Source organism: Oceanicoccus sp. KOV_DT_Chl (assembly GCF_900120175.1).
In the GTDB taxonomy this organism is placed as follows: domain Bacteria; phylum Pseudomonadota; class Gammaproteobacteria; order Pseudomonadales; family Dasaniaceae; genus Oceanicoccus.
In genome coordinates, this window is the sequence record NZ_FQLF01000002.1 from 2,074,792 (window position 1) to 2,305,477 (window position 230,686).

The following is a 230,686-nucleotide window of genomic DNA, read 5'->3' on the forward strand; positions in this document are numbered from 1 at the left end:
TGCCATAGCTAAACTTGCTGCCAAAGCACGCCGTTAATAGCTTCCAGTATGTCATTTAGGTGCTGTTGTAATACCTTAAGGATGTTTGTGTAGTGTCTATAAAAAGCTAAAAGTGGGTCGTTACCTAGTTTTCTGTTCGTCGGCTGGTGCTTCTGCTAGCTATCGGCCATATAGGTGCTTGTTGCATCCGCCACGATCTCTCGCGGATTAAACGGCAGTAGCCGTTTAACACAACCGCAGGTTGCCCGCAGGGTGAACCACATGGATGTGGTGAATGAATCTAACCACAGTGGTTCGATGATTTCGTCAGGCAAAAGAAAACCCGCAGTCGTTGCCAAATGCGGGTTTACTTAAGAATAATGGTGCCCGGTCGCGGATTAAACGGCAGTAGCCGTTTAACACAACCGCAGGTTGCCCGCAGGGTGAACCACATGGATGTGGTGAATGAATCTAACCACAGTGGTTCGATGATTTCGTCGTGCAAAAGAAAACCCGCAGTCGTTGCCAAATGCGGGTTTACTTAAGAATAATGGTGCCCGGTCGCGGATTAAACGGCAGGAGCCGTTTAACACAACCGCAGGTTGCCCGCAGGGTGAACCACATGGATGTGGTGAATGAATCTAACCACAGTGGTTCGATGATTTCGTCGTGCAAAAGAAAACCCGCAGTCGTTGCCAAATGCGGGTTTACTTAAGAATAATGGTGCCCGGTCGCGGATTAAACGGCAGGAGCCGTTTAACACAACCGCAGGTTGCCCGCAGGGTGAACCACATGGATGTGGTGAATGAATCTAACCACAGTGGTTCGATGATTTCGTCGGGCAAAAGAAAACCCGCAGTCGTTGCCAAATGCGGGTTTACTTAAGAATAATGGTGCCCGGTCGCGGAATCGAACCACGGACACGGGGATTTTCAATCCCCTGCTCTACCGACTGAGCTAACCGGGCAAACAGCCTTGTGTAGAGTGGATAAAAAATAATCAACGACCCAAGTCACAAGAGGCGCGTATTAAACAGCTTCATCGGCGCTTAGTCAAGCCGTAGTCATAGGCTTATTTATCGGTATCGGGAACATAGCCTTCGGCTTTGGCGTAATCTTCGCCGGCCATAAATTTATCCATTTCCTGTTGTAAGAACTGGCGGGCTTCTGGGTCCATCATATTGAGTTGACGCTCGTTGATGAGCATGGTTTGGTGGGCTTGCCACTCCCCCCAGGCTTGCTTGGAGATAGTGTCGTAGATCGCCTGTCCTTTGGGGCCGGGTAGGGCGGCGCGGTTAAGCCTTCCAGCTCTTGTTGGTATTTTTTGCAGAAAACAGTACGTGACATGGGAATTCCAGTGGCGAGTTTATTAAGGTATAGAAGTTTATTTAAGGCTTAGTCGAGTTTGGCTAGCAATTTTTTAATGGGTGCTGCCAAGCCGATCTCTACCGGTTGTTGTCTGTTATACCAGAGCCGTTGATTGGCTTCCATGGCTATAGACGGTGTCTTTTGCAGTTGGATGATGATTGGGGTCATATCGAAATGGTAGTGGCTAAAGGTGTGCCGAAAGTGTGGCCAGCGCTCAATTTTGACGGCAGTTTTACCGAAATGTTGCTGGCAATAGTCGCTGGGGTCGGCCTCACTATCCAGTTGCGGAAATACCCATAACCCCCCCCAAATACCACTGGGAGGCCGTTTCTCTAACAGTAATTCACCTGCGGGGTTTTTAATAATTAGTATCTGAGCGGTTTTGACGGGCAGAATTTTTTTAGGCTTTTTACCCGGGTAGTCTTGCGGATTGCCTTGTATTCGGGCTAGGCAATCTTGCTTTAGCGGGCATATACCGCATGCAGGCTTGCTGCGGGTGCAAAGTGTTGCACCTAAATCCATCATCACTTGACTGTAATCGGCAACACGGGTTTGAGGGGCGTGGGCTTCTGCGATTTGCCATAGGCGGTTCATGACTTCGCCTTTACCCGGCCAGCCTGCTACGGCGTGAAAGCGTGCTAATACCCGTTTGACATTGCCGTCGAGAATGGTGGCTGGTAGCTGGAAGGCAATAGAGACAATAGCGCCGGCAGTGGAGCGACCGATGCCCGGTAGGTCGCACAGCTGATCGACGGTGTTAGGAAACTGCCCGTTGAGCTGTTCACAGACAGTCTTTGCCGTTTTATGTAAATTTCGAGCGCGAGAGTAATAACCTAAGCCGGTCCAAAGGTGCAGCACCCGATCTTCCTCGGCAGCAGCAAGGTCTTGCACAGTGGGAAGCTCCTGCATAAATCGCTGAAAATAAGGGATGACTGTGGTCACCTGGGTTTGTTGCAGCATGATTTCAGACACCCATACGCGGTAGGGGTTGATGTCTTTTTGCCAGGGCAGGTCTTTGCGGCCCGAGTGATCAAACCATTGCAGTGCGCGTTGACTGAGGTCGATAGCGAGGCGCTGATCAGTCATGGGGGCGGCCAAGTGGGAGGTTTTCTTTGACGCGTTGTGGGCGTGGCGCTGCTGTTTGGGTCGAATGTCGAAAATAACGGGCATTGTCAGTATTTTTATCGCTGCTTATGGGGTTGAAGCGCTATCAATAGATGTAATGCGTCGGCGCTTTTCCTATAATACCCAATTTGCTGCGCGAAAGCTGCGGCGCTGATTGTTTACCTTTGAAAGCCTTTGGAGAAATAGCATGGCGGAGCGTAAAGCTACCATTAGCCGCGATACCCTGGAAACACAAATTACTGTGTCGATTAACCTCGATGGCACGGGCGTGGCTAAGTTCGATACCGGCGTTCCCTTCCTTGACCACATGATGGATCAAATTGCCCGCCATGGGTTGATTGATATGAATATAACTGCCAAGGGTGATTTGCATATCGATGCCCACCACACGGTGGAAGATATTGGTATTACGTTGGGACAGGCTTTTAATCAGGCGGTTGGTGATAAAAAAGGGATGGCGCGATATGGGCACGCTTATGTTCCGCTGGATGAGGCGCTGTCACGGGTAGTGATTGATTTTTCCGGTCGCCCTGGTCTTGAGTGGCATGTGCCGTTTACCCGTGGGACGGTGGGTGGCTTTGATGTCGATTTGTTTATTGAGTTTTTTCAGGGCTTTATCAATCACGCCAAAGTGACGTTGCATGTCGATAATTTGCGTGGCAAAAATACTCACCATCAGGCTGAGACCGTATTCAAGGCATTTGGCCGCGCATTGCGAATGGCGTTAACTGCGGACGAGCGCATGGCTGGAATAATGCCGTCTACCAAAGGTAGCCTGTAAAACTAACACCGGCGTTTGTCAGCAAGCGCCGGTTATTTCTGATTGTACTTGAGATTTTCTTATGAGCAAAAGCACCGTTGCTGTGATTGATTATGGCATGGGAAATTTGCATTCCGTTGCCAGCGCGCTGGAACATGTCGCCAACCGTCTTGATAAAAATATCGAAGTGGTGGTGACCGGTGATGCCTCCACAATAATGAAAGCCGATAGGGTGATTTTCCCTGGTGTTGGCGCTATTCGCGATTGTATGGCGGAAATTTTGCGCGCGGAAGTGGATCAGGTTGTCGCCGAAGTGGCCAAGTCCAAACCACTGCTGGCGATTTGTGTAGGTATGCAGGCGCTTATGAATCGCAGTGAAGAAAACGGTGGTGTGGATTGTTTGGGCATGTTTCCCGGTGAGGTTAAATTTTTTGGAAACCCGCTAACTGATGTCAGTGGCAATAAATTAAAAGTACCGCATATGGGTTGGAATCAATTGCATCAAACTATTGAGCACCCTTTATGGGCAGGTATCGAACAAGATAGCCGTTTTTATTTTGTACATAGCTTTTATGTTCATACTGAAAACCCCGCATTGGTGGCAGGCACTGCCGACTACGGTAAAAAAATTCACGCCGCGCTTTATCACGACAATGTTTTTGCCGTGCAGTGTCACCCGGAAAAAAGTAGTACGGCTGGTCTGACCTTACTTGGCAACTTTATGCAGTGGGACGGCCAGAGCTGATTTACTTTGTAAGTGCTTTGCGTGTTTCACAATTAAACAGATTAATGGTTAAAAAATTATGTTAATAATTCCCGCAATTGATTTAAAAGATGGTGCTTGTGTACGGTTAAAGCAGGGCGTCATGGATGATTCAACCGTCTACGGTGACGACCCGGTACAAATGGCGGCACGCTGGGTGGCAGCGGGGACTCGTCGTTTGCATCTGGTGGATTTGAATGGCGCGTTTGATGGCAAGCCAATTAACGGTGATGCGGTCACGGCAATTGCTCGCGCTTATCCAGACCTGCCTATTCAAATTGGCGGCGGCATTCGAAATTTAGACACTATTGAGCATTATATTACGGCGGGTGTGCAGTATTTAATTATTGGTACTAAAGCAGTAAAAGAACCATCATTTGTAACGGCAGCGTGTAAGGCGTTTCCCGGTCATATAATTGTTGGTCTTGATGCTAAAGAGGGTTTGGTGGCAACGGATGGTTGGGCGGAGGTGTCAGATATTAAAGCTACAGAATTGGCGAAGCGATTTGAGCAGGATGGTGTTGAGTCAATCGTTTATACCGACATTGCCCGCGACGGGATGATGCAGGGTGTTAATGTAGAGCAAACAGTTGCCATGGCGCAGGCCTCTTCAATTCCGGTTATCGCCTCGGGTGGCATTACCAATATGGAAGATATTAAAGCGCTGCAGGCGATGGCCTCGGAAGGCATTCTCGGTGCTATTACTGGTCGCGCAATATATGAAGGTACGCTCGATGTTGCCGAGGCGCAACGTTATTGTGATCAGGCGTCTAACAGTTAAACTGAGCTTGGTGGCATAGAATATTTGAAGAGAAAAATTGTATGGGCTTAGCCAAACGAATCATACCCTGTCTCGATGTCGAGAGTGGACGCGTGGTAAAAGGTATTAACTTTGTTGATATTCGCGATGCTGGCGACCCGGTTGAAGTTGCCAAGCGTTACAATGAACAGGGGGCGGATGAGATAACTTTTTTAGATATCACCGCAACTCATGAAGGTCGTGATACTACTGTGCATATGGTAGAAAAAATTGCGGCGGAAGTTTTTATTCCGTTAACCGTGGGTGGTGGTATTCGGACCGTTGAAGATATTAGAACTATGTTGAATGCGGGGGCTGATAAAGTGGGTATTAATTCGGCTGCAATCACTAACCCGGATTTTGTGCGTGCGGCATCAGAACGATTTGGCGCGCAGTGTATTGTGGTGGCGATAGATGCCAAAAAAGTCAGTGCAGCAGGCGAAAATAATCGGTGGGAAATTTTCACTCACGGTGGCCGCAAACCAACCGGTATTAATGCCGTAGAGTGGGCGGTAAAAATGGCAGCGTACGGTGCGGGTGAAATACTGCTAACCAGTATGGATGGCGATGGCACAAAAAAAGGTTTTGATTTGGCACTAACGCGAGCGATTAGTGATGCTGTACCCATTCCGGTGATAGCTTCTGGCGGAGTCGGTAATTTACAACATTTGGTGGATGGCGTTGTTGAAGGTGGTGCCGACGCAGTATTGGCAGCAAGTATTTTTCACTTCGGCGAATTTACTGTCCCTGAGGCAAAACGTTATATGGCGGAGCAAGGAATAGAAGTGAGGGTGTAATTAATCAATTATGGTGTTGATTATAATGCAATAAAAAAGCCTGCAATGTGCAGGCTTTTTTATTGGAAGGTTTGTTTAATCAGTCAGTGCTGCATAGAGCCGCGATAAAGTCTTGGGCTCAGCCAAAGACATAAATTCGATAAAATCTTTTAAGCCGTTGCGCGCATCATCTTTATCTTCAAAGGGACCAATGGGTGACCCTTCTCTGGTAGAGAAAAACCATTCGCCTTGCGCGGCAAAAAAACGGTCGGAGCGCATAGGTGTGCCACCTGCTTCCCCGTCTCTATTGATCGTCATGCTATTCATCTGTCTCTATGGCCTTTAGGCTCTTCTTGGTTTTATACAGTTTAGCGTTATTTTGTTTTTTTGGAAGGGTTTTATTACATTCTTCTTATATGAAGTAGAGCTTTATCGCTAAAAGAGTTATTAAAATTGGGCTTAAGGCCTTTTTGTTGGTTGTGGCGAGGCTATCTAACGATTTCAGATGCGTGCACTAATTGCACTTGCTGCTGCTGGAGTTTAGGTAAGGCTTTTTCCAGGAAGCTTAAGGTTTCCGGGTAAGGGTGGCCAATAGCTACCGCTTGGCCCTGGAGCTTGGCTAGCTTGATTAGGCGGGAAAACTGTTCAGCAATGGCGGCGCCTCGGCGATCATTGTCTAGAAAGACATCCCGGCGCAAGTGGGGAATATTATGAGCTTTGGCGCGGGATTCTGCCACCGTACGCGGCGTGGTGCGGCTATCGAGAAAATAGAGCTGTTGCTCCTTCAGTTCTTGCATCAACCAGTCCATGGGTTGTTGTAATTGGGTCAATAAGCTTCCCATGTGGTTATTCACCCCGCGGATATGGGGGATAGAGGCGAGATCTTGTTGCAGCGTTAGTAGAAATTGTTGTTGCTGCATCGCCGCTGTCAGTGTTCCCGGGCCTGTGGCGTAGCTATTGAGATTGCTCATAGGCAAATGAAGCAATATCTCTTTTTGCTGCTGATGTGCATGGTCGGCAAGGGTTGCAGCATATTTACTGTAAGGAAGAAAAGCGTAATTGATAGGGCCTGGTAGAGCGATAGCGCGCTGCCCCAGCTCCAGACTGTTACCCATATCATCAATGATTATTACTATTCGTGCGGTGCTGGGTTGAGTTTCAAGGCTAGCAGCCGGATGGCTGGCCATAAAAGCAATTACCACGATCATCATCGCGGGTAATTGCCGGCAAGTACTTAGGTATATAGCTCGCAGTTTGGAGCTAAGGTGAATAGTTAGGCCCACAATGACAATACTGTTAGTTAGAGTGTTTCAGGTTTTGCTGTTACTGGATTCATCACCTGCGTTTTATTGTGGCTAAGTATATGTAGGCCTTTTAGCAGCGTCAGGGCTTCGTATAGCTGATTGTCAGTGTTGAAAAGCGAAGGCTTGATGTTTTCCTCTCTGCTTTTGCTGTTACTTTCGTCACCATCGCCATTGCTTAAATGGCCTTGCAGATCGGCTTCGGTAATGCGGCCACGGGATTTAATGGTTTCTACTTTGGCGCGCTCAATAATAATGTCTGGAATGATGCCCTGCGCTTGAATAGATCGGCCATTAGGGGTGAAATAGCGGGCGGTAGTTAATTTGATAGCGTGTTTCTCTGATAGCGGCACTACCGTTTGTACTGAGCCTTTTCCAAAGCTATCGGTGCCCATGATTACCGCACGGCGATGATCCTGCAGGGCGCCAGCTACGATTTCTGACGCTGAAGCTGAACCACCATTGATCAATACCACCACGGGAATACCTTTAGACATATCATTGGGTGTGGCTGAATATTCCGAATGCGCATCATTCAAGCGACCCTCGGTATAAACGATCAGGCCTTCCTCCAGTAAGCTGTCTGCTACTTCAACAGAAGCTTGCAAGATACCACCAGGGTTGTTGCGCAGGTCTAATACCAGACCTTTCATGGTACTGTTTTTGTTCTGAAGTTTGGCTAAGGCGGTGCGGAACTCTTCACCGGTTTTGCTTTGAAACTGTGCAATACGGATGTAGCCAAAGCCTGCTTCCAGCGTTTTGCTGCGCACACTAACGACCTTAATGGTGTCGCGGGTAATAGTGACATCGAAGGGTTGGTTGACCCCTTCGCGAATGATGGTTAGCTCGATATCACTGCCTTTTTTACCGCGCATCAGATTAACGGCATCGTTCAGCGACAACCCCTTAACGGGTTTATCATCCAGTTGAATGATTAAGTCACCACTCTCAATGCCCGCTTTTTCTGCGGGGGTGCCGTCGATGGGAGAAATAACTTTAACAAAGCCATTCTCCATCCCGACTTCCAGGCCAAGGCCGCCGAATTCGCCAGAAGTGCTGACTTGTAGATCATCAAAAGATTTGGCGTCGAGATAGGTGGAGTGAGGGTCCAGACCTGTGAGCATGCCGCGAATAGCATTCTCAAGCAGGGTTTTGTCGTCAATTTCTTCTACATAGCTGATACGAATATGGTTGAACACATCAGCAAAGGTGCGCAATTCGTCTAACGGTAGGCGCCCCATTTCTTGTTGATTTTCGGTTTCTTCCGCATCGTCAGATTGCTGGGCAACACTAAGCAGGCTGGAGCTGCCTAAAATCAAGCCTAAAGTGATAGGCAATAAGAGTTGTTTGATCGATAAAGTCATTGCGTGTGCCTGACGGCTCCCTTGCTAATTAGGTGTCACTAGGTGAACGTAATTTTTCGATTGTACCCTGCTTTCAGAGGTGGTGTTAGGGGTAAAAGTTGCGCTAGTTACGAGATTTAGCCGAAAGATAGCACTTAGCCACGTTTGCACCACAGCGCCGGGTTGGTGGGTTTGCCTTGATGGCGGATTTCAAAATAGAGTCCTGCTTGCCGTTGACCGCCACTATTACCGACAGTGGCAATGACATCACCGGGGTTCACCCAGTCGCCGGTCTCTTTTAGCAGGCTTTGGTTGTGTGCATATAAACTCATATAGCCATCGCCGTGATCGATAATCACCAGTAAACCTGAGCCCCTGAGCCAATCCGCAAACACGACCCGGCCATGGTGAATCGCTTTGACAATGCTGCCTTCATTACCAGGGATAGATATGCCCTGCCACTGCAGATTGGTGCCATTGCGTAGGCGGCCAAAACGGTTGCTGGGTTTTCCGGCAACGGGCCAAGGCAAGCGACCTTTTAAGCTATGAAACGGTTGGTACTCACTGGGAATACTGATATTGGCCAGAGTTTGTTCCACTGCGGCTAATAGTTTTTCCAGCTCGCTGCGATCCTTATTCATTTGACTCAGTCGCTGGTCATTATTTTTGATCGCAGAATTAATTTTAGCGAGATTATTTTCTCGTTCTTTTTTACTTGTTAGCAAAGCCGTATGGGCAGAGCTTAGCTGGTTCTTGGCCTGATTCAGGCTGTTGGTTTTTTCAATAATCCGCGGCTCAATAGTATTAATTTCACTGATAATGCCGATGTAATTATCAATTTGCTCCGAGCGCGCCTGATTAAAATAGTTGTAGTAAGTCAGGGCGCGGCTGATTTTGTCAGGCTGTTCTTGATTCAGCAGAACTTTGATTTTCTTCTGTTGGCCCACTTGGTAGGCCGCGACTATTTGCTGACCGATAAATTTTTGCTGTTCAGCTTTCGCGCTATTCAGTGATTTGCGTTTTTGCTGGAGTTTTGCCAGTTCGTTTTGCTCTTGTTGCAGTTGCTGTTGAATGTTGCGGATATTTTTTTGCACTTTGCCAATATCCACCTCAGCTTTTTGCAGTGAAGTTTGCAGATCTGATCGTTCGCTCTTAAAGCCGCTAAGCATGGCGCGCAGCTGCTTCATTTTGCCATCTAACAGTTTTATTTGCTGGCGGGTTTGGTTTTCTTTGTCGGTTTGAGCATGGGTGGTGTTGACTGCCAACAGGAGCAAGCCAATGAACAATATTCCAAGGCGGAATTGATGTGTGAATAATGACTTGCTCATTGGGCTGACCATACGGCTGTTGCAGGGCGATCTAAATAATAAAAACAGTGTAGCTTATTTTATCGTTAATAAAGATTGCCCGGTCATTTCTACCGGTTGTTGCAATTGCATCAAGGCCAGCATGGTGGGCGCAACATCGGCCAGTTTGCCACCACTAGCTTGCATATCAACTTGTTTATCACCTACATAAATAAAGGGAACTAGTTCGGTTGTATGCTGGGTGTGGGCCTGACCAGAATCATAATCCAGCATCTGTTCACAATTGCCATGATCAGCTGTTATCAGGCAGTCGCCGCCCACTTCCAATACCGCTTCCGTTACCTGGCGAACACTGTTATCGATAGCTTCAGCAGCTTTAACCGCAGCGGCAAAAATACCGGTGTGGCCGACCATGTCACCGTTGGCGTAGTTGCAGATAATAGTGTCGTACTTGCCGCTTTTAATCGCGGCGACCAGTTTTTCTGTGACTAATGGCGCACTCATTTCCGGTTGTAAATCATAAGTGGCGACATCGGGCGAAGGTATTAATTCACGGTCTTCGCCCTGGTAAAGCTCCTCGCGGCCGCCACTAAAGAAAAAGGTTACGTGCGCATATTTTTCAGTTTCGGCGATGCGCAGTTGGGTTTTACCCATCTGCGCCATTAATTCACCAAAACTATTGCTGAGGCTTTCGGGAGGGAATGCGCAAGGAGCATCAATATTGCCGGCATATTCCGTTGTGCAGACAAAGCTGGCGAGCTTGGGAGTAACGCTGCGCTGAAAACCATCGAAGCTTTTATCTACAAAGGCGCGGGTAATTTCCCGAGCGCGGTCGGCGCGAAAGTTCATAAAAATAACGGAGTCACCATCAGCAATGGTCGCCGCCGTTTGGCCGCCTGCTTGGATAATAGTGGGGCTGACAAACTCATCGTTTTCATCGCGCTGATAGGCTGCAGCGAGGCCATCGACGGCATTGTCAGCATGGTATTCCGCTTTGCCAGCAGTCAGCATGTCATAGGCTATTTGTACGCGATCCCAGCGATTGTCCCGGTCCATGGCGTAATAGCGACCAACCAGCGAGGCAATACGTCCACAGCCGAGTTCAGTAAATTGTCGGCTAAGTGTTTCCAAAGAATGTTGGGCGCTACGAGGTGGGGTGTCGCGGCCGTCGAGGAAGGCGTGAACATAAACCTGCCTGGCGCCGCGTTCGGCAGCCATTTTTACCATCGCGTAGATATGATTTTCATGGCAGTGGACACCGCCGGCAGACAGCAGACCAAACAAATGTACGGCTTTATTATTGGCTATGGCCTTGTCGATAGCATCGAGGTAAACCGGGTTGGTAAAAAAGTCGCCGTCGGCAATAGCTTTGTCGATGCGGCTGATACTTTGATAGACAATGCGGCCAGCACCTAGGCTCATATGACCGACTTCGGAATTACCCATCTGCCCTTCGGGTAAGCCGACATTCATGCCTGAGCTGGAAATCAACGTTTTTGGCGCTTGCGCCCATAGCTTATCCCACGTGGGGGTGTGGGCATGGAAGATAGCGTTGTCTTCAGGCGCTTCGCGGTGGCCCCAGCCATCAAGGATTAATAAAACAACAGGTTTTTTCGCGGTGTTGATTTCCATAGTTCAGCTTTAATCGGTTCGAGGAGGTTAATTGAAAGGCGCAATTCTAGCGGTTCCGGACCTTGTTTACCATTTCAGTCGATGCATGTGGAGATATTCACAGTGAGAATTGTGTCGGCCCCGTGTATACTTGCCGCCACATTTTTGGGCGCCCATTGTTGGGGCGCATTTGCTTAAGAGGTTGTTGTTACCAATGGAGCTATTTCTCCAGTTTTTGTCCGACCAGTGGATACTGGCTACGGCCTTGATCGTGTGTGTTACTTTATTATTTCGACATGAGTCAGCAAAGGGGGGCCTACGCTATCAACTCAAGAGCTCATTAATAAAGTCAATCGGGAGCAGGCTATCGTAGTTGATTTGCGTGATAGCAAGGAATTTGATCAAGGGCATATTGTTGATGCACTGCATATTCCTCATGCCAAGTTAGCTGATCGTATCAATGAGCTGGAGGCAAAAAAATCCCAGCCTGTAGTGTTGGTGTGCAAAATTGGTCAACATTCAGGCGCTGCCGGTAAACAATTAAAAGCAGCAGGATTTGAGCACGTATTTCGTCTCAATGGCGGCATGATGGAGTGGTCTAGTCAGCAGTTGCCGCTGGTGACTAAGTAGCACATAAATATTAACCGTAGCTGTTCCGGGCGACGGTGTATTCAGGTTTGGAAAACGATTTATCATGGCAGCAGATATTTTTTTATATACCACCCAATTTTGCCCATTTTGTGTTCAGGCCAAGCGCTTATTGGACGCAAAAGGTGCGCAATACCGGGAAATCTCAGTGGATGGTAATTCCCAGTTGCGCACTGAGATGATGGATAAAAGTGGTCGGCATACGGTGCCACAGATATGGATTGGCGGCACCCATGTAGGGGGGTGCGATGATTTATGGGCTTTGGAGCGGTCCGGCAAGCTTGATGGTTTGTTGGCCTAGCAACGATTTAACTTTAGATAGAGGATAAAACATGGCTGAGAATGAACAGGCACAGGCGCCACAACAGCAATTTGCAGTGCAGCGTATTTATATAAAAGATTCATCGTTTGAGTCACCCATGGGTGCGGCAGTTTTTGGCAAGCAGTGGCAGCCTAACATCAACGTTGAGATGAATAATGCCGTCAATAAAGTCGGTGAAGATACCTATGAAGCCGTTTTGACGTTTACGGTTACTGCCAAATTGGGTGAGGAGACAGCGGCGCTGATAGAAGTACAGCAGGCCGGTCTGTTTTTGGCTAAGGGTATTGAAGGTGAGCAATTACGTCAGGCCTTGAGTATTTTAGCGCCTAATCTATTGTTTCCGTATGTACGGGAAGCGATTGATAGCATGAGTGTGAAGGGCGGTTTCCCTGCGATAGCATTGCAGCCGGTTAATTTTGAAGCTATTTATCGCCAGCAAGTGGCGCAGCAGGCGGCTCAGCAAGCAACACCTGCAGACGCAGAAGCTCACTAAGCGTTTTACTTTGGCCGCCTGAGAGTTTTTCGGGCGGCTGTAAGTCGTGTTATTTCCCGCCAATAAAATCTAATTGCCGCCAGGCCTCATAGACAAAAATTGCGACGCTGTTAGATAAGTTCAAACTGCGGCTTTGGGGCTGCATGGGTAGTCGCAACCGTTGTTCCGCTGGGAGTGAATCCAGTATTTGTTCGGGTAGGCCGCGAGTTTCAGGGCCAAACAGCAGTGCATCATTGGGCTGAAAGTCGGCCTGGGTATAACTTCTGGAGCTTTTGGTCGTGCAGGCGAAAAGCCTATTGGGTTGCACTTGAGCCATGAACTGCTCCAATGACGGATGGGTTGTAACCGCTGCCCATTCAGAGTAATCCAGTCCGGCGCGACGCAATTTCTTATCATTCATATCAAACCCCAGTGGCTCAATAAGATGGAGCTTAAACCCGGTATTGGCGCAAAGCCGAATAATGTTGCCTGTATTGGGCGGAATTTCGGGCTGGTAGAGAACAATATGAAGCATAATTTGGCTAATTTCCTATACTGAATTTTTCTATTCTAATCTTTAAAATAGACCAGCGCTCTTAAAAAAAGCAGCTATAATTTGTTAACAAAAGCAAATACTTACAAAAACATTCTCATAATTAGATGAAGTTTTTGGCGCAACTGGAGTTAAGCTTGGGGTTGCGAGTCCAAAAATTTTTCAGATGCAGTAATCATAGCGGCAGTATCAGCCGGTTAATTTAGGCCGGTGTAGAGGAGGGGCGCAAGCGCCAATGGCTATATCCATTCCCTGGTTTAAGCAATCCAAAACACGTTCGGGTCGTGTTGGCCTGTCATTTGGGCCTGACGGCATAGGGATTGCTGCAGTCAATTCTTACGGCGCAGTAGTGTTCTGCCAGTTCATTGACCAGTTAGGTGAAACCGCAGAGTTGTTAGCCGAGGTGATCGAACAGCAAGGTTGGCAGAAGATGCCCTGTAGTTTGGTGTTACACCCGGTCTATTATCAACTGTTATTAGCCGAGTGCCCGGCTGTTGCTAGTGATGAAATGTCTGCGGCTGTGCGCTGGAAAGTGAAAGACTTATTAGATTTTCCGCTTGCTGATGCCGCCATTGAATACTTTTTGTTGCCCGAAGATGCCTACCGTGGTCGCCAAAAAATGCTTTACGCCGCCGCTTTACGTAAGGCGGCACTGCAAAGTCTGGTACAGCCAGTAGAAGAAAGCGATTTGATAGTGGATTGTGTCGAGATAGCTGAGCTGGCGCTGCACAATATCGTATCCCGGTTACCTCGTGAAGGCGGCGGCATCGCTTTACTTCAGCTGCATGCGGGAGAAGGGTTTATCAATTTGGTAGAGAATGGTGCAATTTACTTGACTCGTCGTCTTGATATTGGCTTGGATGGCTTCAATGCCGAGCGTGATAACACGCGGTTTTTTGATTCTTTGTTTTTAGAGGTGCAGCGCTCGCTGGATTATTACGAGAGCCAATTGGGCAAAGGTATTATTACTCGTTTATTTTATTCCCCGGCTTTGGATGAAACTGTTGCGATTGGCGATTTTTTGTCGATGCAGTTAGGTTTGAATGTAGCTGCACTGGATTTGTCAGGTTTAGAAATACTGACAGCCGAGGTCGGTTTGGATAACCGCTGTGTGAGTGCAGTGGGTGCTGCGCTAGGCCCGTTTAATGCGCAGGAGGCGACTCGTGCAGCATCTTAATTTTTATTCACAGCTTGATCGGGCTGTTGAGCCGGCGTTATCGGCACGCCAACAAGTGTGGTTGTTAGCCGCGTTGGTGGTGGTGATGTTAGTGAGTTATGTTGCACTAGCTGTTTCGAGTAACGGGCTGCAAAATGAACGCGAGCAATTGCAGCGTCAACAAGCATCGATTGCAGATACTCTGACTGTGCTGCAGGCGCGAAAGGCCAAATTAGAGCGTGAAAGTAAAGTGGATGGTGAAATCGCATTGCTGCAAAGTGATATTCAGTTTCGTCGTGAATTACTCGCCAATATTGATCCTAATAGTGCGGTGCTGGAAAAAGGTTTTGCCGATCATTTGTCAGGTTTGGGTCGGCAGCATATAGATGGCATGTGGTTCACTGAGATTCAGTTGCACAATGGTGGTCGGCAGTTGGCTTTGCTAGGGCAGACAAAAGCGCCGGAGCTGGTGCCAAGATATATCCAAAAACTTGCTCATGAAAGCGTGTTTTCTGGACATGAATTTAGAGTATTCCGATTAAAAGTGCCCAAGCAGCAAAAACATTTATTGGAGTTTGAATTACGCGCTTTGACAGAAAGCTCCGAGCGATCAGAGTAAAAAAAATGGTAGAAACAACTAAAGATTGGCGGCAGATGCTCACTGAGTGGCAGCAAAAGGTCGATGCGCTTACGCAGAGGGAGAGAATATTACTATTTGCTACCGCAGTAGTGGTTGTCTTCATGGGGTTGCAAATTCTACTATTGGATCCGGTAATGAAGGATCGCAAACAGCTACAAAATGATATTCGTAATTTTCAGCAACAAATTCAATTGCAATCTTCAGAGCAGCAAATATTAGAGGCGCAGCTAGCAGTTGGCGTGGACCGTAATAAAATAAAACAACGTGATCAGTTACAGATAGAAATCAACAAGCTCAATGCACAAATTCAAGAGTCGGTAGTGGCGATGATTCCGCCAAAGCTGATGCCGGAGGTGTTGGAGCAGCTATTAACAGAAAGCAAAAGTTTAAAATTATTAAGTTTGGAGAATAAACCTGTTGTAGCAGTATTAAATCAACCAGTAGGCGAGAAAAATTCTCAGCAAGACAACGCTGTGGGCGCAACAAAAACTAACCAGCAAGCGCTATACAATCATAGTTTTGTGCTGCAGTTAAGCGGAAATTATAAGGATGCTATACGCTATTTCGAGCGATTGTCGCAATTGCCCTGGCGCTTTCACTGGGATAATTTAAGCTATAAGGTAGAGTCTTATCCTAACGCAATTATCACTTTGGAAGTGCATACCGTGAGTATGGCTGAGGAGTGGATAGGTGTTTAGACTATCAATACATTTTTTGTTGGTTTCATCACTAACGTACATCATGCCTGGCGCCGTGTTGGCATTTGATGATCCAACCATGCCTGCAAGCTTCGTCCAGTCCAGTAGTCCAAAGCGATTAACCTTAGAAAGTATTTTATACAGTGATACAAGAAAAGTGGCGACGATAAGTGGTCAGGTCTTGGCTGAAGGTGACAGCATCGACGGTAAAAAAATTCTTTATATTGGTAGAGACAGTGTGCGATTAGCAGATGATGCTAAAGAGCTCACTTTAACTCTCAAGCGCTCATCCATTAGGCAGGTAAAATAATGCGTTATCAACGACTAATTTCATGTTCTCTGGCCGTGTTGTTTTTAGCGTCCTGTGCCTGGACGCCAAGAGATACTAGAGATAATACCGGTATTGATGAAATTCAAAAAGAGCTGGAGGCGTTGCAACAGACGAGCCAAGAGCAGAACTTGCCGACAGCTGATATTAACGATGCGCTAATGCCGGCGTTGCTACCATCGGTAATTATTGGCGAACCAGCTGAAGAGGTCTTTGACATTGCTGTTGAAGGTATTGATGCCCGTGATTTTTTTATGGGACTGGTAAAAGGTACTGGTTACAACATGGTGGTGCACCCGAATGTAGAGGGCAAAATTAGTTTAGAGTTGCAGAATGTAACAGTCGATCAAGTAATGGATGTAGTGAAAGAAGTGTATGGCTATCCCTATAAGCGTCGGGGGAACTTATTTCAAATTTTGCCTGGTGGGTTGCGCTCTGAAATATTTCAAATTGATTATTTGAGCCTGAAGCGTCGAGGCCTGTCTGAAACCCAAGTAACGAACGGGCAGGTAACGAGTGCAGGTACTAGCTCAAATGGTAGTAGTAATAGTAATAGCAACAATAGTAGCTCTAACCAAAATAGAAATAATAATGGGAGCAAGGGTACGGGGAGTGTGGGTGCACAGATACAAACAGAAACAGCGTCAGATTTTTGGGGTGAGCTGCAGGCTACCCTTGATATTCTGATTGGTAGCGGAGATGGTCGCAGCGTAGTCGTGACACCGCAAGCAGGTATTATTGTAGTGCGGGCAATGTCAGAAGAAATTGAAACTGCACGTGATTTTCTAAGGCGCGCCGAGCTAATTATGCGCCGTCAGGTTGTATTGGAAGCTAAAATCTTGGAAGTGCAATTAAGTGATAGCTATCAGACAGGTATTGATTGGACTGCTGTTGGTGACCTTAATGGCAATAATTTCTCCTTTGGTTTGGCAGGTTCATCGCCAGTAAATCCCAGTGGTAATGGCGGCGTGTTTAGTGGTGTGTTTCAGGCTGATGATTTTACCGGCATGATAGAGATGTTAGAAACACAAGGTAGTGTACAGGTTTTATCCAGCCCGAGAATATCTACAGTGAATAATCAGAAAGCGGTTATTAAAGTCGGACAGGATGAATTCTTTGTCACAGAGATTTCCAATACGACGACGACTGGAACCGGTAGTACAACTAACACACCAGAAGTTGAGCTGACGCCATTTTTCTCCGGCATAGCGCTGGACGTGTTGCCGCAAATTAGCGCAAACGATGAAATTATATTGCATATTCATCCCGCTATCAGTGAAGTGGAAGATCAAAAAAAGTTAATTACTTTAGGTGACCAATTAGTGGAGTTGCCGTTAGCGTTGAGTACGATCAGAGAGACCGATAGCGTAGTGTATGCGCGCAGTGGTCAAGTTGTTGTGCTGGGTGGATTGATGCAGACTAAATCGGTAGATAATAATTCAGGCACACCCATGTTAGGCAATATGCCGATGATTGGTCATTTGTTTAGTCAGCAGCGCAATGTATCAGTTAAGAGTGAATTAGTTATATTGTTACGCCCAATTATTATGGGGCCGGATGGATTACCTGATATAACCAACAACTCCTTGCAGCGGGTTAATGAATTTAGAGATATATTAGATCGCTCTTATCGGAACGAAAAAAATAACAAAGAAGATAGTTCTACGGCAGGTAAAGACTAAGTGCTAAAGGCGATTGGCATGCGAGTTTTTAGTTATGTATAACGACCATTTTGGTCTTAATGAGTCGCCTTTTGGTTTGACACCTAACACGGCGTATTTTCTTAATGCGCGCGGTTATCGTGAAGCCTTTAATATGTTGCAAGTGGCGCTGGCAAACGACGAAGGTTTTATTAAAGTGACCGGGGAGGTAGGAACAGGCAAGACTATGCTTTGCCGTAAACTGCTTAATACCCTTGGCGACAATTATTACACAGTCTATATCCCCAACCCTTTCCTAAACCCTACTGCACTATATCGTTCCATCGCCCAGGAATTGAATGTGGTAGTGAAGTCTCGGGATGGTATTCATGAGTATCAACAAGGTATCAATGAACGCTTGATCGATTTGGTGGGGCAGGGAAAAAAAGTCGTATTGGTTATTGATGAAGCGCAGGCTATGCCAAGCAAGTCGTTGGAAGCATTGCGCTTAATATCCAATCTTGAAACAGAAACCACCAAGTTGGTGCACATTGTTTTATTCGGTCAACCTGAACTGGATCGTTTATTAGATCACGAAAATTTAAGGCAACTGCGCCAACGAATTAGTTTTTCCTATCGATTACCTGAGCTTGATTTAGAGGGTGTGCGTAACTATATCGGTCACCGGGTGGCAGTTGCCGGTTATAACGGCGAACGCTTATTTAGTGAATCGGCGATAAAGTTATTGTTTAAAGTCAGTAGGGGCGTACCCAGGTTGGTTAATATTTTATCGCATAAATCGATGATGGCTGCGTTTGGTAAAGGAGCCCAGCAAATAGAAAAAAATCATGTGTTATCAGCAACCAAAGACACCGATGGCGTACACGCCCCTAGTGCTTTATCAGATTGGGGCTTGGGTCTGTCGATGGCGGTATTGCTAGTGGTGTGTGTCATTGTATTTGTGCTGCCGGAGACATCGTTATGAGTTTGATTAACGATATGCTAAATGATCTTGATGATCGTCGCTCCGGTCAGCGAGGTAATGAGGTATCACTGGATTGGATGAGCGGTCATAAAATACACGGTGAAAATAGATGGCAGTTACCACTCATTGCCTGTGTAGTGATATTAATTTTTATCGTAATTGCTTATGGCGTCTGGAGTTATCAAAGTAAAACCAGCATGACTGTCATTGATAAATTATCATTAGTTCGGTCGGAATCCAGAGTAGTTGAAACCCTGGCAGCAGGTGATCAACAAGTTTTGGATGCAGTAGCTATTGACGCTGAGGTGAATGATAAGTCTGTTAAAGTGGTTAATGGCTCTGCAACAGCAACCCAGGCTAAGAAGTCAGTAACAAAAGCTGAGCCACCAGCCGTTAAGAAAAATACTATCCCCGCAGAGATATCTTTGCCAACTGAGCGAAAGAGCCCTAAGTCCGTACAGAAAATTCATGTAAATGATGTGGTAGCTGCCCCGATTAAAACGCAGAAACCCTTAACTCTGGATCAGCGTGATCGAGAACAATACCAGCGTGCTGAAATGCTATTGCGCCAGCAGCGTTTTACCGAAGCAGAATTACTACTGCAAGATTTTCTATCACAATATGCACAAGCACCTCACTCCGGTGAGTTGTTAGTGAGTTTGTGGATTAGTCAGCAGCAGTGGCAACAAGCACAAAACCTATTAACAAGCTTGCGGGGTTTTTATCCACAGAATATACGTTTAATAATGCTGGATGCGCGGCTCGCGTTACAACAAAAGCAAACAGATAAAGCTGTGGCATTATTAATGTCTGAACAGCCGGTACTGTCGGAACATCAAGATTACTATGAGTTATTGGGTATAACTGCTCGTCAAAATAAGCAGTATCAATTGTCAGCCGAGGTCTACCGTGGTCTGTTAGGGTTTGATTCACAGCGTGGTGATTGGTGGGTTGGGATGGCAATTGCATTGGAGATGCAGCAGCAGTCCAGTGCTGCTAGAGATGCTTATCGGCAAGCTCTTCTAAGTAAAAATATTACGCCGGCGCTACGTAATTATGCGCAGAAAAAATTATAAGTGACGTTGCAATGATAAATAGCAACAGAATGATAGGGTTTTAATTGTGGCCGCACAGGATAGGAAAAAAATTCGGATTGGTGATTTGCTGGTGCAAAATCAGCTGCTGACGGAAGAGCAGTTAGGTGAAGCTTTGGCGTCACAAAAAACCTCTGGTAAAAAGTTGGGGCGTGCGGTTATTGATCTGGGCTTGGTTGAAGAAGATCAATTGCTGAGTTTGTTGTCGCAGCAATTAGAAGTGCCATTTATTCATTTAAATAATTATGATTTTAAGCCTGAGATCACCAAGCGTTTACCGGAGAGTTATGCCCGACGTTTTCGTGCGGTGGTCTTAACGGAAGAGAATGATCATCTCGTTGTCGGCATGGCTGATCCGACGGATATTTTTGGTTTTGATGAGCTATCGCGTATTTTGCAGCAACCACTGCAGTTAGCCGTGGTGCGGGAAGTAGAGCTACTTGAATCGCTGGACATGCTTTATCGGCGCACTAGCGAGATTGCTTCACTGGCGGAAGAGCTAAGTGATGAGCTCGGTGACCAGTCAGTAGAAATTGATTTATTAAAAGCGACCGGTGCTGAAGATGCGCCGGTAGTGAAATTATTGCAATCCATTTTTGAGGATGCGGTGCAAGTACATGCATCAGATATTCACATTGAACCTGATGAAAAGGTGTTGCGTATCCGGCAGCGAGTCGATGGTGTTCTGCAAGAACAGGTGATGAACGAAAAACGAATTGCCTCTGCGGTCGTGCTGCGCTTAAAGTTGATGTCGGGCCTGAATATTTCAGAAAAACGCCTGCCGCAGGATGGTCGTTTTCATATCACAATTAAAAATCGTCCTATTGATGTTCGTATATCGACCTTGCCCGCTCAGTATGGCGAGTCGGTCGTTATGCGATTATTGGATCAGTCTCAGGGTATTGCCGATCTTGATAATGTCGGTATGCCTTTAGAAATCCTGCAGCGGTTCCGTTTGCAAATTCAGCGGCCTCACGGTTTGGTTTTAGTCACTGGGCCAACCGGTAGTGGTAAGACTACTACCCTTTACGGGGCGTTAAGTGAATTAAATAACCCTGAGAAAAAATTATTACTGTAGAAGACCCGGTGGAGTATACCCTGCCGCGGATTACTCAAGTGCAGGTGCAGGAAAATATTGGCTTTGATTTTGGGGCCGTGCTGCGCTCAGCATTGCGACAAGATCCTGATATTTTGCTGGTGGGTGAAATTCGTGATCAGGAAACAGCAGAAATTGCTGTTCGTGCTTCACTAACCGGTCACTTGGTTCTTTCTACTTTGCACACCAATGATGCTATTACCAGTGCGATGCGCTTGATCGATGTTGGTCTGGAAGGTTATCTGGTTGCCAGTGCATTGCGTGGCGTGGTGGCGCAGCGTTTGGTACGGCGTATTTGCAATAGCTGTAAAGCGGATTATCAGCCTGACCAGCAAGAAAATATCTGGTTAAAAGCAATCAGTACCGATGCTGATACTACAGCGATGAAATTTTCTCACGGTCGTGGTTGTTCACACTGTAATAACACCGGTTATCGAGGGCGTATTGGTGTATTCGAATATTTGGAGATTGACAGTAATTTGGCTGATGCATTGCGATCGGCAGATCCATTAGCGTTTGGTCGAGCTGCCAAGCAACAGAAAGGTTTTAGAACGCTAAGTCAGTGCTCGCTGGATTATGCGGCTAAAGGTGTGACTACATTGGAAGAAGTGTTTCGCGTATCTGAGCAGTTGGCGGAAGAATCATTGCAAACTTTGGCAGTGGAAGGCGCATAAGCTATGGCTAGTTTTAGCTATCGAGGGCGAGATGAAAAAGGTGCACTGGTTAGTGGTGTAGTGGAAGCTGCTTCGGCAGATAGTGTAGCGACGCAATTACTGGGTGGTGGCATAACACCGATTGCTATTGATAAAGCGGCAGTGAAAGCATCAATAGAATTACCGCCCGTGCTGCAGCAGTTAATGCAGAAAAATGTAACGCTAGAAGAGTTGGCGATGTTTTGTCGTCAAATGTATAGCCTGACACGTGCGGGTGTCGTTTTAAATCGATCAATTCGTGGCTTGGCTGATTCCACCAAAAATGAGCGCTTAAGAGAAGTGTTACTTGAGATAGAGGTGGCGCTAAACTCGGGGGTAAATTTAAGCACTGCGATGAGGCGGCATGGCGAAATTTTTAATGACATGTTTATCAATATTGTCAGTGTGGGTGAAAATTCCGGTCGCTTGGAAGCCGCTTTTCAGCAACTGTCCAGTTATATGGAGTTGGAAAAAGATACACGACGGCGTATCGGAGCCGCCTTGCGCTATCCTATGTTTGTATTGATCGCATTAGCGGCCGCGCTGGTGGTATTGAATATATTTGTGATACCAGTGTTTGCCGATTTATTTGAAAATTTTGGTGCTGATTTACCCTGGGCAACCAAAATACTTATTGGAATGTCGTCATTATTTGTAAATTATTGGCCACTGTTATTAATGATTACCATAGGCACTATTGTAGGTCTGCGCTATTACGTCAATACAGAGCAAGGGGCGCTGCGCTGGGATCAATATAAACTGCGTATACCTTTTATCGGTTCTATTTTAGAGCGCGCATTGTTAGCCCGGTTTGGACGTAGTTTTGCCTTGATGCTCTCTGCTGGTGTGCCATTAATTCAGGCTTTGGAACTTGCCTCTCAGGCAGTGGGCAATGAATATGTAGGGCGTAGCATTCGTGCTATGCGGGAATCAATTCAACGGGGCGAATCCTTGTTGCGCAGTGCCGCGAATACAAAAATGTTTACCCCGCTGGTTTTACAAATGATCCAGGTCGGAGAAGAAACCGGACAAGTCGATGAAATGCTAGTAGAGGTGGCGGCATTTTATGAACAGGAAGTTGACTACGATTTGAAGAATTTGGCGAGTTACATTGAGCCAATATTGATTGCTTGCATTGCCGGATTGGTCATGATTTTAGCGTTAGGCATTTTCCTGCCAATGTGGGATATGATGAGTGTTATGCAGGGTTAACCAGGTCGTTGTTAATCTGGATATGTATTGGATTAACTACAGTAATTGAGCAAATATTGTCTATAGTTATCAGTATGGAAGAAAAGCAGATGAATAAACCAAAGGGCTTTAGCGCCAACTTAGCTGCACCTCGCCAGATACAGGGTTTTACCCTGATTGAATTGGTGATTGTGATCATACTATTAGGCTTATTGGCCGCTGCAGCATTACCGCGGTTATTGAGCGCCACCGATAACGCAGAAGTCGCGAGTCTGGAAGGGGTGGCAGGTGGCTTTAGCACGGGTGTATCGATAGCGCATGCGCAATGGGCTGCTGACGGCAACACTGCGGGTGGCAACACCTCGGCAGCAAATAAGATCGCTATCAATCTGGATGGCAAAGTTTTCTATATGAATGAATATGGCTGGCCAGCTAATGTAAATAGTAGTGAAGATGCATCCGCTGATGGACAAACGGCGGATGAGTGCAAGCAGATTTTTGATGATATATTGCAAAGCTCGCCCGCTGCTACCACCAATAATAATAATCGTGCCAATAACCGATTTTATGTTTCGGTGATTACCGGAGCGGGTGGTGATATTGCCGGGCAGGTAGGTGATGTTTGTCGCTATGAGTTGATTTTAAGTAATAGTGCTACGGCTACTGGTACCCATTATTTTGATTATGATGTGGTTGATGGTCAGGTAACGGTGGTGTTTCCTAATCAGGGCTAGGCAAGTGTAATGTAATATGTGCTTATTTGTGTCGCTGCAAAAATTATAAAGAAAAATAGAGGTTGTAAAATGTATAAACAACAGCAAGGTTTCACTCTGGTAGAGTTAGTTATTGTTATCGTGCTACTCGGGATTTTGGCGGCAGCGGCTTTGCCCCGATTTTTAAATACTACGGCTCAGGCACAATCAGCAGCAGTAAAAGGCACGGCAGGGGGGTTTTCTTCAGGTGTTGCAATATTTAAAGCGAAGTGGACTGCCGATGGTAATAGCCTTGGTAATACGGGTGCAACGGTCTCATTAGATGGCGCAGACTTTATAGCCAATGAAAATGGTTGGCCAGCGCAGGATCCAGCACTGGGTAATGGCAATACTACGTCGGTCGGTCAAACTGAAGCAGAGTGTGATCAGGTGTTTAATTTTATTCTGCAAAATCCGCCACTAACACATACCACAGGGGCTATTAATAATAATGATGAATATGATGTAACAGTGGTTGGCGGTACGCCCGATATTTGTGTGTATACATTAATTGTGAATGGCGCTACAGATCCTGATAATAGAAATTTTACATATAACTTGGCAACCGGTCAGGTGTTGGTGACCGTTCCTTAATTTATTGGTGTTAAAGAGGTTAGATATGAATAAGCAACAATCAGGTTTTACTTTGATCGAATTGGTGGCAGTGATAGTGTTGCTGGGTATTTTAGCGGTAACGGCTTTACCGCGTTTTATTGATATTCAGGGGATGCACGTGCCGGGGTCGTCAATGGTTTGCGTGCGGCTATGGAGGGCGCGGCATCCCAGGTTTACGCGAAATCACTATTGGCGGGTGTGGAAAGTAGCACCGGTAATGCCGGCGCTACAGTAACGGCCAATGGTCAGACGGTTGAGGTGAGAGCGGGTTACCCCAAGGCGGTTCAGGATGATGCGGCTAATTGGGATATCATCAATTTAATTCAGTTTGATACCAATGTTTTTACAGTACAGGATGCTGGCGGAAACAACGTTTATATTGGCTATAATCTTGATGCTCCTGCTGATGTAAATGTGAGTGATAACAATTGTTATGCACGATATACGGAAACGAATGATCCTAATACGCCTCCGGTTGTTACTGCCGTCGTCACAGGTTGTTAAGTGAGCTGAGCCAATTCTTCAGCCATGATTAAGTACCGCCTTAAAACGGTGGGCATGAGATTCACCCACTTACAGAGTGGCTTTACCATGGTAGAGCTACTCACTGTTATTGTGCTAATTGGTATTTTAACGGTAACAGTGTCCTCTCGCTTTTTTGGTAGAACCGAGGTAGCTGATTTTGCCCTTCGTGATCAGTTTATTTCTACCTACCGCTTTTCCCAGCAGCGAGCGATGTATGATCAAAATAGTTGCTACTCATTAACTATTGATGCTTCGGGTTTTGGTCCCCGCCGGAATTTGGGCACTTTTGTAGAGGCAAAAGAGGTCACATTTGATGGCGACTTTGCGGGCTTATCCATTAATGAAGGCGCTAATCCTGCCCCGACTATTTTCTTTGATAGCTTAGGTAATCCTTATACCGGTGACTGCGGCGCCACCCCAATTGGTTCTGCTTTAGTACTAACTATTAATCCCGGTAATCTTCGATTGGAGATTTTATCGACGGGTTATATTAGGGCTATTTGATATGAGTAGTCGCAGAAGTAACAAACTATCAGGATTCACTCTAATCGAGTTGGTCGTTGGCATCGTACTTATGGCAGTGGCACTTACGTTATTGACCAGCGTCTTCTTTGCTAACCCCGGGCGCAGTGTTGAGCCTTTATTGCAAATTCGAGCGGCTGAATTTGGTCAGGCATTAATGGATGAAATACTGTCAAAGAAATTTGATGAATTGACTCCTGATGGCGGCGTGCCGGCATGTACTGCATGCAGTGCGATTATGGGGGCTGAAGGTGCAGCTCGTGATTTTTATAATGATGTCGATGATTATAACGAGAGTTGTGGCAATCCAATCGTAATTACTGACGCACTCAATAATCAATTTGACCAAGTGGGCCAGTATGCCGGATATAGCATGGAGGTCTGCGTTTTTTATGATGGGGACTTTGATGGTAATGATAATGGTGGCAACACCAATGCCAAGCTTATTACCGTTAATATTTATCTGCCATCAGGCGCTGGCCTGGATTTTCCAATAAGCTTTACCGCTTATAAGGGAAATTATTAATGACTTATCCTAATCAGAGTCAGCAGGGTTTCACTTTAGTAGAATTGGTTGCGGCTATTGTGTTGTTAGGGATAGTGGCCGTTTCCAGTACCCAGTTTATGCGTCAGGGTGTACAGGTGTATGTTGATAGTGCGCGCAGGGATAATTTGCAGCAGCAGGCGCGTTTTGCGATAGAGCGAGTCACCAGAGAGTTGCGTAATGCCTTGCCTGGCAGTGTTCGAGTATTAGATGATGGTACCAATCAATGTATTGAGTTTATTCCTATTATTGCTGCGACAAGTTATTTAAGTTCAATTGTTAATTCCACAATTAGTCAGCTTGATATCGTTGATGTCGGCTATTCATTTCCTACCTCTGGCAGTGATCGACTAGCTATTTACACCTTTGATAACAATAGCGTATACGGTGGATCGCCGAGTATGACTAATATAGTCAGCGCTATTGCCGGCCCGGTAGCTAATACGCAAAGATTAAATTTTTCTGCCCTAACGGTTGTTAATGAGTCACCCACTCGGCGGGCTTATATTGTTGCTGGTGCAAAAAGTTTTTGTGTTAGTGATGGTCAGTTGCGCAGCCATCAAGGTTACCCACTGAGCGCATCGCCCCCCACAGCAGCTAATGGCATCTTGTTGGCAGAAGATATTCGCGTGAACGATAATGGCGCGGTGACGGTGTTTACTCATACTGTGAATAGTTTGCAGCGAGCTGGAGTAGTTTTGATCGATTTTCGTTTTCAGGATTTAAAAGCCGGCGATGAGTGGTTGCGTTTTAATCAGGCCGTTTTTGTGAGGAATGTACCATGAGTTTGTACCGTACATTTATAACATCAGCCTGCTGTGTTGTCTTACTATTCGTATTTAGTGAGCTTGTAATCGCCGATATTAATGCCACCTATTATGATCAGAACGGCCAGCAATATCAGTATTTCACCGGCACTGAAATCATCACTGTTGATCCTAATATTGATTTTAATTGGGGTGGCGGGTCACCCCGGCCGGGCATGGCGGCTAATGATTTTTCCGTGCGCTGGGAAGGCGAGTTAGAAGTGCCAGCAGATGGCAATTATAATTTTCGTGTTCGTGGTGATGACGGTATTCGCATTTGGGTAGACGGCAACTTACTGGTCAATGACTGGAGTAACCATGGCCCGAGAAACCGGGACAGTAGTGCCGTCGCGTTGTTGGCAGGTCAACGTTATTCTATTTTAGTAGAAATGTATGAGCGTGGTGGTGGTGCTGTGGCGCAGGTAAGTTGGTCTGGTCCCACTACCGGTGGTTGGCAAATTATTCCGCAAAATTATTTATTTACTGATAATAGTCCGCCTGAAGTTGATAGCGCAGCTTACGGTTGCTCTGCTGATAGTATCACCATAAATTTTAATAAAGGTGTAGACCCTGTTACTGCTGAAACCGTTGGTAATTATGTTCTGGATAATGGCGCCAGTGTGTTCTCGGCAACACTGGATGGTGCTGGTAGAAGTGTGACCCTACAAACCTCTGATCTGACCGCTGATGAATACCTGGTAACCATTAATAATATTGAAGATACCAGTGGTGGCGTGATTGCCGCCAATACCACAGTGACGGCCAGTTTTAGAATCAGCGGATTAACCGCGACCTATTTTGACCAGAATAATAACGCAGGCGCTTACTTCACTGGCAGTCAGGTAGAGCGCGTTGATGCCACTGTTGATTTTAATTGGGGTACTGGGTCACCAGTAGCGGGCATAGGCAATGATCGTTTTTCCGTGCGCTGGGAAGGTTATGTTATTGCATCGAGCACCGATGATTTTGAATTTCGCACGCGCTCGGATGATGGTGTGCGTTTATGGATAGATGGAAATTTAGTGATTGATAACTGGACTAATCATGGTCCCAGATATGATTACAGTGCGGCTATTGCACTGGTGGCCGGGCAACAATATGAAATACGTTTGGAGTACTTTGAAAATGGTGGTGGTGCAGTTGCTCAGCTGCAATGGCAGAATTCCAGTTTCAGCTGGCAGACTATTCCGCAATCCCAGCTGTTAGGAACTTGTGGTTTACCTACGTTAAGCAGTGCTTCTTTTTCATGTACAGGCAACACAATTAATCTAACTTTTTCCGAGCAGCTGGATATATTAACGGCTGAAGATACAGCAAATTATACGATCGATCGAAGTGTGACAGTTAACGCAGCCTCATTAGGAGTAGACGGGAAAACGGTTACCTTAGAGACGTCATCTTTGGGTCCGGTTGATTATCTGGTGACAGTCAACAATGTCGAAGATAGTTCCGGGATTGCCATTGAACCTGATAGCCAGATAGCAGCGGCTTATCAAGCTTCTGGGTTACAGGCAACCTACTATGATCAGGATGGAAACGATGGTGCCTTCTTTACTGGCAATACTATTGAACAAGTCGATGCCATCATCGATAACAACTGGGGCAGTGGGGTACCTGTTGCGGGTATCGGCGCCAATGATTTTTCCGTGCGTTGGGAGGGTTATATTCAAGCACCTGCTGATGGCGATTATATATTTCGCTCACGTTCTGATGATGGTTTTCGTTTATATCTGGATGATGTTGAAATAATTGATCACTGGTCGGACCATGGCCCGAGCTACCGTTCCAGCGCGGTACAAACTTTAGTAGCCGGCCAAAGCTATAAAATTGTTGTGGAGTATTATGAAAATGGCGGTGGCGCAGTTGCGCAGTTGGAGTGGTCCGGTCCCGGTTTTTCTACGGAAATCATTGCGGCTGAATATTTTACCAGTGCCTGTGAAATAGCTACGGCATCCTGGCAGTTAGATGAGGTTTTATGGAATGGCACTGGCGGTGAAGTTGTCGATTCTTCCGGCGGCGGTCACAACGGTACAGCGTTAGGTTTTGGTAGCGGTCCCGACAACCCTAAAACTGCTTATGCCGACCCTGCGGTGAGTGGAAACCCTGGCACTTGCCGGTATGGTGAGTTTGATGGTGTCGATGATTATATTGAAATTGCTGACAGTTCGGATTTGGATAATACCCAGCAGCTTTCTTTAACTGCCTGGTTTAAGGCCGATACTTTTAATCAAACCAATGGCACTAATGCACGAGGCTTATTTTCTAAAAGGCCCAATTTTTCCGGCAATGTTTCTTATGGTGCTTTCTTTTTAAACGGTCAACCCGGTTACCTCTATGTCGATATAGATAGCACCAATAATCGTTTTCGCTCTAATACACTTTTTGAACTTGACCGTTGGTATCATGTGGCAATCGTTTTTGATGGCAGTTTGGCGGCTAATGAACGGGTAAGGCTTTATGTGGATGGAGTATTAGATGGTGCCTTTAATGAATCAAGCAGTTTGATTCCTGATACCGATTCTAATTTTTATATAGGCAATTTATACACTGGCCTTACACAATTAAAGGTGTTTGACGGCGCTATTGATGAAGTCAACGTTATCCCTATGGCTTTAACGCCAGCAGAGGTGAATGACGTTATGGCCGAAACACGTGTCTGCGATGTACCTACTACCGACCATTTTGATATTGACCATAGTGGTAGCGCTATTTTTTGTGCGCCGACACTGGTGACGGTAACCGCTGAAGATATTACTGACGCTACTGATGTAGCCTACGCACGTACGGTTACCCTGGACACCGGCTCTGGTGATGGTAACTGGATATTGAATAGTGGCGACGGTAGCTTCGATAACGGTACCGACGGTGATGGTGTCGCTACTTATACTTATTCAATTAATGATAATGGCGTGGCAAGTTTCTTACTCGATCGCAGTGGCGCTAGCGAGTCTGATCTATTAACAATAAATATTGCTGTGACTGATGGCGGTATCAGTGACGATAACGATGAGGGCGATCTGACGTTTGCTGTGAGTGGTTTCACGATTACCGGGGAAGCGCTCACTGCCGGTGTGGACCCGGCCACCTTACCGATAGGGACACAAGTCGCAGGCACTGATTTTAATGCTTATATTGCAGCCTATGGGCAAAGCCCAACGGATCCAGTGTGTGGGGTTATTGAGGCCTATACAGGGGATAAAACACTCACCTTTGCGGTTAATTATAATAATCCTAATACGGGTGTAGAGGGGGTTATTGCTTCACCTTCCCCCATTACTTTTAATCAGGGGCAGGCAGTGTTGCCCTTAAAATACAAGGATGTAGGTTCGATTAATTTCACTGCCAATGATGGCAGCTTGAGCGGCGCGGGCATTAATGATTTTGTAGTGTTGCCCCATCATTTTGCCATTTATCCCAGTGGCACTGCAGCAGATGTTAGTACTTATAATGCAGCGGATGAAAATGGAGTGATTTATCGTAAAGCTGGAGAAGATTTTGACGTTACGGTCATTGCGCTCGATGAAGACAATGATCCGGTACAAAATTACGGTAAAGAATCACCCGCTGAGAGTATTTTATTGACTCACACTTTGCTCCAGCCGACATCAGTTCATACTGGTGTTCTAACAGGGGCTTTAAGCCGCGATAGTGATGCAACGTTTGTAGGGACTTATCAATGGGATGAGGTCGGTATTATTTCATTGCAGGCTGCTGTCTTCGATCGTGATTATCTGGGGGCAGGCGATACCACTTCAGTGCTTAGCCCAGTCGGTAGGTTCACCCCTGATCACTTGGTGCTGGAATCCGCTTCAATTACACCAGCTTTAGAGTCGGCAAATTTCACCTATATGGAACAGCCCTTTTTGATAAATTATACGCTGCGTGCGGTAGCGCAGAACGGCGCCACCATCAAAAATTATCAGGGTGATTTTAGTAAGTTAGCCAGTGATAGTAATGACGCTTATGGTGCCGTAGATGGCATCACGTATTTATCGGATAGATTAACAGCAGATAGTAATCCTATCTCGTGGACAGAAGGTGTGGCGATAATTATTGATGCGCCGCTAATTTTTATTCGTGAATCCACTGCGGATGGTCCTTTCGCTAATGTGAATATTGGTTTGAGTATTGCTGATTCGGACGGTATTACCTTTCAGGATGCTGATTTAAATTTGGATACCGTCGGACCCAGCACCGATAGTGACAGTGTGCAAATTGGGTCGGCGACAGAATTTCGTTACGGTCGCGTTTTTATTCCGCCTGTTTATGGGCCAGAAATTAACGCCGGTGATAAAACCGCCATTCCTTTTCTCATTGAATACTGGGGCGACCCCGATAGTAATGGCGTGTTTGAATTTGTCACCAATACGCAAGACAGTGAAACGGATTACAGTGGTTGGGATCTGGAAGATTGTATTCCTGGGGCAGTCAGTTGCGCAGATATTGCAGTGAATCCTGCGTCAATGCCGCCAGCGGTAGTGGTTTTTGGCAAGAGCCGCAGTGGTGATCAGGCCATTACCATAGATCGACCGGGAGCGGGAAATACCGGTGACGTGACGATTCAAATAGATGTTGATGAATGGTTTGAGTTTGATTGGGATAGTGGGTGGCTGGTGATGAGGACCCTGGTACGCAAATTAATTTTGGTCTTTACCGGGGACATGATCGCATTATTTACTGGCGAGAAAGGCCTTAGCGTATGGTTGCGATAACTAGGAAGCAGCAAGGTTTTTCCGTCATTATGGCGGTCTTTATCATTGTGGTGTTGAGTATGCTGGCGGCAGTCATGTTGAATATATTGTCGGTGGGTACGGAGTCGGTTGCCAGGGAAATAATATCATCTCGCGCACTAATGGCAGCGGAAAGTGGTACCCAGCGAAAATTAAATGAAATTTTTCCACCGCCATCGACAGTGGCTAACACTGCCAGCTGCGCAAATTCGGCCAATACCGTACAAAATTGGTTATATAATGCTGCGCAAGGCAATGCCTTTAATGGTTTGACTGGCTGCTTCGAAGTTTCTGTAGATTGTAGTTATGTACTGGTCAATGGCACACATTATTTTACTATAATCAGTACCGGATCATGCGGACCTGTAGGCGACCCTGCAGTCAGGGTCGTTGAGGTTCAGGCGAAGGATAATATTTAATTAATCGTCCTCATCGTCGTTGCTGCTGTCATTCATTCCCAGTTCATTCATTTTTCGGGTTAGTGTATTTCTACCCCAACCCAACAGTACTGCTGCGTCGCGTTTGCGACCGTGAGTATGTTTGAGTGCGGTTTCAATCATCAATCTTTCAAAAATGGGAACGGCGGTATCTAATAATTTTTTCTTACCAAGGCTAAGCTCCTGATCAGCCCAGCGTCGAAGGTTTTCCTGCCAATCGCCATTGCCTGAGCTGCTAGTGCTTTCAGCAATATTTTGATTAAGCATTTCAGGTGGCAAATCTTCCAGGTGAATTTCGCGACCTGAGGCCATTACCGTAATCCAGCGGCAAGTATTTTCCAGCTGCCTGACGTTACCGGGCCAATCTAATTTACATAAATAATCTTCGGTATCCTTTATCAGTACTTTGGTTTCGGTTTCCAATTCTTCTGAGGCTTTGGCAAAGAAGTATTGCATTAACTTTGGCACGTCTTCGCGGCGGTCACGCAAGCTGGGAATGTGGATGCGAATAACATTCAAACGGTGAAATAAATCTTCGCGAAAACGGCCATCTTTAACCAGTGCTTCGAGGTTTTGGTGGGTAGCAGCGATGATGCGTACGTCTACCTTGATGGGTATGTGGCCACCTACCCGATAAAACTCACCATCGGCTAACACCCGCAGTAAGCGGGTTTGGGTGTCTGATGGCATATCGCCGATTTCATCTAAAAATAATGTGCCGCCATCGGCTTGTTCAAAACGTCCTTCACGTAAAGCGGTAGCGCCGGTAAAAGCCCCTTTTTCATGGCCAAATAATTCTGATTCCATTAATTCTTTAGGGATGGCGGCCATGTTTAGCGCGATAAAGCGTTGCTTGGCGCGTGGGCTGTGTTTGTGCAGGGCCTGAGCCACCAGTTCTTTACCCGTACCGGACTCGCCGTTGATCAATACTGTGATATTGGAATGTGAGAGGCGACCAATAGCTCGAAACACTTCCTGCATGGCAGGTGCTTCACCAATAATTTCATTGTTGCTAATGGCTTCGGCAACTTCAATCGCTTCAGGTTTGATCTCACGCGCATGAATTAATGCGCGCTCGGTCATAGCGACAGCATCATCAATATCAAACGGTTTGGGAAGATATTCAAACGCTCCGCCCTGATAGGAGGCTACTGCGCTATCCAGATCCGAGTGGGCAGTGGTAATAATGACCGGTAGGTCGGGATGGGAATCGGTAATTTTCCCCAGCAGCTCCAGGCCGCCCATGCCAGGCATCCGAATGTCGCTGATAATGGCATGAGGTGAATCTGTCTGCAGTTTGCGGATAATCGATTCGCCAGTTTCAAAGGTTTGGGTTTCAATACCCGCTTGATTTAGGGCTTTTTCCAGAACCCAGCGAATAGAGCGGTCATCGTCGACTATCCAGACAGTGTTGGCCGTGCTCATGCTTGTTGCTCCATAGGTGTGATATCTAGCGGTATGTATAAGGCGAATTGGGTGTTGCCCGCTTCGCTGTTGCATTCAATCAAACCATGGTGGTAGGTGATGATTGATTGTGAAATGGATAGACCCAGACCGGTGCCTTCAGCGTGGCCACTGACCATAGGCAAGAAAATAGTTTCCAGTAGTTCTTTGGGTATGCCGGGGCCGTTGTCGCTGATGGTGACTTTACAAACCAGTCGGTGACAATGGGTGCCAATGGTAAATTGGCGTAAGGTGCGTGTTTTTAGCGTGATAGTCGGGCTTGCAATATCAGCATTCTTGAGTGCTTGCATGGCATTGCGGACAATATTCAATACAGCCTGAATTAAGCGCTCTTTGTCACCTTCAAGATCCGGGATGCTGGGGTCATAGTCACGGGTGATGGTAATAGAGTGACCGGTTTCAACTTCAACTAATTTTTTAACCCTTTCCAGCACTTCGTGGATATTGAGCTGTTGCATGTCCATTAAATCATGAGAGCCCAGCATGCGGTTGACGAGGTTACTGAGTCGGTCAGCTTCAGCAATAATAATATCGGTGTAATCAGCGAGTGATTCGTCGGGTAATTCGCGCGCTAATAACTGCGCTGCGCCGCGAAGCCCACCCAGCGGGTTTTTAATTTCATGGGCCAGACCGCGAATCAGTGCCTGTGAATTTTGCTGCGAGGATAACAGCCCTTCTTCACGGCTGATGCGTAATAAACGATCAAGCGGTTGTAACTCCATCACCAGCGCGTTGCTACCGTTGTCTTCAGTGATTGGGGATACCGCGCAATCGACGGTTATGGCATCGCCATTGGGAAGTTCCAGCACAGTTTCGCGCTTGGTAAAGGGGTTATTGTTATGCATCACGCTGAGTAAGTTGGCTTGAGCCTGATTGCCATCTTTCTCATGAAACAGGACGTCAATAGGCTCACCAATGACGCGGTTGCCACTTACTTTTAATAGCACTTGGGCAGCAGAGTTGATATAGCTCACCGTCATGTCGGCATCAATCAGCAAAATAGCCGTCTGCAAATGGTCGAGAATGTCTGTTTGTGTGCTATCGGGAGCCATTGCCTGCTCTAATTAAGGTTGGGTTGCGGTTTGCATTGCATGCCGTGTGCGGCGTGCACTAATTTGCTACAGGCTAAATGCAAAAAACAAACCATGTCTCTATATTCAAAGTAAATGCGTTAAAAAGTCGCTAAATTGTTGCTAAAGTAGCTTAAATTGTGTTGGCGGCAGCAGTTGTAGAACAGCTTTTAGCTATTAGCATGGGAGTATAATACAAAGCGCACCAAGTTGGATCGTTTGGGTGCACTGTTTTTGAGCGGCGCACCGCCATGGCGCCATGGTTGTGCTCTAGGTGACAGGGCTGTGGGGGGTTAATCAGTTGGTGTAACGCTGGTTTCCTTTTCGGTAATGAGATTGCCGGGTCGAGTCGCGATAATGGTAACAATCGGTGAGCTATTTAGCAGGGTGTCGTTTTCGTCGATGATGGTCAGTTGCAGTGTGTGCTCGCCTCGGCTGAGCCCGCTGACGCTAAAACTGGTGCTGCGGCTGCTACTGTGGTTTTCACTGTCGATAAGTAATTGTATCTGGTGATTCGGTTTGAGTGATGGCTCCACGGTTCCCTTGACTTCGAAGCTGTTGAGCCCGCTCACACTGCTGCCTGGGCTGGGGCTGCTAATGCGCAGGCGGTAGGTCGGTATTGCCGGATCGGGCAGCGGTGCTGTTCGTACCGGAATTGCTACCGGTTTAAGGCTATTAGGTTCGGTTAGCTCTACTGCTTCAGCATCAGTGCTTGGAGTATCGGTATAGGTCACTTTGCCGTTTTCATCCACATGTTTATAGACTTCGGCGAGTACCGAGCTTGAAATAACAAAGCTTAATGGGATAGCGAGTGCTAACTTAGGGAGAGGGTGGTTCATTGGATAGAGTCCTCGTTACCGGTCCATGCTTAGGGTTTTAATGGTAATCATAGCTGCTGCAAAGGTGTTTGTCTGGCTCTGCGCTGTGAGGTTGCGCGCATGTTTTGCAAATGAGTAGGGATAAATTGAGGCCATTGATTATGTTTGGATTAGCGGTGGCGAGGCATAAAAAAACCCGCTGCCTTGAAAGGAGCGGGTTTTGATTTAGCAAAAGGCAGGATTTAGCAGCTGTAGTACATTTCAAACTCAACCGGGTGGGTCGTCATGTTCAGGCGCTCAACTTCTTCAGACTTGAGTGCGATGTAGCCGTCAATCATGTCGTCGTCCATTACCCCGCCAGCAGTCAAGAACGAGCGATCTGCATCCAGTGCTGCCAGTGCTTGTTCCAGGCTAGAGGCAACCGTTGGGATCTCGGCGGCTTCTTCAGCGGGTAGGTCATACAAATCTTTGTCTGCGGCATCGCCAGGGTGGATCTTGTTTTGGATACCGTCCAAACCTGCCATCAACATAGCGGTGAACATCAGGTAAGGGTTGGCTGTTGGATCACCGAAACGTACTTCGATACGACGGGCTTTCGGGTTGGGTACGAAAGGGATGCGAATAGAAGCGGAACGGTTACGGGCAGAGTAAGCCAGCATAACGGGTGCTTCAAAGCCTGGCACCAAGCGCTTGTAAGAGTTAGTGGAAGCGTTAGCAAAGGCGTTGATAGCCCGAGCGTGCTTGATGATACCGCCGATGTAGAACAGGGCAGTTTCTGACAGGCCGCCGTAAACGTCTCCCGCCATAATGTTTACGCCGTCTTTGCTTAACGACTGGTGAACGTGCATACCAGAACCGTTATCGCCTACTAAGGGCTTGGGCATGAACGTCGCTGTTTTGCCGTAGGCATGAGCGATGTTGTGTACGCAGTATTTGAAAATCTGAATTTCATCTGCTTTGGCTACGGCGGTATTAGGACCAACGCCGATTTCACACTGGCCGGCAGTACCCACTTCGTGGTGGTGTACTTCAATGTCCAGACCCATGGCTTCCATGGCGTTACACATAGCACCGCGCAGGTCGTGTAATGAATCAACCGGTGGAACGGGGAAGTAACCGCCCTTAACTACAGGGCGATGGCCAGTGTTGCCGTCAGCGAACGTCTTGTTAGAAGACCATGCCGCTTCTTCTGAGTTGATTTCATAGGCGGCGCCAGAGATGTCAACTTTCCACTTTACGTCATCAAAGATAAAGAACTCTGGCTCTGGACCAAAAACCGCAGTATCGGCGATGCCGGTAGATTTCAGGTAGGCTTCAGCGCGTTGTGCAATAGAGCGTGGGTCGCGGTTGTAACCCTGCATAGTAGAAGGCTCAAGAATACCGCAGCGTAAATTCAAAGTGATGTCGTCGGTGAAAGGGTCGAGCACAGCTGTGCTATCATCGGGCATCAAAACCATGTCTGATTCATTAATACCTTTCCAGCCCGCGATAGACGATCCGTCAAACATCTTGCCGTCCTCAAAGAAGCCGTCGTCGATTTCAGTAGCGGGGATGGTGACATGCTGCTCTTTGCCTTTGGTGTCAGTGAAGCGCAGGTCAACCCATCTCACGTCGTGTTCTTTGATCATTCCCAGAGTTTTCTCTGACATTCTTGGATTCCTCAAGTGTGTTGTTTTTGAAAAGTATCGGCTGTATTAAGCGAGTCGCTCAGCGTGAAATGAAGTACGCTCTTTCATCAAATGTGCGGACAGCGGCTGATGATAGCATTTAATTTGCAGCAAAAAAATTCCGAATTTGTTCGGGAATTTCAACCATAAGCAATTGAAGCTTTAGCGGTTTATTAAGAGGTTAGTAATAACGATTGCGGCTTTCGCAGTGCTTGAAGCGGCTTTGAAACCGGATATACTCAAAGCCCTTGCCCATACCTCCGCTGAAAATGCAGCAGGAATGACCTTTGCGGTGCCCAAGGAGTTAGTAATGCACGAATTTCCACAGCAAAATATCGAAGACGCTCGTGTTTATGCTGAAGAAACCGATATGCCTTTGCCGGAAACGCTGAACCCGAACACGCGGTATGCTTTTTTCAGTACTATCGCAAAGGGAGGCAAGTCGCTGATCCAGTCATGTCGTGACCTGCACCTGCGCCGAACCGTTTGCTATAAAACCCTGCGCTCGGAATTTATCAATGATCCGATTGAAAACCATCGCTTGCTGCGCGAGGCGCGTATTTCCGCCATGCTTCAGCACCCTAATACCATTCCCACCTATGAGCTCGGACGAGATAATCGCGGCAACTATTACTTCACTATGAAATTAGTTCATGGTTATACCTTGCGCGAGGTACTGGATTACCGTGAGCGCTATGACCTGACTCAGCTCATGGACTTGATGGTGCAAGTTGCGCGAGCATTAGGTTATGCGCATTCAAGGGGCGTGGTGCATCGGGATATAAAACCTGAAAATATTTTGGTGGGCCCCTATGGGGAAGTGTTGCTGATGGACTGGGGCTTGGCCAAGGTTTGGCCTAAAGATTCCCTGAGTAGTGACGCCGCTGTTGGTGAAGCAGAGATAGAAGCGGCTGCTACTTCAGCGGTGTTAACGGGAGCAGGAATGACTGGTGAGGGTAAGTTGCAAGGCACGGTCATGTATATGTCCCCGGAGCAAATAACAAGGGACCCCGGCATTAATGCGCAGTCTGATTGGTACAGCTTTGGTTCGGTACTCTATGAGGTGCTCACTGGAGTCACACCGTTTCAGGGGGAACGGGTGCAATTGCTGCTGGACCAAATTCGTAATGAGTTGCCAGCAGATCCGCGCTCGGTAACTAAAGTCCGCGTGCCCAAGGTGCTGTCTGATCTCGCCATGAGCTGTTTACAAAAAGACCCGTTAGACCGGCCGACCTCGGCAGATGCAGTGCTCCGTATCCTGAGAGAAGGCTACTGGAGTTCCGTCGGCAGCTAAGTCTAAGTGCGTTTATACATTTATTACCAGTAGGTTTTATGCCCTATATCAATTATCAACAACTGGTCGCACTTGAAGCAGAGCTTACTGCTGCGCCCGAAATTTGCTGGCGTAGCCTCGGTCGCAGCCATGCTGGCTGGGTGCGGCAAGATAATGAGGATGCTTTTTACCATTCTACCGAGCAGGGCTTGTGGGTTGTTGCCGATGGTATGGGGGGGCTCGCGCGCGGTGATTATGCTAGTGGCGTGGTGGCAGAAGCCTGCGTTCATTTTGTTAAGTCAAAAACCCTTGCTGAAAGTATCCGGGGTTTGGAGGCGAGGTTTAGAGAGGCGCATAATAATTGCCGAAATTCCTTCCACGGAGAGCGTGTCGGTTCGACGGTAGCGGCACTGTTTTCTTATGGTCAATACGGTTTTTTACTATGGGCAGGAGATAGTCGTGTCTATCGGCTAAGAAATGAGAGGCTGACGCAGCTGACCAAAGACCATACCGTCGCTCAGGAAAAGTTTTCCAGGGGTGAGTTGAAAGCCGAGCAAGTTCCCCTGCACCCATCAGCTCATGTGCTGACGCGGGCAGTGGGTGTACATCAAACCTTGCATCTGGATTTGGATTATGAACTTGTTCAAAAGGGCGATCGCTTTTTGATTTGCAGTGACGGCCTCTATAACGATCTGGCTCGCGCTGAAATTCAACAGTATTTGGCGCAGGACGCGCTGGAGGATGCCCTTAATAGCCTGGTTGATGGTGCTCTGAACAACGGTGGGCGTGATAATATCACGGCCATCGTTGTTGATGCTGCTTGACTCAGTGTTGGTTCTTCGGCGTATACTCCTGCGCAGTTAAGCGGGTGATTGGATGGCTTTTAACCCTGAATTTTGAGTCATCAATTACCTGCCCCTAGCCCCATATTGGTGCCGCTAATATTTTTTTGCTATTTTTTGGTGCACGCTTGCAGGCTCTAGATACGCCTAACTTAGTGTCTTGTGGCAGCTTGCTATGCTCCATGCCTCGAAAAATACGGCTATGCGCTGTTTTTGGGCGCGGATTGTCAGTTGGTATGGATGTCGATGCAAGAGTTGGAATAGAATTTGCTGTAAGAAATATTCAAGATTTAACACGGGGCTTTTCTAAGTAATGGCAGTGGGCCCTAAAACTCAAGAAACTTATCGGAGTGACACTCAAGATGAAAAGTAAGTTGGAATACATCTGGCTCGATGGTTACAAGCCAACGCAAAGCCTTCGCAGTAAAACTATGGTTCGCAAAGATTTTGGTGGAACCCTTGAAGAGTGCCCAATGTGGGTATTTGACGGCAGCTCTACCGAGCAGGCTGAAGGTAATGCCTCTGATTGTTTGCTGAAGCCCGTTATGGTCATCCCTGATCCGGATCGCAAGAACTCTTACCTGGTTATGACTGAAGTACTTAACGCTGATGGTACTGCTCACGAGTCTAATGGCCGTGCGACTATCGACGTATCTGAAGATGATGAGGATTTCTGGTTTGGTTTCGAGCAGGAATACTTCTTGTGGGATCCTACTACTGATTTGCCACCAGGCTTCCCTGCAGGTGGTTACCCAGCTCCTCAGGGCCCTTACTATTGTTCTGTAGGTGCTAAAAACGCTTACTGTCGTGATCTGATCGAAGAGCACCTGGACATGTGTTTAGAGGCTGGCTTGAACGTTGAAGGTATCAATGCTGAAGTAGCTGCTGGCCAATGGGAATTCCAGATCTTCGCCAAGAGCGCCAAGCGTGCCGGTGATGAAATCTGGTTAGCGCGTTATTTGCTTGAGCGTACTGCTGAGAAATATGGTCTGATGATTGAGTACCATCCCAAGCCGCTGGGCGATACTGACTGGAATGGTTCTGGTATGCACGCCAACTTCTCTAACGCGGCTATGCGTGAAGAAGGTAAGGAAGAAATTTTCACCAAGATCTGTGAAGAGTTTGGTAAAAATATCGAGCGCCACATGAGCGTTTACGGCGCACACAACGAGCAGCGTTTGACTGGTAAGCACGAGACTCAGTCTATTGACCAGTTCAGCTACGGTGTTTCTGACCGTGGTGCGTCTATTCGTATCCCGGTTAGCACAGTAGAAGATGGCTGGATTGGTCGTTTGGAAGACCGTCGTCCTTCTTCTAACGGCGACCCGTACAAGATAGCTGCTGCTATCGTTAAGACTACTAAAGAAGCCGGCTTTTAATTTCTAGCCAGCTTTTTAGCTAGTCGTTTTGGCCAGTACCCTGTCGGGTGCTGGCCAGTTCTTTCTCCTTTCCAGTATCCATTCCTACTCTGACTGTCTCTCTCAAGCATTGCTTTGTGCATGCTATGTTGAGTTTCACCGGTTGCGGTATTTCATCCTCGTTATCCGTTATAATGCGCCGATTATTTCGCCAGGCAGCCTGACAATTCCGGGTGCTATTCCCTCTGGTTCTCAATTTGGTTAACAAGGCCCGTGCACTTTTATGCAATTTATCGTTAAGTTTTTCCCTGAAATCACCATCAAAAGCAAGCCGGTGCGCAAGCAATTTGTGAAACAGTTGCGTACCAATTTGCGCAATGTGCTGCGGCTTCTCGATCCGGCGATTGTGGTGGAGAGTGATTGGGACAAAATTATCGTGCAGTGTCAGGGGGTAGATGAGTCGTTACACGGGCAGATTATCGATGCGCTGTCCTGCACGTCCGGGATCGCGCATTTTCTCGATGTCAAAGAATATCCCTTCAATGATATGCATGACGCCTATGAAAAAACTCAGGCTCTGTGGGGGCATCGTTTGCAGGGCAGCTCTTTTGTCGTGCGCTGCAAGCGGGTCGGTAAGCATGAGTTTAGCTCGCATCAGCTAGAACAATATATTGGCGGTGGTTTAAATCAACACAGTGATAGCAATGGCGTTGATTTACACAATCCCGATATTACCGTGCGACTCGAGTTGCGTGATGATCGTTTGTTCATCATTAATCAGCGTTATCCGGGTTTGGGTGGCTTCCCGATGGGTAGTCTGGATTCGGTGGTGAGTTTAATCTCGGGTGGTTTTGACTCCACTGTTTCTACTTATATGACCATGCGGCGTGGTATGCGTACCCACTTTTGTTTTTTTAATCTCGGTGGTCGCGATCATGAAATTGGGGTAAAAGAAGTCGCTTTGTATTTGTGGCTAAAGTTTGGCGGGGGATCAAGAGTAAAATTTATTTCGGTGCCCTTTGAGGGGGTAGTGTCAGAAATTTTAAAGAACGTAGATGATGCTCAGATGGGTGTTATTTTAAAGCGGATGATGTTGCGTGCGGCGGAACAAGTGGCGGCCAGTTTAGATGTCGAAGCTTTAGTGACTGGCGAGGCGGTGGCGCAGGTTTCCAGCCAAACTTTGAGAAACCTGACAGTGATTGATGCGGTAACCGATACTTTGGTGATGCGTCCGTTAATTACCTCGGACAAAGAAGATATTATTCGCACTGCGCGTAAAATTGGCACTGAAGAATTTGCCGCGGTGATGCCGGAATATTGTGGTGTTATTTCGGTGAAGCCGACGACTAGAGCCAAGCCTGAGCGTATAGAGCACGAAGAAACTAAATTTGATTTTGCGGTTTTGGAAAAGGCATTAGCGGAAGCGGTCTATACCAATATTGATGAAATTGCTGAGCAGGATCTAACTAGCCAGGATGTCGAAGTACTACAGGTACCGATTCAGGATGGCATCATTATCGATGTGCGTCATCCGAGTGAGGAAGAGCGTAAACCGCTACAGCCACAGGCAGTTACAGTAGAAAAAATTCCATTTTATGACCTGCATCGTCGTTTTGCAGAGCTGGATAAATCCAAAACGTATTTATTGTATTGCGATAAGGGGGTGATGAGTAAATTACATGCCTCGCATTTGCTTGAGCAGGGTTATACCAATGTCAAAGTGTACCGGCCATCGTAGAGTCACTAAATTTTATTGATACTAAAATTATATATTTTATAGCCACTCGGTGCTGGTGTTAGAGTGATATTGATATGGGCGCGACCACCACTAAAGCTGGCGTCCGAGCGATAATTGATATGTGCCCTTCCAAACAGCGATAGCGCGCTTGCCAGTCGTGAGAATTCCAAATCATCGATGCTTTTCAGTTGGCCGAATTGGCGGTAGTGATCTAACAGTTTATTGATTTGTGACTCAGTCAGGGTTTGCCTGGCTTCGTCCGATAAATATTTTAATAGTGCTTCGCGTCGCCATTGGCTGAGCTCTTGTAACATGTTTTCTGCTACCGGTTTGGCGTGGCGGTCATAGAAGTCCTGCTGTTCGCCGGTGTAAAAATACAAGCCAACGCAGAGTATTAATAACACCAGCGTGGCCATACGTAAGTTGTCAGTGTTCAAGGGCTTTCCTGATTAGGCTTATTGTTAAGGCTGAAACCTGAGCTGGCTTTTGTCTCAGCTAAAAACTGCTATGATAAACGCCAAGCGAAATAATAAATACATCCGCAGGTAGAGAAAATTTATGGCCACCTCAAGAGAGCAGTTTGGTTCGCGCATTGGCTTTATCTTAGCGGCAGCAGGCTCTGCTGTAGGTATTGGCAATCTGGTGGGGTTTCCGGTAGCAGCGGCAAAAAATGGCGGTGGTGCTTTCTTATTGGTCTATGCCCTGTTTGTGTTCTTTGTGTGTTTGCCGGTCATGTTGGCCGAATTGTCAGTCGGTCGTCACTCCAAAAAGATCCGCTTGGGGCGTACCGAACTCTGTCGCCGGGCTCTTCGCTATGGCCTTTGGCCGGTTGGCTGGTGGTGATCACCCCTTATATGATTGCCGTGTTTTATATGGTGATTACGGTTTGGTTTTTGGTTATTTGTGTGAAGCAGTGATAGGTAATCTGGACCTATTAGCTGACCCTGATACCTTTGGCACCTTTATTAACAGTAATAAAGTGTTTGTGTACTTTGTTGTTGTGGCGGTTATGGTAAATGGTATTTTACTTGGCGGCGTTAAGGGAGGCATTGAGCGCGCCGCGAAAATTTTGATGCCGACGCTATTTGTGATGTTGATTGCCCTGGTGTTGTTTGTGCTGACTTTAGATAACGCTTTTGCCGGAGTGACGTATTATCTGGTGCCTGACTTTAGTAAAATCAATGCTGGAGTCATTAATGGCGCGCTATCCCAGGCCTTTTTTTCGCTCTCGCTGGGTATGGGGATTATGATTACCTATGGCTCATATATGTCGCGAAGTGAAAGCGTCGCTAACTCGGCCAAGTTTGTCGCTTTGATGGATACGGGCGTAGCTTTTGCTGCGGGCTTATTGATTATTCCTGCCATTTTCTCGTTTAACCCTGCAACCAATACCGCTGATTTAAGTGATTCGTCAGTTGGCTTGATCTTCAGTTTTCTGCCTAAAATATTTTTGGCGCTACAGGCGACGATTGGCTATGTGGGGGCGAGCGCGGTAGCAGCGTTATTTTTCTTATTGGTGTTCTTCGCGGCACTGACCTCGCTGGTCTCGATTACGGAAGTACCTACCTCAACGTTGGTAGGAGAGAAAGGTTATTCGCGCCCCAAGGCATTGCTGGTGTTAAGTGCCTCTATGGCGATGTTAACTTTTGCCTGTATTTTATCGTTTGGCCGGGTTGACGGGTTAACCAGTTTGGTGAGTTATGCCGGGGTCAGTAAATCACTCTTTGATGTCATTATTGATGTATTTTATGACACGGTGCTGCCATTAAATGGCCTCCTGGTCTGCTTGTTTGTGATTTACCGGTGGCGGCAGCACAATTTCAATGCTGAGCTGGAAGTGGGTGATGATGGTTATAAGGGCTCCTGGATTGAGCGCTATGTTAATTTTGCCTTGAGCACCTTTATTCCGGTGATTTTGTTACTGGTGTTTATCAATACTGTGCTGCTTAAGTACTGGGGCTTCAGCCTGATTGGTTAAAAAGCCAGGGTTTGAACCTGGGTACTAGCAGGGGCAATTGTCACCTTCCTCCTATTTCCTTCTATACAGATTCCGCGATGTTGGTCTATTTATCCGCAGTTTAGCGAAATAAGGGTTAATCCTTAACCCACTCCGCAAGCAATTGATGTATAATCCGCCACCTTTTTTACCCTGCCATCTATTCAGGAACTTCCACAGGTAACTCCCAGTGATTGAAAAACTTCGTAATATCGCCATTATTGCCCACGTTGACCACGGTAAAACCACCTTGGTAGACAAACTATTGTCCCAGTCCGGTACCCTGGATCGCCGCGATGAAGGCTCCGAGCGCGTGATGGATTCCAACGATCAGGAAAAAGAGCGCGGTATCACCATCCTCGCCAAAAATACCGCCATTGAGTGGAATGGCTACCATATCAACATCGTAGACACCCCTGGGCACGCCGATTTCGGTGGTGAAGTAGAGCGGGTGTTATCGATGGTAGATTGCGTACTGCTGCTGGTTGATGCGGTCGATGGCCCAATGCCGCAAACCCGTTTTGTTACCTCCAAGGCTTTCGAGCAGGGTTTGAACCCGATTGTTGTTATCAATAAAGTAGATCGCCCGGGTGCTCGCCCTGATTGGGTGATGGATCAGGTGTTTGATTTATTTGATCGTCTAGGTGCAACTGACGAGCAGTTGGACTTCCCGGTTATATACGCCTCCGCCCTGAACGGTATTGCCGGTTTGGATGTGGACGATATGGCTGAGGACATGACCCCGTTATTTCAGTTGGTGGTTGATCAGGTTAAGCCGCCAGCTGTTGATGTTAATGGCACTTTCCAGATGCAGGTATCCGCATTGGATTACTCTAGCTATGTTGGTGTTATCGGTGTCGGTCGGATCGCTCGCGGATCGCTCAAGCCTAATCAGCAAGTGATAGTAGTGGGCGCTGATGGCAAAGAGAAAAAAGGCAAAGTCCTCAAGGTCATGGGCTATTTGGGCCTTGAGCGTATCGAAGTGGCAGAAGCCAGTGCTGGCGATATTGTTTGTATTACCGGTATCGAAGGCCTAAGTATTTCCGATACCTTATGTGATCCCGCAGCCGTTGAAGCTTTGCCTGCGTTAAGCGTAGATGAGCCAACAGTGAGCATGACGTTTCAGGTTAACGATTCACCGTTCGCTGGTAAAGAAGGTAAGTTTGTCACTTCGCGCAATATTAAAGATCGCTTGGAGCAGGAATTAATTCACAACGTGGCGTTGCGAGTAGAGACCGGTGATACGCCGGATAAATTTAAAGTCTCTGGCCGTGGTGAATTGCATTTATCAGTGTTAATTGAATCCATGCGTCGCGAAGGTTATGAGCTGGGTGTATCGCGTCCGGAAGTTATCCAACGTGAAGTCGATGGTGAAATCCAGGAGCCTTATGAGCAAGTGGTAATTGATGTAGAAGATCAGCATCAAGGTTCCATTATGGAAGAGCTGGGGTTGCGTAAAGCTGAAATGACTAATATGGAACCCGACGGTAAAGGTCGAGTTAAATTGGAATTTATGATTCCTTCGCGCGGCTTAATTGGTTTCCGTTCGCAGTTTTTAACCATGACCTCAGGTTCAGGCATTTTAACCAGTATTTTTGATCACTATGGCCCAGTAAAAATTGGTGAAGTGGTTAGTCGTCAAAATGGTGTGATGGTTTCTATGGTTACCGGCAAGACGGCAAGCTTTTCATTATTTAATTTGCAGGATCGTGGACGTATGTTCCTTGGCCATGCGGTAGAAATTTATGAAGGACAAGTAGTAGGTTTGCACTCGCGCAGCAACGATTTGGCGGTTAACCCGACCAAAGGTAAGCAGCTGACTAACGTACGTGCTTCAGGCACCGACGAAGCGTTAACCTTGGTGCCGCCAGTCAAACACACCTTGGAACAGGCGTTAGAATTTATTGAAGATGATGAACTGGTAGAAGTTACGCCAGTCAGCATTCGTATTCGTAAAAAATTACTGACGGAAAATGCGCGCAAGCGTGCCGGTAATGCCAAGTAATTAGCGTGTTGATTGCCACTGTTGTGGCAACCTTTTTAAGATAGCGTTATTCCTGTGAAAACGGGAATCAATGGTTTGGAGTAATGAGTCGCTAGGCTTATTAATTCAGGCCATTTTTTTTGCCTGTGAGTTTAATTTATTATCACCAGCACCGCTAAACAAATGATTAGCACGCCAAAAAGTTTCTCCAATTTATCACTATAACCGGTAAACATTGCCATTACTTGCGGTCTGGATACGGCGCTGGCGACCAAGCAATACCACGCCGCATCAATCGTTGCGGCAGTGCCCGCCATCATCAGCTTTTCTGATAGGTCTGCTTGCTCGCTAACAAATTGACTAAATAGTGCGAGAAAAAACAAGGCGACTTTGGGGTTCAGGATGGCGATTGAAAAACCGACCCTGAAACTACGGCTTAAGGTTTCAGTGTGGTAGCTAGCTTGCTGGTTGTGTGGTGCCGGAGGAGTCTGGTTCGGTAACAGGCCTAAAGCCTTAAATCCAAGGTAGAGTAAAAAGCCTGCCCCAAGAATTTTCAAGCCGCTAAACACTGCCGGGTTTTGCGTAATTACAACGGCCAAACCTAGCGCTGCCAGTAATGCGTAACAAGCAATGCCCAGACCGTGAGCTATGGCCGCGACGATCCCGTGTTGACGATTACTTTTAGCGGTAATTTGGATAATCACCGCCAGGCTCGGCCCTGGGCTCATAGCACCGAGAGCGCAGAGTGTGAGTAGGGATAGCCAAGTGGTGGTGGTCATAGTGAATTCTGAGTTGAGATGTAATTGGCTAGGTTTTCGGCCGGTAGCGAGCTGTAGTAGCTATTGAGCGCTTGTGGTTCGATATTATGCACCAAAATACCCCATAAATTTGCTTATTTAATGAGCTGAATCTACTTTTTAAGGAGTCGGTCATTAAGTGCCGGCAACATAATATTAATGGGGGAGACAAATATGAATACAAAAAAATGGGTGAAAGCCTTATTGCCTGCTGCAATAGTTGCAGTTTATTCAGGAGGCGTAGCGGCGGAGCGAGCCACTATTGAAGAGGTGTTGGTAACAGCGACCAAGCGCAGCACTTCAATTAAGGACGTGCCATTCTCAATTAATGCGCAAACTCAGCAAGATATCCAGCGGGCTGGTGCCGGTAGTCTTGAGGACTTGGCGAGAAATGTGGCAGGTTTGAGTATTCAAAATCTTGGGCCGGGCCAAAGTCAGGTATCTATCCGGGGTGTTTCTGCGGGGCAGGTAATCCGTGATCAACCTGGTGTAAAAGAGCAGGTCGGTATCTATTTAGATGAGTCAGTCATTTCTTTGTCGTTGTTTACTCCGGATTTCGATTTGTTTGACCTTAATCGAGTTGAAACCTTAAGAGGGCCACAGGGAACACTTTTTGGCTCCGGTTCGGTAGGGGGCACCGTTCGTTATATTACTAACCAGCCCACTTTTGAAAGCGTCGAAGGGCTAATTGAAGCGAACTTTCACACCGTGACTGATGGTGAAGAGGGCGGGCACTTCAAGGGCATGGTTAATATACCCATTAGCGACACCTTGGCAATGCGAGTGGTGGCTTATAATACCGAGTATGCAGGTTATATTGATGCGCTGGGTGAAAACGGTGCAAGGTCCAGAGATGTTAATGGCGGCACACGAACTGGTGGCCGGATAGCACTTAAATTTCAACCTACCGAAAGTTTAACTATTACCCCTCGTATTACCTATCAAGAGCTGGAATCTGATGGTTTCAATCGGCAAGAGGTTTTTAATTTATACGCTAACCCTTACACCACAACCCGCCCTGCGATCCAACTGGGTGAGCGCGAACAGTATCTTTTATTGGATGAAAAGTTCACCGATGAAACATTACTGGCGGATTTGGTGGTGGAAATTAATCTTGATGCTTTTGATATCACTTCGATAACAAGTTATACCGAACGGGATATTTTGGTCAGCCGTGATGCGAGCGCTTTAACGGGAAGTGTTTCGGTTGATGTCGGCATCCCTGATGCAGGGGTTTTGCTCCCTTCTAATTTGCGCGATACCACGGATTTAGAACAGCTGACACAAGAGGTTAGATTGAGCTCAAATGGTAATGGTGCATTGCAATGGCTGGTTGGAGCTTTTTATTCAGACACCGATAGGGAATATGAGCAACGTTTACCAACCCCCGGTTATGATGCATTTGCAGATGCAGCTTTGGGGCGGGCACCTCGGCAGGGGCTGCCAACGGTTTCCCGTTGAACTCACCTTATAATGCGGACTTACCCTACACATTCGAGCAGATCGCTGTGTTCGGGGAAGTGAATTACGATTTTTCCGAAAAGCTGCATGGTACTTTTGGCTTGCGTTGGTATGACTTTGAGGAAGAGCGGGAGTTTAATTCTGGCGGCTTTTTCTCTAACGGTGACAATGACTACGACAAGACTACCGCTGATGGTGTTAATCCTCGGGTCATGTTGAGTTACGACTTGACTGATGCCACCACGGTGAATAGCCAAATTTCGCAAGGCTTTCGTCAGGGCGGAGCGAATGATCCGTTGAATATTGGATTGTGCGGTGCTGATGATGTGGTGAATTTTGGTGGTAATCCAGAATATGATGAAGAAACCCTGACCAACTATGAAGTCGGTATTAAGTCGCAGTTAACCAGTACCTTCTCATTTAATGCCGCGGTCTTTTACGCCGATATAAAAGATTTACAAGTGACATTGGATGCCGGGTCTTGTTCTTCTCGAGTGGTTTTTAATGTTCCGGAAGCGCATACGGCAGGGGTTGAAGTTGAGTTGAATGCCCAGCCTATGGATGGATTGGATTTTTCAGTTGCAATGAGTGTTATAGAGTCTGAGTTTGATTCTACAATACCGAGCGCTAGCGGTGGAGCGTTAGGCGGTTTAGAGGATGGTAACAAACTTGCCTCTGTGCCTGAGTTTCAATTTGCTGCTACTGCGACATACAATTTCAATGCTGAAGCTATTGCTTATGGTGCAGAAGGATATATATCCGCGACCTTCCAGTATGTAGGAGAGAGAATTACGCAGCCAGGTGATCAAGTCTCCGGGGCTGGGGATTTCACTTCCGGCCTACCGTTTGGAGGAGCAACGGGCAATGAAGAAACCAATCTCGACCTTGAGCTGGATGCTTACCAGTTGATTAATTTAAGTGCGGGGATTATATCCGGTTCTTGGGAGACAGTGTTTTACATTAATAATATTGCCGATGAGAATGTGGATCTTTCTTTTGATCGTGAGCGCGGTGGTCGTGCACGATTGGGCTATAGAACCAATCAACCACGTACAATGGGGGTGACTGTTCGCAAGTCTTTCTAAGAACCAGCGACAATCGTATAAGGCGCCTTCGGGCGCCTTTTTTGTCTTCATTCCGCTGGTTACGCTAACTTTAGAGTAATGAATAAGTATAATGTGGGGATTGTGTGCGCAATATTTCACTGGCATCGTACTATAAGAATGAAAACAGGTAGTCAAACTATGGCATCCAGAGAACAATTCTCCTCCAAAACCGGTTTTGTCATGGCCGCTGCCGGTTCGGCAATCGGCTTGGGTAATATCTGGGGCTTTCCCACCCAAACCGCCAGCAACGGTGGTGCGGCTTTTGTGCTGGTTTATTTTGTTCTCGCTTTTTGTTTGGCCTATCCGGCGTTAATGGCGGAGTTGATTATTGGTCGGCATGCTCGCGCTAATGTGATGACGGCGTTGCGAGGTATCTCGACGGGTAAGTTTACCTATCGTCTGGGCACTGCGGTGGGCTGTTATGGTGTTATTACGGCAAGTTTGATTTTAAGTTTTTATGCCATCGTGGCGGGGTGGATGCTGGCTTTTTTGCTGGAATCTGTTTGTCAGATATTGGGTTGGTCTGACGTGAGCAAGTGGTTGGTGAGTTTTAGCTTTGAGCGCAATATTATATTTATGGCGCTGTTTATGATGTTGACTATATCGATCATTGCTAAAGGCGTTACCGGCGGGATTGAAAAGTGGTCGACTCGATTAATGCCTCTATTGATAGTTATTCTAGTGGGATTAATTATTTATGTACTGATACAGGATGGTGCCAGTGAAGGTTTAAGGGTTTATTTATTACCGGAGTTTTCACAGATCAACCCCCGGTTAATTATTGATGCGATGGGACAGGCTTTTTTCTCATTGTCACTGGGGGTGGGAACGATGTTAATTTATGGCTCGTATCTTAGTGAAGAAGAGAGCCTGCCGGCGTTGGGTGCTGCGGTAACTTTGGTCGATGCGGGGATAGCTTTTATAGCAGGGTTATTAATTATCCCTGCTATCTATGTCGCTAAACAATATGGTGCAGAAATATTTACTGATGCTGGCCAGTTGATTGCGGGACCGGATTTGATCTTTCAGGTATTGCCGGTGTTATTTAAGTCGATGGGCAGTGTGGGTATGGTGGTAGGGCTTGCATTCTTTGTACTGATGTCCATTGCGTCACTGACCTCTTCCATATCAATGTTGGAAGTGCCTGTCTCCTTGGCGGCGGAAGAAACAGCGGCTAGCCGGGTGCAAGCTACCTGGGCGATAGGAGCAATAATCTTCTGTATTTCGACGTTGATATTGCTCAATTTTGATGCGCTTTTTGGTTTTGTTATTGATCTCACCACCGTTTACAGTCAGCCTATATTGGGTGTGTTATTGTGTATCTTTGTCGGCTGGATTTGGCACCGGGATAATTTGTTAGCTGAAATTAAAAAAGGCCACCCGGAAATTCAAGGTGGTTTTTTTTGGAAAGTTTGGCCTACGTATGTGCGGTTTTTTTGTCCGGTCTTAATAATGACGGCGTTTATACAAAGTGTCGTATAAACAGTATTGATTTAACTCTAGTGCGGCGGCGGTAACATCGCTCGCTGTAGAAGGTGTCGCAACAGATGATGACGCTATACCCTGAAATAAAACCTTATCAACGCCACCAGCTGGCGGTAGATAATATTCACCGACTGTATTTGGAAGAAAGCGGTGATCCGGATGGCATTCCGGTGTTGTTTATTCATGGCGGACCAGGTGCCGGTTGTGATAAAAATACGCGGCGTTTTTTTGATCCCGAGCGTTATCGCATTATTGCTTTTGATCAGCGGGGTGCAGGTCGTTCGACCCCTCATGCCGAATTAAAAAATAATAACACGCAGGCATTGATCGCTGATATTGAAGCCATACGCCAGTTTTTGAATATTGAGCAGTGGGTGTTGTTTGGTGGTTCCTGGGGTTCAACTTTAGGGCTGCTGTATACGCAGGCTTATCCTGAGCGAGTCATGGGTTTGATTTTGCGCGGTATATTTTTGTGCCGTGAGCAGGACTTACGCTGGTTTTATCAACATGGAGCGAGCTTGGTTTTCCCTGATTACTGGGAGGATTATGTGCATCCGATAGCGCTATCGAAACGCAATGATTTTATTCATGCGTATTATGAGTTGCTGACCGGTGATAATGAATTGGCAAGAATGGGGGCGGCGAAAGCCTGGTCAGTCTGGGAGGCGCGCTGTGCAACCCTGCGTCCTAGTCGCGATCTGGTTGACCATTTTGGTGATCCGCATACCGCGTTGGCATTGGCGCGAATTGAAGCACACTATTTTGTCAATAATAGTTTTATTGAACCCAATCAAATTCTAAATAATGCGAATAAGTTAGCGGGCATTCCCAGTATTATTGTGCATGGCCGTTACGACATGGTGTGCCCGTTAGACAATGCGGTGGCATTACATAATGTGTGGCCCGATAGTCAGCTAAATATTGTGCGTGACGCAGGGCACTCTTCATCTGAGCCAAGTATTATTGATGCTCTGGTCCGGGCAACGCGTGATATGGCGCGGCGATTTCGTCCTGAGGATGAGGGAGATGATGCTTCCGATTGAGCGGGGGATAATTAACTATTTTTTTGAGGTAGCTATTGAAAGCATTGATACAGCGAGTTTCGACAGCCAGTGTTGTTGTTGATAATAAAAAAATTGGCGAGATAGGTCAGGGCTTGTTAGTTCTGTTAGGGGTAGAAAAACAGGACAATGAGCAAAGTGTTGAGAAAATGGCGGCGCGTTTGACTGCTTATCGGGTTTTTTCAGATGCTGAAGGAAAAATGAATTTAAGTGTCAGTGATATCAATGGCGCTATGCTAATGGTTTCGCAATTCACTCTGGCAGCAGATACTCGTAAAGGTTTACGGCCCGGTTTTTCTTCGGCAGCAAGTCCTGATTTAGCTGAACATTTGTACGAATTGCTGGTCGAGACAATTAGAAGGCAATCCGTTGTTGTTGAGACAGGTCAGTTTGCTGCCGATATGCAGGTTAGCTTGGTCAATGATGGGCCGGTTACGTTTTTATTGGAAGTGTAATAGCTAGAGTGAGGGTGTTAAATGTTAAAGCCAGTAGTGTTAAGTTTATTGTTAGTTTCTTCAACTGTGGTGGCAGAAAAATCTTTATGGGATAAAACCAAAGATGCCAGTAACAATGCCTGGGAAGATACCAAAGAAATCAGTGGCGAAGCATTGGATAAAACCAAGGAAGGCAGTAAGGACGCGCTGGGGAAAACCAAAGAAGTAAGCAAGGATGTATGGGGCAAGACCAAAGATACCGGCGGTAAGATTTGGGATAAAACAAAAGATACCAGTGGTGATGTTGCAGAAGACGTTAAAGAAGGTGGCTCTGGTATTTGGGGTGACGTAAAAGATTGGTGGAATGATCTTTAGGCGCGTTATTCAAGCAATAAGGATTTATTAAACATCACCATTCGCGGTTCATCACTGCGCAAATCATAAATGATAACAAAGGTTGCTTGATCGTCACTATCATTTACCTCCAATAGCCATGGCTTATCATCGATAGTGAAGGTCATTTGGCCGCGGTAGACGGTCGTTTCCATGTGGTATTGTTGGTGACCTAAATAGCTGATAATTTCTGACGTGGTAAACGGTGTGTTGTCGATTGTACCAGCGATGTCGATATTTTTATCTTCGGCGTCGTCGGCCTTGCCGCTACTAAATAAAGCTAATAGGCGTAAAAATTCGTCTTCCGCGACCTGTTGGTCGGTAGCCACTGAAATACCGTCTGTTGCTTCAGGTTTGCTGCTGTTAGAAAGTAACGCTTGTTCCCTGAGTAACCTTTTAAGTCGGGTTATTTCTTTTCTGGCATCTTTGTTGTTAGATAGATTTTTAACTAATTCAGGCAGATTGCTATTTAGAGCTTTGTTTAGTGCGATATCTAACGCGGTAAGCGGAGTGCTGCGCTCCTGATTAGCTAGCAACAAGCGCTGCTGGGTAATAAGTGTTGAAATATTTTCAAGCACCGTTTCCGTAACGGCAATCGAATCCTGGATGTCCAGAATATTGGCAGCGGTGGCGTCATCCGGGTTTAGGCTAAAAGCCTGTTTGGCTTGTGCCAGCTCTTTTATGTAAAGATTTTTTTCTTTACGCAACAGAAAAATATTGCGCTGATTCTCGAACAGCTGTTTGCGTGAAAAATCGACAGTATCCACTTCAGCTGCCGCTGCGGTAAGCGGGCAGGAAATTACGGCGAACAATACCGCGAATAGGCTGAATGCAATGTAGTAGGATGAAAGTGGCATATTTGTAATTATACGGTCATAGATGTTTTATTATGTCATAAAAATAATTGACCAGTTTAACTCTGTTCATAATAAGGTAAAAAATCGGTATGGAAACTTCAATGAGGCAAAATAAGAAATGGTCTGCTGCCCAGTGCCTGGCATTAGTGGAGCAATCCCCACAAGCTGTGGCGGCTCATGATGAATCTGCCTGGATGGCAATCTTTGCAAATCAGAATACGGTGGAAGATCCGGTAGGGTCAGCGCCTCATCACAGTAACCGTGAGGGGGCGGCGGGCTTTGAGCCATTACATCGCTTTTATCAAACCTTTATTGCCGCGAATAAGATTAGCTTTCAAGTGCGGCAGGATATTGTCTGTGGTTTGTGGGTGATGCGTGATTTAACCATCACTATCGAGATGGTGGCACGATTTAAAATAGCAGTGCCAATGCACCTTTTGTATGAGCTCGAGGAACAAGGGGGGGAGCTAAAAATACGTCGGCTGGCAGCACACTGGGAGCTGCGGCCAATGCTGGGCCGACAGTTAAAGGGAGGGTGGCGCGGTCTGGTGGCGGGCACGCTTGCTGGGTGGCGGCTACTGCGTTATTTGGGTATTAGTGGCACTATCGGATTTAGTCAGGCCTTAAGCAGTGTAGGTGAACCGGGTAAGCAGCAAGTTATTGAATTGCTTGCCTCCTTTAATGAACAGCAACTAACATCCGTGGCTAACTGGCGTTGTCTGGTGGCAGCGAAAGAGTCTCCCGAATTATTAACGGCAGCCCATTTATCGGTAGAAAAAGTATTGGCAGCGGGGTTGAACGTCACCGCCAGTTGTCAGCTGCAGCAAAATGATCAGAGTTTTGAAGGGGTAATGTTGGTGACGTTTAGTAAGGATCATCAACGGATTGAAACAGTGTTGTTGATGCTTGATAGTACTAGCGCAAACATTACCTGAAAAATATCACTGGCGATCGGTGTCCATTGTTAGGGTAAAGTAGTCATTGCTCATTTTATTTTTTAAACAAATAGTAGGTCGCTATTTAACCCGAAGCGGACATCAACCCTAACGGTTTAATTTAGCTTCCCATGATTGTTGTTAAACCATCGCGGACATTCCTGCCTTTAACCCTTTTCAGTGAAATATTCACTTTTTTCTACAAAGTGACGGAAAACCTTACAAAACCGGTTTGACTGACTGTTTTGTTGAGTGAGATTATCGCCACACAAAAAAGCAACAGCTAAGAATCATTGAAAAATAACAATTATTAAGGATGTACCATGAAGTTATCAGCCTTTTTCCAACAGCTTTCATCAAGCCTAGTACTATTGGTCGTCTGCTCAACAGCGAGCGCTGCGTTAATTCCTGTCAACCTGGCTATGCAGGGTACTGTTAGCCAAGAAAGCAATCCTTCTTTTTTAACTGAAACTCAAACGGGTGGTGGAACAGGTTTTTATGACACAGAAAATGATGTGCTGTCCTACACCTATGCTATTACTGCTGTAACTGACATTTATGAATACGATCTGACAGGCAATTCTACACTAATAACAGCAACTGGGGCTGGTATTGGAGCCTATACCAGCTGTACCAATGTTCGTGACGACTACCAGATAAATATTTGTTCATACTTTTCAATCGGTACTGATACCCCGTTTCAACTCTCAACATCCAATATTGACGAGAATGGTAATGGCATATTAATTTTTGACTTTACTACATCCGATGACGTTCATTATGACATTGCCTATACGGTTACCAGTGCAGTACCTGTACCGGCGGCCGCATGGTTATTTGGTTCCGGGCTAGTTGGTCTGGTTGGGCTCAAGCGTAAAAAGTAATCAGTTTTGCTAATGTACTAGAATGGCTCCTTCGCTACCTTTTTTATTCTGGCTAATGTCCGTTATTGACACGGAGCTGAGGTGAGAAATAGTGAAAACGTTAGGTGTGATGGCAGCTTTTGAATTAAGATCTGTCGCTATCTTGAATTTAGTTTACATGTAAGTGAAAAAGAACTTTTTCGGGAGTTGTTGACCCGTAGCGGACATAAATAAGGGCGCATTGAGATTGACCAACAAAGATACAAGCAGGATAATAAGCACTAATAATAAAAACTAATTATCTCGAATAAGGATTTTTCAATGTTAAAGCAATTTATGGTGCTTTTGACTTTATTATTTTCTGTTTCAACAAGTGCAGAAATACTCAAAGCGTTTGGCAGTGGCAATAACACCTTTTTTTCCTTTGATCCCAACACGGCCGATCTTACCTTAATTAAAAATCAGGGCTATTATGCGATGGACTTTGCTCCCGATGGTAGCCTTTATGCAGTAGATAGGGCTGAAAACTCTTTCTATCAACTTGCAGAAGATGGATCACGTACTCACTTAACCGATGTTGGCTACGATGACTGGGGTGGTGGATTTACTGTTTCTAATGATGGTCAGTACGCATACTGGTCTAATAGAGCCTCACTCTCTGATAATTCAAGCCTTCTTTATCGAATGAACCTTTCTGGTGGCCCTGTTGAAAGCTTAGGGGCTATCAATGGAATCCTTGGTGTTAGCGATATTGAATTTGGCTATGATGGAACACTTTACGCAATGTCGGGTATGAATGTTTCGCCGGATGGAGCGCTTTACTCTATCGATCTTAATACCATGCTAGGCACTAAAGTCAGCTTAGACTATTTAGGGCTAAAGGATTATTTAGGTAGAGATGTTGGTAGTAATACACTTATTACAAGTCTTAACGCCACAGCTGGCGGAATGAATATGCTTGTTAAGCCGGAGAACGACCCAAATAGAAGTTATTATATGGGTACAATTGATCTTGAAACGGGTGAAGGAAGCTTTGATTATTCAAAGCGAGTTACTCTAAATGGAGGCAGTTATACTGCCGGAATTGACGTGGCATTTTTGACACCAGTACCTGTTCCAGCCGCTGCATGGCTATTTGGCTCAGCATTGATTGGTTTGGTTGGGGCTAAGCGTAAGAAATAAATTTTGATTTGTTTAATTAAAAGGCCCCTTAATCGGGGCCTTTTTTTGTGCCTGCTAATGTCTCTTAATGGCACAGAAGCGTACATCGCTCCTGATTGCGCCCCTGGTCGCTACCTGACCCATTGCTGACCATACAGTTTCGCTGTTCAAGGATGGATTGGCTTTTAGAAAGTTGAAGCAGTTGATACAATTCAGGCTCAATAACTATAAAAACTTAGGCAGACCTTAACGTGGCACTCCCCTTTTCATACCTATTTGCCCTATTAATTTCTATATCTGTTACTGCTTGTGGTGGTGGCGGAGACAGCCCTACTCCTTCACAAACTGATGAGATAGTTTTTGACCCCTTGGCCGAAGTCAGCGCTACAGGACCATATGTATCAGCAATAATAACTTTTGAAAGTTTACCTTCGTCTATAGATGTTAATTATCCTGAGACTCTTCCTGAGACTGGTACAGGTCGCATAGAGTATTCATTTGAAATAATTTTTGATGTTGATAATGACATGAGGGTTAGCGAGGGTGATATTAAATTTTACACTTACCATGCAAAAGAAGAGGGTGATTTACCCAAAAGCGTTAGTTTTGATAGTTTTTCAGATCAAGATGTCTTGAGATATGAGGGAGATAATAGATGGATAGGAACAAGGGGAGGCATGGAAATTCAAGTAATAAATAATGACTTGGTTTTTAAGGTACCTGTATCAATACAGGAGGGATTAGATAAAATCTCAGAATACACACAAATTCGAGCGAAGCTAAATATTGCTATTCCATCTTTAAATACACGAGACTACTTTCCAACCAGTACAGACTTTACCCAGTCACAAAGTAATTTTAGCCTTCTAGATGAAGTTGGTGAAAATCCATCACCTGATTTTTTAGATATTAGCGAAATATCTATAGTCTTTTCTGAAGAGTAAGTGTTAAGAGGCGGGGCCCAACCAGAATTTTTTTGCGAATGACTGCTTTTGACCCTTAGCTGCCATTTACAATGTTCAGTATTAATGGCACGCTAGTGGTATAAATATAATAATCGTAATGGAGTACTTCCTATGAAATTAATAATAATCTTATGTTTTTCAGCACTAATAAGCTCATTATCTCATTCGGAATTCATTAATAATGGATACTATACAAATGACTCAGAGACATCGTTAAATTGGCTGCATTTAGATATAACAGCAGGGTTAAGCGTTGATCAAGTGTATGTGGAAATAGGTGCGGGTGGCCAATTTGAGGGGTGGAGATATGCGACATTACTTGAAGCTCAGAGTATATTATTAATATCAGGCTTAAATTCTGATTATGGAGATGAGAATCCTCCAACCTCTATTAGAAATGGTATTGACAACCTTGGAAACAATTTTGGGTTTACCTTTCAAAATATATCTTCAACATCTAATGGGGCTAGTGCATATGGATTTATAGGAGATTCGGCATCAGTAAGTGCGCAAGTATATCTTGGAGGTAACTATCTCTACGATAAAGGTGGTAATGATTTTGCTCTAGTTAGTTTTTCTGGATCATCATCACGATCTAAAGATTATATAGATTCGACCTATGGCCATTTTCTTGTGAGAAGCTCAACGCCATCTCCTGTACCTGTTCCCACCGCGGCTTGGTTATTTTGCTCAGCATTGATTGGTTTAGCTGGAATTAAATGTAAGAAGTAACTTTAAAAGGGTTAGATTAAGGCTCTTTTTATGGAGCCTTTTTAAATTCTGCTAATGACTGTTGTTGGCACTACAGGGTCTATTGATACGTTGTTATCGCGATAGTCGCAACCGAAAGCAGACGTAATTGATTTGAGGTCGACTAGATCTTCGCTATAATAAATGGTTGCTTATACTAATAATAAATGAGGATATATGAATGAAAAAATCAGCATTAGCTTCGGCTAGATTAATTTTTTTATTGATTTTAAGTCAGTCTACGCTAGCAAAAGTAGTAACTTGGTCAGGGATCGTGGAATCTATTCAAGAAAACGAAAGAGTTATAACTTTTGATTTTGCACCAGCCTCATCCGAATATGGATATATAAATTTTCTGACATATGATACAGAATCGTCCAAGCTAGATATAACCATCGATTGGTATAGAAGAAATGAATATGGGTATGTTTTGTATGATGAGAAAATCACAGAAGAAATACATGTTGGTGACGCAACTAGCCCAGCGGATAGCGGTATAAGGCAGGTAGTAAGCTGTATATCAAGTTCTGGTTATTGCGATTACTTAAATTATGGCCCCACTGATTTTGGATTGGTTGATTTTTACATTAACATAGATGAAGTAACTATGTCCTTAAGTGCCAATGGACCTGTATCTAGAGAAGGAGGTTGGCCCTCTGCGACCTCTAATACTGAGTTATATTTTGTCTTGCCTATACCCGCTGCAGCATGGCTGTTTAGCTCTGCTCTAATTGGTCTAGTGGGGTTTAAGCGCAAGAAATAACATACCTCTAAGTTTATCTGCAAGGCTATTTCGGTAGCCTTTTTTATTCTTCTTTGGTCCGCTTTTGGCACATTTCGACAATTATAAATTTTAGCTTCATCGAATTATCTGGTCCGTTTTTAACCATATAGCAGACTGTATGACCCGGTTCGGTCTGTATCTTAATTTATATCAGACTGAATGTAAGTCACTACGGGGATTTCCCTCATGGCCTATAGACACTTAATGGTGATGTCCCCCAACACCATGGGCGTGACCGTGCGCTATTTCATCCTGAGTGCCATCACGGACTGCCATAATTTCTACATCAAAACGAATATCCTGACCGGCTAGTGGGTGATTTAAATCAATGTCTACACTGAACTTTCCGACCTTAATGACAGTAGCGGTGCGACGGCCTTGTTCGGTATCGATACGAACAATTTGGCCGGGTTTTAGCTTGCCTTCATGCTTTAGATATTTTGCTGAGATTCGGTCTTTTTTGTTCTCATCACGAAGGCCATAAGCCATTACCGCCGCTAAATTAATAGTAAAGCTATCACCTACCGCTTTGCCCATCATGGCCTGTTCGACACTTGGCAACACATTGTCTGCACCGACTAAAAATAAGGTGGGTTCGCCATCGCGGGTGGTTTCAAGTTGCTCATTGGCACTGTTGAATAGGGTGTAATGAAATGAGACGACTTTGTTGGCACTGATTTTTTCGCTGCTATCACTCATGCTGTGGCTCGTTAGGTGGTTATGGGGTGGTCAAAATGGGCGGCTATCTTAATACCAAAGTGAGTGTTGCACAACTTGACCTGTGCATCAGGGTCGTGAGCTAATAGCTGACAATCGTTAAGCATAAGAGTGTCACCTGTGGCCGATATACTCCCTTTTAAACCGCGCGCGAAAGCGGCAAAACCCAAGCAAACGCTGTGTAAAAACGGACACCATAAATGGAAGGTAGTGAGCTCGCAGCAGTTTGATGTTAAGCAAGGGCGGTTAGTCACAACCTCAGAGTGTACTCGCTGCGGTAAGCGCAAGGTGCAGGCATTATAGACGTTCTCCGTAGTATAAAAAAACCCGGCATTTGCCGGGTTTTTTTATACTACGTTGGTTGTTTTTAAGTACTGCTGGATTTAATAGCCAGTTCGCCGGCAGTAAATAAATGGACATCCCGCTGCGGGAAAGGAATTGAAATTCCTTGTGCATCAAATTCCCGTTTAACGGTTTCAGTGACATCCCAATAAACATCCCAGTAGTCTTCTGTTTTTACCCAGGGGCGACAGATAAGATTGACTGAAGAGTCGGCCAGCTCGTGCACGCGTACGCGTGCTTCCGGCTCGTCTAATACCATGGGGTGATCGTTTAGTATATTGAGTAAAATATTTTTTGCTACTGCGAAGTCTTCATTATAAGCAATGCCAAATATCATATCGATGCGGCGCTGGCTACTGCCAGTAATATTGGTGATGGCATCTCCCCAGACACTGTTATTAGGTATCATGATTAGCTGGTTGTCCAAGGTTTTTATGGTGGTCGAGAGTAATGTCATGGAGTCAACCTGGCCAGTAACACTTCCCACTTTAATCACATCACTCACGTCATAAGGACGGTAAATTAAAATCAGTACGCCGCTGGCAAAATTACTCAACGTACCTTGCAAGGCTAAACCAACTACCAGTCCTGCCGCACCGATCAGCGCTAGCATTGGGCCGATATCGACATCTAGTAAAGTCAGCGACATGATAGTACCGATAATCAATACGGTACGTCGCGCTGCCACTTTAATAAAAGATTCTAATAATACAGATACTTTGCTGCTGGTAGAGATTCTGTCAGCAAGCTTGGTAGCGAGATTGGCTAAAAGAATCACAAACACCATAGCGACAAAAAACTTTATAAAGTTTTCCAGTAGTAAGACGCCGCCTTCCTCTGATCTCATCCAGGAGGTGATGGCCAGCATGGCTGTTGAGGAATTGGAGATATCAACTTTGACACCAGAGACTGCGTCTGCGTAAAGTCGAAGCTCACTGGGGTCGCCGCCTTTTTTTTCCCAGGCGGCTAACACGATATTTAAACGGTTGATGATGGCGCTTTGTTCAAGGCCGCCTTGAGTGATTTCGCCAGCTAGCTGCTCTTTTTTATTATTGGTGAGGTCGAGTGTTTCAGTCAGATTTTGCTGTGCAACCGGGTCCTTGCTATTAAGTGACTTGTCGAGTTTGGAGGCACTACGCCCAAGTTTGTTTGCGAGTATTTGTTCCTGTGAAATCTTTGTGACGTGTTGCTTGAGCAACTGTTGCCAGGCATTGGCTTCAATCTCTAGTTCAGATATAGATAAAGGCAGTACCAGTAATTCCAGGTCTTCCGTAGCGATGGTTGCATCGCCGGTTGTGGTGGCCTCATAGCATAGCGCATTGGCGCTAAAAAAAGTGGCGATCAACAGATAAAACAAAGAATAGAAAAATTTGAAGTGAACTATACGATACGGCATGGATTTACGTTCCTGAAAATAAGAGTTGGAAAAGTTGACAAAGTTATTGGCCTACTTCAATTTTTATGGGTATCCACTTGTCTTGAATATTATTGATGATACCTCTTTTTTTTAATTGCACTAATGCCTGATTGAGTTCAGTTAATAGCGTAGTATTCTTTTTATTTACCCCCCAGGCTAAATATTCAGTTGTCAGTGGACGGTAGAGCGCAATCAGGTCATTTTGATTGGGTATTTGTGCCAGTTGCCAGCTGGTAGGCGCGTCGTGAATAAAAAAATCGATCTGCTGTTGGCGTAAGCCAGCAAGACCTGCTTCAGGGGTGTCGTAGCCACTGATAATTGCGGTGGGCAAATTTTGACGGACATATTGTTCACCCGTGGTACTCTTTTCCACGCCGATACGAATGCCGGGTTGGCGCAGCGCTGCGGGCTGGCTTAGCCTGACGATATCGCTACTGCGAATAATCGCCATTTGGCCTATTTCCATGGTGGTGTCAGTGAAGTTGATTTTTTGTTGGCGTTGCGGGGTAATACTCATGCCTGACATGATGACATCTATTGTGCCTGCTTGTATCGCGGGTATCAGTTCGTCCCAGTCTAGGCTTTTAAATATTATTTTTTTCTTGAGTAATAGGCCGAGTTGTCGCGCAGTATCGATTTCAATCCCTTGTATTTCTTCATTAACAGTAAATGCCATTGGTGGATATTCAGGGTTAACACCTACAATGAGAGAGTCGTCACCCAGTGTGAGAGTTGGTAATGTTAGCAATAATATAGAGATTAGAATGGTATAGGTAACCGAGTTAATCCAGGTTCTTGGCTTGTTCATAATACAATGATCCCTGTTTTTGATGGTCGATATCGCAGTTAAATAATGAAAGCTGTAGCTATAATCTAAAGTTATGATCAATATGCGATAAATTTGTACGGCTGTAAATGTTTAGCTAATACTGCACTATATAAAATGCCAGCAAGCATAACGAAAGGTATCAGGTATGCATACTGAAGTTCTCTGCCACGAATGTGATTGTTTTATGAGTTGTGAGTCCCTGTCTAGTGGGCAAAAAGCCTGCTGTCCACGGTGTGGCGCGGTGTTGCTAGAGTATAAGCCAGATATGATTAACCGTACGCAGGCTTTTGCTATTGCGGGTTTACTATTTTATTTACCTGCCAATTTAATGCCAATAATGACCTTCGAGATGATGGGGGTAACAGCGACTAATACTATGCTGCAGGGGGTACAGCAGTTGTTTAGCGGTGGTTTTTGGTGGATGGGTTTGCTGGTAATGTTATGCAGCATCGTAGTGCCGCTACTGGATTTATGTCTGTTATTTCTTATCGCGATACTGTTAAAAACACAGAGAAAACATGCGTTAACGCTTCAGTTACTTGTGTGGCGGCATCATTTATCCGAGTGGGCGATGCTGGAAGTGTATATGCTGGGTATATTAGTGGCGTATATAAAAATGAGTGATATGGGTGGCATCGATGTTGGTATGGGGATGTATTGCTTCGCCGGGATGTTGTTAGCAGCAATTTTTGCATCATCAAGCTTTGATTCCAGGCAAGCGTTTGAAATGCTGGAGGCGCAGAGTTGATGTCGACCGGTATTGCGCAAGGCAGAATACTCTGTATTCACTGCTATAAAATAGTTGCTGTAGCTGCCGACCATAAACAAAATCACTGCCCTCGTTGTAGAAGTAAGTTACACCCACGCCTGCCCGATAGTCTGCAAAAAACATGGGCGTATTTAATTGCCGGAGCGGCAGCCTTTATACCTGCAAATATTTATCCAGTGATGACAGTCGATATGTTTGGACGTGGCCACCCGGATACCATTGTATCTGGTGTTATAACGCTATTGCAGGAGGGAATGTATCCAATTGCTGTGCTGGTGTTTATTGCCAGTGTGTTAGTGCCGTTATTCAAGTTGCTGGGGTTGTTATTGTTATTGCTAGCGATTAAGCAGCGCTGGCGGATCAATCGGCGACAAGCAACGGTGATGTATCGCTATATTCATTTTATCGGGCGCTGGTCTATGCTGGATTTATTTATGATTTCAATTTTAATTACGCTGGTCGATATGGGAGGGGTGGCCACTATTCATGCTGGTACAGGTGCTACTGCATTTGCTACGGTTGTCGTGCTGACAATGTTAGCGGCAAATGCTTTTGATGCTCGGCTAATTTGGGATTTGGTGGACGAAAATGACAGCTAATAATGATAATTCAGATAAAAATTTAACGGTACCAGTGGCTGCTGCTATTGAGAAAAAAAGTGGACTTTCCATTGTTTGGTTGTTGCCGGCAATTGCTGTGTTAGTTGCGTTATGGCTGGTTTATAAAAGCATTATTAATGCGGGCGAAGAAATAATTATTGAATTTCCATGGGGGGCAGATATTAAAGCTCATGAGACTGAGCTTATTTTTGAAGGCTTGACTATGGGGGTCGTTAAGTCAGTGATGCTGAAAGAGGATTTGAGAGGAGTAAAAGTAGCTGTTGAAGTCAACAAAAAAGCAGCAATGGCCTTGCAGCATGATACAGTTTTTTGGTTGGTAGAACCGGAGGTGTCATTGTCCAGGATTGCAGGTTTGGAAACTTTAGTGTCGGGTAAATACATCACTTTTCAATTGGGCGATGTGACTGGAAAATTAAAGGCTGACGCGCTTCGGGAGTTAAAGCCGAAAAAATTCCATTATTTAGCCTTGGCAGAGGCGCCGCCCAAGCCTGAGTACATGGGAGGAATAAATTTAGTATTAAGTTCTGATCAGGCGAGTTCCTTGGAAAAAGGCACGCCGATTTTATTTCAAAAAATAAATGTGGGTATGGTTGAGAAAACTCGTTTAGCGGATGATGGTAATAGTGTATTGGTTGATATCTACATTAAAGAGGAATACAAACATTTAGTTAACACAGATACGCGTTTTTGGCGGGTAGGCGGACTCCAGATTGGCGGCGGTTTAGGTAATATAAAAATTAATATGGAATCATTTCAGACACTACTTATTGGCGGCATCACTTTTTCCAAACCCAACGAAACTAACGGTGGCAAGCCCGTGAACGCCGGTGATGCATTTGAATTATTTGAGGATAAAGCTGCGGCAATGGATAGGGGAGTGGCAATTGAATTGGTATTTAATACCGGTGAGGCGGTAAGCGAAGGCACCGTGATTAAATATTTAGGGCAGACAATTGGTGAAGTTAATACTGTCACACTGAGCGACGACCTGACGACTTTGACTGCGCGTGCTGTGTTAACTAAAGGGGGCAATCGAATTGCGCGTAAAGACAGTGTTTTTTGGTTAGTAAAACCGGAGCTGGGTTTGGCTAAAACGCGTAATTTGGAAACGCTGGTTACGGGACAGTACATCGCGGTTAGTCCGGGCAAAGGGGAAAAGACGCATCATTTTGTCGCCTCGTTAAATTCGCCATTGGAAAAAGCCAAATCGACAGGTTTAAATTTAGTGTTGCAAGCCACTACCTTGGGCTCTATACGCGAGGGTGTGGCGTTGACCTATCGCAATATTGAAGTAGGCAAGGTGAAGGGCTATGAGCTGGGCCCTGATGCGAGTCAGGTCCTGATTTATGTCAACATTGATGAACGCTATCGTCAGCTGATTCATGACAATACGCGCTTTTGGAATGCCAGCGGTATTGGTTTGGATGTCGGTTTATTTTCCGGAGCTAAAATTCGGACTGGCTCATTAGAATCGATGTTAGAGGGGGGTATTGCGCTGGCGACGCCGAATCAAGATCAGATGGGAGAGCTTGCTAAAGAGGGGGCTGTGTTTCCATTGGCGGCGGAAGTGAATGAGGAGTGGCTGAGCTGGCAGCCCAAAATAGATATCCCACCCGCTGAATAGAGGGTGGGAGTGTTAGTTTAAGCGATGTGTAATTGCTCGTTGATTTTTTCCAATATCTTTTGGGTTTCCTGTTTGCCTTCCACGGCAGCCATAACCAGCGCTAGCCCCATCATATGTTCGACAATGACATCTTTTATGGCAAGGCCTTGGGCTTCGGCGGAGTCACGTAGAAACAGGAAGGCGCGAGCGCCGATATCATCAATAATTTCCTGATTGGATTCACGCTTAAACGCGTTTAACTGGACTACGTTGTCATTGGATTGCATGGCAGCTCCTGAGAAAAATGGTAGTGGTTTGCCCGTATCCTACCGACAATCAATTGACTCCTAGTATATGTCTTGGAGTCAAAATTTTATCTAGGTAATTACCACTAAAGAGCCGCTGAAATCCCTTATACTGGCGCCAGTATTTTTCCATCCGTCGCTAGTAACCAGCTGATTTATAAGGGATAATCCGGCAGTATTTCACAGTTCACAAAACGGTATAAATTATGTCCGATCAGTTCAATATCGCCGCCGATGGCGTTGAACAAATCTCCCTTAAAACCTACACCGAGAAGGCTTATCTGGATTATTCCATGTACGTTATTCTCGATCGTGCTTTACCTAATATTGCCGATGGTTTGAAACCAGTGCAGCGGCGCATTGTGTATGCAATGAGTGAGCTGGGCTTAAAGGCAGCGGCAAAATACAAAAAATCGGCACGTACCGTCGGTGATGTAATTGGTAAGTTTCACCCCCATGGTGATACCTCGGTGTATGAAGCGATGGTATTAATGGCGCAGGACTTTTCCTACCGATACCCGTTGATTGATGGTCAGGGTAACTGGGGCTCTAGTGATGACCCAAAATCTTTCGCGGCGATGCGATACACCGAATCGAAACTGGCGGGCTTTGCGGAATTATTATTGTCCGAATTGGGTCAGGGCACGGTTGAGTGGCAAGCTAACTTCGATGGCACTATGGATGAGCCCAAAGTATTGCCATCAAAAGTGCCAACGGTATTGCTCAATGGCACTACCGGGATTGCGGTGGGTATGGCAACGGATATTCCTCCCCACAATATGCGTGAGGTGGTAAGCGCCTGTATTCATTTGTTAGATGAACCCAGGGCCAGCATTGAACAATTGATGGAGCATATCCAGGGGCCGGACTTCCCAACTGACGCAGAGATTATTACCCCCAGAGCAGATATCCTGAATATCTACAAAACGGGCAAAGGTAGTATTCGGATGCGAGCCCTGTGGCAGAAAGAAGGGACTGATATTGTTATTACCGCGTTACCGCATCAGGTGTCTGGTGCCAAGGTTTTGGAACAAATTGCCCAGCAAATTCACGCGAAAAAATTACCGATGGTCGCAGATTTGCGCGATGAGTCGGATCACGAAAGCCCGACTCGTCTGGTTATCATCCCGCGTTCAAATCGTGTAGACGTCGAGCCGATGATGAATCATTTATTTGCGTCTACTGATCTTGAGAAAACCTATCGGGTCAACCTCAATATGATTGGTATTGACGGCAAGCCGGAAGTAAAGACGCTGGATAAAATTTTATCAGAATGGCTATTGTTCCGGTCCGAGACAACAAAGCGTCGCTTGCAACACCGTTTGCAAAAAGTAGAAGAGCGCTTGATGCGATTGGCAGCATTGATGATCGTGTATCTCAATGTAGATGAAGTCATTCGCATTATTCGTGAAGAAGAAAATCCCAAGCAAGAATTGATTGCGCGCTTTGATTTGGTCGAAATGCAGGCCGAATATATTTTGGAAACCAAATTGCGTCAGTTGGCACGTTTGGAAGAAATGAAAATCAAGGAAGAAGAAGAGGCACTGGAAAAAGAAAAGGAAAATCTGGAACAGATTATTGGCTCGCCGCGTCGACTAAAAACCCTGGTACGCAAAGAACTATTGGCTGCTGTTGAAGAGTATGGCGATGATCGTCGGTCGCCAATAGTCAGTCGTGAAGAGGCAAGAGCCTTTAGCGAAGAAGAATTAATGACCACCGAACCAGTTACCGTAGTGTTATCGGTTAAGGGCTGGATACGTTCGGCGAAAGGGCATGAGATTGATCCGCAAAGTTTAAGTTATAAATCAGGTGATAGTTTTCATCTGGCCGCGAAAGGTAAATCTAATCAGTCGGCGGTTATTCTGGATTCTGGGGGTAAGGCTTATACCGTCAGTGCGCATAGCTTGCCATCGGCACGAGGTCAGGGAGAGCCACTTACTGGTCGTATTAACTCGCCCTCAGGTGCCAGTTTTGAAGGCCTGATGATGGGTGGCCAGGACGAATTGTATTTGTTGGCCTCTGATGCCGGTTATGGTTTTGTAGTCAAGCTGGCTGATCTGCAAACCAAAAATAAAGCGGGTAAAGCGGCATTGTCGTTACCGAAAGGCGGGCAAGTATTACAGCCAGGAATGGTTGGCGGTACTCATACTGATGGTGCTTTTGTCGCAGCAGTTACCAATGAAGGCCGGATGTTATTGTTCCCCTTATCGGAGTTGCCGACCATGGCGCGTGGTAAGGGTAATAAAATTATTGGTATTCCTGCGTCGAGAGTGCAGGCGCGTGAAGAGTACTTGATTGCTGTCGCGATACTTCGCGAGACTGACACATTGCGAGTTTACGCCGGTAAGCGTCACGTTAATATGAAGTTTAGTGAGCTGGATCATTATTTGGGTGAGCGCGGCCGCCGAGGGCATAAATTACCCCGTGGCTTCCAGAAAGTAGATGCGGTGGAAGTGGTGAGTAAAGAGGCTAAAAAGCCCGAATAGTATGGGTATTACCAAAGTCCGACGGCTTAGCGCCGAGCCGTGGGTACTGCAGTTAGCATTACTGAGTTGCTTTGGCGCGGCTTATTATTGCTGACAACTCTGGCTTGATGGGTATTGATTTAAACGGGCTGATATTACTGCCGCCCGTATTACCTGTTGGTACAAAGCCAATAGCCGTTTTGGTAGCGGCGCCTAATATCCTTATTAATTGACCAACAATCTCACCAACCCGGCGTTGCCTTAGACCCCACAGCAACATCAAGCAATGTACTTTAACATGATGATAGGTCGACTCTTGGCCTAACACGTGGGCATTTTCAAGGTGAGAAAATTCGACAGCAAAATCACCTCTGTTGCGATAATTTTTGGCGGCGGTAATTTCCATCGCTACAAACGGTGCAATACTTTTCGAAAATTTAGACATTATGCTCTCCGATAGCCAAAATCAGGTCGCCTTGGTTAATGGCGGAAAAATCTTCACGCCAATCGCGTAATACGGGTGATGTACTTCCGGCTAATCATTGAATATTGATAAAAGAATATCAAGCCATGTGTCGTTATACTTTGCGTCATTGGCAGATTTTCTAAATGACACTGCCTGCTCGTTTGCTTTATTTATACCTGCTATATTCTCTGGTGTTCCGGCCAATTGGCCATGAGACTCGGCTTGCTTGTTGGCGGCGTCAGCACGCCGTTCGTAATCTTCTGACTGTTGAAGGCGTTCCGCTGATGTTGTGACACAGCCACAGAGAAAAAAGGATAGATACACTAGCGATAAAAATTTCATAGTATCTCTCTTGGGTGACGATGTCATACCGCTAACCCTGAAATTAAAATTGTACGCTTTACGATTTTAACCAGCGTTGGTAATTCGAATCACGACTTTGCATATCCATAAACAGCCAGACCATGCGGTCTACAAACCACGATTTGAAGACCATTATCCAGATGTTGCCTAACAACAAAGCCGAAAAATTTAAACTGTATAAACCAAAAATAAAAATGGGGAGGCCGAGAGCTGATAAAATTTGAAGAAGCTTTGCAGGCTTTACATGATGCATGGGTATGGGCACATGTTTGCGGTTTAGATAGATGCGTTCACCAAATGTTCCCATCGATGCCCAGTTGTTAGTTGTTATTGGAACAGAAAAAACCCGTGGGTTAAGCCATGCCCATAAAAAAGCAAGGCTGATAGGAAGTACTGAGTATAGTCCGATGAGTTCTCTTGACCAAAATGCGATCGAGATTAAAGGTAAAATTGTAAACCGGGTATAGACACTCCAGGGATTTGCATGTCTTTCCCAGATGGAGTCGTCCATGGACATCAGTTTTTCGGTAAGTCTAGCGAAGTCCATTGATCGCCTCTAAGTCAAAGCACGGGTGAGTTGGATTTTTTCTGCCCCGTCGTTTGTTTTGTCAGTTTGGCATTTAAAGTGGTTAATTGCTTGTTAATTAGCGCTTGATAAGGGTCAACTAAATTACTTAAAATGACCTTGTCTTTAGTGGTATTAAATTTCGCCTTATTAACTACGCTGGTATGGGTATTTAAATTATTTAAAATTAATAATTGATGGCTGCTGCCAATCGCCTGCTCCAGGGCATTGATATTTTTTTGTCGTAGAAATAAATGGTCAATTGTATTCAGTGACTTTTCTCGTTGGATTTCATCAAGCAGGGATACCACCGCTCTAATTTGCAGTGGCACATAATGCTGTTCACGCCATAATAAAATTAAATAGCCAGCGCACAATGCCCTGAAGGGGTAGTTGTCACCATCCTTGGGGTGAAAGCGAATACAGTAACTATTACTGCGCTCAACACTGACGGAGCCGTCATATAATTTTGCCACCATGTTTAGCTGCTGTTGCAAAGTCGTTAGCATGTCAGCTAATTGTGACGGGTTGTGGCTGTGTCTTAGATTATCAAAGTCCTGTAATTGAATCAGTAGCATTGCTTCATCGTCGACCGTCGCTGGTATCGCTGCAGGCTGAGGTGACGGGGTTTCGACATCGGTGGCCGGCGTTGTACGTTGCTTAATAATTGCATTAGCGAGCTGGCTGATTTCATCGTTGCCACGGTAAGCGAAATGTAAGCGCTGACGCTGTGTTAAAGGGGTGGTGGCGATGACCTGTAAATCTTTCAGTGCGGAGCTGAATTGACGCGCTGAAAACAAGCTTAATAAAAAAACTAAAGCGGCCAAGAGTATGGCGAGGATTACCAACTGCCAGGCCAGAGAGAACGCTTGCTGGTGAAGGCTGCTAGTGTCCAGCGTAATAATGGCGTAGCCGGCAATGCTATCCTGAAAGGTGATGGAGGCTGATAGCGTTTGGCCGCGGGCTTTGGAGGCTCCTGCAGCCGCAACGGGACGGTTCTGAATGTCGTAAATAGCGCCGCGCACGATCAACGGGCTTTCTACTAATTTGTTAAGCAGGGATTGCAGGCTAAGTTTATCGCCCTGAACCAGCGGGTTGCTGGCATCATTAGCAAGTTGCTGCGATAGGCTTTCACCAAACAGAGTGCTGCTATGTTCTATTAGCTGCCGATTGCTCTGGTAGCTGGCTAATATAAGTACCAGTGCCGCAATGAGGCTTAATGCGGATGTTAGCAGGGCGATTTTCTGCGCAATGGGGGCCTGTAGAAACCGCTGGATTATTTTATTATTTGGCATGAACAGCTATTAACTAGATAAAAGGGTGGTGTATGGCATCGCCGTTGAGCTTGAGTATAAACCAAGCGAGATTTGTTTGTGTTGTAATTTGGTTCCATCGGCCGCTACCGTTACAATAGCGCCCATAAACCAGTCGGCCTGCTCGTTTTTTATGCGTGCAAATGACTTAGCTATTGGCTATTGAGTATGAATGTGTGAAAGAGATTATTTTAATTAACATTGCCGGGGATGATAAACCGGGTTTGACCTCGTCAGTGACAGAAATTCTAGCCAGCTATGATGTGAATGTATTGGATATTGGCCAGGCAGTTATTCATGACACCCTGTCGCTGGGTATTTTGGTGGAAGTGCCAACATCGTCTGAGTCGTCGCCATTGCTGAAGGATATTTTGTTCCGTACCCATGAATTGGGTTTAACGGTGCGTTTTTCCCCTATCAATGAGCAGGATTACGAGCATTGGGTTTCGGGACAGGGCAAACCACGGCATATTATAACCTTGCTGGCGCGGATGATTACCGCTGAGCATATTTCAGCGGTGACGGCGGTGGTGGCCAATAATCAATTGAATATTGATCGTATAGATCGCTTGTCCGGGCGCATTGCGCTGGATGATGTGCTGCAGCAAAACAAAGCCTGTGTAGAGTTTTCCGTGCGCGGAGCGGTTACCGATATTGCCGCTTTTCGCAGTCAGTTGATGGAGCTGGCTATTCAGTTTGATATCGATATCGCCTTTCAGGAAGATAATATGTTCCGGCGTAATCGCCGCTTAGTAGTGTTTGATATGGACTCTACTTTGATCGAAACCGAAGTGATCGATGAGCTAGCCAAAGCTGCTGGTGTGGGTGAGCAAGTAGCGGCAATCACCGAGCGGGCGATGCAGGGTGAACTTGATTTTACTGAGAGCTTTAAAGCGCGAGTCGCACTCTTAAAAGGTTTGGATGAGTCAGTGCTGGCGGGTATTGCTGCCAATTTGCCTATTACTGAAGGTGCAGAGCACTTGGTCTCTACCCTGAAGAAGCTGGGCTACAAAACGGCAATTCTCAGCGGTGGCTTTACTTATTTTGGCGAGTATTTACAAAATAAACTCGGTATTGACTATGTGTATGCCAATACGTTAGAAATTGAACATGGCAAGGTCACAGGTAATGTTTCTGGACGGGTGGTTGATGGTGACCGTAAAGCTGAATTACTGCAGGAAATTGCCTCACAGGAAAGGATTTCTTTAGAGCAGGCAATTGCCGTTGGTGACGGCGCTAACGATTTACCGATGTTGAGTATTGCCGGTCTCGGTATTGCCTTTCATGCCAAGCCGATAGTGAAAGAATCTGCCAAGCAATCCATTTCAACGTTAGGTTTGGATGGGATTTTATATTTATTGGGGATTGGCGATCGCCATGTCGCTCCGCAACAGGAACCCGAGTCGTGAAAGTTCAGCTGCTAGTCTTTGTGGTGCTAGCCCTTAAGCAATATCAGTAAACTCGTAATCCATTTTTTTGGAAGGTGCAGCCATATACGAGCCCTGAATATAGTCGACGCCAATTTGCCAAAGCTGGGCTAAAGCGGCTGCGTTTTCAACCCCGCTGATGATGGCTTTGGCGTCCTCTTCACCGATACTGCTAACCATCGCTTTCAGCGATTGTGTATCGCCACCATTTTGCAACGCTTGTGCAAACTCGGCAGCTATTTTTACATGGCTGGCATGTACTTGCTGTAAGATTTTAAAGGGATCATCTGCTTTACCAAACCCGGAGATTGAAAGTTTGCAGCCGAGTTCGCCGATAGCATCAGAAAATATTTTGGCGGGCTTCAGGTAGTTGGTAATATCAGTTTCTAAAAATTGCAGTATCAGTGATCCCGGTGTTATGCCGCCTGCTTTTAATGCGACGCCCAGCCATGGAATCAAGCTTTCATCTTGTAGCGCGTTAGCCGTTAAATTAATGAATAAGTGAGTAGCATGATTCTGTTCCAGTTCTGACGCTAGCTGTTTGGTGGCTTCCAGGATGATCCAGCGATCAAGTCGAGTATTTACGCCGCCAAAATTCATGTTTTGTAAAAACTGATTGGCATGTAATGCTTCACCGTCTTCACCTAGCATAGTGGTGGTGACTTCATAGTGATCGCCGCCGCTGGAGCCTCTTAAACTGACTACCGGTTGAAAGTTTAGCGTGAAGCGAGAATCTTCAAGCGCTTCTTCAAGAAAACTGTCGAGTTCGTCATCATTGGATGAATCGCCGAGCGTTTTCTTTTCACGAACGGGTATGTGAACCTCGGCACTATTACCGGTACCATCTTCATCGCGTAATGACTCAGCGGTATTAAATACCAAATCAATGAGGTCATTTGCGTCACGTTGTAGTTGGCCGTTTATATCTAATAAACCAATACTTGCTGTGCATTGCAGCGATTGTCCATCGATTTCAATAATGTGCTGCGCGAATTTACTACAGAGATCGTCAGCATATTTTTTGGTTTTATCAGTGCTGCTGTCTTCTATTAGCATAGTAAAACCGTCATCACAAAAATGTGCTAAACAGCTAACATTGTCGCTATGTTGTTGAATAAAGTTTGCAATGTCTAAAACGATATTGTGAGCCTGAGTAATGCCAAAACGACTGCGTAGTGCAGTAAATTTATCGATGCCAATAAATAATAAGACTGCTTGCCCGGTTCCTGCAGCGGCTTGTTTATTTGATGAGTCCAGTTGTGAAAGGAAGTAATCGTGGCTATAGAGGCCAGTTGCTGGATCACGATCGAAATTGGCAACAGTCTGACTACTTGCATTGCTACTGTGTTCTTTGATGCTAAGTTGAATACAGTCTTCATCATCAAATACTGCGCAGCTTAGTTGCATTACTGCGGTAAAGTTTTCGCCGCTTTTTTTAATGGCGGTGAAGCTGAAGTCGGTGCTACCACTGCCATTGTTGATTTGTGTTTTTAGTAGCCCTTTGAATTTATCTTGATCAGCATCGCTAATTAAATCAACTACCGGAGCACAATCCAGATCGTCAATACTGTCATAGCCAAAACGTTCACCAAAAACGTCATTACAGCTGACTAACATGCCGTCAGCGACATAAGCAATAGCATCTTGTGACTCTGATAGTAATAATTCAGAACGTGCTTCTGCATCACTTAGTTTATCGAGTGTGCTGGCGAGTTCCCGGCGTTGTTCCAAGTTGCGTAGTTCGCGTAACGCGGAATGAATCAAGTGCTGGTCTTGTTCGCTACTGATAACGTCGGTGGCGCCGGCTTCCAGTGCCGCTTCTATATTATCGTCACGGATAACGATGGCAGGTAAATCAAGGGATAATTTGGCGAGTTGTTCCAGGCATTGCTCAACGGCAATCTCCGGATGCTTATCATTGGCAATTAACAGGTCCCAGTGGTCTTTTTCCAGCGTGCTGTGCAAATCTTCAGGGGAGGTGGCGCGGTGTACCCTGGTAACGCGACCTGCATTTCTGAACAAACTTACCAGGCGCTCGCCTTCGTTGTCTGACTCATTAATTAATAATAATTTTATAGTACTTTTTCTGGCCATGAATCCTTCGGCACCCGGGTTGGGTTCTAAAAATGAGGAAAAAAAGGGTTTTTTGAACCTGTGGCTATTATCGCCAACTATCAGTCTTTCGCAAAGTTAAAATTGATTTAGCACCGCTAAGCAGGTGTTTTATCACAGATTTCCCCATACGGAGTCAAAATCATCAGGGGAATCATGGCCTGAGAGCGTATCTTTGGATGTCGGCTTTGCTTTGCTAATAGTACTGTTTAAGCGTTTAAAACTGAATTGATTATAGGCGCCAGTGAGATTGAGTTTTTCTGTTAGGGTCAGCTGGACTTCTTTACCGCGTTGATTGAGCACTACTTTTTGTCCCGAACGAAAGGGTACGCGTGGGGTGATTAAGGTCATTGGCTGCTTGGTGATAGGGATTGCGGGTAATACCAGTACTCGGACATACTCCGCATCACTGCCGGTCTTGCGAATGATACGGCAGCCATAAGGTGATGCCCCTGGGCTGATTAACTCCAGTCCGAGCTGGGTTTGATTATCTATATGGCTCACCCAGCGGATTACAGCAATATTCCAGTTGTGGCTATGCACTTCTTTAATGCCAACAATCTCACCGGTTTTAATCATCGCCCGGGTTTGTGGTGGCCATTCGATGCAATAGCCATGAGCGCTTGAGTTAATCATTTCCACACTGTGGCTGCGATATTTCTCAGGGGTTTTAGCGCTTTCTTCTGTCTCATTGCTGCGAATGTGATAGTCAATCGACTCTATCGATACGCTGGTTTGACCAACATTGGACTCATAGGGACTGTCCCATACATCCTTTTGTCGATGCAATTGGCTTCGCGCTTTCAAGAAGGGGTTGTCTTGTTGCATGGTATAGGTTTTGGCACCGCGCTCTTCAACCAATGCCTCAAAGCTGAGTTCACCGGATACAAAGTGATGGGTGGCGCTCAGGCCTACACACAGTTCAAGGTTATCGTGGTTTTCCAGACGCATAAAGTTACGTTTACTGACTGTGCCCCACGATAGGATGAGATGGCCAAGTAGATCCAGAGTGATTTTATAATCGTTACCTACTTTTAGGCTATCGGGGTCAGCGGCTTCACGGGTCTCGGATAAATGCCTAGTGAGCTTACTGGTATTGAGACTGAGCCACTGGTTATCAATTTTTGCTGTGTAAAGTTCCCGATACAGCGGTGGTCTGTCGTCGTTTGGGTTGAACGCAAACAGTTGCTGGTTGTTAATAGGCTCTATTTGGCAAAGGCTTGCCCAGTCAGTAAGGGGTTTAAAAATCCCATTAAAGTCTTCCTGGCGGAGCTGATTGGGTTTGCAGCAGCCTATGAGTAGGCCGCGAATATAACTGGCTGCAACACTGGAGCCGGTAAATTCCTTATCTTCAATGAAGTGTTCAAGAACCTGACATTGTTTGGCGAGTAGATAGAACTGGTGCAGCTTATACCATACGCCATCATTTACTGGTTCATAGAGCTGGTAGTGACGCTGAATATTTAAGGTGTGGTCAGTGATGGCGCGGTGTAACGCTTGTGCTATTAAATTGTCGGGTTTGCTAATACCGGATTTTTTCCCCAGCGCTGCCGTGTGGCTGGCAACAAGGGTATAGCCGGTGGCTAGTTGCGACTGCAGGCTGTAGGCCAAATCGGCTACTTTACGCGCTTGTTCCGGTAGAACTACGGGTTGGTTGAGGTAGTGTTTGCTAAGGGCGCGGCTGACAAAATAAATGGGCGACCGCAGTTTTTCGAGGGTAGCCATACGTTTCGCGGGCAGCATTCTGACGTGATTCAGCTCAGATAATGCCTGATAAAGTTGCTTGGTGGTTTGACCCAGATTAGCCATCCGCAATTGACCTACCCACTCATCAACTGCCGAGTCTCCGCCATCAAAATAACTGCTGCGCTCCAGTTCCTGACGGGGTAATTTTAGTCTGATGGTTTCAGGGCTGTTCATGTTGATTCGGCTTTATTTATCTCAGTGGTTTGAGTAGTGCTTGTCTAAGTATATGCGCTAACTCGTTGATTTTAATTATATATCAGATTTACCAAAATGGTGCGTTATTAGCCTGTCAGGAGTAGTACGGCTACAGCCCCAGATCAATGGGCGTTTTGGAGGTCGCCGCAGGGGTTTCCTTGACCAATTTTGGCACCAAGTAGCCGGGCAGTTGCGCCAATAGCTGCTGAGTGAGTAGTTTGGCCTGTTTCGGGCCCACATGAAAGTGGGCTGCCCCCTGAACTTGATCGAGTAAATGCAGGTAATAAGGTAGCGCTCCATATTCGAATAAGCGGTGACTAAGCTCCTGTAAAGTCTTGGCATCGTCGTTTACCCCTGCCAATAGCACTGCTTGATTTAACACCGTAATACCTGCGTCTTTTAACCGTAGCAAGGTTTGGCCAACGTGCTGATCAATTTCGTTGGCATGATTGCTATGGACCACCATCACGGTACGCAACTGTGTTGCAGTGAGCCAGCTTAGGCATTGTTGGTTAATGCGCTGGGGAATCACTATTGGCAGGCGGCTGTGAATACGCAATGTCGTAACATGTGGAATAGCGGCGATTTGCTGGCTGAGCTCTGCTAGTAGCGTATCGCTGGCAACCAAGGGGTCGCCACCACTAAAAATCACTTCATGGATACTGCTATCCTGGCGAATATAATCGAGGGTTTGTTGCCATTGGGCGCGGCCAGGGTTGTTATCTTCATAAGGAAAATGGCGGCGAAAACAGTAACGGCAGTTGATGGCGCAGGCACCACTCACTACCAGCAATACTCGTCCCTGATATTTATGGATCAAGCCGGGGGGGGTTGCTGTTGGCTTCTTGCAGCGGGTCTTGAGAAAACCCGGGTTGAAGATCCAGCTCCCGGCCAAGCGGCAGTACCTGCCGTAGTAATGGATCGTTCCAGTCCCCTTTCACCATGCGCTCAGCAAAAGCGAGCGGTACTCGTAGCGGAAAATCCTGACAGGCAGCCACCGCCGCGGGCAAGTGTTGCAGGTCAAGTTGCAGCAACTCAAACAGTTGTTGCGGTTGGCGGATGACATTGGCTAATGCCTGCTGCCAACTATCACTGTGGTGGGTAGTTAACGCAACAGTTTCTGCCTGACGGATTGGCTGTGTTTGAGGTATCATTAGCGCCTTTATATTTTTGTAGCTGTTTAAAGTAATGAGAGGATAACAATGGCGACCTATTCTACCAACGAATTTAAAAATGGTCTTAAGCTTATGTTGGAAGGCGACCCTTGTACCATCGTCGAGAACGAGTTTGTACGCCCTGGTAAAGGTCAGGCATTTAGCCGGGTAAAGTTTCGCAATTTGAGAACAGGTCGTATTTGGGAGCGCTCGCTAAAATCGGGTGAAACCCTGGAAGGTGCAGATGTGCTGGAAGTGGATATGGAATTCCTCTATAGCGATGGTGAGTTTTGGCATTTTATGGATCCGGTGACCTATGATCAGCATCAGGCTGATGCTAACGCAGTTGGGGAAGAGGCCAAGTGGCTAAAAGAGCAGGATAGCTGTGTAGTGACTTTGTATAACGGCGCGCCTCTAACCATTGCTGTACCCAATTTTGTCGATCTTGAGGTGGCTGAAACTGATCCTGGATTGAAAGGTGATACGGCGCAAGGCGGCAGCAAACCGGCCACGTTACAGACCGGCGCAGTAGTACGTGTGCCGCTGTTTATAGAAACCGGCGAAGTGTTAAAAATTGACACCCGCACAGGTGAATATGTTAGCCGCGCCAAAGGTTAAGCTTGCCGCCCGCTGTCATCTTCGCGGGCGAATTTCCATGTTTCGAATTGAGCTATGACCGACTACTGGCGTCCCTCGGCCTCAATGGCCAACTTACATCAGCGAGCCGCATTGCTAGCGCAAGTGCGGTTATTTTTTGCCGAGCGAAAAGTGCTGGAAGTAGAAACGCCCTTACTGGCGCAATATTCCGTCACCGATCCTTATATGGATGTCGTCACTGCGGAAAATCCACTGGCCGCCGGAGCGAATTATTTTTTACAAACCTCTCCCGAATACGCAATGAAGCGATTGTTGGCCGTAGGTTCCGGACCCATTTATCAAATTAGCAAAGCGTTTCGTAAAGGCGAGTTGGGCTCCCGGCATAATCCGGAATTTTCCATGCTGGAATGGTATCGCCCGGGCTTTGACGAAGTGCAGTTGATGGAAGAAGTGGCAGACTTGCTTAAAGCGGTACTCAATATTTCCGCGCCCTGCCAGTACCTGACTTATCGCGATGCGTTTCAGCAACAGTTGGGTTTTGATCCGCATCTGATTAGCTGTGATGATTTACAAACGTTGGCTAGAGCACAGCTGGATATCCAAATGCAAAGCGAGCACAAGGATGATTGGTTGAACCTGTTAATGGCAGAAATTATCGAGCCTAATTTGGATGCTACGGTGCCGGTATTTATTACCGACTATCCCGCCTCGCAAGCCGCGCTAGCGAAAACCGCCAAGGATGCTCGCGGCGTGTTAGTAGCCAAACGGTTTGAGTTATATTTTCAGGGTATGGAATTAGCTAACGGTTATTGTGAACTGACTAATGCTGAAGAGCAGCAACAGCGGTTTCAGCGCGACCAGCAATTGCGAGCAGTGTTGGGCCGCGAGCCGCGAGAGATTGACCGGTATTTATTGGCAGCGGTGGCGCAAGGTTTACCGGCTTGTGCGGGTGTGGCCTTGGGTTTTGATCGATTATTGATGCTGGTTGCGGGCGCTACGTCGATTAAAGATGTTATTAGTTTTACTGCTGATCGTGCTTGATATTTTAGGTGGTCGCAATCTGCTTCATAGCAGACATTAAAAGTTCCGAGATAAGTCGATATCTTTGGCTCAAATGTGCCACATTAGAGACGTTGGTACGAGGTCGGATAGAAATAATACTTGCCATGGCACAGTGCGGGGTCGGACCCACTTTTGTGCTGTTTACAAAAGTGGGTCCGACCCCTGACAGAAACCGTTGGCACGATTTCCCTAAATAAACCTTTTTCAGGTCACTCCGATTTATCAACTTGCCATTCTGGCAGATACTTCGAAACAACATTGTGCCGCGATAAGATCGACCCTATCCAATTTCCTGCCAGCTGGAATGCGCACGTAATTACTCGGGCCTGTAATGGGTCACGTAGCGACCAAGGGTGCAATCAGGAGCGATGTACGCTTCTGTGCCAAAACGGGCGCCCCAACTCTAATTAGATGGCCAAATTAATTATGCCACTACATGTTCACCTGTTGATTAACGCTGAGGGTAAAGACAGTATTTATCAGGTAATGAAAGTGGTTGCCAGTTGCTATGCATACTATATGAACCGCTCCTTTAGGCGCATTTAAAATAATCCCTCCGGCACTTTTTTAGTTGTAGAAGTACTTATATAACTATATAAATACCCTTATATACTTGATCTATAAATGAGGGTAATTTTCGCAGCTACTTAGATTTTTCACTAAAAAGGAAGGAATTGTCGGAATGCGGAAGGTACTTTTAGGGGTTTTATTCTTCGCGATGTCTAGCGTGCAGGTAGCAGCGGATCAAGTAATCGGTGGTAATTTATCAACTACTGGCGATTTGCGTATCACTTATAGAAACAGCGGAACAATGAATGTAGAACGCCACAATGGATCTTCTTTTGTTTCACAAGTATTTGCGGGAACAGCTAAAGGTTCTCGGCTTTATCAAGATGGTAATGGGTATAAGTTCGGTTATTTTACAGGCTCACAAACTCCGACACTTGATTCATTGACTGCGGAAACTGGTATTAAAAGTCGTATTACTGCTGTCTGGACTGCGGGCGATTATGCATACAAACACATCATTACTTACATTGATGGTGACAGTTTTTATACCAACCTTTGGAGCGTCACAAACAATAGTGGTATAACCGCTGCAGACATCCGTTTTTTTCATGGTGAGGATACTTTTCTTTCAGGTGGCGATAATGGCGCGGGCTTTTATGAAGCGGCTAATGAAACAGTTGGCGTAGAGCGCACCGGTGGCGGACTCGTGCAGCGTTTTATGTTACAGGGTGTAGACTCGCCCCACGCTTACCAAAGTGAGGACTACTTTAATGTATATACCTCTGCTAATGCTTCTGCGTTAAACAATACTATTGATACTAACCCCGCTACCGATAATGGTTACGCGCTTGAATGGCGTACCGTCAACCTAGCTGCGGGCGACACTTGGACGGTCAAGGCTGCCGAAAAGTTCTTTGTCACTGCTTCAGGTAATCTACTGGTTACGGCTCCGGTTATTTCCGAAGCTATTCCGGGTACAACGATTTCTATACCCTTTGTAGTCACGAATACTTCAGGCGGTAACCTCGCGACTATTAACGCCAATGTGACGTCATCGGCTGCTGGTTGGACCGCATCAATTACATCACCCGTTGGTGCCTTCAGTTTAACTAATGGCGCATCACAAACTGTTAATGTTGATGTAGTTATTCCACCTGGGGCAACCCCTGGAGAACGGAGTAACATTGAATTAACCAGTGATGACGGTGGTTTTTCTACTGCCGATATATCCGTAGCAGAAGTTCCTAACGCGATTCCTACTACACCGATTGATATCGATAGTGATACTAATATCGTTTCTGAATTGGCAGCAAACGGTGATGTGGTAGGTGTAACGATTGAGTCGACCGATACTGATACCTCACAAACACTCACTTACTCTCTGGTTGATGATGCAAGCGGTCGATTTACTATTGATTCTTCGACTGGTGTTATTACTGTTGCCAACGCAAGTACTCTCGATTTTGAAACGGATACTAGCCATGATGTGATTGTGCAGGTGTCGGATGGAGTTGACGTTGAATTGGCAAGCTTTACCATTGCAGTCGAAGATGTTGATGAGCTTGCCCCAACTGATATCAGCATAACTAGTTTGACCTTTACCGAAGGAGTTTCTGTTGGTACTGAGATTGGCACTCTTTCTTCGACGGATGCTACCTCTGGCGATACTTTTATCTATTCGCTTGTGGTTGGTGCTGGCGATGAGGATAATAGTTTTGTGTCAATATCTGGAAATTCTCTCCGTGTTAACGCTAACGTAGAGTACGCTATTACACCGAACTTAAACATCAGGGTTCGTACTGCTGATGCCATTGGTAATACCTTTGAAAAAACTTTTTCGTTGACGGTTATTGATGATCCTGACCTGCCTGTTATCCCAGAACCAGAACCAGAGCCAGAACCAGAACCAGAGCCAGAGCCAGAGCCAGAGCCAGAACCAGAACCAGAACCAGAGCCAGAGCCAGAGCCAGAACCAGAGCCAGAACCAGAGCCAGAACCAGAGCCAGAACCAGAGCTTGAAGTAGATGGAGATCAAGTGGCCCCTACAGTTAGACGACGTGGAGGTTCCATTGACATGGTATTCTTATTCGCACTGCTGCCGTTATTGATAGCAAGGCTCAAGCAACCTTCTAGTTAATATTATTTAGATCTCTAATAAAGGGTGGCTTTAGCTACCCTTTTTTTAACAGTGTTGGATATGATCGAGCAACTTAAAAATATACTCCTGACACAGTTACCAATACTGATCCTGACAATTACAGTAGGGGTGTTATCAGCACTTGGCGACGGCGTTACTGATCAGCTGAGTTTTGATCGAGATCGAATAAATAGTGGCCAGTGGTATCGCTTAATCACTTGTCACCTGGTTCACTTGGGGCCTACTCATGCGGCATTAAACATGGTGGCTGCTATTGTTGGCTGGATAATATTTCGCAGAGTTTTTGATCAATTCCAATGGCTAATCTGTATTCTTGTTAGTGCATTATCTATATCGACTATGCTCTGGCTGAGTGGAGTTGAGTGGTATGTTGGATTTTCAGCCATTATTCACAGCCTGATGTTGTTATCAATTGGTTTGGATAGATCCATAAACAAAATCACAAGATTTATCTTAATAGCAGGGCTAGTCAGCAAGGTTTTGTATGAGCAATTCTGTGGCGCAATCTTTTCAGGTACTACGGTAATTAATGGAGATGTGTCCGTTGAATCCCATCTTTTTGGGTTGATTTCCAGTCTTATTCTGCTTTTATTTTTCAAATTTAAAGATAGGATTTTTCATCAGGTTTAACTATGGCTGCATAAAAATCGATAACAATGATTAGAAAGGCTACTTTCCAATTAAAGGTGCCGGAGGGTTCGTTAAAGGGGGTAGCCCCCTTTAACGATAGATAGATTTAAACAAGGCGACTACATCCTTCTTGTCCCATACAAAGTCTGTAGTGGGTCAACTACCGAAGCAGAAGTATTTGTAACATACAGTCGGCTTCATTCCCATCTTCGGGCTTTTCTACATCAACGCTTCGTATAGCTGGCCAAATCCCTTATAAATCAATGAATGACGATAACGGTTTATGCGTTTACCAACACAGAAAAATTGGCAGCGTTAAATCCGATAAGTTGTTTTGGTCATCACTTTAGACATTGCCGTCATCAATTTTTTTGTTTTAGTTGAAAACGGATGGCCGCCTGCAGCCAGTGCGCGATCACCGTGCTGTTGTTCATCTGCCAGCATGGTTTCAAGAATGGCGCGACTTTTTTCATCCTCTGCAGGCAATTGCGTTAAATGATCAGTAATGTGTTTGCACACTTGATCTTCGGTGGCGGCAACAAATCCCAAACTCCACTTATCACCGGCAATGCCGGCTGCTGCACCGAGGGTAAAAGAGGCAGCATAAAATAACGGATTAAAAATACTGGTGTGACTACCCAGTTGGTTTAAGCGCTGTTCGCACCACACCAAATGATCGATTTCCTCTTGCGCAGCCTGTTCCATTTCTGCGCGCACTGTTGGCAATTTGGCGGTTAAGGCCTGTCCTTGATATAGCGCCTGCGCACAAACCTCACCGGTGTGATTGATACGCATTAAACCTGCCACATGTTTTTGCTGGGTGCTATCCAGCTCGCTGTGGGGTTTGGATTCGGCTGGACTGGCCTGACTTGCGGCGGCAGCGTTTGGCACCAAAGTACGCAGCGCTTGATCCGCGTTGATGATCAATTTGTCGATTAGGGACAAGTGACGCTGCATAGGGTTTTTCCTAGGTTGAAATTTTGTGCTTAACTTTGCTCGCGAGCAATCGCGCGGTAAGCAATATCATTTCTATAATAGACCTTATTCCAGTCTATGGCTTTGACTTGTTGGTAAGCTAATTGTTGCGCGGCGGTAACGGTGTCGCCCAGAGCTGTTGCACATAATACTCGGCCACCACTGGTGACGACCTGTTCGTTATTCAGTGCTGTGCCGGCGTGAAAAACTTTTGCATCGGCGATTTTCGCAGCAGCATCCAGCCCGCTAATAACATCACCTTTGTTATAGCTTTCCGGGTAACCGCCAGCGGCTAACACAACACCTACAGCGCAGCGGCTATCCCATTCGGCAGAGACTTTATCCAGTTCTCCATCGATGGCGGCTTCGCACATGGCAACCAGATCGCCTTTTAAGCGCATCATAATCGGCTGTGTTTCCGGGTCGCCAAAACGGCAATTGTATTCGATGACTTGTGGATCGCCATTAGCATTAATCATTAAACCGGCGTAAAGAAAGCCAGTGTAATCATTGCCTTCTGCTGCCATACCTTTAACAGTAGGCTCGATAACTTCTTTCATAATACGCTGATAGACTTCGTCGGTGACTACCGGTGCTGGTGAGTAGGCTCCCATACCGCCGGTGTTAGGACCGCTGTCGCCATCACCAACCCGTTTGTGATCTTGACTGGTAGCCATCGGTAAAATATTTTTACCGTCGACCATCACAATAAAGCTGGCTTCTTCACCTTCCAGAAAGCCTTCAATGACTACGCGGTGGCCGGCTTCGCCGAAGGCATTGCCCGCTAACATATCGCGGATTGCATCTTCAGCTTCCTGTTCCGTCATGGCAACAATTACACCTTTGCCCGCCGCCAAACCATCGGCTTTAATGACGATGGGTGCGCCCTGTTGTTGCAAGTAGCTCAGTGCAGGCTCGACTTCTGTAAACGTTGCATAACTGGCAGTGGGGATATTGTGTCGCGCTAAAAAATCTTTGGTAAAGGATTTCGAGCCTTCTAATTGCGCCGCGCCTTTGCTGGGGCCAAAACAGCGTAAGCCTTGGGCGCTGAAGAAATCAACAACGCCTTCGACCAAGGGTGCTTCGGGGCCAATAATCGTTAGGCCAATATTGTTGGCTTTAGCAAATTCAACCTGAGTGGTGAAATCCATCACATCAATATTGATGTTGGTGCAGTTTGCTTCTGTGGCGGTGCCGGCATTACCGGGTGCTACAAAAACGGTTTCTACATTATTGGATTGAGCGGCTTTCCATGCCAATGCGTGTTCACGGCCACCGGAGCCAATGATAAGTACGTTCATAGATTTTTTAGTCCAAAAGCATTGTGTCAGCTTTTAAAAAATAGTGCCGGTTACTTTGCGCTGACTCGTTAATAACCGGCAAACTTTAGCTGGCGTGTTAGTGTCTAAAGTGACGCATGCTGGTAAATACCATGGCCATATTTGCTTCATCCGCAGCGGCGATAACTTCATCGTCGCGAATCGATCCGCCGGGCTGTATCACACAGCTAATACCTGCTTGGGCTGCATTATCGATACCGTCACGAAATGGGAAGAAAGCGTCTGATGCCATTACCGAACCTTTCACCTCCAGACCTGCATGCTCTGCTTTAATGCCAGCAATACGTGCTGAATTAATGCGGCTCATTTGGCCAGCGCCAACACCCACGGTGCGACCAGCGCTACCGTAAACAATGGCATTGGACTTGACGAATTTGGCGACTTTCCAGGTAAATAATAAATCGCGAATCTCATCGGCAGTTGGCTGGCGTTTAGTAACGATTTTCAAATCGCTGGCGGTGATAATGCCCAGGTCGCGGTCTTGTACTAGCAGGCCGCCGTTAACGCGTTTCAAATCGTAATCTGCTTGTGGTGCTGACCATTGACCGCACTCTAGCAAACGAACATTTTTCTTTTCGGCGACCGCGGCTTTTGCTTCGGCGCTAATAGATGGTGCAATAATAACTTCGACAAATTGACGATCACAAATCATTTTAGCGGTGTTGGCATCCAGTTCGCGGTTGAAAGCGATAATACCGCCGAATGCAGACTCGGTATCAGTTTGGAAAGCCAGGTCGTAGGCCGTTTGAATATTATCGGCAATCGCAACGCCGCAAGGGTTGGCGTGTTTGACGATGACACACGCTGGCTCATCAAATTGTTTAACGCACTCCAGCGCGGCATCGGTGTCGGCAATATTGTTGTAGCTTAATTCTTTACCCTGCAATTGTTTGGCAGTGGCAATGCAACCAGCAGTTGGATTTTTTTCTACATAAAACGCTGAATTCTGGTGAGAGTTTTCACCGTAGCGCATGTCCTGGGCTTTAGTGAATTGGGCATTAAAAGTACGGGCAAAATTGTCATTGCCGCCAGGTACTTTTTTACCGAAGTAATTAGCGATAGCGCCGTCGTAAGCCGCAGTGTGTTCATAAGCTTTGATCGCTAAATCAAAGCGCGTGGCTTGCGAAGTGGAACCGTTGTTGGCTTTCATCTCTTCTAGAATGGTTTCGTAATCGCTGGCGTTAACGACGATATTAACGAAGGCATTATTTTTAGCGGCGGCGCGGACCATAGTCGGTCCACCAATGTCGATATTTTCAATCGCGTCAGCCAGTGAGCAATCGGGGTTGGCAACGGTTTTTTCAAAGGGGTATAAATTGACGACTACCATATCGATGGCGTTGATGCCGTGTTCTGCCATCACCGCATCGTCTTGTCCGCGACGGGCTAAAATACCGCCGTGTACTTTGGGGTGCAGGGTTTTAACTCTGCCGTCCATCATTTCTGGAAAGCCGGTGTAGTCGGATACTTCGATCGCGTTGATATCGTTGTCGCACAGAAGTTTATAAGTGCCACCGGTAGAAAGAATTTCTACGCCTTGTGCTACCAGGGCTTGGGCGAATTCAACAATGCCGGATTTATCGGAGACGCTGATCAGTGCGCGTTTGATGGGCAGAAAATTTTGGTCGTTGCTCATAGCGGTCAGTTCAAACTTTTATCAATGAAAGAAAAGGGTGAGATTTTTGTGCTGTCTTAAAATGGAAAAAGGGGTGACACATCACCCCCTTCGTCTTTTCGTCAGTTAACTTATAGCAGGCCGTACTGCTTCAATTTTTTACGTAAAGTACCGCGGTTCAGACCAAGCAGGACAGAGGCTTTGGTCTGGTTGCTACGAGTGTACTTCATCACTTCTTCTAGCAACGGCGCTTCTACTTCTGATAACACCATTTCATACACGTCAGTAACATCCTGACCTTCCAGGTGTGAGAAATAGTTTTTCAGGGCGATTGATACGCTGTCACGTAAGGTTTGCGCTTGCGCGACTGGGGCGTTAGTCAAATGCTGCTTGGTTTGATCTTGATTGTTCAGTTCAAGTTCTGACACTGATTCAGCGACTGGGGTTGGCGCGCTGCCAGGGAGAGTGTCATTGTTTTTCATGCTGCGATTACCTCTTGGTTGCTTGCGGTATCGGCTTTGGATTGCCGCGTACCTTGTTCATATTGAAAGGGTTGATGATTAAAGAGTTCTGCACTCTGTTGTTCAAAATACCAATCGATTGCCAAGCATTGTTCAATGGCATCTTCGATTTGATTGAATTTTTTGCGAAATGCCTGATTGTCAGTCACTCCGTCTGTTAAATACCAGCCCACGTGTTTGCGGGCGATTTTGACTCCCATAAATTCACCATAAAAGGTGTGGAGTGCGTCCAGATGTTGCAATAGGACGCGCTTAATTTCTTCTTTACCAGGTGATGCTAGCAGTTCACCGCTTGCTAAAAAGTGATCTATTTCCCGGCATAACCAGGGCCTGCCTTGGGCGGCGCGACCGATCATCACGGCATCGGCGTTGGTGTAATCCATGACTTGTTTGGCTTTCTGTGGTGAATCTATATCACCGTTAGCAAACACCGGAATAGCAATGGCTGCTTTGATGGCAGCGATGGTGTCGTACTCAGCCTGACCATTAAAACGACAGGCTTTGGTTCTGCCATGTACTGCCAATGCGGCAATACCACAATCCTCAGCGATACGGGCAATATCCAGGCCATTGCGTTGCTCAGTGGACCAGCCGGTGCGAATCTTCAGCGTAACCGGTACATCAACCGCAGCCACTACCGCATGTAAAATTTCAGCGACCAGTTTCTGGTCTTTCATCAGTGCAGAGCCTGCGGCTTTCTTGCAAACTTTCTTTGCTGGGCAGCCCATATTGATATCAATAATCTGGGCACCACGTTCGACATTCAGGCGCGCTGCTGCCGCCATCATGACCGCGTCCCCGCCTGCTATTTGTACTGACCGTGGTTCCAGTTCATCACAGTGCGTTAGCCGCTGTTGTGACTTCCGTGTATGCCATAAACGACTGTCACTGGTAACCATTTCAGACACCACCAAGCCGGCTCCAAACCGTCGGCACAACTGCCGAAACGGAAGGTCGGTAACGCCGGCCATAGGTGCGAGTACGACTCGACTGGCCAATGAATAGGGACCAATTTGAAACACTGCACATCCTGAATAGTGGAGCTAGTGGTAATGTTTATGGGTATTTTTCGGTTGCTAACTACTGCGCGAGTGATAAAACGAACCGTGGCATCCTCACATTTTTGACCGCATCCTGGCTGCCAAAAAAGAGGCGCTATCATACTGATAAGTGCCATCAGGATAAAGCCTTATCGGACAACTTTTATACAATTTTTTGGTTGACTTTTGTTCAGGTGCGGAGTTTTGGGCAGGCTATCCCCCTGACTATTGCTAGTGAGTGAAACACAGGCAGTTGGACTGCCCGAGCTAGCTGCCTTGGTGGGGGTGGAAGCGCAATTGATAGTTAACCGCCTGTTCGCCGGGGTCAACGATCTCTAGTGAAATATGTACCGGCTGTTTCATCGGCATTAGCTCGTCACCGCTTAGCTCACCGGCCAGATATTCTGACGGTGAGAATTGGCGGCCGGCGACAATATCGCCATCAAGGTCGGTGAATTGCAGTTCCATGATGGGAAAGCGTTGCTTGAAATCGGCGCGGTTAATGATAATGGCGTCGACCACCAGTGCCTGTTGAGCGTTGGGGTGGCTGCGTACCATCAGGTTTGAGGAAAGGATGCTGTTGATGTCATCCAGGCTTGGGATTTTGCAGCCGATAGTATCGCAGGCGGTAGTTAACAGTGGGCGATAATCAGGGTCGCGGGCTAGTCGGTCAAAATTAAATATCAGATACTGGGCGGCAAACATCAGCAGAGCGATGACAATACTGCTCACCCAGGCTCTTTTGACCCAGCGGGAGTGATCGGTAGGCATTGCCATGATGACAGGTTCGGATTCGATCGCATGCAGCAGGCTATTGTGGTTGCCATGATGTTGACCGATACGCTCGCCAGCCATTAGCGACTCATTGCCAAGGACAAATTCTTCTTCGACGAGACTGGCGGGTTCTTCGAGACTTTGCTCAGAGTCTTCGTGCTCTAGCTCATAACCTTCATCGCTGCGATCATTGAGAATATCCTGTAGCTCGTTATCCATGGCCGGCTGGTCGTCTTCCAGGGCATCAAATAAATCACTAAAGGCATCATCGGCTAATTCTTCTGGCTGTTCATCAGCGGCGGGCTCCTCATATTTGGGTTCGTCCTCTTCCAGTAATTTTCTGGCCCAGGCATCTTCCTGAATGGATTCTTCATCACCGCCGAGATCGTCAAGCTCTTTAAATAAGGAGCTGGACTCCGGTTTTCCCTCGTTAAGCTGGAGAAACGAGTCGCTGAAACCAAACTCTTCTTCGCTATTAATATTGGGCTCTATTTCCAGATCGAGATCGGTATTGATGATACTGTCGCTGATTAAGTAATCGTCTTCATCATCACCTTGCGATTCTGCCAGCGCCAAAGCTTCGTCAGGTTTACTTTCTACGTCTACTTCTGGTTCGGGAGCGAAGGTCGGGCTGTCCTCGTTGTTCGTATCCTCGAGTTCATTCGTGTCGTCAGGTGGCAGGTCTTCCCCGGTGCTAACATCCTGCACAGGCTCATCGCTGCTGGAATCAGCAAGCAGGTCAAAGTCATCATCGGCGAACATGTCATCGTCGAAAATGTTATCCATCCCATCCTGTTCAGGGTCATCATTAAACAGATCTTCATAATCGGGACTGCTGGCGGCTGCAGGCGCGTTGCTTGGTTCTTCTTCAAACAGCGAGGTTTCTGCTGGTGCAGCGGGCTGTGGATTGTTGAGCCAGTGTTCGGGAGCCTTAAAGATATGCAGGCAGGAGCCGCAGCGGACTGCGCCATTGGCAATACCAAGTTGAGCCTCGGTGACTCGAAACGAGGTGTGACAGCTGGGGCATTGGGTGACCTGACTGGTCATAGCGGTGGTTCCTGATGGTGCAGTTAATAAAGATTAAGTGTATCGCTTTTTTCAGAAAAAACGAGGGCTTAAAGCGGCTTTGTTATTTACTTTGTGAAGTCAGGCTGGGGATTGATGTGAGGTTTAGCGTTTGCTGCCAGAGAGCCTGGCCCAATCTTGCTCAAGCACGACTGCATCCATTTCAAACCATTGCAGATAGTGCTGCCGTAACTCTTCTGCCTGACTGGAGATAATTCCGGATAATGCCAGTAGTCCATGCTCGGTGGTTAGTTTGCTGATAGTGGGTGCCAACTCAGCTAGCGGGCCGGCGAGGATGTTGGCAACAGTGATGTCCGCCTGAATATCCGCGGGGGCATCTTCGGGGAGGTAGGTGTGAATATGCTCGCTGGCGATGTTATTGCGGCGCGCATTATCCAAAGTGGCAATCAGCGCCTGCGGGTCGTTGTCGACAGCAATGACTTGCGTCGCGCCTAGGAGTAAGGCAGCGATGCCGAGAATACCGGAGCCGCAACCATAATCCAGAACGGTTTTGCCTTTCACATCGATGCTATCCAGCCATTCCAGACACAGTGCAGTGGTGGGGTGGGTGCCGGTGCCAAAGGCTAAGCCGGGGTCCAGCATCAGGTTTACGTCGTTGGGCTCGGGCGGCTGTTTCCAGCTGGGGCAAATCCACAGTCGTCGGCCAAAGCGCATAGGGTGGAAATTATCCATCCACTCACGCTCCCAATCCTTATCTTCCAGAATCTCCCATCGATAGCTTGGCAGGTGTTGATTGGGGTAAACGCAAGAGTAACTAGCGGTGGCGATGACGGTGGCCTGATCGGTATCTGTGTCGGCAGTGAATAAGCCGGTGATGCGGGTATTGTTCCAGAGCGGTGTTTCGCCCACCGCAGGCTCCAGAATCGGTTGGTCGGCGTTATCTTCCATGGTGACCGAGACTGCGCCAGCCGCTAGCAATGCATCTTCGACCGCTCCGGTTTGTTCGCGGGTGGTTTGCACCCGCAGTTGTAGCCAGCTCATTGTTATTGCATCAGTCTGAATGCTGCCGGTAAAGTGGAGAGGACTCTACATTCCAAGCTTTTTCTCCAGATAATGAATGTTGACACCACCTTTGCGGAAGGCGGTATCCCGGACCAAATCCTGCTGTAAAGGAATGTTAGTGCGGATACCTTCGATGACCGTTTCATCCAGTGCAACGCGCATGCGATCCAGAGCCGTAGTGCGGTCTTCTGCCCAGGTAATGATTTTTCCAATCATTGAATCGTAATTAGGTGGCACGGTGTAGCCGCTGTACAGATGAGAATCGACTCGCACACCTAAGCCGCCAGGGGCGTGGAACATTTTTATCTGTCCAGGGCAGGGCATAAAGGTTTTAGGGTCTTCTGCGTTGATTCGGCATTCAAAGGCGTGGCCGTTGAGCTTGATGTCTTCCTGTTTGTAAGACAGTTTTTGGCCGGCGCATACGCGAATCTGCTCTTTGATCAAATCCACGTTGGTCACCATTTCGGTGACAGGGTGTTCAACCTGAATACGGGTATTCATTTCAATAAAGTAAAAACCACCGTCTTCGTAGAGAAACTCAAACGTACCCGCACCGCGATAACCAATTTCGATACAGGCTTTAACACAGGATTGATAAACTTCCTGCCGCACATCTTCCGGAATACCGGGAGCGGGTGCTTCTTCTAATACTTTTTGGTGCCGACGCTGCAAGGAGCAGTCGCGATCATACAAGTGGATGGCGTTACCCTGGCCGTCAGACATGACTTGAATTTCGACATGACGCGGATTTTCTAAAAACTTTTCCATATAAACCGTACCGTCGCCGAAAGCGGCGGCAGCTTCTGCGCGGGTCACATGGATGGAATTTAGCAATGCGGCTTCACTCTGCACTACCCGCATGCCGCGACCACCGCCACCGGCGGCAGCCTTGATAATTACCGGATAGCCAATTTCACGGGCGATAGCCAAACAGCGCTCTTTGTTATCAACCGGGAGTGGGCCGTTAGAGCCTGGCACAGTAGGTACACCCGCTTTACGCATGGCTTCAATGGCAGACACTTTGTCGCCCATCAAGCGGATTACATCCGGGGAAGGCCGATAAAGGTGAAGCCGCTCTTTTGTACTTGTTCAGCAAAATCTGCACTTTCAGCTAAAAAACCGTAGCCGGGGTGGATGGCCACCGAGTCGGTTACTTCAGCTGCGCTGATAATGGCTGGTATATTGAGGTAGCTGAGGGGTGACGGAGCGGGACCGATACAAACTGACTCGTCAGCGAGTCGCACGTGCATTAGGTCTTTATCTGCTTGTGAGTGCACCGCTACAGTTTTAATGCCCATCTCTTTGCAGGCGCGCAAAATACGGAGTGCGATTTCGCCGCGGTTGGCGATAAGAATTTTTTCCAACATGAAACTATTTCCAGTTTGTCGCTTGCGGCCACATTAAAGAGAGCGTGGCAGCTGCATAACCCAATAAGTCAGGACCTTATTAAATCTATTAATAACGGTCGCCAGTAATTGCTTTTAAACTATGGTGACCAAAGGTTGATCAAACTCTACGGGTTGGCCGTCTTCAACCAGTACGGCCTCGATAACGCCGGCTTTATCCGCTTCAATTTGGTTCATCATTTTCATCGCTTCGATAATGCAGATAACATCGCCGACTTTAACGTGCTGGCCAATCTCAACAAATTTTGGCGAGCCGGGTGAGGCAGCAGCATAAAAAGTACCGACCATGGGTGATTTAACCAGGTGGCCATTGCTAGCGGGTGCTGCTGCAGCTTCAGTGGCGGGTGCTGCTGCAGCCGGTGCGGCAGCGGGAGCTGGTGCCGCCATCGGCATGGGCATTGGCTGAGGGTAATAAGGCATAGAGGCATTGCCGTTCCGGCTGATGCGTACGGACTCTTCACCTTCTTTTATTTCAATCTCGTCGATGTTGGATTCTTCGAGCAGTTCAATCAGTTTTTTAACTTTACGTATATCCATGACAGTTCTCTTGCTGTGGTGTCTTTAATTAGAATGAATGAGTTAGGGGTCGGTTTTGCTAATCGCTGCCTGTAGCGCTAATAAATAGCCCTGGCTGCCCAGTCCGCTAATCACACCGACGGCAATGTCAGAGAGATAGGAGGTCTGGCGAAATGCTTCACGTTTGTAGACGTTGGAAATGTGAACTTCAATAAAGGGTATGTTGACGCCTAATAACGCATCGCGCAGCGCAATGCTGGTGTGAGTGAATGCGCCGGGATTGAAGATAATGAAATTAATACCTTCATTGCGGGCGGCGTGGATGCGCTCAATAAGTTCGTACTCCGCATTACTTTGCATGGTTAGCAAGTGGTGGCCAGCAGCGATAGCGGCGTCGGTTAAGTCCCGGTTGATGTCATCCAGCGTATCTGAACCGTATACTTCAGGCTCACGACTACCGAGCAGGTTGAGATTGGGGCCGTGGAGTACCAGAAAAGATGCCATGATTTGATCCTGATTTGCGCCTTTATTGTATCTAGATTGATCCTGGCTAGTGCCGCGAATGACTATCAAGCTAACTCGTAATGGCTAGTTGGCGCGATTCTGCCTTAAAAAATAAGCCTAGTCCAACTTTTGTTTATTTCAATGCATATAGCAGCAAAATAGCGACAATTGAATGCAAGATTGCCTCAAGTTTGTGTTTGTCTTTAACCTTTTAGCGACAATAGGCGACATGTTCTTCACACTATTTGGGGAGATTGGGGGAAATGTCGACTTTTTCTTAAATAATGCGTCTATCGTCTGTTAAAAGTTGATATATTGACGGTTTTGTAAAAGTTTGACGGTTTGTAAGCCTGGAATTGATAAAAAAATCGTTTCTACGACGATCGCAGCAACTCTAATTAAAAATTGGCTTATAACTAAGAGTTTTAACTATTTTCAGCTGGTGTGGCAGCGGCGATGGCATCCAGTACGATGTCCACGGTCAGAATTTGCGGGAGTAGCGTGCCATGAGAGGCGTTGCCAGCGGGAAACATTATATAGAGGGGAATACCATTGCGGCCATATTGCTTTAGCAAGTCAGTGATTAGTGGATTGTGGTTAGTCCAGTCACCTTTTAGGTAGGTGATCCCGGCGGTTTGCAATGCCTGTTGTATGGTTTGAGTGCTCAGTGTGACTTTCTCATTGGCCAGGCAAGTAATACACCAGTCGGCAGTGATATTTATAAATACGGGTTTGCCTTGTTGCCTTAGTTGCGCCAGCGTCTCGGGTTGATAGGCAATCCAGCTTTGGTCAGCAGTGCTCGCAGTGCTGTTATCCTGTGTGCGCAACATCGGGCTAACCAATAAACTGATGGCAGTTGCCAGGCAGATAGCACTTAAAGTCCGTTTAATAACGCCTCCGGACCAAAGCCATATTGCCAGCGCCAGTATGCTGCAGCCCAACAGCAGTGTCGCCATGCCATTGACCCCTGTCTGATTACCCACTACCCAGCATAACCAGATCGCAGTGATGTAGAGAGGGAAGGCGAGAAATTCCTTTAGATGCTCCATCCAGATGCCCGGTTTAGGGATTTTGGCCAGCAGTTTTGGTGAATAGCTAAGCAGTAATACCGGTAGTGCCATGCCTAGGCCGAGGGCGGCAAACACCAGTACTGCAATTGATTTGGGTTGGGTGATAGCAAAGCCTAGCGCGGTTCCCATAAACGGGGCGGTACATGGGCTGGCGACAACTGTCGCCAGAACGCCACTAAAAAAGCTGCCGCTATAGCCTTGCTTGCTGGCTAGCTCATTGCCAGCGTTCATCCATTGGCCGCCGATGTCGACAAAACCAGATAAGCTCAGGCCCATAACAAAAAATAAATAAGCGAGGCCGGCTACCAGCCATGGTGACTGTAAATGAAAGCCCCAGCCAATTGCTTCGCCTGCTGCCTGAAGTGTCACCAGAATGAAGGCCACTAATACAAAGCTGGCAATTACCCCGGCGCTATACGACCAGCCATGGGTGGTTGGCGAGTGTTGTTTGTCGTTAGCGAAGGCCAATACTTTTAGGCTAAGTACTGGAAACACACAGGGCATTAAATTCAAAATGGAACCGCCGAGTATGGCTAGTAACAGCATATACGGGAGCTGGTTCCAGTTGGTTGTTTTAGTCTCGGGCTGAACTGTGGTGGTTTGGCTGTTTCCTGCATCGATGGCCGCGGGTTTGGTTGTTTCCTGAATGCTAAGCTGCTGGCCGTTGATTTTAAAATATTGTGAGTAAGGGGGGTAGCATAAGCCAGCGTCAGCGCAGCCCTGGCTGGTAACGGTTAATTGAATATTGGTAAGTGCGGGTAGTTTGGGTAGAAAAATATCCGCTTGTTGGTAGTAGACTTCCACGCGACCAAAGTATTCATCTTCTTTTTCCAGTCCGCTGGGGATGATGGCATCGCTGGTCAGCACCTGACCGTTGGCGGAGAGCTGGAAACGAAAGCCATGGCGATATAGATAGTAGTCATCGGCAATTTGCCAGTTCAGTCGTAATTGGCCGTCAGCTTCAAATTCTGCGTTAAGCTGATAGGCTTGTTCTACCGGTAAAAATTCCGGGTCATCACCGAAGTTATTAGTGCTAAAGCTGCTGGAGGCATTGTTATCGAAGTCGTTCTGGGCCTGGCTGTAGCTGCTGTGGAGTATCAGGCTGAAAGCGAGAATAATAAGTCGAAAGTACATAAAATTCCTGAGGGTGTTTGAAAGTATAGTGACGGCAGCTAGCGTTATGCCTTGGGCTGGTAAACCCTTGCTTAGTTCCCTGACTGTTAGTGTCGGTTATTGTAGCGCAATATTGTTTAATAACTGTGGCACCATACCCATTATCTTATTTTATGCGAGTGTCTCAATGAGGTTTAAATGTTGATGTGGATAATGCAGCGTGGCCTGGTTTATAGCCTGCTTGGATTTTCGTTAGTGGCCTGTAATGGTTTTGTGGCAAAGCCGATGCCTGCACCGGTGGTGGAGGCGCTGGTTCAGCCAGAGCCAGCCCGGCAGCTATCAGCTGCCGGGCAGCGTCAGCAGCTTAGGGTGATGCTGGCCAATGCACAGCAAGCGCTGGCTGATGATCGGTTGATGGTGCCTGAGTTTGACAGTGCCTATGATTGGTATCGGCAGGTGCTGGCTGTCGATCAGGAGAATGCCGAGGCGCATTGGGGTATGCATGAAATTACCCGTCGCTACTTGCAGTTGGCGGAGCAGGCATTCGATAGTCACCGATTGGGTTTGGCAGAACAAATGCTGCGGCGTGCAGAGATGATTGCTGCTAACCCCCTTACCACAGAGGCGATTCGCCAGCGTTATAAACAGACAGTACGAACAGGTGAAGTATTGCTGCCGGTTGGTGCATTGTCGGCGCGTAATGAACTCATTCAACAGCAGCTAGCTGAGTTGGCGCAGCAAGCACGGGCTAAGCAGTCGCGATTATTAATTGTTGCTCGCAACGATGCGGAGGGGCGTTGGGTGTATCAACAGATGCGTTCAGCAGTGGACGGTTTTCGTCTGCGGGGTAATATCGAAATCGGGCAGGTGCCGCGTATTGTGTTATTGGACTTGGACTAAAATTGATTTAAGTTTGCCATAGTGATCGTGTAATAAAGCATAATAAGCGTGTTGGTAATAAGGTATAGTAGCCATCAGGTTTTAAATATGAGAGGTGCCATTTGTCAGTTTTTCGTTTTGTTTTGTTTGCTGGTATTGGTTTGTGCTGGTCGTTAATAGCGAGTGCGCAGCTAGTTATTAAAGACGGTTATGTGCGCGGGTTACCCCTGGCCAGCCCAATACAGCGGCATTTTTGCGAGTGTTGAATGCTACCGATCGACCGCTAAAAATAGTCAATGTAAAAAGTCCCAGTGCAGCGAAAACTGAAATCCATAGGCATATACATAACGACGGTATGATGCGAATGGAAAAAGTGAATGATATTACAGTACCGTCTACCAGCTCATTTTCGTTTAAACCCGGTGGCCATCATTTAATGCTAATGGGTTTGCATCAGCCCTTGCGTGAAGGGGATAAGGTTACGATAGAATTAAGCACTGAAGAGGGTGATACCGTTAGTACTGAATTAACTGTGCGCAGTGTTTTAAAAGAATAGTTACCGAAGTTACGGTCACGATAGCAATAAAATAGAGAGCATTATGGAATCGATTAAACAACGCATTCGGCACTGGCGTGAAGATGGCGCTGATGTATTAGGTGGTGGTGTATTGCCGCGTACAGTGGCGATACTTTTAGTCCTGTATTTACTAGTGGCTGCTGGGGTTGGTATTTACTGGTCTATGATGCCCGATCAGTTTTCAGTGAGTGATAACGCGATGGTGCATTCCGCTGAGCATCAGCAAGACGTGGTGGTGGGCTCGGTCACTACTGCAGCGTTGATAGAAGTAACTACTGTGTTATTGGAAAAGCCTGGCGGTTTTTTAAGTAATGATATTCTGCCCCCTGGTTTGTGGTTGGATAATATGCCCAGCTGGGAATACGGGGTGTTAATTCAGAGCCGCGATTTGACTCGGGCACTGCGCGAAAGTTTTAGTCGCTCACAATCCCAGTCACAGGAAGATGTCGACTTGGGTAAGGCCGAGCCCAGTTTGAATTTTTCCAGTGATAGTTGGGCAGTACCTGCAACCGAGTCAGAATATCGCACGGCAATAAAGCATATGGATCGCTATCTTGACCGGTTGGCTGATCAGGGCAATATTGGTTCACAATTTTATTCTCGATCTGATAATTTGAGCTATTGGTTGGCGATTGTGGAATCACGTTTAGGTAGTTTGTCGCAACGACTTAGCGCTAGTGTCGATAAGCGTCGTTTAAATACCGACTTGGCCGGTGATGTAGCAGCTGAACAGTCTACTTACTCGCCCAGTGAGCTTGAAGTTAAAACCCCGTGGAATAAAATTGATAATGTATTTTATGAAAGCCGCGGTTCAGCCTGGGCTTTGTTACATTTTTTGCGGGCAGTCGAAATTGATTTTTCGGAAGTATTAAAGCAGAAAAATGCGGCAGTCAGTTTACAGCAAATTATTCGTGAGTTGGAGGCGACGCAGCAGACGGTCTATAGCCCGGTCATTTTAAATGGCAGTGGTTTTGGTATCTTGCCTAATCACTCATTAGTGATGGCTTCGTATATTTCCAGAGCCAATGCCGCGATTATTGATTTGCGCGATTTATTGTCTCAGGGTTGATGAAGGCTGATTAATTACTATCGTGTGGTTTGCTTGATTGTAACTGCACTCAATTATTTTAAAGGATATATAGTGAACGCATCTATTGTAAAAACGCTTTTGATAAGTTTTATCGTATTGATTACGGCTGCTTGTGCCTATAGCCCACAGCAAATCACCATCAACCCAAAAATCGATACCACTGCTGAACATTATGGTAGCGGCCGTGCAGTCAGTGTCACAGTAGAAGATGCGCGTGAGGAGAAGGCTTTAGGTAGCCGCGGCGGTGTTTATAAAGATACCAGTGTCATTACTCTCGCTAATGAGTTGGATACTGCCATTGCGCGCGCGGCAGAGGCCAAGTTAGCGGTGCAGGGTTTTAATGTAAATAACCCTGAAGCTACTGCCAATATGAAAATTATTATCGAAAAGTTGAGCTACGATGTGCCTGAACAGTCAGTGGGAAAAAAAGTAATGTTAGGTGCGATATTGGGGGTAGAGCTTACCGCTGGTAATGAAACTTATACTGGTCGATACAAAACAAATTCCGAACGGCAGACGGTGGTTACTCCCAGTATGGCGAGCAACGAAGAAATGATTAACACCTTGTTGTCAGATACGTTGGTACGTTTGTTTTCTGATCCTAAATTAAAGGCATTTCTGAGTAATATTTAACTAGCTGAGCGCTAGCTGGAATCAGCCGGTGACTTTTCCGATGATTTTTTGATGACAATGAGTTGCCATTTCTGTGCCAGACCAGCAAGGTTTTATTCTAACCCGTCAGTGGCGTGATAGTCGTAATGCTGCTGCCCAAGGTGTAGAGCTGGAGTATTGGTTATCTACAGAGTATGGGCCGATAAAATTACTAGCACCACCTCAAGAGGTGGTGTTTTTTTTGCCTGTAGAAAACTGTGCTGAGGCCGATCAATTGTTACAGCGTTTTCATGGCTGGTCTCGTAAAGCCGTAGCCATGCAGGATTTTTCACTGCGTACTGTGGAGGCCTACTATTTTAATTCGCAACGAACTTTGCGTGAAGCACGTGATCATTTGGTGGCGGCAGGGTTGAGCCCGCTGGAAGCGGACATTAATCCTGCTGATCGTTTTTTGATGGAACGTTTTGTGCGTGGTTCGTTGCGGCTTCGTGGTGATACCAAACAACGTCAGCGTTATAGCTTGGTACAACAGGCAACGATTACCAGCTCTGAGTACCGTCCTACCCTGAAAGTCATATCTTTAGATATCGAAACAGCGATGCAGGGGTTGTCGCTTTATTCGATTGGGATTTATGCGCGCGAAAAAGATCAGGAAATAAAGCATGTGTTTATGGTTGCCGATCAGCCGGTGGCCGAACATGTTGTGGTATTTGCTAATGAACAGTCGTTGCTCAAGGCGTTTTTCTTATGGCTGGCCGAATACGACCCCGATATTATTATTGGTTGGAGCGTGGTCAATTTTGATATGTGGTTTTTGTATCAGCTCTGTGAAAAACATCAGTTGCCGTTTCGCTGTGGCCGCGGTGAGCGAGGACGGGAAGGTGTGGCCCGAATGCGCACCATGGATGATGAAAGTGAGCGGCGAGCCATCACTATTCCCGGTCGGGTGGTACTGGATGGAATTGATTTACTAAAGGCTGCTTTTTATCAATTTGAAAGTTTTTCTCTTAATAACGTCGCCAACGAATTGCTGGCTGATGGTAAGTTGATTCAGGGCAGTGATCGGGGTGAAAAGATTACTGATTTGTATCAAAAAAATAAATCCGCATTGGCCGAATATAATATCCAGGATTGTAAATTGGTATGGGATATTTTTGAAAAAACCAAGTTGATTGATTTTGCCATTGCCCGTACCTGCATGACGGGGTTGCCTTTGGATCGTATCGGTGGCTCTGTTGCATCCTTTGATTTCAGATACTTGCCGTTATTACATCGACAGGGCTTCGTTGCCCCCAATGGACATCTGGCTGATGACGTGGAGCAAAGCCCGGGCGGTTTTGTGATGGAGTCGCGGCCAGGTATTTATCAACACGTGGCAGTGCTGGATTTTAAAAGTCTGTATCCGAGTATTATTCGCAGCTTTAAAATTGATCCCATGGGTATGGCTTTAGGTGCTCATGCCGATATGGATCAGACAGAGTTGGTGCCTGGTTTTAAGGGGGCATGGTTTGCCAAAAATAAAAACATATTGCCGGCGCTAATTAAAGAGCTTTGGCAGCTTCGCGATCAGGCTAAAGTTGAACATGACTCGGCCTTGTCGCAAGCGATAAAAATTATTATGAATTCTTTTTATGGTGTGTTGGGTTCTGGCGGCTGTCGTTTCTTTGATTCGCGGCTAGCCAGTTCCATTACCAAGCGAGGCCATCAAATTATTCAGCAAACTGCCGAGTATATAGAGCAGCAGGGGTGGTCGGTTATTTATGGGGATACCGATTCGGTATTTGTCTGGTTGAAAGATGTGCAGCAAGCGGAGCAGGCCAGTACAGTGGCGGCGCAATTGGCACAGCAGCTTAATCAGTGGTGGCAGCAGCGCCTGCAAAAAGAATACGGTATTGAGAGTGCGCTGGAAATAGAGTTTGAAACGCTTTATCAGCAGTTTCTAATGCCGACAGTGCGAGGCTCGGATCTGGGCAGTAAAAAACGCTATGCCGGTGTTGTGATGAAAAATAATCAGCCGCAATTAGTGTTTAAAGGATTAGAAAATGTACGCACTGACTGGACCAAAGTGGCGCGTGACTTTCAATTGGAATTGTATCGTCGCGTTTTTTTTAATGAACCTTACCGCGATTATATTAAGTTGCTAGTGAAGCAGGTGTTAGCCGGCGAACACGACCAGAATTTGGTCTACCGCAAACGCTTGCGCCGTAAATTAAATGAATATCAGCGCAACATCCCGCCGCATGTGCAGGCGGCCAAAAAAGCGGCGGCCTATGGCGAAAAAATTCGGCGCGGGGACTGGGTAGAATATGTGATCACTGTCAGTGGTGCCGAGCCTCTGGTGGCTCAGCATTCATTGATAGATTATCAACACTACATTGACCGCCAGTTAGCGCCGGTGGCAGATGGGATACTGTATTTCATGGGTGAAAGTCTGGCGGGTATTATTGATCAACAGATAGGTTTGTTTGATTAGTTTTTTTGGAGATACCGCGCTAGTGTCATTAGTTGGTACAGCGTCGATTTTATCTGGTTGCGCTAGCGCGCTTCATGTGGACAAAAACCTGGGCGCGGGCCAATGGCGGGATGGTTACGGCACGTTTCCGGGCGTGTTGGGTAAATGGTGCAACGTCGTGTCTCCCGGTTTAAATACAAGCAGTCTCCACTGGAGTGTTGCGCCAGGGTGAAGATCGAGTCTCTCACATTCAGGTGCGAAATAATCCCTGCTTTTTTCAAGCGCTTGGCAATATTTTTTGCCGGTTCTTCCATTTCGAAAGGGTGAATTAGCCCCATGCGCACCAAGTCAGTTGTGTGTACTTCGACCGGGAGTGTACAGCATAGCGAACTACAGTTATCACAGAGTCTTTTTTTCCAGGGTGACCAGGTGATGGTGTTATCGATATCAACATATCTTGGAGGCATAAAGGTGCTAAATTATTGTTAAGTGAAAGGCTTGATTTATTGCAGTGTGCAGTAGATTGGTGGCGAGAGCATACGATACCAAGAGCGCTAAAGATAGCGCTGAAAAATGGTACTTGGATTTATTCAGGCGCGGAGCAGCCGGGAGCGAAAGTCAGTTTAGCGGAAAGCACCTGGGGATAAGTTAGTGCCGCAGTTGCGCGTCTAGTTGATCGACAGCTTCAGCCCAGTCAGAATCTTGCTCGATCGCTTCATGAATAAATTGTGCTTGACCGGCGCTCCAAAAAGCCGCCTGCTCTAATGGGATTTCTTTAGGTAAGTGATTGTTACTGATAAATGCATCCATAGATTCCGGGTGATTGGAGAGCCCTAATTGTTCGAAGAGCGTTTCGAGGTTATGTCTGGATGTATCCATGGCTTTCTCCGGCTGTAAGGCAGTGCTTTTTGTTGGCACATTTGTTATTGAATCGTAGTAAATTTTTTCGATAAGTAAATTGATCACGGAAACAGTATAACGATTTGTGCTGCAGTTTTGTTGCTTGTGCTTATAGGAATAAATGCTATGCACAAAATTTTTTAGTTTATTTTTTTCGATCAAAGATAGTGATACCGCCTACCAGTGTTTGTTCAACTTGAATATCTTTGATCGTTTCCGGGGCTTGTGTGGTTGGGTCGGCGCTGAGGATGACCAGGTCGGCGAGTTTACCGATTTCAATTGAACCCCGGGTTTGTTCTTGAAAAATTTGCCAGGCAGCATCAATGGTAACGGCTCGCAAGGCATTAATGGGGGCGATGCGTTGCTCGGCCCCAATCACAGCGCCACTACTGCTAAGGCGATTGACGGCGGTCCACACTAAAAACAAGGGGTCCATTGGGACTACCGGGGTATCCAGATGAATGGTGAACGGTAGTTCTTTGGCTAGTGCGCTAGCGGTTGGGCTCATCTGGGCGGCGCGTTCTGGCCCCATAAAAATATCCCGGTGGCGATCGCCCCAATAATAGGTGTGGGCTACAAAAAAGCTGGGGGTGACACCCAGTGTTTTCATTTTATCGAGCTGATCTTCTCTAGCCATTTGCGCATGAATGATAATGTGGCGGCTATCTTCCCGTGGGTACTGCTGTTGTGCTAATTCAATCGCCGTGAGGATGTCATCGATGGCAGCATCGCCATTGCCGTGGATTGCAATTTGGTAGCCGGCGCGGTGAAAGTCTTCGACCCAGCGATTAAGTTCAGCAGTCGGGACTCGGGGGTAGCCGCGATAGCTTGCATCATTATGGTAGGGGACGTAATAGGGCTCTTTTAAATAACCTGTGTAACCTTGAATACTACCGTCGGCTATTATCTTAATAGCGCCAATATGAATTTTATCGTTTTCAAAGTCATTGGTATTAAATGAGCCATCCAGCAGTTCTGTCCCCATGGTGTTGAATATGGGCCACAGTTCCAGCCGTTGTGGAATGAGTCCTAATGTATTAGCTAAAGCCAAGCCCTGGGTAATCTTTCCTTCGATCGCGCCGCTTTGGGCGGTAGTCACGCCGACACTGGCGTATTCTTTAGAGGCGCTTTGGATCATGGTTAGAAAATCGAATACGGAAAAATCCATCGCCAGTGCCTGCACTGCCATGGCGGCATTTTCTTCCAGTAAACCGGTTAACTGACCATTGCTATCTTTGGCATAGACGCCACCTTCCGGGTTAGGGCTTGATTCATCAACCCCTGCCGCAATTAACGCGGCACTATTGGCGACTCCCATATGCCCTGAGATATGCCAAAGGAAGACCGGGTGGTCGGGCAGTGCTAGATCCAATTCTTTTCGGGTGGGGTGGCGATGCTCGGCGAGCAAGGAGTCGTCATAGCCGATGCCTAAAATCCACTCTCCTTTGGGGATGCTGGTCGCATGCTGTTGTAAGGCATCGATGATTTCGCCCATATTGCTGATTTTGCCAATAGGCGGACTGTTCAGGTCGACACTGAGCGCCGCCATACCGGAACCGGGAAAGTGACCGTGGGCATCGATAAAACCAGGGATGAGTGTTTTTCCCTGTAAATCATGGATGACAGTATTGTCGTCGATAAGCGGCTGGATGGTGTCGTTAGTGCCAATGGCGCTGATTATATTTCCCTTGAGTAGCACTGCCTGTGCCCGGCTGTTGCTGGCGTCCATGGTAAGAACATTGCCATTAATGAAAGCCTGGCTTGTCGGCGCGGCTGGATGCACGAGCTGATAGCTAAAGTAGATGGCGCCTACGAGTAGGGCTATCACTAAAAGGATGAGGTTATTGCGCATTTATTGACTTCCAAATATTGACAAAGAGTTTAGTGTAAAGACTTGGCAAAGATTATTCGGCAAAGTAGGTCTGGCAGTTTATACTCCTCGCAGTTATAAAAGGTTACATTTTGGTTATTGGAAATATTGTTACGGAGTTTAGTTATGTCGACAGAAAAAGAGCGGACTATTTTTATTGTGGTTGATCCGGCACAAGATAAGCCTTTGGCTTTGAATCGCGCATTGAATACTGCTAATTTAAATGCGGGCCAGATCCCCGGTATATCGCCACCACGCTTGCACATTTTTATGGCTGTCGATTGCGATAATACCGATACCTCCGCCGGTAATCCCGCTATGCACCGCGATAGTAACTGGCTGTTTCAGAACGTTATTACACCCTTGCAGTCTTCGGGCTTAGAGTATTCGTTGGAAATGAGTTGGTCCGATGACTGGTATGGCTCGATTATCGCCGCTGCCGAAAAGATTGACCCCGAATTACTGATGTTGCCGTTGGTAAGCCGCCCTAGCGATCATGAACGTATATTTAATGAGTCTATCTGGCGCTTGTTGCGTACGGCAAAGTGTCCGGTGTTAGTGGTGCAACCTAACTCGCCAGAACAGCGCAAGATTATCTTGGCCGCCGTCCACTTCCAGTCTCACAAGCCCTCCTATCAGCGCCTGAACGAGCTGATTATCACGCGGGGCCGTTGGCTGGTTGAGCGCTCAGGTGCTGAATTGCATATCGTCAATGCCTATAAGGATTCCTTGAGTTACCCTGATCGCGCCAAGTTGGCCAATGAGACCAAGGTTGATACAGCTAATATTCATGTCCGTGCCGGTGAGCCAGAAGAGGTTATTGCTGCTGTTGCTAAAGAGCTGGGGGCCGATTTGGTGATGTTGGGAACACGTAATCGAAGCAGACGCTGGCGCGGTAATACCGCAGAGAAGATCATCACTAAAGTGTCTAGCGATATATTGACTATTAATTGATCTATATTTCCCCGAGCAGCCTTAAATAGCCTTGCTATTTAAGGCTGCTGTAGTCAATTCCCTCCTTGACGTTCTATTTCTTACAGCTTTCCCATTAGTGCGCTCTGTACTATGGTCAATAGGATTGGCCTATTAAGTTTTTGGGTCTAAGGTCGATAGTGGCTTAATGTTTTGTTTTTCCTGATCTGAGTAGAGCGAGTATAGGTATGTGGTGGAAATATAAGAAAGAAGCCGAACAATGGCAGGCAAAAGCCACCTCGCTGGAAGGGGAGATTGCACAGTTACGTGCTGAGCGTGACGAGGCTCAGCTGAAGTTTGATGACCTATCCCGGCATAAAAATGAGCGCTCGGAAGCCGATCTCGCATATCAGCAAATTCAAGCGTTGTGGCTAAGTAGTGGCTCAGCGCTTAAAGATGTCCGTGAGGGGATCGCGCAATCAGCCACGCAATTGAACCAGGAGCGGAATAAAACCCAGCAAACGACGTCGGTATTTAATGACAGCACCATCGCGTTGGGGAATATTCAAAAGGAAGTGGCGGGTATCGATGAAAAAGCATCGCGTAGCTGCGAAAATATAGATCGGCTAAAAGCGCTGTCGGAAGATATCGTCAAGTTTGTCGAGGTGATCAATAATATTTCGGCCCAAACCAACTTACTGGCGTTGAATGCGGCTATTGAAGCTGCCCGTGCCGGTGAACAAGGTCGTGGCTTTGCGGTAGTCGCCGATGAAGTGCGTACCTTGGCGCAACGTGCCAGCGAAGCCGCTGCTGAAATTGGTTCGCTGGTTGATAGCATTGGTGCTGAAACAATTAGTACTGATCAGCAGATCCGCGATGTATCTGATGATTGTCGCTTGGTGGCTGAATCTACCGGTAACATCCTGGCAACAGTGAATAGCGCCTTGGAATTAGCGCGTCGTATGCAATTGGTTATTGGCGGCTCGGCGAGTAGCAGTCTAGTGCAAACGATCAAGACGGAAGTGACCGTATGGAAGCTGGATGTATATCGTGTGGTGCTGGGCTTGTCTGATCAATCCATCGATGAACTTTCCGATCAGGGGCGCAGCTATTTTTGGCAGTGGTTAAAAGGGGACGGTTTGGAGGTGAGTGCCCGCCTGCCGACTTACTCTGCGCTAGAGCATCCTTTCAGTGAGTTGAATCGTTTAGGTATCGAAGCGCTGAACTATAAAATGCTGGATGATCAGGAAACGGCATTGCGGGCATTGCAAAATATGGAAAGCAATAGCGTTAAATTGATGGACTTGTTATCTCGATTGGAAGCTGAGCTGCGCGATCTTTAAGGATATTAGCCGTTCATTTTGGGGGGTATCTGACTTGAGCGGTTTTACCTTCCCACCCTGTGATTTGCACCAGCCACTCTAAATTTGTCTGTGTGCTTGCCTGCCGACCTCTCCATTGTGTTGTCTCAGCCCGCCAGGCAGGTTAGTAAATTAAACCGATCAGCACCCTATGGGTGGCATACCAAGTTTTTACTGAAAAGCACAAATCATCTACATATACTGCGTTAATGATTGATCATCGGTGCTGGCCGGATCAGCTGTAACAGTAAAAGAGGACGCCAAAGTATGAAATACAATTATCACCACGGGATGTGCCCGGCAGATCAATATGTGCCTCTCAGTATTGGCGCTGAAGAGCGCGGATTTGATGGCGTTACCATGCCGGAAAGTATTTGCTATCCAAAAGAAGCGACGTCGCAATACCCGTACAATGCTGACGGTAGTCGTGAGTTCTTGGAGTCAGTACCCTTTATCGAACCGCTGTTATTGTCAGCACATTTGGCGGCGGTAACCACCAAGTTGACATTCACAACATCGGTGGTGAAATTGGCGATCCGTCAGCCAGCCATTGCAGCGAAGCAATTATCCAGTTTGGCGGTGCTCAGTAACAATCGGTTTAAATTTGGTGTGGGGATTAGTCCGTGGGAAGAGGATTTTGAGATCGCACAAATTCCCTGGGCCAAGCGTGGCAAGCGCATGGACGAAATGGTTGAAATTATTCGCGGCTTAATGGGTGGAGACTATTTTGGCTATAAAGGCGAGATTTTTGATATGCCTGAAATAAAACTCTGCCCCGTCCCTTCTCAACCAGTGCCTTTTTTGATTGGCGGTCATTCGAAGCCCGCTTTGAAAAGAGCGGCATTATTAGGGGATGGCTGGATTGCGGCCGGTGCGGATTTGGCGACTACCAAATCTTATATCGACGAAATTAATACCCTGCGCAAAGAGTTTGGTCGCGATCATCTTCCTTTTGAAATGTCGGCGATGGGGGCCGAGGCCTTCAGTGCTGACGGTATCAGGCAGCTAGAGGATATCGGGGTTACGGAAGTTACAGTGGGTTTCCGCAATGTTTATGAACAGGAACCTGATGATAAAAGTGTGGCAGAGAAACTGGCGATGATGGATTGGTATGCTAACGAAGTGATTGCAAAGGTATAGTAATAATTAATTATTGAGGCGTATTGTTGCTTCGCGAAAAATAGCCGGGTTGCTTTAAAGCCCCGGCTTTTTTTATCGCCGGTATTTAATAATTAACGCTTGCAAAAACCATATACTGTATTAATATACAGTATATGGTTTGCGCTAGTGCACTGGCTGCAAAAACTCTAACTTTTTGAGATTGGGCAAGAGGTAATAATAATGGCTGTAGTAGCAATATGGCAGTGTGATCGGGATGGCTCTATGTTTGAAGATAAAAAAGAGGCAGATGCCTACGATAAAATGCTTGAATTGGCTGAGCAGTTTACTCAGTTATTGGAAAGCCAGATCAAGGGCGTGGATGAAAAATCGGCTGAAGCCTTTGGTTTATTGCTGGCTAAAAATAAAGAGCTAGTGGCTCAGGCCTGTAAAGGCCGCCCCGATGTGCTGGAGCAAATTTTAAGCCCTACCTCTGTGACTAATATAGAACAAGCTAAAGCGAGCTAGTAGCTGCTGACTTTTTACCACCAACCCCAGTGTGGTATTTCAGGCCCGTCTCCCCAGCCGGGCCTTTTTTGTGTTTAATAATTGCTACTGTTTGTTAGTGGCTAGTCTTATGTGCTTTCCGTGCTGATTGAGCATAGGGTTAAAAATCTATTTTTTTAATTGAATCAACCGTGAAACCTATTTTCTTTAAGTGTCACCATAGCTTTGATGCATAACTTATTGAGCTATCAGCTTATAAAAAAATAGTCCAAGTAAAGTGCTGCAGTCATTTTCACAATCGACTAAATTCGATTGCTGATAATAGTGAGGGTGAGGTCATGTCGGGACAATTACTGATCGAGTATTTGGATAGGCAAAAAGCAAATTACCGGCTTGATCGACATCCAGTAGCCTATACTGCGCTGGAAACAGCCCAGGCCAGTCACACTCAGGGCCAAAATTTTGCCAAGGTAGTAATGATAAAAGTTGATGGCGAGCTAGCGATGATGGTGTTGCCTGCGCATTATCATGTGGCGCCGGATGTACTTCAGGCCGTGCTGTCCGTTGATAAAGTGGTGCTGGCGACTGAAAATGAATTTGCCCGTCGTTTTCCACGCTGCGAGCTGGGTGCCATGCCTCCCTTTGGACATTTGTTCGGCTTGGATACTTATATGGTGCCGGTGTTTGATCGCCAGCAAGAGATTGCCTTTAATGCAGGTAATCATTCGGAATTAATTCGTATGCCAATGACTGAGTATCAACGCTTGGCCGCCGTTACTGAAGTCCCCTGGGGGGTATTTCCGCCGCCCAAAACAGCAAAATCCCGGTCTCGCCGGTCTCAGCTCTCCGCCTGAATTCAGTCGTGTTATCCCGTTTCGCTACTGACATATAAGGTCATTTAATCCCTCGGTTTGAACGTAAATGTTATAGGACGCTTGATTGTCGGCGCCTATAATAATGCGCTTGTGAAAATCTAATCGAAAATCAACGCCTTGGAGTATTGAGAAATGAAAATTGGTTTACATCAAGGGTATTGGCAGAAACAACCGACTGATCGCTTTATTGAATTAGCACAAAAAGCCGAGCAGCTAGGGTTTAATTCTGTATTCACCGCGGAAGCTTATGGTTCAGATTGTTTTACGCCATTGGCCGCGATAGCAGCCCATACGGATAAAATTCGTTTATGCACCGGGGTTATGCAGATCTCGGCGCGGACACCGGTTTGCGCGGCCATGTCGGCACTGACTTTAGATCATATTAGTAACGGCAGGCTGGCGCTGGGTGTGGGTGTTTCTGGCCCGCAAGTGGTGGAAGGCTGGTATGGCGAGCAATTTAAACGACCATTACAGCGCACCAAGGAGTGGCAGGATATTTTTAATCAGGTTATTGCCCGCGAACAAGGCGTCACGCTGGATGGCGCGCAGTACCACCTTCCTTATAACGGCCCTGACAGTTTGAATTTGGGTAAGCCACTTAAAAGCATTACTCATCCACTACGAAAAAAAATCCCCTTATTTTTGGGTGCTGAAGGGCCAAAAAATATAGCCTTGGCTGCGGAGCAGTTTGACGGCTGGCTTCCGATTTTTGTCTCACCCTACCGAATGGATATTTTTGATGACAGTTTAAAAAATAAAAAAGATGATTTTGAAATCATCGCCATGGTGAATGTGATTGTGAACGAGAACCTGGAAGAAGCGCTGATGCCAGGAAAAATGACGATGGCATTATACTTGGGTGGCATGGGTGCGAAAGAAGACAATTTTCATAAAAATTTAATGGGTCGTATGGGGTTTGGTGATGCCGCTCAGCAAGTACAGGACTTGTGGATGAGTGGTGATCAGATGGGCGCGATTAATGCGGTGCCAGATGCCTTGGTTGATGAGATTTCATTGGTCGGGCCTAAAGATAGAATTCGCGAACGTATAACTGATTGGAAAAACTCCCCAGTAACCGAATTATTGATGGGCCATGCAGGTAACTACGATGATACTGTTAGCAATATGGAATTTTTAGCCGAAGCAGTGTTGTAACTTGGATACAGTAAGCTCAAAGGTTCTCAACAATATGATTGAAAAAGTTGACCCGTTAACGCCGGTGTTAGTGGGTGTGGGTGTAGCGCAACAGCGCAACGGAGACCCGTTAGAAGCGAGTGAAGTCTATCAGCTTATGGTTGAAGCTGTGGAGACGGCAGCCGTTGATGCTGGCAGTGAATATCTGTTAGTGGATGCTGAGCGGATTGCAGTACCACGAGGTATGTGGGCTTACTCTGACCCTGCCAGAATAATTGCTGATGAAATTGGCGCCACTAACGCGACTACTGTGCTGGCAGAAATTGGTGTGTTGCAACAAAGTTTGATCGCTGATGCTTGTGTCCAGATTGCGAATGGGGAGATAGATATTGCCATCGTTGCTGGTGGCGAAGCCAAATACCGACAGTTGCGCAGCACCATCACTAACACAGCATTGGATGAAGATTTTCAACAAGCGGATGTCACCCCCGATATTACCTTAACGCCAGAGGCTGAACTCTGGTCACCGATTGAAGCGAATGCGGGACTTGCTATGCCGGTCGGGTATTATGCGTTGATGGAGTCAGCACTGTGCCATGCTCGTGGCGTTAGTGTTGAGCAGCACCGGGATAGTATCGCCGAGCTGTATGAAAATTTTAGTTTGGTGGCGGTAGATAATCCTCATGCCTGGAATCGTAATCAAGTCAGTGCAGAGGAAATTCGCAATCCGCAGGGTAAAAATAAAATGTTGGCATTTCCCTATACAAAATTGCACAACAGTCAGTGGAATGTAGATCAGGCGGCAGGACTGATTTTTTGTTCAGTGCAAAAAGCGCGTGCATTAGGGATACCGGAAAGTAAATGGATCTATCCTTTGGCGAGTACCGAATCCAATCACATGGTAAATACTTCCCAGCGAACCGAGTTGCATCGTTGCAAGGGCGCCAAACTGGCGGGCAAAAAGGCATTGGAGCTTAGTGGTCTTGAGCCTAACGAATTAACACATTTGGATCTCTACAGCTGTTTCCCCGCAGCCGTACAAATTTATGCCGATGAATTGGGTATTCACTATGATCAATCGTTGACAGTTACTGGTGGTATGACGTTTGGTGGCGGGCCACTGAATAATTATGTGTTACAAGCCACCTGTCGTATCGCTGAACTATTACGTGAGGGGCGTGCGGTTGGTGAGAGCGGCAATGCGTTGGTAACTTCTGTGAGTGGTATGTTGACAAAGCAGGGGTTTGGCGTGTGGTCGAATATGCCCGCTACCAATGGGTTTCAATTTGCTGACGTTACCGCGCAAACAAAATCGGAATGCCACGCAATAGAGCTTGTGGATGGGGTGGCCGGCAAAGGACGCATAGTTGCGTGCACGGTATTGTTTAATGGTGATGATGCTAGTCGTGCTATTGCTGTTTGCGATGTGGCAGATGCTAAGCGTACGGTGGTTTACTCTGAAGATATTGCGCTTATGCAAAAAATACAGGCCATGGATCTTTGTGGTGAGGATGTATTGATAACGGCAGGCAATACTTTTTCACTGGTTTAGATGCTAGGCGTTAATTTTTTGTTTTAACTATCGTCTAGAAAGCGTTTTTTTGTAGCTTTGGATGGTAGCGGGCAGCTATCAAACCGACCCCAGAGTCGGTAGCGGAAGCGAGCAATAAAACGATAGGGTAGATCGGTGATGGCTTGTGGCAGTACAGAAAAAATTGATAACAATCCCCAGGCGCCAGTCAGCTGCGCGCATATTTTAAAAACCGCGCGACTGCGAATAAAACAATGATCGTTTTGAATTAAAACCAGTGTATTTAAATCGATGTTATCAATGTTATATTGTTGGCAGAGTTGTTTGGCGGCTGCTGATTGCATGGGAGCAAAAACAAACTGACAATTAGGGTCGCGCTGAATAATGAAATTCACCGCAAAGTGGCAGAATTTACACACGCCGTCAAAAATAATAATGCGCTGGGTCATGGCGATTGCCGCTGAGTAAAGTCCCGTTTTCCTTGCATCAGTAGCTGATATATTGTTGCGGAGTTGCCGCCTATTTTTTCAATTAATAAATCATGATTTTTGGCGGTGGCTTGACGCCATTGCTGGCGTTGAGCGGCGTTTAGTTTGTGGATAGTGACGTTATGACTTTGCGGGTCAGCCAGTAATGTCGCTTCGGCATTGCGCACGGATTGTCTCAGTTCATCCAGAGTTGGCAGGCTGCGACGTAATGCTTGTCGCCGCTCTTCGGTCAGTTGATCGAACCAGGCTTTATTGGCGAGAAACATGCCGGTATCAAAGGCGTGTCGAGTCAAGGTGAGGTGGGGCGCCTCTTTCGGTATCCCAGCCAGTGCATAAAAAATACTGCCACTCTCGCCGCCATCAATTAAACCGGTTTGTAATGACGGCATAATATCCGGGAAGGGTAGTGGCACCATATCAGCGCCAATGGCCTGCACAAAAAGTTGTGAGGAGAGCGCGTTGCTGGAGCGAAGTTTTTTATGAGCGCTATCAGCAGGTGTGAGAATGGGGTCGCGACTATAGACATTGGTCCAGCCCACTTCAGCCCAGCCTAATAGGACTAAACCTTGTTGCGCAAACATGTCGCTAAAGGTGTCGCTAAGATAGTGATCCATCACAAAGTCCACCTCGGCTAAAGAGTCGAATAAATAAGGTGCTAGCAATAAGCCTAATTCTGGCACGATGGACGAGGCGCCTTGCAGTGAGAAGCCGCCAATATGTACTCGACCGCGGCGCAGTTGGGAGAGCGTACTCTCTTCGCTGCCTAACTGACCTGAAATATAGAACACTGGCTTGAGTGGGGTGCCGGGTATTTGGTCCAAGCGCTGCTGTAGGGTCATCCAACTGTCGTACCACGGCGTACCCGGTACGGTGATTGCAACAATTTTGGCCTGATTTGCGGGTGCTTGTTGTTGCTCACAGCCACTGAATAACAGGCAGAGTCCAAGGATGGACGGTACTATGAAGTTGCGGATAAATCGGTAAGGGCGTTGGTGAAACATCAGTTAGCAGCCGATTGTATGGATGTGAATTAAAGCGTTGTCCTAGCGTGCTAGTACAAGGTAACTAGAGCAATGATAGCCTTAATGTACTATCATTATGGTTACTTGGGCAACACACTGTTATGTATAGAATTTTTAGCTTGCTCGCAAATTACCCGGCAATATAGTCGGGGTTAGGAACGCTTAGCTAAAGGCGTCGAAAAAACAAAAACACTGCAAAGGCACATCCATGGATTTCATCATTGATAAATTATTTACCCAGCATGAATTGAGTTCATTGCGCGGCGAAGCGCCGACGCCGCTTTACTATCAGATGTACACGCTGCTAAAAAATCGAATTTTGGATGGTTCTATCGCCCACGGCACGCAAATGCCGACCGAGCAGCAATTAGCGGAAGCGTTTAACGTTTCGCGGATTACCGCCAAGCGCGCCATGGATGAATTGGCGGCTGAAGAACTGGTGGAGCGTAGACGGGGTAAGGGTACTCACGTGACCCATCATTATGACCCTGAACCGGTACACGCGCCGTTAACCGGAATGCTGGAGAAATTGGCTAGCATGGGGCGCGATACCAAGGTGCGGGTGTTGGATATTGGTATGTTGGTGCCGCCTGGTGATATTCGAGTGGAGTTAGGTTTAGACGGAGATGATAAGGCGCATCGGGTTATTCGTGTTCGCAGTGCTGAAGATGGTGAACCTTTCGCGCATTACATTAGCTGGACTGTTGGCCTTGAGCGCGGATTCAGTATGAAGGATTTGGAGACCCGAGTTCGTTATGACGTGATGAAAGAGAATGGTTTTGAAGTCACGCGCATTGACCAAAGTATGACGGCAGTCCCCGCGCAGGAATTTGTTGCCAACGAATTGGATATGAAAGTGGGGGAGCCGGTATTAAAGTTAACACGCCGATCTTATACCGAGGCTGGTCGTTTAGTGGATATTTTGTATTGCCATTACAACCCCAAACGATTCCACTACCGTATGTCAATTAGCATGGATGATTATCGCGGTTAGCAATGCGTGAATAGCATGAATCACTGAGCGGGTTTTAGTAGCCCGCTTTTTACTATCTACCGTAAACAGAATCTCACTTATGTCTGAAGTTTTATCCCCATTACCCCGGCTATTGGTCCTGCGTTAACTGGCACTCTGGTGTGTGCTGATCTGGATTTTCTGGTAGCGGCCTATGTTGATTATTTATCGATGACGGTCCAAGAGGCTGGTCTAGTTAGCGAGGCGCAAGCAAGTATTTGGGGAGCTGCTGAGTTAGTTGGTGCTCGCTTTTCAGTGCTGGTGTCTTCATCCGGGGTTAGTTGGATCAGGGTGGTAGAGGATGCGTTCGTCCCTGCAGCGGTGCCATTTAAACAACAAGGCTGGATGGCCCTGGAGGTGGTGGTTGCTGATGTTGATCAATTAGCTACCGAGCTGGTGGGGTCGCCGTTTGAGTTATATCGTCCCCCCGCGGATCTGGATGTCAGTGATGATATTCGCGCCATGCAGGTGATTGGCCCAGCAGGAGAAGTACTTTATTTAACGCAAGTTAAAGCGCCAGTGCCGCCGTTTGAAATCCCTATGGCCCAGTGTCGTGTTGACCGTTTATTTATTCCCGTGATGGTATGCAGTGACCGCGATACAGCCACTGCTTTCTACACCGCTTTTAGTGGTGTTAAAGACTATAAATTCGATACCAAAATTACTTCAGTCAATGCAGCTTACGGCTGGGAGCTTGAACTTAAGCACCCGGTAGCCACCGTGCAGTTGGCTGCTAATACCATGATTGAAATTGATCAAATCGAGGCGGCGGAAGCCAGACCCAATATCTTGGGGCATCTGCCAGCAGGTATCGCCATGATTAGTTATGAGGTTGATAGCATTGCTGACCTTGAATTGAGCTGCTTTACTGCACCGGTCAGAATGGATGTCGCCCCCTATAACGGGCGATTGGTCGTCTGCGGCCGTGGCGCTGGTGGCGAATTGGTTGAGCTCATCGAGCGCTGCTAGAGACTGCTTCGTTAAGCTGAGATCGCAAGCCGATGCAGTATTATTTCTGAATAACTTCAAAACCTAGCTTCCTATTTGTGTGCGTGACCTCGCACTTCCTCCGCTTAATTTGTTAATTCCTAATAAAAAATGGCCTACATAAAAAGTCCGTCTATACTGTTTTTTATAAGCAGGGAAAAGCTGTTGTGCTCGGAGAGCTGCTGGGGGGAATTACTAATGCGTCAATATGGCCAGATGCTCGTTTTACCTCTTTAATTACATAACAAAAACATTCTCAATGAATAGGGAGAGAAAAACATCGTGCGAAAATCAAATACCGTTCTTGCGGCAGCTATGGCGCTTACCAGTATCGGTTACACCGGCACCGCCTTGGCGCAAATTCAAAATCAAGCTTTTGCCACGTTGGAAGAGATTATTGTTACCGCGAACCGCCGGCAAGAAATGTTGCAAGACGTGCCGATGTCAATTTCGGCGTTTAATGAAAACTTCTTTAAAGATGCCGGCGTCACCGATTTTAAATCGCTAGAAAATTACGCAGCGAGCTTAAAAATTGTTTCCAATACCAGTAGCCGCGATACCTCTATCCGTATTCGTGGCATTGGTTCTGCCGGCTCTAATGCAGGTATTGACCCCAGTGTGGGGGTGTTTATTGATGGTGTCTATCAGGGCCGGGCAGGTATGAGTCTCGGTGACTTTATGGATATCGAACGAGTGGAAGTTTTACGGGGGCCTCAGGGTACCTTATACGGTAAGAATACTGCTGCGGGTGCTATCAGTATTATTTCCAAGGCGCCGGTAGGTGATTTTGAGGGTTCGGCTGAAGTAGTCGTTGGCAACTATGACAATGTTGAGACGCGCGGCATGCTAAACGTGCCACTTAATGATAGTGGCAGCGCAATAAGAATTTCAGCATATAAAGTAGAGCGCGATGGCTTTGATGAGAACATTGCTGCGGATGCGCCACAAAAAGAATTAAACAATGCAGATAAATGGGGTATCAAAGCTCGGGCTTTATTTGAAACCGAAAAAATGGGTTCATTTACGTTATCGGTAGATAAGTCTAAAGATACTTCAATTTGCTGTGCGCCAGATATTATTAGTTATGATGGATCATCCAATTTAAATTTAAGCTTTGCGGATTTGTCGACAGTAGGCATACCGATCCCTGATGCCGATCCTTATGATAGAAAGTTATACGCTGATCGAGAGTACACCAATGAGGTTGATGTCGAAGGCGTGTCGCTAGAGTGGGTCAAGGATTTGGATAATGATTTTATCTTGACCTGGATTAATGCGTATCGGACTTATGACTCCTACTCTGCATTCGATGCTGATTTTTCTTATTATGATGCGGGGGCCGGCACTACGGATGTAGATCATGAACAACGCTCATCGGAATTTAGGGTGGCTTCGCCTGAGGGCGAGACCATTGATTATCAAGTCGGTGTTTACTACTACTACTCGGAGATGGATACCGTAGGTACAATTTCCATGTTATCCGATGCCTCTCAGGCGGCTCTCAATACCGGTAATGTGCTAAGTGGTTTTTACAATCTTGGTGGTGATCCACCGGTTTTCCTGGATGTCAGTGGTATTTCGCCGTCGTTTTTTGACCCGGTTACTGGTACTGCTGTTAATACCGATACCAATACCCATACCACCACCAATTATGCGGCATTTGGTCAGGCTACCTGGAATGTCAGCGATACGTTTACTGCAACCTTGGGCCTTCGCTACACCTATGAGAAGAAAGAGCGTGAAGGGAGTCAGATAACTGACCCGGCGCCGTCCACGAGTGCGGGGCCATTTGGACCTGATATCAGGACTGATGAAAGTAAGTCGGGTGAAAACGTGTCTCCTACTTTAACTTTTCGTTACTACCCTACTGAGGATGGGCGGTTAATGTATTACGCCAATATAGCTCGTGGTTTCAAGTCGGGCGGATTTAACCAGCAGCGTACCGCAAGCCCGGAGGACAATTATTTTGACGATGAAACCTCAACTAACTATGAGCTGGGCTGGAAAGGTACCTACTTGGATAGCCGCCTACAATTTAACGGCTCGATATTCTTTGTGGACTATGAGGATTTCCAGGCGCAGTCTTTTGATGGCGCCTCTATTGCGGTGCGCAATGCCGGTAGTCTTGAAAGCTATGGTGTGGAATTGGATTTGCAATATGTACCGACGATAAACTGGTCACTGGCGGGTCTCTGGGTTATACCAAGGCCGAGTACAAGGAGTTCAAAGGCGCTGAATGTACAGTTGCGCAGTCACGTGCCGAGTACAATGAGGCGATTGCCGGTTTGTCACCTTTTGATATTCTGCTCAGTGGGCAGCTCTTTCCAGTCGGGTGTACCCAGGATCTGGAAGGACAAGAGCTGGATAGCTCGCCAGAATTGACCGTCAGTACTTTCTCGCAATATGAGGATTTTTCCGACCTTTTGGGCGGCAATATGTGGTTTGCCCGGTTGGAGTATATATATACCGACTCCTTCTTTTTAGCCCAGGATTTAGATCCTAACCTGGAAAATGACGCGACCAATATGTTCAATTTACGGTTGGGGTTACGTGATAACGATGGTGCTTGGGAGGCCACGCTGTGGGCAAGAAACCTGACGGATGAAGAATCTTACGTGGCGGGTTTGGATGTGCCGGTTCACAGTGGTTATGCAGTTTTTAATGCGCCACCCAGAACCTATGGCCTCAGTCTTCGCTATAATTTCTAGCTACATTTGAGTATTGCAAAAGGGGCGGCCGTTTGGTTGCCCTTTTTTTATGGGGGTTAGAATGCTGTGGTTAAGAGTAAGAGGATTTAATTCGGCAGAAACAAATGATATAATGTTATATCAAAGATATTAATAGTGGCTTGATCTAGCCATTAATTCAATCTAAGTGATTGATAAATAAAGTTTTTAGGTGAATATGATGACGACTACTCAACCAGTAATTGTGGCCGGCGCGGGTCCTGCGGGATCGTTGTTGGCGCTTTATCTAGCACAGCACGATATTCCGGTTATATTGCTGGAAAAAGAAGATAGCTTGCCTATCGATTTACGCGCTTCCACGTTTCATCCGCCCTCATTGGAAATGCTGGATAAATTAGGCGTGACAGAAAAGCTGATTGCCAAGGGGCTAGTGGTTGATAAATACCAGTATCGTGATCGTCGCACCGGTGAAGTCGCAGAATTCGATATGTCGATTATCGCTGACGAAACGGCGTTTCCATTCCGTTTGCAGTTAGAGCAATACGAGATGACGATTATTGTGGGCGAAATGTTGAAAGACTATCCCCATGTGCAAGTTCGATTTGGCTGCAAAGTTGTTGATAGTAGCCAGACCGATGATCTGGTCAGTGTTGACATTGAAACGCCTGCGGGTAAAGAGACATTGACCACGCCGTTTTTAATTGGCTGTGATGGTGCTTCCAGCAATGTACGTAAATCAGCAGGTATTGGTTACGGTGGTTTTACCTACGATGAAAAGTTTTTAGTGGTCAGTACTGACTTCCCGTTCGAACAAGTGTTCGATAATTTGTCTTATGTAAATTACGTCTCTGATCCGGAAGAGTGGTGCGTTATTCTGCGGACAGAGAAAAAATGGCGAGTGCTGTGGCCAACGACATCCGATATTACAGATGAAACGTATTTGTCTGACGACTATATTCAGGCGCGCTTGCAGCATCTTTATGCTAAAGATGGCGAGTATGATATAGGTCATCGCACGCTCTACAATGTGCATCAGCGAGTGTCAGAAATTTATTACAATGGCCGTATTGTATTGGCGGGTGACTCATGCCATATCAATAATCCTTTGGGTGGCATGGGGATGAATGGCGGCTTGCATGATGCCGATAATTTAGCTGAAAAATTGGTGGCAATCATTAACGATGGTGCTGATCATATTGAGAAATTTAAACACTACGACCGGCAGCGTCGTGAGTTGGCGGTTAAGTTTGTTCAGGAGCATACCATTAGCAATAAAAAGTTAATGGAATCAACGGAAACCGAAGTACAAATAGCACGGCAAAAAATGTTGATGGAAACGGCGGCAGACCCGATAAAATCGAAAGCGTTTGTAATGGAGAGAGCCATGTTGAATTGTGTGCGTGATAGCTTGGCAGTGGAATAATTACAGCGGCTATAGTAAACGGGGTGCATTTATGCGCCCCGTTTTTGTTTTGGGGAATTGCTTTTGAATAAAAATTTGCTGGGTATTTATCTGGTTACGTCACTGTCGATGGCAGGAGTCTTTACTATCTCTCCCGCTTTACCGGCTATTGGCTTGGCGCTAGAAATTAGTAAAGCGGAAATTAGTTATTTGATAACAGCGTTTACTTTGGGGACAGTGCTAGTCGCCCCTTTTGTGGGTTTGATTGCAGATAAGGTGGGTCGTAAAAAATTATTGGTACCTTCGCTCTATCTATTTGGTATCGCTGGCTTCTGTTGCGGTTTAACAGATTCCTTTGGTTGGTTATTATTTTGGCGATTTCTGCAAGGTGTGGGGTCTTCGGCATTGGGCACCTTGAGCAGTACCATGATAACGGATATCTATAGCGGACCTGATCGGGTGCGATACTTTGGCTACAATATGTCGGTCAATAGTATTGGAATGGTGGTGTTTCCGTTGCTCGGTGGCGCGCTAGTGGTATTCAGTTGGCGCTATCCATTTATGGTGAGCGTGATTGCCATTCCCATAGCGGTCTATAATCAAATTTTTCTGCGCTATACCGAACACCTCACAGAATTAAACACCAGGCAATACATGCAAAACTTTTTGCGCTCGCTGACTGATAGACGGGTTATGTTGGCTGCATATTTGAACTTCACTTGTTTTATAATGATGGGCGGTGCATTCCTGACATTCTATGCTCTGTTTATCACTGAAAACTTTTCTGCTGAAATAATTTTTGCTGGCGTGCATTTGCCTAGAGAATTGGTTATTGGTTTTGCAATGTCATTGTTTTCAGTGATGGTGGGGTTGGTGGCTTTTCGCCTGGGTGCCATTCATGCCCGGTTTGGCTTTAACCGGGTATTGGCATTCGCCTTTTTATCTTACAGCGGTGCCTTTTTCCTTTTTCAATCGACATCGCATCTATTCTATGTGTTGTTGGCCTGTGCGTGGTTGGGGTTAGGACATGGCTTGGCTGCGCCTTCTTTAATGGCTTTGCATACCCGCTTGGCGCCAGCGGGTATGACGGCATCTTATTTAACTTTAAACAGTTTGGTATTTAGGCTTGGGCAAACGGTGGGGCCTATGTTGATGGCAATGGTATTAAATGGCTACGGATTGAATGCGGTGTTTATGGTGGCAGCGTTGATTGCATTGCCGGCTGTAGTCGTCGCTTGGAGTGCAGGGTGGGCGAAGTAAGTGAGTCAAGCACTGACAGGCGCAACTTAGTAATACGGTTATGATCGCTAATTCACGTAAAGTGGTTGGTTATAGTGATGAATGCTGGCGACATAATGAATGTGCCTTGGATTGTTGATTGAGTGGGCGATATATCACTCTATGTGAATAACTTTTAATGCAGGGTGCGCTATTTTGTTGCAAATGGGACGGCTGTTTGTCGGTGGCGTTTACAAAGATGAATTAGCTTACATGTGAGTGATTGTCCAACTTATTGATAACAATGGCTTGTTAGTATTTGGTGTGAAAATTGCACATATTTGTAGCCTATAAATAATTCAAAAAAGTTTGTAGTAGAAAATATAATAACGTACAGGAGTACGCTTTCATGTTACAGAAATATTTAACCTTAACGGGATTGGTGCTATTTCCCTCGATTGCCCTATCTACCCCGTTATTCGATACCTTCGGGCCATTACCGGAAGCGACTTTTGGAGGTACTGGAATCCCTAACCAGGAAGTGGCAATTTCCAGCCAGTTTTCTAATGGTAGTTCAATTATCACTGTCGCCATGAGCGCTACTCAGCGTTACGGTAACCCCGCATTAACTAATGATGGTGCAGGTACCTATTTTGCGGGAGTGGGTAGTAATACGGGCCCAGGTTCACCGGCAGGCACTCCAGAAGGTGCGCTGTGGAATTTTAATTACTATATTGATATCGACAGCTCCACAGAAGCTTTAGCTGATTATCAAATCACCTTGTTTTACGATTTTGCCCCCGCTTTGGATAATGGGCCTACGACTTTAGGTACCATTAATATTACTAACTCCATTATTGCTAATGGCGATTTGTCAGTCAGCAAAATCGAAGGCTCCCAGAATTTAATGTTTGCCTTTTTAGCGTCTGATAATCCAGGCTTTATTGATGCGCCGGGGGAGCTTTTAATCCCAATGCTATCGGTGAATATAATTTTGGGATTTCGGTATCGCAGGACGGTTGGGGGGTGGAGAATGTTCGAATGGATGTTCAAACCATTCCGGTTCCTGCGGCGGCATGGCTGTTTGGATCTGCGCTATTGAGCTTGCTTGGGATGAAGCGTAGTAAGCATTAATTGTGCGTCAGTACTGGTAAGGCTCCTGCGGGAGCCTTTTTTATCATCGCAAGAAATGCCATTGTTTCTATTTTACTGTGATAAGTTTATAAAAAAGCCGACAAGGCTTAGTAGCATTGTCGGCTAGAAAATACATAGCTCAGCACTATGTGAGAGACCTTGATGGAGTGGTCAACGTTATCTCGTTACAACGTCGATACTATTGACCAGGCAAGCGACGAAATGCATCGTGGCTTATGAAGTTGTTGGTATTGTTGCCGAAGTGGCTTTGACAAATCCTAACGCCTTCACAAGAGTATCTAGCAGGGCTAAACCCTCTTCATCTTCTTTGTTGCTAGGCGGTGATCAGGTGTGATCAGCCGCGGTGCTCTGTTCTAATTCATTGCTGATACGGCGCTTCAAGGGAGCAGGGCTTCCTCAATGTTTTCGTACCAAACTGATTTAAAAGGCGCCAACTAATAACAAGGGTCTATTTATAGCGTATTTATATATTAAATCAACCTGATATAACCAATATGACAAATAGTACCGAAAACTCTCTGTGTAGCTTTGTTTTTATTGGTAAGAGTGAGCTTGGCGAGTTTGTAACTAGACCGGTCGATTGACCACTCCTGATCACGCTTTTGCACATGAGCTTAGCTAGGCTGCTCGGTTTTGCTTCAGGGCTTTACTCCTTAAGAAGGGCTTTGTATGGTGTCATGCTTCTCTGACGGTAATTGACATGAAAATAATAAGCGTACTAAATTTCTGTTTAATCTTGCTAATGGCGCTTCTAGCCACGGTCATAATTGCCGAGGCTTTACCATATCGTTCTATATTATTGGGCCTGGTGTTATTGATTGCGGGTGCTTTAGTTTGGGCTCGTGCTCAGTTGGTGAGCTTTACTGGAGCGGTTAGTCGTTTGAATTATGCGTCCAATCAAGAATTTAGTGACAATGTTCGTTACCGTTATCCTAAGGATTATCACTATTTTGATTTGACTGGTGATGATGAGTTTTCTGAGGTACTCAATAAGATTAATGATTTAACTTATGCCTATCAAATGTCACAAAAATACCATTTAAGTTTTGAGATGGCGCAGCGGAATAAATTCGATCAACACAAAACCCATGCCAATAACCATATTGTTGGCGCGTTAAATGAAATCGTTCAAACACAAAACCGGATCCAAATGCTGCATGAAGATATTTCTGCCGCACAATGTGGCAATGGTGATATACAATCTACGCTTAATTATGCGGTAGAGCGTTTAGCTGAATGTAACACGTCGATTCAGGTGTCGATTCAAGAATTGAAAGAAATTGGTAATAGCAAAGAGAGCCCTAAGGAATCGTACACCAGTATTGGTTATTTAGCGGAAGTGTTAAAAATGACCTCGAATAATGCCTTTGATATTATGGTCAGCCCGGAGATAGAAAACTTCTATTTTTGTATTGATAGTTTGCAAACTCAAGTACTTGCTACTAAATGCAGCAAATTTATTTTGGGTAGGGATCCTCAGGGTTTTTCGGAAGGTAAAGTGAGTATGTCGTTTACCGGCCGGGCTGGTCAGTTAATGAATTACGCTATTTGTTTTCGCCCGCCGGTGGGTTATTTGTCCGGCCCAAAGCAGCATCATGTTGAATTGTTCGATGCTATTATTAATGGCTCAAATCACTTGCAGGCCATTGAGGGATTTTTAACGGAGTCTGATGTTGTTACCATATGGGACTTGTCTCAAAAGTTAAATGCTAAAATATTATCGCGATGGATTGAAAAAGAAGCCGTGCCAGAAGTTATGCTGGTAATAACTACAGCTACTTACGCAGTTCCTCCTGTAGAAGAAGTTGTCGTTGAGTCCGACCAAAATAATGTAGTGCCATTTAAGTTGGTGGCCAAGTAGTAGTGAGCCAATCGAGTAATTGATTGGCGTTTTATTAATTCCCCTTTTGACGCTCTTCGTTAATTTTATCGACGAAGGCTTCGTCCACTAAAATTACTCCTTCCTGTTTTGCGCGCTTGATGATGCCGTTGAGCGCAGTCTTCAAAAAAACTTTAGGTACGCCGGTAAGTTTTTCGCAGGCTTCATCGGTAAATTTAATCTCATCATCCAGCCGGTTTGCTGTATAGATAACAGCTTGTGCTTTAGGGCCGCGATCGGTAGGTGTGGGAATAGAGAAAGGTTTACCGTGTTCAGTAAACCAAAAATCTTTGCCATCTCGAAAACCATAGGAAATAGGCAGGTTGGGCATTATGGCGTTATTGTTATTTATGTGATGGTGCCAACTTTCTTTTAATAAAATATTGTCAAGCTTGATAATAAAGTTACGAGCGGAACCTTGTTCGTTGTAATTAAAATTGACCGACTCATCCAGAGTGCATTCATAAACCTGAATGGCCTCTTTAATTAACGGTGGATGTATACCATCGCCAGTGGCTCTGCCCTGAGTGGGGCTGTCAATAAAAGTAAAGTTCTGGTGTGCCATTTTTTCTGCAGTAGTCTGGCCTGGGTAGCCTAAGCCAACCACTGTTTTAAGCTGTTTTTTATCAAACTCAATAAAGTGCAAGGCACATTTTTTGGTGCGCATGAGGTTAATTGCAGTGTTGGAATTATAGCGAGTGATCAGTACCAGTGAATAATCACTAATGACACCATAAGGCATCGTAAAGGAGTGTGGCCCTATATTGGTTTGGCCCTGCTCATCTACCGTGGTTACCAGTGCAAAGGGGAGGGGGTAGTAGGAGTTTGCCTGATACCAGTTGTCCCGGTGAGGGTTTTTAACAAAGGCTTCATCAAAGCTATTGATGCGACGGTTTTTTCGTAGCCATCCAAACATAATTTATTTCCGTTAAGGAGTGTTAGTTATTGTTATGGTGATAAGTTGTTGTTAGTGATGTTGAATGGAAATGTTATAGTGCATGACTATTTTTCACAATCAATATGTGCCTTCTAGTGAGTTCACCATCGTATTCAATGTTCGCGGATACGCTGGCTAGTGGTATCAGCCATTGTTACCGGAGTTTTCGTGTTCGCAGCGTTTTTTGTCATAGTTATTGATTTAGTCGGCTTCGGTATCATGGTGCCGATTTTTGCTTTTTATGCTTTAAATTTAGGTGCCAGCCCTGCGTTGGCAACCTTGATGATGGGGCTCTATTCAGTTGCGATGTTTTTTACTACGCCGATTCTAGGCAGGGTCAGTGACTATTATGGTCGCCGCCCGGTGTTAATGGTGAGTATGTTGGGGGCGACTATTGGCTATCTGATTTTAGCTAACGCTTCTGCTTTGTGGATGGTAGCGTTGGCGCGGCTGATTAGTGGCGCGATGGCGGGCAACATGGCTGCGGCACAAGCTTATATGACGGATGTATCAGGGGAAAAGGATAGAGCCAAGGCGATGGGGCTGATTGGGGCAGCGTTTGGTATTGGGTTTATTCTTGGGCCTGCCTTAGGTAGCTATTTAGCAGGAGATGATTTTGAAAATGCTAACTTTGTATTGCCTGCTTATGTATCAGCGGGGTTATCCTTTACGGCATTTCTGGCAGTGGTATTTGCACTGCCGGAAAGTTTAGATAGGGCGCATCGAGATGCACTGCGGGCCAAGCCCCGGGTAAGTCGGTTTAAAGAAATGGCAGAAGTACTAAAACGGCCACTGGCTCGTAAAGTGATTGTCAGCGGTTTTATTTATAATATTGCCGCGGGTTTTTTTGAAGCAGTGTTTCCCATTTGGGCCAGCTATGAAGGCGCTCGTTTGGTGGACGGTCCGCAGGGTTTAGTGCCCTTCTTGCTGGTAGGCGGCATTACTCTCGCCGTTGTGCAGGGCTCGTTGGTCGGCCCATTGACGCGTCGTTTTGGTGAGCATCAGTTAATCAAGGGTGGAGCATTGGGTTATGGCGCTGGCTTGATCGGGATGACGCTGGCGGCTGATATACAGCAGGTGTGGTTGGTGTATGTGTTTATGGGCGTGGCCTCTGCGGCTAGTGCGGTGGTGATGACTGGCACCCAAAGTTTGATTTCCCAGCGAGCCGGCACTACTGAACGCGGTATGGTCATGGGTGTGTTTAATTCCATGGGTACTCTGGGGCGGTCGATAGGAACGTTGCTAACCGGAGCGGTATTTACTTACATTTATATGCATGCATCGTTTTATGTCTGTGCCATATTGATGGTTGTATTATTTATACTGGCGGGCTCGATTCAGCAACAATGGCGATCTGTACCGGTATAATCTTGTTTACCCGTTATGCTAAAAAGTGATCTTTAATCACGTCAATGGCATGACTTTATGCACTTGGACTGCTTTAATATCTGGATAGCCTGAACAGGAGTGTGGGCTTATCGTCGTATTTTGAATTTGCTGTTTCGAAAACACACAAACTCTAAATAGAGAATAATAATATGTTGGGTAAGTGGTTAGCGCCTTTATTCGCAACGTTGATTGGGGTATTGATTACCTTATTTGTCGCCTACGAGACGGACCGGTCGCAAAAGAATTTATTAACCTCCGAGCTTAAAGCCAATATGGAGCGCTGGATTAGCGTCATGGAGTTTAGTACCGAAAAGGAAGTGACGCTTGCTAGAACCTTGGTATCGGTGTTTGAAGATTCGCCGGTACTGGATAAATTGGCGTTTGATTTCTTATCGAGTAATGCGCTGCGGTTATATCCTGATTTGGAGGCTTTGTTCTGGATCCCCGCGTTGAAATCAGATCAGCGTGGTGACTTCGAGCAGAAAATGCGTCTAATTCATCCAGAGTATTTTATTAAAACTTATGCTGGTCCTGCTGGATTTATACCGGCACCCCCAGCCGACAATTATTTTCCTGTTTATTATTTAGCCGGTGGTGAGTCTAGTGAGAAATACTCGGGCTGGGATTTAGCCGGTTTCGGTGAGCTGGGCAGTATGTTTAATGGATTGCAAGAACAAGAAAGCCATGTAGCTATGCGTTTCATACCCTCAATGGACGACTTAATGTCCGCTCGTCAGGGGCGGCCTCGGTTGCAGATGTTGCTGGCAACGGAATTAGGAACAGCGGTTAGCTTGCCTGATGACGCGTTGTATTCCGGTGATGGTTATCTGGTATTTCTGGTGAATTTTTCACTTATTTTCAATTATTTTAGTGATATACCCGGCGGCGATAAATTAAATATTGCGGTAACCATGGGGGAAGGTGACACCAGACGAACCGTATTTGAGGTAAAGCCAACCAGTGGCAATTTATTGCTAGAGCACACAACCAGAAGCACTTTTAGTAACCGCGCCACTACCCGGTGGGAAGTGACCCTTATCCCCACCGACGCCTTTTTTGCCGCCAAGGCTACTAGTCTCCAATATTGGGTGCTGGGTACCGGCTTTGGTATTACGTTATTACTCGTTATCTATTTATACAATATTAAAAGTCGTACGGTATTAGTACAAAAAATGGTTGATATGCGCACGCAGGAACTACAAACCGCTAATCACGAGCTGGATCGCCTGTCCCGTACCGATTATTTAACTGCCGTTGCTAATCGACGCTTTTTTGAAGAAAGTCTGGAGCAGGAGTGGTCACGCGCCTTGCGAGGGCAGTATGCAGTCTCTTTATTTATGATCGATGTAGATTACTTCAAGCTCTATAACGATCACTACGGCCATATTGAGGGTGATGAGTGCCTGCAGAAAGTTGCTAAAGCGTTAATGGATACAGTAAAACGCCCAGCGGATATTATTGCTCGCTATGGCGGTGAAGAGTTTGTGTTATTGCTACCCAATACCGAGGATGGCGTGGCGGGCTTGGCAGAAAGTTGCCGACGCAATGTTGAGCAATTAAAGCTTGAGCATGTTGATAGTGAAGTGCAGCAGTACGTTACTATCAGCATCGGGGTTGCGTCTATGCGGCCAAAGCCCGGGCAGCCCTATCGAGTTCTGGTCAAGGCAGCCGATGATGCGCTCTATGAGGCCAAAGAGCAGGGTAGAAATCGAGTAGTGGAGGCCGATTTAGTGGATGATCCTATCCCTGTTAGTGAATAACGCTGTTATAAAAGCCAGTATCTATTACAACCAATTGATTTAATCACGCCCCATACAACGTTGTCACTTCGTCGTATAGTTAAAGCACTGATCAACTATTGGCGGAGTTCCATTATGGCTAGCATTCAATTTCGGTTTACTACTGAGTGTGAAATGACTTTACACGGTGCCACCTACGAAGATATTTATCTGCAATTTAAAGATTTTATGCACGGCGATAATTCCATCGCCAATCGCGCTGAGGTGGTGGTATTTCCGCCCGAGTCGGTGCAGGTCTTTTTTGATTTGGAGGGTGCTGGCGAGCAGCATGAAATCTCTCGTTTCAAGGGGGATTATCGGCAGGACATAAGTGCGCATTGCAGTACTGAAGAGTTAGCCAGAATGCCAATCCCCATGCGTATGCCGACAAGCCCCCAGCTGGCGGTAGCTGCACAAAAATGGGAAATGGCATGGTTTTGGGAGGTAGAACCCGGCGACTCACATTGATACCCGGGTAACAAGTGGCTTCATTCGAAGTCGTAATAGCTTTAGTTACCTAGCGGTAGCTCGGTTTTATACACGACTTGCTTAAGCGCAAAGCTGGATTGGATATTGGCAATGCCTTTGATGCGAGTAAGTTTGTTGGAGAGAAAGCGTTCATAGCTTTCCAGGTCGGGAACCACTACTCGCAGTAAATAATCCGAGCTGCCGGTCATCAGATAACACTCCATTACTTCCTGGTATTGTTCGACGGTGTGTTCAAATTCCTCGAGCCCTTGTCGCTCTTGTCGATTGAGCGAAACGCTAACAAAAACGCTGATGGGTAAACCTACTGCCTTAGCGTCTACGATAGCCACGTAGCGCTTAAGTACGCCATTATTTTCCAGTGATTTTACCCGGCGCAGACATGGCGATGGCGACAAGCCAATATCGTCAGCCAGTTCGATATTGGTGATTCTGGCATTGTTTTGCAGATGATGAAGGATCTGATAGTCGGTCTTATCGAGCGGTGTTTTTGGCATAATATTCTTTAAAATTAAATAAATTAGCTATTTATTGCTAATTTATAGTATTAATCGGCATTATTAGCAATCCTTGTTTTTATCTAATCACTATACTGTCGGCTGTCATAATGAAAGGTCTAGCCTGTGAATAACCCCACTACATTTAGCGATGAGCTAGCTGCTGATAAAGAAGAATGGCAGCAGTCCATAGATTATATTTACCGCCAGTATGGTGAGGCCGGCGTCCGCGAGATTCTGCGCTCGATGCAAAACCATATTCTCGAGCAGGGCATTACCTTAAATGAGGCGACGCTAAATACCCCTTATATCAATACGATCTCCACTCGCGAACAACCCTCTTATCCCGGTGATATTAAACTGGAAAAGCGTATTGAAAATATCATCCGCTGGAATGCGATGGCGATGGTGTTGAAGGCACAGGATCAGGGCACCGGTGTAGGTGGTCATATTGCCACTTATGCATCAGCTGCCACCATGATGGAAGTGGGCTTTAATCACTTTTTTAGGGCGCGCACGGCGGACTACGGTGGCGATTTGTTATTGTCGCAGCCCCATGCTGCCCCAGGTGTGTATGCGCGAGCGTTTGTTGAAGGCCGGCTCAGTGAGCAACAGCTAGCTAATTTTCGCCGTGAATTACAACCCGGTGGTGGTTTGTGCTCTTACCCTCACCCGCGATTAATGCCTGACTTTTGGCAAATGCCGAATGCGTCGATGGGATTATCTACCCCTTCTGCCATTTATCAGGCACGTTTTGCCAAGTATCTCGAAAACCGTGGTTTGAAGCCTGACAATGGCGGTAAGGTGTGGTGCTTTATTGGTGACGGTGAATCTGATGAGCCGGAAGTTGTCGGTACTATCAATATTGCCGCCCGGGAAAAATTGGATAATTTAGTGTTGGTAGTTAACTGTAATCTCCAGCGTCTTGATGGACCTGTTAGAGGTAATGGCAAAATTATTCAGGAGTTGGAGCGAACCTTCCGGGGCGCTGACTGGAATGTGGTGAAAGTCATTTGGGGCAGTGGCTGGGATGGTTTGTTGGCGCAGGACCACAACGGTACGCTAAGAAAGCGGATGGAAGATTGCGTAGACGGTGACTATCAACGCTACTCGGTACTCAATGGTAATAAACAGCGAGAGCATTGGGTTGATGGAAATCCGGAGCTGGAAACCATGATGAATGCGCTCACCGACGAAGAGCTAAAAGAAATAAAGCGTGGTGGTCAGGACCCGAAAAAAATATTTGCTGCCTTTGATCGCGCAGTTAAACACAAAGACAAGCCCACCGTCATATTAGTTAAAACGGTAAAAGGTGATGGCATGGGACCAGCGGCACAAGGTCGTAACACTGCCCACCAAAAGAAAAATCTAACGGCGGAAGAGCGGCTGCAATGCGCGAAAGATTATGGCATTCCTTTGGATGAGGAAGCGATCAAACGCGCTGATTTATATCGTCCGGCAGAGGGTAGTGAAGAGCTTCGCTATTTAACCGAGCATCGTCAGCGCCAAGGGGGTTATTTACCTAAGCGGGTAGTGGACTGCCCGGTCATTACACCGCCACCGTTAGCCACTTTTAGTAAGTTTTTACAAAGCAGTGGCGAGCGTGAAATATCTACCACTTCGGCTATGGTGCGAATTCTGGCGCAATTGTTAAAAGACAAAGACATTGGTAAATATATAGTACCGATCGTGCCCGATGAAGCACGCACCTTTGGCATGGATGGTTTGTTTAATGTGGCCGGTATTTATTCACCGGAAGGACAAAACTACACGCCGGAAGATGCAGACAGTTTGCTGTCTTACCGGGAAGCGAAAGATGGCCAGATTTTACAAGAAGGCATTTGTGAAACTGGTGCTATGGCTTCTTTTATGGCTGCAGGTACAGCCTATGCTGTGCATGGCGTGCCGATGATTCCGTTTTATATTTTTTATTCAATCTTTGGCTTTCAGCGGGTCGGCGATATGATCTGGTCCTGCGGCGATATGATGTGTCGTGGGTTTTTATTGGGCGGAACCGCTGGGCGTACCACACTGAATGGTGAAGGCTTGCAGCATCAGGACGGCCACTCGCATATTCTGGCTAGCACCTATCCGAATCTGATCAGTTATGACCCTGCTTTTGCCTTTGAATTGGCCATTATTGTGCGTGAAGGTATTCGTCGCATGTACCAACAACAAGAGAATATTTTTTATTACATTACGGTCTACAACGAAAATCATTTAATGCCCGCAATGCCTGAAACAGATGGCGTAGAAGAGGGGGTGCTGAAAGGCGCGTATTGTTTTCATCGCAGCGAAAAAAAGGCAGGTGAAAAAATTCACTTGCTCTCCAGTGGTTCCATTATGCAACAGGCACTGGCTGCTGCGCAGCGTTTGGAGGCGATGGGCTATAGTGTAGATATCTGGAGCGTCACCAGTTTTAATGAGCTTTATCGTGAAGCTGAACAGTGTGAGCGTTGGAATCGTTTGCATCCGGTGGCGGAGCCAAAAATTCCCTATGTACAGCATCTATTTGCCGCTGAGCAAGGTGTGTTTGTTGCGGCCACAGATTATATGAAGTCTTTGGCAAATAGCATTGCGCAATGGATGCCCATCGGTGACAGTAGTTATACTGCTTTGGGGACCGATGGTTTTGGCATCAGTGAGTCCAGAGACTCGATCCGTGACTTTTTTGAAGTCAGTCCTGACTATATTGCGCAGGCTGCGATTACAGGTCTTTATAAAACCGATAAAATTAGCCGCCAGCAGTTGTTGGATCAATTATCTTTGCTAGCTATTGATGCTGATAAAATCAATCCGGTTGACCGTTAGTATCGATTGTTAAAATGTGTAAAAGCAGTTGCTAAGCCTATCGGATTTGGCGAAGGTGGGTCATTGTGTTTATCCCACTGGATGTGTCATGAATATTAACCACTTGCGTAATAAAACCTTTCTTGCCATTGCGATGAGCTCGCTATTGGCTTGCCAGCACCCGCAGACAGAAACCCCGGAACCGCTGGCTTTCTCCGCCGACAACGCTGGGAAAGTCGCCGTGGTTATCACTGGCTGGGGAGAAACCAAAGGCTTTGATAAAGAATTCCGCATGGGGTTGGGGCGTGCTCAAAATGGGGAGCGACAAATCACTAAAGATCAGGCCTGCAGTGAAAATTTTGTCGGTAAATTTCCTTTCCGTTCACAAATGGGGCTGGTGCCTTTTGCGCTGGCTTATCCGGTCAAAGGTGTAGAAGCCGCTTACGATTCGTTGGGGTTGTATACCAAACAGGGCGATGAGTACGTTTCCATTATTGATAGTACAGTGCGGCTAAAAGCCAGCGAAATTCCAGCTGTCGATGGCATTATCAAATCGATAACCGAATCAACTTTTTTCCCCGGGCGCTCGGTTGGTGCTATCGATCCGCGCGATGGTAGAGAGCTATTGCCGGGCATGTATCAAATTGGTGAAACCAGTCGCAAGCCAGGCTTAAATCCTTTAGCGCTGCCAAATGGTATTAGTGATTTTGATGAAATCAGAATGGCGTCTTCAATAGCGGATATGCATTTCATGTATGAAGATATGACACCGCGTCCTAATGTGGCTGACGACCACATGACCGAAGTAGCGATAGATGTGGTTAAAGATTATTTTGGTGACCGAGTGGATTTGCGTTTTGGGGCGTATTCTGCCACACCGGGTCTGACCCGCACCGAAGAAGATGTCACCATGGATTTTTATCAGGCCGGTTACCGCCAGTTTATTTTGACCAGAGAAACCACCGATAATAATCACTACGCCAATAATTTTATGACCCGTGGCATTATTGAAAAACGCCTGTGTAATGAGGGGGTGCTAGATCAGGTAACCATTAAACAAACACGTCAGGTAGGTCGTACGCCGGAATACAATACCGCCTTGTTGGAAATTTTACGGCCGCATCTTGAAAAAAGAAAGAAAGGTGAGGAAATTGCCATTATCTATACCACTTATGGCATGCCTTTTCCCGGCAGCAACGATCGTGGTCCATTTGCAGTGGCGCATCCCTTTGCTGCAGATGTTTACCATGAAAATGCTTTTTTAAATCATCTGTCCTTCAAGCGTTACGCCATGGATGAGTTTGGTAAAGACTATCAGTTACGTTTTAATCATAAAGGCAAAGATGGTGATCTGCGTACCGATAGCTACCACGCTTATGCGATGTTTCCTTCCAGCTTTTATGGTAAACCGAATGACCCGTTACGCTTCCCAACTATCCGTGAAAATATTGATCGGGCAAAAAAAGCGGGAGAAAAAGAAATTATCGTGTTGTTGTCGCATTGGAATTACAACAATACTGATAATATGTTGGGGATGAGGAAATTGAATAACATTCCCTTTAATAGCCGCGAAGATGTTGCTAATCAAAAATATTGGCAGCAGTGGTGTGAAGCAGAAGAAAGTTTCCAGCCAGTGGCTTGTGACAGTGAAAATGCGATTAGTCTCAGTTTTACCGAAGTGTTTGATCCACAAGCTACCGAGTTTGGTATCGGCTACGGCAACCGCATTCGCGGTACGGTGGAGCAGTTTGGTTTGCTGCCTGAGGGTGTTGAGGTACTTGCCCGTGGTGATGTGAGTGAGCTGAATGGTGGCGAAGTCGCCGTTACCGAGGGAGTGCATAGTGGCGTAAAATTAGTGGTGGCAGCTGATCCGGAGCCCAATAAACCCGAAAGTTTTAATTGGAAAAACTATGAGGCGTTTGTTGATCCTGCGAAACCGTTTGTCAGTGCGTGGTTTGATTTTGAAGCCTATATAGCAACGCAACCTGTCGATTCATCGTTAACAAAAGAATTATTAAGTGCGCCGGTATTGCTGGGGCCTTATCGAACGATTGTAAATAAACCGGCGCGTTTAACCCTGGCCTTTAATCCCGAACAACTTGAAAGCAGAAAAATTCAGCCGGTCATTTATAACGAAGTCAGCAAAAATTGGGACCCGGTTTATGATGTTGCCGGTGGCGAAGCAGCTACTATCGATTTCGCTAAAGGGACCATCAGTTTTGATGTGCAGGTGTTAGGTTTGTTTGCACTTAAAGCAGAATAGCTGAAAGAGATTTTTCTAATTAACGATGGGCAATCGCTAAGATTTGCTTTTGCCTTTTTCAAAGATATCAATCACCGTAGACATCATTTTCATTAAGCTGTCCCAGCCCTCATCAGTAGAAATGTCGATGCCGTTGAAGGTCGGCGATTGTTTCGCTCTCAGTGCCAGATAATTGGATGCCGCATGAATAATAAACAGCAAGGCGATATGGTCTTCATCCTGTAAGGGCGTGGCCGAGGTAAAAATCTCTTCGTGGGTTTTGCCAATTTGATTGCGTACATACTCAGCAATTTTGCTGAGCTTGTTATTGGGTTGTAGTTCTTCCGCAAAAATTTGTTGTGCCAGCCAGTTGTCTTTAATCATGGTGGCGTAATTAATATGTACGGCTTTAAGTTGCTGCTGAATTGATTGTTGCTGAAACTCTGCCATGGGCGAGCCGATAATCTCTTCAACGTCAGGGATGAAGTGGCTTTGTGCTACCCAGGCATCGGCTAAACCTTCCAGCCCACCAAAATATTCATAAATAAGTCCTTTGCCGACCCCGGCTTCTTTGACGATAGCGTTAACACCGACATGAGCAATGCCGTCCCGTTTCAGCACTCTTTCAAAGGCTTTGAGGATTTTAGCTTCTGTGGCCGCGCGTTTTAACGGCCCTTTGCCTAGTTTTTTGTCTTTGGTGGTAGTCATTAGATCCAGTCTGGCAAAAATAGCCGCTATTTATACCCTATGGGAGTAAAAACCCAAAACCTGTGTTCATGAAATGTGAATTAATACTACTAACTATAGAAAATATGACCGCAAGGTCAATTTTTTATTGAACCCCCGGTAAAAATGCACTATCTTTTGCTTGGTATATTTGACCAAGTGGTCAGTTTTACTATGCTTTATCTTAAGATCGCTGTCGCTGAAGGCTTGGATGGGTTGCTGTTGGATGGATAAATAAAGGTCCGGTGCCGCGTTCTAGTATGTACTTATCAAAGTGTGGGTCTATCAATAACCAAGGGGAACATCATGTTTAAACGCTCCAACCTATCGTGGGGAATTAAGAGTGCATTGGCTGCTGCGGCAGTGACTGCAATGAATACACCTGCCTTTGCGCAGAATGATATTAATTTAGCTATAGAAGAAATTATTGTTACTGCCCGTAAAACGGAAGAGAACATGCAGACCATTCCTATGGCGATGGATGCGATCTCTACGACGACTATTCAGGAAAAGGGTGTAAGCAATATCGAAGATGTTGCCCAACTGTCAGCCAGCTTAGTGTTTGATACCGGCTTAATGCCTAATGATACCCGTCCGGTTATTCGCGGTGTGTCATCTACGCGCGGTCGCGCCAATGTGGCGACGCTGATTGATGATGTCGATATTACCAGTGAAGCACTGACCACCGGTGGTGGCGGTATTACTGCCAACCTGCGGTTAATGGACCTAGAGCGTGTTGAAATTGTGAAAGGACCGCAGAGTGTCCTGTACGGCCGCAGCGCATTTACTGGTGCGGTAAATTATGTGACCAAAAAACCAGAAGAAGAATTTTCTGGTGTCGTCGATGTGAATCTTGACGAACACGGTACTCAGGAAGCCAAGTTAAGTGTCACCGGCGCATTGACTGAGACTATTTCGGCGCGTGCTACGGTTTCTTCATGGGAAACCGATGGCTGGTATGAAAACCCAAACACCGGTGGTGATTTGGGTGATGGCGATAGCACCGGTATTAGCTTGTCTGTGCAGTGGGCGCCTACCGATGAGTTCACCGCATTGGTATCAGGTACATACAGTGATGAGCATTACGGGTTGCGGCCCATAGTGAATTTACCAGCTATTGATATAACCCAGTCAGGGATGTTTGGTACCGGTGTGGTTAATCCCGGCAATGAGTCGCTACCCGTATTGACGGGTAATGCTACTGCTGATGCCGGCATCGCTGCGTACTGTGCTTCCGATTTTGCCGCTTCTGCACCTTATGCTCATTTGTTCGATCCATCAGGTAACACGCCCGCATGTATTCCTCAGGCAGTAGGGAAAGTGGATGCCAGCGAGAGTCAGTTGGATTTGAGTCCAGATACTCGCACCGGTAAAGATTTCAAAGGAACGGATGTTGAATCCACACGTTTGGCGTTAGATTTACGTTGGGAATTTGAAGATTATGAATTTCGTTCTATTACTGGCTATACCGAAAACACGAGCAAAACTGAAAATGATTTTGATCAAAATAACTATGATCAAACCGACTGGTTTGGCCAGGGCGCTTTTGGATTTTCGGCCATGGGTAATATCGAGCATGACGTCGAGCAAATCAGTCAGGAATTTCGTTTCTTGGGTACTGCGGGAGATTTCGATTATTTCTTAAGTGCTCTTTACTGGGACGAAAAAATGAAAACCGATGAGGGCAGTAAGTTTTGGGCGAGACAGGGCTCGGTAGTAGATCCTTCGCAAGACTTTTTCGTACGCGGCCCTGACTTTACTATCGATACCATCAACTTGGATCGTGAAACTGAACACAAATCGATTGCCGGGTCTTTGACTTACAACCTGGAAGATTGGAGCTTCACTGTTGAAGGGCGCTACTTGGAAGAAGATATTGACTACAAGGGCAATAACTATGATCTAGGTGCTTATACATCAACGGGTGGAGAGGCTTGTGGCTTTGGTTTATTTGCACCATCACCCACGGACTTTGCAGTAGTGGGTGGATTATTTGATACCGTGTTCGGCTTCCCAACTAACCCCGATGCGACTTTGGAAAATGGTTGCGGCACTTCAGAAAATTCGGTGAGTGCCAACGAATTTGTGCCACGTGCCTCTGTGAATTATCAAATCAATCGGGATGCGATGGTTTACCTGACTTATGCCGAAGGCTTTAAACCAGGTGGTGTCGTGACGACTGATGCAAATGGTGAAGTGTCTCAAGGTGAATTTAAACCAGAATCGGTTGAGTCTTTAGAGCTGGGTTTCAAAACCGCTTGGATGGCCAATAGCTTGACCTTTAATGGCGCTATTTTTAATTACGATTACACCGATCAGCAAGTCAGTATCACTTCGCAAGAACCTGGTGAGCCGGCGCAATCGCAAGTTGTTAATGCTGGTGAAAGCACCATCTTCGGTTATGAATTTGATCTGGCTTGGCAGGCTACTGAAGCGTTGTCGATGAGCATGGGCTATGTATACGCTGACTCTGAGTATGACAACTACAACCTTACTGAAATCGCTGCATCAGGCGGCTTGGCGGGTACTGCGGTGCTGTCTGATGCCAACCTGGCTTTAGCGGGTAACTCGGAAGGTGATTTCTCAGGTAAGCAGATGGCGCTGTCTGCCAAACATGCGGCAACAGTCGTTATTCGTTATGAGCAGCCAGTATTGGACAATCTTTGGGCCATCGCAGAAGTGAACGGTTCTTATCAGTCCAAGCGTTTTGTGGATGACGGTAACAACGCTTACCTGCCCTCCCATCAGTTATGGAATGTTCAGCTAGGTGTCAATGGAGATAACTGGAAAGCAATACTGTATGTCGATAACGTATTAGATGATGACACTATTCGCAGTGGTTTAAATAATACTGATTACGGTAATTTTGTTGGCTTCCAGGAATTACCAAAAGCGTTGAGCTTGGTGTTACCACAGCCAAGAACTACTGGAGTTAGATTCTCCTATCTGTTCTAAACCAGTCCCACGCCATGTGATGTCAACTATCCTCACATGGATCTTTACCCCACCGCTATTTAACGATAGTGGTGGGGGTTTTTAACTCATTTCATCTAATCAAAAAATATTCTTAGGTAGTGTTTTTCGATTAGCTGTAAATAAAAAATTAAGTGTGTTTGAGGTTTTTATGTCGTCTGAAGTGAATCCATCGTTGAGTATTATCAATAATTCAAGCAATAATCTAATCAGTATCTTTCGCAAGCCCCCCGTGTTGGGTTTATTAATTATTGTGCTGATGTTTTGCGAAAAAATGTTGATGCATAGTTTTACAGTAATCACTTTATATGTTTTGCCGGAACCCTGGAAGTGGATTATCCCTGCTATTACCGGAGCGATAGGTATGTGGTTGGTGGTTCGTGGCATGGGCCGTGATGAGGTAAAAGGCTCGCTTTTAGGCTATACCGGTGGTTTTTTGATTTGGGTGTCCTGGATGGAATCCGCCATGCCGATTATTGGTCATGGTGCGAATATTCCGATGGTGCCGGCTGCTGATGGTGGTACACAAGGCGGCTTTCTTGGCGAGCATGTGTTTATGCAAGCATCGGGTGTGTTTTGTATCATGACATTGATATTCATAATGTTTAACAAAGATGTGCGCTGCCGGATGTTGTTATGGATTCGCCGCGCGTTGAGAATGGATGCCAGTGTATTAGGTAAGCCTACCCAAGGGTATCGTCCCAATGTGGCTCGCGTAGCGGCTTTTGAATATTTTTTCGTAACCTGGTTTATGTATGTATTAATGCTAGTCATCGTTGATCCCAGAACCTTTGGTTTGCATCATCCCGTGACCTACACCTTGTGTGCCTTGGTAGTGATTTGGGGTTTGTATTTAATGTATAAACAAACCCAACAGCGCGAAGTCGGCTTATCCATTCGTTATGGTATAGGCGCTACCGGGGTAGCCTGGTTTATACCCGAGTGCGCGCAATTCTATGGTGAGTTCTATGAGTTTTACTTGTATGCCAATAAGCATCCGGTAGCTATGACTATAGTGTTATTCCTGTTTATAGCCATTTTAAGATTATTGTGGTTAACGCCAATCAATGAAAAGACACAGCGATCTTTATAATCTAGTTTTGGTATAGGTTTTTATATGCGCTTAATGTTAGAAAGATAAAGGCTAACAGTAGTATGCAACAATATGTTCCAGAGTTTATGGAGTTGATATATGACTCTGTGGCTGATCCGCGTGGTTGGGAGACATTCTCACGTCGAATGATGGATGTATTGGATGCTGATTTTTGCCATACTTTAATTACAGATTTTGAAGACCCGTCGCATAATTACGGGATTCATATTGTGCAAGAAACCGGAAGCGTAAAATCTTATCAGAAAACTATATTTGATGAAGGCTTGGTAGAAAAAATTCTACAAAACCAATCAGAGATTGAATGCTTTAAGGGTAATGATTTTTTATCTCAAGCGGAAAAGTATGGAGGCTTAGGCCGAGATGTATTTATCGATGGTAATAAAAACACCAATTTCATGGTTTCCTTTATCAGGACTCGGCAGGACCCAGCATATTCAGTAGTTAATGTTTATGGTCGACGTGAAGGTAAAGAAAGTTATTCTCGAGAAGAATATGAGTTCTTAGCCGGATTGCTACCCCATATCAGAAGAGCTTATAGGCTGTCGGTTGATGTCAGTTACACCGAAGAGTTAAATGGATTTGTAGTCCGTTCTTTAAATCATATAGCTGCAGCAGTTTTTATTATTTCCCACCGTGGTGGCGTGGTGGCGATGAATGACGTGGCCGGGCGCTATATTGCGAATGGAGAATTTTTTGTGCAGGGAAACAAATTACTTGTTAATGCTGATGGTATAACTGAAGTGCTTAATAGTGCTCTGAGATCAATGGTCGAAGCAGAATCGCCCGAAGGTGAATATATTAAGTATGTTAATAATAGCGGTAAAAAGTTTTTTATTTCCTGCTTGCCTCATATGAATAAAAGCGGCGATGTTTCCAGGGAATGGCGCCTGAGTGATGGCGCTCAAAACCTTGTTTTTATTACTGATGAATCTACATCTATAGATTTGCCTTGGGATAAGTTAAAGTCCCTGTATGGCTTAACAGAATCTGAAGCAAAAGTTGTGGGGATGTTGGTGAATGGTAGTTCTACTGAAGATATAGCAACTGCACTATCAATAAATTCAAATTCTGTTCGTTATCATTTAAAAAATTGTTTTTCAAAAACGTATGTTAATAATCAAGCCGAACTAGTTGGCTTGATCCTCCGTACTTTAGGCAATCTCCCTCGTATAAATTGATATCTTTTTGATATTATATCGCCCATAAAAAACGCGCCCATAGGGCGCGTAAAGCGTGGGATAGAATTATGAAAACAAAAATTAACCGTTTTCAAATTCTGTTGCCTTTTAACTAAAAAGACAGCGTATATATAATCACAAAAATCCGAAATCAGTAATACCCATTTGGGTAGTGGTTATTAGTAATATTTTTTTGTGTAAAGCTTTAAGAAAAGACGCAGAAAACTTGTCATCCTATGTGCTCTTCATTTAATCATATCTTTGCCGAAAAACTTTACACTCGCGACGTTTGGGTCATTTTTTTATATATGACCATATGGTGAAAAAATAATTAACGCACTGCTCATATGGGTAGTAAATAAATAATTATTAATATTGAATGGGTAGTAATTTGATGGGTGTTTGTCATCGTGACAACAATAAATTGACGCAATAATCTTCGGCTTGGCCAATTCGACGGCAACTTTTACAGAGAAAATATTTTCGGTGTGCTCGTTAATGCTATAGAGCTATATCTTTTTCCTAGCTCTTTGTTACTAAAGGTTTTTTTTATTCTGGCACGTTGTTTGATATGTCCTTTTCACCGATGCATTTAGATTCATCGGAAATATTTCGTTTAACAATAATTTTAATCGATACGGAAAAAGCCAAACCAGTTGTGAGGCTGGGACGGAAAGCCAACGGATCTTCAAGCTAGTAGTTCTTTTCTAAAAAGAGCATCAAGGGAGCGATGTGATATTGGAAAGCGGAAAAGATGGCCGGGTCACCCTTTGAGTTAATAACCTCGAGGATATAACAATGAAAAAACAATTACTTTCGGCGGCAATTATCGCCGTTGCAGCGTCTAGTGCAAACGCAACACTTTATTACGCACAGGTACAAAATGTAGACATTTACAGCTCTGGCCAATTTGGTGTTGATACCATGTATGAATACAGCAAAATCGATGGTGATGGCGGCTTGGCAAGCAATCAGTTCGTGACTCCACCGCCGATTCCTGGTTTTTCAGCGTTTGCTCCAGGCAACATGGTATATGACAGTGATACAGGTGTTTTTGCCTGGACTGGCGACATCCACTTGGATGGCGGCGCAGCAGCTCATGAAGTGGTTTTGTCTGACGGTACTATCGATACTGCTAATATTCTAGGTCAGCCAAATGGTATCACTACCGGATCTGCTACATGTATTGACCTATCAACTTACGGCGCATGTGGTCCCTATGGCTGGAACTCTGGTTCCTGGAACTGGGCTGACCTTACTGTGACTGGAGCGGGTGTTGGTTCTATTTTTTCTCTTGGTGATAGCGCCGATTGGAATACGCTGGATGCAGACTTAGCTACTCGTGCAGCTGAGTTAGATGCATACGGTGTTGCGTTCAGCCCTGTTTCTGTATTGCAGGATTCAGGTTATCACTACCGCATGAATATTCAGCTTATGGCTATTGCTCCTCCTGAAGCGGCTATCTCTGCTGTGCCTGTACCTGCAGCAGCCTGGTTGTTTGGTTCAGCGCTATTAGGTCTTGCTGGTATTGGTCGTAAGCGTAAAGCTGCTTAATTGATGGTGTTTTCAGTTAACACACTTTAGGTGTGGATCAAGGGAAGTGGTCACTGTTACTAGTGGCCACTTTTTATATGTCTAGGGTTAAATCATGAAAAATCAATTTCTTGTGGCAGTAATGTTGTTTGCTGTCGCGCCTGTGGTTAATGCCACGCTTTACTATGCCAAGATTATCAATGTAGATATTTATAGTGCAGGTAATTTTGGTATGGATGCCGTCTACGAATATTCTACTGCGCCTGGCGGCGGCGGTGATCCTGATGGCGGTTTAGCGGGTGCACAATTTAAAACTCCTCTTCCTCCGATTCCCGGTGTTACCGCGTATGCCCCAGGCAATCTATTTTACAACGATGTGACAGGGGTTTTTACCTGGTCTAACGATCTTATTATGTTGGGTGGGGCCGCTGAGCATGATGTGGTGTTGTCTGATGGCACCATTGATACCAATACTATAGTTGGCCAGGACAATAGTGGTGATAGCTCAATTGGTACTAATAGCATTACTTCAGGTAGTGCAGTCTGTATTGATAATTCCAGCTATGGTGCATGTGGGCCAAGCGGTTGGAGTGCGTCTTCCTGGAGTTGGAATGACCTGACCGTCGTCGGCTCAGGAGTTGGTGCAATTTATAAATTTTCTGACACATCGGATTGGAATGATCTTGATGATCAGTTAGCGGTCCGTGCGCAGGAGCTTGCTGATTTTGGCGTTGCTTTTACTAATGCAACTGCTATGCAGGACTCAACTTACCATTATCGTATGAATATTGAAATAGTGGCAGTAGCAGTGCCGATTCCAGCAGCCGCGTGGTTGTTTGCTTCTGCTTTATTGGGTCTGGTTGGTATGGGGCGTCGCAGGGCAGCGAAATAAAAAATATCGCCAGCAAGTTAGCATTAAGAGGCTCATCCTTGATGCGCTATAAAAGAAATTTAAGCGGTACAGCTCCTGCGTAATTTTTTCCTCGTGGTGGTTATTACATACCGTTGTTCTCAATTAAATACGCTGTCAGTGTAATTTATTTGTTTTGTCATTTTGTCTTCAGGTGTAAAGAATGAAAGATGTTTATCAAAAGAATTTAATGGGTGGATTATTAACCCTGAGTTCTGTGTTAGTTGCCAGTGGGGTTTGCGCCCAATCAAATTATGCAATTGAAGAGGTTGTGGTAACCGCGCGCAAGGGCGCTGCTGAAGATATGCAGTCAGTGCCTTTAGCCATTAATGCGCTGTCCGCGCAGATGATTCAGGAGAAAGGCATTTCCGGGGTTGAGGATATCAGCCAAATGGTCTCAGGTTTAGTATTTGATTCCGGTTTATTACCTAATGATACCCGTCCTACTATTCGTGGCTTATCGACAACCCGCGGTCGAGCCAATGTGGCTACACTAATAGATTTTGTAGATGTTTCTAGCGAGGCGTTATCAACGGCTGGTGGTGGCATGACCGGAAATATGCGGCTCACTGATCTTGAGCGCGTAGAGGTGGTAAAAGGTCCTCAGTCCGTTCTTTATGGCCGTTCGGCATTTAGTGGCGCAATCAATTATATTACCAAACGACCATCGCTAGAATTTGAAGGCGCAGTAGATTTTGATGTCAGCAGTGTTGAAGATGATTTAAGTGAATGGAACGCGAATGAATTAAAATTGAGTTTAAGTGGCCCCATTAATGATGAGCTGGGCTATCGTATTAATCTGGCACGCTCTGAAGGAAACGGCGCTTACGACAACCCTAATACGGGTGGCGATCTGGGTACTGAAGATACTCTGGGTGCAGCTTTTGCATTATTGTTTGAGCCTAACGATATACTTTCTTCCTATACGCGCGTTGAATACAGTGATGAAGAATATGGCCCTAGGGCACAGGTTTTACGGAGAACTGTAGATCATACTCCCGCTCTGGGTGACTATTTTAATGACGGCACTGTTGCCGGAAGTGGCTTGGATACGGGTAGATCATCAAACCCGAATTTGACGGTTTATGATGGTCGTGCCGTTACCTACAATCAGGGGCAATTTTTTCAGCAGGGCGTAGAAAATAGAGCTAGCGCCTATTATGCGAATGATTTACCGCAGTCAGTTCAGGATGCTCTGGGGGTAGCCCCGGGCGATCCAATAGTTGATTGTAGCTTGTCGCAGGTTCCCTACCGTAATAGAAATGCAGCTGGTTTATTCCCCGGGTCTGCTGAAAAGCCAGGTGCCAATCAACTTTGTCGTCCGATGCTGGTGGGTGCACAGCACGCCGATGCGTCTGAGATAGATTTTTCTGCTGATCCACGTACGGGTCGTGATTTCCGTGGCACTGAATTAGAAAACCTTCGCTTGCATCAACAGTTTGATTTTAACTGGGATACTTTTCAATTCAGTTACATCGGTGCTTATACCCGCAATAAATCCAATATCCAGGAAGACTTTGATTTAACCGACTACTCACTTTACAGCGGCACGCTGATTGATGACGACGGCACTGCGCCAACCGGTATCAATTGTAATGGCGATGATCGAGCCGTAGCGGGTGACTGTATAGCGCAATACGGGTTTCAGACAGCTATGGATATGACCTATGACCTGGAGCAGGTTAATCATGAATTTCGATTTTCCGGACAGCAGCAATCATTTCAATGGACGGTTTCTGTACTTTATTGGGAAGAAGAATTAAATACAGAAATGGAGGATCGCTGGTGGTTGCGTGAGGGTGGTACGGACCTGGTGAATAGCGCCTTTGTAAACCCCGGCTTATTTCTTGGTGGTTTGCCTTATCTTGATGAAGATGCTGATCTGGTTAATGACAGTCGCGACTGTATGGGCGCTGATAGAGGTGACATTACCAAAGGTTGTTACGTCACAGCCGCCGATTACTTTAGTACTAGCCCGGTTACAGACTGGTTATCTCGCGAGACAGAACATATGTCGTTGGCGGCAATGTTTACCTATGACGTATCAGAAACATTAAGTGTCACTGTTGAAGGGCGTTATCTGCAAGAAGATATTATTTATGCAGGTAGTGGCTCTGAGTTACATGGTTTGTCTTCTGCGTTTGGCAACTGTGGTGGATTTATGTCTACTGCTATGGGTGCTTATGAAATAGATCCAAACGATGTTTATCCCTTTAATGGCAGTGGCAATGGGAGTACGGCTGAAGCATTACCCGATACGCAGCTTGCAGGAGCATTAAAACCGGATATTCATGGTGAGTGTGAGGCTCAGCGTAATGAATTGCCGACAGTGGAAGAGTTTGTGCCGCGTTTCAATATTACCTGGTACCCAAACGAAGATGTGATGATGTACTTCACTTATGCGGAAGGCTTTAAGCCTGGTGGAGTAGATACAACGAATGCATCCAGTTTGGTTCGCGATACGGATTTGGACAAGGATACTGAGTGGGCCGGCTACGACGTTGATGGTGATGGCATTATCGGTTCTGATTCAAATGTGGATTTTGATGATCGAATTGCCACCGGTTATGCTGAGTTTCAGCCTGAGTACGATCCGGAAAAGCTGAAAACTTATGAGGTGGGCGCTAAAACGACTTGGCTAGAGGGTCGGGTCGTTTTAAATCTGGCTGCTTTTTATTATGAATATACCGATCAGCAAACGTCTATTTTAGTTGAAAACGGTGCTGGTTTTCCTGCTCCTAAAATTGTCAATGCCGGTGAAACGATTGTTGAAGGCGCTGAATTTGATATTACGGCTCGTTTAACCGAGCGTCTGACCGCAACATTGGGCTACACCTATTCTGATGCCTACTACGAAGATTTCAACACCGCCAAAATAGCCGGCGGTCCTGCTTCCAGAAGCTCTATGGCGGATGCCGGCAATGTTGATGGAGATTACACCGGTAACAGAATGCCTTATTCCGCGCGTGATGCCATTACCTGGAGCTTGCGTTATGACACTGATTTTGAATCCGGGATGAGTAGCTTTGCCGAGTTGAATGGCAATTATCAATCGAAGCGATTTATGACGCCGGGTAATATTTCCTGGTTGCCACAATATCGGTTGGTTAATTTTATTTCGGGTATCGAAAGTGATACGTGGAGCGCGGTATTTTATATTAATAACTTAATGAATGACGATACGTTGCGTTCAGGTGTCACCAATACTGATTACGGCTTTGGCGCATCCTATGAGTTTGATTTGCCACAGGCAGCAAATTTAATACTGCCAACGCCGCGAACTTATGGTCTTCGTTTGGGGTATCGTTTCTAAAAAAATAATTCATGCCAGATTATTTGTTGTAGTTGAATAATAGGGTCGACTGTTGGTAACAATTTTAGCCGTTGTAGTTTGAAGGTGGTTTGCAATGTTGAATAAAGTAGTTTCATTTTTCTCAGGTATTTTTTCCAGATTTTTGGTTGCAAGCTGTGCGTCATCGCTGATGCTTATGGGGTGTGGAGGTAGTGATAGTAGTGATGCTGAGCCAGTGCAAACGGATAAGCAGGTCCAGGGGGCGGCGGTTAAAGGTCCGCTGGTTGGTGCAGATGTTAACGTATATACCATTGATTATAGTGCCACAGGGTTAAAGGACGAATTAATAGCTACTGGCATGACGGATGACAACGCAGCTATCAGTGGTGTGCAAATACCTGCTGCAGATGTTTCTAAAGGGCCGTTTATCCTTGAATTTATTAATGGTCAGGAATTGAACGGCAGTGATCCCGTTATTCCTGTATTAACAACCTATGTGACGGCTGAGCAAATTATTAATGGAGAGGCTATTTATGCAACGCCTTTAACTACCTTGGTTATAAACTTGGCTGAAAATTTAGGTGATGATAGTGTCACTGCTGGAGAGTTTTTTAATTCGATGCAGTCGGCAATAGAAAAAGTTAAGGTCAGTTTTGGTTTTGGTTTGTTAGATGACAGTATAGATATTTTTACCACTTCGCCCATTTTTACCAGCAGTGACAATCAGGATAAGGCACTAAAATATCGCGCGGCATCCGAAGCCTTTTCAGCCTTAATAGTAGAAATACAAAAGCTGGCTGGTGCTAGTAATACTGATGTACTGGTTGCGGCATTGGCTGAGGATATGTCTGATGGTGAGCTTGATGGCGTTAAAAATGGTGTGGCGATTAGCGCTTTAGCTAGTGTTGTAAACCTGGATCAGGTGCTGAAACAAAATACATCATTGCTGAAGATACCCGGTACAGAGACTCTGCTATCAAATTTGAGCAGCTTAATGACTACTGAGTCAGCAAGTATTAGGCCTGGAACCACAGTCGGCGCATTGGTTGAGCCTGTTATCGGTGTGGTTCATCTTACTCCCATTAATAACTCACCGGTTGCCAATGCGGGTGCCGATCAGGGTGTTACTGTATCCCAAAAGGTGGTACTTGATGGCGGCGCCAGTAGCGATGCCGATGGCGATGTCTTAAGTTTTTCCTGGCGTTTCATTGCTATGCCCAATGGCACCTCTGTCAGTCTGGTTAATCCCAATTCAGTCAATCCGGAATTTACGCCTGATGTGCTGGGTGATTACAGTCTTGAGTTAACCGTGAGCGATGGTCGAGGCACTATTTCAACCGATTTGGTTTTGGTGGTGGCGGGTGCATCGAATAACGCACCTGTCGCAGATGCTGGTGTAGATCAATATGTCGCTATTCCTGCATTAATAACATTGGATGGCAGTGCCAGTACGGATCAGGAAGGGGATACATTAAGTTTTCGCTGGGAAATTACCAGCATGCCCGCTGGTTCTGCCGCCAGTTTATTAAGTGCGACAGTCGTTAGCACATCCTTTACTGCTGATGTGGCAGGCGCCTATGTAATAACCCTGATGGTGAGTGATGGCGAGTTAGATAGCGCCGTGGACACGATGACTGTTAGTGCTGCTGCTGGGAATATTCCACCTGTAGCTGTGCTTACTGGCTCCGCTACCAATGGAAATGATTATGTGGCTAATGAATTGAGCGTTGAGTTGATGCACCAGATTTATCTTGATGCAGGTGATAGTTTTGATCCAGATGGTGGTGATTTGACTTATTCCTGGGCTATTTCAAATGCGGATACGGGGGTTACGGTAGATGATATTTCGACGTTAACCACCGACTGGATTGGTATTCTTGCAGGGACGACTGAAGGTGATATTACCCTGACTGTTACCGTCAGTGATGGTGAACTACAAGACTCGGCATCAATTGTTGTCCATATCCAAAAAACAATTCCAACCAGTGGTAGTTTTATGTTCGGGTCGCTTATCCTGCTGTTAGCGTTAAGAAAAAAACGTGCTATTCGTAGATACTGGCTGAATTTATGGGCTGAATTAAATAGTGCCAAGTAGAGGTTTTAGACGTGACTGAATTATATAAAAATCCACGGTTTGCCTATCTGTGTATAGCAATGACATTGTTAGTCATGCCCGTAGCGCATACTGCCTCAATGTTGCTGGAACACATCGCTGATAAAACGCTATGGTTTTATGGGCATATTGCGCTGGGTTTTATCGGCTTTGCTGTTGTGTGGGTTGGTTTAAAAAAGTCCGAAATTCAGGCCTGTGTATTGGGATTTGTTGGCGCCAATATGATGTTCGTAGGATTTTTTGAGTTAATGTTTGCCCTATTCGCGGATGTGTTTAATGTGCAGCCCATATTGGATGCCGAGAGTGGGCAGGTGCTGTTGACGCCATCGCTGCAAATTAATGAGGCCTCTATCTTGATTATGTTGCCTCTGTTTCTTTTGACTTACGCAAATAACCAGGTGCGTTGCAATATGATTCGCTGGGTTCGAAAAATTTTGCGTCTGGACCCGGGTCGGCCTACCGAGCCACCACGTGACCGACCTTATTCGCGAATAGTAGCAATGGAGACGCTATTTATTATTTGGATGATCTATGCAGTCAGTTTATTAACTCTGGATCCGCGGGTGTTAGGGCCGGCTCACCCTATTACCGGTCTTATTTATCTGGGATTTGTGATCTGGCCTTTGTACCTGCTGTATCGCATTAGGAAAATATCCGGTGCTGGCCCGTGGTACGCTACGCGATACCTACCGGTATTATTTTCTGGTCGTGGTTCGAAACGGCTTTCTCGATGGATTGGATATTTGAATATTATTTATACCCCTTTGAATACCCTGTTAGTAGTGGTGTTACTGCCTTATGCTGCATAGTGAGCTGCTATCTGGTTTTTAACCGGGATAAAATCCATGATCCAGGCGGTGTATTAAGTGCGGGTTAGTACAGGCTTTGTAAGCAAAGAGTAAGCAATAAGAAGGGAACAGTTAAGTTCCTTTTTTATTAGCTGCCACCTCTCTATAATATCCCAGCGACAACAATAATGATGGGATATGGCGATGAGTGAAACCATTCTACTAAGCGGCGCCAACGGCAAAACCGGCCGTGCTATTTTGAACAAGCTGGTGGGCTTAAAGCAAACGGTAAAAGTGTTTATTCGCGACCGCGAGCAGTGGCCCGCACTTAAAGCCATGGGGGCGAGTGGTTTTGCGGTGGGTGATATGCACGACGCTGATTTGGTGGAAAGTGCGGTGATGGGTTGTGATAAAGTTATTCACGTCGGCCCGCCGATGCATGCTGATGAAAAAACCATGACTGAAAACTTTATTGCTGCAGCCAAAAAGCATGGAGTACGGCACTTTATTTATTATTCAGTGATGCATCCGCTGCGCCGGGAAGTTCGTCATCATAGTCTGAAGCTGGATACTGAAGAAGCGCTGATTGAGTCGGGCTTGGCGTATACGATTTTACAACCCATCCGCTATATGCAGCATTTATTGCCGATTTGGCAAAAGGTGTTAGATGAGGGTGTGCATGCCATGCCGTTTAATACCGAGGTGCATTTCAGCGTGGTGGATTTGGAGGATTTGGCTGAAGCGACAGCCATTGTTGCTGCCGAAGGTGGCCATGAATATGCGACTTATGAACTCGCGGGTCCGCAGGGATTAAATCAACAGGACATGGCGGCAATAATATCCGAGGTGGTGGGCAGGCCAGTGACTGCACAAGCTATTACCTTAGAACAGGTTGCGGCTAATGCCAGGGCCAAAGGGTTTGATGAAGACCGCGTTGAGCAGATGTTGGTGATGAACCGGCATTATGATCATTGCGGTTTTATCGGTAACCCTAATGTGCTGAGCTGGATCTTGGGGCGGGTGCCTAACAGTTACCAACAATTTGTTGAGCGCTTGTGGGCAGAGCAGGCGAGTTCATAGGTGCGAGCGTTTAGACCATAAAAAAACGGAGCTTATGGCTCCGTTTTTTTATGCGTTAATAAAGACTGGCTTAGTGGGCTAAATGTCCGCGTCGAATGAAGGGGTTCAGCCAGCGAGTGAAAAAGCCGGTAAACTCAATAGGTGCGTCAGTGACCGTTAGGCAGATACACACTTTATCTTTGGTTACGACTGGGCGGTGTTTATGGCGTCCATCGCGAACCACAAAGTCACCTTCCTTATAAATCCCGCTTTCATCAGAAAAGCTGCCTTCCAATAAAATGGTGTACTCGTCACCCGTATGGGTGTGAGTAGGAATGGCGCTACCAGGCTTGATTCGGAGCATCTCTACTTTTGAGCCGTTACTATCAATACACAGTTTTGCCGCTTCAATAGCCGGTGACACACTGTGCCAGTCCAATGATTCGTAATCCTCGGGAATAAATTGCTGCAGTGCCGTGGTATATTGGCATTGCGTTTAGCTATGGCTTTTGGCGCTTCTTCTACTGGTGCCTCATCTAACATAGCCATGACGTTAGATTTTAGTTCCGGTGAAGTGGTAGCCGCTGGTTGCAGGCCTGCCATTAACTGCGCGCCGATAGCGTTGAGGCGTTGCAAATTGGCATTGCAGTCGCGACATTGCTCTACGTGCGTGGATACGCAAAGCGCGTGGCTTAACGGCAAGCTACCTGCCGAAAAGGCGGTGAGTAATTCAGAAGCTGGGTGATGGTTTGCCATCGTCAATCTACCTCTTTAATAACAATTCTAGTTTTTGCAATGCTAGTCGCACCCGGGATTTTACTGTTCCCAGTGGCAGGTCTAGCTCATCCGCCGTTTCCTGATGGCTTTTGCCTTCAAGGTAAACTTTGGCTAATACCTGTGACTGCTCAATTGGCAGCTGTTTTAAACCTTCATGGACTTTTGTCTCCGCCCTCTGTCGCTGAGTCAGCTGGAAGGGATCTGGACCTTCGTCTTCCATATTTTCAAAAATATCCGTCGGGTCGATTTCAGTGCTAAAGCGACCATTACGGCGTAAATAATCAATCCGGCAGTTTCTGGCCAGCGTAAATATCCAGGTAGATACAGCGGCCATGTCCGGTTTGTAAGTATGGGCTTTATTCCATACCTTGATCATTACTTCCTGTGCCAGTTCATCGGCTACCAGAGCTGCACCAGGTTCGCGTGCCAGGCTGTAGGACCTCAGCATGGGTGCAAAGTGATCAAATAAAGCGCTAAAAGCCTGCTTGTCACGGTCATTGGCCACTTTCAGCATATGCTCTTTAAGTAGGGCATTGCGCTCGGCATTGCTATCGGTGCTAGTTATGCTAGCGTCGGGCATAGGACTCCGCCTTGGGTGGCTGATGACATTAGACATTGGTTGTGCTCATCATAGTGGGGTTGCCGTCGTTTAACTAGTGCTTTGCCTAATGTACGGGGGGATCTTATGGACAGATCACCCGCTGATGTAATTAACTGAATGATCCATTGTTCAGATGCGCCCGTACAACTACTATGCTGATGGTAAGTTAATGTTTTATAGAGAGTTTTAGATTTTTCAAACCGTCTGGCAAGCCCTTGGATACAGGTGGAAAATGAGCAGCGATATTATTAAATTATTCAAAGACAGCTATCGCGATATGCTGGCAATGGACCTCAGTCAACTAGATCAGCTTTATGCCGACAATATTGTATTTAAGGACCCGGTGCATGAAATCCGGGGTCTGATTGCGTTGCAGGATTATATGGCGGCGATGTGCGCCAATACGCAGGCCTGTCAGTTTGAGTATCTCGATCAGGTAGTCACAGATCAATCGGCTTACATTAAATGGAATATGCATTTTCGTCACCCCAAGCTTGGCGGCGGTAAGTTGATAACCGTGCGGGGCGTCAGTCAAATTCAGTTTGCTGAACGTATTTATTATCATGAAGATATTTATGATATGGGTGAGATGGTGTACGAGCATGTACCGCTAGTGGGTGGTTTGACCCGCTGGTTAAAAGCACGTTTAGCTGATTAATAGAGGATGACCATGGTGACTGCAGAAACCATCTGGATTACCGGTGCCAGTACGGGCATTGGCCGCGACTTGGCATTGTTGTTAGCCGAGCAGGGTAATACCGTTATTGCCAGTGCGCGCAGTGAATCCGGTCTGCAGCAACTGGCAGCCTTAAACGCGAATATTATTCCTTTGGTATTTGATGTGAGTCGTGCGGATGCTATTGATGCTGTGCGTTCCGAATTGTTGAAGCATAGTCCGTATCTGGATCGGGTAATTTTAAACGCAGGCACCTGCGAATATTTGGATATCAGTGCTCCTGATTGGGACATGATGCAGCGGGTGATGACCACTAATTATTTTGGCGCGGTAAATTCATTAGCTGTCGCCATGCCCTTATTGCAGGCTAGGCCAAAAAGCGCTGATGGCAAAGGCGCACATATTATTGGTGTGGTGTCATTGGCAACAGTGGTGCCATTCAGTCGCGCTCAGGCTTATGGTGCATCCAAAGCTGCAATGCAATACTTTTTAGATTCGCTGCGGGTGGATTTACAATCCCGGGCCATCGACGTCACGGTAATTAATCCGGGCTTTGTGAAAACACCGCTAACCGATAAAAATGATTTTTCCATGCCGTTTTTATTATCGTCTAGCGAGGCCGCGCAGCGTATGGCAAATGCCATCGCCAAGCGGCCAAGGCAGTATGATTTTCCGGGCGCTTAAAATGGTTGTTGAAATTACTGGGTTGTGTACCGGTGTTTTGGAATAAAGTGGTAGCACCTTCCTTAAAAGCTTGATGCTGTTAGCGGTAAGGTTTATTCAGGTGCTTTGGCACAAAAATAAAGAGAGATGTGAGTGAGAATAGCGATTGTTGGAAGCGGGATTTCCGGTCTAAGTGCGGCGTACTTGTTACAGCGTGAACACGATATTACGGTTTTTGAAAGTGGCGATAGAATTGGCGGTCATACCGCCACCATGGATGTCTGTGTGCAGGGCCAGAACTATGCTATTGATACCGGCTTTATAGTCTACAACGATTGGACCTATCCAAATTTTATCCGCTTAATGGATGAGTTGGGCGTTGCGTCCCAGCCTACTGAAATGAGCTTCAGTGTCAGTTGTGATCTGACCGGGCTGGAGTATGGCGGTAATAATCTCAATACTCTATTTGCGCAGCGTAAAAATATTTTTAGCCCATCTTATCTGAAAATGATCAAAGATATTTTACGTTTTAATAAAGAAGCCATTGAGGATTTAGACGCGCAGCGCATTGATGAGGCGACAACACTGGGTCAATACCTGGACCAAAAAGATTATGGTAAAACCTTTGCTAATAAATACTTAATACCTATGGGTAGTGCGATATGGTCGGCGTCTACTGACAGTATGTTTGATTTTCCGTTATTGTTTTTTGTGCGGTTTTTTAAAAATCACGGTTTGTTGAGTGTTAATAATCGACCCCAGTGGCGGGTTATCAAAGGTGGCTCTAATCAATATCTGGCACCGTTAACGGCAGGCTTTAAAGACCGTATTCGGGTGAACTGCGCGGTGCAAACGATTACCCGTCATGCGGATGGTGTGGCGTTGGTACTGGCTGATGGTAGTACTGAAACATTTGATCAGGTGGTCATTGCTACCCACAGTGATCAGGCTTTGGCTATGTTATCAGACGTAACGGCTGCTGAGCAATCCGTGTTGGCGGCTATTCCTTATCAGGAAAATGACGTGGTGTTGCATACCGATGACAGTGTATTGCCTGAGAAAAAATTAGCCTGGTCCAGTTGGAATTATTGGCTGCGTTCCGAGCAGCAGGAGCAGGCGATATTGACCTACGATATGAATATATTGCAGGGGATCGATGCGCCGGTTACTTTTTGTGTCACCTTGAATGCGACTGAAGAAATTGATCCTGCTAAAATTTTGGGAAGATATTCTTACAGCCATCCGGTATTTTCTTTGGCATCGGTAGCCGCTGCCGAGCGATGGCAAGACATTAACGGGTCAATAAAACCTGGTTTTGCGGTGCATACTGGGCTAATGGCTTTCATGAAGATGGTGCTAGTAGCGGTATCAGGGTTGCTAAAGCATTGGGAGCAGATTGGTAGGATGCAGGCTTAATGAAAAGCGCTATTTATACAGGCTGGGTTCGTCATCGCCGCTATCATCCCAAGCGGCATGAGTTGCGCTACCGTTTGTTTATGCTGTTGCTCGATTTGTCAGAGTTGGATCAAGTGTTTGCGGGTACCCGTTGGTGGTCTGTATCCCGCTGGGCGCCAGCAAGGTTTAGGCGTAGTGATTTTCTAGGTGATCCCGCAGTACCGCTGGATACTGCGGTGCGTTTACAGGTGGAGAAGAAAACCGGAGTCTATCCGCAAGGCCCCATTCGATTGTTGGCAAATCTTCGTTATTTCGGGTTTATTATGAACCCTATTAGCTGTTATTACTGCTTTGATAAAGCAGAGAAATTACAATTTATTGTTGCCGAAGTGAATAATACCCCTTGGGATGAGCGTCATTGTTATGTGCTGGCATGTGATCCAAATCGTCGTCATCAACGAATAAGTTTCAACAAAGACTTTCATGTTTCGCCGTTCAACCCGATGGATATTCGCTACGATTGGCGCAGCAGTGAGCCCGAACAGAGCTTGCGGATTAATATGCAAAATTGGAGAAAACCGGGTCAAAGTGATTCGGAAGTTATGGAGTTTGACGCTACTTTGGTGCTAGAGCGAGAAGAGATCACTCCGCTGAGTTTGCGTAAAACCATTATTCGTTACCCTCTAATGACTGTGAAAATAGTGTTAGGGATTTATTGGCAGGCCTTAAAGATCTGGCTTAAAGGGGTACCATTTGTATCCCATCCAGATAGTAGAGTGGTGGATAATACTGCGGCCTAGCAGGAATAAAAGTAATTAATTATTAAAAATCAGGATTATTTTATGAGTACCGCTAGTATTGATGACACCAAAGTTAACCGGGAAATCAAATCCAGTTTTATGGATGCGATAGCAGAAAAGGCACTTATCAAGGCCTTGTCAAGCTTGCAATATGGCCGCTTGGTGTTGGAGCATAATGGTCGGGTGTTGGAGTTTGGCAAGCCCGCTGCTGAAGCAGAGGTGGTCGGTCATATTTTTATTCATCACCCTTCTGCCTTTAAAGATATTTTACTGGGTGGTTCGATTGGCGCCGCTGAAGCTTATATGCTGGGTAGTTGGTCTTCCTCTAATTTGGTAGACGTTGTGCGGTTGATGACTTTAAATCTGGAAGTCATGAATAAAATGGATAACACTCGCCCTATCTTTAGTCGTATTACTTCCAAAATAATGCATGTTCTCAATGCCAATACACAAAGTGGTTCGCGCAAAAATATCTCCGCGCATTATGATTTGGGCAATGACTTTTTTAGGTTGTTTCTTGACCCTACTATGATGTATTCCTCTGCAGTTTTTCCTACCCAGGATTCAACGCTGGAAGAGGCATCGCTGCATAAGTTGGATATTATTTGTAAAAAATTAAATTTAAGCGAGCAGGATCATTTGATGGAAGTTGGTACGGGTGGGGTGGCTTAGCGATTTATGCCGCTAAAAATTATGGCTGCCGGGTAACCACCACGACTATCTCAAAAGAGCAATATGATTATGCTTGTGCGGCGGTGAAGGACGCAGGCCTCGAAGATAAGGTGACTTTGTTGCTAGAAGACTATCGTGATCTTAAGGGGCACTATGATAAGTTGGTGTCGATTGAAATGATCGAAGCCGTTGGCCATGAATATTACGATAGCTATTTTGCTAAATGCTCCAGCTTATTAAAGCCTGATGGTTTGATGTTGATTCAGGCAATTACTATTGCTGATCAGCGATATCAGGAAGCTAAGCGCACTGTTGATTTTATTCAGCGCTATATATTCCCTGGCGGGTGTTTGCCCTCAAATGAAATAATCGCGCAATGTGTCTCTAAGAAAACGGATATGATGATCGTGGGTCTGCAGGATATCGGCCTGGATTATGCTAAGACGCTGGCTGAATGGCGTCGTCGTTTTCATGCTCAGTTGGATACTGTAAAACAAATGGGTTTTGATGACGTGTTCTGTCGGATGTGGGAATTTTATCTGTGTTACTGTGAAGGAGGTTTTTCTGAACGTGCTATCAGTACTACGCAAGTCGTTTTCGCCAAGCCTGGCGCCAGAACGATTAACCCCGCTGTTTAGATTATTAATGAATAAGCCGCTAATCAATGCGGCATTATTTCAGCTGGGCTGGTTCGCCTGTGTTTTGGGTGGGGATGCTATTGCAGTTGCTGCTCTGTTGGTGGTGCTGGCCATTCACTACCAATATTTTTCCCGTAAACCGTTTGAGTGGCTGTTCATTGCTGGCGTCGGTCTTACCGGCTTGGCGGTTGATACTATGATGGCCTGGTCTGGCGTGATGCAATTTGAATTCCCTTCTATTGGTTTGATTCCCATTTGGTTGCTGTGTTTGTGGATTATGTTTGCGCTGACGCTGAACCATAGTTTGCAGTGGCTGCAATCTAAGCTTTGGTTGGCAGCTTTATTGGGTGGCGTTTCAGGACCGATGTCTTATCTGGCAGGAAGCAAGCTCGCCCCTGTAAGTTTATTGGATCCGGTTGCTTATTCTTTGCTACCCATTAGCCTTTGTTGGGCGCTATTATTGCCGCTAATGTTTTATGTGCTGCGGTCCGATAGTAATGAATAAATATATTGCTTTTTTTATCTTATCTTTAGTTAGCGTAACTGGTTGGGCTCAAGCTGCTGTGCCAGCGGTTATCGGTGAGGCCTATGATCTGGACGGTCAGGTTATGCTCTATCGAGAGTTGCATTATTACAGCGGCGATAAGTTAAACCATCGAGTGGTCTATCAGGCTCAAGCCGCAGATACTGATCAGTTATTACCTCAATCGTTAATGGCAGAAAAAATCATTGATTACAGCTATGGCTTGGCGACTCCAGCTTTTACCCAGCAAAGTTATTTATTTCCTGAAACTATTGTCGTTGAATGGGCGGATGCGCAGCTGGCTGTTTCCTATCAAGAAGGCTCTGCCAGTTCAGTCGCAACCAATACAAAAAAAATATCAGTAAAAAATCCAATGGTTATTGATGCAGGCTTTGATCATTTTATCCGCGAACATTGGCAGGCAATAAATTCAGGCAAGGCAATGGATTTTTATTATCTTGCACCGACTAGACAAAGTCTGGTCGAGTTAAGCGTTGTTGCAAAGGCGTGTGCTGATAATCAGCCTGATTTTGCCTGTTTTGAAATAAATTCAGCAAATTGGTTTATCCGCTTGATACTGGACCCTATTGAGATTAGTTATGATCTCGAAACAAAAAAGCTAAGGCGATTTAGAGGTTTGGCAAATTTATCCGGTGCTGATGGACAGGCACTTAAAGTGGATATTCAGTATTGTTATTTAGTGGAAGCCACCAAGGATAGCCCTTGTCCTGTGGTGGCTGTAGCGTCTACGTTTTAAGCCGGTCTTAGCTTTCTGTTTGAATGGTGCGCCAGGTGATATCGCACTCAATAGCGTTGCGGTCTTTGCTTAGTTGAATGCAGGGCGGCAGCTCAAAAGTCTGTTCAATCAGGTCGAAATTAATGGGTTCTTTGACAAAGCAGATTTGAGCGGCCATATCATTATGCCAGCGGTCTGCGCGGGCTAGGCTATGGCCATTGGCGAGTAAAAAATCTACCAGAGTTTCCATGTGCGCGTAGGGCGGTTGAGCGTTGGGGTTATATTCAATCGTTGTTTTCATGGCGTTATCAGTATCTCAAATAAGTAAAATTAAACTGCGCTAACCTTCTAATAAAATCAAATGGATTGCAAGGATGCTTGAGTTGAAACCGCGTGGTTGTAGGGGGTTTGTGGTTGAATTGTTAAGAATAGTTTGCTTGGGTAGATTCTTGTTTTAGCTTGGTACACAATGTTCAAATAGCTTGATAAACGATTAGCGTAAAGATTGTTTAAGATCAGCTATGAGTCTTATTGCAGAGAATAATTAAGAGCAAATCTATGTTAGATCCAGATACAAAAAAAACCTACGGCGTGACTTCGGCAGTCCTCGCCTGGCTGGTTTTTTTTAGCTTCCTGATTACTTTTATCGTGTCGGTTTCTTTCCCGCTGATGAACGTAGGTGATCCAGAGCGTGATTATCGTCGCGCGTTGCATATGAGCTTGGGCGTCGTCACTTTTATCTTTGTGGCCTTGAGATTACTTTGGTGGCTAAAAAACCCGCGTCCACAAGCACCTAAAGGCATGCCAGAAAATGCTTATGGTCTTTCTCGGCTAACTTTATTGTTTCTTTATGTTGATGTGCTCGGCTTGGGGGTGACGGGTTTTATGAATAGCTGGGCGATGGCATATGAGGTGAGTTTTTTAGGTTTATTTACTCTGCCAGTACTGAGTGGCTGGGCAGTAGCAACTACCGGGTATTTGCATAGTGTCTTTTTGTTTTTCAATAACATTATGTTGTTAACGTATTTAATCGTGTTTGTGTATCACGCACTGCGTTACAAAGTGGGCTTCCGTAGAATGTTGCCCGGCATGCATGTGTGAGGAATAAAAATGTCAGCTAACAGTACCTATACTACATCCGCCAAAATTCTTCATGGCAGTTATTTTATTATTATATTTTTCTGCTGTCTGATGATGCCGTATTGGCAGTTTGGTGTGGTTCCCTTTGTTTCCGATCGTACCGATGGTCCGGTCTATACCGACCAGGAAGTTATATTGTCCCCCATAACTGCAGCTGATGCATTGGAGGAAGATGTGATGCTCAACGAATTCAAGTGGTGTCGCTATTGTCATGTGATGCAGGAGGGGGGGCTGAAGAACCAGGCCCATCGTTGTACCGTATTTTTGGTCGTCAGGCGGCTACCATGCCTGGCTTCTTTTATTCAGATGCATTTTTGGCGGCAGGCGAAAGCAAGCTAATTTGGACGGAGCAAACGCTGGATGAATTTATTACTGATCCGCAAGCGTATATTCCCGGTAATCGAATGGGGCATGGCCCAGTAGTAATCTCCGACCCGGAGCGGCGTAAGCGGGTGCTTAATCTGTTAAAAAAATGGACCGCAGAAGGCAGTACAGTTGAGCGAGATTATTTACAGGCAGAGTTGGATAAAGCTGGCGTAAACGCTTCAAAGCAGTGATAAATAACAGAGTGAAGGTGATGCAATGAAAAAATTAACGTTATATATGCTATCGATTTTGATGATGGTGTTATCAGCCAATGTTTTGGCCGGTGGTCACAAAGAGGCTATGAAAGATCCCAAAAAAATGGAGGAGTTTTTAGAAAAGCGCCTGGATAAGGCCACAGGTATGGAGTCCAGGCAAAAAGAGCTCGGCGAAAAAGTGGCTGCAATTGTTAAAGAAATGAGCCCGGAAAAAGGCGATTTAGATCCTGAAGTATTAGGCCACTATGTCAATATTGCCGTGCGTACGATGAATCATAACTCTTCCTATCAGCATGAGTTCAACGACGCCTTGGTAAAATTACATCTTACGGCAGTCGCATTTGCTAAAGACCAGAATATGTATGAAGAGCTGGTTGCGAACGATGTCAAAACTACCAAGTTTATGATGCTGCGTATTGGTGGTGGTATCAAAATGACTGGGCGTGAAGACTTTGCCCTAAAAGCTATCTTTGAACAAACCACCTGCTTTTATCAGTTGGTCGATGATTTAGTATGGAACAGCCCTACCAGTGTTACCTATACTTCGCCCTTTAAGCGCGTGTTGGAAGCCAGTCAAAAAGTACGAATTTTTAAAGGTTTGACTGAGCAAGAAGTGCATGAAAATTACATTATCCCTCGTTATAAAGCCTATGCTGAAATAATGGGAGTGAAATTAGATGTGTCGCCTTTGGGTCCAAACGGTGAAGTAACCGTTAGCCTGATAAAGTCATGAATTCAATAGTTTAATTACGGGAATAACTATGAAAACAAATCGTAGAGAGTTTATTAGTATCAGTACCACCGCTGCATTTGCAATGGGATCAGGTGTGGCTGTTGCAGCAAGCAAAACGCTTAGCCCCAATGAACAGGCATTAGCGAAATTAGCAAGCACACCATATGCAAGCAGTGCTATGCCAGATATGTTTTCGTCCTTAGTTGATGCGACCGGCTTTGAGAATCATCGTAAATAAAGAATTTGCATTTAACCTATAATTTAATATCAGGAAAACATTATGATTACGCTGAATGGTTACAACGACTCACGCTTACCTAAAGACTTTGGTTTAAACCTTAACGATCCGGCTACTAATTTGAAGCACTTTGCACGATTGATGGGTAGCTCTAATCCGGAAAAAGAAACAGTGGGTTATTATGGTGGCCACTTATTCGCTTCTTTGGATAACAAAAAGTTAATTCCTCTATTAGGTTTAGAGGGTATAGGTGTTACCCGTATGGAAACACAGGCTAATGGTGATGTGCATACCTTTCACCGTGAAATAGGTTTTTATTCAGATGTTAAAACTGGCAAATACATTGATACCTGGCACAACCCATTAATTGATGACAAGGTTGAGATTTATCATATTAAAAATGACCATGTAAATAATAAGATGGCGCCGATTAATGTAATGGATTTTGATGGTCATGAAGTGAAAATTCCATTTCCTGCCAAGTGGGATATTTTGGGTGCAACCGGCGTTAATAATTTCGAGTTGCTAATGGAAATGCCAACTATTTTGTCGAAGGCGCAATGGCCGCGGGAATATCCTGGGCCGACTACAAAAATTTCAGAAATGTTTATGCGCCAGTTTGATACTGCAGACCTGCTAAATGAGAAGTTGGATTCGATTCCAAATATGGGGTCATGGTGCCGTGTATCTACCTGGTTTCCATGGATGTTGATGGGTGAATTACCAGGGGAGCTGGTATTCCGTACGCACTCCGTAAAATTAGAGAATGGTGTTGACGACTTACCTAAGCAATTACGCGATAAAATTGAAAAGACGGCACCTGAGTATTTTAATGCGCCACCACAATCTACTTGGGGCACGCCAAATGAATCTTCATTTGTAAATTACTTACGTGACCGCAAACCGGTACCAGTTAAAAAGTAACTGACGGATCTGTTGAAAAAGGCATTCCTTGGGGGTGCCTTTTTTCTTGGTAATACTGATCGCAGATATATAGCGGCAAAGAGGTTTGGTGAAAAATGAAAGTGATAACAGTAAAAAGTCTATTGGTAGTAACAATTTCTTCTGTGGTGATGGCTGCCTGTGCCACAACAGAGCATGAGCCATTGGTTCGAGATACTGCGCCGGTGCTATCTGATCTGGATAACAAGGACCGTGTTGCCATACTGAATACTGCTTGGGGAACACCTAAAGCTTATAGTGCAGCCTACCGTACGGGCTTGGCTGACAGGGCTTATCGTGGACCAAAACAAATGACAGAAAATGAGCCTTGTACAGATATGTACTATGGCGAATGGCCTTATCGTGTTAAGCAAGGACTGCTACCGTTTTCTGTTGGTTATCGCACGCCTAAATTTGAAATGCTGTTTGATGGCTTGGGCGTTTATCGACTGGATAAAAAGCTGGAAATGTATACCAGTGTACTCAATCCAAAAATACAATTAACCACTTATCAGGTTGATAAGGGGGTAAAAAAGGGCACGCTTAAAGTCAGTCCTGCATCTGAATTAAAGCTGCCGATTGAACGCTTGAATCTAGGGCCCGACCCACGTACAGGCGAAGATTATATTACTGACTTTTATACCATCGACCACCCGAATGGTTTGCATGACCTTGATGAAATTAGCTGGATGACAAATTATCGTTTGTCCTTTATTGAAGGATTGCCTCGCGACTCTGTACCTGAATTAAATGAAACCTATACCATTCTTAATAACAATACCAAGCAGTGGCTGGTCGATCGCTTTGGCGGAAAAATAGATTATCGCGATGGCTATTATGAATCTATTCCCGGCAAAAGTGAGCGCCATGATGACTTGGCGGTTAAATATGTACGCGAAGGTTTTAAAAATATGGTAGTGGCTCGTGAAACCACGGATTATAACAACTACGCGATAAATACCATGGGTAAGGCCTGGATTGATAAAGGTTTCTGTGAAGCAGGTATTGAAGAAGGTAAAGACGTAAATACTCAGTATATTCGTCAGGCTGGCCGTACACCAGAATACAACGTGTTGCTTGCCGATCTAGTTGCCAAGCATATAAAGCAAATTCCGAAGGGAGAAGAGGTGTCCATTTTGTACACCAATTATGGTATGCCATGGCCGGGCGGAAATCCCAAGGGACCAATGTCCAGCGCTTTGCCGCTAGCCAAGGAAACATTCCATGAAAACGGATTTAATAACTTTCTGAGTGCCAAGCATTATTTGTTAGCACGTTTTGACCAAGGTAATGGCGGCGACTGGAAACTTAACTTTAACAAAAAGGGTGGCACTGGCGGCACTGATGCACGTACCCGTAGTTTGTATAGTTATGCAATGGAAGCCAGAAATAAAACGTCTTTTGAGTTGGACCCTTTGGATTTTCCGAATATTCGTGAAAATCTGGATGTCGCTGTAGGTCAGGAAAAAGAAAAAATATCATTATCGTAACCTCGCACTGGTTTGGTGATAACGAGGATACTAAAGTGGTTATTCGTGATCTTAATAACATGCCTTATAACTCTAAAGAAGATTTTAAAAATGAAGAGTTTTGGATTAGTTGGTGTGAGCGTTATACCGGTGCAACGGAATTTGAGCAAAAAGTGATTGCTGATGATGCGCAATGTGATGCCGGTTGGACACGTATCACGCTGACGGATGTTTTCCATAAGCAGATTCCCGATTTCGCGGTAGGTTATGCGGCTAGAATTCGTGGTGGTGTAGAGCGTTACGGTGTTTTTCCGGAGTTGGATATTAATGTTGTGAGCAAGGGCGCTATCAGCAAAGATAACGGCGGTGAGGTTGTCGTTAAATCCGGCCAGTTGGCAGGTGCTAAATTATTGGTACGACCGGATTACAAGCCGGGCATCCCCGAAGACTTAACCTACTTTGATGTTTTTACTCCGGGAGCAAGAGGAAGGCTGAAAAATGTTAGCCCGGATGCATTCCGCCCATTTAATGAATTCACCAAGCCGGAAGACCATGCCTGGTCGGCGTGGAATGATTTTACTGGTTATATCGGCACCCAGGGTTTAGCTAACCCGGGTGAGCCTTTAAAGGCGCCAGCAAAAGCAGTTTCGGAGGTTATTTATTTTGGTCCTTATCGTACTATCTTTAACGCCCCTTCGCTGGTTACTTTGCCGTTTGATAAGAGCAAGGTCAGTGATGCTAGTAAGCTGAAGGCGCTTATTTATAACGACTTGACTAACAGTTACGACCCTGTCTATCCAGTGCCTGGTGGTGCCGCGTTAAGGGTGGATGAAAAAGCGGGTACTGCAACTTTCGATGTGCAGGTATTGGGCAACTTTGTGTTGGTGCAGGGTTAAACAACACAAGCGGCTATACAATAAAAAACCCCCGCCATTGAGCGGGGGTTTTTTTATTGCTGCGCAGAAAATACCTCGTCTAAATATTTACGTTATTGATAGGCTATTATTTTGATCGGTGTAAATAATCAAGTACATAATTCATTAAGTTGTTGATGGTGGTATAACGTTCTTCAGGAGTTGCTAGAATATCATCGGCGGCCTGAATATATTCCCCTGTTACTAATTCGTCACCACAGTGAGTGACAATTGCTCGTGCTGAGTCGTATGTAGTCTCCAAGTGGCATTGCAGGCCAATGACATTGCGGCCGATTTGAAAGGCCTGGTTTTTACAGGCCGCACTTTCGGCAAGCAGTATCGCCTTGGTTGGCAGGGTAAAGGTCTCGCCATGCCAGTGAAAAACATCGACCTGTGGTGGAAATTTAAACGTCATATTATTGGGGCGGGTACACTGGTAATGGGGAACCAGCCTATTTCTTTTACCGGATTGGCAAATATTTTTGCGCCCATTGCGCTGGCAATAAGTTGCGCGCCCAGACAAATTCCCAGTACCGGTATGCCGGAGTCTATCGCTTGTTGAATGAAGGTTTTTTCATTGCCTAGCCAGGGATATTGCTCTTCATCATTAACGCTCATAGGGCCACCCATAATAATAAGCATTTCAATGCCATCAAGAGCGGGTAACGATTCTGCGGCGTAAAGTTTGGTGCTGCTGATATCATAGCCAGCTGTGTGAAGCCAGGTCTCGATGCTACCGAGTCCTTCAAAAGGCACATGTTGTAAATAGTGCGCGCGCATAGGCTTTCCTTATGTCAGCGCTGAACGAGTCCAGTGCTGATAATTGGCTATTAAAAAAGTAAAATGATTTGTACCATCGTTGAAGAAAGCGGTAAATCGTAAATAGAAAAATATATAAAATTATTTCGTTTTGATTGGGTTAATGATCCATGATGTTGCCATCAATTAATTGCACTTGTATTTCTTGAGTGCTTGGAAGAACCTGTGGCCCGAATTGATTATAGATGGCGACATCGGCAGCGTCTCGGCCATAGCCAATAGCGACGTAGCCACCTTTAAGCTCGTACTGCGTTGCATCAAAGGTATACCAGCGGCCGCCAACGTAGGCTTCAAACCAGGCATGCAGATCCATAGGTTGCAAGCCGTGCAAGTAGCCTACAACCAGCCTTGCTGGAATGCTAAGGCTGCGGCATAGCGCAATCCCCAAGTGAGCAAGATCACGGCAAACCCCTGACTGCCTTACGTTGACTTCAGTTGCAGATATTGGTGTGTCACTTCGGCCTGGTTGGTAAGCAATATTATTGCGCAACCAGGTCTCTATCGCTTTGACTTGATCGTAACCAAGAAGGTGGCCTTCTGAGATTGAGGCAGCCATTAATCCAAAACGGTCTGATTCACAATAACGACTGGGTAATAAGTAGCTGAGCACTGCGTCTGGCAAGTGTTCTACATCGACAAAGGGTGCTCCCGGAGATTGGTCAACGACATCGGCGGTCATTACATCTGCGGTGGTAAAGATTTCGAATAAGCCAGGTTGCGCTATAAGTCGCTGGCAGAGGTTGCCATAATTATCAGTAAACTCATAAACCGGCAGGCTAGGGTTGAGTCGATACTCTTCACTTGCTATCCATTGTTGCGCTCCGCTGCGCAAGCGCAACATTAAAATAAAGGGTGTGGGAACGGCGATATCGAATGTCAAGAAACAGCTGGCACGTAACCACATTCACTTTATCCTGAGTAAAATAACAGTTAAAAAAACACTAAGACCGGTAGTACTTGTCTAGAATTGCAGCAGCCATTCTTCGGCCTCCCGCTTATTATCAAATTGCGCCAATTGGTAGCCTTTGATATAGGCGGTTGAGTCAACAATAATATTGGGGTTGTTACCCGTTGCATGAAGCACGGCGACTTTTGTATTTTTTAGGTCCTCATTAGAGGCTAAATGAAGGCCAAAACTTTTTTGCTCGGCGACTGAAAGTTGCATGTCCAAATGGATGACATTAATGAGTAACCTCAGCGGATTGAGTTGTGAATAGGCTGCACATACATCGCTAACTGCATTGAGTCTCTCGTCGAGCTCACTTGTTCCAGTGTAAGTCACGGTGACTATTAGTGCAGTGTCATCGAAATCGATGGTGTAGCTCATAGGTTTCCTTAAGGTCCGGCGGCTTATATCTGTAGTGTTGGTAAAGTTATTATTAAGCAGATGGCAAATGCTTGGCCTGAAGATTAATTCAGGTTTAAAACGCCGCATCTGAATAGAATTAATGCCATTTGGGTTGTTGCTACCAAGGGGTTAGGTTGCCAAAGTGTAGACCGGATCCGTACCTTGCCACAATGAATAACGCATTCTTTATGTTTTAGATAAGCACAGATTACCAGCTTAATGTCCATTTTTAGTGAGGTGGCTATCTTGGAATGGCTAATAAGTCGCGCCCATCGATGAACTGCTCATTTTATTCTGACGTTGATTTGATAATCTCTTCACGCTCGCGCTGGTAATCATCATAAGGCTGGCCGTGAGCTTGCATGCACTCTTCATACTGCACAGGGGGGCGTTTCTGGCATTCCAATTGGCGGTTTTGTTGAATCGCCTCATAGGCCTGTTGATTGCTGCAGCCAAAAATAAAACAGATAAAAATCAATAGTATGCCAACTGATCTTAATATCATCTTGAATCCTCTAAAAACCAAGCACCAAATAAAAGCCTGAATAGGAGATAAATAGGATTAACGGTGCCAGCGGCCCTCGTGAATCCGTAGCGAGCTAGCGGTAAATACAAAGATTTCCCAGCAATGACACAAATTGGTTCACATATTGCTATAAGCTTTATAGTGGCCTGAATGCCATTGGCATAGCTGCCATAGAAGGCAGGGGGAAGTTTAGGCGTCTATATCTCTCGAATCAATAGCATATACCACTGGTGCCGCATAGGGTGACCGGTGGCCAGACTGCGGGACAGTTGATGATAGGGTGTCTTTTAGCGCACTAAAATAGTGAAAATAGGTGCACCAATTTGGTGTGATTGAGTATTTTAAGAGCCAGTATTGTGCATGAGATGATTTCACAGGCGATCGCCAAACACCAGTTACCGGCAAGTTTCGCGGACACGATTACTATGGCTTACTTGCCCATTGCGAAGGCAATTGCTGCGCGCTGTCAGGGCAGTCACTCGGCTTTATTGGTCGGTGTGCAAGGCACACAGGGCAGTGGAAAGAGCACAATGGCTGATTTTCTTCGTCTATTGCTAGAAACAGAAAATCAATTGCGGGTAGCGGTGATCTCAATTGATGACTTCTATTTAACGCGGCAACAGCGTCAGCAGTTGGCAGTGGATATCCATCCTTTATTGAGCACCCGAGGCGTCCCCGGCACCCATGATTTATCGCTGGCATTTTCTACCCTAGAAAAACTACAGTCGCTGTCAATTGGAGAGACCTGTTTACTGCCGTGCTTTAACAAAGCGCTGGATGATCGCGAAGATGAAACCTTGTGGCCATCAGTGACGGGGCCAATTGATGTGATTATCTTTGAAGGCTGGTGCTTGGCTATCCCGCCACAAACTGATGAAGAGTTGCAACAGCCAATAAATGACTTGGAAGCGATGGAAGATATGGATGGTCGCTGGCGGTCTTATGTGAATCAGTGCTTGCAACAGCAATACGGTGATTTGTTTGCTCAGCTGGACTGTTTAGTGGCGATTACAGCGCCGAGTTTTGACTGTGTGTATCAGTGGCGGCAGTTGCAAGAGCAAAAGCTAGCGGCCAGCTTGCGTAACGCTCCTGACGAGCAAAAATCCAAATTATTCACCCCGCAACAACTTAAACGTTTTATTGCTCACTATCAGCGGCTAACAGAACATGGTTTGAAGCAACTACCCGCTAGCGCTGATTGGTTGATCGCATTGGATGAAAATCATCGGGTGCAGCAAATTGAAGAAAGGCAAATGTAGTATGAGTAATACCGCTGCGTATTTGATTAGCACCGATCTCGATGGCACATTGTTAGACCATCATAATTATAGCTGGCAGGCGGCAAGTGAAGCGCTGCAGCAATTAAAGATCAAATCCATCCCTATAGTCATAAATACCAGCAAAACAGCGCCGGAAGTATTGGCTTTGCAACAGCAGCTAGCTATCAATGATCCTTTTATTGTTGAAAATGGGTCGGCGGTTTTTATTCATAAGCAGGATGCCCGTTTTAATATTGAAACATTTAAAGTGGGGACTCAGCCTCACTTGACCGATAAAGAAAAAGTATTCAGTGACTGGTTCGCCATCATACTGGGAAAGCCACGGGCTGATAGTTTAGAGGCGCTGAGGTTCGCGCGTAGAGAATTTAACTGGCAGTTTAATGGCTTTAGCGATTGCAGTACTGCTCAAATTTCAGACTTGACCGGTTTGTCTTTAGCTAGTGCAGCGCAGGCCAAAAATCGCCAGTTCTCGGAGCCATTGCTGTGGCAAGATAGTGAAGCAAATTTAGCAACCTTTAGAGTTTTTTTAGCCGAGCGGGAATTAACCTTGTTGAAGGGCGGCCGGTTTTATCATGTGTTGGGCAATACCAATAAAGGTAAAGCTATTCAGTGGTTACAACAGCGCATGACTCAATCTGGAAAAACATCGCTTATTGCGTTGGGTGACAGCCAAAACGATCTGGATATGTTACGTGTCGCTGATTATCCGGTGTTGGTGAAATCACCTAGCCATGATTACCCAGTGTTTGAGCATCCCAATTTAATTAAAACAGATGGTGAAGGTCCTGTCGGGTGGAGCGACGCCATTAAACAATTAACGGTTACTAGAACATAAGGAGTCCCTGATGGGCGATTTTTATCAAAACGGTATTGTTACCACGCTGCATAATTTAAACCAAAGACCGTTAGAAGAAATGGAAGCAGAGCTTCGACAGTTTTCTAAAGTGAGACCAATGTCTTTAGTATTGCCTTCACTGTATTCCGAGTTAGAAGGGGATGCACTGCCCAATATTGTCAAAGAATTAAGTAAGGTCGATTATTTATCCGAAATTGTGATTGGTCTGGATCAAGCAGATGAAGAACAGTACCGAAGCGCATTAAGGTTTTTTAAACCACTGAATCAGAATTTCAAAGTGTTATGGAATGATGGCCCAAGGCTACGCGCACTGGATCAAAAGCTCATCGATGAAGGACTGAGTCCAATGGAAGCGGGTAAAGGCCGAAATGTCTGGTTTTGCCTGGGCTACACACTGGCCTCAAAAAAATCAAAATCAGTGGCTTTACACGATTGTGACATTGTCACTTACGATCGAGGTTTGTTGGCGAGATTGATCTATCCTGTGGCCAATCCCAGTTTCAACTACGAGTTCTGTAAAGGCTATTATGCTCGCGTCGCCGATGGCAAGATCAATGGAAGGGTTAGCCGTTTATTAGTCACGCCATTAATTCGCGCGCTCACCCGAACGCTGGGGCACTATGATTATCTGGATTATCTGGATAGTTTTCGCTATCCATTAGCCGGTGAATTTTCATTTCGTAGCGGTGTGTGCACCGATATTCGTATTCCCAGTGACTGGGGGCTGGAAATCGGTGTGTTATCCGAGCTAAACAGAAATTACGCTAATAACCGTATTTGCCAGGCAGACATTGCTGATATCTATGATCATAAACATCAGGAGCTTTCGCCGGAAGATAGCGAAAAAGGTTTATCCAAAATGTCGATAGACATTGCCAAGGCCTTGTTTCGAAAGCTGGCAACTAATGGCGTGGTATTTAATACTGAAACGTTTCGTTCTATTAAAGCCACCTATTTTCGGATTGCGCTGGATTTTGTGGAAACCTATAACAATGATGCAGTGATGAATGGTCTTAAGCTGGATATCCACAGCGAAGAAAAAGCAGTGGAATTATTTGCCATGAATATTCTGGAAGCGGGTGAAAGATTTTTATTAAACCCGATGGAGAAACCATTTATGCCTAGTTGGAATCGCGTGACCAGTGCTATACCGAGCATACTCGATGAAATGGTTGCGGCTGTTGATGCTGACATGCGGGATTATCAATAATCAGCTAATAGGTAAGTAGTGATGACATCTTTACAGCAAGAGCTACGTTTTTTGGTAGAGACACATTTAGCCTTTATCTATGACGAGGCAAGTTATCCCGAGCTTGAGCATAGTCAATTAGCCAAGCAGCTGATTCAACTGATGGGGTTAGACGAGTGTTGTGTAAAGCCGGAGGTCCACACCAGTTTATGGGATCAGCAAGATGTAATGGTGATTAGCTATGGTGATAGCGTACTACAGGATGGTGAGACGCCGTTACATACGCTTAACCAATTTTTAACCCAGCGGCTGGCAGGCACTATTAATTGTTTGCATATCTTGCCATTTTTTCCGTATAGCTCGGATGATGGTTTTTCTGTCATTGATTACACCCAGGTAAATGATGGCTTGGGCGGTTGGCAGGAAATAGAAGAGATTTCAAGTCAGTTTAAATTAATGTCGGATCTGGTGATCAACCACTGCTCCAGCCGTAGCCGCTGGTTTGATAATTTTAAGCAATGTAAACAACCCGGCGTCGATTATTTTATTGAGACTGATCCAGCCACGGATACCAGTGCCGTTGTTCGCCCTCGAACTTCGCCGCTATTACGTGAAGTGGAAACACTGGAGGGTAAAAAATATGTATGGTGTACTTTTAGTCACGATCAAGTGGATTTAAACTTTGCTAACCCGCAAGTGCTGGCTGAGTTTGTCAATATCATAAAACTGTATCTGGATCGGGGGGTAAAAATATTTCGCCTAGATGCCGTTGCATTTTTATGGAAAGAGTTAGGTACCAATTGCCTGCACCACCCCAAAACCCACGAAATCATTCGGTTGTTGCGTACCCTGGTTGAACATCACTCTGCTGATGCCATCATCATTACGGAAACCAATGTTCCCAACCACGAAAACCTTTCATACTTTGGTAATGCTAACGAAGCGCATGCGGTGTATAACTTTAGCTTGCCGCCACTGCTAATCAATGCTTTGGTTACCGGCAGCAGTCAATATTTAAAAGCCTGGCAAATGACTATGCCGCCGGCGCAACAGGGCACCTTTTATTTTAATTTTATTGCCTCCCATGATGGTATTGGTTTGCGGCCGGTTGAAGGTTTGCTGAGCGAAACGGAAATCGATACCTTAATTAATACCATGCAGCAGTTTGGCGCCCGCATATCCTGGCGCGCTGCCGATGGTGGGAAAAATAAAGCCTATGAAATCAATGTCAGTTTATTTGATGCGTTGCAGGGCACTGTTAATGGCCCTGATAAATGGCAGATCCAACGGTTTTTATCTGCTCACGCAATCATGCTGGCATTAGAAGGCATTCCGGCCATTTATATTCACAGCTTGTTTGCTACCAATAACTATCAGGAGGGCGTAGAGCTTACTAAGAATAATCGTACTATCAATCGCTACAAGTGGAATTCGAACGAGTTGGGTGCGCTGTTAGATAATCCGCAAACCCATCACGCCAAAATTTTTACTCAATTAACGGCATTAATTAAAACCCGCCGCAAGCAACCAGCTTTTCATCCCGATGCCACTCAGTTTACCTTACATTTAGGTGACGATATTTTTGGCTTTTGGCGCCAGAGCCCGCGCCGTGATCAAAGTATTTTTTGTATTAATAATGTAACTGACAAGCAGGTAGTGATTCCCTTATCGTCGATCAATTTGATCAGTTTGGTAACGTGGGTAGATTTAATTTCCGGGCAGGCCTTTGAGGATTTACATAAGGATTTGATTCTGGAGCCTTACCAATCAGTTTGGCTAACTAACAAGGCCGGTTTATAAAATTCAAAGATGCCAAAACATAAGGGCTCCGAAATAGTGCGCGCAGTATGTTTTAGCATGATTGGTGTTTCATTGCGGTGCGTTTTTAGTGTCGATAATTACTCTTAATAGCCCAAGCCCCTACTAAACAAGGGCTGAGGTAGATTGGCACAGGCGTTGCAATAACTTAATCAGTGCTGAGATTTCTGGTTGTCAACCGGAGCGCAACACCAAACCCAATAGATGGCTAGGGTTCCGATCTTGCTGGTAATGCCTGCAAGGTGGCTGGTCCGAGAGCTATCGACCTCCTCCACGGGGGGTTACACGGCGGGACAAAAGCCCGGGAGACCTTGTTGTAAACACAGGATCTCACGCGCCCCAAAACCACTGTGTAGCTGTTGGAGGCTTCAATGAAAATTTTTTCCATTCGTAAAGCAATAAGTTCACTGGCCGCTGTCGCGGCAATTTCTCTTTCCAGTTTTGCCGCCACAGCGGCTGAGCCTTTAAAAATCGGTTACAGCGATTGGCCCGGCTGGGTTGCCTGGGAAGTCGCTATAGAAAAAGGCTGGTTCAAACAAGCAGGAGTTAGCGTTAAGTTTGAATGGTTTGATTATGTTGCGTCTATGGATGCATTTGCCGCTGGTAAATTGGACGCGGTGGCTATGACCAATGGTGATACTTTGGTTACAGGTGCTACTGGTGCACAAGGCGTCATGATGTTAATCAATGACTACTCCAATGGTAACGATATGATCGTAGCGCGCCCGGGCATCAAATCAGTCGCCGAATTAAAAGGTAAAAAAATAGGGGTTGAGGTCGGCTTTGTTGGCCATCTACTGCTACTCAATGCTCTCGAAACAGCCGGATTGTCCGAAGCTGACGTCGAATTGATCAATGTACCTACTAACGAAACACCTCAGGTGTTGGCTTCTGGTGATGTAGACGCGATAGTTGCATGGCAGCCAAATTCAGGTCAGGCGCTGCAACAAGTGCCAGGCTCTACTTCAGTGTCCAGTTCAGCGAATGCACCGGGCTTGATTTATGATGTGCTGGCAGTGAATCCTGCTTCATTAGTCAGTCGGAAAGAAGATTGGGCTAAAGTCGCCAAGGTTTGGTACAAAACTGTTGATTACATTCTGGATGAAAAAACCAAAGCAGACGCGCTGTCTATTATGGCTGCCAGAGTCGGGTTGACGGCTGAGGAATACGCACCGCTATTAGCGGGTACTAAGCTGATGACGTTGGCAGAAGCTAAAAAAGTTTTTAAGAAAGCCGATGGCTTTGGTTCACTGTATGGGTCGAGCAAAATTTCTGATGACTTCAATCTGAAGTATGACGTTTACCCCGAGGCTCAATCCTTGGATAACTATATTGACGGTTCAATCACTGGCGGTTTGTAACTGTAATTTTTGGTTCGGGGGAAGTCCTTATGTCGGAAGTAACACAGTGGTTCGCAGTTAGAACGGCATTGCCAAATAATAAGGCAATGTCGCTCACTGTGTTGTCTTTTTTACTTCCCATTTTATTATGGTGCCTGGTGAGTTATGTGCCCTTTATCTGGCATCCAAAAATTGAAATAACTGAACCCGGTGGGGTAAGTTGGTTTCAACAAGGGATGCTGGTGGAGCGGAATGTATTCGCTGAGCAACAAGAAGAGGCGGAACAAAAAGGTTTGGCGTTGCCGCAAGGCTTTCGTGCAAACCCGGTTTATTTACCAGCGCCGCATGATGTGGCAACCGCTTTTTATACGGCCTTCACAACTGAGCCAAAGCGCAGAAGTGAGCAATGGTTACATGAAAGCTTGTGGCACAGCATCACCATTATCTTTTGGGGATTTATATTGTCCTCTATTATCGGTGTGCCTATCGGTGTGCTTTGTGGTACCTATGCGGCAGTTTCAAAATTAAATGAACCCTTTATAGAATTTTTTCGTTACTTGCCGGCACCTGCATTCGGTGCTCTAGCGGTCGCTATATTGGGCATTCATGACGGCCCTAAAATTGCCATTATTTTTATCGGCACATTTTTTCAGCAAGTGTTAATTGTGGCTAATACTACCCGTAAGTTGGATCTTGCTTTATTAGAAGCCGCACTGACATTAGGGGCAAAAAAGTTGCAGTTGCTGTTTCGGGTGGTGGTGCCCGGTATCTTGCCGGATTTATTTCGCGACCAACGTATTTTATTAGGCTGGGCATGGACCTATTTAATTGTTGCAGAATTGATCGGCACCAGTTCGGGTATTACCTGGTTTATCACCCAGCAAGCACGCTATAAAAATTTTGATAATGTTTTTGCTGCCATAATTATGATCGGCATTATCGGTATCTTATCCGATATAGTATTAGCCCAGTTAGGTAAGCGATTGTTCCGCTGGGAAACAGCAAAGGCAAAGGCGTAGAGTAATGAGTGTAATTGAGCTACCCAGTTATCTGGAGCAAAGCGATAAAGTGAAAGCCCGATTAGCCAAGCTTAAGCAGCGGGAAACTATTCTTGAAGTAAAAGGTTTGTGTAAAAATTTTGTATCACCTCAAGGTGCGACTATTAATGCACTGAAAGATATTAATTTTAAAACCCATCGTCGTGAGTTTGTATGTGTTATTGGCCCTTCTGGTTGTGGTAAATCCACCTTGATCAGAATGTTAGCCGGCCTGGAATCTCCTAGTGGTGGTCAAGTTTTATTGGATGGAAAACCGGTTTCTTTACCAGGTCCTGATCGGGGTATGGTCTTTCAAGGTTATACTTTATTCCCGTGGTTAAGCGTCAAGCACAATGTCATGTTCGGTTTGGAGATGTCGGGTCACTCGAAAGCGACTGCTGAAGGTGAGGCGATGGACTGGATTGAATTAGTAGGTTTGACCAAGTTTGCCGACAATTATCCGCATCAATTATCCGGCGGTATGAAACAACGGGTTGCGATTGCTCGAGCTTTGGCCAATAAGCCGCGCATCCTGTTAATGGATGAGCCCTTTGGCGCACTGGATGCACAAACGCGCTCTAAAATGCAGGAAAATTTACTAGAGATATGGCGAAATATTGATATCACGGTGTTATTTATTACCCATGATCTTGATGAAGCCATTTATCTGGCAGATCGTATTTTGGTACTGAAAGCCCATCCCGGCGAGGTTAATGAACTGATCGAAGTGCCTGTGCCCAGACCGCGAACCGTCGAGCAGTTTATTTCGCCTGAATTTCTAGCCACTAAAAAACGGCTGGAAGAATTAATCCATCCGCCAACGACTGACGAGGATGAACCGGCCATGTCTATGGTGCGGATGGTGCGTGTTGGTGACGATGTTGAGAATGGTCACAGTGATACGCCTTTTGATAATTCAGCGATGACATCCGAGGTGGAATAATGTCATCGCTCCTCAATTTACTAACCGGCATCGGGGACGACCCCGCTGTCGCGATTCACACGGGACGGCCCGCGGTTAACTCTTATGCCGGATGCGGTCGCTAGTTGTATAGCAACTACTTATTTAAAACTTATTGATATTGTAAGCCTTGCATTCACACGACTGCGTTGTCGTGGAAACGAATATTGTCGAAAAAATATTATCGGGGGATAAGCAATGACAGACGTTAATTACAATCACATGGTCTATAGCGACACCTTGCCAGGCGGTAGTCACTGGTCAATGACGATGCGCAAAGGTATGACACTGCGCTTAATAGATGATGAGGGTGGTGCCAATTTGGGGATGTTGTTTTACAACCCTGCAAATTTACTGGAGCGCTATAACGCTCCGGATACCTTGAAATGTCAGCACAGTTTTAAATTGACCCAAGGACATTGCTTGTATTCGGATATGGGTCGTATTTTTTGTTCCATTATCGAAGATAGCGCCGGTTGGCACGATACCGTTTGCGGCAACAGTAATCGCGAGCTGGTGACTAAAAAATGGGGAGAGAAAAATTATCAGCAATACCGCAATGACTGGCAGCTGAGTGGCTATGATTCGTTTTTAGTGGAAGTGGCAAAGTACGGGTTAGGAAAAAAAGATTTAGCTGCCAATATTAATTGGTTTAGCAAGGTTGCCACCGATGAACAGGGCAATCTGTGTTTTGATCCGGCTGCCGCAAAAGCGGGCAGTTATGTGGATCTGCGTTTTGAAATGGATACCCTGGTGGTGATGCACACCTGTCCGCATCCTTTAAATCCTGCGTTGGAGTATCCGCGTAAACCAGTGAGTTATCAGTTGCGTTACTCGGCACCGATTACCGACGATGATCTATGTAAAAACCATTGTCCTGAGAATCAGCGTGGTTTTAAAAACACTGAATTATTTAACTTAGGCTTGTAGGCGGGTGGCAGAATGATTAAGCACAGTACATTAAACACCGAGCAAGCTATTTACCGTGAAGTGATTGCGGCCGGTGATTATTATTTAAAACCGTTAAAAGCGGGGCAGACGATTCGTATTCTTGATCTGGAAGGCAATCAGGCGGCGGATACTTTATTTTATAGTGAGCATGACCCTGCGGAGCGTTACAGCGCTATGGATACTATCCGGGAGCAGGGCAATGTGTATCTCAGCGCCGGTTCAGTGTTGATGAGCAATGACAATAATCCGATGCTGGAAATTGTCGCTGACACTTGTGGCCGCCACGATACATTAGGAGGTGCTTGTGCCACTGAGTCCAACACCGTGCGCTATGCGCTGGATAAAAAATGTATGCACGCCTGTCGTGATTCCTGGTTGTTGGCAGTGGCAGAAAATGAACAGTTTGGTATGAGTAAGCGCGACATCACTCATAACATTAATTTCTTTATGAACGTACCGATTACCACGGATGGCGGATTGACGTTTGCAGATGGCATTAGCGATGCGGGTAAATATGTTGAGTTACAAGCGAAGATGGATGTGCTGGTACTGATTTCGAATTGCCCGCAGTTAAACAACCCTTGCAATGCTTACAACCCGACACCGGTTGAAGTCATTATTTGGGATTGCTGAGGAGCGCATCATGTTTAACACTGTATTAATTGCCAACCGTGGTGCTATTAGCACACGTATTATTCGTACCTTGAAACAGTTAGGGGTGAAGTCGGTAGCTGTTTTTAACGAAGCCGATGCCGAATCCTTGCATGTGCAGCAAGCCGATGTTGCTGTCAGCTTAGGGGTGGGCAATGCCGCAGACACTTATTTGGATATGGATAAAATCATTGCCGCCGCTAAGCTACATAAAGCGCAGGCGATTCATCCCGGTTATGGTTTTTTAAGTGAGAACACCGGATTTGTGCAGCGCTGTGAAGCCGAGGGTATTGTTTTTATTGGACCCACTGCGGAACAAATGAATATCTTTGGTTTAAAGCATCAAGCCAGGGATGTGGCGGAACAGGCTGGGGTGCCTTTGGTACCCGGTTCGCCCTTGCTGAATGACCTACAGGCTGCGCTGCAATGGGCTACCGATGTCGGCTACCCGATAATATTAAAAAGCACCGCCGGCGGTGGTGGTATCGGCATGCAAGTGTGCCAAAGCCAGCAGGAACTGGAACAGGCCTGGAGCAGTGTCAAGCGCTTAAGTGCTAATTATTTTTCCAATGATGGTGTCTTTCTGGAAAAATTTATCGGCAATGCTCGCCATATTGAAGTGCAGGCTTTTGGTGATGGCAAGGGTGTGGTGGTGTCGTTGGGTGAGCGTGATTGTTCTGCTCAGCGTCGTAATCAAAAAGTAATTGAAGAAACCCCCGCGCCAAATTTAAGCGAAACCATGCGTCAGGAATTACATGCCACGGCGGAGCGCTTGATGGCTGCGGTCAATTATCGCAATGCCGGCACGGTGGAATTTATTTATGATGCGGACAACGATAAGTTTTACTTTTTGGAAGTTAATACGCGTTTGCAGGTTGAGCACGGCGTCACCGAACAGGTGTGGGGTGTGGATCTGGTGCACTGGATGTTGCAACAAGCCTGCGGTGAAATGGATGACCTGTTGGCACTTAAGCAGCAAACGCAACCACAGGGTCATGCCATTCAGGTTCGGGTTTATGCTGAAGATCCGCTGAAAGATTTTCAACCTTGCGCCGGTTTGCTCTCGCAAGTGCAGTGGCCAGTTGCCGATGGCTTGCGTATTAATCACTGGATTGAATCGGGTGTTGAAGTACCGTCGCTGTTTGATCCCATGTTAGCCAAAGTGATTGTGCATGCGACTGACCGTCAGCAGGCTTTAACGCAGTTAACCGAGGCGCTGGCTAACAGCATTATTTATGGTATTGAAACCAATCTTGATTATGTACAAAAAATACTGGCATCTAACAGTTGCCAGCAGGGGCGTTTGTTAACCCGTAGCCTGGCGGATTTTGTCTATACCACAACAGCGATTCAAGTATTGCAAGCCGGTACCCAAACCACGGTTCAGGATTTTCCTGGTCGTACCGGTTTATGGCATGTCGGTGTGCCACCTTCAGGGCCGATGGATAGCCTGTCTTTGCAACTCGCTAATCGTTTGCTAGGCAATGATGACAGCGCAGCAGCCCTGGAAATTACGCTGAATGGCCCGACCTTATTATTTACCAGTGCAACCCGGTTGGCATTGGTCGGTGGCGAGATCGAAGCGTTTATCGATGATCTGCCTGTTGCCATGAATCAAGTCATTACTATTGCCGCTGGTCAGCAATTACGCCTAGGGAAAATTTTAGCGGGTGCGCGCAGCTACTTAGCTGTAGCGGGGGGCTTGCAGTGTCCTTTGTATTTAGGTTCTCGAGCCACATTCACCCTTGGCAAATTTGGCGGTCATGCGGGGCGCGCATTGCGTGCAGGGGATGTATTGCACCTGGTAGAGAGCACCGGGACTGATAAAGAAACTGTGTTGCCGCAGCATAGTTGCCCTGTCATAAACGATGAGTGGACGCTGCGGGTTATCTATGGGCCTCATGGCGCCCCGGATTTTTTTCAGCAAAGTGATATTGATACTTTTATCAATCATCAGTGGGAAGTGCATTACAACTCAAGCCGCACCGGTGTGCGTTTGATTGGCCCCAAGCCGCAGTGGGCGCGTGAGACAGGCGGTGAAGCAGGTTTACATCCCTCTAATATTCACGATAACGCTTACGCTTTTGGGGCGGTGGATTTTACCGGTGATATGCCGGTTATTTTAGGGCCGGATGGACCGTCGTTGGGTGGTTTTGTCTGCCCAGTTACGGTGATTACTGCTGACCTGTGGAAGCTGGGACAATTAAAAGCTGGCGCCAGAATTCGTTTCCAGGCGATTACGGTGGAGCAAGCGGTAACGTTAGAAGCGCAGCAGCAAGCAGCGATTAAACAACTATCGCCATTAACACCGTTAGCAATTGCTGAGCAGCAATTGATTTCTCCCATCGTTAAGCATTCCAAAACCGGTGATGACGAGGTGGTTTATCGTGTGGCCGGTGATCATTTTTTATTGGTTGAATTAGGGCCGCTGGAACTCAATATCGAGCGGCGTTTTAAAGTCCACGCCTTAATGCTGTGGTTAGAGGCGCATCAGTTGGACGGTATGCGTGAACTGACACCAGGTATTCGCTCATTGCAAATTCATTATGATTCACAGCAACTGTCGCTGAGCTCGCTGCTTGAGCATATTGAGCAAGGTGTTGCCACACTTATCAATAGTGAACAACTCAGTGTGCCGTCTCGTATCGTGCACCTGCCATTGAGTTGGGATGATGAAGCCTGTCAATTAGCGATAAAAAAATACATGCAGTCGGTGCGTCCGGGGGCGCCCTGGTGTCCGAGCAATCTGGAATTTATTCGTCGCATTAATGGCTTGGAAGATATCGAAGCAGTAAAAGACATTGTCTTTAATGCTGCTTATTTAGTGATGGGTTTAGGCGATGTCTATTTAGGTGCGCCGGTGGCGACTCCGTTAGACCCGCGCCACCGTTTGGTAACCACCAAATATAATCCGGCCAGAACCTGGACTGCGGAAAATTCGGTGGGTATCGGTGGCGCTTATATGTGCGTGTACGGGATGGAAGGGCCAGGTGGTTATCAATTTGTAGGCCGCACTTTGCAAATGTGGAACCGCTATCGCAGTACTTCATGTTTTTCGCAGCCCTGGTTGCTGCGCTTTTTTGATCAAATTCGTTTCTATCCGGTGACTGCGGATGAATTGCACGCTATTCGCCGTGATTTTCCTTTGGGCAATTATCCTTTGCGGATTGAAGAAACCGAATTTAAGTTGGCCGATTACCAACAGTTTCTCGATCAGCAACAAGCACCCATTGAACAATTTCAACAGCAGCGGCAGCAAGCGTTTGCTGACGAGTTGGCGCACTGGCGAGCTACCGGTCAATTGACTTATGAACAACAAGAAGTGATGTCTGCGCCGTTAGATCAGCACATTATTCCAGAAGGAATGGTAGCGGTTGATAGTTCGGTTTCCGGTAATGTCTGGCAGCTGCAGGTGAAAGAGGGTGACATCGTGGCGAGTGGTGATGTGTTGATGGTATTGGAATCCATGAAAATGGAGATTGAAGTATTTGCTAGTAGCGCTGGTACTGTGCAGAAAATTTTATCCCAGCCGGGACAGGCAGTGGTAGCCGGTCAACAGCTGCTGTGGTTGAAAGCGCAGTAAGTCTGAGTATCGCGAACACATTATGTAGATGAGAGAAATCAAATTATGAGTAACACCTTAATCAATTTATCATTGGCCGCTGTAAGCGAAAGTTATCTGTCGGCCAGTACCACGCCGCGGCAATTAATTTTGCAATTACGGCAGCAGGCAATAGCACAGAGTGATTACAATGCCTGGATTCACTTGCTGACCGAAGATGAGTTAGAGCCTTATTTTTTAGCACTGGAACAAGCTGATAGCGATGCCTTGCCTTTGTACGGCGTGCCCTTTGCCATTAAAGACAATATTGATTTAGCGGGAATTGCGACCACCGCGGCCTGCCCGGATTTTGCTTATACGCCGACACAATCTGCTTTTGTGGTGGAGCAGCTGATTGCAGCGGGTGCGGTGCCTCTGGGGAAAACCAATCTCGATCAATTTGCCACCGGTTTGGTCGGTGTGCGCTCTCCTTTTGGTGAGGGAAAAAACACCTTTAATAAAGACTATATTTCTGGTGGTAGTAGCGCCGGGTCTGCCATTGCTACTGCACTGGGGCAAGTCAGTTTTGCTTTGGGTACAGATACGGCGGGTTCTGGTCGTGTACCTGCCGCGTTAAATAATTTAATCGGGCATAAGCCCAGTCTCGGCTTGTTAAGCACGCGCGGTGTAGTTCCTGCTTGCCGGACTCTGGATTGTGTCAGCATATTTGCCTTAAACACCGACGATGCAGCCACTGTGTTAGACGTCGCGGCTTGTTATGATGAACAGGACCCCTACGCAAGACCTAATCATTACGCTAACCGCAAACGTTTTTTTGGCAACACCAAAGCGGCGTTTACCTTTGCGGTGCCAGCACAGCTGGATTTTCAACATAATACGGAAACTGAAAAACTGTTTGATCAAGCGGTCGCTCACTTTATTGCGCTGGGTGGTGAGAAAATTGAAATTAACTTTGAGCCGTTTTTGACCGTTGCCAAGTTATTATACGAAGGTCCCTGGGTAGCTGAGCGCTGGTTAGCAACTGAGCAGGTAAAAACTGAATCGATGTTGCCGGTAATTCAAACCATTATCAAAGGTGCAGAAGGCACCACCGCTGCCCAGGCCTTTGCGGCACAATACCGTCTGGCTGAATTAAAACGCCAGTGTGATGCGCTAATTGCTGGCGTAGACTTTACTGTCATCCCGACTTCGCCAACCTTTTACACCCGTCAACAGTTGCGTGAACAGCCGATTGCGCACAACTCAACTTTAGGTACCTATACCAACTTTGTGAACCTGTTAGATTACACCGCGACCGCAGTGCCTATTGGCTTTACTGATTGCGGCGTGCCCTGGGGTGTTTCATTATTTTCCCACGCCTTTGACGATATTCGCTTGCTGTCTTATAGCCAGCAATTACAACAGGCTTGTGGTCTACCCATGGCGACGGGGAGTCACCCTTTACCTCAGCCAGCCATAGCAAAACAGGCTGCCATAGAATCAACAGTGGAGGTGGTTGTTTGTGGCGCGCATCTTGAGGGGCAGCCATTGAATTGGCAGCTGAGTGAGCGCGGGGCCACGCTTATGGCTAAAACCCATAGTGCTTCCAATTACTTATTGTACGCCCTCGCGGATGGTAAGCGGCCAGCGATGATGCGTGATGAAGATGATGGTGTGGCGATCGAAGTAGAGGTCTGGTCATTACCAATAGAAAATTTTGGCTCCTTCGTGGCCGGTATTCCGGCTCCGTTGGGGATTGGTAAAGTGGAGCTGGCGGATGGTCGTTGGTTGAGTGGCTTTATTGCCGATGCCTCGGGTTTGGTGGGGGCCAGTAATATCAGCTCCTATGGCGGTTGGCGGCACTGGCTGGCTGCGGCTAAAAGCTAGGGCATCTATACTTCAGGATCAATGTTTAGATTCCTCCGTTGAGTGTAAACGCCCGGTGGAGGTTTTATCCCTGACTCCCCCGCACCCCAATGTCTCCGTTTGCTACGATATTTATCCCCAAAAGTGGCGCTGAATCTGTAATACTTCCCCACCAGTATTATCATCTGTTTCAGGAATACGCCCTTGCCCTTGCTACACGATCTTTCCCTGCACCCCAAATTATTAAAAGCACTGGATAAACTCGGCTTTACCGAGGCCACACCGGTGCAGGCAGAATCTATCCCGGGGGCTTTGGCGGGTAAAGATTTGATGGTTTCAGCTGCAACCGGTAGCGGTAAAACCGCTGCTTTTTTACTGCCGTTGATCGACCGGCTGTTGAACCATGCCGCCCCTAACAGTGCCACCAGAGCACTGATCTTATTGCCGACTAGAGAGCTGGCGCTGCAAACCAAAAAGAACTTTGAGCAATTGGCCGCGTTTACCCCTATTAAGTGTGGTTTGATCATGGGTGGTGAGGCCTTCAAACATCAGGTAGCCACGTTACGAAAAAACCCGGAAGTGATTATTGCTACCCCCGGGCGACTGGTCGATCATATTGAAAAAGGTACTACCGATTTTCGCGATCTTGAAGTGTTGGTGCTGGATGAAGCAGACCGCATGCTGGATATGGGTTTTGCCATTGCCATGAATGCCATAGCCGATTGTTGTAACAAACAGCGCCAAAATTTATTGTTTTCAGCGACCTTGAGCCACAAGGGCCTGGGGCAAATTCTTAAAACCTTTAATCAACCCCTATCTATTGAGGTTGGTTCGCCTCGTCAACAGCATCTGAATATTCAGCAGCAATTAGTATTAGCCGATTCGATCAAGCATAAAGAGAAATTGGTTACGGCCTTAATTGCCGAAGAGCAGGCCCGCAAGGTATTTGTGTTTTGCAATACCCGCCAGCACTGTCAGCAATTAAGTCATGTGTTGAAATATAATAAACTGAAAGTAAATTTTATTCACGGCGAGATTTCGCAAAACGACCGCAAGCAAATTATGAATCAATTCCGTCAGGGCAGTATTGATGTGCTGGTGGCAACCGATCTCGCTGCCCGTGGTCTGGATATTGATGATGTGGATTTGGTTATCAATTTTAATATTGCCCAGTCCGGGGACGATCATATCCACCGCGTCGGAAGAACCGGGCGCGCAGGGCAGGAAGGCAAAGCTATTACCATTATCGATAGCAATGAATGGAATCAAATGTCTAGCATCGAGCGTTATTTAGGTATTCGATTCGAGCACAGAGTGGTTAAGGATTTAAAAGCGAATTATACCGGTCCTAAAAAATTGAAAAATTCCGGTAAGTCAGTAGGTGCCAAAAAGAAAAAGGTCTCTAAGGCAGATGCTAAGGCCAAGGCTAAATCGGCGAAGAAAAATAAAGCTGGTACAGGAAATTTAAAACCGGTGACGGGTGATGGTTTTGGGGTGATGCGGAAAAAGAAGTGACGCCAGAGTTCTGTTTTTTAGTGTAATTTTCCGCCTTGGTGCAATTAAATCAAGTAGATTTTGGATAGTAAATAATAAGTGCGCTAAGAGCTTGTATCGTTTGGCTATTGATACACCTATTTAGGAGTAATTAATTTGTTTAAATTAATTCTACAATCAATCGGCATTTTTATATTGGGTACAGCAGTGCTGGCTATCATTGCAAGATTCACTTTTCATGGTCAGTATGATGAAATGACCATAGTGCCGAAAATATTGATTGGGATATTATACTGCCTGCCGATTGTGGTTTCGGCCAGCTATTTTGTAAAAGGCTACAAGCTTACGGTTGCAAAAAAGTAGCAGGGAAAGAGCGCGTTTTTTTGCAACTTGGGGGTCGCATCCGATTTTGTGATCGGCTGAAATAGCTGTAGCGATAGCGTATGGGTTTGCTAATAGGGAAAACTGAGAAGCATTTCAATTTTTCATGAGGTATTACTTTGATTTATCAACGGCAAAACTGGTTGACGTCCATAAACTTTGCCATACCGCTTCAGTTGATGCGCTAAGTTCAGGAGAAGGCCTCACCATATGGACTGCGCTCACCATAAATTCACCACCTTGCAGCACTGGGATTACAATTTTACCTTGATCATCGGTGATTAATTGGGCTTCCAATACCTTGTCACCAATTCGGTTAAATATCAGTGCTTTTTTATTGGTAAAAGGTTTGCCTTGCCATAACAGTTGCAGGCTAATATTGTCCTGCTTGGCTGACAGCTGATAGGGATTGTCATTTACCACCCATTCAAAATCCAGACCTAATATTTGATCTTGCCCGTCGCCGTTACCGACCGCGATTAAACTTTTGACATAGCGTTTGTAGGCTTCAGTAAAACCGCTGGCGGGCAGTCCGCGTTGCTGATGTTCCGTCAGTACCCAGTCAAGTCCTGACTCGGTTAAAAACCCAGTGAATTTTTCCGGGCTTGGGTAGACCACAGTAGAGTTGTTAGAAATATAGGATGCTATATGTAAACCTTCACCTAAGGGGAGTTGGCTAAGTGCGGGTAATTGTCCAAATCGGGATTCGATCTCTACCGTTTTATTAGCCATGGTTAGTTCAAACGTCTCAAAATTAGTTTTGAAATAGCGCAGTGGTTCGCCTTTAAAGTGTTGCCCTACGCGTAAGTTCGCTTCAATCAATGAGCGCTCTTGTAACTGGAAGTTGAGCGGCTGTAGCCAAAATTCATGACTGTAACCGGTAATGCAGTGAAGGATTAATCCAATGAGTGATAATAGCTGTATATATAATTTGTTATTGCTCATAATAAGCACGCTAGCCCTGACTGAAATTAAATCAACTATAACATTTATTAGACATTATGAATTATTTTAAAAGCTTACAAATTGTTTTCCTGACGATACTTCTACTACTGAGTAACGCCCTTCATAGTCATGAAATTCGGCCTGCTATCATCGATGTTAATATCGCACAAAATGGCGAAATCCAGATACAGTTAATCGTTAATTTGGAGGCATTAATTGCAGATATCGGGCCGCAGCATAGCGATACGTCACAATCTGAAAATGCCGAATTCTATGACAGGTTACGAAAGTTATCGGCTGAGCAGTTAGCTGAAGAATTGCAAATTTTTTCTCCGCGCTTGCTACAGGATACTCAACTGCGTGCTGACGAGTTACCAGTGGTATTGGATATTATCTCTAGCAATATACCCGCCGTGGGTGATGTCGAATTGGCGCGTGATTCGGTTATTAACATGGCAGGGCAGTTACCGCTAACGGCGCAAACGCTCAGTTGGAGGTGGGGTGAGCGCTTGCCGTCGGCAGCCTTACGGGTTAGCACCAAGCAGCAAGCCGATATTTATACTGCCTATTTGCAAAATGGCCAAGCCAGTAAAAAGATTAATGTCTCTGGAATATTAGTGTCGGGTGGTAGTGCGGCAGCGCAATCAGAGATGGTTCAGCAAAGCAGCTTTGATATTTTTAACAATTATCTGTTAGTGGGCTTTACCCATATTTTACCCAAAGGTTTGGATCATATTTTATTTGTGGTGGGTTTGTTTTTACTGTCCACCCAGTGGCGGCCACTATTGTGGCAGGTGAGTAGTTTTACTCTCGCGCATACGGTGACGCTGGCACTGGGTATGTTAGGTATCGTGACCTTATCGCCGGCGATAGTGGAGCCATTAATTGCGGCATCGATCGTTTATGTGTGTGTGGAGAATATTTTTGCCGCTAAGTTAAGCCGTTGGCGACCGCTGTTGGTATTTGCTTTTGGTCTGCTGCATGGTCTGGGTTTTGCTGGTGTATTAACCGAGATTGGTCTCTCTAGCCAAAGTTTTGTTACCGGTTTGATTGCGTTTAATATCGGTGTTGAGTTGGGGCAGCTGACAGTGATTGCCCTGTGCTTTCTTATTGTGGGTTTTTGGTTTGGTAATAAACCCTGGTACCGGCAACAGGTCACGATACCCGCCTCAATAGGGGTTGCTTTAATTGGAGCTTATTGGTTTATCGAAAGAGTATTTTGGTAAAGCATTAAATCATAGGCAATAAAAAAGGGCTATTAAGCCCTTTTTTATTGCTGGATTAGAAAAATTAATAGTCAGTCCAGTCGCCGCCCTGAAAGCCGCAGCCAGTTTCCATTGATTCCCAGTCACCATCATAGTAAACCCACTTTACTTCGCCAGTGTCACAGGAGCCTTTGGCACCTTCCATAGAGCAATCACCTTTGGCGTGCTTAGAGTCGCTGTTGTCGTCAATGCTGCCTAATACTTTACAGCCAGCTGCATTAGCGGGTTGCTCACAAGTTTTTACTTGAGAATCCATCATGTTGTTTTGCAGCATATAGGTACAGCTACCATCACCGGCCTTGCCCTTTGGAGCACCGTCATCTTCGCTGTGTAGCCCGGCAAAAGCGCTGCTGGATAGGGCGATGGCTGCGGCTAGCGTCAAGCTTTTCGAGAATATTTTCATAAGAGGTCTCACCTTATTGTTGTGTGGAGTGAATGTATTGGTTCGATTACAAAATTTACTACTAGTAATACGATCATAGTATAAAAACGGATCAGGGTGCATCTACTTCGTGGCACTCATCCTCCGTTCTCGGGTTGCCATCGTCATCGCAGGTGATCCCTTCTTTGGCCACCCATAAGGGGGTTCCTGCAACAATCATTGTTGGTACCGCAATATACCCTTTGATGCCACCGATGGCTAAATCATTGAGTGGGTTAATAATGATATCAACTTGTCCTTTGGCAACCGCTTTCTCACAAACAGTTAAATCATTAACGTATTTGGTTTTGATGGTGTGCTTGGGCATAAATGCGCGGGCCGTCTGGGTAGTTAAGGGACCAGCACAAATGCGTACATTCGGGCGCGATACTAAATCGCTAAAATGTTTTATCTCTTTAACCAAAGGAGACTTTTCCGGAATATGAATATATTGGCTGGAAGCGGTCATGGTACAGCCGAAGCGACGTGAAATGCGGCGGCGTAAACCCTGGGTATTTCCACCTGTGGCATTCAATTGGGAAACAAAATCGACTTTATTCGCAGTTAATACCGACGTTGCTGGCAGCCGGCCCGGAGGCAGTACTACAGATTCAAGTTGCAGTTTGACGTTGTAGTGATTGCTAATTTCATCCAGTACCGCCTGTTGGTATTTTTGGCTGATGCTGGAAAAATACCATGCGGTATTAGCTGGGGTTTCCGGTACTCCCTGAGTGAGTTGACGAATCACGCCGCTGTCCAGAATATCTTTGAACATGCCTACAGGTTTTTCTGGCCAATGGGCGATTTCAGGTTGGGGTAGACAGTCGGCCATGCGCACAATGTATTGCTTGGCTGCACCGGGTTGGTTGCTGGGCTCAGACTCTAGAATGGCTTGATCTTTGCCGCTGGCTAACACTCTTACCCAGCCGGCATCAAAAGCGCGGATCAATTGTTCGCGGCCCTTCGCGGTTTCGGCTGCAGACCAGTTGCCATTGCGCGCGGGCAGTTCCTCTACTTTGGACATTGCGGCACCACCATGGGCACCAGCATAGCTAAAAGCGCTGAACAACAGTGCGGTCAGCACGGTGCTGGAAAACATAGTGCTTGGCAGCAAAGTGGCAAGCGTGTTTCGAAACTGCATCCTTAGTCTCCGGATATGGCTACTGATATTAAGCAACTGAACTCTAGTGCCCTAATATAATCTTTGATCCCGTAATGATGTGCAAGACTATGTAAAGCTTTGTTAATTATCGACTTCATTGGGCAGAAATTAATACAAACTCTTAATAACCCGGTGGGCCAACTCCTCTCCCAATATTTTCCCAAACATGCCCAGGACCGGGTTGTGTTGCATTGAGAGTTGCTCGAAATGCTGCGCGCGTAATTGAATTTGCGCCAGACTGGAGGAATCGACCGGACCGATATTGTTTGCCCAAATAATCAGCCATTGTTGCATGTAGCTTAGTGCTTGTTGTTCTAGCTCTAGTTGCTTGGCTGGCTCGGCGTCAGTCATAAAAAATAGCGGTGAAATATAATTACGTAACCATAAGCCCTGTGGCGGCGTGAGATGAAATTGCTGCATAGCCTGCAGGTAATGTTCACTGAGTGGTTGATAGTATTGCTGATAATAGTCAGGCGCTGTGGCTAAGTCGCGATGAGGAAAAAAATCCATATCAAGATGCAGCTTGTCTCCCATTAAGCTGAAGTCACTGCCGAAACGTGGCACGTCATAGTGGTATTCGGGTTTGATTACCACAAGCGATGCCACCATGCCAGGGCCAGTAATAAACTCAGCGATGACCATTTTAGCAATTCGTAAACCGCTGAAAACAAAAACTGATCCTATCTTTTCACCCTGTAAAGTGTTGATTGTGTTTAAGTCTTGATAGTCTGCGTTTAGTGTTAATTGCAGAGGGGCGGCAGTTAAGTCGTAAAGTTGCTGGCTTAAAGCATTTTGAAAGATCATTGAGCAAAAATTCCGAAAATTATTGATTAATTGTATTAAAGTCAGGGTTGTGTAGACAAAATAATATCGACTAACTCTCGTGCCTGTGGCTTTGATAGCGTAGGGTGAGCGATCATCATTTCATTGCCCCACACACCGCTGCCACCGTTAATAATTTTATCACTTAGATAGTGTTGCTGATCTTTTCCACCGTAACGTTGCGCTATAGCCAAAAAGCTGGGACCAACGCCAGCCTCTGTTAACGTGTGACAGGAAAAACAATCGTAGTCATCAAAGACATCCAGGTCATTGGCCACTGCGCAAAAGGGCAGTGCGGTGACGAAGACAATTAGCCAATAATATGAAATTGTTTGAGGGATCACACTTTTTTATCTCGCAGTGCCGCAATATCAATATCCGGGTGCCAGTTATCGTTGGCGCCTTTTCCTTGTTGCATGATTTTGGCGTCGATTAAATAGGCTTTGCCACCTCGATTGGCTATAGCGGCGCGTTTCAGTGCTGCGGTCATCTGTTCGGGCTTGCTGGCGCGTTCAGCGGCGACGCCGAATGATTCCGATAATTTAACAAAATCCACCGGCGGGTCGCCCAGATAGCAACTGATGTCTTTCCATAAATGACGGCGTGCTTTATCTTTAGCCAACGGCGAAAATGCGTAGATGCGTTCGCGTTCACCGTCATAGGCCTCGTTATCAAAAATGACAATGGTAATAGGTATTTGGTGACGAGCGGCCATCCAGAGTGTTTCACTTTGACCAAACAAGAATCCGCCATCACCCAATAAGCAAACCACTTGTCGGTCAGGTTGAGCGACTTTAACACCCAGTGCAGCACCCACGCCCCAGCCCAAAGCAAAGCCGGTAGTTTGGCCGATAAGCCGTTTTCTCTTGCCGGCTTTTTTATCGCTGTAAAAATTTAACCACTCTAAGGGTGTGCGATTATTGAGTTCCGAAACGATGATGGCATCTTTTTCCAACTGTTGCTCCAGTTCGTAACCGACACGATCCCAGCTCATTGGTGAACTATTCCAGTCGGCTTCAGCCTGTTCTTTTTGCTTGCGCTTTAATTTTTCAAACTTTTGTTGTAGTGCTTGTAAGCGAGGCGCGCTTATTTTTGCTAAAGCCTGTTCGCTAATCATGGTTTTAATGGCACTTTTAAGTGCAATAATCGTTTCTTTAATGCCACCGGCAATAGCAATATCCGTTGGTGAAATATTACCGATGTCACTGTACTCCAGCCGGGCGTGAATAATATGGGCTTTTGCTGGCGGTGGTGGAGCGATAATCCCCCAGCTTGGCATTTCGCTACCCAAATTTAAAAAGACATCTGAGCCAAATAATCCGCGTGGTGCACCAGGTCCATAAAAACCTGCGAATAATGGGTGGTTAAATGGGAAGTCACCATAAACGGAGTACCCTTGACTAACAGGAGCGCCGAGCATTTCAGCTAGTTCAATAATCTCATCTACTGCATGAGCGCGAGTGACTTCGTGGCCGACATTAATGTAGGGGCGCTTGGCATTAACCAGTAATTTTGCTGCGGCATTAATCAGTTCGGGTTTGGGTTGCAGATTAACATCAACCCGGAAAAGACTTTGCGGGTAGACTGTTTGTTTTTGGCCACCGTTATCCAGTACATTACGCGGGTAGCGGATATGGACCGGACCGCCGGGTGGTGTGTTTGCCATTTTTAATGCGCGACGAGTAAATTCACTAACACGTTCAATATGGTGTATCTCCCAAGCCCACTTGGTAAACTGTTTCATCGGTTCAATCCAGTCATCCATTTGCTGAAATTGATTGCGGCCGCGATAGTCGGTGGCTTGAGCATCTGAAAATACCGCGATCGCAGAGCGGTCTTTCCAAGCGTTATAGAGGTTGTTCATGGCATTGGGTACAGCAACACCCGGTAGAAAAAGTGCTGCTGTTTTACCGCTGGCCAGCTCATAACCGTGAGCCATAGCGGCGGCCTGCCCTTCCTGCAGGGCGAGTACGAATTTAATTTGCGGACGCAACGCCAGGGCATCGAATAATGCACTCATGCCGGTAGCTGTGGTAGCAAAAATATATTCAACATCAGCGGCCAGTAAAGTTTCAACTAACACATCCGCGCCGGTGCCTTCTACTATCTTGCCAGCACGCGGCAGCTGTTCTGAATCTGATTTGTCATCAGCGACCATTTTCGCCATTGATTGCGCGGCAGTACCTGACAAACCCAGTGCCATAAGCGCCTTGCCAAAGCCTCGCCGAGAGAGTTTGCCGTCCAATAACTGTTTCACGGCGAACTGTACGGTTGAGTGGTCGTCAGGGCTTGGGGTGTCTGATGGTAAGTCTGCCATAGTGCCGATTCTGCTTTTAGATGTTTGCGCTCAGTATATGATCAGCCTACACAGGAATAAATGTCCTTAACACTCTTTACCATATCTTTACTGTTAATGCGGTTATTTTTGCCGGCATTGATAATAAGATATTTCAAAGTTCGCGTGGCGTGGGAAGCAATACGTGGCGGCTCGTCAATACTGGATAAAATGTAGTAGGTCTATAATGAAGAACACCATCACGTCGAGAAAAGCGATAGCCTCTTTAGCTACGTTGCTATTAGTGACCCCATTGGGTGCCTATGCCGGCAGTTGTAATTTTGTGCAAGAAAATATGTTTGCGGGTCCATTTAATGTCTGTGCTAGTCCTGTTGATGCTGGGCGTTGTGAAGAATTTGGTGATGAAGGCTCTAATGCTGACGCTAATTATACTGATGCAAGTTGTGTGACCGATAAGGTCATTGGTACATGTGTGATGGAAGAGTACACGCTAATTTATTACAGCGGTGAAGCTGACTCTCTGGAAGTGGGTTGCAGTTTTCAAGGTGGTAATTGGAAGTAAGCATTTAGGCGTCTAGCCATTCTTTATCCAGTAGCATTTCTGCTGCTGGGGTCTCTCCTATTAAATCTCTGTTATTACACTATCAACTTAAGATAAACATCGATACATTAACGCTATTTTGCTAGCAGTAAATTTCTTGATGCTGGCAAACATGCTAATGGTCTATGGATTGGTGTTGATGATGGAAAAATCTACTAGTGCCTATTTCAACCGCAATGTTCTATTGCTGACATTGGTGCAGGCGTTGGCTATGAGTATTAGCCCCGCGCTTATTTTTATTGGTGCCATTATTGGTGGTCAATTGGCGCCTACGCCAGAATGGGCAACTTTACCAATTGCGGTTATGGTAATCGGTACAGCGTTAGCCGTGTATCCCGTGGTGAGTATGATGCAGCACTTCGGGAGACAGCGGGTGTTTATTGCTGCGCTAATGTTAATGGCAGCAAGTTGCGGGTTAATAGTGTTGGCTTTGCAATGGCGGAGTTTCGTGCTGTTTTGTACTGCGGTTATTCTTATAGGTTGTAGTTTGGCGGCGATTCAACAGATTCGCTTCGCGGCTATGGAAAGCGTGCCAAATCAACAAAAACCCACAGCAGCATCAATGATTATGCTAGCTGGTGTTGTCGCTGCGTTTCTTGGCCCTGAAGTAATGGTTCGCGGTCAAAGTTTAGCGGCAGTAAATTTTGTTGGCTCTTTTGGTCTATTATCTTTGTGTTTTGTTATTGCTGCTGCAATATTGTTGAATTATCGGCAGCCGTCGGCCCCAACATCGACTGCGCAGCCTGTTGCATCCGCTACGCTGCCACAGCTTTTTTCACACCCATTATTTGTAGTGGCATTGACCGGCGCAGGTGTGGGCTTTTTGTTAATGAGTTTCGTCATGACAGCGACCCCTGTCAGCATGCATGATCACAATGGCCACAGCCTGAGTGATACTAAATGGGTTATTCAGTCACATGTCAGCGCCATGTTTTTACCTTCGCTGGTGCTACCCTTGTTAATAAATCGTTTCGGTATAGCTACCATGATGGTGATGGGGTTGGGTTGCTATGCAATTATGGTAGTTGTTGGTTTGTCAGGTGTAGGAGTGTTAAATTATTGGATTGCATTGATATTTTTAGGCATAGGTTGGAATTTCTTATTTGTGTCTGCTACCAGTTTACTACCGCAAACGCATAAGCCGGAGCAACAATATAAAGCGCAAGCAGTTAATGATACCGCAGTATTTTCGATGCAAGCGATAGCGGCCTTAAGTTCGGGTGTGGTATTAAATTATTGGGGTTGGGAGTTTTTATTATGGACTTGTGTGCCGGTTATAGTGGGGCAATTAATACTCATTAAAATTTGCTATCAGCGGATGGCTGCTATTAATAAAGCTGTCAATTAATAAAAGTGACGGGCAATATTGCTTAGAGTTGTTAACCGGTTATTACCGTGTTAGTTTGCCTGCACATAAATGACAGGGGTGTTGTAAGTATGTTGCAAATTTTGAAAACTGTTTTTTTAGTCATGTTGATTGCTGCTTGTGCTAATGGTCCAGAATTGAATTATGATTATTTGTTGGATAGAGATTATTCTTTGCTAAAAACCTACCGTTGGTATGATGATGTGTATAGCTCCAAAGAGGCCGAGTATCGGAGTTATAATGCTTCAGACAAACGTGTCCGAACTTATATTGATCGTGAGTTAATTGCTAAAGGTTACCGCCTATTGAATGAAGGTAAAAGTGACTTTTTAATTAATTACCATATTTCAAAACAAGAGCGATATTCGAATAGTCAATTTAATGATTATTATGATAGAGGGATGCATGGTGCCGTGTCGACCGGCACCATGGGAACTGCAGTTGCTGTGGGCTATAGTAGCGGTAATAATGAGCCTCGTACTTATAAAGAGGGCACCGTGGTGATTGATATTCTAGCCACTGCTGATAATAAAATTATTTGGCGTGGTATTGCCGAGGGTAGATTACCTAAAGAACTATCCCAGGCTAAACGCAATCATATAGCGAATGAGCTCGCTAAAGAAATGCTAGCGGAGTTTCCGCCTAAGTAGTTTTTATAGCAGCATACACATGGCTTGATGCTCAACAACTATTGACATTATTCATTGAATATAAATAATTTACCAATAGCAATCAATAGAGTACACCAGTGATGATAGGCGTAGTATTAATTAATGGCTAATAGATCTTCTTGAAGTAAAATTCTCGCTAAAAAATCCTCAAATAAGGGTTCATCAGCCTTTAGATTTATGGCTTTTAGTACTAACTTTTTCGCTAGTAAATAGTCGCTCGACAGTTCTGCCTCCTTAGCCAAAGAATAAAAATAATAAGGATTTTTTTGGCGGAGTTTTCCTAACCTGGTTAAGAAAATCTCGGCATTATCCGTCTGACCCTGCTGGTCATACAGTGTGGCTAGATTATTGATTGCCGCATAGGCGAACGGATCAATGGCTATAGCCGTTAAATAGCTTTTTTCGGCTTCAATTAATTGCTGGTTGGCTTTATAGGTCGCGCCTAAGTTAGACCAAAAGCTGGCTTTTTGCGGAAATAGTGCAATTGCCTTAGTTAACAGTCGATAGGCTTTATAGTGTTCGCCATTAGCTAGGGCTGACATAGCCAGGTTGTTATAAAATAAACCGGCAGCTTGCTTGTCGCCAATGGTTGTTGCTTGAATAGTTCCTTGTAACCGGCTGCTATTGATTTCAACCACAAGACGTTTATTGGTAGATAAATCGATAACAGAATTAACATGAATGTTCATTGATACCATCGCACCGTTTCGGTCCCACTGCGGATATTTTTCTACTATTTGAAAGTGGGCTTTTAATCCATAATGCCTGGCGAGTGCGATATAGGCATTGGCAAAGCCAAGGCAGTTAGCACTTTTTTGTTGAAGCACGTGTTCAGCAGTGAGGGTGTCAGTAGCAAAGTATTCAATGCCAAGGAAGGCAGGGCTAAGTAATACTTGATGGAGCATTCGCGCCCTAAATTCTGCCGGTTGGGAGTGGTTAATATAGCTATCAAAATACGCGATAGTACCCGGGTTTAGTAACAGTGGAGTGTAATGTTCATTCTCGGCAAGGGCTTGTTTTGGACTTTTCATGCCAGCGTCAGTTTGAAAATCTGCAATGTGCTGGAATGAAAATGTAGATTTTGGTATTCCGATGCAACCGTTTAGTACCAACAGCGAGAGAAGAACGCTGCAAAAGCCCAGACGTTGATAGAACCAGAAAATAGACAATCTGACACCTTAATAGCGACTTGGAGAATTTAATTATAACGTTAGCAGTTACTTTCCGAATGATTAGAAAATTGTATTGAAGGGGGTTTATATAACTATGTGTTCTTTACAAGTAGAATCTAATGCGGATGGTTGGCAATCGGCTGGAAATATTACCCGTTAGCTGTGTTGAGATAGAATAAATTGCTCTTTGGTATATTGCTTCAACAGCGTTAGAGGATCAACGTTTTGTAGAACGCCGACGCCGTGAGGGTAAACTAAAGAATACTCCTGACCGATTAATTGATCATTCTGATAGACGCTGACAAAGACTGTGTGAAAGTCACTGCGAGTCCTAAGTTCGTAGTGCTGATTATTGAATTGAAATATTTCAATGTCGTGATGTTGCATGGTAAACCTTGCTTGAAGCCCCTGATAAAAGTCAAGGGGGGTAATTAAGCCTTGCCCCCCAAAGCTACAGCAGAAATAGCTTAGTCTGCGAGTTTCGGTGAAGCGCCGTATTCATTATCAGCCTCGCTGTCGAGCAGCATAAAGACGAGTAATATCAGTGCGCCTATTAAGGGAACTAAGGCAATTAGAATCCACCAGCCGCTGCGACCTGTATCGTGCAGCCTTCTGATACCGACGGCTATAGAGGGTATGAGCACTGCCAGTGCATAAAGCCCGCTTAATAAGCCTAGCCCGGTTTCAGGGCTTAGGCTGCCAGTTAAACCATCGATAAAAGTTAGTACGATACTAAAGATCAAGTTAAACAGTACAAAGTTCCAGTACTCCTTTCGACGAGCTCGGCCACTGAATTGTGCATATTTTTTTAATACTTCAAGATACCAGTTCATAGTTTTCTTCCTTGTTTCCCCGTTAAAAATTCAGGCAATTATGGGGAGTTAATTACCTGAGAGTGAATTTTTAAGCTGATTATCGTGAAGACGGGATAGCATAAGCAGTGAGCAGATGGTGCCTAACAATGCCATCGCCATATCCGATTGCGTATCCCAAATATAACCTTGCGTGCCTAAAAACGCTTCGGCGTTTTCGCCGGTGGCAAGCGCCACCCACCATTCAATTAGCTCGTAAAAGGCACTAAAGGCTAAACAAATAGATATGATAATAAATCCCATCCAGATGCTGCCATTCACTACCTGACGGCGGAGTAATATTTCACGTGCCACGAGTGCGGGCACAAAGCCTTGAAAAAAATGGCCGACTTTATCGTAGTTGTTTCTTTCGGCGCCAAACAAACCATCAAAAAAAGGCACTTCGGCATAGGTGTAATGGCCGCCTATCATGAGCACAATGCAGTGTAATAACACCAGGCTATAAAGTATGGGTGTTAGTTTGAACGATTGAAAGCTTATAGCAAGCAGGATTACAGCGATCAGTGCAGGAGTAACTTCAAGAAGCCAGGTGAACTGATCTTTGGGGTTGATACCTGACCAAACTAAAAAGACAGTAAATATTATTATCCACAGGGCTCTAATATTTTGACCCTCCTTATCGGTTACGTAAACTCGATGTACTTGATAGTCGGCTTGGTAAAAGCAGTTTAGCGCACACTAAATTATCTGCCAGGCTTTAAATTCAGAGTTGGTGTTTATAGTATGCGATTAGTTATTTTTAATGACAACACTTTTTGCTAGCTTGTCATGCCACGCTTGTTTTTTTCTATCCCAGATCACCCAAAAAAAACCAATGCCAAAAGGTAAGGCAGAAATAATATAGGCGAAGTATCGGATAAGGGATTGTAATGCTGTCAATTTTTGACCGCTGCTAGCGTCAACAACGGCGAGGTGGAAGATTAGTTTCCCGGGTGTTCCTGCGCGGTAGCGCCAGAATAAAAGAGTGGCAACAATTGGCAGTACCCAGCTTATGAAAATGTCAATATAACCTAATACAGGTGGGGCGTTTTCTGCTAAATAGGCTTCGCCATAAATAAGATACAGTATCGGTGCGGTGAAGGCCAACAGAATAAATGTATCAGCTATGGTTGCAGCAAGTCTGATCCAGAAGCCTGCATAAGTAGGGGCTGCAGACTCCACCATGCATTACTCCTGTTCTGCAGGCTTCTCAACGCCGGTATATTTTAAAATCAATCGATTAAAAAACTTTTCAGTTGGGCGGAATACATAAGCGACAGCAGTAGTCATTAAGCCGTAGAAGAAGCGTTCTTCATTATCCTGAGCGACAACTAAGACGAGTACTGCGACAATAATAGCGGCCAGTATCGAATAAATAGTCCATGCTATTTTAGTGTAGGAGGCGTGTTTGTTTTGTAAATTGTCTGTCATTCTATTTAGTCTCTGTAAAAATTGCTTTGCATTTGAAGTTAATTTCTGATTATAGATTAGTAGCCGCTTTAAAAACTCATATCAAGTGTTATGAAGTAAACAGTCCATTTTTAATTAACAGCGTATCTGGTTTTTCATAACATTTTATGGCTAATTATTCTAGATTTAGTCATGTGTATAAGTCGCATTAATCCTTTATTGCTGTTCTCCATCAGAATTTCTGCTTGTGAGTCTTAGGCAATAATCATGAGTAAAGTTCCTGATTAGCATAATACGTTTAAAGTGCGCTGAGTAAATAGAAACTTTGTTAATAATCGTTTGGATTAATGTCGCAGTTATATCGGCAAACTCCTTTTTCTTGATCTAGCCGCCGGTTAGCTTCTGAGAGGTATAAACTAGCATCCTGGCTGACACGGTCTGTAAGCTTCTTTTTATCAATAATTAGCGTGCCATTGATACTGATTGGCACGTGTCGGCGGAGGTTGCCTACAGGCGCGTCAGGATTAAAATCCGCTGACGGCAAGTATTGTGTTATGTAGCGCTGCTGCAGGCTATTCTATCGATCGTGCATCTTCCCAGTTGACGCCTTTGTCAAATGAACGCGCAGTTTGGGCCCCCAATGGCCGTTAGCAAACAGGCCCATATCGCACAGTCGCGAGGGTCGCGGGTGGTGTAACTGGCGGGAATACCAGCAGGCACTGTTGGCCGAGGTACCCAGCTGCCATAGTTACGATAAATGATGGCCGTACCTTTGCGGGTGCCAAATAGAGCGTACTTGGACAGAATTGAATCCACCTATGAAAAGGACGCATAATAAATAAGCAGCAGGAAATTTATAGAGTAGGCGTCGTTGTAGAGTAACTAATGTTGTTTAGTATTATAGTAGTTCAAAAATGCAGTTGTTCTGCGTCAGCATTTTTTTGCTGCCGGAGTATTGTTGATAAAGTTGCTCATGTGAGGCTTGGGAGAAAGTATCACTTCTTTCTGCGTATTGTGAGATCCACTCTATCAGCATGGGCAGATTATTATCTTGTTCTTCTTTGGATTGATACTTGTGCGGCTCCCAGGGACGAGATTTGGCATTTTCAATGCAGGTTTTAATGGGGAGGTTCATAAATATAATTTCTGTAGAAGACGGCAGCGCTATAGTCAGTAAGTCAGAGTAACAGCCCTCGATAACCCAGTTTTTGTGCATACGAATAAAGTCCAAAATTGCTTTTTCAGATTCTATTATTGGTTTTCTTAGCGGCGGTATAGTTGGCATCCAGGCTAGCGTATCAAGATCAAGATGTGCCAGAGCTTCGGTTTGACAAAGCTTTTTTGCAAGGGTGGATTTACCAGATCCGGAATTTCCAAATATTAAAATTTTTTTCAAGTTTTTGACCCTGTTGATAAGTAAATATTCCCAGCTAGTTGTTGGGCCGTTCTAATTTTATGCGATAAAAAATATACCAGGCTATGATTATATCAAATGCCATGCAAGCAACCACATAAGCTGCTGGTGCAATAGCTCCACCGGCTCCAAAAAGATGAAGCCCGACGTCCCATAGCGGATGTAAAAGCCAGCCTACTGCCAGCCAAATGACAGAGTGTTTATTTGCAAGCCAGTAAAACGTGGCATAAATAGCAACGCCAGAAAGCTCGATAAAAAACCAACTAACATTCCCCCAAATCAGCGAAAAAATAAGATAAATAACGGCAGCGATCACTAGGCACAATCCCAACAGGTCTTGCATAGATTTGTAGTTTAATCTGCTGGATAAAACCAGTAGTGGTGTAGCGGCAATAACGCCAAGCAGAAGAAAAATAGCGGTAATCATTCAATGCCTGTTACTGGTTTAATAAAAGGCTGTATAACAGCTGATAGTTATTAGCATATAGATATACCACCAGTTCTTTTAGGAGAGCTGACTAAAAATAACCTTATTGCCAAACGGGTCGGCAATGGACATATCTCTACCCCAGGGCTGTTCTTTTATCTCTGGCCGGGAATATTCATATTGCTTGTTATATAGGTGTTGATGAAAGGCATCAAGTTCATCGATTTCTACTCTGATAGATGAGCCTGGGCTACTGTCGCCATGGTGTTCGGTAACATGGATGACGCAGCCGCCTTTTGAAATTTGCATATACAGCGGTAATCCTGCTTCGAATCGATGTTCCCAGTCCAACTTGAACTCAAGAAATTCTATATAAAATTCTTTAGCCTTTTTTTCGTCGAAAGAGCGAAATATAGGAATTGGGTATCCAAAGTTCATTGCTAAAATCTCTGGTAGTAATTTTTTATGCAGTGTTATCAATTTTGTATAAAGTCCAGAGCAGTGATCTAAGTGTGAAATTATTCTAATAACTTAGAAGTAAGTCAGCTGTCTTTTTTAACGACTTAAATAGTAAAGTTGACTTCTCCGGTCATTAAATTATGCATGCCGCCAATGATTTTTATTTCATTTTTTTCAGCCATTTCTTTTAAAATTGGACTTCTTGCAACAATTCCATTCATGACACGTTTAACATTAATAATAGTGACTTTTTCGACAAATTCATCATTTGATGATTTTCTGTTGACTATGACTGTTTCTTCATCATCAATAGCGGGTCGAATTTTGGAAAGTAATGCAGTTAAATTTCCCATTTCGACATGATCACAAGCGCCTTTGATCGCGCCGCAGTTGCTATGCCCCAAAATAACAATAATTTTTGCACCGGCAACTTTGCAAGCAAATTCCATACTACCTAAAATGTCTTCATTCAGAATATTCCCTGCAATGCGGGTGCTAAAAATATCACCTAGCCCTTGGTCAAATATAATTTCTGCGGAAGTTCTGGAATCAATACAGCTTAAAACAATGGCAAATGGGTGCTGTCCATCTGAGGTTTCATTTGCCTGCTGTAATAGATTGCGGTTGGCTTTTAAATTATTAATAAATCTGATATTGCCTTCTTTTAAGAGATTAAAGGCTTTCTCTGGTGTGATGGAGTCTTGATCTTCTTTGGTGAGTGTTTTCACTAATTATCCTGTCTTTTGATTATTTCAGATTACTTTATAGAATGTGGTGTGACACTTTACTAAATATCATTTCAAATAAAAAGATTAAAAGAGCGCTGTAGTTAGGTTTGCTGGGTGCTAATTGTTCTGGTCGTTTGATTGCTCGAGGTGTTGCCAAACTGCAAGGTGCTGGAGTGGGTTTAAGTGTAGGCTGTGCACTTTAGTGACACCCACAAGCGCGTACATAATGCATCTGTAAGTTCTGAATTTATCTGAGTGTGGCCTAAATACTCATTGAGTTGTTTATCGCTGGGTGCCAGTGTGGCTGTCAGGTTGTCCGTGTAGACTTCTATTTTCTGCGGCTGGCGTCGGCGAATTACCGGTTCGTTTCTATCAATGCCCATCCCCAGCGCTTCACGTTATTAGATGCTCCTTGATAATAAAGTCTTCAATCAGGCGCCTTAATTCTTGGGGATGTTATTGCTCATTGTCCATACACTGTGGTTTTTGGTAATTTAAACAGGCTTTGCGTGTGCAGGCCGCGGTTTTGCCATCTGCACTGCGTCGACAGTTATTGCAGCCATCAAAATAACTCAGGCAGGATTCCGGAATCATGGTTTCCCAGCTATTGGCATGATATTCCGTTCGCTCGGTGTCACTTTGTGGCGGTGGCTGACTATTGCAGGCAGCTAACAGCATGACTAAAAGAAAGGTCAAACAATATTGAAAGAGACGCATAGTTATCACCCTGAAGTCGACAGTTATTTAGGAAACAGCAGCGTCACAATAAGTCGGAATGCCAGCCCTTCCGGGGCGCCGTCAGGTCCTGCCGCCCAATATTTGACCCCGCCACCTATGCTAACCAGTTGATCGCTCACCTTTGTTACTTTGCTTATATTGAGATTAATCGGTACTGTCCATCGATTGTCTTTCCAGTCATAGGTGCTCTCAGTGTTAACCGTATAAGTGATCGCATCGGCGGTCGTGTAAGATAAAAACGGTTGCAAAAATGTGGCACTGATCTCGTTGCGGTCATCATTACCATCCATCGACCAGATATGGTTGCCCAGTGCGCCGTAGGTCCAGCCATTCTCCTGTTTCAATGCTACAGCTGTGGGACCAATGCCCCATTTGTCACCGGTCAATGTGTCGTCTGATCCGGTAGGAATTAAGGCGACCGGGCCGACACCCCAGATCCAGCCGGAGTCACTTGGTGCTTTGGGTGAGAAAAATACGCTTTGCACAACATCGCCGATACCGCTTTCTGAGTCGCCATCAAAAGGGAGGTCGTCTTGTGAAATAAGCGGCAGAATGGTGCGTGAAATAATGTTCCAGTCTTCGTTCAACTCGATAGGAACCACCGGCTGAATATTTAATGTCCAGCGATCACCCCGATCATCTGCGCCAATATCCTGATCGTAATTTAACTGTAAGGGCACACTGATCAGTGCGGCGACCGGGTTGGACAATTGTTTGGCGAGTTCAGCACTGTCGTTCGCTGACGCGGCCATCGGTAATAAAAATAATCCAAACAAACCTACTTTAAATCGACGAAACATAATCATAATTCCTGTCTTAAGTGATATACCAAATAGGGGAAGTACACGCTCTTCTGCTTGTTGCCGGGCTAGGTAAACTTGTACCGGTCATTAATCGGGCTACCAGACTGAAAACCTGTTGCTGCAGGTTTAGGTCTCACTATATCGCTTTAAGGCAATAACAATAAACAATGTGTTCAATAGACCCAAGGTCCGTTATACACGTTTTAGACTTTTTCTTCAGCTTCAAGCCAGCGATAGACTACCCCGGCCAAGATTGCACCTGCGATGGGGGCAATCCAGAAAAGCCATAATTGAGATAGCGCCCAGCCTCCCTGAAATAAGGCAACGCCAGTACTTCTTGCTGGATTAACAGACGTATTAGTAATTGGAATACTGATAAGATGAATAAGTGTCAGGGCTAGACCAATAGCGATAGGAGCAAACCCTTGTGGTGCACGTTTATCTGTTGCGCCTAGAATAATGAATAAAAACATAAAGGTCATTACAATTTCCGTCACCAGTGCGGCAATCAAGCTATACCCACCTGGAGAGTGCTCTGCATAACCATTCGAAGCAAAACCTGCCGTCACATCGAAACCGGTCTGGCCGGTGGCAATAACATATAAAATTGCTGCTCCTGCAACACCGCCGGCAACTTGCGCAATTGATCTAGTTTTTACGCTTGATGTTAACCATTGCAATGATCGCCGAGCAGAAAAGCCAAGCAGACGTTGGAATAGGTACGGCGGCTACAGTGTAGCGAATGTCATCGAAGCCAATACCGCCTGGATCTGTATTCCAAATAGATACACCTGCGATATCTTCTGCGCCGGAGTCCCTGCTGAAGCCAAAATAGTTCACTAGGCCAAGACTTGATAGTGAGAGCGAATCAATGAGTGAGCCATCACGAGCCCAAAATTCGAAGTTTGCTGTGCCTCCATGACCCCGAGTATAGCAAGCCCAAATTCAAGTTGATCCTGATCAAATAGTAATGCCAGAGCGCCTTCGCCACCAAAACTACCAATACTATGACCATCTATGCCTTTGTTGGAGCCTTCTTCGGCGACACGAATGTTTTCGCCAATGGCGCCAGACTGTAAACTCAAAGGCTCGAGTGGAGAGCCGCTGAGAACGTCTGAGGCGCCACTATAGCTAAGCGCCTGACCAGTGAATCGCTCTGAAAAACTTGCACCAGAAACAGCTAACGGACTATCGAAGTTGACGCTTCCTCCGGGCGTTGGAATATCCTGAAAATCAATAAGCCCTGTTCCAGATAAACTAAAGTAGTCGACCAGATTGATAGGGGCTGCATTTGATAATGGCGTAACCAGTAGCAGTTTGATTATAAGAGCGATAAAAATTGACGGTTTAGTTGACTTTGTCATGGAAATTACTCCTTGCAGTAAGCTTGAATTTATTATGTTAATTATTGCTACTACTTAGACTTAAGTTATAGATAATACGGAATATCTATTTATATTCAAGCGAACAACTAAAGAGTGTTGATTCTTTGGCTATCAATTATAGCCTTGGAAATATCAATATAGCTAAGTAATTTTCCTGTAGGTTTTTATACATACTTACTCAATAAAGATTCATAATATTTCCATAGCGACTCGGCATGAGTATTTTGCTTGCAAAGAGTATGGCAATATCTTGCTTTTTTATCGGCTAAATATTTTCCGGCAAGGGGAGATATTTCATTGATATCGGATACAGTTAGCCATATAGCTGTTTGTGCTCCCTGTAATGGCGTTAGCAATCTACCAGAGGCATAACCTAGCCATACCAAAGGAGTCATTAAATATTTAAATAGAGGCGATGACTTCCTATAAAATAAATTGGTATTTACAATGCCGGGATGAACAGAAAAACTCAGAGCGCCGGTATTGGCTAGTTGCCGTTGAAACTCCTGTGCCAACAAAACCTGACCTAACTTGCTCATGCGGTAACTTTGCATGGCATTATAGTTATCGGCGTCAATTTTCGCCTGATGAGTAATGTCGCTATAAGTGAGTGCTGGTGATTTTTCAGCTGACAAGGAGCTTATCTGTATTATTCTTGCTTGTGATTTTATCAGCACCGGTTTCAGGAGGGTTAATATAAGCTGGTTGGCGAGGTAGTGAGTTTGAAACTGTAATTCAAATCCATCTTCTGTAAATTGATGTGGTGGCGCCATAACACCAGCATTAGCTATAAGAATATCTATTGTTTTAACGTTACTAATCAGATAATTACAAGCATTTCTACAGGAAGACAAGCTTGAAAGATTAAGCTCTAACGGTTTGGCATTGTGGCCAATGATGGTACAGGTCTGTTGTGCTGATGAAAGAGATCTGCAGGCAAGAATTAGGTGGTAGCCTTTTGATGCCAGGTCTTTAGCTGTTGCTAGTCCCATGCCGCTGTTTGCGCCGGTAATTAATGCAATTGGCATATAAATCAACCTGTCATGTATTATTGAGATGTATTCTTAAAGAACCATAGAGTTGTTGATTTCCAGCAAGTTATTATTCCAGTCACTTTGATAATTCTAGATTCATTTAGTAGCTTTTTATGACCAGCCCATTAAACTCGAAAACGATCTAACAATTCATCATCAATGCCAAACTCTTCACCCATTTCCAAAAAACGTGCTAATGAAACCACATCATCGCCTTTGTCTTTGGTGAAATCTTCAGCCTCTTTAATGACTAATTTACGTACCGGTGCGGGTATTCCCATTAACGCCTGCATGGCACCGTCATCCCATTCCATATTGATTGGCACATCTGCTGCTTGTACTGCATCGGCAGTTTCTTTCAGTTCGTGCATACTGAATTCGGTCGTGCGACTGTGGTAGTAGAATTTGCGCTGGTGATCGCCTAGGCCTACCGGTAAGTCCATGGCTTTGAGGCGTTGTTCGCGATCCATTTCTTCCAGCTCTTCGTCCATAACGATGGCTTCGATGTTGGCGATGACGATACCACTGCTTTTTTCCAGTAATTTTATCTCGTCTACTGTACATTCCATGATTTGCGGACATTCGAGCAGGCTGGGAGGTTTAACTTTTTTTGACGGAATTTGAGTAAAGCGGGTGTTGTCGAGTTCGTTAACGCCGGCGGGATAAAAACGCGCTGTTTCCATCATGTCCTCCAGATAACCAAAAGGTGGGCAGTTGATGACAAACTCGCCGGATTCCTGAATATTGGTAAGAGTGTGAGAGCCTTGACGAAGCCCGATCATCATCCGCGGATTTTTTTGCATCACGTCGTATTGCATGATGTGGGAGTAGGGGGCGGCGTTAACGCGGCCGTTTTTATCCAGCGTGGTGATGATGGTAATTAATTTGGGGAATACCCAAATGTCGGAATACCAAAACGGTTTTATTTTTATTTCTTTTTTCATTGTAACTCCGCTGATTTTTTTGTTAAAAAAACCCTGAGTGAATAATCAGTCAGGGTTTTTAGTATTATTTTCTTACTTAACCGGGGCTGGTGTTTGCTCCTTGGCGTAATGCTCAAGGCTGGACAGACTAGGGCCGTAGTCTGAATCCGGTGCAGTTAAAAACTCAGGGGCATTGGCTTCCAGGTGCGCGCGAATATTGGCTGAGAAAATATCCGTGTTATCACTACACACATTGCTGCCCATATATAACACGTGGCCGGGTTTGGTACCGCGCAACATCCACGGTAACCACGGGGTTACCCGGCTCCAGCTGCCGGTGTAATCAACGCCAGTTAGTTCGGGGTTTTCAATATCGGCTTTTTTAAACTGGTAGCGCATCATTTCCGACACTTGCACCATGGGGCCTGAGGATTCCCGTGGCCACTGGGCGGGTTGTAATTGGTTAGGGTAGTACAGGTGCATATCGGTAGACAATTCCATCATGCCATTGCCCAAGTCACGCCAAGGGAAAATTAATGGCACTTTGATTGGCGCCACTGGCTTATCACCACCAAAATCCTCCGGCATGATAATCAACCATTCGCTGATGCTGTAGTTAAAGGGGTCGTTGTATACGTGAACTACGGGTACTACTTCTTTGGTTTCAGGGTCAGTCCATTCGTTGATGATTTCGCCAGTGCGCGCGTCGGTATATATAATGGTTTCTCGGTTGATACGGCGGATAGTGCCGTCTTCCTGTGGTTCCAGACGAGTGGCTAACGTGGCTTCAAAGCCGCACATGGGGTATACCGCTTTGCCGTCTTCGACACCCATAACGGTGCCTTTGCTAGCAATAAATTTGGTTTTGCTGGAATCCAGGTTACCCTGCAGGCGAGCCCAGGCATCGCGGTTCCAGATGGGGTTCATTACGTCGATTGTGGTTTCAAATGTTGCCATGATCAGTGTTCCTTAACGCTGGTGGGGCTGCGCAGAATAAATGCTATCAATATAAGAGAGAGGCGCAGCGCCGAGAGAGCGACAATTCAATCATAATTGCCGCTTGAGGGATAGAAAACCGCTGGGGATTTACTTACCTTAACGTTTGCTGTTACTGGCTTAAAAGTTGTCTGAGTCCACTGTCATGTCTGCAAAGACTTGTTGCCAATTAATGCTGGCAGTGGTTTGCCCATCGTCATCATCCTGAATCTCAAAGGTTTTATTGGTTGCTTGATCATGGATTAACGCTTTTACCGCGACTGTGGCCACATCAGCGCGAGAGATAGTTGAGGGGATGCCATCAGTTTGGGTGAATTTGATTGCTTTGGTATTCGCCGGTTCATCTTTGAGGCCGCCAGCAGGGCGGATAATGACGTGGTTTATACCGGAGTCACGCAAATACAATTCAGATTTATGCTTCCATTTTAAAACGTCATCACCAAACCAGTTAAGTGGATGTAGCCACCAGGTGGTGCCGCCGGAGGTGATTAAAATAAATTTTTTGATGCTGTGGTATTTCGCTTGCTCGATCAGCTCTACCGTGCCTTGGTAGTCAACCGTTTCGGGATTGTTATCACCTTCAGAGCCGATTGCAGTACCTAATGTCGAGATCACATAGTCAACTTGCGCGAAAATCGCTGGCAAAGTTTCGGGCTCAGTGACGTCAGCGACAGCAATAGTCACGCCCTTGTCTAAATAATCACTAAACAGTTGTTTGGCTTTGTCGCCGTTACGCGCCATAGCAACTACGTGATAGTCTGCAGCTAAAAGTTCGGTGACTACTAGTCGACCGGTACCACCAGTGGCTCCGGCTACTAACACGGTCGATTTGCCTGCGGCCTCTACGGCAGAAGCGAATGAACTCAGCAATAGCGCAGCGACAAAACCAGCCCAAAAATTAAAAAAGAACTTGTTACCTGCCATATTATTTCCCTTTATATAAATATTTTGGCGGTACTGAAAATACGCTACATGCCAATTTCAGCACCGTCACTATAATTAATAAATTTACCATTCTGTGTCGCTGTAAGGTTGGCAATAACTTTGATCATACTACCAACGCTTTCGGCAGGGGTAATGGCCTTGGGCATTTTCATGCCGCTGTCGGCGTCCATGGTGTCAACCATGCCAGGCGACAGCATGGTAACAATAATATCTTTTTTGGCTGTTTCAAAAGACAGTGTGTACAAATACATATTAAGCGCGGTTTTACTGGCGCGATAGCTGTACATCATGGGCATTTTCGGGCCTTCAGCAAAAGAGCCGGCTTTGCTGGAGATGGCAATAATTTTTTTCTGTTTTGACGCGTCCACGTTTGGCATGAATGCCTGAATTACCCGCAGTGGACCAATGGCATTGACCTCAAGACTTTTTGCTGCCATCTCCATATCCACACCTTTAAGATTTTTATAAGCCGATTTGTATTTCGGCGTTAGTGCGGCATTGTTGAGTAGTACGTCAATGGGCTGGTCTGTATATTTTTGCGCTAGTGCATCGATATGGGATTGGTTGGTGACATCCAGTTGTTCGACTGCAATATTACTTCGCTCAGCTGCGAAAGCATTGAGTGCGTCGGCGCTGGCAGGTTTGCGGGTGGTGGCGATAACATTCCAGCCAAGCATGCTATATTGATTGGCAAATTCCAGACCGATGCCATGATTGCTGCCGGTAATTAAAATGGTCGGTTGGTCGGGGTTAAAGCCGGCCAAAGCATTGTGATTAATTAATAGCAGTGTCCATAAGAGTGTTTTTAATAATGATTTCTTTAACATTTTTATCTCGCAGTCCAATGATTAAATAGTTTGTTGTTTTGGTTACCAAGGCAGGGTGCTGCCATCATAATCCAGATAGGCACCCGTTGTTTTTAGGGTGAGGTTGTCTATGTTACGGATCATATCAGTGACGGCCAGCTCTGGCGGCCTTAATTTCATTTTTACACCAGACATAAAGTCGGTATCGGTTGGGCCCGGATTGACCAGGCCGACAATTATTTTTTTACGTTTAAGCTCTTTAGCCATGGTCGCGTAAGCCATATTTAGCGCTGATTTGGATGAGCGGTAAATATAAAGTAGGCCAAAAGTTTTTTTAATGGAGCCCATGCTGGAAGAAACAGCGATAATTTTCTTTTGCTGGCTAGCTTGGATATTAGGTAGAAAGGCTTCGGCTAATTTCATTGGACCGTAGACATTAACTGCCATTACTTTAGCGTAGACTTCATAGTCAATGTTGCCCAATTTCTGTTGCTCATTACCGCCAGAAATACCAGCATTGCTGAGTAATATATCAATAGGCTGCCCATGATATTTTGCAGCCAGTTTTTCGATAGCAGCGTGATCAAGTACATCGAGGGGTTCAACAATAACCTTGCTATTGGTTTTGGCTATAGCGTTGAGTTCATCTGCTGTTGCTGGATTTCTAGCCGTAGCAATTACGGTGTAACCCTTATCTGCATACTGCTTAACAAATTCCAGGCCAATTCCACGATTGGCGCCGGTAATTAAAACTGTATCAGCAAACGCAGTGCTACTTAAGAAAATAGTGAGTAATAAAAATATTTTTTTAAACATGAAATTAAGCTCTACTCTTGAGTGTTCATGGATTCAGTTTTTTTACCTAGTATCAGGCCAACAGTTGCCCATATTGCGGCAATGCCCGCGCCAACAATAGCGACCCCGGTCATACCTAACCCCAAGCCTTGGGTCAGGCCAGTGAAAGCCCAGCCCCAAAAGGTATCGCCACCGCGATAGACCACCACATCGATAACCGGTTTGGCTTTAAAACGGGTGTCGTGATCGACATAAGTAAATAACATTTCTCTAGCAGGGCGTGTAATTGCGTAATTGCCGCCACGTCGCATGATTTGTAAGCCGACGATAACGGTGAGTAATGGCGCCATCGCCACGGTTAAAAGTCCTCCCATCACAATCAGTGGGATCAGTGCCAGTGTCCAGCCTAGCCCCAGGCCTGTTGCTAAACGGGAGGTGACAAATAGCCCTGCTACGATGGTTAGGGTGTTAGTGGCTAAATCCATAAACGCCCAGATTTCGGTACGCTGCTCGCGACTCATATCGGCCATGAGATTTTTTAACTCTAAATAAACGAAGGAGCCTATGCCGGTATAGAGAAATAAAAACAAACCTATACCAATCATGAAGGGGTTTTTCAGGAACAGCATAAAACCATCGAGTGAGCCGCCGCCCATAGATGAAACCGCTGCACTATGGCCGGTATTTCCCAGATCAGTATGTTTGATAGTTTGCAGTAAAAAGATTAGTGGTAGCGTCGCTAGCAGCACGACGCTGGCAACTAGCATCAGGTTATAGGTACCCAAATCAGAAAAAAGTAGAGGGATGGATGGGCCAACCATGGCACCGATACTGGCGCCGGTGGTAATGATCCCGAACAAGCGTTTGGATTGCTCCTTGGTGAACAAGTCGGCCATAAAGCTCCAGAATACCGACACTGGAAATAAACTGAAAACGCTCACCCATATATAAAATGCCTGATCAATCCATGGCGAGTTTCCAATCATGGTGGAGGCAATATAAAAGCCGATAAAGGTCAGTGCAAAGAAACTGTAAACACTGGGCACCAGTCGCTTGGTCGACAGCTTGGCAATAGCAACGCCGTAAAGAGCAATGACAGCAAAGCTGAAAAAGAAATTAATCGTCCATAAAGTGGCTACTTCTGCATCCGACCACTCGCTGGCCATAGCGTCGCGCACGGGCCGTAAAATGTAATAAGCGGCCATCAATATCAGCACTAACAAAAATGAGCACAGCGTAGCCTTGATTTCGTGGGCTTCAACTTTAGACACGGACGCTATAAATTTAGCGATAATATTTTGGTCCTGAGCAGCCACAGCTTCTCCTTATAACATCAATTAGCAAAGCCGATTACACTACGTGAAGCCTTGTTGAAATTCTATAAGGCGGTTGTTGCTTTACATATCTTTTACACTCTTGGACGTTGACGTTGAGATGGGGCCGGTCCAGCCAGGGTGAAAAGGGGTGTAAGGGTCGGTAGTGTAATCATCGGCAATATAGCCCGTGCAGCGCGGTGGTTTGCTGGTCGTTCTGGCTGCGAGGTTCATTGTACTGGCTGCAGCCCAGGGTGCTGGATAGCGCATGCCTATACCGGCAGAGGTGCAGGCCAGTACTTGTAACAGCACAAAAATTAAATAATTATCGTACAGTGCCAGATACACCAGGTTAATCGATAGGTTGGGAATATGACAGCCAAGCGCTTTGATTTTTTGCGTCATTGGGGTGTCGTGTTCGGGGCAATATAATGATCCCAGTAAATGTTATGCCAATTAGGTTGGTATGCCCCAAGTACTAGCCAGGTCGCAATCCAGGCGGCCCAAATTGGCCAATCGATCATATTGGCGATAAGCCAGATGGAGAGAAATAGCTGGCCGGAGCTGGAGCCCCAGAGTGCACCAAATATTGCGGAAATCAGGATGTTTTTGCGGCGCTCAAATACAGGAGTGTAATAGCACCACACGCCACTGTAGGCAATGATAATAAAGCTGATGCTACAAGCGGTATATATTAACCAATTGGGGTTATCCAGTTGTTGCTGGGTGAATAGTGGTGAGTTGAGTAGTAATTCCATGGCACCGCTGAAGTAGGAGAGTAAATAACAGCAGCAAAAATAAATTCCGGCGCGCATCCAGGCAATTTTAGGTACATAGATATCCCAAGGGTGATTTCTATAACGGCGCCAATAAGTGGCAGCCAGTGCGAAAAGCAGGGCTGCAATGATGGTCATTAAAAGCTCAATAGTCATAATGATTGTTTCTTGTTGGTTTTATTATTACTTCTTAGCTTAAGATATTGTGCTGGCTGCGTCTATGTGGACAAAGGGGAGGCAGAGTGAAGGCGGGAGAGTAATCTGGCCTGAAGTTGTCAGTATTACCGTTATAATTCACACATTTTGCCGACTCATCTGCTGTCTCTGTGGCTATAATGGCCTCTGGTTATTAATAATAACATCGTTGTGTTTGAGGCTGGTTGAGCGTAGGCCGTTGAACAATAATGAGATAAAAGTATTCTCTGGAGAAAATAGTGATTAGATTGTTGTCTTTATGCGCCCTCTTGGTAGTGGCTAGTGGCGTGCAAGCGTCCGTTTTTGGTAAGCATGTGAGAGCGGCGGGAGTTGACGAGAAATTCCCTGAGCAAATCACCATTAGCCGATTTTCTACAGCGATGGTTAACGATATGGCCTGTGAGTGGGAGGGGGCAGGTAGTCTCGAACTGCGAACCGACAGGGGTAATGTGGATTTATCCAATTTTGGTTTTTCGCCGAGCGTGGTTAAAGTCAGTTGTGAAGGTAAAAAGCCTTTCTACGTAGTCGCTGTTGATCCGAATTACTTGGGCGCTAATGCTGCAGAAGGTGATATTGGCTTATGGTTTGGCGAGGTGAAAGATCGCTATGGATGCGAGGGCTATCACGGCTGCGACAAGGTTCATGTCTTACATACCTACCGCGCGCCAGAAAATATAGTACCAGTCACATCTAATGGTTCATTACAGAGCTGGTAGTTTTTTATTGTTTTAGCTAAAGGCCGCCTTCTTGAATGCGGCCTTTTTTGTTTCTATCAAGTCAGTAGCAATTGTTTACAAAACTTTACCGGGTGAATTGCTAAAGCGCCCTGTCAGCGAATACTCTTATTGCATAATAGAGAAAGTAATTAACTGAGTGGGTCATCATCTTGAAAAAAATCGTTTTCGGTGTGGTACTGATATTACTGCTGTGGCTGTGCGCAGTGCTTTTTTTAGATACCGGTATTGAAACTACGGTAGTGGTGCCGAGTGAAACCTCACAGGCTATATCGGTAACAAGTCAATGTGAAACGATTCAACTATCAATGCCATTAAGCGCGCAGGGCCGTATAAATTTTGATATCGAGGGGGAATTGTGCTGGCAGGGATCTCTGGTCGGAAAAACATTACAGATATTAATTAGTGGTGCCGGTTATGGTCCTGTGTACTGGAATTTTCCTTATCAACCTGAAACGTATTCCTATCAACGTGCGGCCCTAACTAAAGGCTACGCTACCTTTAATTATTACCGAACCGGTATTGGCGCAAGTGATCACCCGCCAGCCTGGTTGGTCACAGTTGAGGCGCATGCGTATGTACTGGAGCAATTGATTCAGTATTTTAGCGAAAGCAAGGGCATGGGCAGGGTGGTTACCGTGGGTCACTCCTTAGGTTCAGTTATTGCTTTGGCGCACGCTATCAAACGGCCAAGGCAGATCGATGGTTTAGTGTTGACCGGGTTCCTGCACAACTCCAATCCGGAATTTAATCAAATCATGCGCCAGAGTACAGGTTTAGCAATGTTCAGTGAGGGCTTTGCGGGCAAGATTATTGACCCTTTGTATATGCTATCAAATAACGGAATGCGCGAGCAGGTGTTTTATTACACAGGAAATTACGATCCAGCGGTGGCTGCAGTAGATGAATTAAATCGTCAGACCTTAACGGTCACTGAAATACTATCGATGCTGAAATATTTTGGTGACCGGTCAACACAGCTTAAGCTACCGGTGTTGATAGTTGTCGGGGAAAAAGATTTTGTTGTCTGTGGGGGCGCTTTGCCTTGTGAGAATCCATCGTATGTGGCTAATTATGAAAAACAGTTTTTTCATCCGCAATCTGATGTGACAACTATGTTAGTAAAGAATACCGGCCACAATATTAATTTGCATTTTTCAGCGCCTGAAAGTTTCACACAAATATTGACGTGGATGGATGGCTTGGATGATAAGGAGTAGGCGGGTAATAAATATCTCTTTGCTTATTCTATTAGCGCTTAGTAAAATTTAAGGTTAAATCCTACGTTAATTCTACGTCCCGGTGTTGCTGTGCCATTTTCTCTGGTGTTCATTGCTGATTTGACATCTTCGCGATCGAAGATATCTCTAACGTTGAGAAAAATCTGCATATCTCGATCTATAAATTCAGGCTTTATTAGCATATTAAAGTCGGTTCGAGATAGATAAGGTAACGATTCGTTTATATAATTACCCGATGGTGTGGTTGGTGTTCGCCTTCCCTGCTGATAAAGGTGATTGATTGCGTAGCTGATGTTGTTGCCCGTGTCGTATTTTATACCCACGCTAGCAATAATGTCGGGGTATGCAGGGTTGTCATCAGGTACTTCATCGGCCCCGAATTGATTGGTGGCAGTTTGCTTGGAGCTGTTGTAAGCCATATTGGCAGAAAATAACCAGCGTTTGTGTTGGTAGCTGCCATCCAGCTCAAGACCATAAGACTCTGTGTCTTTGTAATTACTATACTCAATAAAAAATCCAGGGGTAGGTGAGCCTATAATATCAATAGTGTCGCTTACCTTTGATAAATATGTGCTCACACTATAGCGCCAGCGATTAGCTGCATGCATCCAGATCAATTCATAGGTTTTGACTTTCTCAGGGTTTAGTTTGTTACCACCGCCTTTTACGATAGCATTATCTGTTTGCTCGTTGACTGCTGGTGCGCGAAAGGCTTCGCCATATAGGAATTTAACTGCGGAGCTTTGTGTCGGATGATAAATCAGGGCGACGCGCGGAGAGAAATGATTGCCAAAGTCGCTGTAGTGATCATAGCGGCCACCTAGAATTACTTGAAATTTATTATCTAAAAACCGCTCTTCAATTTGTCCCATTACCCCGGTTTGTTCTCGACTTTTATTATCCACCGTTGGCTGAGTGCCTTCTAATGCTGCAAGCAGGTGCTTGGTTTTCATGTAGTCGTGATTGAGTCCTAATACTATTTGCCTTGAATCATTACCTAGCGGGTTTTTAGCCACAACATTAATGCCGCGACGGATGTCGTTACTGTCCCAGGTGAAGGCCGGTGAGACTGGTGGTTCGCCAATATTATTGATGCCAAAAGCGCCGAGTAATTCATCTTCAATATAATAGGCAGTATTGTCTAACGTCCAGTCATCGTTTAATGGCTGCTGGTACGAAAGTTTCAATGCTTTCATTTTCGCCAGGCCATTGGTGTGATGTCCATTCGGGAAAAAACCGCCGCCATCCCCAGAACCAAAGCTGTCATCGACATCGTGTTCAGAATAATAAAAAGCAGCTTCGAAATTATTAATAGCTAACTTATTAGTGGTGGTGATGTTGCTGTATTCGCCACTCACTTCATCTTCTACCAACATTGAGGGAGATGAGTGAAAATTGTCTTCCAATTCAAGATCATCTACTTCGGTGTAGGATAATGCGCTGGTTAAAGTTACTTGCTCATTAAAACTATGTTTCAGTCTAGCGGTAGCTTGTAGATAGCCGTATTGCCCGAGCTCTGATCTGAATTCGGCGGTATCTTTTTCGCTGCCCCAGCTATTAAGTGATACCACACCGTTAAAGGCATCTGCGCCATATAAAGCCGATCCAGGTCCGCGAATAAGTTCAATGCTTTGCAAATTACCCAGTGCGTAATTGGGGCTGCCATAGACAGCGGAGGCACTGCTGTAGTTATTGAGCGGCATGCCATCCAGCAGTACTAGAAAACTATTGTATTGATTAGGCGCGGAGTAGCCACGAAATGAAGGGACGAGCATGCCATTGAGGTGTTCACTGAGATAAACGCCAGGCAGATGTTCCAGGGCTTCAAAGGTTTTCTCGGCGCCCTGACGTTGCCATTCCTGCTCCGATATGATGGACACTGAAGAGCCGACATATTTTTCATCCTCCAGAAAAAGGGAGGCCACCTTGACCTGCAGCAAGGCTTCTAATGGCAGATCCAACAAATCTTCTGACGTATCAGCTGTGCTGTAGACGTTGCCCGATAATAAGGTTGATAAGTAAATTACCTTAGTAAATCGATTGTTCATTACCGCCGATAAGTTTTCCATGGGTGCGCCAGCGATATAGTTATTCGCTTAATTGGATTCAGACTGATTAGTAAGGTTAGCTGGCGATTTGAGGTATGTAAAATAGCGAGTAGGCATATGCGCTAGCCAGACGCGGGTAGCGGTACTTAGGAGAGTTCCAGTTCATACTGGCCAGTTGCAGCTAATGGTACAAAACCGCCTACCCACGCGGTAGCGGTGTTAATAGTAGCGCTATTCCCTATGACCAGGCATTCAAAGCCCGCGCATCAATAATGTCACCGTAGATGCCATAGTTATCGGCTCCTTTCCAGTCAGTCAGTACGTTTAGTGGTGTGTCGAAATTAGACAGTGGGCTGGGAATTCCCATTTAGTTACCGTCGTATTGGTAGCCAGGGCTACAATCTGCTGCTGTCATGGTGTTAGCGCCGGTTTGACTGGGGTTCCAGGTTTGCATGCGATTCTTACGCCGGTGGATGCAGAGCCTTTTATTACCGCTACCCCAGCCAATCAGTCACTGGAAAGTTTTGCTTATGATAGTTTTATGGGGTAAAAATTAAAGAATAAAGAGCACGATTTTTACTAAGCTATTAGAGATTTTGAGTTAAATGGGGTGGTTTCCATATGTATGCCAAAGGTTGGCTCGGTTTATAAATGTAGTGCCAGTGGTCTTAGCTATTTGTCAGATAGTGTCAAAAATATCGCTTGATTAATCACCGTGATGGCGGGTGCAGGTGTCAGCTAGAGATGAGTTAAGGGCACCCCCAGGAATCTTCAATACCTGTATAAACAGCTTTTGGAAATGACCCCAAAGTCGTATATTAAATACACGCAACTCAATCATATCAGGCGAAAGCTACTAAGCAACGCTAATAGAGGTATGAGTGTTAGTGAGATTGCTGGTGGTTATGGGTTCTCGCATATGGGGCAATTTTCCAAAGATTTTAAAATCCTGTTCAAAGAATCCCCAAAAAAATATCGAAAAAAAATGACAGAAAGAATAGTAGAGTATATGGTGCGGGAGAGTGATTCTAACTAGCTGCTCAAGCGACTAATCATAATGTAAATTTAAAATATAGTGATTTTATAATGGGCCAATTTTGCTAATGCCACCGGGTAAACTAAAATCACGCCAAACCGCTATTTTCCCTTTTTTCACTAAAAAGTAACCGGCAATTTCAAAGTGCATACTGCGCTTTTCATTTTTGGCATAAAAGTGATCAAAACGTTCATTGATGACAATCGGGCCAATGGCTTCTGAATAACGCGTTATCCATTCGACTTTAGTCATGGATTTTAAAAAACTATCCAACGCTTTAATAAAGGCGTCTTTGCCAACAATGTCGGGTCGGCCTTCAAACATTTGATAAATGATATCGTCAGCTAAAAATGTTGTCAGGTGTTCGGCATCCATTCGCGACCAGTCATCACAAAAGCGCGTGACCATTTCAACATTCGCGGTTTCTTCGGCTGTCCAGGGGCGTTTTGTTGAGATTTGATTATCGTTTGCAGTGCTGAGACTGGTGCAGCCGCTTACGCCAGCGCCGGCAATAGCGCCTGAGGCTAATAGCAGTGTGCGTCGGTTGAGATAAAACTGGTTCTTTTCCATTTTGATTCTCAGTCGGTGTTATTTATTAGCGAGTCGAGCGACGCCGGTTATTGTGGATAGGCATTCCAAAGTTAGCATGCTACCACTTGTTGCCTCCTGTTATTAGTTCAGCGTACTGCTTATTCACATTGCTAATGGCGTCGGGTGCCAGCTCGTTCAGCCAGTCGCGGTTGCGTTTAGCGAATTCAGTGGTGCGGCCTTCTGCGGCTAGTGGTCTGGTTGCGTCAATGACTAATTTGCTCGCGGGGTAGTCAGGTCCCTGGCCTGCCAGGCTTGGATCCAAAGGCATGCCGCGACCCTGGACAATAGCGTAGGCATCTTCAGGTTGCCAGCGGGCGGCAATAGCGTTATCAACTTGCCATTGGTCAAGTATGTCAACATCCTCATCAAACACCATTACCAATTTGTAGATGGGGACAATTTTCGACAATATTTTACCTGCGCGCAGACCTTGGCCAGCTTTGGTTTTTTTAATTCGCACATAGGTAATGCCGGGAGCGTGCAAGGGTGAGTGAATTTCTATCAGCTGCGGTACCAGTTTTTGAAAGCTTTTGTTATACAGTGCTGCGGTAGGCGCCACGGTATAGCCACGAGTAACGCCAGTAAAAACATTTAAAACCCAGGGGTTTTTACGGTGAGTCACGGTATCGACACGCATGGTAAAATTATCAGATTTTTGTGGTCCCATATAACCCATCATTTCACCAAATGGCCCTTCAGGGAGGGCCGGATGATCAAGCATTACCACACCTTCAATAACAATTTCGGCGTGGGCAGGAATCATCAGGTTATTGCTTTCTGATTTGATAGTTTCCAGTGCTTTGCCACGTATGCCACCGGCCACTGCCAGTTCATTAATTTTGCCTTTTTGTAAAACGCGGTTCACCACCCGCGAGCCGCTGACAATCCAGACATAAGGGTCTTGGCCGACGACAATTGAAACCGGTACCGATTTTTCACCACGTTCTTTGGCGGCCATGAAATGTTTCCAGGCTGATTGGTTGGGTTCGGAGTTGACGCTAATAGTTCGTGGGCCATGAATTTGGCAGCGGTAAGTGCCGTAGTTCATGCCCAGTTCAGGGTCTTCGGTGAAGATTGAACCTGTGTCAATGTAGCGACCACCATCGGCAGGGTTGGATTGAATAAAAGCGAATTGGTTTAAGTCAATGTTATCACCTGTGATGATAACTTCCTTACAGGGCGCTTGTTGCGCACTGACGACTACTGGATCGATGGGCTCATAAATACCCTTATCCAATTTGGTGCTCATATAGTCGATGGCTTTGCGGTAACTCGCTCTGGGGTCGTTCGCCACCGGATCCAAACCAAAAGTGATTGCCTCGGAATGCCAGTGTCCCTGATGGTTGGCGATAACCGGCCCCTTTACCCATTGGCCATTAATTTTAATGTGTTCTACCAGTAGCGCGGGCGCGCGGGTCCAGCCATGCTCCTCTACTAACCGGTACATCAGCGCGGTCATTTCGTAGGCGTCTTGATCTAGTTTTTCAATTCTTAAAACCAGGCCACGTTCTTCTAACGCGGCAATATAGCTGCGTAAGTCATCGAAGGGTTTATCAACCGATAGCGGACCGTATTGAAGCTTGCTTTTTGGTCTTTCATTAAAAGATGAGGGGACTGCACACCCTGCGGTAACGGCAACAGCTCCCGCTACAGCGGCACCGGCGACACTGCTGGTTAAAAAGCTGCGACGGGATGAATTACTTGGATGGTCGGCTTGGCTCATGGTTGGCTCCGTGATTAATTTTACCTACATGTAGTATGCGTAATTGCCGGTAGCGTAATTTATCATTTATCAAATTTTATTGAATAGCTTTCGCGGGCACTGAAAAACTATTGAGAAAGTCGATGCTATAAGCGAGCAGTTGCCGGTGTTGCTCCTCAAGTGGGAGCGTGCCAAAGGAGCGATGAGCCACGTCTTCGGGAGCAAAATCACCAAACTGGAAATGGTCACTGCCATCAATGACTTGATAGCGAGTTGTTGCCGGTAAATAGGGTTTGGCGGCAGTAAATGTTTGTTTGCGTTTGGGGTCGTGATGACGGTTACCGTATAGCGATAGCACCGGTAGACCCAGAGTAGAAATATCGTAATCGGCATTGGTATAAGAGTCCCACATCAGTAAGCCGTCGGCACCCGTGGGGTGCTTGGCCAGAAACATGGCCGATGCGCCGCCGCCCATTGAGTGTCCGCCTACTACCCATTGCTGAATGGATGGGTAGTGTGCTTGTACTTCGAGCGCGCGTTCATAGTCAAAAATTGCAAAGTTGCTGGGCATGGGGATTAGAGCGGTTAAAAAGCCGGCTTCGGCAATTTGGCGGGTTAGCGGGGCAAAGCCTCGAGCATCGCAAAGTGCACAAGGATAGAAGATCAGGCCGATAGTCGGTGTTGATACTGTGGCTTTGGGGGTAAATACAATCCACTGCTTTTCTATTAATGCGGTTTGATCCAGCTTGGCTGCAGCGCTTGAGCTGACCGCGGCGATGGCTTTGGCCGAAGCGTGGGTCTTGGTGGTCAGCTGCCCTAGCCAGCCAAATCGAAAAGCAGTGCCAAACAATACCACCAAAAGTAGTGTGGTGGCGGTTAGTATCAGTGATCGTCTAAGCATGTATATCCTGCCGGTTGTTTATTAGATATTTGACCCAGCCCTTAAATCATAAGCTTTGCAGCGACAACAGTGGATAGCGTAAAGGCTAATTTACATCTTTTTACACTTGGCTTGGTTGAACTGGTTACCTAACTACGAAAGACTAACTGGATAATAACAGGGGTAGCAAAAAGATGAGTAAATCGGGTGTTGATATCCCTAATACCAAGGGCATCAAGCTGGGGCCAATTTGGTTAGAGCCGGGCATTAATCGGCTAAATTGTATGGGGTTGTTTGTCGGTAGTTTTTTTACTATCGGTGTATTGACGTTAATTTCGGTGGGCACTAATTATGTGTTGGCCGAGAATTTGGGCATCCCTTTTTCCGAGCGCGGGACGATTGCTGGTGATTTGGCATTTTGGACCGAGATCACACAAATTTTGTTGTTTTCGCTGATTGGTGTGGCGGCAGATCGAATTGGACGGCGACCGATTTTTGTCGCTGGCTTGCTGGCATTTGGATTGGGGTATTTTTTATATCCCTTTGCGGAATCTTTGCAGGAACTTACCGCTTACCGGGTAATTTATGCTGCTGGGTTGGCGTTATCTACTGGCATGCTGGCTACAGTGTCGGCGGATTACCCGCAAAATATAAGCCGTGGAAAAATGATTGCCTTTGTCGGCATGTTGAACGGCCTGGGTGTGGTATTGCTGAATAGTGTATTTGGCCGTTTGCCTTCCTGGTTTGTCGATGCCGGCGTTGACCCCATTATGGCGGGTCGCTACGCACATTTTCTGGTGGCTGGCTTGTGTGTATTGGTGGCCGTGGTTTTGCAATTCACGTTGAAGCCGGGGGTGGAAGTATCGGTAGAGAAAAAACAATCGCTGATGGCGTTGGCTAAAGCGGGAGTAAGGGAAGCGCGAAATCCACGTATTGCTTTGGCTTATGGTTCTGCGTTTGTAGCTCGAAGTGATGTGGTAATACTAGGCACGTTCTTAGTGACATGGGGAGTAGGCGCTGGCGAAAAAATGGGCCTGACAACAGCGGAAGCTTCTGTGCAAGCGACGATTATTTTCGTTATTACTCAGGCGTCCGCATTGATGTGGGCGCCGATTGCCGGGTTGTTGATGGATCGCATTAATCGTATTACTGGCATGGTAATTTTTATGTTGGTATCGGGTTTGGCATTTAGCCTACCGGTACTTATAGACAATCCATTAGAGTCAGCCGCCATTCCCATTTTTATTTTGTTGGGTATAGGTCAGATTAGTGCCTTTTTAGGCTCACAAATATTAATTGGCCAAGAAGCGCCGCTGGAAGAGCGGGGCAGTGTTGTCGGCATGTTTAATATGATGGGAGCGATTGGAATATTAGCGGCGACTGCGATTGGTGGCCGCTTGTTTGATCAGGTCGGGCCTTGGGCGCCGTTTATGGTGATCAGTGTGGCCAACCTGACGTTGATGCTGGTTGCATTGTATGTGCGCCGGCGTGACCCCGGTCCAGTGCCGCAGCGAGAAGTAGAATTTTGGCAGCGCTGGTTGGCGCGTACTTAAGTAAATAAGTGCTAGCCCAAGTCAGCGAAATTAACTGTTCAGTGAAATCAAAAATAAAGTGAATAACTTTATTAACGAGTAATGAAAAAGAGTAACGACTATGCCTGAAGTAATAGACATCCCGGAGATTGCCGCAGCGACGCGCAGTTTTATTGGTTCCGAACACAAATTGCTAATTAATGGAGAGTGGGTTAGCAATGTTGCAGGCGATAGTCTGGCAGTTATAGATCCTGCGACAGGCGAACAAATTGCCGCGGTACCAGCGGCGGGTGAAGCTGAAGTTAACAGCGCTGTTGCCGCAGCCAGGGCGGCGTTTGATAAAGGCCCGTGGCGCACGATGGGTGCCACTGCGCGTGCAGAATTGTTATTAAAATGGGCTGATTTGGTTGAACAGCACCACCAACAATTTGCAGAAACCGAAGTATTGTGTACCGGCATGCCAATGAGTGTGGCGGGCGCTGTAGCACCGATTATCGCCCGCGATTGGCTGCGCTATTATGCCGGTTGGGCAACAAAAATTGCTGGCCAAACGCTGGCGCAGGATCCTTATCCAGTACCCGGCGTCGAACGTTTTTTGATGACGAGAAAAGAGCCAGTAGGTGTTGCCGCGCAAATCGTGCCATGGAATTTCCCGCTGGGCATGACAGTGATGAAGCTAGGCCCAGCGCTCGCAGCAGGTTGCACCGTGGTATTAAAACCGGATGAGCATACACCTTTATCAGCGTTGCTACTGGGTCGATTGGCTTGCGAGGCGGGGTTTCCTCCCGGCGTGATCAATATTATTCCCGGTCATGGTCATGTTGCCGGAGCGGCTTTGGCCGCGCACCCGGATGTCGATAAAATTTCGTTTACCGGTTCTACCGAAGTCGGGAAAAAAATAATTGATGCCGCTAAAGGTAATTTGAAAAAAGTAACACTGGAATTGGGTGGCAAGTCTCCTTTCATTGTTATGCCAGATGCAGATTTAAGCAAAACTATTCCAATGGCAGTACAGCAGGGCTATTTTTTACAGAGTCAAAATTGCGTGTGTCCGTCGCGCATGTTGGTCCATAAAAATGTCTACGATCAATTTGTTGAAGGGCTGGCAGCTGGTGCGGATAGTCTGATTATCGGGCCGGGGTTAAATCCAGCAACCACACTGGGGCCGTTGGTTTCCGCGCAGCAGTTACAGCGGGTGCAGAGCTATGTGCAATCAGGAATAAAAGAAGGGGCGGAACTTATTACCGGCGGTGATGAATTGGATCGCCCGGGTAACTTTATGCGTCCGGCGGTATTTGCTGGCGCCCATCGTGATATGAAGATTGTGCGTGAAGAAATTTTTGGGCCAGTGTTAAGTGTCATAAAGTTAGATACCGACGATATCGATGAGATAGTACATCAGGCCAATGATACTGAATATGGTTTAAATGGCAGTGTGTGGACAGAAAATATTGGCACCGCAATGCGAATTTCTGCGGGTATTCGTTCCGGTATTGTCGGTATCAATGCTCACACTATGTCAGATATCAATGGTGGTTTAGGCGGCTACAAACAGTCTGGATGGGGGCGCGAGATGGGAGAGGAGTCCTTGCATGCGTATTTGGAAACCAAGACCATTATGATGCATTATTAATTAATTTCGTGAAGGAATTTAATCCTGAAGCTGGGGCGCATCAATAAATTACGTTAGCGCAAAAGTGTATTTAATCTTGCTAGTGGCGAGATTTTCAGCATTTAAATAACGTACTGCTTTGATAAACCTTTTAAAGGCATAATGATGAATAATAACGCCACTGCTAATAATTTTTTGAGTCAGCATTTTTCACTGTGGTGGGTGTTGCCGGCTGTGTGCTGTTAATAGGCTTAGTCATGCTGGTCGGTCCTTATAGCGATGATGTCATCTTGGCCCCGGATAAAATGCAAAACTTTTGGTATAAGTGGCAACTGGCCGAGCCGACTTTCTGGACTCGCTTTACGGCCTGGGGTGGTTATGCCTCTCATCAAATTGCTGCCTGGAGTATTATTTGGTATGCGCAGCATAAAAAGCCAAAATACAGCAATAATTTGCATGACTTTAATATTATCGCCCTGCTGATCAATGCGGTTTTTGTCGGGTTACATATAATCCAAACTAAAATTTGGTACGACGCTACTGCCCAGGATGTTCATGAGGCGACTTCGTTTGGTTCGGTAACGTTGATGCTAGTGTTTATCCTGATTATGGAAAACCAGCGCCGTGGAATGTTTTTTGGTAAGCGCGCGCCGCTCTTGACGGAAGTGGGGCAGTTTCTTCGTCGTTATCACGGTTACTATTTTTCCTGGGCTATTATCTATACGTTTTGGTATCACCCTGTCGAGATTACCTATGGTCACTTACTAGGTACTTTCTATATCTTGCTTTTGATGTTGCAAGGTAGTTTGTTCTTTACCCGCATGCATATCAATCGCGGATGGACTGTTTTTTTGGAGTTGTTTGTAGTGATACATGGTATGGCCGTGGCCATCGTCAAGCAGGGTGAGGTCGCAACCGCCCGGTTTTTCTTTGGTTTTTTTCTGATTTTTATTATTACCCAAATGCACGGCTTGAAAATGAAACTTTGGCAGCAACTGGCTGCGGTCATGAGTTGTGCAGTTTTAATGGCCTGGTATTACCCTGCATATTCTACAATTGAAGAGTTTTATCGCGCCTTTCAGGTTCCGCTGATGGAGTACGGCTTATTATTTTTTATGCTGTTATTATTATGGCCTATTTATAAGGTTTCCAGTTTGTTGAGTAAGTCATCATGAATCAGGATCAACGCCTGCAGGCGGTCTTGGAAAAAGTGAGTGGCCTGCTGCCATTGAGGGAAGTGGCTGTTGATGCCGACATTTCAGATAACAGCGCTTTTTTAAAATTAGTCAATGTGAGCTGCCATAACTGGACGGCGGGTAAACTGTCCAGAATTGGCGCGTTGCGGATGACGGTAAAAATACCTGCGCTGGATGCATTGACGATAATTTTTTACCCACAGGAAAATACCGACGCGCCAATATTTTTATTGTTCTTTTTAATTACCGGTCGCAAGGTAATTAGCCATTTCAATGTGTGTACACCATTTGACGATGAGAACTATCTGAATAAGTGGGTTAAACCGTTGGATGGTATTTTGGCCGCTTATCCTGAGTTTGAGTGTATGGACCGATATCCTGACTGGATGAAGCAGTATCAGCATGATTCCACAATTTATGGTCTATTCAAACAAGATAAACTGGCTGACTTAACTGCCTGTTCTTTTGAGTTTCTTGATCATTATTTACAACTGGTGGCTGCCAGTGACGTGGTGACTAATACTGATCAACTGGCTCACATCGCTAGCTTTCATGAAAAATTTAAAACTGATATCCGCACCCGTGATAAAGCCCAGGGTATGACGTCAAAATTTATTGGCAAAGAAAAAGCGCGGCGTATATTTTATGAGGTAGTGACATAAATGAGGCTGGGTAAATTACTATTTATATTAAGTGTTTTTGTGTTGCCAGTGTCAGCGCAAACGGTTGAAGCAGATAAAGTGCCAGCGGTAAGTTTGGACGCGCTAAAGAGCGCTGACTACTGGGGTGGCCGCAAAGCCTTTCAGGGCAGATGCAGTGCCTGTCATACCTTGGCTGAAGATAGCCTGGATATTATGGGGCCCAATTTATGGAAAATGTTTGATCGTAAGGTCGGCAGCAAGCAGGGCTTTAATTTTTCTCCGGCAATGCAGCAGGCAGATTTTCAATGGTCGGCAGAACACCTTAATCAATTTTTGAAAAACCCCAAAAAATATATTCCTGATAATGCCATGATGATTCCGCAACCTGTGCCGGCACGAGAGCGTTTAGGTATGATTGCTTTTATGCTCATTGAAACCGGTGCGGTGGATTGGCCCAGACCTGAGCGAACAGCACTGGACCCCATGGATGATAAAAGTCTACCGTCAGAACAGCGCTTCCCCAGTTTTTGGAATCATATGATGAATAATACTGTGCGTTATCGTATGGTCAGTGGCGAGCAGCAATTGGTTTTTCATGCCTATTTTCATCCCGGTGGAAAAGTTACTACAGACAATAAAGCCGAAGGGTTTTGGTATTTAACTGAAAAAGATTTTATGTGTTATGCCATTCATCAATTGCCGATTACACCCAGTGAGTTTGTCGAGTGTTTTCCTGTCGGAGCGATGGCTATTCCACGCTTTGCCCAGGAGCTATGGGAGTCCAAGCCAGTTGACGGAGTAGTAATGTACGGTGGTATGTTACCAGGGCGAGAAACAGTATCGGACTAGCAGTTGATTGCTACATTATTTGAAAGAATTTATCCGGAGATAAAAGTGAAAAAAATAGCGATGAGTATTATTTTAGCGGTCACCGCTTCTGCCTGTTCAAGCCAGAGTGATGAAGAGCGTTATGCAGAGCCAGCCACCGGCCCACAGGATGTGGTGGACGCGAATTACTGCGCTGATCTGCAACAACAAATGGTGGGTAGCAAGCTGCCTGTGGTGAATGAGGTGCATTCTGACTACAAAAGTTTTGTCAAATCAAAACCCTCAGTTGAGCCATTAACATCACATCAATATGTAAATTATTTGCCGTTGATGGTTAAGGGGCAGCCACAGGATTTTCCGGCGATTATTTCCTGCAAATTAAAAACGGAAGACGTTATTAAACAAACTTTTGGAGAAGACGCTGCAGCCACTGAAGGCAGTTGTCAGCAGTTTATTAATCGCGATCTGAAGCGCGCGCTGAGCACCATATCGGATCGTGAACCCGTATTTGCAGCTGATGCCATAGTGATTGAAGAAGATGAGGTTGTGCGTATGGGCCCTAAATGGTTAAAACCCTGGCCCTACCCGGTTGCATATCTGGGTGAAGACGGTGCGTTACATTTGCGTAGTAAAGCTTTGCTGGTGCCCTTTTCCAAACTAATTCCTATGCCCGATCGTTTTAAGGGTACCCATTATTGTCACCTGCCAACGGCACAGTATTTAGAGGCGGTTTTGCTGGGCGATATCAAAGTCGCTGAGCTGGTGGCGGAATAGTTTTTGTGTTTTAAAAGGTAGCGTGTAATGAAGTGGTTAAAAGTAAGTAGTGCAGTAGTAATGATGGTTTTAATCACGGCCTGTAGTTCCAAGCCGATGCCTGAAGCGTTAGCCGTATTGGCTGATGCAGAACAAACCGATAAATATTATTTGTTTAAAGCTGACAATCCAACAGTCAAAAGCTGTTACATCTATTACCCGGGCGGTCTGGTTGAAGCGGAGGCCTATGCTCCTTATGTTGCAGACATAGCCGCTGCGGGTGCACATGCCTTTTTGCTCAAGTTAACATTGGATTTGGCGATGTTGGATGTGGATGCTGCCGAGAACGCTAAGCAAAGTGATTTTGCTAAAGCTAACTGTAAAAATTATGTATTGGGTGGTCATTCATTAGGAGGTATTGGCATAGCGCTGTATGCGGAAAAAGTAAAAGATGATGGTCTGTTATTTATTTCCTCTTATGCACATAAAGAAGGTTTGGTTGCCCAGCATCCGCAGCCAGTGATGGTGGTGAGGGGGAGCAATGATTTGTTGTCCTCGGAAGAAGAAACAAACGAGGCTAAACCTTTCATGCCCGCAGTAACGCAGTACATCACTATTGATGGTGGTAATCATGCGCAGATGGGTTATTACGGCCCTCAAAATCGCGACGGCGAAGCAACTATTAGCCGTGCTGAACAGCAACAACAGTTAGTAAAATACACCATGGATATTCTCAGACAGATGGATAAGTAAATAGCATTGAATAAATGATAAATCAAATAATCCACTGAAAGAGAGAGCTTACAATGAAACTTTATTATCCCTGGTTAATGGCTATTCTGGCTGCGCTAACATTATTGGTTAGTAACGGTATGGCGATTACCGGCTTGTCAGTATTTGACGAAGCGTTGCTCGGTGAATTTGGATGGTCGCGGGGAGAATTAAAATTTAATGGTTTGATTACCATGGTTGTGACCGGCTTGCTGGCGCCTTTTGCCGGGATTTTATTGGATCGCTATGGTGTACGCATTTGTATGATGGTGGGCTGGCTGTTTTTGGCGATTGCTTACTGGCTGTACGGTAATATTAACGGCCTGACCGACATGTATTTAATTCATATCATGTTTAGTGTGGTGTTGGTGTTTTGTGGTTTAAATCCCGCTGTCATATTGGTGTCGACCTGGTTTGTGGCGCGACGTGGTACGGCAATAGGTATTGCTTTAGTGGGTACCAGTTTAGGTGGTGCGGTTTTTCCGCAAATCAGTACTCGCTTAATTGAAAGTATGGGTTGGCGGGATGCATTTCAAACAGAAGTTATTGTGCCTATAGTGTTGTTGTTTATTGCTTTTTTTATTGTGCGGAATAAGCCTGCTGATGTAGCTATGAGTGCATATGGTGGCGATAACGCTGTCCAAGCTGATGGCTCTGCGGCGGTTTTGACCGGAGTCGCTTATAAAGATGCTATTAAAACCAGTAGCTTTTGGTCATTGGCACTCATTGCGATGTTTACCTTTTATTCCGTGCTGGGAGTATCGGCGCATTTGTTTCTATATATGCGTGACTTGGCGTTCACTCCGGCAGTGGCGGCCAATGCCATCAGCACATTTTTTCTTTGTGCTTTGGTAGGTAAGTTTATATTTGGCTTATCAGCGGATTATATCGATCAGCGCAAAGTATTCTATGGCAATATTTTTGTGATGTTGGTTGGCGCGGTTATGTTGGCTGCTATGCAGACTCCGTTGGTGTGGTTTAGTGTGGTGTTATTTGGCCTCGGTTGGGGGGCGTCTATACCATGATTCAATTGAACGCGATTAATTGCTTTGGACTGAAAGATTCGGGGAAAATTCTTGGCACCATCACATTGTTAGATGCTTGGGGCGGTGGCTTGGGTATTTGGTTGAGCGGTGTTTTATTTGGTAAGTTTGGGAACTATGAAGTAGCCTTCCAGATTTTCGTGGTGCTTATATTCCTGGCATTATTGTTGATTTCACAAGTTAAAAAAATAGATGTCACTGTAGAAAAAGGAGTTTCCCAGGCATGATTTATTGGATTTAAATGCGGTTCCTGTGTTCATACTGAAACAAGTAATAAATCTTGTTGGTCGGATAATTTGTCGTACTAAGCGTTGAGGTGTATCTTTCCAGCAAACATAATTTACGCCCTTGTGGATAAGGGCCTAACAGAGGGTAACAAGATGAACATATTGAAACAGGGAGCGGTGCTGGCTGCGGTAGTGTTATTGACGGCATGTGGGGGCAAAGACGGTAGTGCCAGTAAAGAACAGGCCAGTAGCACTGAGAGTGCAGAGCCTGTTGTAAGTAACCAGACTGCCGCGGCTAATCAATTGGCGATGATTATTGCCGCGCGTAGTGAGGAGCAACAACAGCGCGATAGCAGTCGACATCCTCAGCAGACGATAGAATTTTTTGGCGTTGAGCCGGGTATGACGATTGTTGAAGTGTTACCTGGCGGCGGCTGGTATACACAAATACTGGCACCTTACGTAGGACCTGAGGGTGCCATTTATGGGGTAAACTATGCCGATACCATGTGGCCCTTGTTTGGATTTTTTAGTGAAGAGGTTATAGCCGGCCGTATTGCAGCTGCTGCTACCTTCGGGGATACCGTCAATGCATTTGCGGGTGCAGAAGACGTACCGGCAAGAGGTTTTGCTTTTGATGGTATTGATCCAGAGATTAATGGCACTGTGGACGCGGTAGTTATGATCAGGGCATTACACAATTTAAATCGCTTTGAAGAAAAGGCCGGTACTCGAACCGCAGCCATCAAACAAGTCTATGACATGTTAAAGCCTGATGGTTTTGTCGGTGTGGTACAGCACCGGGCACCTGAAGATAGCGCTGATGAATGGGCGAATGGCAGCAATGGCTATTTAAAGCAGTCAGCTGTTATTGCGATGTTTGAACAGGCCGGGTTTGAATTGGTAGCAAGCAGTGAGCTGAATGCTAATCCAAAAGACCAACCAGTCGAGGGCGACTCTGTATGGCGGTTGCCACCATCACTGCGGACTGCGGAAGAAAATAAAGCGGCCAATACCGCCATTGGTGAAACGGATCGGATGACGTTGAAATTTGTTAAAAAATAAACGATTTTTTTGCTATAGGCCCGTGCCAGCGGGCCTGTTTTATTCCAGGTGACCTGCAGGATAAGCGGAGAAAATACTCCAGTACTACGGAGTGGATATTGCCTCGCTGACTCTGAATTTAATTTTTAAGTTTATATTGCTATGGAGAGTTTGACGGAGATTGCCCGGCCGCAAGTCACTTCTTTTGTTTCAAAGAAGTGACCAAGTAAAGTGGTTCTGCATGGGTTGGCTTTTAGTTAGATGAATTGATCGCACTAATCACCCAGGACGAGCTATCCATAAAAATACCTGCTTCGGTAGTGGTCTGCGCAGCCAGCATATCGGTGAGTGCTGCTTCTATCTCGGGCCGGCGGGCTTCGCCCAACACTCCCGCTTCTCTAAACACTTCCCCCGCTGGCCCGATTGCCAGCTGAAAATCTATCGCTTCACGGATAGTTGTACCCACCATCACTGGCGCATCCACCCGAATAAAGTGAATGTCGGTATAGCCGGCGGTTTCCATTAGTTTACGGGTATGATCCTGATCGGCCATTGAGAATGGACCAGGGCCGCAGCTTAATCCGTCGCTGCCGGGGACAGGCAAAAACTTCAGTACGATATCTTTGGCTAACGACAACCACGGATTGTCGGCTCGCGCGCCCCAGACGATATGGATCATTCGACCGCCGGGTTTGAGTGCCTGCCGCATTTGCCGCAACCCCGCCACGGGGTTAACAAAAAACATGGTGCCAAATCTTGCAAACACCAGATCGAAGGCGGCGCTGGGCAAGGCATGTTCGGCATCACCCACTTCAAACACAATATTGGCAATACCTTCTTCCTGCACCTGCTTGCGGCCGAATTCCAAAAATGCATCGCAGCAATCAATACCGACTACCTCGCCTTGGGCGCCAACCCGTTTTGCTAAAGCAATTGCGCTATCGCCAAAACCACAACCTACGTCGAGCACGCGGTCACCGGGAGCCAACGGGAGAGCGGGAAAAACCAGTTCACTGTGGCGTGACAAGCCGCCCACCATAATGTGTTTGTACTTGATAAATTTAGGGGCCAATACCTCGTTCCAAAAATCCGCTATGGGGTTAACAATTTTTACTGGTTTTAAAGTCGCTGCTTGCTGATTCATCTTCATGCTCCTGGTTTGCTTTTTGAGTGTTATGGGGATTACCCGGTTTGTTACAGTCGGGCTTCCAGCACAATATTGAAGGGGGTTTCGGCAATACGGCGCACGCTGGCAAAACCGGCTTCTAACATTACCTCTGACAAGCGTTGTTGACCGGCCTGAGCACCCAGCGCGAGGCCTACGTCTTGCGACATTGAGCAGGGTGTGCACACTGCAGTAGACGCTGCGTAATACAGGCGGCTAACCGGATTGATATTTTGCTCCAGAGTATCGCCGGCGGCCGGTTCGACCAGCAATATCCGGCCATCTGCTGCAAGCGACTTAGCTGCATGACGAGCTGCGCCTACCGGGTCGCCCATATCGTGCAAGCAATCCATAAAGCAAATCAGATCATAGGCGCCGCCATTGTATGACTGGGCATCGGCGGCTTTAAATTCAAGATTGCCATTAGTCTGTGCTTCGCTGGCCCGCTGGCGGGCGGTATCAATCGATTCAGCATGGCTATCCCAGCCGATAAAACGGGAGTTAATAAATTCTTTGGCCAACACAATCGTGGAAGCACCATGCCCACAACCTATATCCGCCACCCTGGCGCCGGCGCGCAGTTTATCTTCCATGCCATCCATTGCTCGCAACCATTCACTGGTGAGATAGGTTTTATAGCCTGGGCGAAACAGCGACTCTGAGCCACAAAACAAGCGATGATGATGCGCGCCCCAGGCGATACCTTCGCCACTGCGAAACACGTCCAGTAATTTTTCTTCGTCCAGCCAGAGCGAGGCTGCCACCTCAAGCGCCGGCACTAAAAACACCGGGCTGTCTTCATCGGCCAGTACTGGCACATGGGCATCGGGCAGGGTGTAGCTACTGTTATCTGCATCGTAAAAAATATAGCCACCTGCGGTTTGGTTATTCAGCCATTCGCGCACATAGCGCTCGGCCAAAGCGGTTTTATCGGCTAATTGCTGCGAGCTGATGGGTCCGGCATGTGCCATTGCTGCATACAAGCCCAGCTTGTGGCCAATCGATGTCATCACGCCTGACATGGCTGCGGCAACATCGCCTACGACCTGACCGGCAAAACTTTCTGTAGTGGTGGTATTTATAGTCATGGGGTTTATCTCCTGAGATAAGTTGTGTTCAGGAGTAATACTAGATAAACCTTGGTTGGCAGGCCGATTCACTGGTTGTAGTAATGCACTACAGATTCTGATGTAATTAACTACAGATTATGAAGTCAGGGTTATAGAACACTGATCAAGGAAGTATTAATGAGCTACAACCAATTTTGTCCCATCGCCAAAGCGATGGAAGTAGTAGGTGAAAAGTGGACCTTGCTAATTGTGCGCGAGTTACTGATGGGCGCATCGCGCTTTAGCGAAATGCAACGCGGCTTGCCAACGCTGTCGCCAGCATTGTTGACCAAGCGCCTGAATGATATGGAGCAAAGTGGGCTACTGGCCCGTAAACGAATTTCCGGCCAGCGTGGCTATGAATATTTTCCTACCAATGCGTGTAAAGAGCTGATGCCGGTCATTGAGGCCATTGGGGGATGGGGTATGCAGTGGGCAAGGGAGCAAATGACCGAATCAGATTTTGATCCTGGTCTGTTGATGTTATACCTCGAACGCAGTATCAACCCCGACAAATTGATCGGCAATGAAACGGTGATACGTTTTGATTTTAGCGACGTACTGGATCATCCGCACTGGTGGATCGTAGTCGACGGGCAGAAAGTGAGTGTGTGCGTAACTGACCCCGGCAAAGAGGTCGATATTTATTTTAATGTGTGCGTACGGGTGATGTGCGAAATATGGATGGGAGAGTTAAGTTACAAGCGTGCGATCAATGATGGTAAATTAAAATTGATCGGACCTAAGGCCCTCACTAAAAATATAAACGACTGGCTCGCTCCCAGCGTATTTGCCGGCGATCTGCCATCCAGTGCTATTCTTAACCCTGCTTAGGAAAAAACCGAGATCAGACCACAGTTTATTTATGGTTCCCGGCATTATTCTTTTTCGGGTAAAAGCGAAAACTTGTTCTGAGTTTATTGCCGCTTAAGCTGCGAAAACTGATTAAACAGTGGTCTGTCCCCAGTTACCCGATAGCTTGTTTATAGCGTGCGATACTATTCTCAGGCCAATATTTGCTGCGCTGATAGTACTCCGGCATTACCGGCGTCGAATCATCCAACTTCACCCACGCTTGCTTGGTTGAGGTAAAAATATGAATATCCGGTGGGCAGTTATTGGGGTTGTTAAGAGTGCCGACACGGATAAACGCTATCGCTTCTTTTGCAGCACCGTAGTGACTCCATACGGCAGTTTTACAGGTAGGGCAACGGCTGATGTTTTGCCCATTACCGCTATTACTGGGTGTATGGACAATCTCTGGATGGCCGCTGATCAAGCGAATGTGGCGGCTTTCGATTAGTGCGTTTATAGCAAACGCGGAGCCGGTTTCTCGTTGGCACCAGCTGCAGTGACAGCAATGAACAAATAGTGGGCTTGCAGTGAGTTCATAGTGAATTTCTCCGCAGGTGCATCTGCCCGCAGTGTTGGCGCTGTTATTCATTATTGTTATCCGTCTTTGTTTAAATCGATGAGTGGAGTGTAAGCGTAGATTTTATAGAATTTCAACTCCAGGCAGGCAAGTGCTGAATTTGCAGGGGTTGCGCCTAGGGATAAGCCGTTGAGCAATCAGGATTTGAAGTGGGTGTTAAATTTAAAAAAAGAGCATCCTTGCTCGAGGATATTCACATTGTAAATT

At 45.8% G+C, this 230,686-nt stretch carries 220 protein-coding genes, 1 tRNA gene, 9 pseudogenes and 2 riboswitches; of the genes and pseudogenes, 137 read left to right on the forward strand and 93 right to left on the reverse strand.

Going from position 1 to position 230,686, the window contains the following annotated elements:
* Positions 1-155: 155 nt before the first annotated feature.
* The 4 genes and pseudogenes from UNITIG_RS23115 to mutY form a co-directional block, all read right to left on the reverse strand.
* Positions 156-314, reverse strand: a complete 159-nt coding sequence (locus UNITIG_RS23115; protein ID WP_159931159.1) for a hypothetical protein — start codon at positions 312-314, stop codon at positions 156-158.
* Between the two features lie 556 nt (positions 315-870).
* Positions 871-946, reverse strand: a tRNA-Phe gene (locus tag UNITIG_RS13550).
* 104 nt (positions 947-1,050) lie between these two features.
* A pseudogene (locus UNITIG_RS13555) lies at positions 1,051-1,325 on the reverse strand (oxidative damage protection protein).
* A gap of 48 nt (positions 1,326-1,373) precedes the next feature.
* Complete coding sequence (gene mutY / locus UNITIG_RS13560; RefSeq protein ID WP_101758860.1) at positions 1,374-2,432, reverse strand: A/G-specific adenine glycosylase; 1,059 nt, start codon at positions 2,430-2,432, stop codon at positions 1,374-1,376.
* Here mutY and UNITIG_RS13565 point away from each other — a divergent pair.
* The 5 genes from UNITIG_RS13565 (at position 2,431) to hisF (ending at position 5,590) form a co-directional block, all read left to right on the forward strand.
* Entirely contained in the window at positions 2,431-2,625 is a 195-nt protein-coding gene (locus UNITIG_RS13565) for a hypothetical protein (protein ID WP_101758861.1), read from the forward strand. The genes mutY and UNITIG_RS13565 overlap by 2 nt on opposite strands.
* Before the next feature lie 33 nt (positions 2,626-2,658).
* Entirely contained in the window at positions 2,659-3,252 is a 594-nt protein-coding gene (gene hisB, locus UNITIG_RS13570; RefSeq protein ID WP_101758862.1) for an imidazoleglycerol-phosphate dehydratase HisB, read from the forward strand.
* Between the two features lie 61 nt (positions 3,253-3,313).
* Positions 3,314-3,976, forward strand: coding sequence for an imidazole glycerol phosphate synthase subunit HisH (gene hisH, locus UNITIG_RS13575; protein ID WP_101758863.1), 663 nt, complete (start codon positions 3,314-3,316; stop codon positions 3,974-3,976).
* Positions 3,977-4,034: 58 nt separating this feature from the next.
* Entirely contained in the window at positions 4,035-4,775 is a 741-nt protein-coding gene (gene hisA, locus UNITIG_RS13580; RefSeq protein WP_101758864.1) for a 1-(5-phosphoribosyl)-5-[(5-phosphoribosylamino)methylideneamino]imidazole-4-carboxamide isomerase, read from the forward strand.
* A 41-nt stretch (positions 4,776-4,816) separates the two neighbouring features.
* Complete coding sequence (hisF, locus tag UNITIG_RS13585; protein ID WP_101758865.1) at positions 4,817-5,590, forward strand: imidazole glycerol phosphate synthase subunit HisF; 774 nt, start codon at positions 4,817-4,819, stop codon at positions 5,588-5,590.
* Positions 5,591-5,665: 75 nt separating this feature from the next.
* On the opposite strand, the gene UNITIG_RS13590 is transcribed toward hisF, so the two are convergent.
* From UNITIG_RS13590 to gpmM, 5 genes are all read right to left on the reverse strand, one after another.
* Positions 5,666-5,887, reverse strand: coding sequence for a DUF6316 family protein (locus UNITIG_RS13590; protein WP_235015389.1), 222 nt, complete (start codon positions 5,885-5,887; stop codon positions 5,666-5,668).
* A gap of 170 nt (positions 5,888-6,057) precedes the next feature.
* Positions 6,058-6,780, reverse strand: coding sequence for a divergent polysaccharide deacetylase family protein (locus tag UNITIG_RS13595; RefSeq protein WP_101758867.1), 723 nt, complete (start codon positions 6,778-6,780; stop codon positions 6,058-6,060).
* A gap of 89 nt (positions 6,781-6,869) precedes the next feature.
* Positions 6,870-8,234: a S41 family peptidase gene (locus tag UNITIG_RS13600; RefSeq protein ID WP_101758868.1), complete on the reverse strand. Its 1,365-nt coding sequence runs from the start codon at positions 8,232-8,234 to the stop codon at positions 6,870-6,872.
* Positions 8,235-8,368: 134 nt separating this feature from the next.
* The gene (locus UNITIG_RS13605) at positions 8,369-9,541 is read right to left on the reverse strand and encodes a murein hydrolase activator EnvC (RefSeq protein ID WP_101759286.1); all 1,173 of its coding nucleotides are present in this window, start codon (positions 9,539-9,541) and stop codon (positions 8,369-8,371) included.
* A 54-nt stretch (positions 9,542-9,595) separates the two neighbouring features.
* Positions 9,596-11,152 carry a 2,3-bisphosphoglycerate-independent phosphoglycerate mutase gene (gpmM, locus tag UNITIG_RS13610; protein WP_101758869.1) on the reverse strand — a complete coding sequence of 519 codons (1,557 nt, stop codon included), beginning with the start codon at positions 11,150-11,152 and terminating at the stop codon, positions 9,596-9,598.
* 357 nt (positions 11,153-11,509) lie between these two features.
* Here gpmM and UNITIG_RS24385 point away from each other — a divergent pair, with 357 nt between their 5' ends.
* The 3 genes from UNITIG_RS24385 to secB all read left to right on the forward strand — a co-directional run bounded on the left by UNITIG_RS24385 (position 11,510) and on the right by secB (position 12,594).
* Positions 11,510-11,761, forward strand: a complete 252-nt coding sequence (locus tag UNITIG_RS24385; RefSeq protein ID WP_235015390.1) for a rhodanese-like domain-containing protein — start codon at positions 11,510-11,512, stop codon at positions 11,759-11,761.
* Between the two features lie 64 nt (positions 11,762-11,825).
* Positions 11,826-12,080 carry a glutaredoxin 3 gene (gene grxC / locus UNITIG_RS13620; protein WP_101758870.1) on the forward strand — a complete coding sequence of 85 codons (255 nt, stop codon included), beginning with the start codon at positions 11,826-11,828 and terminating at the stop codon, positions 12,078-12,080.
* Positions 12,081-12,111: 31 nt separating this feature from the next.
* Entirely contained in the window at positions 12,112-12,594 is a 483-nt protein-coding gene (gene secB / locus UNITIG_RS13625) for a protein-export chaperone SecB (protein ID WP_101758871.1), read from the forward strand.
* 49 nt (positions 12,595-12,643) lie between these two features.
* Here the strand turns inward: secB and trmL are convergent, their stop codons facing one another.
* Positions 12,644-13,108 (reverse strand): tRNA (uridine(34)/cytosine(34)/5-carboxymethylaminomethyluridine(34)-2'-O)-methyltransferase TrmL, encoded by a 465-nt coding sequence (gene trmL, locus UNITIG_RS13630; protein ID WP_101758872.1) that lies wholly within the window; start codon positions 13,106-13,108, stop codon positions 12,644-12,646.
* Between the two features lie 253 nt (positions 13,109-13,361).
* Between trmL and UNITIG_RS13635 the strand changes: the two genes are divergently transcribed.
* The 19 genes and pseudogenes from UNITIG_RS13635 to UNITIG_RS13715 all read left to right on the forward strand — a co-directional run bounded on the left by UNITIG_RS13635 (position 13,362) and on the right by UNITIG_RS13715 (position 31,559).
* A complete protein-coding gene (locus tag UNITIG_RS13635; RefSeq protein ID WP_101758873.1) occupies positions 13,362-14,303 on the forward strand; it encodes a hypothetical protein in 942 nt (313 codons plus the stop codon).
* Positions 14,290-14,901, forward strand: coding sequence for a hypothetical protein (locus UNITIG_RS13640; RefSeq protein ID WP_101758874.1), 612 nt, complete (start codon positions 14,290-14,292; stop codon positions 14,899-14,901). The genes UNITIG_RS13635 and UNITIG_RS13640 overlap by 14 nt, the downstream gene beginning before the upstream one ends.
* Before the next feature lie 5 nt (positions 14,902-14,906).
* Positions 14,907-15,620 carry a hypothetical protein gene (locus UNITIG_RS13645; RefSeq protein ID WP_101758875.1) on the forward strand — a complete coding sequence of 238 codons (714 nt, stop codon included), beginning with the start codon at positions 14,907-14,909 and terminating at the stop codon, positions 15,618-15,620.
* Positions 15,613-15,930: a hypothetical protein gene (locus UNITIG_RS13650; RefSeq protein ID WP_101758876.1), complete on the forward strand. Its 318-nt coding sequence runs from the start codon at positions 15,613-15,615 to the stop codon at positions 15,928-15,930. The genes UNITIG_RS13645 and UNITIG_RS13650 overlap by 8 nt, the downstream gene beginning before the upstream one ends.
* Positions 15,930-17,630 carry a pilus (MSHA type) biogenesis protein MshL gene (gene mshL / locus UNITIG_RS13655; RefSeq protein ID WP_101758877.1) on the forward strand — a complete coding sequence of 567 codons (1,701 nt, stop codon included), beginning with the start codon at positions 15,930-15,932 and terminating at the stop codon, positions 17,628-17,630. The genes UNITIG_RS13650 and mshL overlap by 1 nt, the downstream gene beginning before the upstream one ends.
* Before the next feature lie 34 nt (positions 17,631-17,664).
* Positions 17,665-18,573, forward strand: coding sequence for an ExeA family protein (locus UNITIG_RS13660; protein ID WP_101758878.1), 909 nt, complete (start codon positions 17,665-17,667; stop codon positions 18,571-18,573).
* A complete protein-coding gene (locus UNITIG_RS13665; RefSeq protein ID WP_101758879.1) occupies positions 18,570-19,649 on the forward strand; it encodes a lipopolysaccharide assembly protein LapB in 1,080 nt (359 codons plus the stop codon). The genes UNITIG_RS13660 and UNITIG_RS13665 overlap by 4 nt, the downstream gene beginning before the upstream one ends.
* 238 nt (positions 19,650-19,887) lie before the next feature.
* Positions 19,888-21,437 (forward strand): annotated as a pseudogene (locus UNITIG_RS13670) (GspE/PulE family protein).
* A 3-nt stretch (positions 21,438-21,440) separates the two neighbouring features.
* Positions 21,441-22,667 (forward strand): type II secretion system F family protein, encoded by a 1,227-nt coding sequence (locus UNITIG_RS13675; RefSeq protein ID WP_101758880.1) that lies wholly within the window; start codon positions 21,441-21,443, stop codon positions 22,665-22,667.
* A gap of 89 nt (positions 22,668-22,756) precedes the next feature.
* Complete coding sequence (locus tag UNITIG_RS25310; protein ID WP_101759287.1) at positions 22,757-23,380, forward strand: prepilin-type N-terminal cleavage/methylation domain-containing protein; 624 nt, start codon at positions 22,757-22,759, stop codon at positions 23,378-23,380.
* A 69-nt stretch (positions 23,381-23,449) separates the two neighbouring features.
* A complete protein-coding gene (locus UNITIG_RS25315) occupies positions 23,450-23,992 on the forward strand; it encodes a type II secretion system protein (RefSeq protein WP_101758881.1) in 543 nt (180 codons plus the stop codon).
* A gap of 25 nt (positions 23,993-24,017) precedes the next feature.
* Positions 24,018-24,248: a prepilin-type N-terminal cleavage/methylation domain-containing protein gene (locus UNITIG_RS25320; protein ID WP_304528930.1), complete on the forward strand. Its 231-nt coding sequence runs from the start codon at positions 24,018-24,020 to the stop codon at positions 24,246-24,248.
* The gene (locus UNITIG_RS23595; protein ID WP_200821291.1) at positions 24,212-24,517 is read left to right on the forward strand and encodes a hypothetical protein; all 306 of its coding nucleotides are present in this window, start codon (positions 24,212-24,214) and stop codon (positions 24,515-24,517) included. Before UNITIG_RS25320 ends, UNITIG_RS23595 begins: the two co-directional genes overlap by 37 nt.
* 24 nt (positions 24,518-24,541) lie before the next feature.
* On the forward strand, positions 24,542-25,042 hold the full coding sequence (locus UNITIG_RS13695; RefSeq protein ID WP_101758882.1) for a type II secretion system protein: 501 nt from the start codon (positions 24,542-24,544) through the stop codon (positions 25,040-25,042).
* 1 nt (position 25,043) lies between these two features.
* Positions 25,044-25,586 carry a prepilin-type N-terminal cleavage/methylation domain-containing protein gene (locus UNITIG_RS13700; protein WP_145999169.1) on the forward strand — a complete coding sequence of 181 codons (543 nt, stop codon included), beginning with the start codon at positions 25,044-25,046 and terminating at the stop codon, positions 25,584-25,586.
* A complete protein-coding gene (locus tag UNITIG_RS13705) occupies positions 25,586-26,389 on the forward strand; it encodes a type II secretion system protein J (protein WP_101758884.1) in 804 nt (267 codons plus the stop codon). Before UNITIG_RS13700 ends, UNITIG_RS13705 begins: the two co-directional genes overlap by 1 nt.
* Positions 26,386-31,002: pseudogene (locus tag UNITIG_RS13710) on the forward strand (PA14 domain-containing protein); the annotation flags it as partial. The gene UNITIG_RS13705 and the pseudogene UNITIG_RS13710, both read left to right, overlap by 4 nt.
* A gap of 14 nt (positions 31,003-31,016) precedes the next feature.
* Positions 31,017-31,106 (forward strand): DUF6701 domain-containing protein, encoded by a 90-nt coding sequence (locus UNITIG_RS25625; RefSeq protein WP_369809202.1) that lies wholly within the window; start codon positions 31,017-31,019, stop codon positions 31,104-31,106.
* Positions 31,107-31,109: 3 nt separating this feature from the next.
* Positions 31,110-31,559 carry a hypothetical protein gene (locus UNITIG_RS13715; RefSeq protein WP_101758886.1) on the forward strand — a complete coding sequence of 150 codons (450 nt, stop codon included), beginning with the start codon at positions 31,110-31,112 and terminating at the stop codon, positions 31,557-31,559.
* Here UNITIG_RS13715 and ntrC read toward each other — a convergent pair whose 3' ends face one another.
* The 4 genes from ntrC to glnA all read right to left on the reverse strand — a co-directional run bounded on the left by ntrC (position 31,560) and on the right by glnA (position 36,578).
* Positions 31,560-33,002: a nitrogen regulation protein NR(I) gene (gene ntrC / locus UNITIG_RS13720; protein WP_101758887.1), complete on the reverse strand. Its 1,443-nt coding sequence runs from the start codon at positions 33,000-33,002 to the stop codon at positions 31,560-31,562.
* Positions 32,999-34,093: a nitrogen regulation protein NR(II) gene (gene glnL, locus UNITIG_RS13725; protein WP_101758888.1), complete on the reverse strand. Its 1,095-nt coding sequence runs from the start codon at positions 34,091-34,093 to the stop codon at positions 32,999-33,001. The genes ntrC and glnL overlap by 4 nt, the downstream gene beginning before the upstream one ends.
* Before the next feature lie 311 nt (positions 34,094-34,404).
* Entirely contained in the window at positions 34,405-34,950 is a 546-nt protein-coding gene (locus tag UNITIG_RS13730; protein WP_101758889.1) for a DUF4124 domain-containing protein, read from the reverse strand.
* A gap of 221 nt (positions 34,951-35,171) precedes the next feature.
* Positions 35,172-36,578: a glutamate--ammonia ligase gene (glnA, locus tag UNITIG_RS13735; protein ID WP_101758890.1), complete on the reverse strand. Its 1,407-nt coding sequence runs from the start codon at positions 36,576-36,578 to the stop codon at positions 35,172-35,174.
* A gap of 226 nt (positions 36,579-36,804) precedes the next feature.
* On the opposite strand from glnA, the gene UNITIG_RS13740 reads away from it, so the two are divergent.
* The 4 genes from UNITIG_RS13740 to thiI all read left to right on the forward strand — a co-directional run bounded on the left by UNITIG_RS13740 (position 36,805) and on the right by thiI (position 41,807).
* Positions 36,805-37,890, forward strand: coding sequence for a serine/threonine-protein kinase (locus UNITIG_RS13740; RefSeq protein ID WP_101758891.1), 1,086 nt, complete (start codon positions 36,805-36,807; stop codon positions 37,888-37,890).
* Between the two features lie 38 nt (positions 37,891-37,928).
* The gene (locus UNITIG_RS13745; protein WP_101758892.1) at positions 37,929-38,693 is read left to right on the forward strand and encodes a PP2C family serine/threonine-protein phosphatase; all 765 of its coding nucleotides are present in this window, start codon (positions 37,929-37,931) and stop codon (positions 38,691-38,693) included.
* A 380-nt stretch (positions 38,694-39,073) separates the two neighbouring features.
* On the forward strand, positions 39,074-40,090 hold the full coding sequence (locus UNITIG_RS13750) for a glutamine synthetase beta-grasp domain-containing protein (RefSeq protein WP_101758893.1): 1,017 nt from the start codon (positions 39,074-39,076) through the stop codon (positions 40,088-40,090).
* 262 nt (positions 40,091-40,352) lie between these two features.
* Complete coding sequence (gene thiI / locus UNITIG_RS13755) at positions 40,353-41,807, forward strand: tRNA uracil 4-sulfurtransferase ThiI (RefSeq protein WP_101758894.1); 1,455 nt, start codon at positions 40,353-40,355, stop codon at positions 41,805-41,807.
* 5 nt (positions 41,808-41,812) lie between these two features.
* Here the strand turns inward: thiI and UNITIG_RS13760 are convergent, their stop codons facing one another.
* A complete protein-coding gene (locus UNITIG_RS13760) occupies positions 41,813-42,244 on the reverse strand; it encodes a hypothetical protein (protein ID WP_145999170.1) in 432 nt (143 codons plus the stop codon).
* A 121-nt stretch (positions 42,245-42,365) separates the two neighbouring features.
* Between UNITIG_RS13760 and UNITIG_RS24400 the strand changes: the two genes are divergently transcribed.
* From UNITIG_RS24400 to typA, 3 genes are all read left to right on the forward strand, one after another.
* Positions 42,366-42,650: a hypothetical protein gene (locus UNITIG_RS24400; RefSeq protein ID WP_235015391.1), complete on the forward strand. Its 285-nt coding sequence runs from the start codon at positions 42,366-42,368 to the stop codon at positions 42,648-42,650.
* The gene (locus UNITIG_RS13765; RefSeq protein WP_235015392.1) at positions 42,622-43,785 is read left to right on the forward strand and encodes a sodium-dependent transporter; all 1,164 of its coding nucleotides are present in this window, start codon (positions 42,622-42,624) and stop codon (positions 43,783-43,785) included. The genes UNITIG_RS24400 and UNITIG_RS13765 overlap by 29 nt, the downstream gene beginning before the upstream one ends.
* A 208-nt stretch (positions 43,786-43,993) precedes the next feature.
* Positions 43,994-45,808 carry a translational GTPase TypA gene (gene typA / locus UNITIG_RS13770; protein ID WP_101758896.1) on the forward strand — a complete coding sequence of 605 codons (1,815 nt, stop codon included), beginning with the start codon at positions 43,994-43,996 and terminating at the stop codon, positions 45,806-45,808.
* A 131-nt stretch (positions 45,809-45,939) separates the two neighbouring features.
* Here typA and UNITIG_RS13775 read toward each other — a convergent pair whose 3' ends face one another.
* Positions 45,940-46,566 carry a LysE family translocator gene (locus UNITIG_RS13775; protein ID WP_101758897.1) on the reverse strand — a complete coding sequence of 209 codons (627 nt, stop codon included), beginning with the start codon at positions 46,564-46,566 and terminating at the stop codon, positions 45,940-45,942.
* A 192-nt stretch (positions 46,567-46,758) separates the two neighbouring features.
* Here UNITIG_RS13775 and UNITIG_RS24405 point away from each other — a divergent pair, with 192 nt between their 5' ends.
* From UNITIG_RS24405 to UNITIG_RS13800, 6 genes are all read left to right on the forward strand, one after another.
* Positions 46,759-48,045, forward strand: a complete 1,287-nt coding sequence (locus UNITIG_RS24405; protein WP_235015393.1) for a TonB-dependent receptor — start codon at positions 46,759-46,761, stop codon at positions 48,043-48,045.
* Positions 48,042-49,130 (forward strand): TonB-dependent receptor, encoded by a 1,089-nt coding sequence (locus tag UNITIG_RS24410; RefSeq protein ID WP_235015394.1) that lies wholly within the window; start codon positions 48,042-48,044, stop codon positions 49,128-49,130. Before UNITIG_RS24405 ends, UNITIG_RS24410 begins: the two co-directional genes overlap by 4 nt.
* Positions 49,131-49,289: 159 nt before the next feature.
* The gene (locus UNITIG_RS13785; RefSeq protein WP_101758898.1) at positions 49,290-50,633 is read left to right on the forward strand and encodes a sodium-dependent transporter; all 1,344 of its coding nucleotides are present in this window, start codon (positions 49,290-49,292) and stop codon (positions 50,631-50,633) included.
* A gap of 65 nt (positions 50,634-50,698) precedes the next feature.
* On the forward strand, positions 50,699-51,679 hold the full coding sequence (gene pip / locus UNITIG_RS13790) for a prolyl aminopeptidase (RefSeq protein WP_101758899.1): 981 nt from the start codon (positions 50,699-50,701) through the stop codon (positions 51,677-51,679).
* A 35-nt stretch (positions 51,680-51,714) separates the two neighbouring features.
* On the forward strand, positions 51,715-52,152 hold the full coding sequence (dtd, locus tag UNITIG_RS13795; RefSeq protein WP_101758900.1) for a D-aminoacyl-tRNA deacylase: 438 nt from the start codon (positions 51,715-51,717) through the stop codon (positions 52,150-52,152).
* Between the two features lie 21 nt (positions 52,153-52,173).
* Entirely contained in the window at positions 52,174-52,506 is a 333-nt protein-coding gene (locus UNITIG_RS13800) for a hypothetical protein (protein WP_101758901.1), read from the forward strand.
* A gap of 5 nt (positions 52,507-52,511) precedes the next feature.
* Here the strand turns inward: UNITIG_RS13800 and UNITIG_RS13805 are convergent, their stop codons facing one another.
* Positions 52,512-53,381, reverse strand: coding sequence for a hypothetical protein (locus tag UNITIG_RS13805; protein WP_145999171.1), 870 nt, complete (start codon positions 53,379-53,381; stop codon positions 52,512-52,514).
* A gap of 89 nt (positions 53,382-53,470) precedes the next feature.
* On the opposite strand from UNITIG_RS13805, the gene UNITIG_RS13810 reads away from it, so the two are divergent.
* The 6 genes from UNITIG_RS13810 (at position 53,471) to UNITIG_RS13835 (ending at position 58,818) form a co-directional block, all read left to right on the forward strand.
* Positions 53,471-54,316, forward strand: coding sequence for a ketosteroid isomerase family protein (locus tag UNITIG_RS13810; protein ID WP_145999172.1), 846 nt, complete (start codon positions 53,471-53,473; stop codon positions 54,314-54,316).
* Between the two features lie 323 nt (positions 54,317-54,639).
* Entirely contained in the window at positions 54,640-55,200 is a 561-nt protein-coding gene (locus tag UNITIG_RS23600) for a VPLPA-CTERM sorting domain-containing protein (protein WP_200821292.1), read from the forward strand.
* Positions 55,201-55,500: 300 nt separating this feature from the next.
* The gene (locus tag UNITIG_RS13820) at positions 55,501-56,361 is read left to right on the forward strand and encodes a VPLPA-CTERM sorting domain-containing protein (protein WP_101758904.1); all 861 of its coding nucleotides are present in this window, start codon (positions 55,501-55,503) and stop codon (positions 56,359-56,361) included.
* 230 nt (positions 56,362-56,591) lie between these two features.
* Entirely contained in the window at positions 56,592-57,284 is a 693-nt protein-coding gene (locus UNITIG_RS13825) for a hypothetical protein (protein ID WP_101758905.1), read from the forward strand.
* Positions 57,285-57,416: 132 nt separating this feature from the next.
* A complete protein-coding gene (locus UNITIG_RS13830) occupies positions 57,417-58,037 on the forward strand; it encodes a hypothetical protein (RefSeq protein WP_101758906.1) in 621 nt (206 codons plus the stop codon).
* Positions 58,038-58,236: 199 nt separating this feature from the next.
* Positions 58,237-58,818 (forward strand): hypothetical protein, encoded by a 582-nt coding sequence (locus UNITIG_RS13835; protein ID WP_101758907.1) that lies wholly within the window; start codon positions 58,237-58,239, stop codon positions 58,816-58,818.
* Between the two features lie 222 nt (positions 58,819-59,040).
* Here UNITIG_RS13835 and UNITIG_RS13840 read toward each other — a convergent pair whose 3' ends face one another.
* Complete coding sequence (locus tag UNITIG_RS13840; RefSeq protein WP_101758908.1) at positions 59,041-59,538, reverse strand: peptidylprolyl isomerase; 498 nt, start codon at positions 59,536-59,538, stop codon at positions 59,041-59,043.
* A 138-nt stretch (positions 59,539-59,676) separates the two neighbouring features.
* On the opposite strand from UNITIG_RS13840, the gene UNITIG_RS13845 reads away from it, so the two are divergent.
* Entirely contained in the window at positions 59,677-59,859 is a 183-nt protein-coding gene (locus UNITIG_RS13845; RefSeq protein ID WP_101759288.1) for a hypothetical protein, read from the forward strand.
* A gap of 64 nt (positions 59,860-59,923) precedes the next feature.
* Here UNITIG_RS13845 and UNITIG_RS13850 read toward each other — a convergent pair whose 3' ends face one another.
* Positions 59,924-61,294: a mechanosensitive ion channel family protein gene (locus UNITIG_RS13850; protein WP_101758909.1), complete on the reverse strand. Its 1,371-nt coding sequence runs from the start codon at positions 61,292-61,294 to the stop codon at positions 59,924-59,926.
* Positions 61,295-61,337: 43 nt separating this feature from the next.
* Entirely contained in the window at positions 61,338-62,123 is a 786-nt protein-coding gene (locus UNITIG_RS13855) for a transporter substrate-binding domain-containing protein (RefSeq protein WP_101758910.1), read from the reverse strand.
* A 166-nt stretch (positions 62,124-62,289) separates the two neighbouring features.
* Here UNITIG_RS13855 and UNITIG_RS13860 point away from each other — a divergent pair, with 166 nt between their 5' ends.
* The 3 genes from UNITIG_RS13860 to UNITIG_RS13870 are packed head-to-tail and all read left to right on the forward strand — an operon-like array spanning position 62,290 to position 65,157.
* Positions 62,290-62,892, forward strand: a complete 603-nt coding sequence (locus UNITIG_RS13860; RefSeq protein WP_101758911.1) for a paraquat-inducible protein A — start codon at positions 62,290-62,292, stop codon at positions 62,890-62,892.
* On the forward strand, positions 62,892-63,512 hold the full coding sequence (locus UNITIG_RS13865) for a paraquat-inducible protein A (protein ID WP_101758912.1): 621 nt from the start codon (positions 62,892-62,894) through the stop codon (positions 63,510-63,512). The genes UNITIG_RS13860 and UNITIG_RS13865 overlap by 1 nt, the downstream gene beginning before the upstream one ends.
* Positions 63,502-65,157 (forward strand): intermembrane transport protein PqiB, encoded by a 1,656-nt coding sequence (locus UNITIG_RS13870; RefSeq protein ID WP_101758913.1) that lies wholly within the window; start codon positions 63,502-63,504, stop codon positions 65,155-65,157. Before UNITIG_RS13865 ends, UNITIG_RS13870 begins: the two co-directional genes overlap by 11 nt.
* A gap of 17 nt (positions 65,158-65,174) precedes the next feature.
* On the opposite strand, the gene UNITIG_RS13875 is transcribed toward UNITIG_RS13870, so the two are convergent.
* Positions 65,175-65,423, reverse strand: coding sequence for a hypothetical protein (locus UNITIG_RS13875; protein ID WP_101758914.1), 249 nt, complete (start codon positions 65,421-65,423; stop codon positions 65,175-65,177).
* 224 nt (positions 65,424-65,647) lie between these two features.
* Between UNITIG_RS13875 and parC the strand changes: the two genes are divergently transcribed.
* Entirely contained in the window at positions 65,648-67,927 is a 2,280-nt protein-coding gene (gene parC, locus UNITIG_RS13880) for a DNA topoisomerase IV subunit A (protein ID WP_101758915.1), read from the forward strand.
* A 58-nt stretch (positions 67,928-67,985) separates the two neighbouring features.
* On the opposite strand, the gene UNITIG_RS13885 is transcribed toward parC, so the two are convergent.
* From UNITIG_RS13885 to UNITIG_RS13900, 4 genes are all read right to left on the reverse strand, one after another.
* Complete coding sequence (locus UNITIG_RS13885) at positions 67,986-68,351, reverse strand: DUF3703 domain-containing protein (protein WP_200821293.1); 366 nt, start codon at positions 68,349-68,351, stop codon at positions 67,986-67,988.
* Positions 68,352-68,441: 90 nt separating this feature from the next.
* The gene (locus tag UNITIG_RS13890) at positions 68,442-68,714 is read right to left on the reverse strand and encodes a hypothetical protein (protein WP_101758917.1); all 273 of its coding nucleotides are present in this window, start codon (positions 68,712-68,714) and stop codon (positions 68,442-68,444) included.
* A gap of 58 nt (positions 68,715-68,772) precedes the next feature.
* Positions 68,773-69,282, reverse strand: a complete 510-nt coding sequence (locus UNITIG_RS13895) for a DUF6653 family protein (RefSeq protein ID WP_101758918.1) — start codon at positions 69,280-69,282, stop codon at positions 68,773-68,775.
* Between the two features lie 14 nt (positions 69,283-69,296).
* Positions 69,297-70,595 carry a hypothetical protein gene (locus UNITIG_RS13900; protein WP_101758919.1) on the reverse strand — a complete coding sequence of 433 codons (1,299 nt, stop codon included), beginning with the start codon at positions 70,593-70,595 and terminating at the stop codon, positions 69,297-69,299.
* A 194-nt stretch (positions 70,596-70,789) separates the two neighbouring features.
* Between UNITIG_RS13900 and serB the strand changes: the two genes are divergently transcribed.
* Positions 70,790-72,022: a phosphoserine phosphatase SerB gene (serB, locus tag UNITIG_RS13905; RefSeq protein ID WP_101758920.1), complete on the forward strand. Its 1,233-nt coding sequence runs from the start codon at positions 70,790-70,792 to the stop codon at positions 72,020-72,022.
* A gap of 33 nt (positions 72,023-72,055) precedes the next feature.
* Here the strand turns inward: serB and UNITIG_RS13910 are convergent, their stop codons facing one another.
* From UNITIG_RS13910 to epmB, 3 genes and pseudogenes are all read right to left on the reverse strand, one after another.
* Positions 72,056-74,134 carry an EAL domain-containing protein gene (locus UNITIG_RS13910; RefSeq protein WP_101758921.1) on the reverse strand — a complete coding sequence of 693 codons (2,079 nt, stop codon included), beginning with the start codon at positions 74,132-74,134 and terminating at the stop codon, positions 72,056-72,058.
* Positions 74,135-74,266: 132 nt separating this feature from the next.
* Positions 74,267-76,072 (reverse strand): hypothetical protein, encoded by a 1,806-nt coding sequence (locus UNITIG_RS13915; protein ID WP_101758922.1) that lies wholly within the window; start codon positions 76,070-76,072, stop codon positions 74,267-74,269.
* 130 nt (positions 76,073-76,202) lie between these two features.
* Positions 76,203-77,247: pseudogene (gene epmB, locus UNITIG_RS13920) on the reverse strand (EF-P beta-lysylation protein EpmB).
* 48 nt (positions 77,248-77,295) lie between these two features.
* On the opposite strand from epmB, the gene efp reads away from it, so the two are divergent.
* From efp to rrtA, 5 genes are all read left to right on the forward strand, one after another.
* Complete coding sequence (gene efp, locus UNITIG_RS13925) at positions 77,296-77,865, forward strand: elongation factor P (protein ID WP_101758923.1); 570 nt, start codon at positions 77,296-77,298, stop codon at positions 77,863-77,865.
* Between the two features lie 54 nt (positions 77,866-77,919).
* On the forward strand, positions 77,920-78,885 hold the full coding sequence (epmA, locus tag UNITIG_RS13930) for an EF-P lysine aminoacylase EpmA (protein ID WP_101758924.1): 966 nt from the start codon (positions 77,920-77,922) through the stop codon (positions 78,883-78,885).
* Positions 78,886-79,332: 447 nt separating this feature from the next.
* Positions 79,333-79,452, forward strand: coding sequence for a hypothetical protein (locus UNITIG_RS25630; protein WP_369809203.1), 120 nt, complete (start codon positions 79,333-79,335; stop codon positions 79,450-79,452).
* A gap of 136 nt (positions 79,453-79,588) precedes the next feature.
* On the forward strand, positions 79,589-81,553 hold the full coding sequence (locus UNITIG_RS13940; RefSeq protein ID WP_101758926.1) for a cadherin domain-containing protein: 1,965 nt from the start codon (positions 79,589-79,591) through the stop codon (positions 81,551-81,553).
* Positions 81,554-81,613: 60 nt separating this feature from the next.
* On the forward strand, positions 81,614-82,204 hold the full coding sequence (rrtA, locus tag UNITIG_RS13945; protein WP_101758927.1) for a rhombosortase: 591 nt from the start codon (positions 81,614-81,616) through the stop codon (positions 82,202-82,204).
* Positions 82,205-82,519: 315 nt separating this feature from the next.
* Here the strand turns inward: rrtA and coq7 are convergent, their stop codons facing one another.
* The 11 genes and pseudogenes from coq7 to UNITIG_RS14000 form a co-directional block, all read right to left on the reverse strand.
* On the reverse strand, positions 82,520-83,161 hold the full coding sequence (gene coq7, locus UNITIG_RS13950) for a 2-polyprenyl-3-methyl-6-methoxy-1,4-benzoquinone monooxygenase (RefSeq protein WP_101758928.1): 642 nt from the start codon (positions 83,159-83,161) through the stop codon (positions 82,520-82,522).
* A gap of 29 nt (positions 83,162-83,190) precedes the next feature.
* Positions 83,191-84,480 (reverse strand): phosphoribosylamine--glycine ligase, encoded by a 1,290-nt coding sequence (gene purD / locus UNITIG_RS13955; RefSeq protein ID WP_101758929.1) that lies wholly within the window; start codon positions 84,478-84,480, stop codon positions 83,191-83,193.
* A gap of 97 nt (positions 84,481-84,577) precedes the next feature.
* Complete coding sequence (gene purH / locus UNITIG_RS13960) at positions 84,578-86,155, reverse strand: bifunctional phosphoribosylaminoimidazolecarboxamide formyltransferase/IMP cyclohydrolase (RefSeq protein ID WP_101758930.1); 1,578 nt, start codon at positions 86,153-86,155, stop codon at positions 84,578-84,580.
* Positions 86,156-86,265: 110 nt separating this feature from the next.
* Positions 86,266-86,616, reverse strand: coding sequence for a DNA-binding transcriptional regulator Fis (fis, locus tag UNITIG_RS13965; protein ID WP_200821294.1), 351 nt, complete (start codon positions 86,614-86,616; stop codon positions 86,266-86,268).
* Positions 86,613-87,677 (reverse strand): tRNA dihydrouridine synthase DusB, encoded by a 1,065-nt coding sequence (gene dusB, locus UNITIG_RS13970; protein ID WP_101758931.1) that lies wholly within the window; start codon positions 87,675-87,677, stop codon positions 86,613-86,615. The genes fis and dusB overlap by 4 nt, the downstream gene beginning before the upstream one ends.
* Before the next feature lie 285 nt (positions 87,678-87,962).
* Complete coding sequence (locus UNITIG_RS23605) at positions 87,963-89,516, reverse strand: DUF3426 domain-containing protein (RefSeq protein ID WP_101758932.1); 1,554 nt, start codon at positions 89,514-89,516, stop codon at positions 87,963-87,965.
* A gap of 123 nt (positions 89,517-89,639) precedes the next feature.
* Positions 89,640-90,536, reverse strand: coding sequence for a 50S ribosomal protein L11 methyltransferase (gene prmA / locus UNITIG_RS13980; protein ID WP_101758933.1), 897 nt, complete (start codon positions 90,534-90,536; stop codon positions 89,640-89,642).
* 45 nt (positions 90,537-90,581) lie between these two features.
* Positions 90,582-91,924: pseudogene (gene accC / locus UNITIG_RS13985) on the reverse strand (acetyl-CoA carboxylase biotin carboxylase subunit).
* 114 nt (positions 91,925-92,038) lie between these two features.
* Entirely contained in the window at positions 92,039-92,500 is a 462-nt protein-coding gene (gene accB, locus UNITIG_RS13990) for an acetyl-CoA carboxylase biotin carboxyl carrier protein (RefSeq protein WP_101758934.1), read from the reverse strand.
* 42 nt (positions 92,501-92,542) lie between these two features.
* Positions 92,543-92,983 carry a type II 3-dehydroquinate dehydratase gene (gene aroQ / locus UNITIG_RS13995; RefSeq protein WP_101758935.1) on the reverse strand — a complete coding sequence of 147 codons (441 nt, stop codon included), beginning with the start codon at positions 92,981-92,983 and terminating at the stop codon, positions 92,543-92,545.
* A 425-nt stretch (positions 92,984-93,408) separates the two neighbouring features.
* Complete coding sequence (locus tag UNITIG_RS14000) at positions 93,409-95,187, reverse strand: protein-disulfide reductase DsbD (RefSeq protein ID WP_101758936.1); 1,779 nt, start codon at positions 95,185-95,187, stop codon at positions 93,409-93,411.
* Positions 95,188-95,364: 177 nt separating this feature from the next.
* Between UNITIG_RS14000 and UNITIG_RS14005 the strand changes: the two genes are divergently transcribed.
* From UNITIG_RS14005 to UNITIG_RS14025, 5 genes are all read left to right on the forward strand, one after another.
* Positions 95,365-96,066 (forward strand): hypothetical protein, encoded by a 702-nt coding sequence (locus UNITIG_RS14005; protein WP_145999173.1) that lies wholly within the window; start codon positions 95,365-95,367, stop codon positions 96,064-96,066.
* A 238-nt stretch (positions 96,067-96,304) separates the two neighbouring features.
* On the forward strand, positions 96,305-96,601 hold the full coding sequence (locus UNITIG_RS14010; protein WP_235015395.1) for a copper chaperone PCu(A)C: 297 nt from the start codon (positions 96,305-96,307) through the stop codon (positions 96,599-96,601).
* A gap of 43 nt (positions 96,602-96,644) precedes the next feature.
* A complete protein-coding gene (locus UNITIG_RS14015) occupies positions 96,645-97,691 on the forward strand; it encodes a DUF2333 family protein (RefSeq protein WP_101758939.1) in 1,047 nt (348 codons plus the stop codon).
* A 72-nt stretch (positions 97,692-97,763) separates the two neighbouring features.
* On the forward strand, positions 97,764-98,345 hold the full coding sequence (locus UNITIG_RS14020; RefSeq protein WP_159931160.1) for a YajG family lipoprotein: 582 nt from the start codon (positions 97,764-97,766) through the stop codon (positions 98,343-98,345).
* Positions 98,346-98,418: 73 nt separating this feature from the next.
* Positions 98,419-100,797: a DNA polymerase II gene (locus UNITIG_RS14025; RefSeq protein ID WP_101758941.1), complete on the forward strand. Its 2,379-nt coding sequence runs from the start codon at positions 98,419-98,421 to the stop codon at positions 100,795-100,797.
* A gap of 62 nt (positions 100,798-100,859) precedes the next feature.
* On the opposite strand, the gene UNITIG_RS14030 is transcribed toward UNITIG_RS14025, so the two are convergent.
* The 3 genes from UNITIG_RS14030 to UNITIG_RS14040 all read right to left on the reverse strand — a co-directional run bounded on the left by UNITIG_RS14030 (position 100,860) and on the right by UNITIG_RS14040 (position 103,528).
* Entirely contained in the window at positions 100,860-101,243 is a 384-nt protein-coding gene (locus UNITIG_RS14030; RefSeq protein WP_101758942.1) for a YkgJ family cysteine cluster protein, read from the reverse strand.
* A 181-nt stretch (positions 101,244-101,424) separates the two neighbouring features.
* Complete coding sequence (locus tag UNITIG_RS14035) at positions 101,425-101,655, reverse strand: DUF2789 domain-containing protein (protein ID WP_101759290.1); 231 nt, start codon at positions 101,653-101,655, stop codon at positions 101,425-101,427.
* A 166-nt stretch (positions 101,656-101,821) separates the two neighbouring features.
* Positions 101,822-103,528: an amidohydrolase gene (locus tag UNITIG_RS14040; protein ID WP_101758943.1), complete on the reverse strand. Its 1,707-nt coding sequence runs from the start codon at positions 103,526-103,528 to the stop codon at positions 101,822-101,824.
* Between the two features lie 144 nt (positions 103,529-103,672).
* Here UNITIG_RS14040 and UNITIG_RS14045 point away from each other — a divergent pair, with 144 nt between their 5' ends.
* From UNITIG_RS14045 to UNITIG_RS14075, 7 genes and pseudogenes are all read left to right on the forward strand, one after another.
* Positions 103,673-104,500, forward strand: coding sequence for a universal stress protein (locus UNITIG_RS14045; protein ID WP_101758944.1), 828 nt, complete (start codon positions 103,673-103,675; stop codon positions 104,498-104,500).
* 620 nt (positions 104,501-105,120) lie between these two features.
* A pseudogene (locus tag UNITIG_RS25635) lies at positions 105,121-105,801 on the forward strand (methyl-accepting chemotaxis protein); the annotation flags it as partial.
* 285 nt (positions 105,802-106,086) lie between these two features.
* A complete protein-coding gene (locus tag UNITIG_RS14055) occupies positions 106,087-106,959 on the forward strand; it encodes a TIGR03619 family F420-dependent LLM class oxidoreductase (protein WP_101758946.1) in 873 nt (290 codons plus the stop codon).
* A 201-nt stretch (positions 106,960-107,160) separates the two neighbouring features.
* Complete coding sequence (locus UNITIG_RS14060; protein ID WP_101758947.1) at positions 107,161-107,445, forward strand: YebG family protein; 285 nt, start codon at positions 107,161-107,163, stop codon at positions 107,443-107,445.
* A gap of 317 nt (positions 107,446-107,762) precedes the next feature.
* Positions 107,763-108,278 (forward strand): aminoacyl-tRNA deacylase, encoded by a 516-nt coding sequence (locus UNITIG_RS14065; RefSeq protein ID WP_101758948.1) that lies wholly within the window; start codon positions 107,763-107,765, stop codon positions 108,276-108,278.
* A 153-nt stretch (positions 108,279-108,431) separates the two neighbouring features.
* Positions 108,432-109,454: an LLM class F420-dependent oxidoreductase gene (locus tag UNITIG_RS14070; RefSeq protein WP_101758949.1), complete on the forward strand. Its 1,023-nt coding sequence runs from the start codon at positions 108,432-108,434 to the stop codon at positions 109,452-109,454.
* A 34-nt stretch (positions 109,455-109,488) separates the two neighbouring features.
* Positions 109,489-110,985: a hypothetical protein gene (locus UNITIG_RS14075; protein WP_145999174.1), complete on the forward strand. Its 1,497-nt coding sequence runs from the start codon at positions 109,489-109,491 to the stop codon at positions 110,983-110,985.
* A 23-nt stretch (positions 110,986-111,008) separates the two neighbouring features.
* Here the strand turns inward: UNITIG_RS14075 and UNITIG_RS14080 are convergent, their stop codons facing one another.
* Together UNITIG_RS14080 and UNITIG_RS14085 are read right to left on the reverse strand one after the other, a co-directional pair.
* Positions 111,009-111,413 (reverse strand): thiol-disulfide oxidoreductase DCC family protein, encoded by a 405-nt coding sequence (locus tag UNITIG_RS14080; RefSeq protein WP_101758951.1) that lies wholly within the window; start codon positions 111,411-111,413, stop codon positions 111,009-111,011.
* Complete coding sequence (locus UNITIG_RS14085; RefSeq protein ID WP_101758952.1) at positions 111,410-112,453, reverse strand: TRAP transporter substrate-binding protein; 1,044 nt, start codon at positions 112,451-112,453, stop codon at positions 111,410-111,412. The genes UNITIG_RS14080 and UNITIG_RS14085 overlap by 4 nt, the downstream gene beginning before the upstream one ends.
* A 229-nt stretch (positions 112,454-112,682) precedes the next feature.
* Between UNITIG_RS14085 and UNITIG_RS14090 the strand changes: the two genes are divergently transcribed.
* From UNITIG_RS14090 to UNITIG_RS14125, 8 genes are all read left to right on the forward strand, one after another.
* Positions 112,683-113,468 (forward strand): GntR family transcriptional regulator, encoded by a 786-nt coding sequence (locus UNITIG_RS14090; RefSeq protein ID WP_101758953.1) that lies wholly within the window; start codon positions 112,683-112,685, stop codon positions 113,466-113,468.
* A 138-nt stretch (positions 113,469-113,606) separates the two neighbouring features.
* Entirely contained in the window at positions 113,607-114,455 is an 849-nt protein-coding gene (locus UNITIG_RS14095) for a hypothetical protein (protein ID WP_101758954.1), read from the forward strand.
* 300 nt (positions 114,456-114,755) lie between these two features.
* A complete protein-coding gene (locus UNITIG_RS14100; protein WP_145999175.1) occupies positions 114,756-116,855 on the forward strand; it encodes a TonB-dependent receptor in 2,100 nt (699 codons plus the stop codon).
* Positions 116,852-117,181 (forward strand): TonB-dependent receptor, encoded by a 330-nt coding sequence (locus tag UNITIG_RS23120; RefSeq protein ID WP_159931161.1) that lies wholly within the window; start codon positions 116,852-116,854, stop codon positions 117,179-117,181. The genes UNITIG_RS14100 and UNITIG_RS23120 overlap by 4 nt, the downstream gene beginning before the upstream one ends.
* A 199-nt stretch (positions 117,182-117,380) precedes the next feature.
* A complete protein-coding gene (locus UNITIG_RS14110; RefSeq protein WP_159931162.1) occupies positions 117,381-118,583 on the forward strand; it encodes an NAD(P)/FAD-dependent oxidoreductase in 1,203 nt (400 codons plus the stop codon).
* 63 nt (positions 118,584-118,646) lie between these two features.
* Positions 118,647-119,822 (forward strand): MFS transporter, encoded by a 1,176-nt coding sequence (locus UNITIG_RS14115; protein WP_101758958.1) that lies wholly within the window; start codon positions 118,647-118,649, stop codon positions 119,820-119,822.
* A gap of 367 nt (positions 119,823-120,189) precedes the next feature.
* Positions 120,190-120,882, forward strand: a complete 693-nt coding sequence (locus UNITIG_RS14120) for a hypothetical protein (RefSeq protein WP_101758959.1) — start codon at positions 120,190-120,192, stop codon at positions 120,880-120,882.
* A gap of 753 nt (positions 120,883-121,635) precedes the next feature.
* Complete coding sequence (locus UNITIG_RS14125; RefSeq protein ID WP_145999176.1) at positions 121,636-122,796, forward strand: hypothetical protein; 1,161 nt, start codon at positions 121,636-121,638, stop codon at positions 122,794-122,796.
* A gap of 34 nt (positions 122,797-122,830) precedes the next feature.
* Here the strand turns inward: UNITIG_RS14125 and UNITIG_RS14130 are convergent, their stop codons facing one another.
* On the reverse strand, positions 122,831-123,730 hold the full coding sequence (locus UNITIG_RS14130; RefSeq protein ID WP_101758961.1) for a pyridoxamine 5'-phosphate oxidase family protein: 900 nt from the start codon (positions 123,728-123,730) through the stop codon (positions 122,831-122,833).
* A gap of 189 nt (positions 123,731-123,919) precedes the next feature.
* Here UNITIG_RS14130 and UNITIG_RS14135 point away from each other — a divergent pair, with 189 nt between their 5' ends.
* The 3 genes from UNITIG_RS14135 (at position 123,920) to UNITIG_RS14145 (ending at position 127,386) form a co-directional block, all read left to right on the forward strand.
* The gene (locus UNITIG_RS14135) at positions 123,920-125,119 is read left to right on the forward strand and encodes an MFS transporter (protein WP_101758962.1); all 1,200 of its coding nucleotides are present in this window, start codon (positions 123,920-123,922) and stop codon (positions 125,117-125,119) included.
* 170 nt (positions 125,120-125,289) lie between these two features.
* Positions 125,290-126,900, forward strand: coding sequence for a diguanylate cyclase domain-containing protein (locus tag UNITIG_RS14140; RefSeq protein WP_101758963.1), 1,611 nt, complete (start codon positions 125,290-125,292; stop codon positions 126,898-126,900).
* A gap of 114 nt (positions 126,901-127,014) precedes the next feature.
* The gene (locus UNITIG_RS14145; protein ID WP_101758964.1) at positions 127,015-127,386 is read left to right on the forward strand and encodes a hypothetical protein; all 372 of its coding nucleotides are present in this window, start codon (positions 127,015-127,017) and stop codon (positions 127,384-127,386) included.
* A gap of 41 nt (positions 127,387-127,427) precedes the next feature.
* Here UNITIG_RS14145 and UNITIG_RS14150 read toward each other — a convergent pair whose 3' ends face one another.
* Positions 127,428-127,901, reverse strand: a complete 474-nt coding sequence (locus tag UNITIG_RS14150; protein WP_101758965.1) for an Lrp/AsnC family transcriptional regulator — start codon at positions 127,899-127,901, stop codon at positions 127,428-127,430.
* A gap of 126 nt (positions 127,902-128,027) precedes the next feature.
* Between UNITIG_RS14150 and aceE the strand changes: the two genes are divergently transcribed.
* Both aceE and UNITIG_RS14160 read left to right on the forward strand, forming a co-directional pair.
* A complete protein-coding gene (aceE, locus tag UNITIG_RS14155; protein ID WP_101758966.1) occupies positions 128,028-130,712 on the forward strand; it encodes a pyruvate dehydrogenase (acetyl-transferring), homodimeric type in 2,685 nt (894 codons plus the stop codon).
* Positions 130,713-130,800: 88 nt separating this feature from the next.
* Positions 130,801-132,954 carry a hypothetical protein gene (locus UNITIG_RS14160; RefSeq protein ID WP_101758967.1) on the forward strand — a complete coding sequence of 718 codons (2,154 nt, stop codon included), beginning with the start codon at positions 130,801-130,803 and terminating at the stop codon, positions 132,952-132,954.
* Between the two features lie 36 nt (positions 132,955-132,990).
* Here the strand turns inward: UNITIG_RS14160 and UNITIG_RS14165 are convergent, their stop codons facing one another.
* On the reverse strand, positions 132,991-133,641 hold the full coding sequence (locus UNITIG_RS14165; protein ID WP_101758968.1) for a TetR/AcrR family transcriptional regulator: 651 nt from the start codon (positions 133,639-133,641) through the stop codon (positions 132,991-132,993).
* 324 nt (positions 133,642-133,965) lie between these two features.
* Here UNITIG_RS14165 and UNITIG_RS14170 point away from each other — a divergent pair, with 324 nt between their 5' ends.
* The 9 genes from UNITIG_RS14170 to UNITIG_RS14210 all read left to right on the forward strand — a co-directional run bounded on the left by UNITIG_RS14170 (position 133,966) and on the right by UNITIG_RS14210 (position 148,640).
* Positions 133,966-136,614 carry a TonB-dependent receptor gene (locus UNITIG_RS14170; RefSeq protein ID WP_101758969.1) on the forward strand — a complete coding sequence of 883 codons (2,649 nt, stop codon included), beginning with the start codon at positions 133,966-133,968 and terminating at the stop codon, positions 136,612-136,614.
* 169 nt (positions 136,615-136,783) lie between these two features.
* Complete coding sequence (locus UNITIG_RS14175; protein ID WP_101758970.1) at positions 136,784-137,725, forward strand: hypothetical protein; 942 nt, start codon at positions 136,784-136,786, stop codon at positions 137,723-137,725.
* Between the two features lie 62 nt (positions 137,726-137,787).
* Positions 137,788-138,924, forward strand: a complete 1,137-nt coding sequence (locus tag UNITIG_RS14180; protein WP_101758971.1) for a helix-turn-helix domain-containing protein — start codon at positions 137,788-137,790, stop codon at positions 138,922-138,924.
* Between the two features lie 636 nt (positions 138,925-139,560).
* Positions 139,561-139,695: riboswitch (cyclic di-GMP riboswitch) on the forward strand.
* 27 nt (positions 139,696-139,722) lie between these two features.
* Complete coding sequence (locus UNITIG_RS22870; RefSeq protein ID WP_145999177.1) at positions 139,723-140,478, forward strand: VPLPA-CTERM sorting domain-containing protein; 756 nt, start codon at positions 139,723-139,725, stop codon at positions 140,476-140,478.
* A gap of 94 nt (positions 140,479-140,572) precedes the next feature.
* A complete protein-coding gene (locus UNITIG_RS23610; protein ID WP_200821295.1) occupies positions 140,573-141,349 on the forward strand; it encodes a hypothetical protein in 777 nt (258 codons plus the stop codon).
* Between the two features lie 181 nt (positions 141,350-141,530).
* The gene (locus tag UNITIG_RS14195) at positions 141,531-144,680 is read left to right on the forward strand and encodes a TonB-dependent receptor (RefSeq protein WP_101758972.1); all 3,150 of its coding nucleotides are present in this window, start codon (positions 141,531-141,533) and stop codon (positions 144,678-144,680) included.
* Positions 144,681-144,774: 94 nt separating this feature from the next.
* Positions 144,775-146,754: a PKD domain-containing protein gene (locus UNITIG_RS14200; RefSeq protein ID WP_101758973.1), complete on the forward strand. Its 1,980-nt coding sequence runs from the start codon at positions 144,775-144,777 to the stop codon at positions 146,752-146,754.
* 11 nt (positions 146,755-146,765) lie between these two features.
* Positions 146,766-147,581, forward strand: a complete 816-nt coding sequence (locus UNITIG_RS14205; protein ID WP_101758974.1) for a hypothetical protein — start codon at positions 146,766-146,768, stop codon at positions 147,579-147,581.
* Positions 147,582-147,764: 183 nt separating this feature from the next.
* Positions 147,765-148,640 (forward strand): SDR family oxidoreductase, encoded by an 876-nt coding sequence (locus tag UNITIG_RS14210; protein ID WP_159931163.1) that lies wholly within the window; start codon positions 147,765-147,767, stop codon positions 148,638-148,640.
* A 70-nt stretch (positions 148,641-148,710) separates the two neighbouring features.
* Here the strand turns inward: UNITIG_RS14210 and UNITIG_RS24420 are convergent, their stop codons facing one another.
* From UNITIG_RS24420 to UNITIG_RS14220, 3 genes are read right to left on the reverse strand one after another with little or no spacing between them, the layout of a single operon-like run.
* Positions 148,711-148,983, reverse strand: coding sequence for a cupin domain-containing protein (locus UNITIG_RS24420; RefSeq protein WP_235015396.1), 273 nt, complete (start codon positions 148,981-148,983; stop codon positions 148,711-148,713).
* Between the two features lie 2 nt (positions 148,984-148,985).
* The gene (locus tag UNITIG_RS24425) at positions 148,986-149,375 is read right to left on the reverse strand and encodes a hypothetical protein (protein ID WP_235015397.1); all 390 of its coding nucleotides are present in this window, start codon (positions 149,373-149,375) and stop codon (positions 148,986-148,988) included.
* A gap of 7 nt (positions 149,376-149,382) precedes the next feature.
* On the reverse strand, positions 149,383-149,976 hold the full coding sequence (locus tag UNITIG_RS14220) for a sigma-70 family RNA polymerase sigma factor (protein WP_101758976.1): 594 nt from the start codon (positions 149,974-149,976) through the stop codon (positions 149,383-149,385).
* Between the two features lie 253 nt (positions 149,977-150,229).
* Here UNITIG_RS14220 and UNITIG_RS14225 point away from each other — a divergent pair, with 253 nt between their 5' ends.
* From UNITIG_RS14225 to UNITIG_RS14255, 7 genes and pseudogenes are all read left to right on the forward strand, one after another.
* The gene (locus tag UNITIG_RS14225; RefSeq protein WP_101758977.1) at positions 150,230-150,655 is read left to right on the forward strand and encodes a nuclear transport factor 2 family protein; all 426 of its coding nucleotides are present in this window, start codon (positions 150,230-150,232) and stop codon (positions 150,653-150,655) included.
* Between the two features lie 12 nt (positions 150,656-150,667).
* Positions 150,668-151,357: an SDR family oxidoreductase gene (locus UNITIG_RS14230; protein WP_235015398.1), complete on the forward strand. Its 690-nt coding sequence runs from the start codon at positions 150,668-150,670 to the stop codon at positions 151,355-151,357.
* Positions 151,358-151,489: 132 nt separating this feature from the next.
* Positions 151,490-152,739 (forward strand): annotated as a pseudogene (locus UNITIG_RS14235) (NAD(P)/FAD-dependent oxidoreductase).
* Positions 152,740-152,751: 12 nt separating this feature from the next.
* Entirely contained in the window at positions 152,752-153,531 is a 780-nt protein-coding gene (locus UNITIG_RS14240; protein ID WP_101758978.1) for a DUF1365 domain-containing protein, read from the forward strand.
* 426 nt (positions 153,532-153,957) lie between these two features.
* Positions 153,958-154,841: pseudogene (locus UNITIG_RS14245) on the forward strand (class I SAM-dependent methyltransferase).
* Positions 154,842-154,848: 7 nt separating this feature from the next.
* On the forward strand, positions 154,849-155,346 hold the full coding sequence (locus UNITIG_RS14250) for a DUF2878 domain-containing protein (RefSeq protein WP_101758979.1): 498 nt from the start codon (positions 154,849-154,851) through the stop codon (positions 155,344-155,346).
* Positions 155,339-156,121, forward strand: a complete 783-nt coding sequence (locus UNITIG_RS14255; RefSeq protein WP_101758980.1) for a hypothetical protein — start codon at positions 155,339-155,341, stop codon at positions 156,119-156,121. The genes UNITIG_RS14250 and UNITIG_RS14255 overlap by 8 nt, the downstream gene beginning before the upstream one ends.
* A 7-nt stretch (positions 156,122-156,128) precedes the next feature.
* On the opposite strand, the gene UNITIG_RS14260 is transcribed toward UNITIG_RS14255, so the two are convergent.
* On the reverse strand, positions 156,129-156,401 hold the full coding sequence (locus tag UNITIG_RS14260; RefSeq protein ID WP_101758981.1) for a hypothetical protein: 273 nt from the start codon (positions 156,399-156,401) through the stop codon (positions 156,129-156,131).
* Positions 156,402-156,658: 257 nt separating this feature from the next.
* Between UNITIG_RS14260 and UNITIG_RS14265 the strand changes: the two genes are divergently transcribed.
* The 8 genes from UNITIG_RS14265 (at position 156,659) to UNITIG_RS14300 (ending at position 162,099) form a co-directional block, all read left to right on the forward strand.
* Complete coding sequence (locus UNITIG_RS14265; RefSeq protein WP_101758982.1) at positions 156,659-157,201, forward strand: cytochrome b; 543 nt, start codon at positions 156,659-156,661, stop codon at positions 157,199-157,201.
* A 9-nt stretch (positions 157,202-157,210) separates the two neighbouring features.
* Positions 157,211-157,579: a hypothetical protein gene (locus UNITIG_RS22875; RefSeq protein ID WP_145999178.1), complete on the forward strand. Its 369-nt coding sequence runs from the start codon at positions 157,211-157,213 to the stop codon at positions 157,577-157,579.
* On the forward strand, positions 157,555-157,797 hold the full coding sequence (locus tag UNITIG_RS14275) for a cytochrome c family protein (protein ID WP_145999179.1): 243 nt from the start codon (positions 157,555-157,557) through the stop codon (positions 157,795-157,797). Before UNITIG_RS22875 ends, UNITIG_RS14275 begins: the two co-directional genes overlap by 25 nt.
* A gap of 25 nt (positions 157,798-157,822) precedes the next feature.
* Positions 157,823-158,554: a hypothetical protein gene (locus tag UNITIG_RS14280; RefSeq protein ID WP_101758985.1), complete on the forward strand. Its 732-nt coding sequence runs from the start codon at positions 157,823-157,825 to the stop codon at positions 158,552-158,554.
* Between the two features lie 28 nt (positions 158,555-158,582).
* Positions 158,583-158,792 (forward strand): hypothetical protein, encoded by a 210-nt coding sequence (locus UNITIG_RS14285; protein ID WP_101758986.1) that lies wholly within the window; start codon positions 158,583-158,585, stop codon positions 158,790-158,792.
* 42 nt (positions 158,793-158,834) lie between these two features.
* Complete coding sequence (locus UNITIG_RS14290) at positions 158,835-159,716, forward strand: DUF1838 family protein (RefSeq protein WP_101758987.1); 882 nt, start codon at positions 158,835-158,837, stop codon at positions 159,714-159,716.
* 95 nt (positions 159,717-159,811) lie between these two features.
* A complete protein-coding gene (locus UNITIG_RS14295) occupies positions 159,812-161,224 on the forward strand; it encodes a hypothetical protein (RefSeq protein WP_101758988.1) in 1,413 nt (470 codons plus the stop codon).
* A gap of 35 nt (positions 161,225-161,259) precedes the next feature.
* A complete protein-coding gene (locus UNITIG_RS14300; RefSeq protein ID WP_101758989.1) occupies positions 161,260-162,099 on the forward strand; it encodes a hypothetical protein in 840 nt (279 codons plus the stop codon).
* A 106-nt stretch (positions 162,100-162,205) separates the two neighbouring features.
* Here UNITIG_RS14300 and UNITIG_RS23615 read toward each other — a convergent pair whose 3' ends face one another.
* From UNITIG_RS23615 to UNITIG_RS14320, 5 genes are all read right to left on the reverse strand, one after another.
* A complete protein-coding gene (locus UNITIG_RS23615) occupies positions 162,206-162,532 on the reverse strand; it encodes a type 1 glutamine amidotransferase (protein WP_200821296.1) in 327 nt (108 codons plus the stop codon).
* Complete coding sequence (locus UNITIG_RS23620; protein WP_200821297.1) at positions 162,529-162,897, reverse strand: type 1 glutamine amidotransferase; 369 nt, start codon at positions 162,895-162,897, stop codon at positions 162,529-162,531. Before UNITIG_RS23620 ends, UNITIG_RS23615 begins: the two co-directional genes overlap by 4 nt.
* 139 nt (positions 162,898-163,036) lie before the next feature.
* On the reverse strand, positions 163,037-163,840 hold the full coding sequence (locus UNITIG_RS14310; protein WP_101758990.1) for a transglutaminase family protein: 804 nt from the start codon (positions 163,838-163,840) through the stop codon (positions 163,037-163,039).
* 57 nt (positions 163,841-163,897) lie between these two features.
* Entirely contained in the window at positions 163,898-164,263 is a 366-nt protein-coding gene (locus UNITIG_RS14315; protein WP_101758991.1) for a hypothetical protein, read from the reverse strand.
* 310 nt (positions 164,264-164,573) lie between these two features.
* Positions 164,574-164,789 (reverse strand): hypothetical protein, encoded by a 216-nt coding sequence (locus UNITIG_RS14320; protein WP_101758992.1) that lies wholly within the window; start codon positions 164,787-164,789, stop codon positions 164,574-164,576.
* 353 nt (positions 164,790-165,142) lie between these two features.
* Here UNITIG_RS14320 and UNITIG_RS14325 point away from each other — a divergent pair, with 353 nt between their 5' ends.
* From UNITIG_RS14325 to UNITIG_RS14385, 13 genes are all read left to right on the forward strand, one after another.
* Positions 165,143-166,069 (forward strand): phosphoribulokinase, encoded by a 927-nt coding sequence (locus UNITIG_RS14325; protein WP_235015399.1) that lies wholly within the window; start codon positions 165,143-165,145, stop codon positions 166,067-166,069.
* A gap of 1 nt (position 166,070) precedes the next feature.
* Positions 166,071-166,925 (forward strand): mannosyl-3-phosphoglycerate phosphatase, encoded by an 855-nt coding sequence (locus tag UNITIG_RS14330; protein WP_159931164.1) that lies wholly within the window; start codon positions 166,071-166,073, stop codon positions 166,923-166,925.
* A gap of 10 nt (positions 166,926-166,935) precedes the next feature.
* On the forward strand, positions 166,936-168,156 hold the full coding sequence (locus UNITIG_RS14335; RefSeq protein WP_101758994.1) for a glycosyl transferase: 1,221 nt from the start codon (positions 166,936-166,938) through the stop codon (positions 168,154-168,156).
* Between the two features lie 18 nt (positions 168,157-168,174).
* On the forward strand, positions 168,175-169,935 hold the full coding sequence (locus UNITIG_RS14340; protein ID WP_101758995.1) for an alpha-amylase family glycosyl hydrolase: 1,761 nt from the start codon (positions 168,175-168,177) through the stop codon (positions 169,933-169,935).
* A gap of 215 nt (positions 169,936-170,150) precedes the next feature.
* A riboswitch (guanidine-I (ykkC/yxkD leader) is annotated at positions 170,151-170,263 on the forward strand.
* 61 nt (positions 170,264-170,324) lie between these two features.
* Positions 170,325-171,314 (forward strand): ABC transporter substrate-binding protein, encoded by a 990-nt coding sequence (locus tag UNITIG_RS14345; RefSeq protein WP_101758996.1) that lies wholly within the window; start codon positions 170,325-170,327, stop codon positions 171,312-171,314.
* 29 nt (positions 171,315-171,343) lie between these two features.
* Positions 171,344-172,312: an ABC transporter permease gene (locus UNITIG_RS14350; protein ID WP_101758997.1), complete on the forward strand. Its 969-nt coding sequence runs from the start codon at positions 171,344-171,346 to the stop codon at positions 172,310-172,312.
* Positions 172,313-172,316: 4 nt separating this feature from the next.
* Positions 172,317-173,273 carry an ABC transporter ATP-binding protein gene (locus UNITIG_RS14355; protein ID WP_101758998.1) on the forward strand — a complete coding sequence of 319 codons (957 nt, stop codon included), beginning with the start codon at positions 172,317-172,319 and terminating at the stop codon, positions 173,271-173,273.
* A gap of 216 nt (positions 173,274-173,489) precedes the next feature.
* Positions 173,490-174,221, forward strand: coding sequence for an urea amidolyase associated protein UAAP1 (locus UNITIG_RS14360; RefSeq protein ID WP_101758999.1), 732 nt, complete (start codon positions 173,490-173,492; stop codon positions 174,219-174,221).
* A gap of 12 nt (positions 174,222-174,233) precedes the next feature.
* Positions 174,234-174,875 (forward strand): urea amidolyase associated protein UAAP2, encoded by a 642-nt coding sequence (locus UNITIG_RS14365; protein WP_101759000.1) that lies wholly within the window; start codon positions 174,234-174,236, stop codon positions 174,873-174,875.
* A 10-nt stretch (positions 174,876-174,885) separates the two neighbouring features.
* Complete coding sequence (uca, locus tag UNITIG_RS14370; protein WP_101759001.1) at positions 174,886-178,476, forward strand: urea carboxylase; 3,591 nt, start codon at positions 174,886-174,888, stop codon at positions 178,474-178,476.
* 45 nt (positions 178,477-178,521) lie between these two features.
* On the forward strand, positions 178,522-180,321 hold the full coding sequence (atzF, locus tag UNITIG_RS14375; RefSeq protein WP_101759002.1) for an allophanate hydrolase: 1,800 nt from the start codon (positions 178,522-178,524) through the stop codon (positions 180,319-180,321).
* Between the two features lie 183 nt (positions 180,322-180,504).
* Positions 180,505-181,815 (forward strand): DEAD/DEAH box helicase, encoded by a 1,311-nt coding sequence (locus tag UNITIG_RS14380; protein ID WP_101759003.1) that lies wholly within the window; start codon positions 180,505-180,507, stop codon positions 181,813-181,815.
* Positions 181,816-181,950: 135 nt separating this feature from the next.
* On the forward strand, positions 181,951-182,157 hold the full coding sequence (locus tag UNITIG_RS14385) for a hypothetical protein (protein WP_101759004.1): 207 nt from the start codon (positions 181,951-181,953) through the stop codon (positions 182,155-182,157).
* A gap of 132 nt (positions 182,158-182,289) precedes the next feature.
* Here UNITIG_RS14385 and UNITIG_RS14390 read toward each other — a convergent pair whose 3' ends face one another.
* Entirely contained in the window at positions 182,290-183,120 is an 831-nt protein-coding gene (locus tag UNITIG_RS14390) for a DUF4198 domain-containing protein (protein ID WP_101759005.1), read from the reverse strand.
* 56 nt (positions 183,121-183,176) lie between these two features.
* On the opposite strand from UNITIG_RS14390, the gene UNITIG_RS14395 reads away from it, so the two are divergent.
* The gene (locus tag UNITIG_RS14395; RefSeq protein WP_101759006.1) at positions 183,177-184,346 is read left to right on the forward strand and encodes a HupE/UreJ family protein; all 1,170 of its coding nucleotides are present in this window, start codon (positions 183,177-183,179) and stop codon (positions 184,344-184,346) included.
* Between the two features lie 64 nt (positions 184,347-184,410).
* Here the strand turns inward: UNITIG_RS14395 and UNITIG_RS14400 are convergent, their stop codons facing one another.
* From UNITIG_RS14400 to UNITIG_RS14420, 5 genes are all read right to left on the reverse strand, one after another.
* Positions 184,411-184,788, reverse strand: coding sequence for a hypothetical protein (locus tag UNITIG_RS14400; protein ID WP_101759007.1), 378 nt, complete (start codon positions 184,786-184,788; stop codon positions 184,411-184,413).
* 91 nt (positions 184,789-184,879) lie between these two features.
* Positions 184,880-185,947, reverse strand: a complete 1,068-nt coding sequence (locus UNITIG_RS14405) for a hypothetical protein (RefSeq protein ID WP_101759008.1) — start codon at positions 185,945-185,947, stop codon at positions 184,880-184,882.
* Positions 185,948-186,076: 129 nt separating this feature from the next.
* On the reverse strand, positions 186,077-186,772 hold the full coding sequence (locus UNITIG_RS14410) for a hypothetical protein (RefSeq protein ID WP_101759009.1): 696 nt from the start codon (positions 186,770-186,772) through the stop codon (positions 186,077-186,079).
* A gap of 41 nt (positions 186,773-186,813) precedes the next feature.
* Entirely contained in the window at positions 186,814-187,134 is a 321-nt protein-coding gene (locus UNITIG_RS14415) for a c-type cytochrome (protein WP_101759010.1), read from the reverse strand.
* Positions 187,131-189,107: a thiamine pyrophosphate-binding protein gene (locus tag UNITIG_RS14420; protein ID WP_101759011.1), complete on the reverse strand. Its 1,977-nt coding sequence runs from the start codon at positions 189,105-189,107 to the stop codon at positions 187,131-187,133. Before UNITIG_RS14420 ends, UNITIG_RS14415 begins: the two co-directional genes overlap by 4 nt.
* 205 nt (positions 189,108-189,312) lie before the next feature.
* Here UNITIG_RS14420 and UNITIG_RS14425 point away from each other — a divergent pair, with 205 nt between their 5' ends.
* The 3 genes from UNITIG_RS14425 (at position 189,313) to UNITIG_RS14435 (ending at position 191,703) form a co-directional block, all read left to right on the forward strand.
* The gene (locus UNITIG_RS14425; protein ID WP_101759012.1) at positions 189,313-189,648 is read left to right on the forward strand and encodes a hypothetical protein; all 336 of its coding nucleotides are present in this window, start codon (positions 189,313-189,315) and stop codon (positions 189,646-189,648) included.
* Positions 189,649-189,787: 139 nt separating this feature from the next.
* Positions 189,788-191,035: an MFS transporter gene (locus UNITIG_RS14430; RefSeq protein WP_101759013.1), complete on the forward strand. Its 1,248-nt coding sequence runs from the start codon at positions 189,788-189,790 to the stop codon at positions 191,033-191,035.
* Between the two features lie 89 nt (positions 191,036-191,124).
* Positions 191,125-191,703 (forward strand): DUF4136 domain-containing protein, encoded by a 579-nt coding sequence (locus UNITIG_RS14435; protein ID WP_101759014.1) that lies wholly within the window; start codon positions 191,125-191,127, stop codon positions 191,701-191,703.
* A gap of 116 nt (positions 191,704-191,819) precedes the next feature.
* Here UNITIG_RS14435 and UNITIG_RS14440 read toward each other — a convergent pair whose 3' ends face one another.
* The 23 genes from UNITIG_RS14440 to UNITIG_RS14555 form a co-directional block, all read right to left on the reverse strand.
* The gene (locus UNITIG_RS14440; RefSeq protein WP_101759015.1) at positions 191,820-192,755 is read right to left on the reverse strand and encodes a tetratricopeptide repeat protein; all 936 of its coding nucleotides are present in this window, start codon (positions 192,753-192,755) and stop codon (positions 191,820-191,822) included.
* Positions 192,756-193,052: 297 nt separating this feature from the next.
* The gene (locus tag UNITIG_RS14445) at positions 193,053-193,283 is read right to left on the reverse strand and encodes a hypothetical protein (RefSeq protein WP_101759016.1); all 231 of its coding nucleotides are present in this window, start codon (positions 193,281-193,283) and stop codon (positions 193,053-193,055) included.
* A gap of 80 nt (positions 193,284-193,363) precedes the next feature.
* The gene (locus UNITIG_RS14450) at positions 193,364-193,729 is read right to left on the reverse strand and encodes a DUF805 domain-containing protein (protein WP_101759017.1); all 366 of its coding nucleotides are present in this window, start codon (positions 193,727-193,729) and stop codon (positions 193,364-193,366) included.
* Positions 193,730-193,777: 48 nt separating this feature from the next.
* Positions 193,778-194,371 carry a DUF2238 domain-containing protein gene (locus UNITIG_RS14455; RefSeq protein ID WP_101759018.1) on the reverse strand — a complete coding sequence of 198 codons (594 nt, stop codon included), beginning with the start codon at positions 194,369-194,371 and terminating at the stop codon, positions 193,778-193,780.
* Between the two features lie 126 nt (positions 194,372-194,497).
* A complete protein-coding gene (locus UNITIG_RS14460) occupies positions 194,498-194,932 on the reverse strand; it encodes an RDD family protein (protein ID WP_101759019.1) in 435 nt (144 codons plus the stop codon).
* A 3-nt stretch (positions 194,933-194,935) separates the two neighbouring features.
* On the reverse strand, positions 194,936-195,178 hold the full coding sequence (locus tag UNITIG_RS14465) for a hypothetical protein (protein WP_101759020.1): 243 nt from the start codon (positions 195,176-195,178) through the stop codon (positions 194,936-194,938).
* Positions 195,179-196,055: 877 nt separating this feature from the next.
* Positions 196,056-196,553 carry a shikimate kinase gene (locus UNITIG_RS14475; RefSeq protein WP_101759022.1) on the reverse strand — a complete coding sequence of 166 codons (498 nt, stop codon included), beginning with the start codon at positions 196,551-196,553 and terminating at the stop codon, positions 196,056-196,058.
* Between the two features lie 34 nt (positions 196,554-196,587).
* Positions 196,588-196,998: a DUF6010 family protein gene (locus UNITIG_RS14480; RefSeq protein ID WP_101759023.1), complete on the reverse strand. Its 411-nt coding sequence runs from the start codon at positions 196,996-196,998 to the stop codon at positions 196,588-196,590.
* Positions 196,999-197,076: 78 nt separating this feature from the next.
* Positions 197,077-197,436 carry a glyoxalase superfamily protein gene (locus UNITIG_RS14485; protein WP_101759024.1) on the reverse strand — a complete coding sequence of 120 codons (360 nt, stop codon included), beginning with the start codon at positions 197,434-197,436 and terminating at the stop codon, positions 197,077-197,079.
* A 125-nt stretch (positions 197,437-197,561) separates the two neighbouring features.
* Complete coding sequence (locus tag UNITIG_RS14490; protein ID WP_101759025.1) at positions 197,562-198,185, reverse strand: carbonic anhydrase family protein; 624 nt, start codon at positions 198,183-198,185, stop codon at positions 197,562-197,564.
* Between the two features lie 456 nt (positions 198,186-198,641).
* Positions 198,642-198,902: a hypothetical protein gene (locus UNITIG_RS14495; protein WP_101759026.1), complete on the reverse strand. Its 261-nt coding sequence runs from the start codon at positions 198,900-198,902 to the stop codon at positions 198,642-198,644.
* A gap of 23 nt (positions 198,903-198,925) precedes the next feature.
* Entirely contained in the window at positions 198,926-199,723 is a 798-nt protein-coding gene (locus tag UNITIG_RS14500) for a transporter (protein ID WP_200821298.1), read from the reverse strand.
* Positions 199,724-199,929: 206 nt separating this feature from the next.
* Complete coding sequence (locus UNITIG_RS14505; RefSeq protein ID WP_235015400.1) at positions 199,930-200,406, reverse strand: aquaporin; 477 nt, start codon at positions 200,404-200,406, stop codon at positions 199,930-199,932.
* Positions 200,407-200,565: 159 nt separating this feature from the next.
* Positions 200,566-201,090: a hypothetical protein gene (locus UNITIG_RS14510; protein WP_101759027.1), complete on the reverse strand. Its 525-nt coding sequence runs from the start codon at positions 201,088-201,090 to the stop codon at positions 200,566-200,568.
* A 185-nt stretch (positions 201,091-201,275) separates the two neighbouring features.
* Complete coding sequence (locus tag UNITIG_RS14515) at positions 201,276-202,139, reverse strand: SDR family NAD(P)-dependent oxidoreductase (RefSeq protein ID WP_101759028.1); 864 nt, start codon at positions 202,137-202,139, stop codon at positions 201,276-201,278.
* A 131-nt stretch (positions 202,140-202,270) separates the two neighbouring features.
* On the reverse strand, positions 202,271-203,089 hold the full coding sequence (locus UNITIG_RS14520) for a flavin reductase (RefSeq protein ID WP_101759029.1): 819 nt from the start codon (positions 203,087-203,089) through the stop codon (positions 202,271-202,273).
* Positions 203,090-203,161: 72 nt separating this feature from the next.
* Positions 203,162-204,025: a DUF1838 family protein gene (locus UNITIG_RS14525; RefSeq protein WP_101759030.1), complete on the reverse strand. Its 864-nt coding sequence runs from the start codon at positions 204,023-204,025 to the stop codon at positions 203,162-203,164.
* 159 nt (positions 204,026-204,184) lie between these two features.
* The gene (locus tag UNITIG_RS14530) at positions 204,185-204,988 is read right to left on the reverse strand and encodes an SDR family oxidoreductase (protein WP_101759031.1); all 804 of its coding nucleotides are present in this window, start codon (positions 204,986-204,988) and stop codon (positions 204,185-204,187) included.
* A gap of 44 nt (positions 204,989-205,032) precedes the next feature.
* Positions 205,033-205,836, reverse strand: coding sequence for an SDR family oxidoreductase (locus tag UNITIG_RS14535; protein WP_101759032.1), 804 nt, complete (start codon positions 205,834-205,836; stop codon positions 205,033-205,035).
* Positions 205,837-205,878: 42 nt separating this feature from the next.
* Positions 205,879-206,631, reverse strand: a complete 753-nt coding sequence (locus tag UNITIG_RS14540; protein ID WP_101759033.1) for an SDR family oxidoreductase — start codon at positions 206,629-206,631, stop codon at positions 205,879-205,881.
* Positions 206,632-206,642: 11 nt separating this feature from the next.
* Positions 206,643-207,926 (reverse strand): NTP/NDP exchange transporter, encoded by a 1,284-nt coding sequence (locus UNITIG_RS14545; protein WP_101759034.1) that lies wholly within the window; start codon positions 207,924-207,926, stop codon positions 206,643-206,645.
* 81 nt (positions 207,927-208,007) lie between these two features.
* Positions 208,008-208,328: a hypothetical protein gene (locus tag UNITIG_RS14550; protein ID WP_101759035.1), complete on the reverse strand. Its 321-nt coding sequence runs from the start codon at positions 208,326-208,328 to the stop codon at positions 208,008-208,010.
* On the reverse strand, positions 208,325-208,855 hold the full coding sequence (locus tag UNITIG_RS14555; RefSeq protein ID WP_101759036.1) for a hypothetical protein: 531 nt from the start codon (positions 208,853-208,855) through the stop codon (positions 208,325-208,327). The genes UNITIG_RS14550 and UNITIG_RS14555 overlap by 4 nt, the downstream gene beginning before the upstream one ends.
* A gap of 278 nt (positions 208,856-209,133) precedes the next feature.
* On the opposite strand from UNITIG_RS14555, the gene UNITIG_RS14560 reads away from it, so the two are divergent.
* Complete coding sequence (locus UNITIG_RS14560; protein WP_101759037.1) at positions 209,134-209,610, forward strand: hypothetical protein; 477 nt, start codon at positions 209,134-209,136, stop codon at positions 209,608-209,610.
* Between the two features lie 170 nt (positions 209,611-209,780).
* A complete protein-coding gene (locus UNITIG_RS14565; RefSeq protein WP_101759038.1) occupies positions 209,781-210,848 on the forward strand; it encodes an alpha/beta hydrolase in 1,068 nt (355 codons plus the stop codon).
* 38 nt (positions 210,849-210,886) lie between these two features.
* Here the strand turns inward: UNITIG_RS14565 and UNITIG_RS14570 are convergent, their stop codons facing one another.
* Both UNITIG_RS14570 and UNITIG_RS25115 read right to left on the reverse strand, forming a co-directional pair.
* Positions 210,887-212,938 (reverse strand): TonB-dependent siderophore receptor, encoded by a 2,052-nt coding sequence (locus tag UNITIG_RS14570; protein ID WP_101759039.1) that lies wholly within the window; start codon positions 212,936-212,938, stop codon positions 210,887-210,889.
* A 217-nt stretch (positions 212,939-213,155) separates the two neighbouring features.
* A complete protein-coding gene (locus tag UNITIG_RS25115) occupies positions 213,156-213,284 on the reverse strand; it encodes a hypothetical protein (RefSeq protein ID WP_255399562.1) in 129 nt (42 codons plus the stop codon).
* Between the two features lie 402 nt (positions 213,285-213,686).
* On the opposite strand from UNITIG_RS25115, the pseudogene UNITIG_RS25640 reads away from it, so the two are divergent.
* Positions 213,687-213,953 (forward strand): annotated as a pseudogene (locus UNITIG_RS25640) (helix-turn-helix domain-containing protein); the annotation flags it as partial.
* 45 nt (positions 213,954-213,998) lie between these two features.
* On the opposite strand, the gene UNITIG_RS14580 reads toward UNITIG_RS25640, so the two are convergent.
* The 3 genes from UNITIG_RS14580 to UNITIG_RS14590 form a co-directional block, all read right to left on the reverse strand.
* Positions 213,999-214,523: a limonene-1,2-epoxide hydrolase family protein gene (locus UNITIG_RS14580; protein ID WP_101759041.1), complete on the reverse strand. Its 525-nt coding sequence runs from the start codon at positions 214,521-214,523 to the stop codon at positions 213,999-214,001.
* A 79-nt stretch (positions 214,524-214,602) separates the two neighbouring features.
* Positions 214,603-216,267, reverse strand: coding sequence for a UbiD family decarboxylase (locus tag UNITIG_RS14585; protein ID WP_101759042.1), 1,665 nt, complete (start codon positions 216,265-216,267; stop codon positions 214,603-214,605).
* Between the two features lie 76 nt (positions 216,268-216,343).
* Positions 216,344-217,147 carry an alpha/beta hydrolase gene (locus UNITIG_RS14590; protein ID WP_101759043.1) on the reverse strand — a complete coding sequence of 268 codons (804 nt, stop codon included), beginning with the start codon at positions 217,145-217,147 and terminating at the stop codon, positions 216,344-216,346.
* Positions 217,148-217,320: 173 nt separating this feature from the next.
* Here UNITIG_RS14590 and UNITIG_RS14595 point away from each other — a divergent pair, with 173 nt between their 5' ends.
* The 10 genes from UNITIG_RS14595 (at position 217,321) to UNITIG_RS14635 (ending at position 226,794) form a co-directional block, all read left to right on the forward strand.
* A complete protein-coding gene (locus UNITIG_RS14595) occupies positions 217,321-218,679 on the forward strand; it encodes an MFS transporter (protein ID WP_200821299.1) in 1,359 nt (452 codons plus the stop codon).
* A 100-nt stretch (positions 218,680-218,779) separates the two neighbouring features.
* Entirely contained in the window at positions 218,780-220,291 is a 1,512-nt protein-coding gene (locus UNITIG_RS14600) for an aldehyde dehydrogenase (protein ID WP_101759044.1), read from the forward strand.
* Positions 220,292-220,506: 215 nt separating this feature from the next.
* A complete protein-coding gene (locus UNITIG_RS14605; RefSeq protein WP_159931166.1) occupies positions 220,507-221,445 on the forward strand; it encodes a hypothetical protein in 939 nt (312 codons plus the stop codon).
* Positions 221,442-222,128, forward strand: coding sequence for a hypothetical protein (locus UNITIG_RS14610; RefSeq protein ID WP_101759046.1), 687 nt, complete (start codon positions 221,442-221,444; stop codon positions 222,126-222,128). Before UNITIG_RS14605 ends, UNITIG_RS14610 begins: the two co-directional genes overlap by 4 nt.
* On the forward strand, positions 222,129-222,956 hold the full coding sequence (locus UNITIG_RS14615) for a cytochrome c family protein (RefSeq protein WP_101759047.1): 828 nt from the start codon (positions 222,129-222,131) through the stop codon (positions 222,954-222,956). It begins immediately after the preceding gene.
* Between the two features lie 45 nt (positions 222,957-223,001).
* Positions 223,002-223,709 carry a hypothetical protein gene (locus tag UNITIG_RS14620; RefSeq protein ID WP_101759048.1) on the forward strand — a complete coding sequence of 236 codons (708 nt, stop codon included), beginning with the start codon at positions 223,002-223,004 and terminating at the stop codon, positions 223,707-223,709.
* A gap of 27 nt (positions 223,710-223,736) precedes the next feature.
* Entirely contained in the window at positions 223,737-224,441 is a 705-nt protein-coding gene (locus UNITIG_RS14625; protein WP_101759049.1) for an alpha/beta hydrolase, read from the forward strand.
* A 53-nt stretch (positions 224,442-224,494) separates the two neighbouring features.
* Positions 224,495-225,484, forward strand: coding sequence for an MFS transporter (locus tag UNITIG_RS14630; protein WP_200821300.1), 990 nt, complete (start codon positions 224,495-224,497; stop codon positions 225,482-225,484).
* The gene (locus UNITIG_RS23625) at positions 225,481-225,729 is read left to right on the forward strand and encodes a hypothetical protein (RefSeq protein WP_200821301.1); all 249 of its coding nucleotides are present in this window, start codon (positions 225,481-225,483) and stop codon (positions 225,727-225,729) included. Before UNITIG_RS14630 ends, UNITIG_RS23625 begins: the two co-directional genes overlap by 4 nt.
* Before the next feature lie 153 nt (positions 225,730-225,882).
* Entirely contained in the window at positions 225,883-226,794 is a 912-nt protein-coding gene (locus UNITIG_RS14635; RefSeq protein ID WP_101759050.1) for a class I SAM-dependent methyltransferase, read from the forward strand.
* A 232-nt stretch (positions 226,795-227,026) separates the two neighbouring features.
* On the opposite strand, the gene UNITIG_RS14640 is transcribed toward UNITIG_RS14635, so the two are convergent.
* Both UNITIG_RS14640 and UNITIG_RS14645 read right to left on the reverse strand, forming a co-directional pair.
* A complete protein-coding gene (locus tag UNITIG_RS14640) occupies positions 227,027-227,917 on the reverse strand; it encodes a class I SAM-dependent methyltransferase (RefSeq protein ID WP_200821302.1) in 891 nt (296 codons plus the stop codon).
* Positions 227,918-227,967: 50 nt separating this feature from the next.
* On the reverse strand, positions 227,968-229,026 hold the full coding sequence (locus UNITIG_RS14645; RefSeq protein ID WP_101759052.1) for a class I SAM-dependent methyltransferase: 1,059 nt from the start codon (positions 229,024-229,026) through the stop codon (positions 227,968-227,970).
* A gap of 159 nt (positions 229,027-229,185) precedes the next feature.
* On the opposite strand from UNITIG_RS14645, the gene UNITIG_RS14650 reads away from it, so the two are divergent.
* Positions 229,186-229,881, forward strand: a complete 696-nt coding sequence (locus UNITIG_RS14650) for a helix-turn-helix domain-containing protein (RefSeq protein WP_101759053.1) — start codon at positions 229,186-229,188, stop codon at positions 229,879-229,881.
* Between the two features lie 133 nt (positions 229,882-230,014).
* On the opposite strand, the gene UNITIG_RS14655 is transcribed toward UNITIG_RS14650, so the two are convergent.
* Positions 230,015-230,491: a GFA family protein gene (locus UNITIG_RS14655; RefSeq protein ID WP_101759054.1), complete on the reverse strand. Its 477-nt coding sequence runs from the start codon at positions 230,489-230,491 to the stop codon at positions 230,015-230,017.
* Positions 230,492-230,686: the final 195 nt, after the last annotated feature.

What these genes read in the sequence shown, in the direction of transcription:
- pip (WP_101758899.1), top strand. Translation starts at nt 50,699, where the DNA reads ATGATGACGCTATACCCTGAAATAAAACCTTATCAACGCCACCAGCTG.
- secB (WP_101758871.1), top strand. Translation starts at nt 12,112, where the DNA reads ATGGCTGAGAATGAACAGGCACAGGCGCCACAACAGCAATTTGCAGTG.
- UNITIG_RS14510 (WP_101759027.1), bottom strand. Translation starts at nt 201,090, where the DNA reads ATGACAAAGTCAACTAAACCGTCAATTTTTATCGCTCTTATAATCAAA.
- glnA (WP_101758890.1), bottom strand. Translation starts at nt 36,578, where the DNA reads ATGTCAGAGAAAACTCTGGGAATGATCAAAGAACACGACGTGAGATGG.
- mutY (WP_101758860.1), bottom strand. Translation starts at nt 2,432, where the DNA reads ATGACTGATCAGCGCCTCGCTATCGACCTCAGTCAACGCGCACTGCAA.
- UNITIG_RS14145 (WP_101758964.1), top strand. Translation starts at nt 127,015, where the DNA reads ATGGCTAGCATTCAATTTCGGTTTACTACTGAGTGTGAAATGACTTTA.
- UNITIG_RS13765 (WP_235015392.1), top strand. Translation starts at nt 42,622, where the DNA reads ATGGCCTTTGGCCGGTTGGCTGGTGGTGATCACCCCTTATATGATTGC.
- UNITIG_RS13645 (WP_101758875.1), top strand. Translation starts at nt 14,907, where the DNA reads ATGGTAGAAACAACTAAAGATTGGCGGCAGATGCTCACTGAGTGGCAG.
- thiI (WP_101758894.1), top strand. Translation starts at nt 40,353, where the DNA reads ATGCAATTTATCGTTAAGTTTTTCCCTGAAATCACCATCAAAAGCAAG.
- hisH (WP_101758863.1), top strand. Translation starts at nt 3,314, where the DNA reads ATGAGCAAAAGCACCGTTGCTGTGATTGATTATGGCATGGGAAATTTG.
- UNITIG_RS14550 (WP_101759035.1), bottom strand. Translation starts at nt 208,328, where the DNA reads ATGACGCAAAAAATCAAAGCGCTTGGCTGTCATATTCCCAACCTATCG.
- UNITIG_RS14635 (WP_101759050.1), top strand. Translation starts at nt 225,883, where the DNA reads ATGAACATATTGAAACAGGGAGCGGTGCTGGCTGCGGTAGTGTTATTG.
- UNITIG_RS14090 (WP_101758953.1), top strand. Translation starts at nt 112,683, where the DNA reads ATGGATTTCATCATTGATAAATTATTTACCCAGCATGAATTGAGTTCA.
- UNITIG_RS14120 (WP_101758959.1), top strand. Translation starts at nt 120,190, where the DNA reads ATGTTACAGAAATATTTAACCTTAACGGGATTGGTGCTATTTCCCTCG.
- UNITIG_RS13830 (WP_101758906.1), top strand. Translation starts at nt 57,417, where the DNA reads ATGAAATTAATAATAATCTTATGTTTTTCAGCACTAATAAGCTCATTA.
- UNITIG_RS14015 (WP_101758939.1), top strand. Translation starts at nt 96,645, where the DNA reads ATGGAATCGATTAAACAACGCATTCGGCACTGGCGTGAAGATGGCGCT.
- UNITIG_RS14220 (WP_101758976.1), bottom strand. Translation starts at nt 149,976, where the DNA reads ATGCCCGACGCTAGCATAACTAGCACCGATAGCAATGCCGAGCGCAAT.
- UNITIG_RS22875 (WP_145999178.1), top strand. Translation starts at nt 157,211, where the DNA reads ATGTCAGCTAACAGTACCTATACTACATCCGCCAAAATTCTTCATGGC.
- UNITIG_RS14485 (WP_101759024.1), bottom strand. Translation starts at nt 197,436, where the DNA reads ATGAACTTTGGATACCCAATTCCTATATTTCGCTCTTTCGACGAAAAA.
- UNITIG_RS14320 (WP_101758992.1), bottom strand. Translation starts at nt 164,789, where the DNA reads ATGATATTAAGATCAGTTGGCATACTATTGATTTTTATCTGTTTTATT.
- UNITIG_RS13785 (WP_101758898.1), top strand. Translation starts at nt 49,290, where the DNA reads ATGGCATCCAGAGAACAATTCTCCTCCAAAACCGGTTTTGTCATGGCC.
- UNITIG_RS14420 (WP_101759011.1), bottom strand. Translation starts at nt 189,107, where the DNA reads ATGGCAGACTTACCATCAGACACCCCAAGCCCTGACGACCACTCAACC.
- UNITIG_RS14290 (WP_101758987.1), top strand. Translation starts at nt 158,835, where the DNA reads ATGATTACGCTGAATGGTTACAACGACTCACGCTTACCTAAAGACTTT.
- UNITIG_RS14500 (WP_200821298.1), bottom strand. Translation starts at nt 199,723, where the DNA reads ATGTTTCGTCGATTTAAAGTAGGTTTGTTTGGATTATTTTTATTACCG.
- UNITIG_RS14240 (WP_101758978.1), top strand. Translation starts at nt 152,752, where the DNA reads ATGAAAAGCGCTATTTATACAGGCTGGGTTCGTCATCGCCGCTATCAT.
- UNITIG_RS14160 (WP_101758967.1), top strand. Translation starts at nt 130,801, where the DNA reads ATGAATATTAACCACTTGCGTAATAAAACCTTTCTTGCCATTGCGATG.
- UNITIG_RS14630 (WP_200821300.1), top strand. Translation starts at nt 224,495, where the DNA reads ATGAAACTTTATTATCCCTGGTTAATGGCTATTCTGGCTGCGCTAACA.
- UNITIG_RS14450 (WP_101759017.1), bottom strand. Translation starts at nt 193,729, where the DNA reads ATGAACTGGTATCTTGAAGTATTAAAAAAATATGCACAATTCAGTGGC.
- UNITIG_RS14430 (WP_101759013.1), top strand. Translation starts at nt 189,788, where the DNA reads ATGCTGGCAAACATGCTAATGGTCTATGGATTGGTGTTGATGATGGAA.
- gpmM (WP_101758869.1), bottom strand. Translation starts at nt 11,152, where the DNA reads ATGGAAATCAACACCGCGAAAAAACCTGTTGTTTTATTAATCCTTGAT.
- UNITIG_RS14515 (WP_101759028.1), bottom strand. Translation starts at nt 202,139, where the DNA reads ATGCCAATTGCATTAATTACCGGCGCAAACAGCGGCATGGGACTAGCA.
- UNITIG_RS14070 (WP_101758949.1), top strand. Translation starts at nt 108,432, where the DNA reads ATGAAAATTGGTTTACATCAAGGGTATTGGCAGAAACAACCGACTGAT.
- UNITIG_RS14310 (WP_101758990.1), bottom strand. Translation starts at nt 163,840, where the DNA reads ATGTGGTTACGTGCCAGCTGTTTCTTGACATTCGATATCGCCGTTCCC.
- fis (WP_200821294.1), bottom strand. Translation starts at nt 86,616, where the DNA reads ATGAAAAACAATGACACTCTCCCTGGCAGCGCGCCAACCCCAGTCGCT.
- UNITIG_RS14085 (WP_101758952.1), bottom strand. Translation starts at nt 112,453, where the DNA reads ATGTTTCACCAACGCCCTTACCGATTTATCCGCAACTTCATAGTACCG.
- UNITIG_RS14555 (WP_101759036.1), bottom strand. Translation starts at nt 208,855, where the DNA reads ATGACTATTGAGCTTTTAATGACCATCATTGCAGCCCTGCTTTTCGCA.
- UNITIG_RS14530 (WP_101759031.1), bottom strand. Translation starts at nt 204,988, where the DNA reads ATGGCAGGTAACAAGTTCTTTTTTAATTTTTGGGCTGGTTTTGTCGCT.
- UNITIG_RS13600 (WP_101758868.1), bottom strand. Translation starts at nt 8,234, where the DNA reads ATGACTTTATCGATCAAACAACTCTTATTGCCTATCACTTTAGGCTTG.
- UNITIG_RS14460 (WP_101759019.1), bottom strand. Translation starts at nt 194,932, where the DNA reads ATGGTGGAGTCTGCAGCCCCTACTTATGCAGGCTTCTGGATCAGACTT.
- UNITIG_RS14395 (WP_101759006.1), top strand. Translation starts at nt 183,177, where the DNA reads ATGAATTATTTTAAAAGCTTACAAATTGTTTTCCTGACGATACTTCTA.
- UNITIG_RS23625 (WP_200821301.1), top strand. Translation starts at nt 225,481, where the DNA reads ATGATTCAATTGAACGCGATTAATTGCTTTGGACTGAAAGATTCGGGG.
- hisB (WP_101758862.1), top strand. Translation starts at nt 2,659, where the DNA reads ATGGCGGAGCGTAAAGCTACCATTAGCCGCGATACCCTGGAAACACAA.
- UNITIG_RS14590 (WP_101759043.1), bottom strand. Translation starts at nt 217,147, where the DNA reads ATGCTTAGACGATCACTGATACTAACCGCCACCACACTACTTTTGGTG.
- UNITIG_RS14000 (WP_101758936.1), bottom strand. Translation starts at nt 95,187, where the DNA reads ATGTACTTTCGACTTATTATTCTCGCTTTCAGCCTGATACTCCACAGC.
- UNITIG_RS14615 (WP_101759047.1), top strand. Translation starts at nt 222,129, where the DNA reads ATGAGGCTGGGTAAATTACTATTTATATTAAGTGTTTTTGTGTTGCCA.
- UNITIG_RS14335 (WP_101758994.1), top strand. Translation starts at nt 166,936, where the DNA reads ATGGGCGATTTTTATCAAAACGGTATTGTTACCACGCTGCATAATTTA.
- UNITIG_RS14260 (WP_101758981.1), bottom strand. Translation starts at nt 156,401, where the DNA reads ATGAAAACAACGATTGAATATAACCCCAACGCTCAACCGCCCTACGCG.
- UNITIG_RS25315 (WP_101758881.1), top strand. Translation starts at nt 23,450, where the DNA reads ATGTATAAACAACAGCAAGGTTTCACTCTGGTAGAGTTAGTTATTGTT.
- UNITIG_RS14390 (WP_101759005.1), bottom strand. Translation starts at nt 183,120, where the DNA reads ATGAGCAATAACAAATTATATATACAGCTATTATCACTCATTGGATTA.
- UNITIG_RS14410 (WP_101759009.1), bottom strand. Translation starts at nt 186,772, where the DNA reads ATGATCTTTCAAAATGCTTTAAGCCAGCAACTTTACGACTTAACTGCC.
- UNITIG_RS13635 (WP_101758873.1), top strand. Translation starts at nt 13,362, where the DNA reads ATGGCTATATCCATTCCCTGGTTTAAGCAATCCAAAACACGTTCGGGT.
- UNITIG_RS23610 (WP_200821295.1), top strand. Translation starts at nt 140,573, where the DNA reads ATGAAAAATCAATTTCTTGTGGCAGTAATGTTGTTTGCTGTCGCGCCT.
- UNITIG_RS23620 (WP_200821297.1), bottom strand. Translation starts at nt 162,897, where the DNA reads ATGCGCGCGCACTATTTACAACATGTGCCTTTTGAAGGACTCGGTAGC.
- UNITIG_RS13675 (WP_101758880.1), top strand. Translation starts at nt 21,441, where the DNA reads ATGGCTAGTTTTAGCTATCGAGGGCGAGATGAAAAAGGTGCACTGGTT.
- UNITIG_RS14030 (WP_101758942.1), bottom strand. Translation starts at nt 101,243, where the DNA reads ATGCCTCCAAGATATGTTGATATCGATAACACCATCACCTGGTCACCC.
- UNITIG_RS13605 (WP_101759286.1), bottom strand. Translation starts at nt 9,541, where the DNA reads ATGAGCAAGTCATTATTCACACATCAATTCCGCCTTGGAATATTGTTC.
- UNITIG_RS24400 (WP_235015391.1), top strand. Translation starts at nt 42,366, where the DNA reads ATGGCCACCTCAAGAGAGCAGTTTGGTTCGCGCATTGGCTTTATCTTA.
- UNITIG_RS14210 (WP_159931163.1), top strand. Translation starts at nt 147,765, where the DNA reads ATGAGTGAAACCATTCTACTAAGCGGCGCCAACGGCAAAACCGGCCGT.
- UNITIG_RS13910 (WP_101758921.1), bottom strand. Translation starts at nt 74,134, where the DNA reads ATGGCCAGAAAAAGTACTATAAAATTATTATTAATTAATGAGTCAGAC.
- UNITIG_RS13840 (WP_101758908.1), bottom strand. Translation starts at nt 59,538, where the DNA reads ATGAGTGATAGCAGCGAAAAAATCAGTGCCAACAAAGTCGTCTCATTT.
- UNITIG_RS13835 (WP_101758907.1), top strand. Translation starts at nt 58,237, where the DNA reads ATGAAAAAATCAGCATTAGCTTCGGCTAGATTAATTTTTTTATTGATT.
- aroQ (WP_101758935.1), bottom strand. Translation starts at nt 92,983, where the DNA reads ATGGCATCTTTTCTGGTACTCCACGGCCCCAATCTCAACCTGCTCGGT.
- UNITIG_RS14655 (WP_101759054.1), bottom strand. Translation starts at nt 230,491, where the DNA reads ATGAATAACAGCGCCAACACTGCGGGCAGATGCACCTGCGGAGAAATT.
- trmL (WP_101758872.1), bottom strand. Translation starts at nt 13,108, where the DNA reads ATGCTTCATATTGTTCTCTACCAGCCCGAAATTCCGCCCAATACAGGC.
- UNITIG_RS14365 (WP_101759000.1), top strand. Translation starts at nt 174,234, where the DNA reads ATGATTAAGCACAGTACATTAAACACCGAGCAAGCTATTTACCGTGAA.
- UNITIG_RS13940 (WP_101758926.1), top strand. Translation starts at nt 79,589, where the DNA reads ATGCGGAAGGTACTTTTAGGGGTTTTATTCTTCGCGATGTCTAGCGTG.
- atzF (WP_101759002.1), top strand. Translation starts at nt 178,522, where the DNA reads ATGAGTAACACCTTAATCAATTTATCATTGGCCGCTGTAAGCGAAAGT.
- UNITIG_RS24420 (WP_235015396.1), bottom strand. Translation starts at nt 148,983, where the DNA reads ATGCTCCGAATCAAGCCTGGTAGCGCCATTCCTACTCACACCCATACG.
- UNITIG_RS14350 (WP_101758997.1), top strand. Translation starts at nt 171,344, where the DNA reads ATGTCGGAAGTAACACAGTGGTTCGCAGTTAGAACGGCATTGCCAAAT.
- UNITIG_RS14255 (WP_101758980.1), top strand. Translation starts at nt 155,339, where the DNA reads ATGAATAAATATATTGCTTTTTTTATCTTATCTTTAGTTAGCGTAACT.
- rrtA (WP_101758927.1), top strand. Translation starts at nt 81,614, where the DNA reads ATGATCGAGCAACTTAAAAATATACTCCTGACACAGTTACCAATACTG.
- UNITIG_RS14600 (WP_101759044.1), top strand. Translation starts at nt 218,780, where the DNA reads ATGCCTGAAGTAATAGACATCCCGGAGATTGCCGCAGCGACGCGCAGT.
- UNITIG_RS14650 (WP_101759053.1), top strand. Translation starts at nt 229,186, where the DNA reads ATGAGCTACAACCAATTTTGTCCCATCGCCAAAGCGATGGAAGTAGTA.
- UNITIG_RS14525 (WP_101759030.1), bottom strand. Translation starts at nt 204,025, where the DNA reads ATGGCAACATTTGAAACCACAATCGACGTAATGAACCCCATCTGGAAC.
- uca (WP_101759001.1), top strand. Translation starts at nt 174,886, where the DNA reads ATGTTTAACACTGTATTAATTGCCAACCGTGGTGCTATTAGCACACGT.
- UNITIG_RS14230 (WP_235015398.1), top strand. Translation starts at nt 150,668, where the DNA reads ATGGTGACTGCAGAAACCATCTGGATTACCGGTGCCAGTACGGGCATT.
- UNITIG_RS13855 (WP_101758910.1), bottom strand. Translation starts at nt 62,123, where the DNA reads ATGAACAAGCCAAGAACCTGGATTAACTCGGTTACCTATACCATTCTA.
- UNITIG_RS13805 (WP_145999171.1), bottom strand. Translation starts at nt 53,381, where the DNA reads ATGCCACTTTCATCCTACTACATTGCATTCAGCCTATTCGCGGTATTG.
- UNITIG_RS14640 (WP_200821302.1), bottom strand. Translation starts at nt 227,917, where the DNA reads ATGAATCAGCAAGCAGCGACTTTAAAACCAGTAAAAATTGTTAACCCC.
- UNITIG_RS14005 (WP_145999173.1), top strand. Translation starts at nt 95,365, where the DNA reads ATGTTGATGTGGATAATGCAGCGTGGCCTGGTTTATAGCCTGCTTGGA.
- UNITIG_RS14130 (WP_101758961.1), bottom strand. Translation starts at nt 123,730, where the DNA reads ATGTTTGGATGGCTACGAAAAAACCGTCGCATCAATAGCTTTGATGAA.
- UNITIG_RS14495 (WP_101759026.1), bottom strand. Translation starts at nt 198,902, where the DNA reads ATGCGTCTCTTTCAATATTGTTTGACCTTTCTTTTAGTCATGCTGTTA.
- UNITIG_RS13860 (WP_101758911.1), top strand. Translation starts at nt 62,290, where the DNA reads ATGCATACTGAAGTTCTCTGCCACGAATGTGATTGTTTTATGAGTTGT.
- UNITIG_RS13665 (WP_101758879.1), top strand. Translation starts at nt 18,570, where the DNA reads ATGAGTTTGATTAACGATATGCTAAATGATCTTGATGATCGTCGCTCC.
- UNITIG_RS13870 (WP_101758913.1), top strand. Translation starts at nt 63,502, where the DNA reads ATGACAGCTAATAATGATAATTCAGATAAAAATTTAACGGTACCAGTG.
- UNITIG_RS14610 (WP_101759046.1), top strand. Translation starts at nt 221,442, where the DNA reads ATGAATCAGGATCAACGCCTGCAGGCGGTCTTGGAAAAAGTGAGTGGC.
- UNITIG_RS14425 (WP_101759012.1), top strand. Translation starts at nt 189,313, where the DNA reads ATGAAGAACACCATCACGTCGAGAAAAGCGATAGCCTCTTTAGCTACG.
- purH (WP_101758930.1), bottom strand. Translation starts at nt 86,155, where the DNA reads ATGAGCAACGACCAAAATTTTCTGCCCATCAAACGCGCACTGATCAGC.
- UNITIG_RS14295 (WP_101758988.1), top strand. Translation starts at nt 159,812, where the DNA reads ATGAAAGTGATAACAGTAAAAAGTCTATTGGTAGTAACAATTTCTTCT.
- UNITIG_RS13875 (WP_101758914.1), bottom strand. Translation starts at nt 65,423, where the DNA reads ATGCAATCCAATGACAACGTAGTCCAGTTAAACGCGTTTAAGCGTGAA.
- UNITIG_RS14440 (WP_101759015.1), bottom strand. Translation starts at nt 192,755, where the DNA reads ATGAAAAGTCCAAAACAAGCCCTTGCCGAGAATGAACATTACACTCCA.
- UNITIG_RS13715 (WP_101758886.1), top strand. Translation starts at nt 31,110, where the DNA reads ATGGTTGCGATAACTAGGAAGCAGCAAGGTTTTTCCGTCATTATGGCG.
- UNITIG_RS14180 (WP_101758971.1), top strand. Translation starts at nt 137,788, where the DNA reads ATGCAACAATATGTTCCAGAGTTTATGGAGTTGATATATGACTCTGTG.
- UNITIG_RS14265 (WP_101758982.1), top strand. Translation starts at nt 156,659, where the DNA reads ATGTTAGATCCAGATACAAAAAAAACCTACGGCGTGACTTCGGCAGTC.
- UNITIG_RS14075 (WP_145999174.1), top strand. Translation starts at nt 109,489, where the DNA reads ATGATTGAAAAAGTTGACCCGTTAACGCCGGTGTTAGTGGGTGTGGGT.
- UNITIG_RS13730 (WP_101758889.1), bottom strand. Translation starts at nt 34,950, where the DNA reads ATGAACCACCCTCTCCCTAAGTTAGCACTCGCTATCCCATTAAGCTTT.
- UNITIG_RS14330 (WP_159931164.1), top strand. Translation starts at nt 166,071, where the DNA reads ATGAGTAATACCGCTGCGTATTTGATTAGCACCGATCTCGATGGCACA.
- UNITIG_RS14170 (WP_101758969.1), top strand. Translation starts at nt 133,966, where the DNA reads ATGTTTAAACGCTCCAACCTATCGTGGGGAATTAAGAGTGCATTGGCT.
- UNITIG_RS14595 (WP_200821299.1), top strand. Translation starts at nt 217,321, where the DNA reads ATGAGTAAATCGGGTGTTGATATCCCTAATACCAAGGGCATCAAGCTG.
- UNITIG_RS14480 (WP_101759023.1), bottom strand. Translation starts at nt 196,998, where the DNA reads ATGATTACCGCTATTTTTCTTCTGCTTGGCGTTATTGCCGCTACACCA.
- UNITIG_RS14360 (WP_101758999.1), top strand. Translation starts at nt 173,490, where the DNA reads ATGACAGACGTTAATTACAATCACATGGTCTATAGCGACACCTTGCCA.
- UNITIG_RS14645 (WP_101759052.1), bottom strand. Translation starts at nt 229,026, where the DNA reads ATGACTATAAATACCACCACTACAGAAAGTTTTGCCGGTCAGGTCGTA.
- UNITIG_RS14585 (WP_101759042.1), bottom strand. Translation starts at nt 216,267, where the DNA reads ATGAGCCAAGCCGACCATCCAAGTAATTCATCCCGTCGCAGCTTTTTA.
- purD (WP_101758929.1), bottom strand. Translation starts at nt 84,480, where the DNA reads ATGAACGTACTTATCATTGGCTCCGGTGGCCGTGAACACGCATTGGCA.
- glnL (WP_101758888.1), bottom strand. Translation starts at nt 34,093, where the DNA reads ATGGCTCCCGATAGCACACAAACAGACATTCTCGACCATTTGCAGACG.
- UNITIG_RS13595 (WP_101758867.1), bottom strand. Translation starts at nt 6,780, where the DNA reads ATGATGATCGTGGTAATTGCTTTTATGGCCAGCCATCCGGCTGCTAGC.
- UNITIG_RS14540 (WP_101759033.1), bottom strand. Translation starts at nt 206,631, where the DNA reads ATGTTTAAAAAAATATTTTTATTACTCACTATTTTCTTAAGTAGCACT.
- UNITIG_RS13695 (WP_101758882.1), top strand. Translation starts at nt 24,542, where the DNA reads ATGATTAAGTACCGCCTTAAAACGGTGGGCATGAGATTCACCCACTTA.
- epmA (WP_101758924.1), top strand. Translation starts at nt 77,920, where the DNA reads ATGACCGACTACTGGCGTCCCTCGGCCTCAATGGCCAACTTACATCAG.
- UNITIG_RS14110 (WP_159931162.1), top strand. Translation starts at nt 117,381, where the DNA reads ATGACGACTACTCAACCAGTAATTGTGGCCGGCGCGGGTCCTGCGGGA.
- UNITIG_RS13865 (WP_101758912.1), top strand. Translation starts at nt 62,892, where the DNA reads ATGTCGACCGGTATTGCGCAAGGCAGAATACTCTGTATTCACTGCTAT.
- UNITIG_RS14225 (WP_101758977.1), top strand. Translation starts at nt 150,230, where the DNA reads ATGAGCAGCGATATTATTAAATTATTCAAAGACAGCTATCGCGATATG.
- UNITIG_RS14520 (WP_101759029.1), bottom strand. Translation starts at nt 203,089, where the DNA reads ATGAAAAAAGAAATAAAAATAAAACCGTTTTGGTATTCCGACATTTGG.
- UNITIG_RS23605 (WP_101758932.1), bottom strand. Translation starts at nt 89,516, where the DNA reads ATGACCAGTCAGGTCACCCAATGCCCCAGCTGTCACACCTCGTTTCGA.
- UNITIG_RS25115 (WP_255399562.1), bottom strand. Translation starts at nt 213,284, where the DNA reads ATGGGAATTCCCAGCCCACTGTCTAATTTCGACACACCACTAAACGTA.
- UNITIG_RS13885 (WP_200821293.1), bottom strand. Translation starts at nt 68,351, where the DNA reads ATGTCTAAATTTTCGAAAAGTATTGCACCGTTTGTAGCGATGGAAATT.
- UNITIG_RS23600 (WP_200821292.1), top strand. Translation starts at nt 54,640, where the DNA reads ATGAAGTTATCAGCCTTTTTCCAACAGCTTTCATCAAGCCTAGTACTA.
- coq7 (WP_101758928.1), bottom strand. Translation starts at nt 83,161, where the DNA reads ATGCAGCGTCACTTGTCCCTAATCGACAAATTGATCATCAACGCGGAT.
- UNITIG_RS14080 (WP_101758951.1), bottom strand. Translation starts at nt 111,413, where the DNA reads ATGACCCAGCGCATTATTATTTTTGACGGCGTGTGTAAATTCTGCCAC.
- UNITIG_RS14175 (WP_101758970.1), top strand. Translation starts at nt 136,784, where the DNA reads ATGTCGTCTGAAGTGAATCCATCGTTGAGTATTATCAATAATTCAAGC.
- mshL (WP_101758877.1), top strand. Translation starts at nt 15,930, where the DNA reads ATGCGTTATCAACGACTAATTTCATGTTCTCTGGCCGTGTTGTTTTTA.
- efp (WP_101758923.1), top strand. Translation starts at nt 77,296, where the DNA reads ATGGCGACCTATTCTACCAACGAATTTAAAAATGGTCTTAAGCTTATG.
- UNITIG_RS14060 (WP_101758947.1), top strand. Translation starts at nt 107,161, where the DNA reads ATGGCTGTAGTAGCAATATGGCAGTGTGATCGGGATGGCTCTATGTTT.
- UNITIG_RS14435 (WP_101759014.1), top strand. Translation starts at nt 191,125, where the DNA reads ATGTTGCAAATTTTGAAAACTGTTTTTTTAGTCATGTTGATTGCTGCT.
- UNITIG_RS14040 (WP_101758943.1), bottom strand. Translation starts at nt 103,528, where the DNA reads ATGCGCAATAACCTCATCCTTTTAGTGATAGCCCTACTCGTAGGCGCC.
- UNITIG_RS13850 (WP_101758909.1), bottom strand. Translation starts at nt 61,294, where the DNA reads ATGCCGTATCGTATAGTTCACTTCAAATTTTTCTATTCTTTGTTTTAT.
- UNITIG_RS14445 (WP_101759016.1), bottom strand. Translation starts at nt 193,283, where the DNA reads ATGCAACATCACGACATTGAAATATTTCAATTCAATAATCAGCACTAC.
- UNITIG_RS14345 (WP_101758996.1), top strand. Translation starts at nt 170,325, where the DNA reads ATGAAAATTTTTTCCATTCGTAAAGCAATAAGTTCACTGGCCGCTGTC.
- parC (WP_101758915.1), top strand. Translation starts at nt 65,648, where the DNA reads ATGTCCGATCAGTTCAATATCGCCGCCGATGGCGTTGAACAAATCTCC.
- UNITIG_RS14165 (WP_101758968.1), bottom strand. Translation starts at nt 133,641, where the DNA reads ATGACTACCACCAAAGACAAAAAACTAGGCAAAGGGCCGTTAAAACGC.
- UNITIG_RS13915 (WP_101758922.1), bottom strand. Translation starts at nt 76,072, where the DNA reads ATGAACAGCCCTGAAACCATCAGACTAAAATTACCCCGTCAGGAACTG.
- UNITIG_RS14200 (WP_101758973.1), top strand. Translation starts at nt 144,775, where the DNA reads ATGTTGAATAAAGTAGTTTCATTTTTCTCAGGTATTTTTTCCAGATTT.
- UNITIG_RS14535 (WP_101759032.1), bottom strand. Translation starts at nt 205,836, where the DNA reads ATGTTAAAGAAATCATTATTAAAAACACTCTTATGGACACTGCTATTA.
- UNITIG_RS14065 (WP_101758948.1), top strand. Translation starts at nt 107,763, where the DNA reads ATGTCGGGACAATTACTGATCGAGTATTTGGATAGGCAAAAAGCAAAT.
- UNITIG_RS25320 (WP_304528930.1), top strand. Translation starts at nt 24,018, where the DNA reads ATGAATAAGCAACAATCAGGTTTTACTTTGATCGAATTGGTGGCAGTG.
- UNITIG_RS13565 (WP_101758861.1), top strand. Translation starts at nt 2,431, where the DNA reads ATGGGGGCGGCCAAGTGGGAGGTTTTCTTTGACGCGTTGTGGGCGTGG.
- UNITIG_RS14055 (WP_101758946.1), top strand. Translation starts at nt 106,087, where the DNA reads ATGAAATACAATTATCACCACGGGATGTGCCCGGCAGATCAATATGTG.
- UNITIG_RS13660 (WP_101758878.1), top strand. Translation starts at nt 17,665, where the DNA reads ATGTATAACGACCATTTTGGTCTTAATGAGTCGCCTTTTGGTTTGACA.
- UNITIG_RS14195 (WP_101758972.1), top strand. Translation starts at nt 141,531, where the DNA reads ATGAAAGATGTTTATCAAAAGAATTTAATGGGTGGATTATTAACCCTG.
- UNITIG_RS14150 (WP_101758965.1), bottom strand. Translation starts at nt 127,901, where the DNA reads ATGCCAAAAACACCGCTCGATAAGACCGACTATCAGATCCTTCATCAT.
- UNITIG_RS13705 (WP_101758884.1), top strand. Translation starts at nt 25,586, where the DNA reads ATGACTTATCCTAATCAGAGTCAGCAGGGTTTCACTTTAGTAGAATTG.
- UNITIG_RS13700 (WP_145999169.1), top strand. Translation starts at nt 25,044, where the DNA reads ATGAGTAGTCGCAGAAGTAACAAACTATCAGGATTCACTCTAATCGAG.
- UNITIG_RS14125 (WP_145999176.1), top strand. Translation starts at nt 121,636, where the DNA reads ATGAAAATAATAAGCGTACTAAATTTCTGTTTAATCTTGCTAATGGCG.
- UNITIG_RS14580 (WP_101759041.1), bottom strand. Translation starts at nt 214,523, where the DNA reads ATGGAAAAGAACCAGTTTTATCTCAACCGACGCACACTGCTATTAGCC.
- UNITIG_RS14250 (WP_101758979.1), top strand. Translation starts at nt 154,849, where the DNA reads ATGAATAAGCCGCTAATCAATGCGGCATTATTTCAGCTGGGCTGGTTC.
- UNITIG_RS14280 (WP_101758985.1), top strand. Translation starts at nt 157,823, where the DNA reads ATGAAAAAATTAACGTTATATATGCTATCGATTTTGATGATGGTGTTA.
- UNITIG_RS14625 (WP_101759049.1), top strand. Translation starts at nt 223,737, where the DNA reads ATGAAGTGGTTAAAAGTAAGTAGTGCAGTAGTAATGATGGTTTTAATC.
- UNITIG_RS14035 (WP_101759290.1), bottom strand. Translation starts at nt 101,655, where the DNA reads ATGGATACATCCAGACATAACCTCGAAACGCTCTTCGAACAATTAGGG.
- UNITIG_RS13750 (WP_101758893.1), top strand. Translation starts at nt 39,074, where the DNA reads ATGAAAAGTAAGTTGGAATACATCTGGCTCGATGGTTACAAGCCAACG.
- UNITIG_RS13895 (WP_101758918.1), bottom strand. Translation starts at nt 69,282, where the DNA reads ATGGACTTCGCTAGACTTACCGAAAAACTGATGTCCATGGACGACTCC.
- UNITIG_RS13800 (WP_101758901.1), top strand. Translation starts at nt 52,174, where the DNA reads ATGTTAAAGCCAGTAGTGTTAAGTTTATTGTTAGTTTCTTCAACTGTG.
- UNITIG_RS14285 (WP_101758986.1), top strand. Translation starts at nt 158,583, where the DNA reads ATGAAAACAAATCGTAGAGAGTTTATTAGTATCAGTACCACCGCTGCA.
- UNITIG_RS24425 (WP_235015397.1), bottom strand. Translation starts at nt 149,375, where the DNA reads ATGGCAAACCATCACCCAGCTTCTGAATTACTCACCGCCTTTTCGGCA.
- UNITIG_RS14570 (WP_101759039.1), bottom strand. Translation starts at nt 212,938, where the DNA reads ATGGAAAACTTATCGGCGGTAATGAACAATCGATTTACTAAGGTAATT.
- UNITIG_RS13810 (WP_145999172.1), top strand. Translation starts at nt 53,471, where the DNA reads ATGGAAACTTCAATGAGGCAAAATAAGAAATGGTCTGCTGCCCAGTGC.
- UNITIG_RS13775 (WP_101758897.1), bottom strand. Translation starts at nt 46,566, where the DNA reads ATGACCACCACCACTTGGCTATCCCTACTCACACTCTGCGCTCTCGGT.
- ntrC (WP_101758887.1), bottom strand. Translation starts at nt 33,002, where the DNA reads ATGAGCACGGCCAACACTGTCTGGATAGTCGACGATGACCGCTCTATT.
- UNITIG_RS24405 (WP_235015393.1), top strand. Translation starts at nt 46,759, where the DNA reads ATGAATACAAAAAAATGGGTGAAAGCCTTATTGCCTGCTGCAATAGTT.
- UNITIG_RS14400 (WP_101759007.1), bottom strand. Translation starts at nt 184,788, where the DNA reads ATGAAAATATTCTCGAAAAGCTTGACGCTAGCCGCAGCCATCGCCCTA.
- UNITIG_RS14405 (WP_101759008.1), bottom strand. Translation starts at nt 185,947, where the DNA reads ATGCAGTTTCGAAACACGCTTGCCACTTTGCTGCCAAGCACTATGTTT.
- UNITIG_RS23615 (WP_200821296.1), bottom strand. Translation starts at nt 162,532, where the DNA reads ATGACGTTTAAATTTCCACCACAGGTCGATGTTTTTCACTGGCATGGC.
- UNITIG_RS14355 (WP_101758998.1), top strand. Translation starts at nt 172,317, where the DNA reads ATGAGTGTAATTGAGCTACCCAGTTATCTGGAGCAAAGCGATAAAGTG.
- UNITIG_RS13900 (WP_101758919.1), bottom strand. Translation starts at nt 70,595, where the DNA reads ATGCCAAATAATAAAATAATCCAGCGGTTTCTACAGGCCCCCATTGCG.
- UNITIG_RS13590 (WP_235015389.1), bottom strand. Translation starts at nt 5,887, where the DNA reads ATGACGATCAATAGAGACGGGGAAGCAGGTGGCACACCTATGCGCTCC.
- UNITIG_RS13890 (WP_101758917.1), bottom strand. Translation starts at nt 68,714, where the DNA reads ATGAAATTTTTATCGCTAGTGTATCTATCCTTTTTTCTCTGTGGCTGT.
- UNITIG_RS14315 (WP_101758991.1), bottom strand. Translation starts at nt 164,263, where the DNA reads ATGAGCTACACCATCGATTTCGATGACACTGCACTAATAGTCACCGTG.
- accB (WP_101758934.1), bottom strand. Translation starts at nt 92,500, where the DNA reads ATGGATATACGTAAAGTTAAAAAACTGATTGAACTGCTCGAAGAATCC.
- UNITIG_RS25310 (WP_101759287.1), top strand. Translation starts at nt 22,757, where the DNA reads ATGAATAAACCAAAGGGCTTTAGCGCCAACTTAGCTGCACCTCGCCAG.
- UNITIG_RS25630 (WP_369809203.1), top strand. Translation starts at nt 79,333, where the DNA reads ATGCCACTACATGTTCACCTGTTGATTAACGCTGAGGGTAAAGACAGT.
- UNITIG_RS14465 (WP_101759020.1), bottom strand. Translation starts at nt 195,178, where the DNA reads ATGACAGACAATTTACAAAACAAACACGCCTCCTACACTAAAATAGCA.
- UNITIG_RS14140 (WP_101758963.1), top strand. Translation starts at nt 125,290, where the DNA reads ATGTTGGGTAAGTGGTTAGCGCCTTTATTCGCAACGTTGATTGGGGTA.
- prmA (WP_101758933.1), bottom strand. Translation starts at nt 90,536, where the DNA reads ATGAGCTGGCTACAACTGCGGGTGCAAACCACCCGCGAACAAACCGGA.
- hisA (WP_101758864.1), top strand. Translation starts at nt 4,035, where the DNA reads ATGTTAATAATTCCCGCAATTGATTTAAAAGATGGTGCTTGTGTACGG.
- UNITIG_RS13820 (WP_101758904.1), top strand. Translation starts at nt 55,501, where the DNA reads ATGTTAAAGCAATTTATGGTGCTTTTGACTTTATTATTTTCTGTTTCA.
- UNITIG_RS14045 (WP_101758944.1), top strand. Translation starts at nt 103,673, where the DNA reads ATGTCGACAGAAAAAGAGCGGACTATTTTTATTGTGGTTGATCCGGCA.
- grxC (WP_101758870.1), top strand. Translation starts at nt 11,826, where the DNA reads ATGGCAGCAGATATTTTTTTATATACCACCCAATTTTGCCCATTTTGT.
- hisF (WP_101758865.1), top strand. Translation starts at nt 4,817, where the DNA reads ATGGGCTTAGCCAAACGAATCATACCCTGTCTCGATGTCGAGAGTGGA.
- UNITIG_RS22870 (WP_145999177.1), top strand. Translation starts at nt 139,723, where the DNA reads ATGAAAAAACAATTACTTTCGGCGGCAATTATCGCCGTTGCAGCGTCT.
- UNITIG_RS13745 (WP_101758892.1), top strand. Translation starts at nt 37,929, where the DNA reads ATGCCCTATATCAATTATCAACAACTGGTCGCACTTGAAGCAGAGCTT.